General features: G+C 35.0%; 211 protein-coding genes, 3 tRNA genes, 2 pseudogenes and 1 riboswitch (1 of these 217 running past the window's edge). Of the genes and pseudogenes, 116 read left to right on the top strand and 100 right to left on the bottom strand.

The features are described 5' to 3' along the window. Together PI23P_RS02420 and PI23P_RS02415 are read left to right on the top strand one after the other, a co-directional pair. On the top strand, positions 1-2,453 hold the 3' portion of the coding sequence (locus tag PI23P_RS02420; RefSeq protein ID WP_004569129.1) for a reprolysin-like metallopeptidase. The gene continues 1,273 nt to the left of window position 1, outside the view; the window shows 2,453 of its 3,726 coding nt (coding positions 1,274-3,726); its start codon lies beyond the left edge, outside the window; it ends in the stop codon at positions 2,451-2,453. Continuing rightward, entirely contained in the window at positions 2,453-3,133 is a 681-nt protein-coding gene (locus PI23P_RS02415) for a hypothetical protein (RefSeq protein WP_004569128.1), read from the top strand. Before PI23P_RS02420 ends, PI23P_RS02415 begins: the two co-directional genes overlap by 1 nt. Before the next feature lie 337 nt (positions 3,134-3,470). Here PI23P_RS02415 and PI23P_RS02410 read toward each other — a convergent pair whose 3' ends face one another. From PI23P_RS02410 to PI23P_RS02395, 4 genes are all read right to left on the bottom strand, one after another. Further along, complete coding sequence (locus PI23P_RS02410) at positions 3,471-6,710, bottom strand: S41 family peptidase (protein WP_004569127.1); 3,240 nt, start codon at positions 6,708-6,710, stop codon at positions 3,471-3,473. 136 nt (positions 6,711-6,846) lie between these two features. After that, entirely contained in the window at positions 6,847-8,472 is a 1,626-nt protein-coding gene (pruA, locus tag PI23P_RS02405; RefSeq protein WP_004569126.1) for an L-glutamate gamma-semialdehyde dehydrogenase, read from the bottom strand. A 392-nt stretch (positions 8,473-8,864) separates the two neighbouring features. Next, complete coding sequence (gene apaG, locus PI23P_RS02400) at positions 8,865-9,251, bottom strand: Co2+/Mg2+ efflux facilitator ApaG/CorD (protein ID WP_004569125.1); 387 nt, start codon at positions 9,249-9,251, stop codon at positions 8,865-8,867. Positions 9,252-9,301: 50 nt separating this feature from the next. Beyond that, entirely contained in the window at positions 9,302-10,516 is a 1,215-nt protein-coding gene (locus PI23P_RS02395; protein ID WP_004569124.1) for a type IX secretion system plug protein, read from the bottom strand. Between the two features lie 416 nt (positions 10,517-10,932). Between PI23P_RS02395 and PI23P_RS02390 the strand changes: the two genes are divergently transcribed. The 6 genes from PI23P_RS02390 to nqrF all read left to right on the top strand — a co-directional run bounded on the left by PI23P_RS02390 (position 10,933) and on the right by nqrF (position 17,049). Beyond that, entirely contained in the window at positions 10,933-12,282 is a 1,350-nt protein-coding gene (locus tag PI23P_RS02390) for a Na(+)-translocating NADH-quinone reductase subunit A (RefSeq protein WP_004569123.1), read from the top strand. A gap of 4 nt (positions 12,283-12,286) precedes the next feature. Then, entirely contained in the window at positions 12,287-13,549 is a 1,263-nt protein-coding gene (locus tag PI23P_RS02385; protein WP_004569122.1) for an NADH:ubiquinone reductase (Na(+)-transporting) subunit B, read from the top strand. Positions 13,550-13,551: 2 nt separating this feature from the next. Further along, complete coding sequence (locus PI23P_RS02380) at positions 13,552-14,298, top strand: Na(+)-translocating NADH-quinone reductase subunit C (RefSeq protein ID WP_004569121.1); 747 nt, start codon at positions 13,552-13,554, stop codon at positions 14,296-14,298. Between the two features lie 3 nt (positions 14,299-14,301). Beyond that, complete coding sequence (locus PI23P_RS02375) at positions 14,302-14,949, top strand: NADH:ubiquinone reductase (Na(+)-transporting) subunit D (RefSeq protein ID WP_004569120.1); 648 nt, start codon at positions 14,302-14,304, stop codon at positions 14,947-14,949. A gap of 65 nt (positions 14,950-15,014) precedes the next feature. Then, positions 15,015-15,737 carry an NADH:ubiquinone reductase (Na(+)-transporting) subunit E gene (gene nqrE, locus PI23P_RS02370; protein ID WP_026288463.1) on the top strand — a complete coding sequence of 241 codons (723 nt, stop codon included), beginning with the start codon at positions 15,015-15,017 and terminating at the stop codon, positions 15,735-15,737. Position 15,738: 1 nt separating this feature from the next. Then, positions 15,739-17,049 carry an NADH:ubiquinone reductase (Na(+)-transporting) subunit F gene (gene nqrF, locus PI23P_RS02365; RefSeq protein ID WP_004569118.1) on the top strand — a complete coding sequence of 437 codons (1,311 nt, stop codon included), beginning with the start codon at positions 15,739-15,741 and terminating at the stop codon, positions 17,047-17,049. A 100-nt stretch (positions 17,050-17,149) separates the two neighbouring features. On the opposite strand, the gene PI23P_RS02360 is transcribed toward nqrF, so the two are convergent. Next, positions 17,150-17,611 carry a hypothetical protein gene (locus PI23P_RS02360; RefSeq protein ID WP_004569117.1) on the bottom strand — a complete coding sequence of 154 codons (462 nt, stop codon included), beginning with the start codon at positions 17,609-17,611 and terminating at the stop codon, positions 17,150-17,152. A gap of 195 nt (positions 17,612-17,806) precedes the next feature. Here PI23P_RS02360 and PI23P_RS02355 point away from each other — a divergent pair, with 195 nt between their 5' ends. The 5 genes and pseudogenes from PI23P_RS02355 to PI23P_RS12740 form a co-directional block, all read left to right on the top strand. Next, on the top strand, positions 17,807-18,514 hold the full coding sequence (locus PI23P_RS02355; protein ID WP_238299965.1) for an alpha/beta hydrolase: 708 nt from the start codon (positions 17,807-17,809) through the stop codon (positions 18,512-18,514). 48 nt (positions 18,515-18,562) lie between these two features. Continuing rightward, entirely contained in the window at positions 18,563-19,012 is a 450-nt protein-coding gene (locus tag PI23P_RS02350; RefSeq protein WP_004569115.1) for a retropepsin-like aspartic protease, read from the top strand. A 92-nt stretch (positions 19,013-19,104) separates the two neighbouring features. Next, entirely contained in the window at positions 19,105-19,557 is a 453-nt protein-coding gene (locus PI23P_RS02345; protein ID WP_004569114.1) for a GatB/YqeY domain-containing protein, read from the top strand. Between the two features lie 15 nt (positions 19,558-19,572). After that, a tRNA-Arg gene (locus PI23P_RS02340) sits at positions 19,573-19,646 on the top strand. 1,564 nt (positions 19,647-21,210) lie between these two features. Then, positions 21,211-21,999: pseudogene (locus tag PI23P_RS12740) on the top strand (transposase family protein); the annotation flags it as partial. 194 nt (positions 22,000-22,193) lie between these two features. Here PI23P_RS12740 and PI23P_RS02320 read toward each other — a convergent pair. From PI23P_RS02320 to PI23P_RS02210, 23 genes are all read right to left on the bottom strand, one after another. Further along, entirely contained in the window at positions 22,194-22,889 is a 696-nt protein-coding gene (locus tag PI23P_RS02320) for a hypothetical protein (protein WP_026288464.1), read from the bottom strand. A gap of 24 nt (positions 22,890-22,913) precedes the next feature. Next, a complete protein-coding gene (locus tag PI23P_RS02315; RefSeq protein ID WP_238299964.1) occupies positions 22,914-23,318 on the bottom strand; it encodes a gas vesicle protein K in 405 nt (134 codons plus the stop codon). 186 nt (positions 23,319-23,504) lie between these two features. Continuing rightward, entirely contained in the window at positions 23,505-25,307 is a 1,803-nt protein-coding gene (dnaK, locus tag PI23P_RS02310; protein ID WP_040857309.1) for a molecular chaperone DnaK, read from the bottom strand. 258 nt (positions 25,308-25,565) lie between these two features. Beyond that, entirely contained in the window at positions 25,566-26,315 is a 750-nt protein-coding gene (locus tag PI23P_RS02305) for a GvpL/GvpF family gas vesicle protein (protein WP_004569108.1), read from the bottom strand. 7 nt (positions 26,316-26,322) lie between these two features. Beyond that, complete coding sequence (locus PI23P_RS02300) at positions 26,323-26,538, bottom strand: gas vesicle protein (RefSeq protein ID WP_004569107.1); 216 nt, start codon at positions 26,536-26,538, stop codon at positions 26,323-26,325. Next, positions 26,538-27,329, bottom strand: coding sequence for a GvpL/GvpF family gas vesicle protein (locus PI23P_RS02295; protein WP_004569106.1), 792 nt, complete (start codon positions 27,327-27,329; stop codon positions 26,538-26,540). Before PI23P_RS02295 ends, PI23P_RS02300 begins: the two co-directional genes overlap by 1 nt. A gap of 23 nt (positions 27,330-27,352) precedes the next feature. Continuing rightward, complete coding sequence (locus PI23P_RS02290) at positions 27,353-27,607, bottom strand: gas vesicle protein GvpO (RefSeq protein WP_026288465.1); 255 nt, start codon at positions 27,605-27,607, stop codon at positions 27,353-27,355. 233 nt (positions 27,608-27,840) lie between these two features. Continuing rightward, the gene (locus PI23P_RS02285) at positions 27,841-28,053 is read right to left on the bottom strand and encodes a gas vesicle protein GvpG (RefSeq protein WP_004569104.1); all 213 of its coding nucleotides are present in this window, start codon (positions 28,051-28,053) and stop codon (positions 27,841-27,843) included. Between the two features lie 7 nt (positions 28,054-28,060). Next, a complete protein-coding gene (locus PI23P_RS02280; RefSeq protein ID WP_004569103.1) occupies positions 28,061-28,831 on the bottom strand; it encodes a GvpL/GvpF family gas vesicle protein in 771 nt (256 codons plus the stop codon). Between the two features lie 40 nt (positions 28,832-28,871). Then, the gene (locus tag PI23P_RS02275) at positions 28,872-29,651 is read right to left on the bottom strand and encodes a GvpL/GvpF family gas vesicle protein (RefSeq protein ID WP_004569102.1); all 780 of its coding nucleotides are present in this window, start codon (positions 29,649-29,651) and stop codon (positions 28,872-28,874) included. A gap of 1 nt (position 29,652) precedes the next feature. Then, the gene (locus PI23P_RS02270) at positions 29,653-30,705 is read right to left on the bottom strand and encodes a GvpL/GvpF family gas vesicle protein (RefSeq protein WP_004569101.1); all 1,053 of its coding nucleotides are present in this window, start codon (positions 30,703-30,705) and stop codon (positions 29,653-29,655) included. A 30-nt stretch (positions 30,706-30,735) separates the two neighbouring features. Next, positions 30,736-32,889 (bottom strand): CDC48 family AAA ATPase, encoded by a 2,154-nt coding sequence (locus tag PI23P_RS02265; RefSeq protein WP_004569100.1) that lies wholly within the window; start codon positions 32,887-32,889, stop codon positions 30,736-30,738. A gap of 28 nt (positions 32,890-32,917) precedes the next feature. Continuing rightward, positions 32,918-33,853 carry an ArsA family ATPase gene (locus PI23P_RS02260; RefSeq protein ID WP_004569099.1) on the bottom strand — a complete coding sequence of 312 codons (936 nt, stop codon included), beginning with the start codon at positions 33,851-33,853 and terminating at the stop codon, positions 32,918-32,920. A gap of 4 nt (positions 33,854-33,857) precedes the next feature. Then, positions 33,858-34,370, bottom strand: coding sequence for an Hsp20/alpha crystallin family protein (locus PI23P_RS02255; RefSeq protein WP_004569098.1), 513 nt, complete (start codon positions 34,368-34,370; stop codon positions 33,858-33,860). A 45-nt stretch (positions 34,371-34,415) separates the two neighbouring features. After that, positions 34,416-34,715 carry a gas vesicle protein gene (locus PI23P_RS02250; RefSeq protein WP_004569097.1) on the bottom strand — a complete coding sequence of 100 codons (300 nt, stop codon included), beginning with the start codon at positions 34,713-34,715 and terminating at the stop codon, positions 34,416-34,418. A 15-nt stretch (positions 34,716-34,730) separates the two neighbouring features. Next, entirely contained in the window at positions 34,731-35,045 is a 315-nt protein-coding gene (locus PI23P_RS02245) for a hypothetical protein (RefSeq protein WP_004569096.1), read from the bottom strand. A 38-nt stretch (positions 35,046-35,083) separates the two neighbouring features. Further along, positions 35,084-35,995: a gas vesicle protein GvpN gene (gene gvpN / locus PI23P_RS02240; RefSeq protein ID WP_004569095.1), complete on the bottom strand. Its 912-nt coding sequence runs from the start codon at positions 35,993-35,995 to the stop codon at positions 35,084-35,086. 15 nt (positions 35,996-36,010) lie between these two features. Then, positions 36,011-36,322, bottom strand: a complete 312-nt coding sequence (locus PI23P_RS12645) for a hypothetical protein (RefSeq protein WP_202899940.1) — start codon at positions 36,320-36,322, stop codon at positions 36,011-36,013. Positions 36,323-36,327: 5 nt separating this feature from the next. Further along, positions 36,328-37,572, bottom strand: a complete 1,245-nt coding sequence (locus PI23P_RS02230; protein WP_004569093.1) for a hypothetical protein — start codon at positions 37,570-37,572, stop codon at positions 36,328-36,330. 26 nt (positions 37,573-37,598) lie between these two features. Next, positions 37,599-38,075, bottom strand: coding sequence for a hypothetical protein (locus tag PI23P_RS02225; RefSeq protein ID WP_238299963.1), 477 nt, complete (start codon positions 38,073-38,075; stop codon positions 37,599-37,601). A gap of 321 nt (positions 38,076-38,396) precedes the next feature. Then, positions 38,397-38,603 carry a gas vesicle structural protein GvpA gene (gene gvpA, locus PI23P_RS02220; RefSeq protein WP_004569091.1) on the bottom strand — a complete coding sequence of 69 codons (207 nt, stop codon included), beginning with the start codon at positions 38,601-38,603 and terminating at the stop codon, positions 38,397-38,399. 246 nt (positions 38,604-38,849) lie between these two features. Further along, positions 38,850-40,238: a sigma-54-dependent transcriptional regulator gene (locus tag PI23P_RS02215; protein WP_004569090.1), complete on the bottom strand. Its 1,389-nt coding sequence runs from the start codon at positions 40,236-40,238 to the stop codon at positions 38,850-38,852. Then, positions 40,231-42,189: an ATP-binding response regulator gene (locus PI23P_RS02210; protein ID WP_004569089.1), complete on the bottom strand. Its 1,959-nt coding sequence runs from the start codon at positions 42,187-42,189 to the stop codon at positions 40,231-40,233. Before PI23P_RS02210 ends, PI23P_RS02215 begins: the two co-directional genes overlap by 8 nt. A gap of 1,027 nt (positions 42,190-43,216) precedes the next feature. Between PI23P_RS02210 and PI23P_RS02205 the strand changes: the two genes are divergently transcribed. The 12 genes from PI23P_RS02205 to PI23P_RS12925 all read left to right on the top strand — a co-directional run bounded on the left by PI23P_RS02205 (position 43,217) and on the right by PI23P_RS12925 (position 49,017). Next, positions 43,217-43,582 carry a hypothetical protein gene (locus PI23P_RS02205; RefSeq protein ID WP_004569088.1) on the top strand — a complete coding sequence of 122 codons (366 nt, stop codon included), beginning with the start codon at positions 43,217-43,219 and terminating at the stop codon, positions 43,580-43,582. A 189-nt stretch (positions 43,583-43,771) separates the two neighbouring features. Beyond that, on the top strand, positions 43,772-43,954 hold the full coding sequence (locus PI23P_RS12485; RefSeq protein ID WP_004569087.1) for a hypothetical protein: 183 nt from the start codon (positions 43,772-43,774) through the stop codon (positions 43,952-43,954). Between the two features lie 371 nt (positions 43,955-44,325). Further along, positions 44,326-44,646 (top strand): hypothetical protein, encoded by a 321-nt coding sequence (locus PI23P_RS02195; protein WP_004569085.1) that lies wholly within the window; start codon positions 44,326-44,328, stop codon positions 44,644-44,646. Positions 44,647-44,925: 279 nt separating this feature from the next. Beyond that, on the top strand, positions 44,926-45,051 hold the full coding sequence (locus PI23P_RS12830) for a hypothetical protein (protein ID WP_004569084.1): 126 nt from the start codon (positions 44,926-44,928) through the stop codon (positions 45,049-45,051). 447 nt (positions 45,052-45,498) lie between these two features. Further along, positions 45,499-45,945, top strand: a complete 447-nt coding sequence (locus tag PI23P_RS02190) for a hypothetical protein (protein ID WP_004569083.1) — start codon at positions 45,499-45,501, stop codon at positions 45,943-45,945. 121 nt (positions 45,946-46,066) lie between these two features. Beyond that, positions 46,067-46,318: an alpha-L-rhamnosidase-related protein gene (locus PI23P_RS12880; RefSeq protein WP_367888910.1), complete on the top strand. Its 252-nt coding sequence runs from the start codon at positions 46,067-46,069 to the stop codon at positions 46,316-46,318. A gap of 130 nt (positions 46,319-46,448) precedes the next feature. Further along, positions 46,449-46,634 carry a hypothetical protein gene (locus PI23P_RS12480; protein ID WP_162010144.1) on the top strand — a complete coding sequence of 62 codons (186 nt, stop codon included), beginning with the start codon at positions 46,449-46,451 and terminating at the stop codon, positions 46,632-46,634. Next, positions 46,631-46,780 (top strand): hypothetical protein, encoded by a 150-nt coding sequence (locus tag PI23P_RS12640; protein WP_004569081.1) that lies wholly within the window; start codon positions 46,631-46,633, stop codon positions 46,778-46,780. Before PI23P_RS12480 ends, PI23P_RS12640 begins: the two co-directional genes overlap by 4 nt. A 117-nt stretch (positions 46,781-46,897) precedes the next feature. Further along, positions 46,898-47,206, top strand: coding sequence for a hypothetical protein (locus tag PI23P_RS02185; RefSeq protein WP_004569080.1), 309 nt, complete (start codon positions 46,898-46,900; stop codon positions 47,204-47,206). Beyond that, on the top strand, positions 47,194-47,412 hold the full coding sequence (locus PI23P_RS02180) for an alpha-L-rhamnosidase C-terminal domain-containing protein (protein WP_004569079.1): 219 nt from the start codon (positions 47,194-47,196) through the stop codon (positions 47,410-47,412). The genes PI23P_RS02185 and PI23P_RS02180 overlap by 13 nt, the downstream gene beginning before the upstream one ends. A gap of 513 nt (positions 47,413-47,925) precedes the next feature. Then, the gene (locus PI23P_RS12930; protein WP_004569078.1) at positions 47,926-48,264 is read left to right on the top strand and encodes an SUMF1/EgtB/PvdO family nonheme iron enzyme; all 339 of its coding nucleotides are present in this window, start codon (positions 47,926-47,928) and stop codon (positions 48,262-48,264) included. Between the two features lie 138 nt (positions 48,265-48,402). After that, on the top strand, positions 48,403-49,017 hold the full coding sequence (locus PI23P_RS12925) for an SUMF1/EgtB/PvdO family nonheme iron enzyme (RefSeq protein WP_496559456.1): 615 nt from the start codon (positions 48,403-48,405) through the stop codon (positions 49,015-49,017). Positions 49,018-49,071: 54 nt separating this feature from the next. Here the strand turns inward: PI23P_RS12925 and PI23P_RS02165 are convergent, their stop codons facing one another. The 6 genes from PI23P_RS02165 to PI23P_RS02140 all read right to left on the bottom strand — a co-directional run bounded on the left by PI23P_RS02165 (position 49,072) and on the right by PI23P_RS02140 (position 56,004). Next, positions 49,072-50,343, bottom strand: coding sequence for an FAD-dependent oxidoreductase (locus tag PI23P_RS02165; RefSeq protein ID WP_004569076.1), 1,272 nt, complete (start codon positions 50,341-50,343; stop codon positions 49,072-49,074). Further along, positions 50,324-51,712 (bottom strand): exonuclease domain-containing protein, encoded by a 1,389-nt coding sequence (locus tag PI23P_RS02160; protein ID WP_004569075.1) that lies wholly within the window; start codon positions 51,710-51,712, stop codon positions 50,324-50,326. Before PI23P_RS02160 ends, PI23P_RS02165 begins: the two co-directional genes overlap by 20 nt. Continuing rightward, positions 51,713-52,369 carry a ribulose-phosphate 3-epimerase gene (rpe, locus tag PI23P_RS02155; protein WP_004569074.1) on the bottom strand — a complete coding sequence of 219 codons (657 nt, stop codon included), beginning with the start codon at positions 52,367-52,369 and terminating at the stop codon, positions 51,713-51,715. It lies immediately after the preceding gene. Positions 52,370-52,509: 140 nt separating this feature from the next. Continuing rightward, positions 52,510-53,373 carry a sigma-70 family RNA polymerase sigma factor gene (locus PI23P_RS02150; protein ID WP_004569073.1) on the bottom strand — a complete coding sequence of 288 codons (864 nt, stop codon included), beginning with the start codon at positions 53,371-53,373 and terminating at the stop codon, positions 52,510-52,512. A 272-nt stretch (positions 53,374-53,645) separates the two neighbouring features. Then, complete coding sequence (locus PI23P_RS02145; RefSeq protein WP_004569072.1) at positions 53,646-55,262, bottom strand: Ig-like domain-containing domain; 1,617 nt, start codon at positions 55,260-55,262, stop codon at positions 53,646-53,648. A gap of 55 nt (positions 55,263-55,317) precedes the next feature. Further along, positions 55,318-56,004, bottom strand: coding sequence for a ComF family protein (locus PI23P_RS02140; protein WP_018942466.1), 687 nt, complete (start codon positions 56,002-56,004; stop codon positions 55,318-55,320). Between the two features lie 165 nt (positions 56,005-56,169). Here PI23P_RS02140 and PI23P_RS02135 point away from each other — a divergent pair, with 165 nt between their 5' ends. After that, positions 56,170-57,717, top strand: a complete 1,548-nt coding sequence (locus tag PI23P_RS02135) for a glycine--tRNA ligase (RefSeq protein WP_004569070.1) — start codon at positions 56,170-56,172, stop codon at positions 57,715-57,717. A 116-nt stretch (positions 57,718-57,833) separates the two neighbouring features. Here PI23P_RS02135 and groL read toward each other — a convergent pair whose 3' ends face one another. The 7 genes from groL to miaB all read right to left on the bottom strand — a co-directional run bounded on the left by groL (position 57,834) and on the right by miaB (position 64,459). After that, positions 57,834-59,468, bottom strand: a complete 1,635-nt coding sequence (gene groL / locus PI23P_RS02130) for a chaperonin GroEL (protein WP_004569069.1) — start codon at positions 59,466-59,468, stop codon at positions 57,834-57,836. A 100-nt stretch (positions 59,469-59,568) separates the two neighbouring features. Next, complete coding sequence (locus PI23P_RS02125; protein ID WP_004569068.1) at positions 59,569-59,844, bottom strand: co-chaperone GroES; 276 nt, start codon at positions 59,842-59,844, stop codon at positions 59,569-59,571. 165 nt (positions 59,845-60,009) lie between these two features. Next, positions 60,010-60,345 (bottom strand): preprotein translocase subunit SecG, encoded by a 336-nt coding sequence (gene secG / locus PI23P_RS02120; protein ID WP_004569067.1) that lies wholly within the window; start codon positions 60,343-60,345, stop codon positions 60,010-60,012. Between the two features lie 3 nt (positions 60,346-60,348). Continuing rightward, positions 60,349-61,062, bottom strand: a complete 714-nt coding sequence (locus PI23P_RS02115) for a DUF8458 domain-containing protein (RefSeq protein WP_004569066.1) — start codon at positions 61,060-61,062, stop codon at positions 60,349-60,351. Positions 61,063-61,088: 26 nt separating this feature from the next. After that, a complete protein-coding gene (locus PI23P_RS02110; RefSeq protein WP_004569064.1) occupies positions 61,089-61,595 on the bottom strand; it encodes an LptE family protein in 507 nt (168 codons plus the stop codon). Positions 61,596-61,704: 109 nt separating this feature from the next. Then, positions 61,705-62,928 (bottom strand): sigma 54-interacting transcriptional regulator, encoded by a 1,224-nt coding sequence (locus PI23P_RS02105; protein ID WP_004569063.1) that lies wholly within the window; start codon positions 62,926-62,928, stop codon positions 61,705-61,707. Positions 62,929-63,004: 76 nt separating this feature from the next. Beyond that, entirely contained in the window at positions 63,005-64,459 is a 1,455-nt protein-coding gene (gene miaB / locus PI23P_RS02100; protein ID WP_004569062.1) for a tRNA (N6-isopentenyl adenosine(37)-C2)-methylthiotransferase MiaB, read from the bottom strand. A 396-nt stretch (positions 64,460-64,855) separates the two neighbouring features. Between miaB and topA the strand changes: the two genes are divergently transcribed. The 7 genes from topA (at position 64,856) to PI23P_RS02065 (ending at position 74,429) form a co-directional block, all read left to right on the top strand. Next, complete coding sequence (gene topA / locus PI23P_RS02095; RefSeq protein ID WP_004569061.1) at positions 64,856-67,426, top strand: type I DNA topoisomerase; 2,571 nt, start codon at positions 64,856-64,858, stop codon at positions 67,424-67,426. Positions 67,427-67,463: 37 nt separating this feature from the next. Beyond that, positions 67,464-68,624, top strand: a complete 1,161-nt coding sequence (locus PI23P_RS02090; RefSeq protein ID WP_004569060.1) for a formimidoylglutamase — start codon at positions 67,464-67,466, stop codon at positions 68,622-68,624. 99 nt (positions 68,625-68,723) lie between these two features. After that, on the top strand, positions 68,724-70,097 hold the full coding sequence (porK, locus tag PI23P_RS02085) for a T9SS ring complex lipoprotein PorK/GldK (RefSeq protein ID WP_004569059.1): 1,374 nt from the start codon (positions 68,724-68,726) through the stop codon (positions 70,095-70,097). Positions 70,098-70,125: 28 nt separating this feature from the next. Then, complete coding sequence (porL, locus tag PI23P_RS02080; RefSeq protein ID WP_004569058.1) at positions 70,126-70,767, top strand: type IX secretion system motor protein PorL/GldL; 642 nt, start codon at positions 70,126-70,128, stop codon at positions 70,765-70,767. A gap of 46 nt (positions 70,768-70,813) precedes the next feature. Further along, positions 70,814-72,343: a type IX secretion system motor protein PorM/GldM gene (porM, locus tag PI23P_RS02075; protein WP_004569057.1), complete on the top strand. Its 1,530-nt coding sequence runs from the start codon at positions 70,814-70,816 to the stop codon at positions 72,341-72,343. Between the two features lie 15 nt (positions 72,344-72,358). Further along, positions 72,359-73,213, top strand: a complete 855-nt coding sequence (gene porN, locus PI23P_RS02070; protein WP_004569056.1) for a type IX secretion system ring subunit PorN/GldN — start codon at positions 72,359-72,361, stop codon at positions 73,211-73,213. Positions 73,214-73,388: 175 nt separating this feature from the next. Further along, on the top strand, positions 73,389-74,429 hold the full coding sequence (locus PI23P_RS02065) for an NAD(P)/FAD-dependent oxidoreductase (RefSeq protein WP_004569055.1): 1,041 nt from the start codon (positions 73,389-73,391) through the stop codon (positions 74,427-74,429). 90 nt (positions 74,430-74,519) lie between these two features. Here PI23P_RS02065 and PI23P_RS02060 read toward each other — a convergent pair whose 3' ends face one another. Then, positions 74,520-74,894, bottom strand: coding sequence for a DUF983 domain-containing protein (locus PI23P_RS02060; RefSeq protein WP_238299962.1), 375 nt, complete (start codon positions 74,892-74,894; stop codon positions 74,520-74,522). 50 nt (positions 74,895-74,944) lie between these two features. Between PI23P_RS02060 and PI23P_RS02055 the strand changes: the two genes are divergently transcribed. The 5 genes from PI23P_RS02055 to PI23P_RS02035 all read left to right on the top strand — a co-directional run bounded on the left by PI23P_RS02055 (position 74,945) and on the right by PI23P_RS02035 (position 81,505). Next, a complete protein-coding gene (locus PI23P_RS02055) occupies positions 74,945-76,864 on the top strand; it encodes an ABC-F family ATP-binding cassette domain-containing protein (RefSeq protein WP_004569053.1) in 1,920 nt (639 codons plus the stop codon). A gap of 103 nt (positions 76,865-76,967) precedes the next feature. Next, positions 76,968-77,894 carry a 1-aminocyclopropane-1-carboxylate deaminase/D-cysteine desulfhydrase gene (locus PI23P_RS02050; RefSeq protein WP_004569052.1) on the top strand — a complete coding sequence of 309 codons (927 nt, stop codon included), beginning with the start codon at positions 76,968-76,970 and terminating at the stop codon, positions 77,892-77,894. Beyond that, positions 77,894-78,730 (top strand): glucosaminidase domain-containing protein, encoded by an 837-nt coding sequence (locus PI23P_RS02045; protein ID WP_004569051.1) that lies wholly within the window; start codon positions 77,894-77,896, stop codon positions 78,728-78,730. The genes PI23P_RS02050 and PI23P_RS02045 overlap by 1 nt, the downstream gene beginning before the upstream one ends. A gap of 23 nt (positions 78,731-78,753) precedes the next feature. Continuing rightward, positions 78,754-79,269 (top strand): gamma carbonic anhydrase family protein, encoded by a 516-nt coding sequence (locus PI23P_RS02040; RefSeq protein WP_004569050.1) that lies wholly within the window; start codon positions 78,754-78,756, stop codon positions 79,267-79,269. Between the two features lie 607 nt (positions 79,270-79,876). Beyond that, positions 79,877-81,505, top strand: coding sequence for a mechanosensitive ion channel family protein (locus PI23P_RS02035; protein WP_238299961.1), 1,629 nt, complete (start codon positions 79,877-79,879; stop codon positions 81,503-81,505). 164 nt (positions 81,506-81,669) lie between these two features. On the opposite strand, the gene PI23P_RS02030 is transcribed toward PI23P_RS02035, so the two are convergent. From PI23P_RS02030 to metK, 3 genes are all read right to left on the bottom strand, one after another. Further along, positions 81,670-82,623 (bottom strand): tRNA dihydrouridine synthase, encoded by a 954-nt coding sequence (locus tag PI23P_RS02030; protein ID WP_004569047.1) that lies wholly within the window; start codon positions 82,621-82,623, stop codon positions 81,670-81,672. A 740-nt stretch (positions 82,624-83,363) separates the two neighbouring features. Then, positions 83,364-85,853: a zinc-dependent metalloprotease gene (locus PI23P_RS02025; protein WP_004569046.1), complete on the bottom strand. Its 2,490-nt coding sequence runs from the start codon at positions 85,851-85,853 to the stop codon at positions 83,364-83,366. 156 nt (positions 85,854-86,009) lie between these two features. Continuing rightward, on the bottom strand, positions 86,010-87,266 hold the full coding sequence (gene metK, locus PI23P_RS02020) for a methionine adenosyltransferase (RefSeq protein WP_004569045.1): 1,257 nt from the start codon (positions 87,264-87,266) through the stop codon (positions 86,010-86,012). Positions 87,267-87,728: 462 nt separating this feature from the next. Beyond that, a riboswitch (SAM riboswitch) is annotated at positions 87,729-87,838 on the top strand. 122 nt (positions 87,839-87,960) lie between these two features. Between metK and PI23P_RS02015 the strand changes: the two genes are divergently transcribed. From PI23P_RS02015 to PI23P_RS01925, 18 genes are all read left to right on the top strand, one after another. After that, the gene (locus PI23P_RS02015; protein WP_004569044.1) at positions 87,961-89,235 is read left to right on the top strand and encodes an O-acetylhomoserine aminocarboxypropyltransferase/cysteine synthase family protein; all 1,275 of its coding nucleotides are present in this window, start codon (positions 87,961-87,963) and stop codon (positions 89,233-89,235) included. A 57-nt stretch (positions 89,236-89,292) separates the two neighbouring features. Further along, positions 89,293-92,694, top strand: a complete 3,402-nt coding sequence (gene thrA, locus PI23P_RS02010) for a bifunctional aspartate kinase/homoserine dehydrogenase I (RefSeq protein ID WP_004569043.1) — start codon at positions 89,293-89,295, stop codon at positions 92,692-92,694. A 167-nt stretch (positions 92,695-92,861) separates the two neighbouring features. Next, on the top strand, positions 92,862-94,031 hold the full coding sequence (locus tag PI23P_RS02005) for a trans-sulfuration enzyme family protein (protein WP_004569042.1): 1,170 nt from the start codon (positions 92,862-92,864) through the stop codon (positions 94,029-94,031). Positions 94,032-94,218: 187 nt separating this feature from the next. Further along, complete coding sequence (locus PI23P_RS01995) at positions 94,219-94,632, top strand: RrF2 family transcriptional regulator (protein ID WP_004569040.1); 414 nt, start codon at positions 94,219-94,221, stop codon at positions 94,630-94,632. A gap of 224 nt (positions 94,633-94,856) precedes the next feature. After that, positions 94,857-95,120, top strand: a complete 264-nt coding sequence (locus PI23P_RS01990) for a DUF2061 domain-containing protein (RefSeq protein ID WP_004569039.1) — start codon at positions 94,857-94,859, stop codon at positions 95,118-95,120. A gap of 5 nt (positions 95,121-95,125) precedes the next feature. Then, positions 95,126-95,734 (top strand): phosphoadenosine phosphosulfate reductase domain-containing protein, encoded by a 609-nt coding sequence (locus PI23P_RS01985; RefSeq protein ID WP_004569038.1) that lies wholly within the window; start codon positions 95,126-95,128, stop codon positions 95,732-95,734. An 11-nt stretch (positions 95,735-95,745) separates the two neighbouring features. Beyond that, positions 95,746-96,651: a sulfate adenylyltransferase subunit CysD gene (gene cysD, locus PI23P_RS01980; protein ID WP_026288466.1), complete on the top strand. Its 906-nt coding sequence runs from the start codon at positions 95,746-95,748 to the stop codon at positions 96,649-96,651. Positions 96,652-96,734: 83 nt separating this feature from the next. Continuing rightward, entirely contained in the window at positions 96,735-97,982 is a 1,248-nt protein-coding gene (locus tag PI23P_RS01975) for a sulfate adenylyltransferase subunit 1 (RefSeq protein WP_004569036.1), read from the top strand. 13 nt (positions 97,983-97,995) lie between these two features. After that, complete coding sequence (locus PI23P_RS01970) at positions 97,996-100,101, top strand: ferredoxin-like domain-containing protein (RefSeq protein WP_004569035.1); 2,106 nt, start codon at positions 97,996-97,998, stop codon at positions 100,099-100,101. After that, a complete protein-coding gene (gene cobA, locus PI23P_RS01965; protein ID WP_004569034.1) occupies positions 100,067-100,861 on the top strand; it encodes a uroporphyrinogen-III C-methyltransferase in 795 nt (264 codons plus the stop codon). Before PI23P_RS01970 ends, cobA begins: the two co-directional genes overlap by 35 nt. Positions 100,862-100,870: 9 nt before the next feature. Next, a complete protein-coding gene (locus PI23P_RS01960; protein WP_004569033.1) occupies positions 100,871-101,443 on the top strand; it encodes a precorrin-2 dehydrogenase/sirohydrochlorin ferrochelatase family protein in 573 nt (190 codons plus the stop codon). 11 nt (positions 101,444-101,454) lie between these two features. Next, complete coding sequence (locus PI23P_RS01955; RefSeq protein ID WP_004569032.1) at positions 101,455-102,510, top strand: NAD(P)/FAD-dependent oxidoreductase; 1,056 nt, start codon at positions 101,455-101,457, stop codon at positions 102,508-102,510. A 57-nt stretch (positions 102,511-102,567) separates the two neighbouring features. Beyond that, positions 102,568-102,897: a 2Fe-2S iron-sulfur cluster-binding protein gene (locus tag PI23P_RS01950; protein WP_004569031.1), complete on the top strand. Its 330-nt coding sequence runs from the start codon at positions 102,568-102,570 to the stop codon at positions 102,895-102,897. A 2-nt stretch (positions 102,898-102,899) separates the two neighbouring features. Further along, on the top strand, positions 102,900-103,655 hold the full coding sequence (epsC, locus tag PI23P_RS01945; protein ID WP_004569030.1) for a serine O-acetyltransferase EpsC: 756 nt from the start codon (positions 102,900-102,902) through the stop codon (positions 103,653-103,655). Between the two features lie 40 nt (positions 103,656-103,695). Next, positions 103,696-104,589, top strand: a complete 894-nt coding sequence (cysM, locus tag PI23P_RS01940) for a cysteine synthase CysM (protein ID WP_026288467.1) — start codon at positions 103,696-103,698, stop codon at positions 104,587-104,589. Positions 104,590-104,810: 221 nt separating this feature from the next. Then, a complete protein-coding gene (gene trxA / locus PI23P_RS01935) occupies positions 104,811-105,128 on the top strand; it encodes a thioredoxin (protein WP_004569028.1) in 318 nt (105 codons plus the stop codon). Between the two features lie 135 nt (positions 105,129-105,263). Beyond that, a complete protein-coding gene (locus tag PI23P_RS01930) occupies positions 105,264-106,184 on the top strand; it encodes a DUF58 domain-containing protein (RefSeq protein ID WP_004569026.1) in 921 nt (306 codons plus the stop codon). Positions 106,185-106,248: 64 nt separating this feature from the next. Next, positions 106,249-106,322: transfer RNA gene (locus PI23P_RS01925), tRNA-Asp, on the top strand. Positions 106,323-106,620: 298 nt separating this feature from the next. Here PI23P_RS01925 and PI23P_RS12735 read toward each other — a convergent pair. The 4 genes and pseudogenes from PI23P_RS12735 to PI23P_RS01910 form a co-directional block, all read right to left on the bottom strand. After that, the gene (locus PI23P_RS12735) at positions 106,621-106,761 is read right to left on the bottom strand and encodes a hypothetical protein (protein WP_238300049.1); all 141 of its coding nucleotides are present in this window, start codon (positions 106,759-106,761) and stop codon (positions 106,621-106,623) included. Beyond that, positions 106,734-107,078: pseudogene (locus tag PI23P_RS12730) on the bottom strand (DUF2130 domain-containing protein); the annotation flags it as partial. The pseudogene PI23P_RS12730 and the gene PI23P_RS12735, both read right to left, overlap by 28 nt. Before the next feature lie 328 nt (positions 107,079-107,406). Next, entirely contained in the window at positions 107,407-107,805 is a 399-nt protein-coding gene (locus PI23P_RS12725; RefSeq protein WP_004569022.1) for a hypothetical protein, read from the bottom strand. A gap of 346 nt (positions 107,806-108,151) precedes the next feature. Continuing rightward, entirely contained in the window at positions 108,152-109,291 is a 1,140-nt protein-coding gene (locus PI23P_RS01910; protein ID WP_004569021.1) for a hypothetical protein, read from the bottom strand. A 207-nt stretch (positions 109,292-109,498) separates the two neighbouring features. Here PI23P_RS01910 and PI23P_RS01905 point away from each other — a divergent pair, with 207 nt between their 5' ends. The 6 genes from PI23P_RS01905 to PI23P_RS01880 all read left to right on the top strand — a co-directional run bounded on the left by PI23P_RS01905 (position 109,499) and on the right by PI23P_RS01880 (position 119,717). Further along, positions 109,499-112,747, top strand: a complete 3,249-nt coding sequence (locus tag PI23P_RS01905) for a SusC/RagA family TonB-linked outer membrane protein (protein ID WP_004569020.1) — start codon at positions 109,499-109,501, stop codon at positions 112,745-112,747. 17 nt (positions 112,748-112,764) lie between these two features. Then, a complete protein-coding gene (locus PI23P_RS01900; RefSeq protein ID WP_004569019.1) occupies positions 112,765-114,255 on the top strand; it encodes a SusD/RagB family nutrient-binding outer membrane lipoprotein in 1,491 nt (496 codons plus the stop codon). Positions 114,256-114,269: 14 nt separating this feature from the next. Then, entirely contained in the window at positions 114,270-115,043 is a 774-nt protein-coding gene (locus PI23P_RS01895) for an SGNH/GDSL hydrolase family protein (protein ID WP_004569018.1), read from the top strand. 5 nt (positions 115,044-115,048) lie between these two features. Then, complete coding sequence (locus tag PI23P_RS01890) at positions 115,049-116,533, top strand: SLC13 family permease (protein WP_004569017.1); 1,485 nt, start codon at positions 115,049-115,051, stop codon at positions 116,531-116,533. A gap of 51 nt (positions 116,534-116,584) precedes the next feature. Then, positions 116,585-118,363 (top strand): Ig-like domain-containing protein, encoded by a 1,779-nt coding sequence (locus PI23P_RS01885; protein WP_004569015.1) that lies wholly within the window; start codon positions 116,585-116,587, stop codon positions 118,361-118,363. Between the two features lie 64 nt (positions 118,364-118,427). Then, positions 118,428-119,717, top strand: coding sequence for an Ig-like domain-containing domain (locus tag PI23P_RS01880; RefSeq protein WP_004569014.1), 1,290 nt, complete (start codon positions 118,428-118,430; stop codon positions 119,715-119,717). A 246-nt stretch (positions 119,718-119,963) separates the two neighbouring features. Here PI23P_RS01880 and PI23P_RS01875 read toward each other — a convergent pair whose 3' ends face one another. After that, a complete protein-coding gene (locus PI23P_RS01875; protein WP_004569012.1) occupies positions 119,964-121,499 on the bottom strand; it encodes a YifB family Mg chelatase-like AAA ATPase in 1,536 nt (511 codons plus the stop codon). A 253-nt stretch (positions 121,500-121,752) separates the two neighbouring features. Between PI23P_RS01875 and PI23P_RS01870 the strand changes: the two genes are divergently transcribed. Both PI23P_RS01870 and PI23P_RS01865 read left to right on the top strand, forming a co-directional pair. Then, positions 121,753-123,030, top strand: coding sequence for a hypothetical protein (locus PI23P_RS01870; RefSeq protein ID WP_004569011.1), 1,278 nt, complete (start codon positions 121,753-121,755; stop codon positions 123,028-123,030). A gap of 10 nt (positions 123,031-123,040) precedes the next feature. After that, positions 123,041-123,892, top strand: a complete 852-nt coding sequence (locus PI23P_RS01865) for an EamA family transporter (protein WP_004569010.1) — start codon at positions 123,041-123,043, stop codon at positions 123,890-123,892. Positions 123,893-123,970: 78 nt separating this feature from the next. Here the strand turns inward: PI23P_RS01865 and PI23P_RS01860 are convergent, their stop codons facing one another. From PI23P_RS01860 to lpdA, 9 genes are all read right to left on the bottom strand, one after another. After that, a complete protein-coding gene (locus tag PI23P_RS01860; protein WP_004569009.1) occupies positions 123,971-126,550 on the bottom strand; it encodes a phosphoenolpyruvate carboxylase in 2,580 nt (859 codons plus the stop codon). A 535-nt stretch (positions 126,551-127,085) separates the two neighbouring features. Then, positions 127,086-129,059: a protein-disulfide reductase DsbD family protein gene (locus PI23P_RS01845; RefSeq protein WP_004569006.1), complete on the bottom strand. Its 1,974-nt coding sequence runs from the start codon at positions 129,057-129,059 to the stop codon at positions 127,086-127,088. A gap of 22 nt (positions 129,060-129,081) precedes the next feature. Further along, a complete protein-coding gene (locus tag PI23P_RS01840; protein ID WP_004569005.1) occupies positions 129,082-130,461 on the bottom strand; it encodes a TlpA family protein disulfide reductase in 1,380 nt (459 codons plus the stop codon). Positions 130,462-130,516: 55 nt separating this feature from the next. Next, on the bottom strand, positions 130,517-131,827 hold the full coding sequence (gene tilS / locus PI23P_RS01835; RefSeq protein ID WP_004569004.1) for a tRNA lysidine(34) synthetase TilS: 1,311 nt from the start codon (positions 131,825-131,827) through the stop codon (positions 130,517-130,519). Between the two features lie 36 nt (positions 131,828-131,863). After that, positions 131,864-132,100, bottom strand: a complete 237-nt coding sequence (locus PI23P_RS01830; RefSeq protein ID WP_004569003.1) for a hypothetical protein — start codon at positions 132,098-132,100, stop codon at positions 131,864-131,866. 107 nt (positions 132,101-132,207) lie between these two features. Continuing rightward, the gene (locus tag PI23P_RS01825) at positions 132,208-133,515 is read right to left on the bottom strand and encodes an anthranilate synthase component I family protein (RefSeq protein ID WP_004569002.1); all 1,308 of its coding nucleotides are present in this window, start codon (positions 133,513-133,515) and stop codon (positions 132,208-132,210) included. 73 nt (positions 133,516-133,588) lie between these two features. Further along, a complete protein-coding gene (locus PI23P_RS01820) occupies positions 133,589-134,290 on the bottom strand; it encodes an acyloxyacyl hydrolase (protein ID WP_004569001.1) in 702 nt (233 codons plus the stop codon). 35 nt (positions 134,291-134,325) lie between these two features. Then, positions 134,326-134,808, bottom strand: coding sequence for a hypothetical protein (locus PI23P_RS01815; RefSeq protein ID WP_004569000.1), 483 nt, complete (start codon positions 134,806-134,808; stop codon positions 134,326-134,328). Positions 134,809-134,889: 81 nt separating this feature from the next. Beyond that, positions 134,890-136,290, bottom strand: a complete 1,401-nt coding sequence (lpdA, locus tag PI23P_RS01810) for a dihydrolipoyl dehydrogenase (RefSeq protein ID WP_004568999.1) — start codon at positions 136,288-136,290, stop codon at positions 134,890-134,892. 599 nt (positions 136,291-136,889) lie between these two features. On the opposite strand from lpdA, the gene PI23P_RS01805 reads away from it, so the two are divergent. Continuing rightward, positions 136,890-138,131, top strand: a complete 1,242-nt coding sequence (locus PI23P_RS01805) for a glycosyltransferase (RefSeq protein WP_004568998.1) — start codon at positions 136,890-136,892, stop codon at positions 138,129-138,131. 60 nt (positions 138,132-138,191) lie between these two features. Here PI23P_RS01805 and PI23P_RS01800 read toward each other — a convergent pair whose 3' ends face one another. The 4 genes from PI23P_RS01800 to PI23P_RS01785 form a co-directional block, all read right to left on the bottom strand. After that, the gene (locus PI23P_RS01800; RefSeq protein ID WP_004568997.1) at positions 138,192-140,207 is read right to left on the bottom strand and encodes a M3 family metallopeptidase; all 2,016 of its coding nucleotides are present in this window, start codon (positions 140,205-140,207) and stop codon (positions 138,192-138,194) included. 82 nt (positions 140,208-140,289) lie between these two features. Further along, entirely contained in the window at positions 140,290-140,769 is a 480-nt protein-coding gene (gene purE, locus PI23P_RS01795) for a 5-(carboxyamino)imidazole ribonucleotide mutase (protein ID WP_004568996.1), read from the bottom strand. 2 nt (positions 140,770-140,771) lie between these two features. After that, a complete protein-coding gene (locus PI23P_RS01790; RefSeq protein ID WP_004568995.1) occupies positions 140,772-141,929 on the bottom strand; it encodes a 5-(carboxyamino)imidazole ribonucleotide synthase in 1,158 nt (385 codons plus the stop codon). A gap of 50 nt (positions 141,930-141,979) precedes the next feature. Continuing rightward, positions 141,980-142,414 carry a Rieske (2Fe-2S) protein gene (locus PI23P_RS01785; RefSeq protein ID WP_004568994.1) on the bottom strand — a complete coding sequence of 145 codons (435 nt, stop codon included), beginning with the start codon at positions 142,412-142,414 and terminating at the stop codon, positions 141,980-141,982. Between the two features lie 108 nt (positions 142,415-142,522). Between PI23P_RS01785 and greA the strand changes: the two genes are divergently transcribed. Both greA and PI23P_RS01775 read left to right on the top strand, forming a co-directional pair. Beyond that, a complete protein-coding gene (gene greA / locus PI23P_RS01780; RefSeq protein WP_026288469.1) occupies positions 142,523-142,999 on the top strand; it encodes a transcription elongation factor GreA in 477 nt (158 codons plus the stop codon). 114 nt (positions 143,000-143,113) lie between these two features. Continuing rightward, positions 143,114-143,509: an HIT family protein gene (locus PI23P_RS01775; protein WP_004568992.1), complete on the top strand. Its 396-nt coding sequence runs from the start codon at positions 143,114-143,116 to the stop codon at positions 143,507-143,509. Between the two features lie 41 nt (positions 143,510-143,550). Here PI23P_RS01775 and PI23P_RS01770 read toward each other — a convergent pair whose 3' ends face one another. Further along, positions 143,551-144,699 carry a sensor histidine kinase gene (locus PI23P_RS01770; protein ID WP_004568991.1) on the bottom strand — a complete coding sequence of 383 codons (1,149 nt, stop codon included), beginning with the start codon at positions 144,697-144,699 and terminating at the stop codon, positions 143,551-143,553. Between the two features lie 154 nt (positions 144,700-144,853). Here PI23P_RS01770 and PI23P_RS01765 point away from each other — a divergent pair, with 154 nt between their 5' ends. Together PI23P_RS01765 and PI23P_RS01760 are read left to right on the top strand one after the other, a co-directional pair. Further along, the gene (locus tag PI23P_RS01765; RefSeq protein ID WP_004568990.1) at positions 144,854-145,714 is read left to right on the top strand and encodes a flavin reductase family protein; all 861 of its coding nucleotides are present in this window, start codon (positions 144,854-144,856) and stop codon (positions 145,712-145,714) included. Between the two features lie 13 nt (positions 145,715-145,727). Then, positions 145,728-146,099, top strand: a complete 372-nt coding sequence (locus tag PI23P_RS01760; RefSeq protein ID WP_004568989.1) for a DUF3127 domain-containing protein — start codon at positions 145,728-145,730, stop codon at positions 146,097-146,099. 95 nt (positions 146,100-146,194) lie between these two features. Here the strand turns inward: PI23P_RS01760 and PI23P_RS01755 are convergent, their stop codons facing one another. Together PI23P_RS01755 and PI23P_RS01750 are read right to left on the bottom strand one after the other, a co-directional pair. After that, complete coding sequence (locus PI23P_RS01755) at positions 146,195-146,440, bottom strand: DUF1456 family protein (protein ID WP_004568988.1); 246 nt, start codon at positions 146,438-146,440, stop codon at positions 146,195-146,197. A gap of 18 nt (positions 146,441-146,458) precedes the next feature. Next, positions 146,459-147,088, bottom strand: a complete 630-nt coding sequence (locus PI23P_RS01750; protein ID WP_004568987.1) for a YqaA family protein — start codon at positions 147,086-147,088, stop codon at positions 146,459-146,461. Positions 147,089-147,213: 125 nt separating this feature from the next. On the opposite strand from PI23P_RS01750, the gene aat reads away from it, so the two are divergent. Beyond that, positions 147,214-147,843: a leucyl/phenylalanyl-tRNA--protein transferase gene (gene aat / locus PI23P_RS01745; protein WP_004568986.1), complete on the top strand. Its 630-nt coding sequence runs from the start codon at positions 147,214-147,216 to the stop codon at positions 147,841-147,843. A 96-nt stretch (positions 147,844-147,939) separates the two neighbouring features. Here the strand turns inward: aat and murI are convergent, their stop codons facing one another. From murI to PI23P_RS01705, 8 genes are all read right to left on the bottom strand, one after another. Next, entirely contained in the window at positions 147,940-148,740 is an 801-nt protein-coding gene (gene murI, locus PI23P_RS01740) for a glutamate racemase (RefSeq protein WP_004568985.1), read from the bottom strand. A gap of 68 nt (positions 148,741-148,808) precedes the next feature. Next, entirely contained in the window at positions 148,809-149,342 is a 534-nt protein-coding gene (locus PI23P_RS01735) for an OmpH/Skp family outer membrane protein (RefSeq protein ID WP_004568984.1), read from the bottom strand. A 35-nt stretch (positions 149,343-149,377) separates the two neighbouring features. Beyond that, a complete protein-coding gene (locus PI23P_RS01730) occupies positions 149,378-150,130 on the bottom strand; it encodes an OmpH/Skp family outer membrane protein (protein WP_004568983.1) in 753 nt (250 codons plus the stop codon). 63 nt (positions 150,131-150,193) lie between these two features. Then, positions 150,194-152,749, bottom strand: a complete 2,556-nt coding sequence (gene bamA / locus PI23P_RS01725; protein WP_018942468.1) for an outer membrane protein assembly factor BamA — start codon at positions 152,747-152,749, stop codon at positions 150,194-150,196. A 7-nt stretch (positions 152,750-152,756) separates the two neighbouring features. Further along, the gene (gene uppS / locus PI23P_RS01720) at positions 152,757-153,500 is read right to left on the bottom strand and encodes an undecaprenyl pyrophosphate synthase (RefSeq protein WP_004568981.1); all 744 of its coding nucleotides are present in this window, start codon (positions 153,498-153,500) and stop codon (positions 152,757-152,759) included. An 11-nt stretch (positions 153,501-153,511) separates the two neighbouring features. Then, complete coding sequence (porG, locus tag PI23P_RS01715) at positions 153,512-154,222, bottom strand: type IX secretion system protein PorG (RefSeq protein WP_238299960.1); 711 nt, start codon at positions 154,220-154,222, stop codon at positions 153,512-153,514. Positions 154,223-154,325: 103 nt separating this feature from the next. Then, positions 154,326-155,237, bottom strand: coding sequence for an NAD kinase (locus PI23P_RS01710; protein ID WP_004568979.1), 912 nt, complete (start codon positions 155,235-155,237; stop codon positions 154,326-154,328). A 36-nt stretch (positions 155,238-155,273) separates the two neighbouring features. Next, entirely contained in the window at positions 155,274-155,933 is a 660-nt protein-coding gene (locus PI23P_RS01705) for a CBS domain-containing protein (RefSeq protein WP_004568978.1), read from the bottom strand. Positions 155,934-155,994: 61 nt separating this feature from the next. On the opposite strand from PI23P_RS01705, the gene PI23P_RS01700 reads away from it, so the two are divergent. Together PI23P_RS01700 and PI23P_RS01695 are read left to right on the top strand one after the other, a co-directional pair. Then, a complete protein-coding gene (locus PI23P_RS01700; protein WP_004568977.1) occupies positions 155,995-156,708 on the top strand; it encodes a pyridoxine 5'-phosphate synthase in 714 nt (237 codons plus the stop codon). 84 nt (positions 156,709-156,792) lie between these two features. Continuing rightward, on the top strand, positions 156,793-157,566 hold the full coding sequence (locus PI23P_RS01695) for an alpha/beta fold hydrolase (RefSeq protein WP_004568976.1): 774 nt from the start codon (positions 156,793-156,795) through the stop codon (positions 157,564-157,566). 323 nt (positions 157,567-157,889) lie between these two features. Here the strand turns inward: PI23P_RS01695 and PI23P_RS01690 are convergent, their stop codons facing one another. Both PI23P_RS01690 and PI23P_RS01685 read right to left on the bottom strand, forming a co-directional pair. Beyond that, positions 157,890-158,126: a hypothetical protein gene (locus tag PI23P_RS01690; protein ID WP_004568975.1), complete on the bottom strand. Its 237-nt coding sequence runs from the start codon at positions 158,124-158,126 to the stop codon at positions 157,890-157,892. 3 nt (positions 158,127-158,129) lie between these two features. Further along, the gene (locus PI23P_RS01685) at positions 158,130-158,735 is read right to left on the bottom strand and encodes a thiamine diphosphokinase (protein ID WP_004568974.1); all 606 of its coding nucleotides are present in this window, start codon (positions 158,733-158,735) and stop codon (positions 158,130-158,132) included. 297 nt (positions 158,736-159,032) lie between these two features. On the opposite strand from PI23P_RS01685, the gene PI23P_RS01680 reads away from it, so the two are divergent. The 4 genes from PI23P_RS01680 to PI23P_RS01665 all read left to right on the top strand — a co-directional run bounded on the left by PI23P_RS01680 (position 159,033) and on the right by PI23P_RS01665 (position 163,032). Continuing rightward, complete coding sequence (locus PI23P_RS01680) at positions 159,033-160,112, top strand: diphosphomevalonate decarboxylase (RefSeq protein WP_004568973.1); 1,080 nt, start codon at positions 159,033-159,035, stop codon at positions 160,110-160,112. A gap of 111 nt (positions 160,113-160,223) precedes the next feature. Then, entirely contained in the window at positions 160,224-161,150 is a 927-nt protein-coding gene (locus PI23P_RS01675; protein ID WP_004568972.1) for a mevalonate kinase family protein, read from the top strand. Between the two features lie 8 nt (positions 161,151-161,158). After that, a complete protein-coding gene (locus tag PI23P_RS01670) occupies positions 161,159-162,076 on the top strand; it encodes a geranylgeranylglycerol-phosphate geranylgeranyltransferase (RefSeq protein WP_004568971.1) in 918 nt (305 codons plus the stop codon). 38 nt (positions 162,077-162,114) lie between these two features. After that, positions 162,115-163,032 (top strand): pseudouridine synthase, encoded by a 918-nt coding sequence (locus PI23P_RS01665; protein WP_004568970.1) that lies wholly within the window; start codon positions 162,115-162,117, stop codon positions 163,030-163,032. A 56-nt stretch (positions 163,033-163,088) separates the two neighbouring features. Here PI23P_RS01665 and hutG read toward each other — a convergent pair whose 3' ends face one another. The 4 genes from hutG to hutH are packed head-to-tail and all read right to left on the bottom strand — an operon-like array spanning position 163,089 to position 168,797. Beyond that, positions 163,089-164,054 carry a formimidoylglutamase gene (gene hutG, locus PI23P_RS01660; RefSeq protein WP_004568969.1) on the bottom strand — a complete coding sequence of 322 codons (966 nt, stop codon included), beginning with the start codon at positions 164,052-164,054 and terminating at the stop codon, positions 163,089-163,091. Between the two features lie 8 nt (positions 164,055-164,062). Then, the gene (gene hutI / locus PI23P_RS01655) at positions 164,063-165,298 is read right to left on the bottom strand and encodes an imidazolonepropionase (RefSeq protein WP_004568968.1); all 1,236 of its coding nucleotides are present in this window, start codon (positions 165,296-165,298) and stop codon (positions 164,063-164,065) included. Further along, positions 165,298-167,295 carry a urocanate hydratase gene (gene hutU / locus PI23P_RS01650; RefSeq protein WP_004568966.1) on the bottom strand — a complete coding sequence of 666 codons (1,998 nt, stop codon included), beginning with the start codon at positions 167,293-167,295 and terminating at the stop codon, positions 165,298-165,300. Before hutU ends, hutI begins: the two co-directional genes overlap by 1 nt. 2 nt (positions 167,296-167,297) lie before the next feature. Then, positions 167,298-168,797, bottom strand: coding sequence for a histidine ammonia-lyase (gene hutH, locus PI23P_RS01645; RefSeq protein WP_004568965.1), 1,500 nt, complete (start codon positions 168,795-168,797; stop codon positions 167,298-167,300). An 83-nt stretch (positions 168,798-168,880) separates the two neighbouring features. On the opposite strand from hutH, the gene PI23P_RS01640 reads away from it, so the two are divergent. After that, positions 168,881-169,759 carry a LysR family transcriptional regulator gene (locus PI23P_RS01640; protein WP_004568964.1) on the top strand — a complete coding sequence of 293 codons (879 nt, stop codon included), beginning with the start codon at positions 168,881-168,883 and terminating at the stop codon, positions 169,757-169,759. 121 nt (positions 169,760-169,880) lie between these two features. Here PI23P_RS01640 and PI23P_RS12585 read toward each other — a convergent pair whose 3' ends face one another. The 3 genes from PI23P_RS12585 to PI23P_RS01625 all read right to left on the bottom strand — a co-directional run bounded on the left by PI23P_RS12585 (position 169,881) and on the right by PI23P_RS01625 (position 171,125). Next, the gene (locus tag PI23P_RS12585; RefSeq protein WP_081439176.1) at positions 169,881-170,318 is read right to left on the bottom strand and encodes a T9SS type A sorting domain-containing protein; all 438 of its coding nucleotides are present in this window, start codon (positions 170,316-170,318) and stop codon (positions 169,881-169,883) included. Next, a complete protein-coding gene (locus PI23P_RS01630; RefSeq protein ID WP_238300038.1) occupies positions 170,287-170,610 on the bottom strand; it encodes a BspA family leucine-rich repeat surface protein in 324 nt (107 codons plus the stop codon). The genes PI23P_RS12585 and PI23P_RS01630 overlap by 32 nt, the downstream gene beginning before the upstream one ends. Before the next feature lie 442 nt (positions 170,611-171,052). Next, a tRNA-Phe gene (locus PI23P_RS01625) sits at positions 171,053-171,125 on the bottom strand. Positions 171,126-171,223: 98 nt separating this feature from the next. Here PI23P_RS01625 and PI23P_RS01620 point away from each other — a divergent pair. The 7 genes from PI23P_RS01620 (at position 171,224) to PI23P_RS01590 (ending at position 178,894) form a co-directional block, all read left to right on the top strand. Then, on the top strand, positions 171,224-171,952 hold the full coding sequence (locus tag PI23P_RS01620; protein ID WP_004568962.1) for a type III pantothenate kinase: 729 nt from the start codon (positions 171,224-171,226) through the stop codon (positions 171,950-171,952). Next, positions 171,949-173,247 (top strand): BamG family beta-barrel-assembly machinery protein, encoded by a 1,299-nt coding sequence (gene bamG, locus PI23P_RS01615; RefSeq protein WP_004568961.1) that lies wholly within the window; start codon positions 171,949-171,951, stop codon positions 173,245-173,247. The genes PI23P_RS01620 and bamG overlap by 4 nt, the downstream gene beginning before the upstream one ends. Positions 173,248-173,264: 17 nt before the next feature. Continuing rightward, positions 173,265-174,596, top strand: coding sequence for a tetratricopeptide repeat protein (locus PI23P_RS01610; protein WP_004568960.1), 1,332 nt, complete (start codon positions 173,265-173,267; stop codon positions 174,594-174,596). Between the two features lie 4 nt (positions 174,597-174,600). After that, positions 174,601-175,164, top strand: coding sequence for an LPS export ABC transporter periplasmic protein LptC (lptC, locus tag PI23P_RS01605; protein WP_004568959.1), 564 nt, complete (start codon positions 174,601-174,603; stop codon positions 175,162-175,164). A 4-nt stretch (positions 175,165-175,168) separates the two neighbouring features. Next, positions 175,169-175,369, top strand: coding sequence for a hypothetical protein (locus PI23P_RS01600; protein WP_004568958.1), 201 nt, complete (start codon positions 175,169-175,171; stop codon positions 175,367-175,369). A 15-nt stretch (positions 175,370-175,384) separates the two neighbouring features. Further along, the gene (locus tag PI23P_RS01595; protein ID WP_081439175.1) at positions 175,385-176,650 is read left to right on the top strand and encodes a hemolysin family protein; all 1,266 of its coding nucleotides are present in this window, start codon (positions 175,385-175,387) and stop codon (positions 176,648-176,650) included. A gap of 120 nt (positions 176,651-176,770) precedes the next feature. Then, the gene (locus PI23P_RS01590) at positions 176,771-178,894 is read left to right on the top strand and encodes a peptidylprolyl isomerase (RefSeq protein ID WP_004568956.1); all 2,124 of its coding nucleotides are present in this window, start codon (positions 176,771-176,773) and stop codon (positions 178,892-178,894) included. 327 nt (positions 178,895-179,221) lie between these two features. Here PI23P_RS01590 and rho read toward each other — a convergent pair whose 3' ends face one another. Further along, a complete protein-coding gene (rho, locus tag PI23P_RS01585) occupies positions 179,222-180,928 on the bottom strand; it encodes a transcription termination factor Rho (protein ID WP_004568955.1) in 1,707 nt (568 codons plus the stop codon). Positions 180,929-181,118: 190 nt separating this feature from the next. On the opposite strand from rho, the gene PI23P_RS01580 reads away from it, so the two are divergent. The 4 genes from PI23P_RS01580 (at position 181,119) to PI23P_RS01565 (ending at position 185,138) form a co-directional block, all read left to right on the top strand. Next, a complete protein-coding gene (locus PI23P_RS01580) occupies positions 181,119-181,550 on the top strand; it encodes a DUF4293 domain-containing protein (protein WP_004568954.1) in 432 nt (143 codons plus the stop codon). Positions 181,551-181,837: 287 nt separating this feature from the next. Continuing rightward, positions 181,838-182,503, top strand: a complete 666-nt coding sequence (locus PI23P_RS01575; protein ID WP_004568953.1) for a response regulator — start codon at positions 181,838-181,840, stop codon at positions 182,501-182,503. Between the two features lie 93 nt (positions 182,504-182,596). After that, on the top strand, positions 182,597-183,271 hold the full coding sequence (locus PI23P_RS01570) for a hypothetical protein (RefSeq protein ID WP_004568952.1): 675 nt from the start codon (positions 182,597-182,599) through the stop codon (positions 183,269-183,271). A 28-nt stretch (positions 183,272-183,299) separates the two neighbouring features. Further along, entirely contained in the window at positions 183,300-185,138 is a 1,839-nt protein-coding gene (locus tag PI23P_RS01565; RefSeq protein ID WP_238299959.1) for a tetratricopeptide repeat-containing sensor histidine kinase, read from the top strand. Here PI23P_RS01565 and PI23P_RS01560 read toward each other — a convergent pair. Then, on the bottom strand, positions 185,113-185,610 hold the full coding sequence (locus PI23P_RS01560; RefSeq protein ID WP_004568950.1) for a metallophosphoesterase family protein: 498 nt from the start codon (positions 185,608-185,610) through the stop codon (positions 185,113-185,115). The genes PI23P_RS01565 and PI23P_RS01560 overlap by 26 nt on opposite strands. Positions 185,611-185,707: 97 nt before the next feature. Here PI23P_RS01560 and truA point away from each other — a divergent pair, with 97 nt between their 5' ends. Both truA and PI23P_RS01550 read left to right on the top strand, forming a co-directional pair. Then, positions 185,708-186,433 carry a tRNA pseudouridine(38-40) synthase TruA gene (truA, locus tag PI23P_RS01555; RefSeq protein WP_004568949.1) on the top strand — a complete coding sequence of 242 codons (726 nt, stop codon included), beginning with the start codon at positions 185,708-185,710 and terminating at the stop codon, positions 186,431-186,433. 3 nt (positions 186,434-186,436) lie between these two features. Next, positions 186,437-188,203: an ABC transporter ATP-binding protein gene (locus PI23P_RS01550; RefSeq protein ID WP_004568948.1), complete on the top strand. Its 1,767-nt coding sequence runs from the start codon at positions 186,437-186,439 to the stop codon at positions 188,201-188,203. A gap of 81 nt (positions 188,204-188,284) precedes the next feature. On the opposite strand, the gene cdaA is transcribed toward PI23P_RS01550, so the two are convergent. From cdaA to PI23P_RS01535, 3 genes are read right to left on the bottom strand one after another with little or no spacing between them, the layout of a single operon-like run. Next, on the bottom strand, positions 188,285-189,061 hold the full coding sequence (cdaA, locus tag PI23P_RS01545) for a diadenylate cyclase CdaA (protein ID WP_004568947.1): 777 nt from the start codon (positions 189,059-189,061) through the stop codon (positions 188,285-188,287). Positions 189,062-189,101: 40 nt separating this feature from the next. Further along, complete coding sequence (gene folP, locus PI23P_RS01540) at positions 189,102-189,923, bottom strand: dihydropteroate synthase (protein ID WP_004568946.1); 822 nt, start codon at positions 189,921-189,923, stop codon at positions 189,102-189,104. A 1-nt stretch (position 189,924) separates the two neighbouring features. Further along, on the bottom strand, positions 189,925-190,506 hold the full coding sequence (locus PI23P_RS01535) for an LOG family protein (protein WP_004568945.1): 582 nt from the start codon (positions 190,504-190,506) through the stop codon (positions 189,925-189,927). Positions 190,507-190,595: 89 nt separating this feature from the next. Between PI23P_RS01535 and PI23P_RS01530 the strand changes: the two genes are divergently transcribed. Together PI23P_RS01530 and PI23P_RS01525 are read left to right on the top strand one after the other, a co-directional pair. Further along, positions 190,596-191,150, top strand: a complete 555-nt coding sequence (locus tag PI23P_RS01530; RefSeq protein WP_004568944.1) for a DUF1599 domain-containing protein — start codon at positions 190,596-190,598, stop codon at positions 191,148-191,150. A 58-nt stretch (positions 191,151-191,208) separates the two neighbouring features. Beyond that, positions 191,209-192,177, top strand: coding sequence for a BT_3928 family protein (locus PI23P_RS01525; RefSeq protein ID WP_004568943.1), 969 nt, complete (start codon positions 191,209-191,211; stop codon positions 192,175-192,177). A 6-nt stretch (positions 192,178-192,183) separates the two neighbouring features. Here PI23P_RS01525 and PI23P_RS01520 read toward each other — a convergent pair whose 3' ends face one another. Continuing rightward, on the bottom strand, positions 192,184-193,485 hold the full coding sequence (locus PI23P_RS01520; protein ID WP_004568942.1) for a voltage-gated chloride channel family protein: 1,302 nt from the start codon (positions 193,483-193,485) through the stop codon (positions 192,184-192,186). A 164-nt stretch (positions 193,486-193,649) separates the two neighbouring features. On the opposite strand from PI23P_RS01520, the gene PI23P_RS01515 reads away from it, so the two are divergent. After that, complete coding sequence (locus PI23P_RS01515; protein ID WP_004568941.1) at positions 193,650-194,351, top strand: crotonase/enoyl-CoA hydratase family protein; 702 nt, start codon at positions 193,650-193,652, stop codon at positions 194,349-194,351. Positions 194,352-194,495: 144 nt separating this feature from the next. Here the strand turns inward: PI23P_RS01515 and PI23P_RS01510 are convergent, their stop codons facing one another. The 4 genes from PI23P_RS01510 to PI23P_RS01495 all read right to left on the bottom strand — a co-directional run bounded on the left by PI23P_RS01510 (position 194,496) and on the right by PI23P_RS01495 (position 197,545). Beyond that, a complete protein-coding gene (locus PI23P_RS01510; protein ID WP_004568940.1) occupies positions 194,496-195,113 on the bottom strand; it encodes a DUF1684 domain-containing protein in 618 nt (205 codons plus the stop codon). 1 nt (position 195,114) lies between these two features. Continuing rightward, the gene (locus PI23P_RS01505; protein WP_004568939.1) at positions 195,115-195,438 is read right to left on the bottom strand and encodes a hypothetical protein; all 324 of its coding nucleotides are present in this window, start codon (positions 195,436-195,438) and stop codon (positions 195,115-195,117) included. Between the two features lie 38 nt (positions 195,439-195,476). Next, positions 195,477-196,421: an MBL fold metallo-hydrolase gene (locus PI23P_RS01500; protein WP_004568938.1), complete on the bottom strand. Its 945-nt coding sequence runs from the start codon at positions 196,419-196,421 to the stop codon at positions 195,477-195,479. A gap of 68 nt (positions 196,422-196,489) precedes the next feature. Further along, positions 196,490-197,545 carry a branched-chain amino acid aminotransferase gene (locus PI23P_RS01495; RefSeq protein ID WP_004568937.1) on the bottom strand — a complete coding sequence of 352 codons (1,056 nt, stop codon included), beginning with the start codon at positions 197,543-197,545 and terminating at the stop codon, positions 196,490-196,492. Between the two features lie 120 nt (positions 197,546-197,665). On the opposite strand from PI23P_RS01495, the gene PI23P_RS01490 reads away from it, so the two are divergent. The 6 genes from PI23P_RS01490 (at position 197,666) to PI23P_RS01470 (ending at position 201,842) form a co-directional block, all read left to right on the top strand. Then, positions 197,666-198,175 carry a DUF4920 domain-containing protein gene (locus PI23P_RS01490; RefSeq protein ID WP_004568936.1) on the top strand — a complete coding sequence of 170 codons (510 nt, stop codon included), beginning with the start codon at positions 197,666-197,668 and terminating at the stop codon, positions 198,173-198,175. A 76-nt stretch (positions 198,176-198,251) separates the two neighbouring features. Further along, a complete protein-coding gene (mnmC2, locus tag PI23P_RS01485; RefSeq protein WP_004568935.1) occupies positions 198,252-198,929 on the top strand; it encodes a tRNA (5-methylaminomethyl-2-thiouridine)(34)-methyltransferase MnmC2 in 678 nt (225 codons plus the stop codon). A gap of 63 nt (positions 198,930-198,992) precedes the next feature. Beyond that, complete coding sequence (locus PI23P_RS12825) at positions 198,993-199,124, top strand: hypothetical protein (RefSeq protein ID WP_004568934.1); 132 nt, start codon at positions 198,993-198,995, stop codon at positions 199,122-199,124. A gap of 195 nt (positions 199,125-199,319) precedes the next feature. After that, positions 199,320-199,874 carry a crossover junction endodeoxyribonuclease RuvC gene (gene ruvC / locus PI23P_RS01480; protein WP_155811776.1) on the top strand — a complete coding sequence of 185 codons (555 nt, stop codon included), beginning with the start codon at positions 199,320-199,322 and terminating at the stop codon, positions 199,872-199,874. Beyond that, on the top strand, positions 199,874-201,004 hold the full coding sequence (gene hemW / locus PI23P_RS01475) for a radical SAM family heme chaperone HemW (RefSeq protein ID WP_004568932.1): 1,131 nt from the start codon (positions 199,874-199,876) through the stop codon (positions 201,002-201,004). Before ruvC ends, hemW begins: the two co-directional genes overlap by 1 nt. Before the next feature lie 88 nt (positions 201,005-201,092). Beyond that, a complete protein-coding gene (locus PI23P_RS01470; protein ID WP_026288471.1) occupies positions 201,093-201,842 on the top strand; it encodes a cyclase family protein in 750 nt (249 codons plus the stop codon). A gap of 506 nt (positions 201,843-202,348) precedes the next feature. Here the strand turns inward: PI23P_RS01470 and PI23P_RS01465 are convergent. Continuing rightward, positions 202,349-203,329 carry a CorA family divalent cation transporter gene (locus tag PI23P_RS01465; RefSeq protein WP_004568929.1) on the bottom strand — a complete coding sequence of 327 codons (981 nt, stop codon included), beginning with the start codon at positions 203,327-203,329 and terminating at the stop codon, positions 202,349-202,351. A gap of 77 nt (positions 203,330-203,406) precedes the next feature. On the opposite strand from PI23P_RS01465, the gene PI23P_RS01460 reads away from it, so the two are divergent. The 3 genes from PI23P_RS01460 to ade are packed head-to-tail and all read left to right on the top strand — an operon-like array spanning position 203,407 to position 206,000. Then, positions 203,407-203,775 (top strand): MmcQ/YjbR family DNA-binding protein, encoded by a 369-nt coding sequence (locus tag PI23P_RS01460; RefSeq protein WP_004568928.1) that lies wholly within the window; start codon positions 203,407-203,409, stop codon positions 203,773-203,775. A 1-nt stretch (position 203,776) separates the two neighbouring features. Further along, positions 203,777-204,325 (top strand): 5-formyltetrahydrofolate cyclo-ligase, encoded by a 549-nt coding sequence (locus tag PI23P_RS01455; RefSeq protein WP_004568927.1) that lies wholly within the window; start codon positions 203,777-203,779, stop codon positions 204,323-204,325. Between the two features lie 52 nt (positions 204,326-204,377). Further along, a complete protein-coding gene (gene ade, locus PI23P_RS01450; protein ID WP_004568926.1) occupies positions 204,378-206,000 on the top strand; it encodes an adenine deaminase in 1,623 nt (540 codons plus the stop codon). 2 nt (positions 206,001-206,002) lie between these two features. On the opposite strand, the gene PI23P_RS01445 is transcribed toward ade, so the two are convergent. From PI23P_RS01445 to PI23P_RS01435, 3 genes are read right to left on the bottom strand one after another with little or no spacing between them, the layout of a single operon-like run. After that, positions 206,003-206,689 (bottom strand): RluA family pseudouridine synthase, encoded by a 687-nt coding sequence (locus PI23P_RS01445; protein ID WP_004568925.1) that lies wholly within the window; start codon positions 206,687-206,689, stop codon positions 206,003-206,005. Between the two features lie 36 nt (positions 206,690-206,725). Further along, a complete protein-coding gene (gene yihA, locus PI23P_RS01440; RefSeq protein ID WP_004568924.1) occupies positions 206,726-207,337 on the bottom strand; it encodes a ribosome biogenesis GTP-binding protein YihA/YsxC in 612 nt (203 codons plus the stop codon). Positions 207,338-207,341: 4 nt separating this feature from the next. Beyond that, complete coding sequence (locus tag PI23P_RS01435) at positions 207,342-208,106, bottom strand: alpha/beta fold hydrolase (RefSeq protein ID WP_004568922.1); 765 nt, start codon at positions 208,104-208,106, stop codon at positions 207,342-207,344. A 203-nt stretch (positions 208,107-208,309) separates the two neighbouring features. Here PI23P_RS01435 and PI23P_RS01430 point away from each other — a divergent pair, with 203 nt between their 5' ends. From PI23P_RS01430 to PI23P_RS01360, 14 genes are all read left to right on the top strand, one after another. Continuing rightward, entirely contained in the window at positions 208,310-208,777 is a 468-nt protein-coding gene (locus tag PI23P_RS01430; protein WP_004568921.1) for a division/cell wall cluster transcriptional repressor MraZ, read from the top strand. Next, positions 208,764-209,663, top strand: a complete 900-nt coding sequence (rsmH, locus tag PI23P_RS01425) for a 16S rRNA (cytosine(1402)-N(4))-methyltransferase RsmH (RefSeq protein WP_004568920.1) — start codon at positions 208,764-208,766, stop codon at positions 209,661-209,663. Before PI23P_RS01430 ends, rsmH begins: the two co-directional genes overlap by 14 nt. Before the next feature lies 1 nt (position 209,664). Then, positions 209,665-209,985, top strand: a complete 321-nt coding sequence (locus tag PI23P_RS01420) for an FtsL-like putative cell division protein (RefSeq protein WP_004568919.1) — start codon at positions 209,665-209,667, stop codon at positions 209,983-209,985. 65 nt (positions 209,986-210,050) lie between these two features. Continuing rightward, entirely contained in the window at positions 210,051-212,012 is a 1,962-nt protein-coding gene (locus PI23P_RS01415; protein WP_004568918.1) for a penicillin-binding protein, read from the top strand. A gap of 1 nt (position 212,013) precedes the next feature. After that, the gene (locus tag PI23P_RS01410; RefSeq protein ID WP_004568917.1) at positions 212,014-213,480 is read left to right on the top strand and encodes a UDP-N-acetylmuramoyl-L-alanyl-D-glutamate--2,6-diaminopimelate ligase; all 1,467 of its coding nucleotides are present in this window, start codon (positions 212,014-212,016) and stop codon (positions 213,478-213,480) included. Positions 213,481-213,482: 2 nt separating this feature from the next. Next, a complete protein-coding gene (gene mraY / locus PI23P_RS01405) occupies positions 213,483-214,709 on the top strand; it encodes a phospho-N-acetylmuramoyl-pentapeptide-transferase (RefSeq protein ID WP_004568916.1) in 1,227 nt (408 codons plus the stop codon). 38 nt (positions 214,710-214,747) lie between these two features. Further along, on the top strand, positions 214,748-216,130 hold the full coding sequence (gene murD / locus PI23P_RS01400) for a UDP-N-acetylmuramoyl-L-alanine--D-glutamate ligase (RefSeq protein ID WP_004568915.1): 1,383 nt from the start codon (positions 214,748-214,750) through the stop codon (positions 216,128-216,130). Positions 216,131-216,196: 66 nt separating this feature from the next. Further along, positions 216,197-217,384, top strand: coding sequence for an FtsW/RodA/SpoVE family cell cycle protein (locus PI23P_RS01395; RefSeq protein WP_004568914.1), 1,188 nt, complete (start codon positions 216,197-216,199; stop codon positions 217,382-217,384). Between the two features lie 68 nt (positions 217,385-217,452). Beyond that, on the top strand, positions 217,453-218,547 hold the full coding sequence (gene murG, locus PI23P_RS01390) for an undecaprenyldiphospho-muramoylpentapeptide beta-N-acetylglucosaminyltransferase (protein ID WP_004568913.1): 1,095 nt from the start codon (positions 217,453-217,455) through the stop codon (positions 218,545-218,547). After that, positions 218,544-219,896, top strand: coding sequence for a UDP-N-acetylmuramate--L-alanine ligase (murC, locus tag PI23P_RS01385; RefSeq protein WP_004568912.1), 1,353 nt, complete (start codon positions 218,544-218,546; stop codon positions 219,894-219,896). Before murG ends, murC begins: the two co-directional genes overlap by 4 nt. Beyond that, on the top strand, positions 219,886-220,611 hold the full coding sequence (locus PI23P_RS01380; protein ID WP_004568911.1) for a cell division protein FtsQ/DivIB: 726 nt from the start codon (positions 219,886-219,888) through the stop codon (positions 220,609-220,611). The genes murC and PI23P_RS01380 overlap by 11 nt, the downstream gene beginning before the upstream one ends. Positions 220,612-220,617: 6 nt before the next feature. After that, positions 220,618-221,946: a cell division protein FtsA gene (gene ftsA, locus PI23P_RS01375; RefSeq protein WP_004568910.1), complete on the top strand. Its 1,329-nt coding sequence runs from the start codon at positions 220,618-220,620 to the stop codon at positions 221,944-221,946. Positions 221,947-222,014: 68 nt separating this feature from the next. Continuing rightward, positions 222,015-223,934: a cell division protein FtsZ gene (gene ftsZ, locus PI23P_RS01370; RefSeq protein ID WP_004568909.1), complete on the top strand. Its 1,920-nt coding sequence runs from the start codon at positions 222,015-222,017 to the stop codon at positions 223,932-223,934. Between the two features lie 1,279 nt (positions 223,935-225,213). Beyond that, positions 225,214-225,840: a peptidylprolyl isomerase gene (locus PI23P_RS01360; protein ID WP_004568907.1), complete on the top strand. Its 627-nt coding sequence runs from the start codon at positions 225,214-225,216 to the stop codon at positions 225,838-225,840. 26 nt (positions 225,841-225,866) lie between these two features. Here PI23P_RS01360 and PI23P_RS01355 read toward each other — a convergent pair whose 3' ends face one another. From PI23P_RS01355 to PI23P_RS01345, 3 genes are all read right to left on the bottom strand, one after another. After that, positions 225,867-227,516 (bottom strand): M1 family metallopeptidase, encoded by a 1,650-nt coding sequence (locus PI23P_RS01355; protein ID WP_004568906.1) that lies wholly within the window; start codon positions 227,514-227,516, stop codon positions 225,867-225,869. Between the two features lie 88 nt (positions 227,517-227,604). Next, positions 227,605-229,932, bottom strand: a complete 2,328-nt coding sequence (locus PI23P_RS01350) for a S9 family peptidase (protein ID WP_004568905.1) — start codon at positions 229,930-229,932, stop codon at positions 227,605-227,607. Positions 229,933-229,939: 7 nt separating this feature from the next. Beyond that, the coding region (locus PI23P_RS01345; protein WP_081439174.1) for a M20/M25/M40 family metallo-hydrolase at positions 229,940-230,686 on the bottom strand (747 nt) is incomplete at its 5' end.

Below are 230,686 nucleotides of genomic sequence, written 5' to 3'. Positions count from 1 at the left end.
ATTCGGCTCCAATAGCAAATGCAGGTGTGAATTATTCGATTCCAAGATCGACACCATTTGTTTTAAGGGGAACTGCTACAGATGTGGATACCGAAAATGTATTGACTTACAATTGGGAACAAATAGACACTGAAGTAGCCGAAATGCCCCCTTTAGCAACGAACATTGTGGGTCCTATGTTTAGATCACTGCCTTCAAGTATTTCTCCAAACAGATATTTTCCAGCTTTAGAAACCGTGGTTTCGGGTGCAAATGGTAGTGAGTGGGAGGTATTGCCCAGTGTTGCGAGAGCATTAAATTTTTCTTTGCTAGTTCGGGATAATAATGCTGACGGAGGCGCAAATTCTAGGGATGATATGGAAGTTACTATTGTAGATGCAGATGCATTTACAGTTACTTCTCAGAATACTGCAATAATTTGGAATGCAGGAGCTACAGAAACGATCAATTGGGATAAAGGAACTACAGACGAAACTCCAATTAATTGTCAAAGTATTACAATTAAATTATCTGAAGACGGAGGTATAACTTTTCCAATAATATTGGCAGAAAACATATCAAATGATGGTTCTGAAAACATCATTGTACCCAATAATGTGACTACTAAGGCCAGAATTATGGTAGAAGCTGCAGATAATATTTTTTATAATGTAAATGCTGTAAATTTTGAAATCCAATCGACAATACCTTCTTTTGTTCTAAAGAATACAACCGGAGATTTGTTTGCATGTAATTCAGGAGATCAAGCAGTAGATTATACGTTGAATTTAGATTTCATTAATGGTTTTACAGAAACCGTTTCCTTTGAAGCAACTGGTCAACCTGCCGGTTCCTCAGTAACGTTTAGTCCTCTAACAATTAATGAAGATGGAGATGTTGTAATGTCAGTTTCTAATTTAGACGGAACAACAGCGCAAGATTATACCATAAACCTGCAAGGAAATAGTACAAGTGTAAATCAAAATATAGCTGTTAAATTAAGTATTACAGCTTCGAATTTAGGAACAGTGACCTTGGTCTCTCCATCAAATGGAGAGACCGGTATTGCACCCTCAGAAATAGTAACATGGCAAGAAGAAACAAATGCAAGTTCTTATATTGTTGAAATCGCAAGTGATGCGGCTTTTACCACTGTTGTATCTAACGGAGAACCAACTACAAATGCATACAATGCGACCAATTTATCCGGAAGTACACTTTATTATTGGAGGGTAAAAGCTAAAAATAGTTGCAACGAAGGTTCCTTTTCTAACGTGTTCAGTTTTACAACAGCAACACCTTCTTACTGTGCCTCGACATTTACAAATGATGCTGGGGGTGCAGAGCATATTCTGAATGTTACTTTTAACGCAATAAATAACAACTCGAATAATGACACTGTTGACGGGTATCAAGATTTTACAGCTATAGATACAGAGGTTTTTAGAAACATTAATCACACTATAAGTGTGACTTTTGATACTGATGGTTTTCAAGACCATTGTTATGTTTTTATCGATTGGAATCAAGATTTTGTTTTTAATAAAACAAATGAAAGGTATGATTTAGGATCAAGAGTAGAAGATATTGCAACAGCAACATTTTCTGTAAAAGTGCCTGTAGATGCAAAATTAGGGAAAACAAGAATGCGTGTTTTGATAGCATACGACGACCCTAATACCGGTTTTGGAGAGGGTGCTTGCGATGCCGATCACATAAGCGAATATGGAGAAACGGAAGATTATTCTATTACAGTGAAAGAACCAGTAATAGATTCCAAGAATGTTTCTTTACAAACGACATCAGAAACATGTGTAGATGAAAATGATGGTATTGTAACAGTGAATGTTGCACAAAGCTTCTTTGACTATACAGTGACATTAACAAACTCTTCGACAAGTGTTACCTCTCAAATAAATGACTCTAGTCAAGTGTTTACAGGTTTAGATCCAGGGTTATACGAAGTTTGCGTAGAAACAATTGAGTTAAGTTATACGCAGTGTTTTGAAGTTGAAATTGTCGAATCTCAGCCGATATCTTTGAAGGCAAATGCAGGCAAAAATTCAAACACCTATTCCTTTAATATTGACAAGGGTACCGCTCCTTTTAGTGTTTTTTTAAATAACAAATTATTAAGAACATCCACCGAAAAAAGTTTTGAGATTGAGTTGGATCAAGGAGGTATCTTAAAGGTAAAATCTGCTAAAGATTGTGAAGGAGTTTTTAAAACAACAATAGGTTCCGTATTGTTATTACAGAATCCAGTAGCGGACGCGATAGAATTATTGCTCCCTTTGGGAATAGAGGAAACTAAAATAGAAATAATAATTTTTGATATAAACGGAAAATTAGTCTTTAAGAAAATGGTGAATATCGAAGATAATTCAATGTCTATTCCGTTTCAAAACTTTGAAAAAGGTATTTATATTTTAAAATCACCAATAACTTCAAAAGCTATTAAAATATTAAAATAATGAGAAAAATAATAATGATCTTAAACCTGTGTAGTCTTTGCTTTTTAGCTGTAAGTTGTTCTAAGGAAGCGCCAGTAAATCAACCTCCAAGTGCAGTTCAGTTGACGTTCCCGACACAAGATTTACTTTGTATTGAGAATAGCATATCTTTTGAATGGACCGATGCAACAGATCCAGAAAAGGATTCAATACGCTATAATATTATAATTGCAAAAGACAGGCAGTTAACAGATGTTATAGAAAACAGAACTGTTAGTATAAGTGAAACTTCATTGACTTTAGAGAAAGCTACCGCATTTTATTGGCAGGTAAATGCAGTAGATATAGATAACAATCAAGCTAGTAATTCCTCTGTGTTTGCTTTTTTCACAAAAGGAGATGGAGTCACTAATTATGCTCCCTTTATGGCTGATTTAAAAGCTCCTGAAAATAATACGAGCGTTAGTGCCGGAAGTGTCGCTTTAGTTTGGGAAGGAGCTGATACAAATACAGAGGATACCTTAACGTATGAGTTGTTTTTTGGTGAGGGTACGGCATTAAATTTATTAGAGAGTGAACTTTCTTTAGAAACCTATGCTGTTTCTGTGGCATCTGGAAAAACATATTCATGGAAGGTAAATGTTACGGATAGTGCTGGTGCAAAATCTATTGGGCAATTCTTTACTTTTAGCGTTAACTAAGTCTGTGTGCCTATATTATAGCTGTTAATTGGGTTTTGTATCTCAAAAGTGGCGTTATTTGAGGCTTAATTTGCAAAAAAAACTGATGTAGGAATTTCTGTGGAGCAAGCGTAAACTCATTGGCAATGACGAAACATGCAGATGCAGAATTCAATTAGCGTTACAAAGATCTTCACTTTGTTTTTTGCATTCGAGCCATTATAAAATCTCACAATTTAGAACCATCACTCAAATTTGATATTTTTCCAAAAAGTTTATTTTCAAACAATATGCGCTCTAAAGTAGCGAATTAATACAAATCCTCGCTTTGTCATTTAAGGCGAGGATTTGTAAAAACTTAGTTTGTTCTTGTTGGTTTTGGAAATGAAGGTGGGGTAATGGTTGCCTTTTTAGTTCCTTTCAATTGTTTCAACAGCTCAATTACTGCTCTTTCTAATTGAGGATCATTTCCTAATTCTAATGCTTTCGCATTTTGTCGTATTGCAATGTCTGGAGCAACTCCTTTGTTTTCTGCAACCCATTCATTTTTAACAGGATCAAAAACGGCATTGTCTGGAGCTGTTAAAGAACCTCCATCAATGAGTCTGTAATGTGTGGAAGATTTCACCAATCCGCCCCAAGTGGTCGCTCCAATCAGCAAACCCGCTTTTTGCTGTCTAAAGACCCAAGGAAAGAAATCGCCACCGGAACCTGCAAGTTCATTTATCAATAGTACTTTTGGTCCCATAATTCCTGCAGGCAGACGCATTGGTTTTCCATTGGGAACTTCATTTGTCAAAGCCGCTCTTGGTTTGCGGGTCAGTAAATCGACCATATAATCGTCTAACAAACCACCCCCATTAAATCGCTCATCTATAACAGCGCCTTCTTTATCTTGCTGTGCAAAGAAATACCTATTGAAAGACACAAATCCAGGTCCGCCAGTATTAGGTACCCAAATATAGCCCAATCTTCCCCCAGAAAGCGCGTCTACTTTTCTTCTGTTATCTTCTACCCAGGTCCTTTGGCGCAACGAGTTTTCGCTTTTAATGGGCTTTACCACTACTTTCCAAGCATCTTTAAAAGTGGGTTTAGAGTTTATGTGCAACGTGGTTTGGTTCTCTGCGGTTCCATCTAAATGTTCATAGAGATTTTCCTCTGCAGAAATTTCTTGATGGTTAATTCCAACCAAATAGTATCCTTCTTTAATTTTCATTCCTGGTTGATCTAAAGGTCCATTTAAACCAGGATTCCAACTTTCTGAAGTATAGATGCGGTTGATTTTCCATTTCCCTTTTTTAGCAACAAAATCTGCTCCTAGTAGTCCTCCAGTCGCTGTTGCGAGCTCAGGAAAGTCTCCACCCCTGACAAAACTGTGTCCTACAGACAATTCACCATTTACCTGATCTAAAACATAATTCAAGTCCGCGCGGTGTTTTACAAATGGCATTAATGGCGCATATCTTTTGTACACTGCGTCCCAATCTCTTCCATGCATGTTTGGGTCATAAAAATAATCGCGCTCATAGCGCCAGGCTTCTTCAAATATTTGATTCCATTCTTTCAAACGATTCAATTTCATGTTAAAGTCCAGCTTTAAGGTCTTTGCTTTTTTTGTGTCGGATGCAGTAGTTTCTAAAACCTTCCAATTTTTACCAGCTTTTAGAAGCATGTGTTTCCCATTATAAGAAACCCCGGATACACGCAGCTTTTTACCAAACTCTTTTGCTTCTAATTTTTTCAAATTAAATTTATGAAGAGTAGTTCCTTCTGCGATAAACACAAAACCAGGAGGTCCTGCAAAAAGATTGCGATAGTTTCCTTTTAAAGGAAGTGCCATTATCCTGCGGGAAATACCTTTAAAATCAATGATTACTTTCTTTTCTTTTGTTGCTGCATTCTCTTTTTCTTTGCTGTCTTTTGTGCCCTTTTTTTCGCTTTTTGTTTTTTCTTTCTTTATGATTTCTTCGTCGCTTTTTAGTTTAAAAGGAGAAGCATCTTTTTCTACAAGGTTGATAACATATGCTGCGTAATTTGGGGTTGCAGTCATTGCGCTTGTATTCGCCCAGCCAGAACCAAGTGCAACATCTGTACTTGCTAAAAAGTACAAGTGTTTGTGATCTAAATCCCAAGCAGGAGAAAATGAATCGGCAAAAGGATCTGTAATAGCGGTTGTCTTATTTGTAACGGCAGACCAGATTTTAATTTGTTTTAAACTGTTGTCACCTGACTTTGCATAGGCCAGCCAGTTTGAATCTGGAGACCAAGTAATTCCCATACGACCTCGTTCTAAGTTTTTGCCCGCATTGTCAATAGTTTTAATAGTTTTTTCCTTTAAGGCTACAATTCTGATACGGGTATCGTCATCTACAAAAGAAATGTATTTTCCATCTGGAGACCAATTTGGCTCCCAAGCCATTTTTGAAATTCCAATAGAGATGATTTCTGTTTTTGCTGTTCCGTCTTGATTGGTTAAGTGTAAAGCATATCCTTTTCCGTCAGCGTCAGAAAACCAGGCAATTTTATCGCCTTTTGGAGACCAGATTGCGGCTCTATCTGCGGCATCTGAACTGTGTGTAATATTTCTTGAATCTCCAAACTCTATGGGGTTTGTAAAAATGTCTCCACGAGAAGACATCACAACTCTTTTTCCATTTGGAGAAATGCTTGCATACGTTATGCGATCATTTACATTTTCCCATTTTATTGCTGTCCAAGGGAAGTCTCCAGTGATATTTATTTTTAAACGTTTGGTGTTGTTTGTTTTAAGGTCCAACGTATGCAAATAGCCTGCTTGTTCAAAAATGATGGTATTCTGATGGCCACTTAAAGATTTTACTGCGGTGCCCTTAAATGCGGTAATTTGTTTTAAAACGTTGGTCTTTGTGTTGTAGGACCAAACATTTGAGGTATGCGTTCTGTCTGATAAGAAATAGACATGATCTCCTAACCATAGCGGTTGTTTGTCTGTAGTTTTGTTATTTGGTAATAATGTTTCTTTTAGTGTTTTTAAATCGATAATTATTAAAGGGGTGTTTTGTCCACCGCGATAATCTCTCCACTCTTCATCCCAACGTCTCATTTTATCGATTACCATCTGTTTTCCGTCTCCAGCATACGAGCCAGAAGTTGCCCATTGCTCAAATAGTTTTATTGCAGGGCCTCCATTTGCAGGTATTGTGTACAAACGATTAAAGTTGCTTGGGGCAGTGTTTCTATTGGACGCAAACAATACATTTTCTCCATCATTTGTCCAACCTCTGGCAATATTTTCACTTGTATGCCACGTTAATCTTTTGGCTTCACCTCCAGTAATTGCGACAATATATACAGAAAGAATACCCGATTTATTCGATGAAAATGTGATCCATTTTCCATTAGGAGATATCTGAGGATTGCTCTCTTTTGCCGAGGTGCTTGTCAACCTTGTAGTTAAATTGCTTGCTAAGTTGGTGGTCCAAATATCTCCTGCATATGCAAAAGCAATTTGATTTCCGTGAATAGTAGGTTCCCTCAATAATCTTGTTTCTTGAGCTGAAATGGTTGTTGATGTTGTCAACAATGTAAAAATAACAATGCTTGTTAAAAAAAGTTTCATAGGCTTTCATTTTTTAGATCCACTAAATATACAACATATTGAAATTCAATACTGTTAAAGGAAAAGAAGGACCTTCTTAGAGCCAAAAAAGCCCCCTCAAATTTAAGGGGGCTTTTTATTGTTTTTTAATTTGAAATTATCCTAAAAAAGGATATTTATAATTTGTAGGGGTTACAAAAGTCTCTTTAATCAAACGGGCAGATGTCCAACGCAATAAGTTTTGTGCAGAACCTGCTTTGTCATTTGTTCCTGAAGCTCTTGCGCCTCCAAAGGGTTGCTGACCTACTACTGCTCCCGTTGGTTTGTCGTTGATATAAAAGTTTCCAGCTGCATTTTCTAAAGCTTCAGAAGCTTTTTCTACAATGTATCTATCGTTGGAAAAAATAGCTCCTGTCAATCCATATTCAGTAGATTCATCTACTAATTTTAAGGAAGCTTCCCATGCTGCATCTTCGTAAACAAAAACAGTCATTACAGGTCCAAATAACTCTGTTGTCATCGTTGCATATGTTGGAGATTTTGCTACAATTACAGTAGGCTCGATAAAATAGCCAATAGATTTGTCGTGATTTCCACCTACAATAATTTCTACATCTGCATCTGTTTTTGCAGCGTCAATAAAACTTGCAATTTTATCAAAAGAAGCTTCGTGTATTACCGCGTTTACAAAGTTATTGGTGTCTTCAGGAGAGCCCATTTTAATATCCTTTGTTTGTGCTATCACGTGTTTTTTAACTTCTTCCCACAACGATGCAGGAATGTAAGATCTTGAAGCAGCAGAACATTTCTGACCTTGATATTCAAAAGTTCCCCTTACGATTGCAGTAGCAACCTGTATTGGGTTTGAAGAATTGTGTACCCAGATAAAATCTTTTCCACCAGTTTCTCCAACAATTCTTGGATATGTCTTATAGTTATGAATGTTGTTTCCTATTTGTTGCCATAAGTTTTTGAAAACATGTGTAGAACCTGTAAAGTGTAATCCAGAGAAATCTCTAGAAGCTAAAACAGTATCAGAAATCATTACCGGATCTCCGTACACTACATTTATAACACCATCTGGCAAACCAGCTTCTTTGAATAAATCTACAATTACTTGTGCAGAATATGCTTGATGATCAGAAGGTTTCCAAACAACAACATTCCCCATCATTGCTGCAGAAGCAGGTAGGTTGGCGGCAATGGCCGTAAAGTTAAAAGGAGAGATTGCGTATACAAATCCTTCTAAAGGTCTGTACTCAACTCTGTTCCAAATTCCTGGTGAAGATGCAGGCTGATCTTTAAAAATATCGATCATGTATTGTACATTGAAACGCAAAAAATCGATGGTTTCACAAGCGGCATCTATTTCTGCTTGGTGTACATTTTTAGACTGACCAATCATGGTTGCAGCATTCATGCGAGCTCTGTAAGGTCCTGCCAATAGTTCAGCAGCTTTCAAGAAAATAGTAGCACGTTCTGTCCAGCTCACGCGAGACCAAGCTTGTCTTGCTGCCAAAGCAGTAGAAATTGCGCTATCTACGTGCGTTTTATCTGCAGTATGGTATTGCCCAACAACATGTTGATGGTCATGAGGAGGTGTAATATTTTTCGTATTTCCTGTTCGAACTTCTTCTCCATTAATATGCATCGGCACATCAATATTGCTGTTGAACATTTCTTTGTAAGTTGCTAATAATTGTTCTCTTTCTGGAGAACCTGGAGCATACTCTTTTACGGGTTCGTTCACTGCTTTCGGAACATTAAAAAATCCTCTTGACATCGTTATAGTTTTAAATGTTTATACTTAAATAACCATTCCTGTTCTACCTTTATTCTTTCGAAATATCGAAAATTCAGCGTGGGAAAGAAATCATCCCCAAAGTGAACAAAAGTAATGAATTTTATTAGAAATCGACTTTATTTTTCAAAAGTGTGTGGAAGATAATTTACCTTATTTCAAAGTCCTTTTTGGGCATGTATGCTTGTTTTAGAGCTAGAAATCAAGTACTTATTAAAATAAATTGAGTTGGTGTTTGCCTTGCTCTGTTCATTGATCTGCGTTTTTAGCGCTTGTAGAGATGTGCACAGTTATTTTACACCGAAGTTAATTTTAATGCTTTTTTCTTCGGTTAAAAAAAGAAATTTGCGATTTAGTGGATCGATGGTTTTTTTCTAATTCAAGAGTGCAGGCGTGCTGAGTTGGAAAGTAGGAATGTAGACCTTAAACTGCTCATAGGTTTCTAAATTTATCATGGTATAAAAACCTTTCATTGCCCCTAGATTAGAAGTTAAAAAGCACCCAGATTTGTAGGTGTAATTTATGTTGGGTGCTAACGTTGGTGTCTGTCCTACAACCCCCTCTCCACTGACAATTTCGATTCCATTCAAAGAGTCGAAGATGGTCCAGAAGCGGTCTGTTAATTTGATGGTTTCTGCACTGTTATTTTCAATTACAATCGTATATGAGAAAATATAGTACAATTGATTGTTGCGATAACTGGTGCCATTATAGCTAGTTTCCACTGAAATTTTTACTCCTTTTGTGATTTGTTGTATCATATTAAAGTAAATATAGCATTTTCTAAGAGTATTTCCTAATCAATTTTTAATCACCGGTTTTGATTAAAATATCCCAAGCCTACACCAATAACTTGATCATACAAACTTCCAGAAGGTTTGAAGTAAACAATAACAGTGTATTCATTTTCGGTTTCAAAAAAACTGCCATTTATTTCATTTGTATTTACAACATTGTCTGCGCCAAGTGTGGCAAAGGTATAGTTGTAAAAGCCTTGCTTTAACAAGAGGCTTGCTGTGTATTTTTGATTTTTAGAATCGTAATACATTTGGTTTTCTCTTCCAACAGAGAAGGCGTTAAAAGCACCATATACAAAGACTTCCTTTTCAGAAAAAGCGCTGTCTACGGCAATGGAAAAATGCATTAAAGCATAGTCTGCTTCTGTATTATTATCGCGTCCTTCTAGAGTTCTTACTGCAAATTGGCCATTAATATCAGGGTTGTAGGTATAGGGTTTAAAGGCGTTGAAGGTAAAGGGGTAGATGTAGTGATTGTACACTTCTTCTTTTGTTATTTTAATAATGTTTATACTTTTATTTCTTAGAATTTTGCTATCAAAGTTTAAGTATTCATTTCCGCCCCAAAAATTTGTTTTATTGGTGTAAGTGTATAAAAGTTGATTTTGTTTAAAAAAAGTGGGTTGTAGATCGGAGATGACTTCGTTCCAGTTGTTGTTTTTTAGAATGGTAACATGTATTTCTTGTTTGGGATTGTTAATGCGAACTCCTGGGTGATTTACAGAAAACTGAATGGTTTGTTGGGTATCTACTGTTTTTATATTCCTACTTCGAATCACAGATACAGGGACGGTAGTTGCATTTTCATAGAGGATAAATTTTCTGGTGAAAACAATTGCATCATACCGGTCTAAAACGGATAAGAGGTAATTGCCACTTTTGGTTATGACGGTATTTATATTTGGAATCTTCAACTCATAATGACTGTAACTTTGCAAGGTGTTGAAGGAATTGGTCACATCAATAATAGTATTTTGGTCGAAACCATTCACAAACTGACTCGCAAATAATCTGCTGGGTTTCCAGTCATGTGTCTTGTGTTCTATCTTATATTTGTATTGTTTACTGTCGGCATCTAAATCATCAAAAGATAATTTTAAGACTGTGCCTAAAGGAACAATAGCTGTGAAATTATTTTCTCTAAGCGGCCTTAGTTGAATGGTTTTTATTTGTTGCGCATTGAAAGAGGCGAAAACAAACAACAGGATCCAAGTGGTTTTTTGACGCATATTTATAATGAAAGTGTTTCTTCAAAAATAGTAAAATTTTAACTGTCAGTTGTGGGCGATGAAGACGATATTTTATTGAAGGAGGTAGTTTTTTTAATTCCTGTATTTTTATCGTTTTAAATTAAAAAGGTTCTCATCGTAACTAGATCTTTTTTAAGTATTTTTTTTAGAATCTGGAGTATGTTTATTTTAGTTTTGCGGCACAAACTATGAATATAAAGCAAGGTTTAAGGGGTAATTTTCTCTGCGGATTCATTGATGAATATTGAAGAAAACAGTTTGATAAAAAATCTTTATTTAGAATAGCTATAAATAAGATTATTTCAGTAATATTAAGTTCGAATTATATCACTCTTCACTTGCAAAATCTTTAAATTTGCATGATTTTTTTAGATAACTAAACATTCCAATTTACTATGTCAAAAGACATTCGTATTAAAAAAGGCCTAGATATTAAGCTTATTGGCGCCGCCGAAAAAAGTACTATTAACAGCTCTCAAAGTAGTATTTATGCGGTGAAACCAGAAGATTTTCACGGAATAATACCAAAGCTTATCGCTAAAGAGGGTGCCCTAGTGGAAGCAGGGGAAGCTCTTTTTCATTCAAAAAGTGATGCCCGTATTTTATTTCCAAGTCCTGTTTCTGGTACTGTAGTTGAGGTAGTCCGCGGGGCAAGAAGAAAAGTTCTATCAGTTAAAATTACGGCAGACGCAATACAACAGTACAAAGATTTTGGAACCAAAGAGGCAGACGCTATGTCTGGAGAAGAGGTAAAAGACTTTCTATGTACAGCAGGTTGTTGGCCATTTATAAAACAACGTCCGTATGACGTGGTTGCAAATCCAAACCAAGTGCCAAAGTCTATTTTTATTTCGGCATATGCCAGTGCTCCCTTAGCAGCAGATTTAGAATATGTGCTCGCAGGTAGGGAAGCAGAGTTGCAAGCAGCGATTACAGCAGTATCAAAATTAACAAAAGGCACAGTGCATGTTTCTGTTGGTGCAGAAGCAAATTCTCCTTTAGCAAACCTTGTTGGTGCCGAGATTCACAAAGTTTCAGGGCCTCATCCATCAGGAAATGTAGGTACGCAAATAGCACATATCGACCCTATAAATAAGGGAGAAGTTGTTTGGATAATTACACCACAAGATTTACTTGTTATTGGTGAGTTGTTTTTGACTGGAAAATTAAATCTTAAAAGAACGGTTGCGTTAACTGGTTCCCAGTTTAGTTCGCCACAGTATGTAACGGCAATTGCTGGAGCAGCGATTGCAGATGTGACCGCTAATAATTTGAAGGATGATAATACGAGGATCATCAGTGGAAACGTACTATCTGGAAAAGAAGTAAAGGTGGCAGAGTTTTTGGGGTATTATGACAATCAGATCACGGCGATTCCAGAAGGAGACGATTATGAATTTTTTGGGTGGAACAAACCAATTTTTAATAAGATTTCTACTTCAAGAGCACTTACTTTTTCATGGTTAAGTCCAAATAAAAAGTATGATTTGAACACCAATACAAATGGCGAACATAGGGCTTTTGTGGTAACAGGGTCTTATGAGGAAGTATTTCCTCTAGATATTTATCCAATGCAATTATTAAAAGCATTTATGTATAAAGATTTAGATGAAATGGAGGCTTTAGGGGGATATGAAGTAGCACCAGAAGATTTTGCATTGACAGAATTTGTGTGTGTTTCTAAGCAGCCTCATCAAAAGATAATTCGAGAAGGTTTAGATTTAATGAGAGAAGAATTAGGATAAAATTATGAGCGTAAAAGATAATTTACACAATTTAAAAGAGAAATATAAAGGAACTAAGATGGCACCTGCGTTCAACGCAATCCATACGTTTTTATATTTACCAAATGAAGTGACTCATGGAGGAACTCATATTAAAGCAGCAGATGATTTAAAACGGACCATGAATATTGTAATCGTGGCTTTAATACCCTGCTTAATTTTTGGAATGTTCAATGCCGGATATCAGCATTATGCAGCGATAGATGGTTCCCTTCGAACAGATGTACTCGCAAACTTTTTTACGTTTGACAATCTTTGGATTGGAATCATAAAAGTATTGCCTTTGGTGATTGTTTCTTATGGAGTGGGACTTTTAGTTGAATTTATTTTCGCAGTGATAAAAGGACACGAAGTAGAAGAGGGGTATTTAGTTACTGGTATGTTGGTTCCTTTAATTGTTCCTGTAGATACGCCACTATGGATGTTGTCTGTAGCAGTAGTTTTTGGAGTGATCATTGGTAAAGAAGTATTTGGAGGAACCGGAATGAATATTTTAAATCCCGCTTTAACGATTAGAGCATTTTTGTTTTTTGCATATCCAACTTGGATGTCTGGAGACAAAGTATGGGTTTATGATGCTGTTAACATGTCAGAAGCAGATGCTATTTCTGGAGAAACCATGTTGGGCTATTACGCAAAAGCCAGTCAAGATTTGACAATTAAAGGTACAAATGGAGCTGCAGATCTTGTAACTACTTACGGAGATAGAGCAAACGAACTGTATTCTACCTTCGACAAGTTTATGGGATTTATACCAGGTTCTGTGGGTGAAACTTCGACGTTCTTAATTTTAATAGGAGCTGCAATTTTAATTTTTACGAAGATTGCAAGTTGGAGAATTATTCTTTCAGCATTCGTTGGAGCTGCAGTAATGGGATTGATTTTCAATCAAGTAGTGGCTGCAGATATTATTACAGAATCGAGTAAGTTTTATGGCTTAATGAGCACTGTTTGGTGGGAACACTTAACGATTGGTGGTTTGGCATTTGGTGCTGTTTTTATGGCAACAGATCCAGTAACAGGGTCACAAACAAATAAAGGAAAATGGATTTATGGTTTCTTAATTGGTTTCATATCTATTATGATTCGAGTATTTAATCCGGCATATCCAGAAGGCGTATTTCTAGCAATTTTGTTAATGAATGTATTTGCGCCAACAATAGACCATTATGTAGTGCAAGGGAACATAAAGAAAAGATTAAATCGTACTAAAGTTAAAACTGCCTAATTATGAGTAAGAGAACAGATAGTAATAGTTATACAATAATTTTTGCCGTTGCAATGGTATTCATTGTAGGGTCTTTGTTAGCCTTTTTAGCATCGTCTTTAAAGCCGAATATCAAAGAAAATGAGCGGATAGAAAAGCAACAAAATATTTTGTATGCGATGGGTATCAATGAAAACGATGCTTCAAGTGCAAATTTTGTGTCTACAGAAATTGCCGGTGGAGAGTTCAAAAAATACATCAAAAAACAATTGATTTTAGAGGATGGTAAGGTTACCGAAAATTCGGATGCGTATCTCATCGATGTTAAGAAAGAGCAGACAAAAGCGAAAGATGGCAAAGCAAGAAGGTTGCCTTTATTCGTAGGTGAGAAAGATGGGGAAACATTTTATGTAGCTCCCATTCGAGGAAAAGGACTTTGGGATGCAATTTGGGGCTATATTTCTATGGATGAAAACATGGTGGTGCAAGGGGCATATTTTGATCATAAAGGAGAGACACCTGGTTTAGGAGCCAACATAAAGCAACGCTATTTTATGGATGATTTCATCGGTGAGCATTTAATGTCTGAGGCAGGAGTTTTTAAAGGAATTACTGTAAAGAAGGGAAACAATGATGCGGTAAACGAAGACAAAACGGATTACCAAGTAGATGCAATTGCAGGTGCAACGATTACCGGCGATGGCGTTTCTGCCATGATTAAAAAAGATTTAGCATTGTATGTGCCTTACTTTAAAAATTTAAAAAAATAAATTATGGGACTCTTATCTAAAAAAGACGCAGTATTACTTACAGACCCATTAGCAGATAACAATCCAATTACCATTCAGGTGTTGGGTATTTGTTCAGCGCTTGCAATTACAGCAGAGTTAAAAGCTTCCATTGTAATGGCTGTTTCGGTTCTGTTTGTATTGGGTTTAGGAAATGTAGTGATCTCTTTAATGAGAAACATTATACCTTCAAAAATTAGAATCATTGTGCAGCTAATTGTAGTTGCAACACTTGTAATTATTGTGGATTTGGTCCTGAAAGCGTTCGCCTATGAGCTGAGTAAAACACTTTCAGTATTTGTTGGTTTGATAATTACAAATTGTATTATAATGGGACGTTTTGAAGCGTTTGCGCTGGCAAATGGTCCTTGGAGGTCTTTTTTAGATGGTATTGGAAACGCAGTTGGGTACGGTGTTATTTTAATCGCAGTTGGTTTCTTTAGAGAATTGCTAGGTTCTGGTACTTTATTAGGATTTGCAGTTTTAGGAGACCCGATAGAAAAGACAGGTTTGTATGCGATAGGGTATGAGAACAACGGTTTTATGTTGTTGTCACCTATGGCGTTGATCGTGGTGGGAATTCTTATTTGGATTCAGCGTAGTAGAAATACAGCATTAATTGAAGAAAACTAAAATAGTAACTGGTAGCAAGCTTTTAGTAATCACTACTAACTACAAATTACCAAAAACGCAATAAGATGGAACATATAGAATTACTTTTTAAATCGATATTTATTGACAACATGGTGTTTGCAACATTTTTAGGAATGTGCTCGTACCTTGCAGTATCTAAAAAGGTTGCTACAGCCGTTGGTTTAGGAGCAGCTGTTATTTTTGTATTAGCAGTAACAGTGCCTTTAAACTGGTTGTTAGATCAGTACTTATTGCAACCAGGAGCTTTGAGATGGTTGGGAGAAGAGTACAGAGAATTTGATTTGAGTTTCTTGTCTTTTATCATGTTTATTGCAACGATTGCTACGATGGTGCAGTTGGTAGAAATAATTGTTGAAAAATTTTCACCTTCGTTGTATAACTCACTGGGGATTTTCTTACCTTTAATAGCGGTAAACTGTGCTATATTAGGAGGGAGTTTGTTCATGCAATCTCGTGAAATTCCTTCTTTAGGTTTGGCATTAACGTACGGTGTTGGTTCAGGTATTGGGTGGTTTTTAGCAATTTTAGCGATTGCCGCCATTCGTGAAAAAATTAGATATTCAAGTGTTCCGCCAGCATTAAGGGGATTGGGAATAACATTTATAATTACAGGTTTAATGGCCATTGGCTTTATGAGTTTTGGTGGCATGTTAACTGGAGGAGATGAGGAAGCAGCTCCAACAAAAAAAATTGAAGCCACTACGAAAGCGGTTCAAAAGAAAGAAGAAAAAAAGGAATTAGCAAAAAACACTAAAACAATATATTAATATGATTTTAGCAGCAGGAACGTCAGGAACGATTATGGCAACAGTCGGAGCCTTTTTATTAATAACATTGTTATTGGTAAGTCTTTTATTGTTTGTCAAACAAAAGTTATCACCGTCTGGTCCAGTAACAATCATGATCAACGGGGAAAGAGAAATACAAGTAGCCTCTGGAGATTCATTACTGACAACTTTAGGAAGCAATAAAATTTTCTTGCCTTCTGCCTGCGGTGGAGGTGGAACTTGTATTCAATGTGAGTGTCATGTAAACGAAGGAGGTGGCGCAGCATTGCCAACAGAGATTCCGCACTTTTCTAGGAAAGAGTTGAAGAGTGGAGCGCGTTTGGCTTGTCAAGTAAAGGTGAAACAAAACATGAACATTTCGATTCCTGAGGAAGTTTTTGGGATTAAGAAATGGGATGCAGTTGTTGTAAGAAATTACAATGTGGCTTCTTTTATTAAGGAGTTTGTTGTAGAAATTCCAGCAGATATGGGATACAAAGCAGGAGGATACATTCAGATTGAAATTCCCCCCTGTGAAGTAAAGTTTGCAGATATGGATATTACGGCACACCCTGAAGAGCATGAAACGCCAGATAAGTTTAAAGCTGAATGGGATAAGTTCAAACTGAGACCTTTGGTAATGAAAAATAAAGAAACCATAGAAAGAGCATATTCTATGGCTTCGTATCCAGCTGAAGGCAGAGAGATTATGTTGAATGTACGAATTGCTACACCTCCTTTTGACAGAGCAAAAGGTGGATGGATGGATGTAAATCCAGGAGTGGCTTCGTCTTATATCTTTGGTTTAAAGCAAGGTGATAAATGTGTAATTTCTGGACCTTATGGAGAGTTTTTTATCAATGAATCAGAAGCAGAAATGCTATATGTTGGTGGAGGAGCAGGAATGGCGCCAATGCGATCTCATTTGTATCACTTATTCAGAACTTTAAAAACTGGTAGAAAAGTGAGTTATTGGTATGGGGGACGTTCTAAAGCAGAGCTGTTTTACTTGGACCACTTTAGATCTTTAGAAAAGGATTTTCCAAACTTTAAATTTTACATTGCATTGTCCGACCCTTTAGAGGTAGACAACTGGACTGTGAAGAAAGATATCAATGATGAAACTGGTGATGGTTTTGTTGGTTTTATTCACAATTCAGTAATTGAAAATTACTTAGATCACCATGAGTCACCAGAAGATATTGAATTGTATTTTTGTGGACCACCATTAATGAACAATGCGGTTCAAAAAATGGGTGAAGATTTTGGTTTAGCAGATGAAAATATTCGTTTTGATGATTTTGGAGGATAATCCTTTTATAAATTCAAATTGAAGTTACAAAAAAACCGATTCAGAAATGAATCGGTTTTTTTATGTTGACACATACTTTCTTTAGTTCAATTGGTAATGATTAACGGAGTATGGTCGCTAGTTGATATTTTGCACGGTGCTCTTCATATTCAAATAATTTTGAATAGTCCATTACATTGGGTACGTTATCTAATTTACAAAGTAGTGCCACTACGGCACACAGACCGCTAAATAAGAGCTCTTTGTCCCTTGGATTTTTGGGCTTTTCGTTGTAGTGACAAAGCGGAGTTTTAAAGCCGCAGGCTTCTAAGAAAATCTTTTCTACTTCCAGTATCTCTAGCGGGGAGTAGCCGTTAAAACGCCTGCCTAAGCGTTGGTGCACTGTTCCCACATAACTTAACTGCATGGAGCCGTGTGCATCAGACAGATGTTTCCAACTGTCGTAATTATCTAACATATTGCCTACGGCACAAGCGGTGCAATCTTCAGGGTTTAAGGTATCGTCGTGGAAAGCATGGTATAATTTTATAAGCGCAGCTTCCAATCTTTTGGGCGTATTCATAGATTCATAGATTTATATTAAATTTAATGGAAATTAAGACCATATTCAAATTTAGTCTTGTTAAAATTACTATTTAGAATTGTTAAAAATGAGTAATTTTGCATTATAATTGTAACCATGCTATTTATTCTTTTTTTTAGTCCACCCTTTCTTTTTTTAGGAATTCTTTATTTCTTTCAAGAAAAATTTATTTTTTTGAAAGGCGAAGGGATCGCGAAAGACTATTCGTATCAGTTTTCTGACCCCTTTGAGGAAGTTTTTATAAATACTGCCAGTACTAATGTGATAAATGCATTGCATTTTAAACGACCTGCACCGAACGGAGTTATTTTGTTTTGTCACGGAAATAAGGGGAATTTAATGAAATGGGGCAGTCGAATTTCTTATTTGCTGAGGTATAATTACGAGGTGTTGGTTTTTGATTATTGCAAGTATGGAAAAAGCACTGGTAAGTTAAATGAAGCGCAATTGTATTGTGATGCATTGGCTGTTTACGGACATTTAAAAAAGCAGTTCAAGGAAGAACAAATTGTGGTATATGGATTTTCTTTAGGGTGCACTTTTGCCACAAGAATTGCCGCTATTCACAGTCCAAAAGAGTTAGTTTTAGAAGCTCCATTTTTTAATTTTCAAAAGGCAGTGCAATATGTCGCAAAATATGTCCCTACCTTTTTATTAAAGTATGCTTTTCGTACAGACCAGGACATTACTAAAGTAGGTGCTCCCATAACTATTTTTCATGGAACAAAGGATCAAACTACGTCTTGTAGACAGTCCAAACGGCTAATAGCAAAAAGTGCACTGTTTACAAATCAGCACATAGCAATTGAAGGAGCAACGCACCACAATGTGAGAGCGTTTGCGGAGTATAAAGAGAAACTCAAAGAAATCTTAGAGCGTTAGTGTCGCTTGCGTGTTATAAATTGTATTTTTGATTTCTGATTGAAGAATATGAAACGGTTAAAAAATATTTTAAAAAAAAAAAGATACATTAGCATTCCTTTAAAAAAAATAGCAACGAACCATTTAGAACTCAAAGCAAAAATTAATGGAATAAAGGGTCGGTTTATAGTAGATACTGGTGCTTCTAATTCTTGTGTGGGTATCGATAGCATTGCTACTTTTAACTTGATTGCCGAAGAAAGTGAAACAAAGGCAGCTGGTGCTGGAGCTGTGGGTATGGAAACCCAGCTCTCTAAAAACAACCATTTAAAAATTGGAGCTTGGGAAACACATGCATTGCATTTGGTGCTTTTCGATTTGTCTCATGTCAATACTGCTTTAACACAGCACGAAGCAAAAGAAGTTGCAGGTATTATTGGAGCGGATATTTTGCAAAAAGGGAAAGCGATAATAGACTATAATAAAAATGTATTGTATTTAAAAAAAGTAAAAAATTAAAAGAGGTATTCGTATCTTTGAATTTTTAAGATCAGTTTTTTATTTTTAATGAAAACAAACAGGCAGGAACAAAATAGTATCAAAGGAAAAATATGAGTTTGCAGACACAAGTAATGGATAAAATGAAGGAAGCGATGAAGGCCAAAGATACAGTTGCTTTACAAGCGCTGCGGGCAGTAAAATCTGCTTTTTTAATTGCAAAAACTGCAACTGGTGTTCAAGCTGAAATTACAGCAGATCAGGAGCTCAAGATTATTCAGAAACAAGTAAAACAAAGAAAAGACAGTGCTGCTATTTTTATAAAACAAAATAGACAAGACTTAGCAGATCCAGAATTGGCAGAAATTGCCGTTTTAGAGCAATTCTTACCAGCAGCTTTATCTGAAGAAGAAATAGAGAAGGTAGTACTTGAAACCATCGCAAAACTTGGTGCTTCAGGAATGAAGGATATGGGGAAGGTTATGGGCATTGTTTCTAGTAAATTGTTAGGAAAGGCAGACGGACAACTAATTTCTATGCTCGTGAAAAAGCAATTAATGAATTAAATTTTTAAGAGTAATGGCCCAGTAGTTCAACTGGATAGAATATCAGATTTCGGCTCTGACGGTTGGGGGTTCGAATCCCTTCTGGGTCACAAAAAGCTTCACAGAGATGTGAGGCTTTTTTTGTTTTTACTTGATCTCGCTATGGTTATTACTTGGATCTAATGATTTTAAAGTCAGTTGAAAACAGCATAAAATTATTGATAATGTCGTTTTTATAGCAGCTCTGTTGATTTTATAGTGAGATTTGTGTTTAATGAATCTATTTTAAAAAAAGCTGTATTCATAAATAATATAAATTTCAGTATGAAAAAAAATAACGAGTAAAAAGAGTACATTTTCGCAGTAGCAGCAATATTTCTTGCCGTTCTATTTTTAGTCATATTATTTTATGTCAAATATTCGAATGCAAACATTACTTTAGATTCACAACAAAATGAACAAGAAACGCTTAGTCCTTTTGTTCTTAAACATTAGTTAAACGGATTTATTATGAAAGGTGTTATAGAGAAAGCAAGACCCATACTGTAACATTTAGGCATGAAAAAGCATCAGTTTCAAAAAGTTGTATCTACTTTTTGTAAATTCAGGTAAACTACTTATAGACAGTTTATTAGTAAGGTTTTAGTTCACAAAACTATTACAAAAGCGTTACAGAAATGACAAGCTTTTTTGTTGTTCTTTACTTTTTAAGATATACAATGCTTTGCAGCATCTTCAAAATCAATTTATTAATCAAATTAGACCTTTTTAGCTTCACAATTGGATACACCCTTTTTACTTCAGGTATACCAAAAAAAAACAATATAAAATCATGAATAATTATAAGCTATCAATTTTGTTCTTATCACAGAAGGTAAGAACTAACAAATAATGGAAGGGCCCTATTAGGTGCCAACTCACATATCTTGAGACAAGGAAAATATTCTCTAAAGAATTATTTATCAATTCAGATTACTGGGACAATGGCCTACAAAAAGATTCTCCGCTAAGTACTGAAAACACCCTTTTAAACAATAAACTAAGCCCTATAGATCTATTAGTTAAGTATCGCTTTTTTTATGCTCCAAAGCATACCTAATGACTTCGATGTAGATGATATCTGTCGGGAGAATAAAGGAGAAGATTTTAAAGAAGAAACGAGCATTTTGGGCGGGTAGGATTTACATAATGATAAGACTAGAAAGCTAATAGAAATTGACTTTAATGAAATGTCTTCGAGCAGGTGTATGGAGAGCAGGAGCAAAGTGGCTTTATTTATTATTAAGTCCTACAAATGAAAAGATGTGACCTTGAAAGATTTGGATTTATAATTCATCAGAGACTTAGAGTACTCTTTTAAAACGGAGCTAAAGTTAAACAAGCAAGAATGTATAGAAGTATCCAAAGAATAAAGCAGAGCATTCAGTTTGCTATTGCGGAGAACTATCTAAAGAAAGAGCTCTTTCATTTATATAAGAATAAGAAGTACAAAACTGTAATTGTTTATTTAACGTATGAAGAATTGAAGAGGTGGAAAAAGCATACTTTCAGTCAAATTAGGTTACAGAAAGTAAAGGATCTCTTTATCTTTTATTGTTATCGGGGTTTGGTATATTGGAGTGTCTACCTTTGACGTGACAGTTTTTATGAGCTTATAAATTTTATATTTGACTTATGGTAAAAAAGTATGACAATGAATTTAAAGATATAATTGTAGAACTATTAAATTCAAGTATTAAGACAAAACAAGTTAGGGATGATTATGGCTTAAGCCATAGTATGATTAGACGTTGAAAATGTGAATACAAGTTAAAATCTGTGGACTTTTCAAAAAAGAAGGAAATATCTCTAGAAGTTCATGAGCTTAAAGTATTACAGAACGTACCAGTGGAACGTGACAGCTTAAAAAAGGCGGTGAGCATCTTCTCCAAGTGCGACCTATAGGGTATCAATTCACTTTTGTAAACATGGATATATCCAGCTGAGAAGATGTTTAAATCTACGAAGTTTAGCAAAATTTTTATTATTGGTTTAAGAGTAAGGATGTTATATTTTTAAAAACACCTAAAATATATTTAAAAAAAAGTATTAAAATTATTTTTAAAGAAAGTAAAGAAATATATGTTAGTTGTAAGATTCAAAAAAAGCTTGAACGAGAAGGTCTGATTTACTTCCGCTCTTACATCGGATCACTGACGAAAGAAATGGGATTAAGAAGTATTCTAAAAAGAAATTTTGTGGTGACAACAAACGCTAATCATTAATATTTAATTGTTAAAAATGAATTTAATAGAGATTTTTATAGTCTAAAATTAGGAGAAAAATGGTTGTTTGACACCACTGATATTTGGGTACATGACGATTGGAATTATTTAACAACCATCATAGATCTTGTAGATAAAAAGGTTGCTGGATGGTTTTTAAATTGAAGATATGACGACTCAAAAAGCCGTGAAGAAAGCTTAGATGGATGCTCGTAAAATAGTCTAAATTTAGAGGTTCCCGTGTTCCTGAAAAGATATTGTCTTAAGGTTTCTTTTTACAATAATATTTAAAACACAAGTGTGTTTATGTTTAATTCTATTCCTACCTTTTTTACAGATTAAAAGTAAGTTTTCATGCGAGCTCTTTTAATTAATTAATTTAGTTTTCTATAACTATCGCTCGTCAACTACTTGTTTTTTAAGGTATAGAGTTAGTTCTTTAAAACGTTCTTTTTTCTTTGCATGAAAGGGTAAGAGTTTTTGGTACTCTCTTATTTTATTAACTTCCTTCATTTCTTTCACTGCTATATCTTTGGGTAGTTTATCTAATACACGGTGATAGGCACCAATAAAAATGATACCTATTTCATTTTTTTTTAGTGTTTTATTTATACTTTCTGCTATAAATTTATCCCTTTGAACTAATAGTTTATGGCGGCTAATTTTAAACTTAATAATTTTAATTATTTTCCTAATTAAGGATCCTGAAGAAGGAATTGATTTTAGCATATCCAACTCTTTTTTAACCAACTCAAGGTCTTCTGTTTTTTGAATAATGGCGCCGCGATTGACTAGTTTAGAAATAACTTCATAATTCTTACTTCCTGCTTGGACACTATCTTCCATTATTTTAAGTGCAATAGCTCCATCTGCCACCATTCCATCCTGGTATATTTTTACAATTTTATTTCCAAAATCTATTGTATTGCAGTATGTACTGATTACTTCCCAGTATAGATTAACGGTGGCTACGTGTGTTTTCCAAAATTCTTCACCAAACTCATCAATACTCTTTCGGGTTAGTTCTGACGCCATAGACCCCATATCAGCGCTCGAATGGATAATTGGTATGTAAATTAAATTTTTCATTTTAATGTTCCAGAGTTTAAATTGCTACATCAAGTTTCCTAGCGGACCAAGATTAATGTTCAAATCCTCATCCGTCAAATTAAAAATTTCTTTTAATTCTTCCATCTTCATTTCTAATTTCATCAGCGTTTCTCCCAAGCGTTCAATTTCTTCTTCGGTCAATGATCCCGCCTCGACCCTTCGAATTGCTTGTTTTTCAATCAGTTTACGCAGCAGTTCTATTATAGTCATTACCAGCTGCGTAAGGCCTTCGTGGGCATTATCAGGAGTGGCGTTGATTCGAGAGCTTTCTGTCCTTTTAATATTTTCAATCGCATTTTCGATTTCATCCATCGGAACTGAATTCAAAAGTATCTTATCTTCGTTCATATCTAAAAAAATTATTATTCTATTAATATGTCGATAAAGGTATAAAGAGGGAGTACTCATGTATTTAGCATTTTTGAAAATATATTTTGCTCTAAAAACACGACAATTTTTATAGAATTATCTTTTTTAATAAAAAAAAGTCATTTGTGATTCTATGACTATTTACCCTCTTTTTGAGTTTATAAATAGGGTTTATTTATGTTAAAATCTTACCACTATCTTTAATTGATTGTACTCTGTTTCCCTTTAATCAACTTTATCTGGTTGTACCTCTTCGGCTCTGCATGCTGTATCTAAAAGATGCATAACTTCATCAACCTTGTTAAAATTTTCTTCTAAATCTAGTGATTTTAGTTCATAAAGGGCTTCTTCCATTGCCTTTTTTTTCTCAATAGGGATGGTATGTCCAAATTCCTTTAATTGTTTTTCAGTCTGAAAAATTTGTAGGTCAACTTTATTACTCTGCTCTGCCATCTCTTTCATTTCCTGATCTTCAAGTGCATACTGTTTCGCTTTCTGCTTCACTCTTTGAATTTCATCCTTTGAGAGACCAGAAGAAGCTTCGAGTCTTATTTGTTGCGATTTTTCTGTCAGTTGATCCACCGCAGTTACTAGTAAAATTCCATTGGCATCGATGTCAAAGGTTACCTCGATCTTTGGAATCCCTCGAGATAAACGTGGAATCTCATCAAAATGAAACCTACCAATAGTTTTATTGTGCTCAGCCATCGGTCTTTCACCTTGTAAAACATGAATTTCAACTGAAGATTGCTTGTCTTCCGCTGTCGAAAAAATTTCAGATTGACGGGTTGGAATCGTAGTGTTTGCTTCAATAAGCCTAGTCATCATTCCACCACGAGTTTCGATACCCATCGAAAGTGGTGTTACATCGAGTAATAATGCATCTTTTACCTCTCCAGAAAGAACGCCACCCAAAATGGCGGCACCAATAGCTACAACTTCATCTGGGTTTACGCCTTTCGAAGGTTCTTTTCCAAAAAAGGTACGCACTATTTTTTGCACAGCTGGAATTCGGGTTGAACCACCAACCAATATAATTTCATCCAAATCAGAAGCTTTCATTCGAGCATTCTTAAGTGCCAATCGACAAGGCTCAATAGTTGATTGCATTAAGCTATCTATAAGTGCTTCAAATTTTTCACGTGTAAGTTTTCTTGTTAAGTGTTTAGAAATGCCATTTACGGTCATAATATACGGAAGACTGATATCTGTTTCAAGCGAGCTTGATAGCTCAATCTTTGCTTTTTCAGCTGCTTCTTTCAGTCTCTGAAGCGTTATTGGATCTCTAAAAAGAGTAACGTCTTGTTCTTTTCTAAATTCATCCCCCAGCCAATCAATTATAACCTGATCAAAATCGTCACCACCAAGATGCGTGTTTCCACTGGTAGATTTCACCTCAAAAACGCCGCTTCCTAGACTAAGTATAGAAATGTCAAAAGTTCCTCCACCCAAATCAAAGACGGCCACCTTCATATTTGAATGCCTCTTATCAAGCCCGTAAGCCAATGCAGCAGCTGTGGGTTCATTAACAATACGTCTCACTGTCAACCCTGCAATTTCGCCAGCATCTTTTGTGGCTTTGCGTTGCGAATCATTGAAATATGCCGGAACCGTAATTATAGCCTCTTTAATTTCATCTCCAACGTAATCTTCAGCCGTTTTTTTCATTTGTTGAAGAATCATAGCTGAAATTTCTTGCGGTGAATACAGCTCTCCAGAAATAGATATGCGCGGAGTATTATTTTCTCCTTTTAAAACCTGATACGGAATCCGGTTAATTTCCTGCTCAACAATGTCATATGATTCTCCCATGAAACGTTTAATAGAAGAAATTGTGTTTTCTGGGTTGGCTATCGCTTGTCGTCTCGCCGATGCTCCAACTTTACGCTCACCAGCCCCAGTGAAAGATACAACTGAAGGTGTTGTTTTGTGTCCTTCACTATTCAGGATAACAATCGTTTCGTTCCCTTCCATAATGGCCATACAAGAATTTGTGGTTCCTAAATCTATCCCTAAAATTTTACTCATTTTTATATTTTCTTTATATGCTGTTGATACATTATTATTATTTTTATCAAGCCTTCCAACGACACGAAGTCCATATTTAAATTTCCCCCCTGAGGTTAAAAATTTCTTTATCGAATCATTGCTGCCTGAATCAGACGGTAGTAGTTGTTGTAAAAAATCTAGTTGGTTTGATAGCACTACCCTTTTTTAATTACTTTATTAATTTTATTTATAAAACTAAGCTCAAAAACATCTTATTTTCGTTTCTATTAAAAATAATTATTCTATTACGATGTCAACAAAACTATAAGGAGGCCAAGAGCCAGTGAGTAAAAATTGTAAATCGTCATGTTGCTGCTTAAACGACGAGATCGCCTGAATAAATTCATCTTTTTTATTTTCTTTAACCAAAAAAACGGCATCCAAAAGAATGCTATTCGTCACCATTTTCTTGTATTTAGATTCAGGATTTATTTGCGTTAAGTGTTGGCTAATATCCTCGATTAATTGTTCAACATATTTAAACAAACTATCTTCTAATTTATTTATTTTTATTTTTTCAAGTAAATAATTAGTGTGAATCGTATTTGCAGAAAAGTATGCAAGAGGTTGCACTTCTACTGCTGCTGCTTGTGCGCTTATTTTCTTGCTAAATGTATCATAATCGCACAATATTTTCAAACCAAATTCACATTTATTTTCTACTTTTTGAAGATTTCTAAAAAAAGAATCATAGTGATTGACTAATAACTGATGTACAATTTCGTCTGTCTTAATGAAGGTACCAAATCGGACAGGAAGTAGCGTTATCTGTTGCGATAAAACTTCAATAACGCCTGCGAAATCGATTGCTAGTTCTCTATTTGTTGTATCCTTTGAAGAAGTAAAGTCACTTACAGCTATAGAAACATCTTTAAAAGAGAGCGCATATATTTCTGCACCCATTATGCCCTTCATTCCTTTCACTAAGTCGCGCATCTTTCTATGCCTTTGATTTGTTAATAGTATGGCATAAATAACTTTTTTCATTGCATCGCTATTTTTTGTCCTGATCTGGTTTTACAATGGTCAAGCGCTTTTCCTGCATGGTCTCTACAGAGGTCACTAGTAACTTTAATCCTACATAAACAAGATCAATTTCAGCAACCGAGATGACAATATCACCCGTAATAACGACGCCTTTGTTTAAGACCCGATCTAATATTTCTACAATCGTGATGTCTTTCGACTGATTAATTACATTTTCTTCCATTACTTTTCTTTAATTGAAGTGAAACTAAAAGGAGGCCATGGTCCTGCAGTGGAAATATCAAACCCTATTTTTTTGTATTTTTTTTGTAATTCTCCAATAGCGTCAATAAATTCAGTTACACTAACTTGGTTTACAAAACAAGAAATATTTAAAATCATGCTATCTTTTCGGTCCGAATGCTCTGCTGATAACAAACTATTTACCTGCGTTAATTCGCTGAATCTCTTTACTTCTTCATAGCATATCTGTCCAGAAAGTTGAACTACTTTTGCAACCTCTTTTTCGATCAATTCTACTTTTTTCCGTTTCAAAAGAAAAGACTTGCCAGGCTTACTTTTTGATATTTCCTGTTCTAAATTGCGTACATCTTCACTCAGTTCCATAATTTCTTCATTTAACACCGTGTAGTTGCAATAAATTTTAACAGACCACTCCTCTTTTCCTTTTATATTTTTAAGGTTTTCATTTAGCGAACTAGTATATTTCTGAATAAAGTTTCCCAGACTTTCTTCCGAATTGAAGACGGTGCCAAATTTGAAAGGAATTACGATACTGCTTTTCATTATTTCCCCAATTATACGAATATGATTTCGGGCATGTCTTTCAATCCAAGGTAAATTATTAAAATTTTTGTTTAAATTTTCCTCTGAAAACTCATCGGGAGAAACCTTTTTTACATATCCGTAAAAGGTACCAAACTTGAGACACTCTAGATCTTTTTGATCCGAAATAGAATGCACTGGAAGTGGACTATCTGAAATACAATACACATATGTTAACTCATTTACCATTTTGCAACAATTTTGAATGCTTACTAATGAAAATACTCTGTTAATCGCTCAAAAGAAATTACTTCCTTTTCTTGGTCCATTTTAACGGCATAATATAACCTTGTATTTTTTGGTGGTAAATTCATTGATTTTAAAAAGGAATCATCCTCATATACTTCGGCCACTGCTTCCCAATTATCCTCCACTTTATCTAACTTAATAATCGTCATTTCATGGCAGCGAACATTACTTTTCAAAAACTTGACAACAGCAGTTTTAATTTCTATTATTTTACTCATTTTTTTTTAATTATGTGAATACATTAGCTACTATTTCTTTATTTTTCCAATTTCCGAATCTTAGATACAATTTGTTTTTGAAGGCATTTAGGCAGAATTCGCTTTAATCTGGGCACATTATTTATAATGGGTTATTTTAGTACCACCAAAAAAAATCTAACACTGGGAATTATTTTATATTTTTTGCATTCTAACACGATACTCTATCTATCCTTCTTAAAAAAGATTTTAAATTATTGATCGTTTTCCTTATTAAGTCTTATATTTTCAATTAAGTCGAGTAGTTCATCTTCTTGCGAGTCGTATTCCTCTACCGTAATTTCATCCATCTCAAATTTTAATTGCAATGCCATAAGACGTTCTTTAATAAGACCCTCGTCAGATATTTCCCTTTGTATTAATTCATCTATTTTTTTCGCAATGAAGACAATTCCTTTAATTATCATAATAATTTTATGTGTTGATAACTAACGTTACAAAATTATAAGGTGGCAAGGTACCTACATATTTAAAAGACAAAAGATCTCCGTATTGTTCATCCAAAGCATTGATAGCCTTATCAAATTGACCCTCATTTTCATTTTTTATTAGAAACGCTGCATTTAAGAGCATCCGTTCACCATAATTGTCATTAATCTTCACTTCATCCGACAACGGTGTTAACACCTCTACAATATCATCACTAAAATTAGAATTTTCTTTCGCAAGTGCCTTTTCAACCATCTCTCCAATTTTTACCAACTGATAATGCGCCTTTTCAGGATCCAATTTAGCCAGCTTTTCTTTCAATGCACGAATATCTTGATACTTCTCTAAAATATATTTATAAATAGGCTTTTCGAGCGCCAATACTTTTAATCCCAGCTCTTTTACATCTTTCATTTCTTCAAGTAAATTAGAAAATTTATCGTAGTCTTTCTCAAGAATTTCTAAAACTTTTGATTCATCACAAGAGTCAGTTATTGTTGAAAACCTTACTGGGAGAACAGAAAATTCTTTCATTACCTCTTCTAAAACCAGTGTATGCCCTGTTAAGTTAATCCGTCTCGCCTCATATCTCATCGTCGCCGATTGACTAACAACCATGCTTATATCTTTGTAGCTGATTGTATACACTCTATCTTTACGAGCGCCAATACCGATTGGTCCAAATTCGATTACTGTATCGGTATGCCTAATAATGCAATACAAATAGATACCTTTTCTTTCTTTATCTCTATCCACTATATTTTCAGTTTTATATTAATTATTTGACATTCATAACTTATCCTAAGGTTTCCCACTTTTCTGGAAATATCCTTAAGTCAATAAAATTAAAAATTGGCATAGGACCAGTATAGCTGAAATCGATACGATCTTTATATTCTTCACCAATATCTGTCATAATATTATCAATCTCTTTTTCTCTACCACTGTTTACCAAAAAAGCAGTGTTAAAGAACGTAGCATCATTGGTTATTTTGTTGGTTCTATAGTCAATAGTAGCCCTTTTAAAAGCATTCATCACAGATTTTGCCTCTTTTTCATTTTTTTTATGAAGCTCTATTTGAACCATTTTACCAGCTTCAGCTCTTTTTTTATTTTTCTTACTTACGTCGGGCTCTTTTTTAAGATCCTCTTTTATTTTTTTGAAAGCTACATTCTCTTGTTCGATTTCTTTAAAGATTAAATCTATATTATTCCAAGTACATTTAACATTTATTTCTACCATATTTTCAAAGGTGCGCAGCAGTTCCATAAACTCACGATACCTTCCGCTAAGTAGATTTCGTATTTCATCAGGTGTTGCTGCAATATTACCAAACCTTAAGGGTAGTATGCTATTAAATTCTTTCATTACCTCTTCTATTACCTTCTGATGCGAGAGGATGTTTTTAGGATTCACCTCAATATCGTTGATAGAATGGTCACTTACCACCATACACAATCCGTCATAACCTATCGTAGTTACTAAATCACCACGATCTCCAATCCCAATGGGTCCAAAATTAGTGTCGTAATCTGAGGCAATGATGCAATAAATATATTTACCGTCTCTTTCCATATTATTCCTTTATTTTTAAAAATAATGCATTTTTGATTACTACATCTCTCTGCAACGAAAATGGTTCCTCTTTTGATGCTGGTTTTAGGACATCTGCAAAGTCTTGTAGGGTTTTGTGTGCTTTTTTAATCTGATTAAAGACTATGGTAGCGTCTTCTCCTGTATTCGCATCTGGATGTAATAGCTTTGCTTTATCGAGGTACGCTTGTTGCATGCTATTTTCGGAAGTAAAATCGTCCAATCCTAGTTCTTTTTTAGCGGATTCTATTTTCTCAATAGACAGCCTTGTCAATTCCATGGTATAAAAACTGTAACACGGAAGCGGTCCTACGAATTTAAAATTAAGTTTCCCATTTAAACTTTCATCCAATACATCTAAAGCTTTTTCAAATAAACCCAACTTACTTCGGTGTATCAAGAAAGCAGTATTTGAAACCATCTGATCATCCATCAACTCATGTTGCTTTGTGCTTTCATAAAGGGCACTAAAAGTTTCCGTAATCTTTGTTGCATATCCAGATTGTAACCCGTCAAGCATAGTTTTAACAAGATAACCAAGGTTTAACTGATCGGCCTGTGTAATTCCATTTTCATTGTTAAGGCTTTTTTCTTTCATTTCCACAATTTCAGGATTTACTGCAATTTCAGACATAATTTGACTAAAATTAGCCCAAGTTGAAATAACTTCAATTTCAACAAGATTATGCACTTTTTCAGTAGTCTCCCTAATCAAATCGTACTCTTTTTCAAGGATCCCGATTAATTCTAAACTATCATGGCAGAAGGTACCCAAACGCATCGGGATGATTGAATTAAATCTTATATTCATGAGCCTTTCTATGGTGTTCTGATGATGAATCATCAACTTAGCTAGTGTTTCCGTGTTTAGTTCGCTAATAGTTACCATCTCTTTTTGGGATACAATTGCTGATATCTTTTGAAACGAGATGGTAGTTACACCAATATTTTCTAATTGTTTTAATTGTTCATCATCATAATCATTTGGAACAAATCCATAAATATATAAGCTTTTATCAATAATACCTTTTTCCATTTTTTATCTTTAATTTTCTTTTCTTTTATTTTATTTTATTTTATTTTGTGTTTTGACAAGTTGGACCGCTTCTTCAAAGTGTTCTTTTTTAATAACAATGTTTACATTTGGATCTGCTTCCAAACCTTCAGAGATGTCAATTATTTCACGTATCGCTGTCACAGACGCCTTTCTGCAAATAAATTCAATATCCGCACCTACCATACCCTCTGTTTCTTTCGCTAATTTTTTTAAATTTATATTTTTTTGTAGCTGTTTATTTCGGGTATGGATTTTAAATATATTTTCTCGGGTTTTTTCATCTGGAGCTGGTACTTCAAAGAGTAAATCAAACCTGCCGCTTCTTAATAGCGCTGGGTCAATCAAGTCTATGCGGTTAGTGGCTGCTAATACAACGACTCCTTTAAGATCCTCAATTCCATCCATTTCAGTTAGAAATTGACTGATTACCCTATCGGTAACGTTGGCACCTGAACTTTCGCTATTTCGACGAGGTACAAGGCTATCTATCTCATCAAGAAAAAGAATGGTAGGTGCAGCCTGTTTGGCCTTTTTAAATAATTCCCTGACTCCTTTTTCTGATTCTCCAATATACTTACTCATAATTTGGGGACCTTTAACAGAAATAAAATTAACCCCACTCTCACTGGCTACAGCCTTTGCCAGATACGTTTTCCCAGTACCAGGTGGGCCATATAAGATAATTCCCTTAGGAGGGTTTGTGTCTGCCTTGCGAAATAACTCAGCATATTTTAATGGCCATTCTATGGCCTCCTTTAGCGCTTCTTTAATCTCGTTAAGTCCTCCAACATCATCCCATTTAACATCAGGTACTTCCACAAACACTTCACGTATAGCAGAGGGCTCTACCTCTTTCATGGCGTCATAAAAATTGTCCATGGAAACTTCAAGTTTCATTAATAATTCGTAGGGAATTTCTGCTAATTCATAGTCAATATTCGGTAAAATTTTCCGGAGCGTTGTCATTGCAGCTTCACGTGCTAAAGCTTCAAGATCAGCACCTACAAAACCGTGTGTTATTTCGGCTAATTTTTCAAGACTTACATCTATTGCTAACGGCATTCCACGGGTATGAATTTCAAGAATCTCAAGCCGTCCTTTTTTATCAGGAATTGAAACAGAAAGTTCCCTATCAAACCGACCAGGACGGCGCAATGCCGGATCAATTGTATTGGGAATATTCGTTGCCCCAATTACAATTACTTTTCCACGCGACTCCAATCCATCCATCAAAGACAAAAGCTGTGCTACAACGCGTTTTTCAACTTGTTTTTCCCCTCCCAAATCTTCTCTTTTGGGAGCAATAGCGTCAATTTCATCAATAAAAATGATAGCAGGTGCATGCGCTTGGGCATCCGCAAAAACTTTACGCAAACGTTCTTCACTTTCACCATAAAATTTACCCATGATCTCTGGACCGGAAATATGTAAGAAATAGGCATCTGTTTCGCTAGCCACTGCCCTTACAATTAAGGTTTTTCCGGTTCCTGGAGGTCCATAAAGGAAAACACCTTTGGGAGGATCAATACCCAATCGTTCAAAAACCTCCGGGTATTTTAGCGGAAGTTCAATCATTTCTCTGATGCGTTGTACTTGATTTCCAAGGCCGCCAATATCTTCATAAGATACTTTAGATGATTTATTTTTGCCTTGTTTTGGTAAGTTCAAATCTACTTTGGTATTGGGGTTGATCACCACAATACCTGAAGGTGTTGTATCCACTACAATATAATCGATTGATCGAGACCCAAATAGATTAGCCCTTATTTTGTCACCTTTTGATATTGGTAAGCCATCGATAAGTGAACCGATATATTTGGCGTCATTACTCTTTTGCGAACCGCTACCAGTGTCAGGTTGGAGCCTTATTTTTACAGCTGTTTTGTAGATCGTTTTCTCAATACTTATTTTCTCATCAATGCCTGCTTGGGTGTTTTCTCTCGTAATACCATCGATTTGAAGAATTTTTTTTCCTCTTTCCTCTGGATAGCAAGGCATTACCTTTGCCGGAGTTGTACGCTTACCTTTAATAATAATAATATCTCCCGGCTCAAAGCTATTGGCTTTCATATCTTTAGGGTCCATTCTTGCGATGGCTCTACCAACATCTTTTACAAGTGCCTCCTTAACCTTAAGAATAAATGTATTTTGAGAAGATTTCATAATAATTGAGATTACATATTTATTTTTTCTACTTAAAGAGCAACTTTCTCATTTGATTCAATTTTTCGAAACCTTTAATTTCACTAGCAAATAGCGGCATGATGACCCTGTTTAGTTTCGGATAGGTTTCACTAATCTGCAAGAGGTATTTTTGCTGCTCTTTTTGCCGTTCCCTACAAAAACTACAACCTTCAGATTGCAATACATTGTTCACAATCATTTGCCGAACCGATAGATTAGAGCTATCAAGACTCGCAATTAAACGGTTGGTTTCCAAAACTGCCATCGATTCAGGAATACACACGGGAATGAATTCGCATTGACTAACATCACGAAACAAGCGCTCAATTTTTTTCACGGTCTTTTTAAGGTTAAGAAGCAATGCATCTGTTTTGTCTTCTGTGTAAGTACCTGAAAAACTGGTTACCATATAGCGGTATTTCCACCTCATTCTTGCTGCTACCTTAATCCATTCATCTAATACTTTTGGAGAAGAAATCATGCGCAATGCGTGCCCAGTTGGCGCTGTATCTACGACATATTTGTCAAATTCACCTTTTTCAATAATATCAATAATAGTCATTAAACTCATTACTTCATCAATTCCAGGAATAGATAATTTTAGTAAATCATCTATATCTTCAGAATCAAGCTTGGTTGAAGTTTCGAAAAGACCTCTTAATTCCTCTTCGTGTTTATCTTTAAAGTCGGCATACACCTGTTCTGCAAATATTTCGGTTACTGCAAGGTTTTCATCACCATCAATAAAATGAATTCCATTTCTTGTTTTTTGCCCCAGACAGTCCGAAATGGAGTGCGCTGGGTCTGTAGAAATGATCAGAGTTTTATGAGTTTTTGATAACTCAAGGCCGATTGAGGTTGCGCAGCTGGTTTTACCTACTCCACCTTTTCCTCCAACAAGGATTAGTTTAAGATTAGTATTATCTAAACCTGAGAGTGCCATCTTTCTATTTTTTTATTCTAATTTCAAGTATGCCATTATTGTATTTAACTTTCATTTTTTCCTGAGCTACTTTTAAGGGAAGTAATAGCTCTTTGCGATATTTTCGAGTATTTCTTTCTGCTGAGATGTCAAGCATGTCTCCCTTTAAATCAATCATCACATCACTTTCCTCTATACCAGGCATTTCAGCAATGATAACGATTTCATCTTTTTCATCAAACAGGTCTGTCATTGGCTCACGTTCCGCTTCCACTTTCGGACCTTCAGGTGTTTTTTTTATATTCCCAAAGGTTTCAACACTTGGTTTTCCTCCTGCGGCTGCAGATTTGATGGTGAAGCCGTAAACGCCTTTCATACCTTTTTTAAGCTGATCAAGGTTAATCTCTCCTTCTTTGTTTATTTCATTTTGATCCTGAAGTTTCCCAGCAAGATCCACTAATTTTTCAAACCCTTTAAATATGCCTCCTAATCCCAGCATATCAAAACTCGAATCATTCTCGTTTTTTTTATCCTCCATAATTTCTTATTTTAAATTTAATTGAATGCTTTCATTAGGAAGTTTTTAACTTTTGTTAGCTGCTTCCAGTTTCTCTATTCGTTCCAGTAGCTCTTTATTTTGCAATTTTAATTCACTTTCATGAGCTGTAGAAGACAAAAAAGTGTCCTCTTGCCACCAATTAATTCCAATCTCTTTTGCTTTATCTACTGACGCCACTAAGAGACGAATTTTTATTGTAAGTAAGTCAATATCAGCAATTTGTATTTTGATGTCCCCAGCGATTACAATTCCTTTATCTAGGACCCTTTCGAGAATATCTGCTAGGTTGGTGGAATTAACGGAATGGGAAATATTTTCTGGCATAAATAATGCTTATTTTTAATAATTAATTCTAACAGTTTCCCATTGAGGTTTCTGCTCTTCTTGAGCTGTATCTAAATTTTTATCTGAGCCCTTATTTATTTGACTCCCGAGAGAAGCTGCATAATATTTTGATATTTCTTTTAACCTTGCATTTATGGGCTCCATTTTTGATAGAATGCGTTTCTTCTCTTTTTGCAGTCGCATACGTTCCATTTCAAGTAAATAAAGCTTTAAAAAATCGGGACTATCTCCAGTATCCTCAGCATCTTTTTTAATACTTTGCATCGATTTAATACTGCGGATACCTTTTAATGAAGTTGAACCTTTCATAATGTATGGTTTTTTTTTAAATTATTAGCAATTCAATATTAATAATATTGTTCGATTAGATCTTTTACAATGACTCTTACTCTGTCTTGATTCGTTTTGGAACCGATACGACTGGTTTCTGAAGACAGAATATCCTGGCAAATTGTTGAAAACAACTCTTTACTTTCACTAGGTGTTGTTTCTAGCGTGGCCATTGTTTTTGCAATCATAATGGAACCCCTTATAGTTGGATCAAATTCGGTTTTTCCAGATTCTCGCAATCCTCTCACGATTTTTACGATTTTTTCAGAGTCTTCCTGAAAAAGCTGTGATTTTGCCATAACAATTTGTAATTCTGTTTCATAATCGAAATGATCTATGTCTATGGTTACCATTCTGTCACGAAGTGCATCCTGTGTTCTGTTAACACCAGCATATTCCTCAGGATTTGAAGTAAAAATTGCACAAAAATCGGGATGTGCTTTGATATACGTTTCTCCACCCTTCGAGGACTGTGTGGTCATCATACGTTCCTGTAAAATAGGTAACAATATATTATTGGCTTCCGGGCGTGATCGTGTGAATTCGTCGTAAACTAGAGTAAAGCCATTTTGAACAGCTAAAGTAAGTCGATTACTTTGCCATTGTTTAGAATAATCTTCCTCATACTTATGCACGGTGTGTATAAAACGATCATCTACTTTTTTAATCTTATATCCACTTTCGGCACCTACAAGGTCCGAAGTTTTAAATTCTGCATCCCCGTGTATCATTACAACAGGTCTTCCAAGCTTACTTGCTAGATGCAAGGCAATTGTTGTCTTCCCTGTTCCCGAAGGCCCTCTTAAATGTACTGGAAACCCTGCTTTGATATACGTTTGTGCTCGGTTTGTAATGTCGGCAATATATGGAGTCTCAACAAAATCAACTTGTGGTTCTGGTGCTAATACTGCGTTACTTTCTTTACTCATGTTTTACGTCTTTTATTATTTATATGCTATTCCCTTACAACTTGTACAAGGAAGTCCATCGACTGCCCTACCAGTTCCAATACATTTTGCACAAACTACTTCACTAGTAATTGAATTATTCCCTTTTCCCTTACAAACGATGCAAGGAACTCTAGCTCCTAAAGGATTCTTACCTGTACCCGCACAAAAAACACAGGGCCTAAAAGGTGCATTTATTTCCACCACTGCCAATCCGCTGCAGACTTGGCACTTCGAGATATCTGAAAGCAATTGAAAAGGGTCTTTTCCTTGTCCACTGCAATAAGTACATTCTATTTTTGTGCTCATTTCCGTTATTTTTTAGTTAACGGATAATAAAGATTTTCTACTTTTCTAACCTTTCCTTCGTCAAGTAATTTTTTACTAACAAAACCTATTTTCATCCTCGTTTCGCCAAAAGGCTTTTCCATATCAGAAACTTTAACTCCTTTTCTATGTGAGTTCAAATACTTCAAAACTTTTTCCTCTAGCGTAAGCTCTTTTTTAGATGGCTCAACTTTTACGTCGTTTACTATTGGCGCTGCTGTTTTCGAGTCAGCCTCTGAAACAATTACTTTTTCAACGATAATTTCTTGCTTTACTTCAACCTTTTTTACTTCTGGTTTTACCGCTTTAACTGCGGTCTTTTTTATTTCGTGAACGGGTATTTCTCCTAAACGGGCTATTGCCTCTGCTAATTTACTCCATGTATGTACTGCTTCTTTTCTATCTGTAGAAAATTCAGTCAAAAATGTATTAACATATGTTTGAATTTCATGAACTCTATTCTGTATTCCAGTAAATGTGATTTCAAAATCCGCCAAACGTTTTGCATCGCTATTTGAAAGGTCCTTGCTTGATTTTTTTAAGTCAAGCTGCAAAGCTTTTGCCATTTTCTGATTCTCCTCTCTAGTTTCTACAAGGCTTTTGGTAAATTGCCCAAGCATGTTTTTAGTGTATTCAACTCTTTCTGTGAGATTTGCCTTTAGATCGGTTCTCATGCTAGCAGTCATTTCAGTTCGGTCGTCTGAAAATTGTTTCAATAATTTATCGGTAAAACCAAAAATATCTTTCACCTCTTCTCTGATATCATTGATTTTTTTATTCGTACTGAACATGAAATCGCCAAAATCCTTTAAGCGTGCGCTATTCCAATTTGAACGGTTAGTTTGGTTTTGAGCTAGTTCTTTGTGAAGTTTCGCCGCTGCCGTATCCTGGTCAGCTGAAAAATTGCTAAGCATACTGGTTGTAGAAGTCTTAATTTCATTCACCTCATTTTGAATCTGAGAAATAGACCCATGGATGCCGCTCATCATTTGTTTGAACGAATTCAATCGTTCTTTTTGTCCCTGTGCTAAATTTGCACGTAAACTATCTGCATTCGCGCGCAAAGAAGTAGCTGTTTCTATGTGGTCTTTCCGGAAACCGTCAAGTGTTTCTTGGACTGATTTATTAATTTCAGCATTGTCTTTTAGTCTTTGTTGAAATTCTGCTGCTCTTTGTTTATACGATGATAGGATATCATCACTAAGATTTTTCATTTGTTCTGCTATACTCATAACGTTTAGTTTTAAAAGGTTTTAAGTTATTTAATTTCTTCTAATAAGTGTTTTTTTACATTTTTAAGATCTTTGCAAAACACATGGGTATCTTGATTAATTAATTCGTTAAAACTATGAGTGATTTTTTTATGTATCTCTTGAAGTTCTAAAAATTTAATAATCGCGTATTCTTTCTTTTCTTGCTGTACTTTTAAAATAGTTTCTAATTCTAATTTAAAAATTTCAACATTTTTTTTGTTATCGTTCTGTCCAATATTTTTTATTTGAAGAACACCTTGACGCAATAGATTAACCATTGTCTTTTGATATTCTATATAGTGGTGAAATTCATCTTCAGCTTCTTTTTCTTTTTCTTCAAGTAGTTGAAAAAGTTCGCCCATCATGCTATCGTAATCATTTTTGCGCAATGAACCTATTTTTGCAAGATTTTCTCGAAGTTTGTTATTTAATGTCTTTCTTTCTTTTTTAAGTCTCTTAAGGGACTGTTGGAAATCAACCAATAAAGCTTTGGATGATTCGATAAGGGATTCGGAAGAACTAAAAGTAGTTTCTATTTTTTGTATCCGTTCCTCAAAACTTGTAAGTAGGGTCTCTATAAAATCGGTAGAGTGGTTTTTGTTATCGGTTCTCATGTAAGATATAAGTATTTATGTGTCATCAATTTAGGACTTAATTCTCCGATGCTCTAGCTCGAGGTAATTCTTTTAAATAGCATTTTTAAATTAAATTAAGAGCTGCTTGGCGAATCATGCTTTTCTTTGCGAACAAATAAAGGACGGTTGGCAAGAGAACTCTTTAACTTAATTACTCACTTTTACTGCTTATGCAGCTTTAGCGGTTAATCCAATTGCTTCTGCATACTTTAAGTAAGTCTCAACAGATGCTACAACTATTCTTGCTTCGATAGCAACTAGTTCGATACCAACTAAAGATACACGTACATACGCATCTACAACTACTCCTTTGTCAAGAATACGGTCAACTACTTCTACTAAACTTGACGATCCTACTGTTTTTTCTACTGCCATAATGATAATTATTTAACTATTAATTTTAAACCGTGCTTTGTTATGAGTGACGGCCTTCCTCATCAATGATTCCCTATATCCAATTAGTATGCCAAAAAACTATACAAATCTTGCTTATTTTCAAATATAATTATGAACATCACTGTGGTAGTGAGTTAGCACTAATAAATATATATATATTAAAAAAAAAGTGCAATTTACTTCTGTTTTTGAGGGTGTAAATATGCTCAAAAATGAGCACTATGCTCATTTTTGACCTTCCTTATTTGTAAGACTTATTTTATATTTTTGTATTTTTCTTGCAAGTGCCATTCGTTGAATACCCAATGCATTAGCTGCAGCAATTTGATTATTATTACAGTTATTCAATGCAAGTTGTATCAGTTTAGCTTCATTTTTTTCTAAATTCAAGTTTGTGCCCTTTTCAGGTTGTGTTGATTTGATTTTTATTTTCACTGGAAAATCTTTCGCCCCAAGTGTATTTCCTTTGCTGAGGATAATTGCACGTTCGGTTATGTTTTTCAGTTCTCTTACATTTCCTGGAAAAGGATAAGATTTTAATGTTTGAAAAACTTCTTCATCAATAATGGGGCTTGGCTTGTTAAGTTTCCTAGAGAAGTCTTCGGCGAAATAAAGGAGGAGTGGTTTAATGTCTTCTGGTCTTTCTCTTAAGGTTGGTAGATGTATATGCAATGTATTAAGACGGTGAACAAGATCTAATCGGAATCTTTTTTCTTCGACCAAATCATCTAAGATATGGTTGGTGGCAGAAATAATTCGAAAATCGGTTGCAATAGGTTGTGTTTCTCCAACTCTTGTGATTTTCTTTTCTTCGATAGCTCTTAACATTGTTGCCTGTAAATTCATAGGCATATCTGCAATTTCATCTAGAAATAAAGTGCCTTCGTCACTCGTTTCAAAAAAACCTTTTTTATCGGTTAAAGCGCCAGTGAAGGAGCCTTTTTTATGTCCGAAGAACTCGCTTTCCATAAGCGAATCGGTTACTGCGCTGCTGTTTACTGCACAAAACATATTATCTTTTCTTTTGCTGGCAAAGTGAATGATTCTCGCAATATTTTCTTTTCCAGTTCCACTTTCTCCTGTTATGAGAACGTTGGTATCCGGAAATTTTGAGGCAGTCATTGCCATGTCTAATACTTCTTTTATTTGAGGGCTTATTCCAATAAAATGACGCTCAATCCGGTCCTCTAGATTTTTAGAAATCAATGAGTTTTTTTCTTCCATTTGCTTTACTTTGCGTTGCAGAAATAGAAATTTTTCGGTGCGCTCAATTGCGATTCGGATATCGATATGGCGAAATGGCTTGCGTAAATAGTCAATGGCACCTGAGCGCATAGCTTTAATCACCGTGTCCATATCTCCATGTGCTGAAACAATAATTACCTCCATGTTGGGGTATTTTACTTTTACTTTTTTTAGAATATCCAATCCATTTACACCAGGCAACCGAACATCCAAAATCAACAAATCAATGGATTGTTTTTTGAGAAGCGACAATCCCTGAGCCGCCGAATTTGCTTCAAAAGTTTGAAAACCCGAATTCTCAAGGAATTCAGTTAATTCTTCAGTAAAGCGTTTTTCATCATCAAGAACAAGAACAGTTAGTTTATTCATTTTTGTGGGTAGTGATTTTAATATTATCTTTAATTTCTGGAATAGGAACACTTATTTTAAAGGTAGTTCCCGATTCAGGATTGCTTTCAACATCGATACTTCCTTTTAGCTCTTTAATAATTCCGAATGAAATAGACAGACCAAGTCCAGTTCCTTTACTTGCACTTTTTGTGGTGTAAAAAGGAAGCATAATTCGTTCGATAACTTCAGGTTTAATTCCGTTTCCGTTATCTTTAACTTCTATAAAATTTGAATAATCGTCATGATAAGTTCGGATAACGATTGTTTTTTTAAAATCTGACTTGGAAGTTTTTTTTGTTTCTTGCAAGGTGTCTTTTGCATTTGTCAGCAAGTTAAGAATCACCTGTTCAAACCTGTAGGTGTTTCCAATGATAGAGGGGATATTATTATCAAGTTGGAGATCCAAAGTAATTCCGTGATGTTTGAATTGCTCTGAAATCATGGAAATAGCATTATTAATACTTTCATTGATGTCAAAGGAGGTAGAAATATATTCGTCATGATCTCGTGAAAATGCTCTAACGTGGTCAATGATTCTTCCTATTCTTAAAATATCTTCAAATATTTTTTCAGATTTTTTATTAAAGTAGCTCTCATCCACCGCCTTTAAATTCTCTATCTTCATAAATAGGTTTTCAATACCTAAAGTAATGGAAAGCAAAGGTTGGTTAATTTCATGGGCCATACCTGATGCCATTTCCCCAAGACTAGCCATACGTTCTGATCTGTTTAGTTGCTGTTCGATTTTCTTTCGTTGAGAAATATCTCGGATAATGGCCATGTAGGCGTCAGGTCTTCCATCAGCTTCTTGAATAAGTGTGATACTTAGTTCACAGATAAACTGAGACTGATTTTTACGAGTTAGGATAAATTCGATATTTTGAATTAACCCTTCTGATTTTGCATTGCTCAAGATCTCTTTCATTTTTTGTACTTCAGTACTAGGAATAAAATTAAAAAAAGGGACCCCTATAAATTCACTTTTATCACCAGCCCCAAAGATTTCGAGAATAATATCTGAAATTTCTGTAATACGTCCTTTCAGGTCCATAATAAAAATACCCTCTGGTGAGGCATTCAGCAAAGTACGATACATTTTTTCTGACTCTTTAATTGTATTTTCAGCTATCTTTTGCTCTGTAATATCTTGTAGAAATCCAAATTGCGCTATTAATTGACCTGAGTCGCTATATTCACGCCCCCACAGCGCATGCACAGATCTAATACTGCCATCACCTCGAACAATTCTGTAGTTCATTACTCGAAAAATAGCACCAGTAATATTTTTTGCTAGTATTTTTTCGATTCTATTTTTATCATAAGGATGGATTGCATTAATAAATACATCCAACAAATTTTCGTTATTTAAGTTTTCATCAAGGTCAAATATTTTATACATTTCATCAGACCAACGAATATGTCCAGAATTAATATTTTGGCGCCAACTACCAGTATGTGAGGCTTTCTCTACTTGTGCAAGTAAAACCTTATCATGTTTTGTTTTTTCTAACTCTATGTAATCTTTAAGAATTTGCTTCTTTTGTCGGTACAACTCCAAGAAAAGTTTTACTTTGCTTAATAGAATAAATTTCACTACCGGTTTAAGTATAAAATCGACTGCACCTGATTTATAACATTTTTCTAACTCAAGGTCCTTTTTAACATGGGACGTAATAAAAATAATTGGAACTTTTTCTCTATTTTCATCATTCTGGATAATTTCAGCAAGTTCAATCCCATTCATATCCGGCATATTTACATCAAGTAATGTTAATGCAATTTCTTGATCTTCTATTTTGGACAAAGCTTCATGCCCTGATAAAGCCTTTATGATAACTACATCTAGTTCTTTTAATATAGTTTCAAGTAAGGATAAACTAGTAGCATCGTCATCTACGATAAGGATGTTTGGTTTTATTTCTGATTTCATATTATCCATGGGGCACAGGAATTGAGTGTAAAAAAATCCTATTAAAACTTGTTTAAAAGGCTTATTTGTTGCTGTTGAAGGGGCTTGTTTGCGAAGTGACCTTTTTAATTTTTTGTTCTAATATTTCTTTAAACTTTTCGTAGGAAAGAATCTAATGACGAATATACCCGTCTTTATTAATAAAACATTATCTAGTGTTAGTCACTATATAATTTAAAATAACACCATAGCACTGCGAATATACGTTTTCATATTTTGCAAAACAGCATAATTATTTAATAAAATATTATGAATTAGGGATTCTTTTCTATCCTTAGTTAGATGCCATAAACTCACTATTTTTAAAAGTAATATTTATTCCGTTTAGCCTCAAGCCTTTTACTTTTGATTGATAATTTAGAGCAGTTTTTTCTTGGATTTATTGTGTAACGTCAGACAAAAGTAAACTAGTTATCACATGAGGATAAAAGAGAAGTTTTATTTATTTCTCTTCATTAGATGTTAAAAATTCCTTTAAAATTTTAACGAAACTGTTAGAGCTATTGTGTGCAAGCGCCAATAGTAGAAATTTCAATTTAACAGGTTACGAGTTTTTTTCTTTGAAATTTTTCACAATTTTATTTTGGAACAATATCTAATAACCGTTTTTTATATGCTTTAAAAAGTTTGCGCTCGTGTTAGTCGGGGTCCAAAAAAGCTTTCCAGAGATGTTAGGCTTTTCTTGTTCGAAAATCTTGATTATTAAAAGTGTTTTAATATAAATGTTTAAGAAAAAAAACCTGTTTGGATGGATCCTGCAAATCAAGTTAATGTAAGGAAAGCTTGACCAAACTCTAGATATTAATATAGATGATATTATAAAAAACAGCTAGTTAAGTTAGTTTTGAAGTAGGCAATGAATACCAAGATTAACAACCCGTATTCTTGCCTATTTTTTTGTTAAAAGTCTCAAAGAAGGATTTGATAAAAATTTAAAGGAAGTAATAAAAGGAAACAACACATATTAATCATCCAAAAAATTAAAGTGTTGACCCTGATTTCTTCGGTACAAACAAAAAAAACAACAAAGAAACCTCAACTAATATTAAATATTGAAGGCTTCGGAGTATTTGGAGATGGAAAAACCGACGATGGCCATGAACTCAGGAAATTATTTGAAAAAGCTCTGGCGCTTAATCGTCTGGCGAAAATTGTTTTTCAGAAAGATGCTACCTATTATATAGGGAAGCAAGAAAATCACCTGGCGAGAGGCCTGTTTATGGAACATGTCAACAACTTAATAGTAGAAGAGGATAACTGCTTGTCATTGGTTGATCCTTATCGCGGACCTTTTGAACTCAATTGTTCAAAAAATGTTACCATACGAGATTTCCAAATTGACTATTCTCTATAGCCTTTTACACAAAGCAGAGTTGCAAAAATTGATAATTCAAATGGGTATCTTGAATTTCAGGTTGATGATGTTTACCCCCAACCTTTTGTCAGAGATGATAGCTGTAGAACGGATGTCCGGGTTTTTGACAACAGCACCATTACTGACGAAAGCTTAAAGTTCCCCCAGGGACATTCTCGGATATCAGGGGTGAAGGATTTTGGGGATAATACGCATGCGGTAACTTACCGGGTGCACTTTGAGAATAGGGCAAGTACCAGTGATTATTTTGGAATGAAAGAATGGCCACTAGCCATGGAGGGTGTATATAATTTAGCGTTAAAATCTTCCGAATTTGGAGAGCATTATATAGCAAACTATTCCAATATTTAAGTGAATCATTTGGACAAAATTACCATTGAAAACGTCATTTCCTTTGCGTCACCCAAAATGACGGTAAATGCTAGAAGTACCTTAGATTTGGTCATTCGAGGTTTGATAATTACCTGACGATCCGGGCGAGTATTGGCCAGTTATAGTGATGGAATTCCTCTAAAAGGAAATGAAAGTCAACCACTTATTGCGAATTGTCATATCGAAGGTACCCTGGATGATGCTATCCATATCAAAATGTCAGCTGGTAAAGTGGAAGAAGTAGCCTCAAAAAGCAAAATAAGGGCCCAAATGGATACTAATAATAACACTAATCTTGGCATTGTCAAAAAGGTTATGGTTTTGATGCAGAAGAAAATAAGGAGTTATCTATGGCGGTGATTATAGATTTTGAACATATCAACCATCGCAGGGGCTGGCTTACTTTAGACAAAGACATTAAAAACCTGAAGGTAGGCACGCGGATTTATTTGCAAGCAGAAAATGAAGCCATTATTCAGAACAGCTCGTTCGAAACTCAACTGCAACGAGCAATTTTAACACACCAACACACGACAGCAAGGAATGGTGCCATTATTAATAACGGAAAAGGTCTGGATCAGGTATTAAGAAGCTGCGGAATTGAAGGGCCTCCATCGCAACGCGTTATTTTTGATAATGTAGCTTTTGTAGATTTATTCAATTTAGATTAAAGGTTACTACCTGTCTTTCCAAAAATTACAACTAGTTGTAAATACCTTAGCTTATTGTAAAGAATTGTTTGCTTAATCTTTCTGATGGAATATGGGCTCTTCAAGTTAAGAACTTCAACGGGGTAGGCATGATTGCAATAAATTTGCACATAGTAATAGAAAACCTAAGAAAAAGGGTTGTTCCAACTTAACAATACTGAAATCATTGAGTTCTCTGGTAATGCCTTTCAAAAGAGCTAGATTACACGGGACAGCGACAATGTTGGTCTTGCCGATGCTTTGGAAATCGAAGTCGATGCAGATGGAGACGGTGTCGAGAATAAATTTGATACAGACTTGAATAACAATGGTATCAACGATTTTGATAAGTTTAAAATGGGATTAAATCCATTTAGTATTGATTAGTGCAGTAACCATGAAAATAGAATTAATATTTTGTCTTTAACCAACAGCAAAAGGATAGAGTTAGTACCATCTCATAATCTTATTTATACAAAAAAATTAAATTATGAATAATAAAAACAACAAGGTGAAAATGAAGAAACACTTCTCTAAACAGAGAGCAACTTTGACAGCGTTTCTATTCATTTTTTATTTAGCAACTATTAGAATAATAATGGCAATTCGACTATAAATTGGAAAGCCCAATGGATATCAGCATTTGAGCAACAAAACGGAACAAATAACTGGACAGCTTATAACAAAACATCTAAAGTTGTAGAAGTACCAAGTGTGGCTTTAGCTAAGATTTCCTGCGACTCCAAATACTGGATGTGGATAAACGGAGAATTGGCCGTCTTTGAAGGACAACTCAAACGAGGTCCTTCATCAGCTGATACTTATTAAGACGAGGTGGATATTACACCCTATTTAAAAACCGGTGATAATGATATTTTCATTTTAGTATGGTACTTCGGGAAAGACGGCTTCTCTCACAACAGCAGTGGTAAGGCTGCGTTGATCTTCGATTGCAAGGTGTCTGTTTTTGAGTTGCTTACGGATATTTTCTGGAAATCCTCCATCCGAAGGGAGCTCGGCAGGGTTGGTTTACTCTTACCCAATTTCAGATTACCAGAGTCAAGCCTTCGTTATGATGCCGGTTTAGGAAATTTTGATTTTACTAAAGCGGAAGCAAAAACTAAAGGATGGAGAGGCTCCCGATCACTAGGCAAGCCTCCAGTTGCACCTTCGAATAAGCTCGTGAAACGCACTATTCCACAGTGGAAAAATTTTGGAATGAAGAAATATGAAAATGAGAGGCCATTTCCTTTTAAAAGCACAGGAGATACAATTGTTTAAATTACCATATAATGCACAAATAACCGCCTATTTTAAAATAGAAGCCAAAGGAGGTGAAGAAATAACACTCCTGACTAATCATTAGGAAGGAGGTATTACCTAAAATGTACGAGGTGAGTATGTGGCTCGTAAGGGAGTACAAGCACACGAGAATTTGGGTTGGATAAATTGCCAGGAAGTGTATTACGTCCTGCCTAAAGGAATTAAAGTCTTGGATTTACAATATAGGGAGACTGGTTATGCCAGTGAATTTACTGGAAGCTTTGATTGTAGCGATGATTTTTATAAAAGATTGTGGATAAAAGCAGAACGTACTTTATACGCTACTATGCGTGATACCTGCATAGATTGCCCTAACAGAGAACGCACGTAGTGGTGGGGAGATAAGGTCATCGAAAATGTCGAATCTTTTTACGTTTTATATCCTGAAAGTTGTTTTCTTACTCAAAAAGGAATCTTGGAACTCATGAATTGGCAACGAGAAGACGGTACCATTTTCTCCCGTGCCAGCTCGAAACTTGGGTAGAGAACTACTTGGACAAATGTTGGCAAGTATCGGTGAATACGGTTTTTGGAATTACTACACAAATACAGGTTATAAAGAAACTATTGCCAAGGTGTACGACGGTGTAAAGTGCTATCTAAATGTCTGGAAGCTAGATAAAAATGAAGTCTTGGTAAAAGAATGACCGGTGCGGATAGCAAAGGTTGGTATTGGGGTGATTGGGGAACTAATGTAGACAAAGATTTGTTGATGATAGAATGGTATTATTTGGCATTGAAAGGCTATAAAAACACGTCTGAATTAAAAGGTAAACAGGCGCAAGTGACTTAAGCAGAAACAACTATGAGTTACTTCAAAATAGCATTCAATACTAAGTTTTGGAAAGGAGAGGAATACAGATCTTACAATTACAAAGACGATATTGATGACTGAGAACAAGCCCTTGCTGTGGTAGCAGAATTAGCAGATGCCGATAATTATAAAGCCATTTATAAACCGCTAAAACCACAACAATATGCCAGTCCTTTCGTGGAAAAGTATGTGTGTGAAGCTCTGTTCTTAATGGGAGAATCGGAATATGGTTCAGAAAGATTAAAAAAGCGTTTTCAACCTATGGCGTACAACAAGATGCACTCTACCCTTTTTGAAGGTGGGGTGATGGTAGAGATGGATACAGCGGAGGTTCTACAAACCATGTATGGAGTGGTGGTGGTTTTACTATTCTTGTACAATATGTTTGTGGATTGTATCCTCTAGAACCGGCTTGGAAGAAATTTAGGGTAAAACCTGATTTAGGAGGTCTGGAATTTGCAGAAACTAGCAATGAAACCATCGCAGGGAAAGTAGCTGTAAAAATCACAAAAATCAAGTCAGGAATGGATATCGAACTAAGTGTGCCAGGTGGAAGTGAAGCCGTCTTATATATTCCAATCAAACAGAATATAGTTACAATGAATGGATAAAAAGTGAGCTCTCAAGAAAAAGAGGGATGGTATAAATTGTACACCTTTAAAGGTGGTAATTATAAGATTGAAGGAAAATAAATAGCTATTTGTAAAAGCGAAAACGGTCATGCTTAAATTTATTAGGAATGCAGTTGCAGGTGTTGCAGGAATGACAATGATTCCATTGTTTAGTATTTAGTTATAATAAGCTAAGTAATGTCGAATGTACTGGAGAATAAATTATAGATAGTGACATTAGCAAGAAATGAGACTCTTGGTGGTGTGAACTCAAAACAAGAAGTTAATAGAGTGGTCATATACCCAAACCCATCAAAGGGAACTTTTTTTATAATTTTGATATTGTGCGTTTCCAGGTAACAGCTTTTTAGACCTCCTAACAGGTTTGAATTTATTTTACTATTACTGTTAAGACTTCGCAGGAACTTGAGAATGCAAAGCTTAAAACAGGAGATTAATTTCAAATAAATATCTCCAAAAAACAATTATATTTTTAATCTTTTAAAAATAAAGATGTCTGATAAAAATAAAAAAATAGTTTTTAGTCCTTTACCACTTATTCTTTTCGTGTTTGTACTCTTTTATAGTTGTAAGAAGGCAGACTTTAAAAGGGCTAAAACAAAGAATACGATAGAATCAAAGTTACCTTATGGGATGATTTGGGTAGAAAGTAATACTTTTTTGCAAGGCGCTAAAGACTCAGATAATTTTGCGATGCCAAGGGAAAAACCGGTCCATGACGTGATGGTTGACGGTTTTTATATTGATATTACTGAAGTGACAAACAAGCAGTATAACGAATTTGTAGCGGCAACAGAATATATTACTGTGGCCGAACGAAATATTGATTAGGAAGAAATAAAAAAGCAGCTTCCTGAAAATATTCAAAGACCACATGATTCTATTTTACAACCTGGAAGTTTGATTTTTAATAAAAAGATAAATGCAGTGGTAAACATGAATAACTATTAACAATGGTGGGCTTGGAAAATTGGCGCAAATTGGAAACATCCAGAAGGGCCTAGCACAACAATTGAAGGAAAAGATAACTTTCCTGTTGTTCATATTGCTTTAGAGGACGCGCTAGCTTACTGTAGGTGGGCAAACAGACGTTTACCAACGGAGGCGGAATGGGAGGCGGCTGCGCAAGGAACAAATGATAATGCCATTTTCACTTGGGGAAATGATCGCACAATGTTAGATACACAATCCAATACTTGGCAGGGTGTTTTTCCAACAAAAAACGAATCTAAAGACGGTTTTGAGTTTATTGCTCCGGTAAAATCGTATCCAACAAATAGTATTGGGTTATACGATATGGCTGGGAATGTTTGGGAGATTACAGCGGATCTTTTCGATGTAAATTACTATCGAGAATTAGAGGGTTCTAAACTGTTGGTAAATCCTAAAGGTGCGGAGAAGTCTTTTAGTTTAAGCAATCCATATCAAGTAGAGCACGTAATGAAAGGGGGATCTTTTTTATGTCATGACTCTTATTGCTCAAGTTTTAGGATTTCTTCAAAAATGGGGGTAGCGACAGATTCTGGTTCAGATCATATGGGTTTTAGAACGGTTGCAACACTAGAAATGCTCTCAAAAAAATAAATTTATTTTAGGCGAGTGCCTATTTTATAAGTAAAGTAGTTGATTTTAATTAAATTATAATGATAGCTCATCTGCAATCAAACCGTCCTCAAGTGTTTTAATTACGCCCATAGCAGCTCTTTCCCCTGCGATCATAGCAGCGTTTAAAGAAGCATTTAACAATTGATCCCCTGCTAAAAATAAAGACGAATTTAACTGTGTTTCTGTACTCGAAAGAGCATATTGTATATTTGTTAATTCGGGCAATGCTTTCTTTATCTGGTATCTTTTTAGGAACACAAGGTCAGAAATCCCACAGAATGTTTTGAGTTCCTCTTTTGTTTTTGCGATTAGTTCTGTTTCCGTGATTTCGTGTTTTTTTACAATTGTTACACAGAGTAATTCCTTATCCCCTGGAGCCTTGGATGCAATACTGGTTGGGTAGAAAATATTATTGATAAGCGTATTTTTATCAGAGATCAATCCTATTAAGGGCTTATTAATTTCTCTTTTTTCGCATTCAAAGTAGAGGGTGTCACAACTTTTCCATTGGGTCTCTTGGTTTTTTAAATTGGAAATTAGGGCACTTGCCTCTGTCGCTATAATGGTGAAGTCACTTTTAATTTCTTCTCCATCTTCTAGAATAACGAGATTATTTTTAACTTGCTTAACAGCGCTGTTCAATCGAATTTTAGTTTGCGTAAGGTTGCTTTTTAGTTGATTTGGTATTGCTTGTATTCCTTTTTTCGGAATTACGGCCAAGCCTTCTCCAAACATCTTATACACAAATTCGAACATTCTACTAGAGGTCTCCAAGTGGGGTTCTAAGAAAATTCCGCTAAAAAAAGGTGTGAAAAAGTCAGTAATAATTTCATTAGAAAAACCAAAGTCTTTTAAATATTGAAGGGTTGTTGTTTCTTCCGTTTTAAAAATAGCCTCAATTTTCTTTTTCTTTAACAGTGCATTCAGTTTTAGTATTTTCACCTTATCAGTAAAAGAACCAACAGAGGAGCGTAAGGTTGGTATTAATAAAGAGATCTTGCGCAAAGGATCTCCAATGGTCTGGGATTTGCCGTTCTTAAAAATGGTGGCACCGGGTAAAAGTTTTTGTAATTCTAAACGATCGTAGTCTAAATATTTTTTTGCGGCAGGATAAGAAGTAAGCAATACTTGAAAACCTCGGTCTAAGAGATGTCCTTTGACAACGTCGGATTTAACCCGGCCCCCAACAGAACTAGAAGCTTCAATAATGGTAGGGTGATACCCATAGTTTTCTAAAATTTGAGCAGCAATTAAACCACTAACACCTGCACCAATAATATGAATTTTATATGCTGATTTCTCCATTTTCAATTGCTTTTAATTTTGTCTTTTTCCTTAGATATGCGGCAATGATTCTTTGTATATCTCTATTGTCTTTTTTAGGTTCCACAAAAAATTGATAGTCTTCTGGATTTTCTAATTGTTCGGATTGTTGTGCATCTACATATCCAATACCCTTATAGATTCCATCCAAAATTAGGGCAAATCCAATTTCGTTTTTAGTTCTTCCCGTTTCTTTAAGGACTATATTTTCGGCACCAAGGCCAATGGATGCGATTGCTTCTTTCACTCTTTTATTATACGATTCAACAGTTTCTTTGTCACAGCAAACACCCTTGCATTCTTTCAGTTGGTAATGAAAACAACTAGAGACATTGGTTTGTAAATGACAGTATTTCGGACACAATTCAAAGGTCTCACACAAGGTTTCTAAATGATTTCTACATTCTGAAATAGAATAATATTTTAGTAGGGCATTTGGAGCTAGTTTTAGACGGTTGTATGCGAGATGTAGGATTCCTTTCTGATCTTCATAAGAAAATAATCCAACGGCCTCTGCAGACTTTCTTTGGGCTCTGTTGAACTTTGGATAGATGTGCTTTATTTCTGAAGATTCCAGCAATAATGCGAGTAATTCACTACCTGTCTTTGTAAAAGAAACATCTGCTGTCTCTAAACACATTGTTTGTTCCTTTTTTTTCTTGTCATAAAAATGACTGATGACGCGCTGCTTGATATTATTTGCTTTTCCCACATAAATAATTTCTTTCGCAAGATTTTTGAAATAATAGACTCCAAAAGTTTCCGGCAGGTTGTCGATTACTATTTTATCTATAAGAGGAGGCAAAGTGGCTTGTCTTGATTTCGGATTTAGGAAGGAATTAATTGTGAAGTTCTCATCCCTTTCAATGAGCCGTCGCAGTAATTCTGCAGTGGCTTCCGCATCACCTTTTGCGCGATGTCTTCCATTAATAGGAATGTTTTCACCGGTACAAATATTACCCAAACTGTAGGACGGAAGGCCAGGTATTATTTTTCTTGTCAAGCGAATGGTGCAGAGTTTCTTTCTTTTAAAGTCAAATCCTAGACTTTTAAATTCTGCTTGTATAATGTTGTAATCGAAGTTTACATTGTGCGCAACAAAAATAGTGTTTTCAGTAATTTCTGCTACCTTTTTTGCGATTTCAAAGAATCGAGGCGCATTTCGTACCATCGCATTGGTAATACCAGTAAGACTGGTGATAAAAGCAGGGATATTTTGTTCAGGATTTACGAGCGAAGTAAATTCGTCTACAATTTTTTTTCCGTCAAAAATTAAGGCAGAAATTTCCGTGATTTTCTGTCCTTTGGGTCCGTTTCCGGTAGTTTCTATATCAACAACGGCGTATAACAATTAGGCAATTAAGTTTTTTAAGTCTGAAATGGTTTCTGTCGGATTTTCAGCGCCAAAAACAAAGCTTCCGGCAACTAAGACATTGGCACCGGCTTCAATTAAAGCATTGGCATTTATATTGGTAACCCCACCGTCAATTTCTATCTGACAGTCGGATGCTGTAAAATCTATCAATTGTCTTAATTGACTTACTTTCTTGTAGGTGTTTTCTATAAAAGATTGCCCTCCAAAGCCAGGATTGACACTCATGATACACACCAAGTCTAGATCGATAATTACATCTTCTAGAACTGAAATAGGCGTGTGTGGATTTAAGGCTACTCCTGCTTTCATTCCGGCATCTTTTATAGCTTGAATGGTTCTGTGTAAATGTGGGCACACTTCATAATGCACCGTCAGAATGTTCGCGCCTAAATCTGCAAAAGTTTGAATGTATTGGTCTGGATTTACAATCATTAAATGCACATCAATTGTTTTTTTAGCATGCTTTGCGATCGCTTTTAAAACAGGCATGCCAAAGGAAATGTTTGGAACGAAAACGCCATCCATAATATCAATATGGAACCAGTCAGCTTCGCTGTTGTTTACCATTTCTATATCGCGCTGTAAATTTGCAAAGTCTGCGGCTAAAATTGAAGGTGCTATTAAATTACTCATTAGATTGTATCGTGTTGTTAAGTTTTGTAAAAATAAGAATATAAAATAAAAACTCTCGAAATAAGTTCGAGAGTTATACACCTTTTGTTTACACCTGATAAGAAAAGGAGACGCGCTCACTTTTAAAAAATCTGGAACTACTATCCAAGATAGGTCATTAAGATTTTACTTCTAGAGGTGTGTTTTAGTCTTCTGATTGCTTTTTCTTTAATTTGACGCACACGCTCACGTGTTAAATCAAAAGTTTCTCCAATTTCTTCTAAGGTCATCGGTTGGTGTTCCCCCAAGCCAAAATATAGTTTAACCACATCTGCCTCTCTGGGAGTTAAGGTTTCTAATGCTCTGTCAATTTCTATCCTTAAAGATTCGTGCAATAGTTTTCTGTCAGGATTTGGAGATTCTCCAGAATTTAAAACGTCGTACAAGTTCGAATCTTCACCTTCAATTAAAGGGGCATCCATAGAAACGTGACGTCCAGAATTTTTCATGGATTCTTTCACATCATTCACTGTCATGTCTAATTTTTTAGCAATTTCTTCAGCACTTGGAGGGCGCTCGTTTTCTTGCTCTAAAAAGGCATACATTTTATTAATTTTATTGATAGAACCAATTTTATTCAAAGGCAGGCGTACAATTCTAGATTGTTCTGCCAGGGCTTGTAAAATCGATTGGCGGATCCACCAAACGGCATAGGATATAAATTTAAAACCCCTCGTTTCATCAAAACGTTTCGCAGCTTTAATCAAACCTAAATTTCCTTCGTTTATAAGATCGGGTAATGTCAATCCTTGATTTTGGTACTGTTTTGCAACAGATACAACAAATCTTAGGTTGGCTTTGGTTAACTTCTCTAAAGCTCTTTGATCACCGGCTTTGATAAGTTGTGCTAATTCTACTTCTTCATCAGCAGTAATTAAGTCTACTTTTCCAATTTCTTGTAAATATTTGTCAAGGGAAGCAGTTTCTCTATTGGTAACCTGCTTGGTTATTTTTAGTTGTCTCATCTAATTTATTTGCAACAATTTAAAGATTCATCTACTTGCTACAAATACTTATACGGAAGAAAAGAACCTTATGTTACAAAAAGTTTTCTTTTTTTTAAAAAGAGTTGTTTTTTAAAATATTCCAGAGATTTTGTGTGGAACTTTCTGTTTTTAATGGGATGCTCTTTTTAAAAATGCTTTAAAATTGCGCTTCTTTGAATTTAAAAAGTTCAAAGGTTTGGAGTTATTTCCTGATTCCTCCAAAGTACATCTATTATTGTAGCTGCTTATTTTTAGTTTTCTATGGTAAACGTATTGCCTTCTAAAAAGTAATTTGCTCTCACTTTTAACACTTCTGGATAGTAGATAATATTTTCTGGGAGAATTTTAAGTAAGTAATTTCCAGTATCCCATTTTTTATTAGCGTTGGTATCTATAATTGCGCGAACGAAATATGTTTTGGGTTCTAACAAATCAAAAACAAGTGTTTCGCTTGTGTTCACATATCTTCGGTCAATAATTTGATCGCTGTCTGGTCCTGTTAATAAATCAATGATTAGATTTTTATCATTTGTATTCACAATGTTTAGTGTAATTCGTCCGTAATCTTCTCTATCTAAGGTTCTAAAATTAAAGTTTAGAGTATCATTTTTTACCGAAAAGATGTCTGTAAAACTTCCTGGAAGTGCTCTTAAATTGTATTTTTCTTTTTCTTTTTTATCAAAAATAAATCCGATTTTATTCTCTTTCTTAGAAGTGTAATGGGCATATTTAACCTGTAATGTGTCTGTATCCGTAAACCGAACTTTGCTGGTGTCAATCTTTACAATAGGGTTGTTACTTTTAATAAAGAAGGTATCTCTTAAGTGCAAGATTCCCAATGTGGATGGAGATAGTTTTAGAGAATCTATCTTATTTTTTCTAAAATTCACTGTGACGGTGTCTAAAAAAAGATCGTTGAAAACGATAAAATTTAAGGAGTCTACATCGATTGGAGTATGCCAGTAATTTAAGGTGTCTTTGTCTATTTCAAAACGAGATACACTTCGAAAGCTGTCGGATACTTTTGATAATAGTGCAACTTTTAAATCCTTAGCATTGCCTTCATAACCAAAACTAATTTTACCTTTAGAGACTTCGGCTGCTCTTCTAAAACGATAGGGTTGCAGCTCTTTAAATAACTTGATTGGTTTTGTAATGCTACTATCCTTGGGCAATACGATGGTGTCTGGGTAAAAGCCAATTTCGTCCAGGCTCGAGTCGAAAATATAATTATTATAATTTTGTTTTAAAGCAAGTAAAAGATATTTTCCTTTTTTTAAGTTAGTAAAATTGAAGCCTGCTGTATCTATTGCAGTAGTTACGTAATTTGGTTTCTTCTTATAAATGATAGAGTCTGTAAATGTGCTGTCTATTTTGTAGAGGACAATGTTAGTTTTTTTAGGTTTTTTGTTTGAAAGCGCATTTGCAACAGTTCCTGAAAACCGCAGGGAATCAATATAAGTTCCCGTAGAGAATACGTATTTAAATCCTTCCAAAATATTGTTCTCATTGTTGTCTTCAATGGCATTTCCAAAATTAAAGATGTAGGTAGTATTTGGTGCAAGGGTATCTAAAATTCTTATTTTTAACGTTTTACTCGCGGTGCCTTGTGGTGAAATAATTAAGGGGTTTTTTAAAGGAGGAGAAACAACGAGCTGCTTATTGAGATCTTTTAATTTTATAAACTCGTTAAAATAAAGTGTTATTTCTTTACTGCTAAAATTGATTGTTTCGTACGGCGGATTTGAAGTAACAAAAAGAGGTGCGAGTTCGTCTTTTGGACCACCGTCGGGTCTTCCTGTTTTTGCACAACTAGAAATTAAGGTGATAGAAAGTAGTAGTAAAAAAGAGCTGTTACGGAGATTCACGAAAGATAAATTTTATACAAATTAACAATTAATTTTTCATATTAGACCATAAAATTTATTCTGTGTAGGCCATTGTTAAAATACTGATTCTTATTCCTGAAGTTTTCAAAAGTTCAAGTGCACAGGCTTCTAAAGTAGCTCCAGTGGTAACAACGTCGTCAATAATTAAAACATGTTTGTCTTTAAAAATAGTGAAATTTAGTAAAGAGAACTTGGTGTCTAGGTCATTAAAACGTTCAAATCGAGATTTGAAAGTTTGTGTCGTGTTGGCAGATTTCCGCACTAAAACATTTTCTAAAAAAGGAGTCTTTAAGTGCCGTTGTAGACATTTACCAAATTTGGTAACTTGGTTGTACCCTCTAATTTTCTGTTTTTTGGCATGAATGGGCACAGGAAGGATAAAATCAACCGTCGAAAATTCTTCATTTTCCGAAAGAATTTCTCCAATCCAATTGCCAAAGAAAATGCCAATTTCTTCGGTGCCTTGGTATTTTAGTTTGTGGATTAGGTTTTTAGTGATGCCTTTCTTTCTTAAGAACAAAAGAGCAAAGGCTTTTTCGATGGTTACTCGTCCATAAAAAATAGCATTAATTTTGTTTTTTGTATAACTTTGAAAATGAGTTAAAGGCAGATCATGTCGGCAGAAAGTACAAATTATGGATTCATTTTGTATTAATTGTTGGCTGCAGTTTGCACATATTCTAGGATAAAATAACGCACGTAAGTCTTTTAATAATTCCATTTTTTGGGGATTACAATTCATACGAAAGTTACTTAAAATAGTTGCATTCATTCTACTGCGTATAAAAGTTTGGCTTCCGGTGCGTTCTAAGGAATGATTTATGCTTTAAAATGAAACTATTTTTTTCTTGAAAAATTTATGCAAACGTTTATCTTTGTACTCATTATGGCAAAACAAGAAGATCACTTTAAGAAAGTATTATCGCACGCAAAAGAATATGGATATGTATTTCAATCATCAGAAATTTACGATGGATTAAGTGCAGTGTATGACTATGCTCAAAACGGCGTTGAATTAAAGAAAAATATTAGAGCATATTGGTGGAAAGCAATGGTGCAAATGCATGAAAATATTGTAGGATTAGATGCTTCTATTTTAATGCACCCAAAAACGTGGAAAGCTTCTGGACACGTGGATGCATTTAACGACCCGTTAATTGACAACAAAGATTCTAAAAAAAGATACAGAGCAGATGTTTTAATTGAAGACTATTGCGCTAAGATTGAGGGAAAGATAGACAAAGAAGTTGCCAAAGCAGAAAAGCGTTTTGGAGATTCCTTTAATAAAGAAGAGTTTCTTGCCACGAACGAAAGGGTTTCAGGATATCAAGAAAAAATAAATAGTATTCTTGCAAGAATGGGTAAATCTTTAGAAAATGAAGATTTGGTAGATGTAAAGTTGCTCATTGAAGAATTAGAAATTGCAGATCCTTTGACGGGTTCAAGGAATTGGACAGAAGTGAAGCAGTTTAATTTAATGTTTGGAACACAAATTGGAGCCTCTGCAGATACCGCTACCCAAGTTTATTTAAGACCAGAAACGGCACAGGGTATTTTTGTAAATTTCTTAAATGTTCAAAAGACAGGAAGAATGAAAATTCCTTTTGGAATTGCGCAAACGGGAAAAGCATTTAGAAATGAAATTGTTGCAAGACAGTTTATTTTTAGGATGCGCGAGTTTGAACAAATGGAAATGCAGTTTTTTGTAAAACCAGGAACGCAAAAGGAGTATTATGAACACTGGAAAGCAACCCGTTTAAAATGGCATTTAAGTCTGGGAATGGGTGCAGAGAATTATCGTTTTCACGACCACGATAAATTGGCGCACTATGCAGATGCAGCAGCCGATATTGAGTTTAAGTTTCCTTTTGGATTTAAGGAATTAGAAGGAATTCATTCACGTACAGATTTTGATTTAAAGGCACATGAAGCGCATTCTGGAAAAAAGTTGCAGTATTTTGATCCAGAAGAAAATAGAAGTTATACGCCATATGTAGTTGAAACTTCTATTGGTTTAGACAGAATGTTTTTAGCTGTCTTTTCGAATTCTTTGCATGAAGAAGCGCTAGAAAATGGAACGACAAGAACGGTTTTAAAATTACCAGCAGTTTTAGCGCCGTACAAAGCAGCAATTTTCCCATTGGTTAAAAAAGACGGTTTGCCAGAAGTTGCACGCGAAATTATGAAAGAGTTGAAATGGGATTTCAATGTATTTTATGATGAAAAGGATGCTGTGGGAAAGCGATACAGAAGACAAGATGCTGCAGGAACCCCGTTTTGCATTACGGTAGACCACGAATCTTTAGAAGATGCTTGTGTAACGATACGCCACAGAGATACTATGGAACAAAAACGTGTGAAAATTTCTGAACTAAAAGGCATTATTGAAAAAGAGGTTGCTATAAAAACTTGGTTGCAAAAAATAGAAGTATAGGTTTTCTGAGTAGGCATTAAAATCAAAAAAAATCCGTTAGAAATTTTCTAACGGATTTTTATTTGGAATCGATAATGTTTACAAGCCTACTTTTTTTGCACGCTTATATTGTAAGTTTACATCATTCCTGGCATTCCGCCACCACCCATTGGAGGCATTCCACCAGCATTGTCTTCTTTAATGTCAATTAAGGCACATTCGGTAGTAAGAATCATACCTGCAACAGACGCTGCATTTTCTAAGGCAACACGTGTTACTTTTTTAGGGTCTATAATTCCAGCCTCTAACATGTCTACGTACACATCATTTTTAGCATCATATCCAAAGTCTTTTTTACCTTCTAATACTTTGTTTAATATTACAGAGCCTTCTTTACCAGCATTCTCAACAATAATTCTTAAGGGTGCTTCGATCGCTTTGTTAATAATTTGAACTCCGGTAGATTCATCGATGTTTAAGGTATCAATTTTCTCCAATGCTCTTTTAGCACGCACTAAAGCAACTCCACCACCAGCAACAATACCTTCTTCAACAGCAGCTCTTGTTGCATGCAATGCATCATCAACTCTGTCTTTTTTCTCTTTCATTTCAACTTCAGAAGCAGCACCTACATACAGTACTGCAACACCACCTGCTAACTTCGCTAAGCGTTCTTGAAGTTTTTCTTTATCGTAATCTGAGGTGGTTGTTTCTATTTGTGCTTTGATCTGATTTACACGCGTTTTAATAGCTTCTGCATTTCCAGCACCATTTATAATGGTGGTGTTGTCTTTATCAACCGTAATTGTTTCTGCAGTTCCCAACAAGTCTAAAGTTGCGTTTTCTAATGAAAACCCTCTTTCCTCAGAAATTACAGTTCCACCAGTTAAAATCGCGATGTCTTCTAACATTGCTTTTCTTCTATCTCCAAAACCAGGAGCTTTCACAGCAGCAATTTTTAATCCACCACGCAATTTATTCACTACTAATGTTGCCAATGCCTGACCATCTACATCTTCAGCAATGATTAATAAAGGTCTTCCTGCTTGTGAAACGGGTTCTAGTATTGGAAGAATTTCTTGTAAATTAGAAATCTTTTTATCAAATAATAAAATATAAGGATTTTCTAAGTCAGCGATCATTTTGTCAGCATCCGTCACAAAGTAAGGAGATAAATAACCTCTGTCAAATTGCATTCCTTCTACAACGTCTACATAGGTTTCCATTCCTTTCGCCTCTTCAACAGTAATCACTCCTTCTTTTCCAACTTTCGTGAAAGCAGTAGCAATTAGTTCACCAATCGTGTTGTCGTTATTTGCAGAAATTGCAGCAATTTGTTTTATTTTTTCCGAAGAATTTCCAACTTTTTTAGCTTGTTTTTCTAGATCCGCAACGATTGCCGCAACAGCTTTGTCTATTCCGCGTTTTAAATCCATAGGATTTGCGCCTGCAGCAACATTTTTCAAACCTTCTTTTACGATTGCTTGTGCAAGAACGGTAGCTGTGGTAGTTCCATCGCCTGCCAAATCATTGGTTTTAGAAGCTACTTCTTTTACCATTTGAGCACCCATATTTTCAAGCTCGTTTTCAAGCTCAATTTCTTTTGCAACAGAAACACCATCTTTAGTTACTGTTGGTGCGCCGAAAGATTTAGAAATAATTACATTTCTTCCTTTTGGTCCTAATGTTACTTTTACTGCGTTTGCCAAAGCATCTACGCCACGTTTTAGTCCGTCTCTTGCTTCAATATCAAATTTTATGTCTTTTGCCATTTTTTTAATTTTATTTTTAGCCTTACGTACTTAACTTCTGCTAAAAAGAGTTTTTATTTTTTTTACAAGCCACAGGAAAATACCTGTCGCCAACAGCAATTTAAATAATTGCTAAAATGTCGCTTTCGCGCATCATTAAATAGTCTTTGCCTTCTAATTTTAAATCAGTTCCACCATATTTACTGTACAAAACAGTATCTCCAATTTTAACTGTTAATGGCTCATCAATTTTACCATTTCCAATAGCAACCACGGTGCCTTGTTGTGGCTTTTCTTTTGCGTTGTCAGGAATGATTAGTCCAGACGCGGTTTTTGTTTCTGCCGCTGCAGGCTCTATTAGAACTCTATCTGCTAAAGGCTTTATGTTTAATCCCATCGTTATTTTTTTATTTATAATTTATGATAACTACCAATCAGAAAGTATGCCAATACAGGATAGATGACAATCTTTCAAAAAAAATAAAAGTAAAGGTACTTTTTTAAATAAAAAAATGCCAACGTGTCATCCACATTGGCATTTGAAGTTGTGTAGTACAACTGCTTATTTTAAACTATCGTTTGTTGTTGTTGTTGTTGTTTCTGGTGCTGTAAGAACTGTAGTTTCTATGCCTTCTAATGTGTTGTCTAACTTAAAGTCATTGGCACCACCTCTGTCAATTGCAAAGTTGGATAAAAGGATTAATGCAAACATCGCAATTGCAAGCGTCCAAGTAGTTCTATCTAGGAAGTTGTTCGTATTTTGAACACCACCTAAAGATTGCGCACCACCACCAAAAGAAGAAGACAATCCTCCACCTTTCGGGTTTTGTACCATAACTATTAAAATTAAGATGACTGCTACCAATAGGATAACTCCTAAAAATAAGTTATAATTCATACTTTATTTTTTTTGTAAAATTTGTATTTTTTTAATCTCGTTTGCAAAGAAACCACTTTTTTCTGGATATTTCAAGCTTAAAATTTTATAAGCTTGTATTGCATTTTCATACTTTTTTTGAGCAAGATAAACGCTTGCCAAAGTTTCTGTCATCAATGCATTGTCCTGTTTGTTTTTAGAGATCGGAGTAGTGAAATTTTCTCCTTTTTCAAGAGGGGTAATTTTTGGGTTATTTTGAATAAACGTATTAATGATGCCTTCTTTAGTGTGTTTTTCGCGAACTGGCTTGTCATTATTTCTGACAATTGTTTTTTTTGTTGCTAACTGCAGCCATTGATGAAATGAATGACTTTCAGTGGCAGAGAAGGAATGTGGTTTTTGGGAATGCCCAGGTGCTTCATTGGGGACACTTTTTTTTGTTTTTTGTAGAGAGACCGTGGCCGTATTTTGTGTCTGAATTTCTCCCTTTTTACTTATTTCGGTATCGAAAGAGGTAATATAATTGAATAAAATAGTGCGATCTGCAGTAAATGCCGCCGTTACTTTTAATTCATTATTATATTTAAAACTATCTTGATTTTTCAATCCTTTTAAATACAAAACCCGCGCTGTTTGAAAATAAGGAAACTCATCTACAATAGCTTTTAAAGCGAGGGTTTCTTGAGCCTTAATAAAAGGCTTTTTGCCAAGTAAATTCAGGAAACTTTTTATTTTCAAAATATTTTTTTCTTCGAGTTATATACTTACCATTTGCCAACAGAAGCATTAAATACGTCTTGTGTTATTCGGTCAATTATTTCTGTAAAAGCAGCTTCTTGAACGCCCCCCGTTAATTGGGAAGTTGCTGGATAGTCGGAATAAAAAGAAAAAGATTTTTCAAAATTTTTCTTTTCATCGGTGGTGTTTGCATACCTCACATTTACACTAATAGTCAGTCTGTTTTGTGCTGATGTTTGTTGAGAAGTAGCACTCATTGGTGCTATTCTATAACTGGTAATTTCCCCGCTAAAATAAAGTTCGCCATTTGAAGATACTAACGTTAGATTTGTCTGTCTTGTAAATAAGTCTTGCAATGCTAATGTAAAATCCTGACCGAGACCTGGCTCTATTAATTGTGCTTGGTTTTGGAAAAAATCTATTTGAATTGTTTTCGCACTTCCCACATCTCCGCCAGTAAAACCGTAAATTCCGCACCTTGTAAAGAATAAAACACATAAGACAAAGAGGGGAATATAATATACTTTTTTCATTGAGATAAATCGGTTTTAACTTCGTACAAAATTTAAATATAGGGTTTTTTAAATGGCTTCAAAACAAATAATCTTCTCTTGAATAAATGAACCGTTGTTCTGAGATTCATTATAAATCATACTGTTTTATTTTTCGATAAAGGGTTCTTTCTGAGATTCCTAATTCCTTTGCGGCTAATTTTCGTTTATTTTTATTTTTTTCGAGAGACTTGGTAATCATTTCAATTTCTTTGTCTTGTAAAGATAAAGACTCATCTTCTTGAATGGTCTCTATAAAATCATACTCTTTTTCTTTCGATGAATTCTGGGGGATGTTCATCACTTCAATATTGCGTTCTTTTCTTTCTTGGTCCGCGTAGATTTTTTCTATTAGTTGATGGTTTCTTTCTTCTACTTCTTCGATATCTCCAGTTTTCATTAAATCGAGTGTCAATTTTTTTAAATCGTTGATATCATTCCGCATGTCAAAAAGGATTTTATACATGATATCTCTTTCTGAAGAAAAATCGTTGTCTTTTTTTCCTCCAATTACAGCGGGCAGATTTCCTTTGTTATTGGGGAGATAGTCTTGTAGCTTTTTTCCTGTGATAACCCTACTTTCTTCAATCACAGAAATTTGTTCGGCGAGATTTTTTAACTGTCTAATATTGCCAGGAAAACGATAGTTTAGTAGGATGGTAACTGCATTTTCATCCAAGCGAATTGAAGGCATTCTGTATTTTTCTGCAAAGTCAGAAGCAAATTTTCGAAACAACAAATGGATGTCTTCATTGCGTTCTCGAAGTGCTGGTAAATCTATTTCTATCGTACTTAAACGGTAATATAAATCTTCTCGAAAACGCTCTTTTTCAATTGCTGCTTGCATATTTATGTTGGTAGCAGCTACAATCCGAACATCGGTTTTTTGAGGTTTTGAAGAACCTACCTTGATAAATTCTCCGTTTTCTAAAACACGTAACAAACGCACTTGTGTGGTTAATGGTAATTCACCAACTTCATCTAAAAAGATGGTACCCCCATCTGCAACTTCAAAATATCCTTTTCGATCTTGTGTTGCTCCGGTGAATGATCCTTTTTCATGTCCAAAAAGTTCACTATCAATAGTTCCCTCAGGAATTGCACCGCAGTTGACAGCAATGTATTTTGCATGTTTCCGGTGTGACAATGAGTGTATGATTTTCGGAATATTTTCTTTTCCTACACCACTTTCTCCTGTTACTAAGACAGAGATATCTGTAGGTGCAACTCGAATTGATTTTTCTAAGGCACGGTTCAGATGAAGATCATTACCAATGATTCCAAAGCGTTGTTTTAATGCTTGCAAGTTTTCCATAGTTTCTATTTTGAAATTGGATTTTTTAGTGAAGCTTCCAGTATTTGGAATACTTAATATTTATTCTTTGGGGCAATCAGTTATTGTCAGAATACCCAACAACAGTTCCTTTTAATGTTGCAGAAGTACAGTCTTCAACTTTTACATTTACAAAATCACCTAATTTATAATGCTCTTTTTTGAAAACTGCTATTGTATTTTGTGTGTTTCTCGCCTTCCATTCATCTGGATTTTTTTTCGAAGTACCTTCAATTAAAAACTCCTCTATTTTCCCTAAGTGCTGCTGTGTTCTAAACAACGCATGTTCTTGTTGCAAGTCTATGATCTCTTGGAGTCTGCGCTTTTTAACAGGCTGTGGCACATCGTCATCCATCTTATTTCCCGCTAAAGTTCCTGGTCTTTCCGAATACGTAAACATAAATCCGAAATCATATTTTACATATTGCATTAAAGCGAGTGTATCTTGATGGTCTTCTTCAGTTTCCCCACAAAATCCAACAATCATGTCTTGTGATAATGACATTTCTGGAATAATTTTAAAAATGTTATCCACCAAGGTCATGTATTCTTCACGCGTATGTTGCCTATTCATTGCCTTTAACATCGCGTTACTTCCACTCTGAACAGGTAAATGAAGGTATTTACAAATATTAATATGTTTTGCCATTACATGTATGACATCTAAACTCATGTCTTGTGGATTCGAAGTGGAAAAGCGGAAGCGTGTTTTTGGAAATTTTGTAGCGCACATGTCTAACAATTCTGCAAAACCTATTGCAGTTGCCCGTGCCATTTCCGTAGCTTTTTTGAAATCTTTCTTTAGTCCACCGCCAAACCATAAGAAACTATCTACATTTTGTCCTAGCAGCGTAATTTCTTTGAAGTTTTGGTCTACCATTGATTGAATTTCTTCCAAAATACTTTTTGGATCCCTACTTCTTTCACGACCGCGAGTAAACGGAACGACGCAAAAAGTACACATATTATCACAACCTCTGGTAATGGATACAAAAGCAGTGACCCCATTTGTATTCAAGCGAACGGGAGAGATATCACCGTAGGTTTCATCTTTGGATAAAATTACATTTACTGCACTTCTACCTTCACTAACTTCGCTTAATAAATTTGGTAGATCTTTATAGGCATCAGGTCCGACAACCAAATCCACAATTTTTTCTTCTTCTAAAAACTTTTCTTTCAAACGTTCTGCCATACAGCCTAAAACGCCAACCTTCATCTTTGGGTTTATTTTTTTTACCGCATTGTATTTTTGTAAGCGTTTCCGTACGGAAGTTTCAGCTTTCTCTCGAATAGAGCAGGTATTTACCAAAACTAAATCTGCTTCTTCTAAGATCTGAGTTGTGTTATAGCCTTCTTTATCTAAGATTGCAGCAACAATTTCACTGTCGTTCATATTCATCTGACAGCCGTAACTCTCTATGAATAGTTTCTTTGTGTTTTCTATCTTATTTTCTGTAACAAGGGCTTTTCCTTGAATTTTCTCGTTGATAACTTTTACGCTGGGTTCCATAGGCAAAAATGAAAAGCAAAGATACAACCAAAAATGAAAAGGAATGACAAATTGGCAGAAAACAATTAGTTTTGATATTCTTTGATAATGTGCGGAATAACTGCTTTTGGGTGCTTAAAGCTAGGTGCAGTTGTAAAGAAAATGATGGGATGAATACAGGGTTGCTTCCGATTTATCCAGTGTGAAAAAAATGGGAGGTAGCGTTTGGTAATTATCTTCTTATAATTGCTTAAAACTTAGGTGTGGAAGTGGGATGGAAAATTATCGAAGAATGATTTTATCCATTAAAAATGAGTTAAATTTTTTTAAAAAAATAATAATAAAAAAAAACAACATACTTTTGTGATTCAAAAGAACGTAAGTTAAACTACGTTAATTGAGAAAAAAGAAAGATACATGGCAAAGAATTTAGTAATTGTAGAATCACCAGCAAAAGCAAAAACCATCGAGAAGTTCCTTGGAAAAGATTTTCAAGTAGAATCTAGTTATGGGCACATTGCAGATTTACCTTCGAAAGAATTAGGAATTGACGTGGACGGTGATTTTAGTCCGAAGTATATTGTTTCAGATGACAAAAAAACAATTGTTAAAAAGTTAAGAGCATTAGCAAAAAAAGCAGAGACTGTTTGGTTGGCAAGTGATGAGGATCGGGAAGGAGAGGCTATTGCTTGGCACTTAAAGGAGCAATTAGGATTAAAAGATGAAAATACAAAACGGATTGTTTTCCATGAAATAACAAAGAATGCAATTTTAAAAGCAGTTGAAAATCCGAGAGATATCGATTACAATATGGTAAATGCACAGCAAGCTCGTAGAGTTTTAGATCGACTTGTTGGTTATGAATTGTCACCCGTTTTGTGGCGTAAGGTAAAAGGAGGTTTGTCTGCCGGGAGAGTACAATCAGTGGCAGTTCGTTTGATTGTAGAGAGAGAGCGTAGCATTCTTAGTTTTGTGGCAGAAACGCATTATAAAGTAGTTGCGCAGTTCACGAACAGCGAAGGAAAAATGTTCAAAGCAACAATTCCAAAGAATTTTAATTCTAAAGAGACTGCGGAGCATTTTTTAAAATCTTGTGCCAATGCAGATTTTTCTATTGCAGATTTAACTAAAAAACCAGCAAAGAAGTCACCAGCTGGACCTTTTACAACATCTACATTACAACAAGAAGCATCCAGAAAATTAGGGTTTGCCGTTGGCAAAACAATGCAGGTTGCCCAGCGTTTGTATGAAGCGGGTTTGATTACATATATGAGAACGGATAGTTTGAATTTATCTGTGGATGCAAGAAATGCCGCTGAAGAGGAAATTACAAATTATTACGGCGCTGAATACAGCAAGCAGCGTGTTTTTAAGACCAAGTCAAAAGGGGCACAAGAGGCCCATGAAGCGATCCGTCCCACAAGTATGAAAGTACATTCGATAAGTACAGAATACGACCAAGATAGATTGTATGATTTAATTTGGAAAAGGACAGTAGCTTCTCAAATGAGTGATGCGCAATTAGAACGCACAAACGTGAAAATTGAAAACTCTGAAAATTCTAAAATATTCACTGCAAATGGTGAAATGATCAAATTTGAAGGTTTCTTAAAGGTTTACTTAGAAGGAACGGATAATGAAGACGAGGAACAAGCAGGAATGTTGCCAAACTTAACGATTAAAGATGCTTTGGCTTATGCTTTTATCAATGCAACGCAGCGTTTTACAAGTCCACCTTACCGGTTTACAGAAGCTTCTTTAGTAAAGCAGTTAGAAGAACTGGGCATTGGAAGACCTTCTACATATGCGCCTACAATTTCTACAGTTCAACGCAGAAAGTATGTAGAAAAAGGACAGAATGAAGGGTTAGAAAGGTCTTATCAACAACTAGTTTTATCAAATGGAGTAGTGGAAGAAGCTCTTTTAGAAGAAAAAACAGGAGCTGACAAAAATAAATTGGTTCCAACAGATATTGGAAATATTGTCAATGATTTTTTAGTTGCTAATTTCTCAAATATTTTAGATTTTGGTTTCACGGCAAAAGTAGAAAGTTCTTTTGATGATATTTCGGAAGGAGATGCGAATTGGATTGAAATGATCAAAGGTTTTTACACAAAATTTCACGACAATGTGGAAGATGTAAAAGAAAATGCAGAAAGAGAAAGTGGAGAGCGTATTTTAGGAAAGCATCCAGAATCTGGAAAGACTGTTTTAGTTCGTTTGGGTAAATTTGGACCAATTGCACAGATTGGAGCCCCAGAGGACGAGGAAAAGTTGTTTGCAAGTTTAAATACCACTCAAAATTTAGGCACCATAACCATGGAAGAGGCATTAGAATTGTTTTTGCTTCCAAAAACATTAGGAGCTTATGAGGGTGAGGAGGTAATTGTTTCAAATGGTCGTTTTGGACCCTATATTCGTTTTGGGACGATGTTTGTTTCCTTAGACAAAGGAGAAAATCCAATGGAAGTTGATTTGCCAAGAGCAGAAGAGTTAATTGTTGCAAAACAAAAGGCAGATGCCCCTATTTATCACTACGATGAAATGCCCGTACAAAAGGGTGTTGGCCGTTTTGGTCCTTTTATAAAATGGAATTCTATTTTTATAAATGTAAGTAAAAAGTATGATTTTGATACGCTTTCAGATGCTGACATTATAGAATTGATTGAGGTTAAAAAACAGAAAGAAATAGATAAAGTTGTGCACAATTGGGAAGATGTTGGGATTCGTGTAGAAAAAGCTCGTTGGGGTCGTTTTAATGTTTTAAAAGGAAAGCTTAAAATTGAGTTGCCAAAAACTACGGATATAGAAAAGCTTTCAAAAGAGGAAGCTGTGAAAATGATAGAAGCTAAGACGCCTAAGAAGAAAATAACAAAAAAGAAGGCGACACCGAAAAAGAAGGCTGCGGTAAAAAAGAAGGTGACACCGAAAAAGAAGGTTGCGGTAAAAAAGAAAACAACAGTAAAAAAAACTCTAAAGAAGAACTAATTAGTTAGTATCTCACTCTTTTTATTTAAGAAAATTAATGAATCACGACTTTTTAACTCCCATAGAAGATTCCGTTATTGCACAATTAGATGAGCAATCTCCGGACTGTTTGGGTCGAAATATTCAAATCTATTCAAAAAAAGAAGGTTTTCCAATCTTGGAAAACGTTCAAATTGCTATTTTTGGAGTGAAAGAAGATAGAAACTCACAAGATAATTTTGGCTGTGGCGAAGACTTATACCTTATCCGGCATAAATTATACGAATTATTTCCTGGTAATTGGCATAGCAATATTGTAGATATAGGAAATGTTGAGAAAGGAAATCAGGTTTCAGACACCTATTATGCGGTGAAAGAAATAACGGCCTTTTTGTTAAAGAAAAATATTATCCCCATTATTATAGGAGGAGGTCAGGACATTACTTACATAAATTATAGAGCATATGATGCTTTAGAGCAGTCTGTAAATTTAACGGCTGTAGACAGTCGGTTTGATCTAGGGAGTTTGGAAGGGGAGTTAACTTCCCAATCGTATCTGAGTAAAATAATTATGCAAGAGCCAAATAACTTGTTTAATTATTGCAACGTAGGGTATCAGACTTATTTTAATTCGCAAGAAGAAATCAACTTGTTGGAGAGCTTGTTTTTTGATTCCTACCGATTAGGGGAGGCAAAGGAGTTAGAAAATATAGAGCCAGCTTTTAGAGATGCTGATATCGTTTCTATAGATATTGGTGCAATTCGTCAAAGTGACGCTCCAGCAAATAAAAATGCTTCACCAAATGGGTTTTATGGTGAAGAGATTTGTGCAATTTCAAGGTATGCGGGTATTAGCGACAAGGTGTCCTCTTTTGGAATTTATGAGTACAATGCAAAATATGATAAGAACCACCAAACAGCACATTTAATTGCGCAAATTATTTGGTACTTTATAGAGGGTTTTAATTACCGTGTAAAAGATTATCCTTTTTCAGGCAAAGAGAATTATCAGAGGTTTACAGTCTTATTGGAAGAGGACGAACCACTTACTTTTTATAAAAGTAATAAATCGGGAAGATGGTGGATGGAAATAAATATTTTGTCAAATAATAAATACAAAAGGCATGCGTTAATACCATGTACGTATAAAGACTATGTAGCGGCAACAAAGCAGTTGATACCTGAAAAATGGTATCGTGCAATGAAAAAAATGTTGTAACACTTAGAGAAGAACGAAGCAATGTGTTAAATGCTTTTTCCACATTGCTGCGAATAAAAATAATACGTTACCAAATTTTTGTTAAGACATAATTATAATATGAGGAAAGTACTAGTATTTGCTCTTTTAGTAGTAATAATTTACAGTTGTGGCTCTAATGACAGAGGCGAATTGGTGGGTGTTAAGGCTAAAAAGGAATGGTTTTCTGAGAAACCTTACGGAATGGTATTAGTGCCAGGAGGTTCTTTTACAATGGGGAAACAAGATGAGGATATCAGTGGCGCTATGAATGCACCTACAAAAACAGTTACAGTTCGGGCGTATTACATGGATGAAACCGAGATTACGAACAATGAGTACAAAGAATTTGTGCGATGGGTTAGAGATTCAATTGTAAGAACAAAATTAGGAGAACAGGCTGATTATGCCGCTATTGTTGGAAGTAATGCAGTTCCAGGCGCAGGATCAACAGGAGGGATACAAGATTACGCTTTTTCAAGTGTAGAGTCAGAAAATGCAACTCCTTATCAGAAGTACATGTATGAAAACTATTGGAGTTTATCCGAAGGAACAGCGGCCGCAAGACCTTTAAATTGGAAGACCGAACTAGTTTGGAAAACATCAGAATATCCAGATGCCAATTATGTAGAAGTCATGGATTCCCTTTATCTTGGGGAGAAAGAGTCGGTTAACGGGTTGCGTTCATTTGACACAAAAGCAATAAAGTACCGGTATTCTTGGTTTGATGGAGACAAAGCAGCAAGAAGTGGAGGAAGTCGAAAAGACTTTTTACAAACGGAGGTTGTGCAAGTGTATCCAGATACAACTGCTTGGGTAAAAGATTTCAATTACTCCTACAATGATCCAATGCACCAAGATTATTTTCATCACCAATCTTATGGAGACTACCCAGTTGTTGGGGTAACTTGGGGACAAGCAAGGGCATTCTGTAATTGGAGAACAAAAAAGAAAAATGACTATTTAAAAGGAAAGAAAAACCCAACAACAGTTCCAACCTTTAGGTTGCCAACAGAAGCCGAATGGGAGTATGCTGCAAGAGGAGGTTTGGAATTTGCAACGTATCCCTGGGGTACTGGAGGCACAACCAATGATCGCGGTTGTTTTTTAGCAAATTTTAAGCCGGTAAGAGGCAATTATGCTGCAGATGGGGCACTCTATACTATGGAGGCGAATTCTTATAATGCCAATGATTATGGCTTGTTTAATATGGCTGGAAATGTTTCTGAATGGACAAATACCGCATATAATTTGTCTTCTTATTATATGGCTTCCACAATGAATGCGAATGTAGAAGACAGCCAAAATACAAGAAAAATTGTACGTGGAGGTTCCTGGAAAGATGTGGCTTATTTCTTAGAGGTAAGCTCAAGGGACTATGAATATGCCGATACCGCTAGAAGTTATATTGGTTTTAGGACCGTGCAAGATTTTATAGGTACAGCAAATAAATAAATTCAACCAAAAAAATAAGAAGTAAATTATGGCACAGTCAAGAGCTTACAAAAAAAGAATGAATTTTATATATGGAATGGGAGCGGCAGTTGTAATTGTTGGTGCTTTGTTCAAAATTCAACACTTTTCTATCGGTTTTTTATCAGGAGGTGCGATGTTAACAGTAGGTTTGGTTATTGAGGCCGCAGTATTTGCAATATCTGCTTTTGATGCTCCAGAAGAGGATTTAGATTGGTCAAAGGTTTATCCTGAACTGGCAGATGGTTTGTCATCTGAAGATGATGAGAAAAGGTTAGGTGCTAGTGGTTTGTTAGCACAAAAATTAGATTCTTTGCTAATAGAAGCAAAAATTGATTCCAGCCTAATGGAAAGTTTAGGGAAAAGCATGAAGAATTTTCAGGGGGCTGCTGAAGGATTGTCTGCAGCATCAGAAACAATTTCTGCTACAAATAAATACAATGAGCAAATGTCTTTGGCTTCTTTACAGATGGAGTCTTTGAATGGTTTGTATAAGGTGCAATTAGAAAATTCAACGAACCAGGCAGAGCTAAATTCAGCGGTCATAGAAAATACAGAGAAATTGAAACAACAAATGGAATCATTGGCAAATAACTTATCTTCTTTAAACGGAGTCTATGGAGGGATGCTATCTGCAATGACAACCAAGTAATAATTAGTTAGAACAAATTTTATAATAATTAAAAAAACTAATTAGAATGGCGGGAGGAAAAATGTCCGGAAGACAAAAAATGATCAACTTAATGTACCTTGTTTTTATCGCAATGTTGTCGATGAATATGAGTAAAGAGGTCTTGTCAGCTTTTGGTTTTGTGAATGAAAAGTTAACAGATAATAATATTTTAATTTCAGAAAAAAATAATCAAGCCTACGCTAATCTAGCTACAAAAGCGAGTGATCAAGCAGCAAAATTTACGAATTTAAACAAGCAGGCTCTTAGAGTAAAAATAGCTTCAAAAGATTTTTACAATTATTTAGAAGCATTAAAAACGGATATGACTGCAGATCTTGAGGATAAGCAAGCATATGAGGCTATGGATAAAACTGATTTTTTAGATGAACGCTTCTTTAAAGGAGATGTGTTTACTGCGGAAGGTGAAGCGTTTTTAGCTAGAATTAATGGGCATAGAAACTCTTTAATGGATGTTTTGGGGAAGAATACTTCCTTTGCCTCAATACTAACAAAAAGGTTTTCCACAACGGATGAGATAAATAGTGATGGAAAAACAATCAAATGGTTGGAATATAGATATAAAGGGTTTCCGCTAGTCGCTTCTTTAACAAATTTGACGCAGTTGCAAGCAGATATTAAGAATACAGAAGCAGATATTATTTCGAACCTATTAGGAGGCCAGTTGGAAAGCGACGTATCCATGTCAAATTATAGTGGACTTGTGAAATTAGATAAAAACGCATTTTATCCTGGAGATAATGTCACAGGAACTGTAGTTTTAGGAAGATATGATCCTAGCTTGCTACCAAGTAGAGTTGTTTTAAATGGAAAAAAATATGATAATTTTAAAGATGGAAATGTTGTTTTAGACTTGAGAGCAGAAAATGTTGGCGAGAAAAATATTGATGGAACTATTTATTTCATGGAAAACGGAGAGGAAGTACCCGTTCCGTTTAAGAGTTCTTACTCGGTGATATCAAAACCAAATTCACCGGTGGTTTCTGCTGACAAAATGAATGTAGTATACAGAGGTTTGCCAAACCCTATATCCATTTCCTTACCAGGAGTGCCAGATAAAGATGTAATCGTTAGTGCTCCCGGTTTACAAAAAGTAGGTTCAGGTGCATACATAATGAGACCACAATCGGGCAACAAAGTAGACATTAAGGTAAGTGCGAAGCTCGCAGACGGCAGTACTGTAAATACAAGCACTGTTTTTAGAATAAAAGATATTCCCGCTGCAATGGGAACCGTGAGAGAGCAATACGGTACCGTAAGAATGCCAAAATCGGGGCTAGTAAATACGCCAGTTAGCGCAGGTTTGCCAGACTTTTTATTTGATTTGGATTTAGAGGTAATAAGTTTTAAACTAAAAGTACCTGATCAATTGGCCATTATTGTAAACGGGACACAAATGAGTGCCGCAGCAAAAAATGCGCTTTCAAAGGCAAAAAGAGGCGATATGATTAATATTTTTGATATCAAAGCTATTATAAAAAATAGTGCATATGAGCTTAAAAAAGTACTGCCTGTAAACATAGAATTAACAAACTAGAGAATATCCATAGTTATGATTAGAAATTCTGTATTATTATTTTTAGCTGTTCTTAGTGCGAATCTAGTGCTAGGTCAATCGAATATATTAAACGCAAAATCGGTAGAAGAAATAGGAGTGAAAAGTAAACGGCAATTAGCTGCAAACAATGATCGTCCTATTCCTTTCGGTTATTTAGATGACAGAGATGTCTTGTGGTCAAAAGTAGTTTGGGAGTTTATTGATTTAAATCAGAAGATAAATTTACCATATTATTTTCCCGTAGATACCGTAAACATCTCAACGTATAGAAGATCCTTATTTGATACGCTTCTTAAAGGAATCCAACAAGGAAAAATTGAAAACGCATATTCAGACTCTTTTTTTACTTCGAAAATAACAAAAGAGGAAATACAGCAACGTTTGATTAATGTCCGAGAGGAAAATGGTTATACAGACACTTTTAGAATTAAAACACAGGATGTACAGGGGTATATGATCAAAGGGATATGGTATTTTGATAAACGTCACGGAGAATTGAAATATAGATTGTTGGCATTGGCTCCTATGGGCAAAGATGTTCAAACGTTGGGTGTTGAAAATATTGAGGATTCAAAATTGTACGAATTGTTCTGGATCTTTTTTCCAGCAGCAAGAGAAGTGCTCCATGATGCAAAGGTTTTTAATGTAAAAAACGCTGCACAGCCGATTTCTTTCGATCATCTTTTAAATGCGAGAAGGTTTAGTTCTGTAATTGTACGAGAGGAAAATATTTATGATAACAGAGCAATTGAAGATTATGTGCGTGGCAATTCTTTATTTCAATTATTGGAGGCTTCCAAAATTAAAGAGGATATAAGGAACCGAGAAATGGATATGTGGAATTATTAGGATAGACATAAAAAGGATATAAAACGTTTGCGAAAGCAAGCGTTTTTTTTGTCCCGTAATTTTTAAAGTTGTCGGTGTGTTAGACAAAAAAAGAAATGCATATTTGTAGTCTTTAAAAAAAGTTTCAATAATTTTTAAAAATAGAGAGTTCACGCATTGCAAACGCAGTAGTTTTATGAAGGTAGATTATATTATTGTTGGTTTAGGATTGGCAGGGCTTGCATTTGCTGAAGAATTAATAAATGCAAATAAAACATTCTTAGTTTTTGAAGATCATTCTCAAACATCTTCTTTGGTAGCTTGTGGGGTATATAATCCTGTTGTTTTAAGAAAATTTACAGCAGTATGGAATGGTGCATCACAATTGAATGTTGCGATGTCTTTGTACGGTGCATTAGAAAAAAAATTAGGTCAGAAATTTGATGATAAATTCTTAATAAAAAGAGTTTTTAAATCTATTGAAGAACAGAATAATTGGTTTTCTGCTTCTGACAAACCATTGTTACAGCAATTTTTGAATCCAAATATCGAGACTAAAAAAAAATCTGGAATTTTGGGAGATTTTGGATTTGGAACGGTAAATAAAACAGGGAGAATTGATACTTTAAAATTGGTAAGTGCCTACCGAAACTATTTAAAGCGAAACAATTGGATTCGTTTTGAGAAATTTGAGCACGCAAAGCTAGTGCCCGCCGCTGAAAATATTCGTTATCAAGATATTGAATGCAAACACATTGTATTTTGTGAAGGTTTTGGAATCAAAGAAAACCCATTTTTTAATTATCTACCACTAGCAGCAGCGAAAGGAGAGTTGATGACCATCCATGCACCCAACTTAAATATTGATTTTTTATTGAAAGCCGCTGTTTTTGTAATTCCTTTAGGAGATGACAAATACAAGGTAGGAGCAACATTTAATCATGAAGATAAATCAGCAGCACCTTCAGCAGCTGGAAAATTAGAATTAGAAGACAAATTAAAAAAGGTGCTTACGACTCCGTATGAAGTTATTGAGCAATTTGCAGGGATCCGACCTACAACAAACGATCGGCGACCTTTTGTTGGTTTGCACAAGGAATACGCGAGATTTGCTATTCTGAACGGTTTGGGGACGCGTGGGGTGCTCATAGCACCCACAATGGCCAAAGCTTTGTTTCTGCGTATAGAAAAAGGGATTCCTTTAGATGAAGCTGCAGATATTGACAGGTTTCATTAAACGTTCTATAAATCAATTTGTAAAAGTAGTGACAAAGGGTTCCAGGTGGTCTAAAAGAATAAGAAGGCACATGGAAGGTAGTAAGAATGTTTATTTTTCTTTGTAACTTACAAACATATTGATCCAAATAATTCGAGATAAACGTAAATTTAGAGGTGCTAAAATCAGTAATACACCAATAATAGCTGCGAAAGATTCTAAAAGAATGAGATTAAAAAGAAGCGTAGCAATGGTAAAGGTAGCGATAGAAAGTGCTACTGTAATTCCATAATTTACATACATAGCACCAAAAAAGAAGGAAGGTTCCATCATATACCGCAAATTACACTTTGAACAATTCTCATGAAGCTGAGTAATTTTGGCAGGATGAAAAGTAAATGAATGTTTGAAAAAAGCACCCTCTTGGCACCTTGGGCATTTGCTGTTTGCAATACTGTACATTTTTGTACCTTTTTTAAACATCATAACTCTAATTTTTTAAGTAGCTTTGCGCCTTATAAATTTACAATAATTACATGTTAAACGTACATAATTTAACAGTTTCTTTTATGGGGACTGAATTGTTTTCGGGCATCACTTTTAAGTTAAATAAAGGAGATAGAATTGGACTGATTGGGAAAAATGGTGCAGGAAAATCAACTTTATTAAAAGTGCTTTCTAAGGATATTGAAAGCAGCTCGGGTACGATGGCTTTTGATAAAGATGTACAAATGGGCTTTTTAAGACAGGACATTGATTTTGTCGAGGGAAGAACGATCTTAGAAGAAGCATATCAAGCTTTTGAAGAAATCAAATTGATAGAATTGCAGTTAGATGAAATTAATGAGCAGTTAGCAATTAGAACAGATTATGAAAGTGAAGCGTACAGTCAATTAATTATCGATTTAACAGAGAAAACAGAGCGTTATGAGCTTTTGGGTGGGTATAATTATCAAGGAGACACCGAGAAGATTTTACAAGGATTAGGTTTTCAAAGAGAAGATTTTGACAAACGAACAGATACCTTCTCTGGAGGTTGGAGAATGCGAATTGAACTTGCTAAGTTATTATTACAAAACAACGATATCCTACTCTTAGACGAGCCAACGAATCACTTGGATATTGAGTCTATTATTTGGTTAGAAAATTTCTTAAAAGGGTATTCTGGGGCAATTGTGCTTGTTTCGCATGATAAAATGTTCTTAGACAATGTAACAAACAGAACAATCGAAATTTCTTTAGGTCAGATTTATGATTACAAGAAACCGTATTCAGAGTTTTTGTTGTTAAGAGGTGAGATCAAAGAAAAACAACTTCAGGCGCAAAAAAATCAAGAGAAAGAAATAAAACAGAAACAACATTTAATCAATAAATTTAAGGCAAAGGCAAGCAAGGCATCCATGGCGCAATCGCTGATGAAGCAGCTCGATAAAGTAGAATTGATTGAGGTAGATCAAGACGACAATCAATCGATGAACGTTCGTTTTAATATTTCGAAAGAGCCAGGTAAAATTATTGTAGAAGCAGAAAATCTTTCTAAAAGATATGGAGATAAGCATGTTTTAGAAGGTGTTGATTTGTTAATTGAAAGAAATAGTAAAATTGCTTTTGTAGGGCAAAATGGTCAAGGAAAATCGACTTTAGCCAAAATGATGGTTGGAGAAATTCCTTTTGAGGGACTTCTAAAACTTGGACATAATGTAGAAGTTGGTTATTTTGCACAAAACCAATCAGAACATTTGCCACCAGAGAAAACAGTTTTGCAGATCATGGAAGACGCCGCATCTGATTCTAATCGGTCACGTGTTAGAGACATGTTAGGGTCATTTTTATTCGGTGGAGATGCTGCAGATAAAAAGGCAAAAGTGCTTTCTGGAGGCGAAAGAAATAGACTGGCATTGTGTAAATTATTATTGTCGCCTTTTAATGTGCTGATAATGGATGAGCCCACAAATCACTTAGATATCGCTTCTAAAAATGTGCTAAAAGAAGCATTGCATAATTTTAATGGAACCTTAATTTTAGTTTCACATGACAGAGATTTCTTACAAGGACTTACTTCAACTGTTTATGGTTTTAAGGATAAGGAGATCAAAGAGTATTTAGGAGATATTGATTATTTTCTAGAGCAACACAAGATTGAAAATCTGAGAGAAGCAGAAAAAAGAACCGTCGTGAAAGTAGCCAAAGACACGTCTAAAAAAGATGAGGGGCAATTGTCAAGAGATCAAGAAAAACAGCTTAAAAAGCTAAAGAATAAGCTTTCAAATATAGAGGCTGAAATTGCTGCTTTTGAAAAAGAAATTGTAAAAATCGATTTGGAATTAGCAAACAATTACGATGCAGTAGCTACCCAACCCAACTTCTTTGAAAAATACAAAGCTAAAAAAGCAAAAGTAGACACACTAATGGGAGATTGGGAAAAAGTTGAGGCACAGGTTTCTAGTTTTTCATAATTCTCATGTATTCTTCGTCCTAAATATTCTGGGAACAAAATTTTAAAGCAAAGTACCAACTACTTTGTGGTCATAACAGTAATTACAAACAAGCAATAGTAATTTGATTAAAGAAACTAAAAATCAACAAGTTATTCTTCCAATTTTAGAAGAAAAAAAAGTGACGCTTTTTATAAAAAGAGAAGATTTAATTCACCCTTACGTTTCGGGAAACAAGTTTCGAAAATTAAAGTACAATCTACAAGAAGCAAAAAAACTAAAAAAGAAATCATTACTTACCTTTGGAGGGGCATTTTCCAATCATATTTTAGCAACGGCAGTTGCGGGAAAGTTGGCAGGTTTTAAGACCTTTGGAGTTATTAGGGGAGATGAGTTGGGTAAAAACCTTGTAAAAACTTTAGAAGGGAATGCAACTTTAAGGAAGGCACACGAAAACGGAATGAAGTTGCAGTTTGTGACACGAGAGCAATATCGGCAGAAAGCCTCATTTGGATTTATTGAAAAGATGAAAAATAAATGGGGGGATTTTTATTTAATTCCCGAGGGAGGAACAAACGGTTTAGCAGTAGCAGGTTGTGAAGAAATTTTAACAAAAGAAGATTCGGAATTTAATTATATTTGCAGCGCCGTGGGAACAGGAGGTACTATTTCTGGTTTGATAAAGTCATTACAGAAGCACCAAAAAGTAATAGGCTTCCCTGCTTTGAAAGGAAATTTTTTATCTGAAGAGATTAAAAAATATACAATTAGAAAAGACAACTGGAGTTTGCAAACTGCGTATCATTTTGGAGGGTACGCAAAGCACACTGCAGAATTAATTGACTTTATCAATAGCTTTAAGGAGACCACAGGAATTCTATTAGACCCTGTTTATACTGGTAAAATGCTATTTGGAATTTTAGACTTAATTAAAAATGACGGTTTTGAGGAAGGGAGTCATATTTTAGCAATTCATACGGGAGGAATCCAAGGTATTGAAGGGTTTAACCAAAAATTAATGGATAAAAACGAACAAATCATAGCCCTTTAATGAAGTTAAAAATTATATATAGTTGTCTTCTTTTATTGCTTGTATTTGGTTGTGGTTCTAGACGGAATATTAGTAGTAAAAAAAGCAAGGGAACTGTAGTTACAGAGTCTACTCCAGTAGCATTGCCCTCTGTAAATGAGGTATCGATCACAGAGAGATTGATGCGGAAAAACCCAGAGTTAAATATAAAAACGCTTTCATATATTCAGAAGTATGCAGGAATCGCAGTAAGAGAAATGCACAGGCATAAAATTCCAGCTAGTATTACTTTAGCACAAGGTATTTTAGAATCTGGAAATGGATCTAGTGAGCTGGCATTAAAATCTAACAATCATTTTGGTATCAAATGTCACGCCACCTGGACTGGAGAGCGCGTGTACCACGATGATGATGAGAAAGGAGAGTGTTTTAGGAAGTATGTCTATGTAGAAACTTCTTATAAGGATCATTCTTTGTTTTTAACACAAAGAAGTCGGTATGCCTTCTTGTTTGAATACGATGCTAAAGATTATAAAAAGTGGGCTTATGGCCTTCGTAAAGCAGGATATGCAACAGATCAAAAATATCCCTCAAAGCTTTTGAAGTTTATTGATGAATATGAGCTGCACAAATTTGATGAGGTAAAGGAGTCCAAGTTTGCTAAAAAAATGGAAGAATTAAATGAAAAAGTTCTCGAAGAAAGAAAAAAAAAGGGACACTTTTATGAAATAAGAAAAGGGGATACCTTGTATGCTATTTCTAAAAAATTTAAGATTTCTGTTGCAGCCTTAAAGGCTACTAATAACTTGTCGGATAATACAATTGAAATTGGGCAACGCTTATTTATAGAGAAATAGTTTTAATTTTTAAACACGGAAATATGCCAATTATAAAACCTGTAAACGGAAAACACCCACAAATACCAGAAGATTGTTATGTTGCAGAAAATGCAACAATTGTTGGAGATGTCTCTCTTGGAAAGGGGTGCTCAGTTTGGTTTAATGCCGTAATTCGTGGAGACGTACATTTTATAAAAATAGGGAATAAAGTAAACATTCAAGACGGTGCTGTTATCCATGCAACGTATCTAAAGTCTCCAACTATAATTGGTAATAACGTCTCAATTGGACACAATGCAATTGTGCATGGTTGCACAATTAAAGACAATGTGTTGGTAGGGATGGGCAGCATCATTATGGACGATTGTATTGTAGAGTCGAATGTTATTATCGCAGCGGGTGCTGTAGTTACCAAAAACACACATGTAGAAAGTGGATGCATTTATGCCGGAGTTCCAGCGAAGAAGGTAAAGGATATTTCGCAAGAATTAATCTCAGGAGAAATCAATAGAATTGCAGATAATTACGTAAAATATGCAGGCTGGTTTAAAGATTAGATACCTTGTATCAGTGCTGTGTTTTTATTTCTAGTTCCAAAAATAGCAATATTTAAAATTAAATCAGTAAGAAACACGAAATTAAAAAATGGTCTCAAACCATACATTAGTTTTAGCAAAGAAAATACCTATTTCTTGTTCTTGCAAAGTTTTTGCAGAGCCTCTCTTTTTTTTATTATTTTTTCTTCATTCAAATCTTATGTATTGCACTGTAAAAAGAATTGCTTCTTTCTTACGTATGTTCATTCAGTTTCAAATCATGGCTTTTAGATGCTTCTTAAGAGATTTTCCATAGCGTCTATCTAGACCTTGCTCTTTCACTTTTGTGTTTTCTGCAACGCTAAGTTGGGCTATTGGCAAAAGAAAAAGACCTTTTGTGAAGCAGCGGTTCAATTTGCCTTTTTTGTCATTTCAATTAGAGATGATTTCAGCGCATATTCTACTTCTTTTTATTGCCTTCAATCTTAACACAGTATTTTATTCTTACAATACGCTTGGAATACGTTTTTTATGGGTGTTTGTTTTTATATTATGTGCTTTCTTTGACATTAGAGAATTCAAAAAGAGTAAGTTTGTATTTAGTTTCAACTATTTTAACGACGAAAAGATGAAAATATTTCTCTGGTTCCTTTTGTTATTAACAGTAAGTGCGCATGCTCAAGACTCCATTCGTGTTGATATTAGCAATCCTCATGCAACGGTAAATACCCACTTGTACTTCTTGCAATCAGACTCTTTTGAGCCTGCTAAAGCGGCGAAAACAATTTTGGGCCTTTCTGAAGAGAATGCAATTAAAAAAGCCATTAAGATAAAACAAGTTTTAGATGGCAAAGGATTGTATGTAGATGTGAATAGAATTCCTACAAATGCAAATTATAAAGATTCGACGGGATACTCTTCATATTACCGATATGTATTATTTCCGCAAAGGATGCCTCAAATTTATGTAGAGAAAATAGAGGGGAACTGGTATTATTCTTCTGAAACGGTTTCGAAGATTGAAAGTTTATACAAGGAAGTATACCCCTGGTATATTCAAAAGATACAAAGCTTAATTCCAGTTTCTGGATATAAAAAAATGATAGGGGTTGCCTTGTGGCAGCTTATCGGACTTGTACTAGTGCTTGTTTTAGCCTACTTTCTTTTTTTACTGATGAAGAGGATCGCCTTTTTTATCTTGCGAAGAATGCAACAAAGAATTACCAAAAACACTAATTTAGAGATAAATGAAGTACTTAAAAAATTAGCACATCCTATTAGTTTATTAGTAATGGTCGCTTTTTTAGCCAAAGTATTTCCATCGTTACAATTTGGGTTAGACATCAATCATTGGGTCCTTTTAGGCTTAAATATTGCGAAAACAATCTTCTGGATTTATGTTTTCTTGAAGTTAGTCCAAGTCGTTATGTATATTTACGGGATTTTTGCAGAAAAATCACACGGACGGTTAGACGATCAATTGGTACCTATTTTAGATAGTTTTTTTAGAGGACTCGTTATTGTGATTGGAGTGTTTCGATTGTTAATTCTTTTTGGAGTAGATGCCACGACGATGCTGGCAGGTGCTACCATTGGTGGTTTGGCCGTTGCTTTAGCTTCACAAGATACCGTGAAAAATTTGATAGGAACCATTATGATTTTTCTTGACAAGCCTTTTCACATTGAAGATTGGATTGAAGCAGGAGAAGTATCAGGAACCGTAGAGAAAGTAGGTTTTAGGTCGACAAGTGTGCGCGCTGCAGACACCTCTGTATACCAGATTCCAAACAGTAAGCTCTCTGAAATTATCATCAATAATAAAGGCTTGCGCTTGTTTAGACGCTACAATACGAATTTAGGTTTGCGGTATGATACGCCACCAGAACTAATTGAAGCTTTTGTAAAAGGGGTAAGAGAACTAATCATTGCACATCCAGAAACGCGCTCAGATTCTTTTAATGTCGAGTTTACTGGATTTGGAGATTCTGCTTTGCTCATCATGGTCAATGTTTATTTTAAGAGTTTGGCTTGGGGTATAGAGCAATCTTCGAAGCATCGATTGCACATTGCTATTGTAAAGTTAGCAAAAGAGCTAGGGGTAGACTTTGCGTTCCCATCGACAACGGTTACCATTGAGCAGTTTCCCGAGAAGAAAGGTTTCAGTTTAAAATATGACGTAGATGTAAAGAGAACGGATGCGGTGATCGCCACTATTTTAAGTGATTTTAAAAAAGAAAATTCGGAAGAACCTGAATGAAAAAACCGTAAAAAGTAGTTTTTATGTGTTTCGGTTTAGTATCGACTGACGATCCATGCTTGCGCAAAGAATCCGGTGGAATAGATTATTTTGAATGCGCTAGTTTCATTTGAGTAAAATATCAGCTTATCTTTCGATAATGCTTCACTTTAAGTTAAAATAAATTAGCTATTTTTTGCTTCTTTAAAAATTTCACGCACCGCAACCCCATAATTTTTTGGACTGTTGGCTTTTTTAATCTTCTTATAGGTCTTTTGAGGATTTGAGAAACTTTGAGAGAAGAATTCCCAAAAACCAAGCATTTTCATTTTTATTGGGGTGGGTCCAGAAAGAGCTGCATCATATTCTTGATAAATACGATCATGGAATTCACGAAACACATCAAACCTTTCTTTGGGATATTCAGTAGTGTCTGCTTTTATCATACTTGGTAAAAAAGGGTCTCCGATTAAGCCACGTCCAATCATCCAGTGATCTATAGATGGAAAACGTTCTTGGAGTTTATGAAAAGCCACAACAGAGGTAATATCTCCATTGTAATACATTTTATGTTTGCTGTTGTCTAAACATTTTTGAAACGCTTCTAAGTCCGTTCCGCCTTTATACAATTGCTTTCCAATTCTTGCATGGATGGCAATATTTTTTAAAGGATAAGTATCTAGAATTGGTAAAACACCTAATATTTCTTCAGGGTTTTCATAGCCCATTCGCATCTTCATAGAAACCAAAATATCAGATTCATTATGAACTTTATGGAGAATACTATTTATTTTTTCGGCATCGCTAATTAAGCCAGAACCCATGCCGCGTTTGGTAACCATTGGGTAGGGGCAGCCTAAATTCCAGTTCAATTCTTTGTAACCCAATGCACGCACATATTTAGAAACAAATAGAAATTCTTCCGCATCATTGGTAATAATCTGAGGAATTACTTCAAGCTCCGAATTATTTTCGAGTAGAAGATCTTTTTGATAGGAGTTTTTAATCACCATTTTTCCGTTCAATCGAATGTATGGCGAATAAAAGGTGTCAATTCCGCCGAAGAAATGATTGAATGCATTCCTGAATTTGTAATCCGTAAACCCTTGTAGCGGAGAAGATAATAATGTTTGACTCATGAAAATTATAATTGTGCAAATATAACATACTTTTTAAAGGATTTAGGAAATAAAGAATGCCTGTAATTCTGTAAGGTATTTTCGAAATTACATAACGTTATTCTTTTTTGAGCCATTGTATTATAAATTAAGATTTTGCAGTTTTAAACTTCAATAAAGTCTTTGCAAAGTAGTTCGCAGATATTTGACAATGTACATGAAAAGTGATTACTAAAACACTGACACGAGTCAAAATAATTATGAGCAAGACATCCTTGAGATTTCAAACTGTAGTTTTACAAATAAAATAGAAATATACACATCAATATTTTCAATAATATCCTTAAAATGGAACTCTTTGCGAGAAGAAAATAAGAGGTTCATTGTTGATTCAGAGGACCCATTAATAAGAATTTAAAGTTGTTATATTAGAATGATGGCGGGCTCAAGGATGTTTTCGATTGAAAGTATCTGGTAGCCATCGACCGCAACTTTGCTAAAGATTGGTAGGGAAATTCTTCACTTCGCTTCGCGTTTTAAAGGATAATTATTTCTTGATTTTTAACAGATAATGACTGTTCTTTTAGTACAGCATCAAAGAAATAAAAAAGAATTAAAGGACTCGCTGTATACTAGCATAATTGGGGATAGTTGAAAAGGCGTCATCGAAATTACTAAAGAAGCCCAAATAGTTTTGTAGGTTTAAAACAAAAAACCCCATCAAAAAGATGGGGTTTTTATTAACTGAAAAGCTATTTTATTTACTTAGGATCTAAAATTAAATCAATCCGGCTTACTGCATCTTGCAAGTGGTATCTTGTAAGTGTATTTCCTCTATTAGAAGCAGCTTTTACATCTCTTTGTAAGCGCTTTAACTCTCCTCTTGCCACAGATTTAACATCTGATTGATTGATGTTAATGCCACTTTGTTTGTAGTATCCTGTGTTTCCACCTTTTTGATCTTTTGCTTTATTTAATAAAAAATCCAATCGATCTAAATGTGCTCTTTGTAAGTTTCTTCTATAGGTGTCTATCGACCTTCCTGTATAAATTTCACTCCAAACACCTTTGCGCACGTCTTGCATCATATTGATTAAAGTGTAAGATTTTGAGGACCCATTTAAGGTTTCGTTTTCAATCATTCGCGCCATCCTTCCTGCATCTAAAATATTGTTTAAGGTTCTTGCTTGCAGGCCTCTAACTCTCTCTATAGCGCCAGAAAACTCTATTTTATTGAAAATATTTTCATCCAGTATCCAGGTTGGTGTTTCAAATAATTCATCAACAAGAAACTGTAAAGCTTCTTGTTGTTTGGCTTTTGTAACCGGTGTATAGACAGCACCCTCTTGGTCTGATGTTTTGTAATTTTCATACACACCACCAATATTGCCAGTTACATGGCCCATGTATCTATTAAATTGACTTAACAATTGTCCATACATGGTAGACAATTCGTCATAATTTTCCCCTTTTTCAGAAGTCCATTCTTCCAATCTTGGTAAAATTCTTTTTAAGTTTTTAATTCCATACATAGAGGCTTTCATGGCATCATCTCCTAAATCTTCTGTTTGTGAGCTTGGATCTACAACACCAGATTGCTGATGTCCAAAACGGTACATCGGATCACCAGCATGTTTTAAAATCCAAGTATCTAAAGTTGCTTTTTCATCTTTTGCATCGGTATCTAAAATGGGTCTATATCCCCAAGAAATAGCATATTTGTCATAGATGCCGATGTTTGGCATTAAAGCAACCCCTTTATCTTCTGGTTGTGCGATGTAGTTAAAACGTGCATAGTCCATGATTGAAGGTGCCGTTCCGTATTTTGCAGTAAAACTTGCAGAACGCAGTGAGTCTACAGGATAGGCTACAGAACTTCCCATGTTGTGCGGCAATCCTAGCGTGTGTCCCAATTCATGAGAGGATACAAAACGTATCAAGCGTCCCATAGTTTCTGTTTTGAAATTATTTCCTCTGGCATCTGGGTTGATGGCAGCCGTCTGAATAAAATACCAGTTGTGAAGTAAGGTCATTACATTGTGATACCAATTGATGTCAGATTCTAAAATCTCTCCAGATCTAGGATCACTTACGTGAGGTCCGTTTGCATTTGGAATCGGAGATGCCAAATATCTGATGACAGAATACCGTACATCCTCTGGGCTATATTCTGGATCTTCTGCCGCTGTAGGTGCTATTTTTCCAACAATAGCATTTTTAAAACCAGCTGCCTCAAAGGCTACTTGCCAATCATTAACTCCCTGTATAATATAAGGAATCCACTCTTTTGGAGTTGCCCGATCTACATAGTAAACAATTTGTTTTTTAGGTTCTACGAGTTCTCCATTGTTAAATTTTTCAATGTCTTCGTCTTTCACTTCTAGACGATATCTGTCTAAATATTTTACTGTTTTACTTCTTTGATCTTCCAATCCGTAATCTGTTTGCCCGCTTGCAAACCAACCAACACGTTCATCAAAGTATCTTCTTTTCATTGGTACTTTAGGCAATAAAACCATAGAATTACTCATTTCTAGTGTAATAGAACCAAGTGCACTGTTGGAAGGTGCCTTGCTAGCAATGTATGTTTTTACATGTCGTACTTCTATATTTTGTGGGTAGCTGCTTACGCTATTTAAGTACGAACGTTCTTTGTCCATTCGCGTTACACCATATCTTTTTCTGTACGAAGCAGGAAACCCTAAAGGTTTGACATCTGAAGAAAATAAGGTAGTGGCATCAATAACAGTAGCAGTAGAATCTTTACTAAACGCTTTGATAGGAAAAGAAAATAAGATTGGTTCTAGATTTGAGTTTACAACCGCTTCATGCACTGGTAAAAGGGTGTCTGCAACAACGTCGTAAGAAACAATTCTTAATAAAATTTGTTTATTTTTTTTCTCCCAACGCAGCACTTGCGTGTTTGCCTTGGCACCACCAAATCCTATTTCGCTGGCTGTTTTGGCAATTCTAGTGACCATTAACATTTCTCTTTTTAGCAAAGAATCGGGTATTTCAAATAAGTAAGAGTCGTCTTTTGTATGTACCTTAAACAAACCATCATCGGTGGTATGGTCTTTTGTAACCACTTTGTCATAAGGCTTTATAGCGTCTTTATCTTCTTTTGGCTTGGGTTTGTTTGTTTTTTTTGGCTCTTCTTTCTTCTTCTTCCAAAACTGTGCGGAAGCTTCGTTTGAAAAGCTTAAAATGAAAGCCACAAGTAGTAGCTTCATAACTATTTTGTTTTTCATAATACAAATGATTTTATTTAGGAACCGAAGTTAAGTAAACGACAATGCTCAACTTCATAAAATTATGTTAAAGAGCCGCTGTGAGTAGTGTTAAAATTTTGAGCAAAAAAAAGCCTTTAGAACGGTTTCTAAAGGCTTTTTTAAAGTGAAAAAATATTACAGTTTAAACGCTGCCTTTACTTTATCTACATAATCTAATTTTTCCCACGTAAAGGTTTCTACTTCCTCAGAGACTGTTTCTCCCATAGGGTTAGAAAAAGTAACTATCTTTATTTCTGGAGTTCTTCCCATATGTCCGTATGCTGCAGTTTCAGAATAAATCGGCGTTCTTAATTTTAAGCGCTGTTCTATAAAATATGGACGCATATCAAAGAGAGTCGCTACCTTTTTACTGATTTCTCCATCTGTTAAAGCAACGGTTGCTGTGCCATAGGTTTCTACATTGATACTGGTTGGCGTTGCAACGCCAATAGCATATGAAACTTGAACCAACACCTCTTTACACAATCCAGCAGCAACTAAGTTTTTTGCAATATGTCGTGTGGCATAGGCACCAGATCGATCTACTTTAGAAGGGTCTTTTCCAGAGAAAGCACCCCCACCGTGGCCACCTTTTCCACCATAGGTATCCACAATGATTTTTCTACCTGTTAAACCGGTATCTCCGTGAGGGCCTCCAATTACAAAAATACCTGTCGGATTTATGTGATAGGTAATGTTGTCTGTAAACAATTTTTGAATATCTGCAGGGAGTTTTGCAACGACTCTGGGAATTAAGATACCGATTAAGTCTTTTTTAATTCTTGCTAACATTACCGCGTCAGAGGGATCAAAATCGTCGTGCTGTGTAGAAATGACAATGGCATCGATTCTCTGGGGTACATTTTCATCAGAATATTCAATAGTTACCTGAGATTTTGCATCGGGTCTTAAATAATCAATGTCGCTATTTTCTCTTCGCAATAGTGCCAATTCAATAAGCAAGCGGTGAGATAGTTCTAGCGCCAACGGCATGTAGTTGTCTGTTTCATCCGTGGCATATCCAAACATCATCCCTTGATCTCCAGCACCCTGCTCTTCTGGGCTGGATCGGTCTACACCTCGGTTAATATCTGGTGACTGTTCGTGAATTGCAGAGAGTACACCACAGGAATTTCCATCAAACATGTAAGCGCTTTTGGTATATCCAATTTTATTAATCACGTCTCTCGCAATTTGCTGGACGTCTAAATAAGTTTTCGATTTTACTTCACCAGCTAAAAACACTTGTCCTGTGGTTACTAGGGTTTCACAGGCCACTTTACTGTTTTTGTCAAAGGCTAAAAAGTTATCAATAAGCGCGTCAGAAATTTGATCTGCAACTTTGTCTGGATGTCCTTCAGAAACACTTTCTGAGGTAAATAAATATGACATAATAGATTTTTTTGTGTTAAATATGAGACCCTTTTGTAAAACAAAGAGGATTCGTTGAATTTTTTATTCTTGCAAATACAAGAAGTTGTAGGAAATTAGAATAATTGCGGATGCGAAAAGAAGTAGTTACATACTGCTTTAGCATTTTGTTTTACTGCCGCTATTTTGGTATTTAAAATAGTGTCAATAAAAGAGGTTGCAATCAGTTCAAATCTTCCCCTTAATTATTTTACAAAAATACACTATAAAATTAAGCAAGCTACTTTTTAGTAATAATAATTTATGATGGCCTCATCAATAAATCAATAATAGTATTTTAAAATGATAGTTTTTAGAGAATGAATAATTCAATATCGAATGAAATGCGAAATTCCTATTAATAAAAAATAAATCATTTTTTATTTGGTTATTAAATTTTTTCAAGCATATCTTTGCACTCACAAAGTTCAATATCTTATTGAAATGTTATCAAGAAAGGCGGAGGGATTAGACCCATTGAAGCCTTAGCAACCCTTTAGTAATAAAGAAGGTGCTAAATTCTACTCAATTATTCGTAATTGGATAGATAACAAAAAAGAATTTTCCTTTCAGGAAGATCTTATTTTTCTTCATAACATTTTTCTAGTAGATACATCAACAGAAATTGATGCATTTGGCTTTTTGGTTTATTTATTAACTCAAAAAAAATAGAAAAATGAGTACATTAAAATTAGCAACCAATGCGTTGCACGCAGGACACGACGTAACGACTAATGGAGGGACTACAGCAGTGCCAATTTACCAAACAACATCGTATGTTTTTAAGAATTCAGAACATGCAGCAAATCTTTTTTCGTTAAAAGAATTGGGTTTTATTTATACCCGCTTAAACAATCCTACAAATCAGATTTTACAAGACCGTTTGACTGCTGTTGAAGGAGGCATAGGAGCGGTGGTTTTCGCTTCTGGAACCGGTGCAATTGCAACGGGATTGTTAACGCTTTTAAAAGCAGGTGATCATATTGTTGCTTCTAGTAGTTTATACGGAGGTACTTATAATTTACTCAGTGTAACTTTACCTAGACTTGGCATTACAACGACGTTTGTAGATGCATCTAATCCTGATAACTTTGGAGCAGCTGTGCAAGAAAATACAAGAGCCTTTTTTGTAGAGTCTCTAGGAAACCCGAAATTAGATGTTTTAGATCTAGAAGCAATTGCGGGACATTCTAAAAAAGCAGAAGTGCCTTTTATTGTAGACAATACAGTGGCAACGCCTGTATTATTAAATCCAATTAAACACGGTGCAGACATCGTAATTCATTCGTTAACCAAATACATTGGGGGACAGGGAACTTCTCTTGGAGGTGCTATTATAGATGCAGGAACTTTTAACTGGGCAAATGGTAAATTCCCTGAGTTTACCGAGCCCTCTGCAGGATATCATGGGCTAAAATATTATGAAACTTTAGGTGCAGCGTCGTATGTTTTTAAATTAATTTTAGAAGGATTGCGAGATTATGGAGCTGCGTTGAGTCCAACAAATGCCTTCAACATTTTACAAGGTTTGGAGACTTTACCCGTTCGTATTAAACAACATTCAGAGAATGCATTGGCGTTGGCAAAATGGTTGGAACAACAAGACGAAGTGGCATGGGTAAACTACCCGGGCCTAGAAAGTAATAAATACAAATCTTTAGCAGACAAATACTTGCCAAAAGGACAGAGTGGAATTGTAACATTTGGACCGAAAAAAGGTTTTGAGGCAGCCAAAGCAATCGCAGATACCACAAAAATATTCTCTTTAGTAGCAAATATTGGAGATACCAAATCGCTGATTATTCATCCTGCGAGTACCACACACCAACAATTAAACACAGAAGAGCAAGCGAGCGCAGGCGTAACGCAAGACTTGATTCGACTGTCAGTAGGAATTGAAGATTTAGAGGATTTAAAAGCGGACTTAACGGCGGCATTTTCAGTATTGTAACCATTAAAAAAAGAGTGCATTTCTTTTTAGAAGGTGTGCACTCTAAAAAAAAGCGAGGTGAAAAACAAATTACAACATTTAAAAATTAAGAGCTTCACAACAGAGTTGGGGGCGGCGATTCCTGAGTTGAATTTAAGTTACCAGGTTTTTGGTCAGGATTTGGGGAATGCGCCTGTGGTCTTAATCAATCATGCATTAACAGGGAATAGCGCTGTTGCTGGAGAAGAAGGTTGGTGGAATGCAATTGTAGGCGAAGAAAAAGCGATAGATACGAATGTATATACGGTGTTGTCTTTTAACATTCCAGGCAATGGTTTTGATGGTTTTTTAATTGAAAATTATAAATATTTTATTGCTCGAGATATTGCGCGAATTTTTTTAGAAGGATTACAGCAATTAAGAATAACAGAATTGTTCGCATTAATTGGAGGGTCTTTGGGAGGGGGGATTGCTTGGGAAATGGTGGCAATCGCCAAGAAAATAACCCAACATTTTTTACCGATTGCTACCGATTGGAAATCGACAGATTGGTTGATTGCCAATTGTCAAATTCAAGAGCAGTTTTTAGTAAATTCTAGCAATCCGGTGCACGATGCAAGAATGCATGCTATGTTGTGTTACCGCACGCCCTCTTCTTTTAAAGAACGTTTTCATCGTTCTAAAAAAGACAATTCTAATGTTTTTAATGTAGAGAGTTGGTTGTTGCACCACGGAGAAAAATTGCAAGAGCGCTACCAACTCTCTTCATATAAATTGATGAATCAGCTGTTAAAAACAATTGATGTTACCAATAACGGACAGAAAAAAATTGAGATTTTAGATAGAATTGAGGCAAACATTTACATTATTGGAGTGGATTCTGATTTGTTTTTTACGGCTGAAGAAAACAGAGAAACACACATGAAGTTGGCATTGACAAAAGAAAATGTGACCTACAGTGAGATCAATTCTGTACATGGTCACGATGCCTTTTTAATGGAGTATGAACAACTACAGACAATGATAGCACCTATTTTTAATAAAGGATATCGTACAAAAAGAATGAAGGTATTAAAATTTGGAGGGAAATCTTTAGCAAACGGAAAAGGCATCGAACAGGCTATTGCCATTATTCTTGGAAAACAGCAAAATGGTGAAAAAATCACGCTGGTTGCTTCCGCAAGAGGAAATGCAACAGACGAGTTGGAAGAGATTTTGGAGAAAGCCGCAGCCAAGGTAAGTTATAAGCGCTACTTTGAGGATTTTAAAACAAATCAGTTGCTGCCAACTAGTACTGTCGATTTTTCAAAAGAATTTTCAATATTGGATACTATTTTTGAAGGGGTGTCCTTGTTGGGAGATTACAGCACTAAAATTAAGGATGAAGTTTTAGCACAAGGAGAATTGTTGTCGGCGAAGTTAATAGCGAATTTATTACAATCCCGTGGAATCGATGCTGTTGCCACCGATGCGCGTCAATTTCTTATCACAGATGAAAACTTTGGAAATGCCCAACCCATAGAAAGTATTTCAAAAGAAAATGTGACTACTTATTTTAAAAATAATGCGGATAAATTACACATTGTTACCGGGTTTATAGGGGTTAACAAAAAAGGAGAAACCACCACGCTGGGAAGAAATGGAAGTAATTATACCGCCGCTTTATTGGCAAATTATCTGGATGCGGAAGAGTTACAAAATTATACACACGTAAGTGGAATATTTACAGCAAACCCAGATTTAGTTGCGGATGCAAAAAAAATTGAGCAGCTATCTTTTGCAGAAGCCAACGAGTTGGCAAATTTTGGAGCCACTATTTTACATGCAAAAACAATTATCCCGCTATTAGAAAAAAACATCAATTTACGAATTTTAAATACTTTTGACAGTGAAGATACAGGGACTTTAATAACGGCAGCATCTTCAGAAAAAGGAATAAAGTCTATCTCTACGATTAGCAATGTATCGCTATTAAGTTTTGAAGGAAGAGGTTTGCTTGGAAAAGTAGGCGTAGATGCACGCATTTTTAGGGCGCTTAGTGATAAAAATATTAATATAGGTATTGTTTCTCAGGGCTCTTCAGAGCGAGGGATTGGTCTGGTAATTGATGCCAATAGAGCATCTGAAGCTGTATTCGCTTTAGAGAAAGAGTTTGAAAGTGATTTTCGTTCACAAGACGTGCATCAGATTTCGATTTTAGAAAATATAGCAGTCATTTCTATTATTGGACAAGATTTAAGTGAATTTCATCTTCCTTATAATGCATTGATTAAAAATCAAATTGTCCCCATTTTATTTAACAATACGATTACGGGTAAAAATGTAAGTTTGGTTGTTAAGAAAGACCAACTTCACAGGGCGGTGAATGTAATTCACGGACAGGTTTTTGGTATTGCAAAGAAAATAAACATTGCCGTTTTTGGAAAAGGTCTGGTCGGTGGAACTTTAATTGATCAGATTTTAGAAAACACAGCTTCTGTTTTAGAAAGAAGAAAAATTCAATTGAATGTTTTTGCTGTGGCAAATTCTAAAAAGGTATTGCTTCAGAAAGCGGGTGTTTCTGAAAACTGGAAACAGGATTTAGAGGAAAAAGGACAAGAAAATATTGAAGTACAGGATATTATTGCTTTTGCAAATACACATCATTTTGAAAATTTGATTGCGATAGATAATACGGCAAGTATTCCTTTTGTGCAAAATTATATTCCGCTTGTAGCCGCTGGTTTCGATTTGGTTTCTTGCAATAAAATTGCAAATACCCTGTCTTTTGATTTTTATAAAGAATTAAGAGTAAATCTGAAAGCATATAAGAAGCAGTATTTATATGAAACCAATGTAGGTGCAGGCTTACCTTTAATAGATACGATACGGCTTTTACATGAATCTGGTGAAAATATTACCAAGATTAGAGGGGTCTTTTCTGGGAGTTTAAGTTATGTATTCAATACTTTTTCTGAGGAAAACAAACTTTTTTCCGAGGTTTTAAAAGATGCAATTGCACAGGGGTTTACAGAGCCAGACCCAAGAGAAGATCTGGGGGGAAATGATGTAGCTCGTAAATTATTGATTCTAGCAAGAGAGTTAGAGTTAGAAAATGAGTTTAGCGACGTGCAGGTTCAAAACTTAATTCCAGAAAACTTAAGAGCAGGTTCCAGCGCTGATTTTCTATCTAATTTAGAGTGGATGGACGGCGAATATCAACAGCTAAAAGAAGCACAAGCAGAGGATCATGTTTTGCGATATATTGGTGAATTAAGCGGTGATTTATCATTGGATACTGGCAATCTAGATGTAAAATTAGTTTCTATGTCCAAAACGTCTCCTTTGGGTTCTTTAAAAGGTTCGGATGCCATTTTTGAAATTTATACGGAATCTTACGGAGAAAAGCCAATCGTGATTCAAGGAGCGGGAGCAGGTTCTAAAGTAACGGCCAGGGGTGTTTTTGGAGATATTTTAAGATTGGCAAAACACAATGATTAGGACGGTTTAGTTTTTATTTTGTGCTTCTTTGAAAAGAGAATATAGAAGCCAGAAAGAATCCCAAAGAACCGATAAGCAGCAGAAAAAGAGTCAGATATAAGAGTGTACAGCTGTTTTAGTTTGTGCATTTAAAAAGGAATAGCGGACGAACAATCTAATACACAATAATGAAAAAGCATTTTGAAACAGAGGCGATTAGAAATCAAACAGCAAGAACCCAGTTCTCTGAACATTCTACACCATTATATTTAACTTCTAGCTTTGTTTTTGAGAATGCCGAGGAAATGCGGGCTTCTTTTTCTGAAGAAAAAGAGCGCAATTTATACAGCCGGTTTACAAATCCAAATACTACAGAATTTGTGGATAAGATTGTAAGCATGGAAGGTGCAGAAGCGGGGTACGCTTTTGCAACAGGAATGTCTGCCATCTTTTCTACATTTGCAGCATTGTTAAGTGCGGGAGACCATGTTGTTTCTTGTCGTTCAGTTTTTGGGTCTACACACAGCATGTTTACTAAGTTCTTACCAAAATGGAATATAGAAACATCGTATTTTAAAGTAAATGAAGTGGATTCGATAGCAGGCTTAATTCGTGCAAACACAAAAATTTTATACATAGAGACGCCTACAAACCCCTCTGTAGATATTTTGGACTTAGAATTGATTGGGAACATTGCTAAAAAGCACAATCTAATTTTTATTGTTGATAATTGTTTTGCAACTCCATACGCACAGCAGCCCATTAAGTTTGGCGCGGATTTAGTTATTCATTCTGCCACAAAATTAATTGATGGCCAAGGTCGAGTTTTGGGCGGTGTTACTGTTGGGAACAAGGAATTAATGCGAGAGATTTATTTGTTTTCGAGAAATACAGGTCCTGCAATGTCTCCTTTTAATGCGTGGGTTTTGTCAAAAAGTTTAGAAACTTTGGCAATTAGAGTGGAGAAACACGCAGAAAACGCACTACAAGTTGCAGCGTTTTTAGAAACACAAGAAAATGTTGCCATGGTAAAGTATCCGTTTTTGAAATCACATCCGCAATTCGAGGTTGCTAAGAAGCAAATGACACTGGGTGGAAATGTTGTAGCCTTTGAAATTAAGGGAGGCATTGAGGCAGGAAGAATATTTTTAGACCATATTAAAATGTGTTCTCTTTCTGCAAATTTGGGGGATACGCGAACAATTGTTACACATCCTTCTTCAACAACACATAGCGGACTTTCTGAGGAAGACCGTTTATCTGTTGGCATTACCAATGGTTTGGTTCGGGTCTCTGTGGGTTTAGAAAATGCAATCGATATTATAGAAGATTTAGAGCAAGCTTTGCGCTTCCGATAATTAAATTTTGTGAGATTTAAAACAGTACAGTTTTAAAGAAATTTGCTTGAGAATATTGGTAAATAGAAAAAGTAAAATGTTTTTAAAAGAAGGGCAAGAATCTATATTGTCGGCTTTTTTAATATTTTTAGGACCCCATTTTAAAGCAGACATGTTGTAATTATATTTATTTATGTAGTTTTGTTTTATGCTCTCTAAAAAAACAAAATACGGAATCAAAGCGCTTACTTTTTTAGGCAAACAAGAAAACAGATTACCAGTATCGATTGCTACGATTTCTAAAAGCGAAAATATTTCTTTAAAATTTTTAGAAAGCATTTTATTGACACTTCGCAAAAATGGAATCCTAGGGTCTAAGAAAGGAAAAGGTGGGGGCTATTATTTACTAAAAGAACCTTCTGAAATCCCAATGGCTTCTATTATGAGAATTCTTGAAGGACCCATTTCTATGGTGCCTTGTGTAAGCCTTAATTTTTATGAAAAGTGTGATGATTGTCCAGATGAAAATGCCTGTTCTGTGCATCGTTTAATGACGTTGGTGCGGGATAATACGCTTCAGATTTTTAAAAATACTACTTTAGCAGACCTTTGTAGTTGCTAAGCTGTTTTTTGCAATCACTTTAATTTTCAAGTCTTTTCTGTTTCTTTAACACGAGTCTTATATTGGTTTTAAATTCGCAATAATAAAGACATTCTTTTACTAATCTACTAAATCTATAGGGTTTGTATTTATTTATCAAATCCGCCGTGTTATAACTCTAAAATTAGACGTATGTTTGTATTGTCCTACTAAAGTAGTAGGGTTATTTTTTGAACGATTTGTCTATGATTTTGAATCAAATAGTTTTCAGTAAGAAAACACAAAACAACCGTTTTGAAGTTGATAAAACTTCCGAGAAACCTTTGCGCAGTGTTGCGAAAGCTGTGAGCTGGAGATGCATAGGTACGCTAGATACTTTAATAGTTTCTTATGTTGTAACAGGTGCAATTGAGTTGGCCGCCTCCATTGCATTCGTGGATTTTTTGACAAAATTAATATTGTATTTTTTTCATGAAAGAATATGGAATCATATAAAATGGGGTAAATAAAGCAGATGAATTTAGAAAAAATAAATAAACAATTGCAAGGTAGAAGTCCGGAAGAAATTATTTCGTGGGCCATTTCAATCGCACAGAAACCCATCGTTACTACTAATTTTAGGCCGTACGAAGTGGCTATCTTAAATTTAGTGACATCCATAAAAAAAGACATTGTGGTGGTTTGGTGTGATACGGGGTATAATACGCCTCAAACTTACAAACATGCAGAAGAAATTATAGAAAAGTTGGATTTAAATATTCACCTATACGTTCCAAAGCAGACCGTTGCGCATCGAAATATAATTTTGGGAATTCCTACAGTAGAAGATTCAAAACACACCGTTTTTACAGAACAGGTAAAGTTAGAGCCATTTTTTAGAGCCATGGAAGAACAACAGCCAGATGTTTGGTTTACAAACTTAAGAAAAGGGCAAACTGCTTTTAGGGATCGTATCAATATTGTTTCTAAGAGTAAAGATGGAATTTTAAAAGTAAGTCCCTTCTACAATTGGTCAGACAAAGATTTAGAGGGGTACCTATTAGAAAGAGGTTTGCCGAACGAGTTTACCTATTTTGATCCAACAAAATTAGAAAGTAATAGAGAATGTGGTTTACATATCTAAAAAACACGATTATGAATCAAAAAACAATACAAGTAGAAGCTTTAGAAAGTGAAGCCATTTACATTTTTAGAGAGGTTGTTGCACAGTTTGAAAAACCAGTCCTACTTTTTTCAGGTGGAAAAGATAGTATTACGTTAGTTCGTTTGGCGCAAAAAGCCTTTTTTCCAGCAAAAATTCCATTTCCGCTGCTGCACATTGATACCGGTCATAATTTTCCTGAAACGATTGAATTTAGAGATCGTTTGGTAAAAGAATTGGGGGTCGATTTAATTGTTAGAGATGTTCAAGATAATATTAATAGCGGAAGGGTAAAAGAAGAAACGGGCAGGTACGCAAGTAGAAATATGCTGCAAACAGAAACTTTATTAGATGCTATCGAAGAATTTAGTTTTGACGCCTGTGTGGGTGGTGCACGAAGAGATGAGGAAAAAGCCAGGGCTAAGGAAAGGATTTTCTCTGTACGGGATGATTTTGGTCAATGGGACGAAAAAAATCAGCGTCCAGAGGTTTTTGATATGTTAAATGGACGGATTGATTTGGGTCAGAATGTGCGGGTATTCCCTATTTCTAACTGGACAGAATTGGATGTTTGGTCATATATCAAAAAAGAAGATATAGAGATTCCTTCCATTTATTTTGCACACAAAAGAAAAACCTTTTTAAGAGACGGTTTCATCTGGTCTGCAGACGATGCAATTGTGTATCGAGATAAAGAGGAGGCCGTGTTAGAACGAATGGTTCGTTTTAGAACTGTTGGTGATATGAGTTGTACCGCAGCAGTGCTATCTAATGCAGTAGATATTGCAAAGGTTGTGGAAGAAATTAGAGATTCTTCCATTTCGGAAAGAGGAGCAAGAATAGATGACAAGCGTTCTGAGGCTGCCATGGAAAAAAGAAAACAACAAGGATACTTCTAAAATTAGCTATTAGTAATTTGTTTTTGGTTGGTCGTATCAGTGAAACCAATTGTCAAAAACGAACAATTTAAAATAAAAATAAAATGAACGTACTAAAAATAGCAACAGCAGGAAGTGTTGATGATGGCAAAAGTACCTTGATCGGTAGACTTTTATACGATACAAAATCTTTGACGGATGATAAATTAGCGGCAATAGAAGAGAAAAGTAAACAAAGAGGATTTGATTATTTAGATTTTTCTCTAGCAACAGATGGTCTGGTAGCAGAACGAGAGCAGGGCATTACCATTGATGTTGCGCATATTTATTTTTCAACGAGAAAAAAAAGCTTCATCATTGCAGATACCCCTGGGCACATAGAATATACGAGAAACATGGTTACTGGCGCATCTACTGCACAGGCTTCTATTGTGCTAATTGATGCTAGAAATGGAGTGGTAGAGCAAACATATCGTCATTTTTTTATCAATAATTTATTGCGGATCAAAGAGGTGGTTATTGCGATAAATAAAATGGATTTGGTTGATTTTTCTGAAGAAAAATACAACAGCATCAAAGGAGAAATTGAGTATTTAGCAAGTAAAAGCGAATATAAAAATCAGCAATTAACTTTTATTCCGATGTCTGCTTTACAAGGCGATAATGTGGTCCAAAAGTCAAATAAAATGGATTGGTATGGGGGGGAGACTTTACTGCAGCATTTAGAGAAATTAGATGCAGAAGACATACATGAGTTTTCGCAAGTTCGTTTTCCGGTACAAACAGTTATCAGACCAAAAACAAAAGAATATCACGATTTTAGAGGGTATGCAGGTAAAATTTATGGAGGTGACTTCGCTATTGGAGATAAAATTGTGGTGCTGCCATCGCAAACAAAATCAGTGATAAAAAGCATTCATTTTTTTAATGAAGCGTTTGCAAGGGCAAAAAACGGAAGTTCGGTTACCATTACATTGGAAGACAATGTAAATGTAAGTAGAGGTGATATGTTGGTAAAAATCAATGAGGAACCAACAATTACAAAACAATTAGACGCAACTATTTGTTGGATGGACAAAGAACCTTTAAAGGCTTTACAGAAATATTATATAAAACACGGTGTCAATGATGCGCAAGCAAAAATCACACAAGTATCTAGCATTTTAAAAACAGATTTTTCAGGTAAAATTGAGAATCCGTCAGAATTAGCACTAAATCAAATAGGGGATGTTCAGCTAATGTTAAGCAAGCCGCTATTGATAGACGGATACCATCAGAACAAATCGAATGGTGCCTTTATTTTGATCAACCCAAAAACAAACAATACCGTTGGTGTCGGTTTTATCCGATAAAAAATAGAAAATTATGAAAAGCTTTAGAACCGAAATAGAAAACCCGATTGTAGAAAAAGATATTTTAGAATTAGATCGTAAAATTCAGCTTTTTAAAGAAGGCAAAATAGACGAAGAACGCTTTAGGAGTTTGCGTTTGGCAAGAGGAGTTTATGGGCAGCGTCAGTTTGGCGTGCAGATGATTCGTATTAAATTGCCTTATGGGAAAGTTACGAGCGAACAATTGTATAGAATTGCAGCCGTTTCTGACGAGTATTCTCGTGGAAGATTGCACATTACAACCAGACAAGATATTCAAATTCACCATGTGAGTTTAGACAGAACTCCAGAGCTATGGGCGCAATTAGAAAAGGATGATATTACACTGCGGGAAGCATGTGGAAATGCCGTTAGAAATATCACGGCTTCAGAAACTGCAGGGATAGACAGAGCGGAACCTTTTGATGTTTCGCCGTATGCGGATGCAACGTTCAAATTCTTTTTAAGAAATCCGATTTGTCAAGAAATGGGGCGTAAGTTTAAAATGTCTTTTTCGGGCACAGACGACGATACTGCGATAAGTTTTATTCATGATTTAGGTTTTATTGCAAAAATAAAAACTGAAAATGGGGTCGCAAAAAAAGGATTTAAAGTTTTGTTAGGTGGAGGTTTAGGTTCGCAGCCTAGACATGCAGATGTTATTTATGATTTTCTAGAAGAAGATATTTTAATTCCCACTATAGAGGGAGTATTAAGAATTTTTGATCGTTTTGGTGAACGTTCAAAAAGAGCAAAAGCAAGGTTAAAATTTTTGGTAAAAGACATTGGAGTGGCTGCTTTTTTAGAATTGGTTGCCGATGAAATACAAACGTTAGAATTTCAAACAGTGCAAATAGACACTGCTGCTTTTGAGCAGCCTATTACTTTTCAAGAGCTTGGCATTCCTGCAGTTAAAATTGCAAACGAAGATGCTTTTCAAAAGTGGAAAGAAACCAATGTGATCAAACAAAAGCAAGAAGGGTTATTTGCTATTGGAATTAAGGTGCATTTGGGAGATTTTTATACACCTAAAGCAAGGTTATTAGCAGATTTAGTAAAGAAATATGCTGCAAATGAAATTCGCTTGACCTTGCGTCAAAATATTTTGATCCGTCATATTAGAGAAGAACTAATTCCTTTTTTCTATGTTGAATTGAAAAAATTAGGCTTTGCAAATGCAGGCTATAATTCTACTGCAGATATTACTGCCTGTCCTGGAACAGATACCTGTAATTTAGGAATTTCTAGCAGTACCGGAATCGCGGTTGTATTAGAAAAAGTGTTGGAAGAAGAATATCCTTATTATTTAAATAACAGGGAAATTGCTATAAAAATTAGCGGCTGTATGAATGCATGTGGGCAGCACAATATGGCACACATTGGCTTTCAAGGGATGTCTATAAAAGCAGGAAATTTACAAGTACCCGCTTTACAAGTTTTAATTGGAGGAGGGATTTTAGGCGATGGGAAAGGGCGATTTTCTGATAAGTTAGTAAAGGTTCCAAGTAAAAGAGGTCCAGATGCGTTGCGTATTTTATTAAATGATATTGAGCAAAATCAGCAAAAAGAAGAAACGTTTTTAGCGTATTACGACAGACAGGGAAAAATTTATTTCTATGATTTGTTAAAAGGATTGTCGGATACAACCAATTTAGTACCCAGTGATTTTATCGATTGGGGGCATTCAGAAAATTATGTAAAAGCAATTGGAGTTGGGGAATGTGCAGGAGTTGTAATTGATTTAATTGCGACTCTTTTATTCGAAAGTGAAGAGAAAATTACAAGTGCTGAAGAGGCGCTTAAAGAAAATCAGTTTTCGGATAGTATTTATTACGCATACACCGCTTTTGTAAATACTGCAAAGGCATTATTAATTGCAGAAGATATAAAGACCAATACACAGGCAGGTATTATTACTAGTTTCCAAGAACATTTTGTGGCTTCTAATAAAATAAAATTAGCAGGATCTTTCGAAGATTTAGTGTACCAAATGAAGGATGAAAATCCAACAGAAGCATTTGCGAAAAAATATTTAATGGATGCAACATTATTTTATAAACAGATAGATGCACATCGTAAAAGCACAGTTAGTTATGTATAAAACTCCAAAATTAACCGTTGTTGGTGCAGGTCCTGGAGAGGTAGATTTGATTACTTTAAAAGCGATTAAAGTTTTAAAAACTGCGGATGTAGTTTTATATGATGCCTTGGTAAATGAAGAATTGTTGGACTTTGTAAATCCAAATGCAGAAATTATTTTTGTAGGGAAACGCCGAGGTTGCTATACCTATCAGCAAGCACAAATTAATGACTTAATTGTGGCAAGGGCAGAAACGCACGGACATGTAGTTCGTTTAAAAGGAGGCGATCCTTTTATTTTTGGCAGAGGGGCCGAAGAAATGGAATTTGCAGCAAGTTTTGGAATTGAAACGGCAATGGTTCCTGGGATTTCGTCTTCGTTGGCAGTTCCGGCATCTCAAAATATTCCCGTAACAAAACGTGGAAGTGCAGAAAGTTTTTGGGTAATTACAGGAACGACAAAAGAGCACGAATTGTCAAAGGACATTGCACTTGCCGCGAAGTCGAGCGCTACAGTCGTAGTTTTAATGGGAATGGGAAAGTTGTCTGAAATTATAAAATTGTTTCAACAAGAAAATAAAAACGATCTGCCCGTTGCGATCATACAGAATGGGACGAGAGTAAACGAGAAGATTGGGATTGGAACGGTAGATACAATTTTAGACATTGTAAAAGAAAAACATTTAAGCAATCCAGCAATCATCGTTTTTGGAGAAGTGGTGAGGCATCGTGAAGGTTTGATGCAGGTGCAACAAGCATATGTCAAAGAATTAATTGCCTAACATATAGAAATGGAAAGAAATAACTTATATCCTATTTTTCTCAAGACGAAAAGTCTGAATATACTTCTTATTGGAGGTGGCAATGTAGCGGAAGAAAAATTAAATTTTTTGTTAAAATCAAGTCCAGATGCGCATGTAACAATCGTCTCCCCAATGTTTCGAAAAGGGACCATCGCATTGGCAAAAAAAGGCTGTGTTACCTTGATTAAAGACACATACCACGAAGGATATTTAGAGGGAAAACACATGGTGGTTGCAACTACAGATATTCCAGCAATTAATGTGCAAGTTTGGCAAGATTGTAGGGCTGTCTCGACTTTGGTAAATGTTGCTGACAATCCGCCATATTGTGATTTTTATATGGGTGGAATTGTAACCAAAGGAAATGTAAAAGTAGCCATTTCTACAAATGGAAAATCCCCAACAACAGCGAAGCGCTTGCGTCAGTTTTTTGAAGATGTATTGCCCGAGGATATCGATGACTTAGTAAAAAATTTAAATGAATATAGAAAAACGATCAAAGGGAACTTTGAACAAAAAGTAGAAAAATTAAACGAGTTTACAAAAAGCTTAGTTGAGTAAAATAAGAAATAATGATCACAACAGATATTCTAATTATTGGCGCAGGGCCCACAGGTTTGTTTACCGTTTTTGAGGCGGGTTTATTAAAGTTAAAATGTCATTTGATTGATGCACTTCCACAACCGGGAGGGCAATGTTCAGAGATTTATCCGAAAAAACCAATTTACGATATCCCAGCATATCCAGAAATATTAGCAGGAGATTTAACCCATAAGTTAATAGAGCAAAGCAAGCAGTTTTCTCCCGGATTTACGTTGGGAGAACGGGCGGAAACAATTGACAAACAGGTAGATGGTAGTTTTATTGTCACCACCAATAAAGGCACAAAGCACCATGCAAAAATTGTGGCAATAGCCGGTGGCTTGGGAAGTTTTGAACCTAGAAAGCCTTTGATTCCAAATATTGCAGCTTTTGAAGACAAAGGGGTAGAATATATTATCAAAGAGCCAGAAATTTATAGAGATAAGAAAGTTGTGATCTCTGGGGGTGGAGACTCTGCTTTAGATTGGGCAATTTTTTTATCTAATATTGCTGCTGAGGTTACTTTAATTCACAGAAGAAACGAATTTAGGGGGGCTTTAGATTCCGTAGAGAAAGTGCAGGAATTAAAAAACTTAGGAAAAATTAGGCTCATTACGCCTGCGGAGGTCAAAGGAATTTTAGGGACGGATTTTGTTACTGGGGTTGCTGTAGAAAAGAAAGGCGAAGATGCATTTATTTTAGATGCAGATCATTTTATCCCTTTATTTGGGCTGTCACCCAAGTTAGGACCTATCGGTAATTGGGGGTTGGATATAGAAAAGAATGCGATTAAAGTGGACAACGCTTTAGATTATCAAACAAATATTCCAGGAGTCTATGCTATTGGAGACGTAAATACCTATCCAGGAAAATTAAAATTAATTCTTTGTGGTTTTCATGAGGCAACATTGATGTGTCAGAGTGCCTATAAGAGGATTTTTCCAAATAAGAAGTATGTGATGAAATATACAACGGTTGGTGGTGTAGATGGTTTTGATGGGACTCGAAAAGAAGCGCCTAAGGCAGTTGTTAAAGCGATAGAATAGTAAGATTATTGTAAGGTTTGCGTAACTTTGCAGACGATACCTAAATTATGAAGAACGATGCAAGACATCAATATAAAAATAACAGATAGAAATGGAGTAACACATACTGTTGTTGCACCCACGGATATGGCCATGAATTTAATGGAAATTGTTCGTTCTTACGAATTGGCAGAAGAGGGGACCATTGGTATTTGTGGGGGTATGGCGATGTGTGCATCTTGTCAGTGCTATGTGACATCAGATCATGAATTGCCAGAAATATCAGAGGATGAGGATGCGATGTTGGCAGAAGCTTTTTATGTGGAAGAGAACAGTCGATTGGGGTGTCAAATTCAAATGACGGCAGCAGCAAACGGTTTAGAAGTAACATTGGCTCCAGAATCTTAAATATGAACGCAAAGGCGACAAAAATCGGATTTAAAAATTACAGCATGTGTTTGCGTGATGCGGTAGCAGTTTTTACAAAAGAGTTGATAAACTGTCTGTTTGACGCGCAGTATCGTGAAGAAAAAGAGGCGCATACTAAAAGTAAGTTCTTAGTAATTCTAGAACGACTGTCTATTAAAAATCAAGATTGTTTTTGGTTGGATTTTGAAAAGTCATTCACAGAAATTAGGAGGAAATTGGATTTAGACGCGCTGGCTGCTTATAACAGCGATCCAGCAGCAAAAAGTTTAAGAGAAGTTTATTTGGCATATCCGGGTTTTTACGCCATCGCTGTATACCGTTTAAGTACACAACTTTTAGCGCAAGGTATTGCTGTGCTGCCAAGAATGATGAGTGAATATGCGCACGGTGCAACAGGAACAGATATCCACCCTGGAGCACAAATAGGGCATTCCTTTTTTATAGATCACGCTACTGGTATTGTGATTGGAGAAACCACGATTATTAAAAATAATGTGACTATTTTTCAAGGGGTAACCTTGGGAGGAATTCAGGCAAAAAAAAGTATGGCTTTTGAAAAAAGACATCCTACCATAGAAGACAATGTGATTGTGTACGCAAACGCAACCATTTTAGGAGGTAATGTAGTGGTTGGGGAAAATGCGGTCATTGGCGCAAATGTTTGTATCACAGAGTCTGTTGTAAAAAACTCAGTGGTCACTTTGCAATCAGAAAATAAAATATTTCAAAGAAGATAGCGCGCTATTATCGATGGGGTTAAAAGAGAATAATAAAGATATGAAAACAAGAAGTATCATAGATTTTGTAGGAAATACGCCGCTGGTAGAAGCGCAGCATATTTTTAAAAAAGAAGGGGTTACTTTATTGCTTAAATTAGAGGGAAATAATCCTGGAGGTAGCGTGAAGGATAGGGCTGCTTACAATATGATTTCCCAGGCATTAAAGCGAAAAGAGATAAAAAAGGGAGATACATTGGTAGAAGCAACCAGTGGAAATACGGGAATCGCTTTGGCGCTAATGGCGAAGGTTTTAGGGGTGCACATGGTATTGGTAATGTCAGAAAATGCAACAATAGAACGTGTAAAAACAATGCGTGCGTATGGTGCAGAGGTGATTTTAACATCTAAAGAATTAGGAATTCAAGGTGCTAGAGATCATGCTTTAGCGTTAAACCGTAAAAAAGGCTATTTTATATTGAATCAGTTTGACAACCCAGACAATGCGAAAGCGCATTATAAGACTACAGGACCAGAAATTTGGAGAGATACCGAAGGCCAAGTAACACATTTTATTGCGGCAATGGGCACTACGGGAACTATTATGGGTGTTTCGAGTTTTTTAAAAGAGAAGAATAAGGACATTCAAATAATTGGAGCACAGCCAAAAGACGGTGCTAAGATTCCCGGAATTAGGAAATGGCCTCAAGAATATTTACCTGCAATTTTTAATGCTGCGAAGGTAGATCAAGTGATCGAAGTAAGTGAGGGAGAAGCAAAAGAAATGACGCAAAGGTTGGCTTCGGAGGAAGGAATTTTTGCAGGAATGAGCAGTGGAGGCTCTGTATTAACGGCTATAAAAGTGGCAGAAAAATTAGAAAGAGGAGTAGTGGTTGCCATTGTCTGCGATCGTGGAGATCGGTATTTATCCTCTACATTATTTGAAAAAGAGTAGTGTTCTTTTTTTCGGATTAGCGGCAGCTTAAGAAGCCTTTACGAAACGGTTATTATTGATTTTTTAAAGATTATAAGATTTCAAATAAAAAGACCTATTTTTTTGGTATAAGGAGCGCTTATAGACAAATAGTAAAAAGTAATTTTTTGAAAACTGCAAAGTAAATAAAATGATTACTTTTGTTGAACGATGTGGAAGTAACAATTTAAAATAAAAATAAAATGGCATTAGAAATTACAGATGCAAACTTTGAAGAATTAGTATTAAAATCAGACAAACCAGTATTGGTAGATTTTTGGGCAGCTTGGTGTGGACCGTGTAGAATGGTAGGACCAATTGTAGATGAAATTTATACTGAATATGACGGAAAAGCCGTTGTGGGTAAAGTTGATGTAGATGCAAATCAAGAATTTGCAGCAAAATATGGCGTACGTAATATCCCAACAGTTTTAATTTTCAAAAACGGAGAGGTGGTAGACAAGCAAGTAGGTGTTGCACCGAAAAACGTGTACACTGGAAAAATTGATGCTGCAATGTAATTTTGAAAAATATTTTAGTATTAGAAAAAAAGGTTGGCTTCGGTCAGCCTTTTTTTGTTTTAGAAATCGTTTTTTGGCGTTCTATTGGTTTTTTATTTTTAATTCCATTACTTTTAATTCTTAAACAGCAATAATTTGAAGGTATCCGAAGTACAGTCTTCAGAAATAAAAAATTTAGGGCTGCTTGCCAAGCAGGTAGTAGAGGGATTTATCACAGGAATTCACAAGAGTCCGTTTCACGGATTTTCAGTGGAGTTTTCTGAGCATAAGTTGTACAATACAGGAGAAAGCACGCGCCATATTGACTGGAAGCTTTTTGCAAAGACAGAGAAGTTGTACACAAAAAAGTATGAGGAAGAAACCAATTTAAGGTGCCACATCGTCATTGACAATTCGGCTTCTATGCACTATCCGACCGTAAAAAACCAAACGGCGTCACATTTAAATAAAGTCGGTTTTTCTGCAGTAGCAGCGGCTTCTCTTATGGAAATTCTAAAAAGACAAAGAGATGCTGTAGGTTTGAGTATCTATTCAGATACCTACGAATATTATGCGCCCGAAAAAGGAAGTGAGCGGCATCGTGCGATGCTTTTGCACCAATTGGAGCGATTGTTAGTGGCTACCTCAGAGGCAACGACAGAAACCTATAGATACTTGCATGAGATTGCCGAGAAACTTCACCGGCGATCTCTTGTTTTTCTTTTTACAGACATGCTGCAAACCTCAAAAGAGGAACATTTGTTATTTGAAGCGTTGCGGCATTTAAAATACAACAAGCACGAAGTTGTTTTGTTTCACACCTATGACGGAAAAACGGAGTTTAATTTTGATTTTGAAAATACCCCCAAAAAATTTGTAGATGTAGAAACAGGTCAAGCAATTAATATTCATGCCGAAAACATACAAGAAAAGTATAAGGAATTCGTTCAGGGCTATTTTAATGAATTGAAGAATAAATGTTTACAATATAAGATTGATTATGTGCCTGTAGATATATACCAGGGTTACAATGACGTTTTAACAGCCTATATAATTAGCAGGAAAAATAAAAGATAAATTTTCTGCATTTATACTTGCGAATGTGAAAACATGTGTTATATTTGCACCCGCTAATAGCAACGGTCTGGTAGTTCAGTTGGTTAGAATACCTGCCTGTCACGCAGGGGGTCGCGGGTTCGAGTCCCGTCCAGACCGCAAAAGCATCTCATTTATGAGATGCTTTTTTGGTTTTAATAGGGTCGTGTGCGCTGCCCTGAAGAACGGTTTGGCGCATCAAAGTTTATGTACTAGCACCTTTTTTTCTATTGCTTGTGTTATACTAGTATCAAAACGCAAGAGGCTTTAGCATATCGGTTATTTGTGAGTGAAGTGAGAATGGTTAGAAGCTGAAAAGAAGTTTTTTTTCTTAAATTAACATTGTTTTACCTAGGATTCATTCCAACTCTATCAAAATGAATTTCTATAATTTTTTAATGCTTTTCTCAAGCAATATTTACTTTTTTAAATCATCAAACTTTTGTTTCATGGTTGCATTTTCGTGTGATAGTTTTTTAATTGTTAAATCTTCTGCTTTCCTATTTGCTAAGCGTAAATTGTTCACTGATGCTAGAAGTGCATCTTTTGTTTTTTGCAAGCGTGACATTGTTTTGTAATTTCTTCTATGGCTATTTTAAACTGTCTGCTGGTCAATTCATATTTTTTGGCAAAGCCTGTTTTAAAGTTAGCAATTTTATCTTCGAAATTAGTGATGTTTACATTTTGACTTTTCATTAAATTTAGTTCTAACTTGTATTGCATCGAGTTTAAGGCTATATTTCGAAGGAGAGTAATAATTGGAATAAAAAACTGCGAGCTTACAACATACATTGTTGGATATTTATAAGAAACATCAACAATACCTATATTCTAAAACTCGTTTTCCGATTCTAGTAAAGAGACCAATACCGCAGACTCACATCCTTTGTCTCGGCGATCCTTGCCTAGCTTCGCAAAGAAATCTTCATTTCGTTTTTAGAAGCCGTCTCATTATTCTCATTGTTCATTTCAAACATGACAGACAGCAATTCATTACCAGCAGCATCCGCTTCTTTATAAATATAGTCCCCTTTGGTGTCCCCTTAGCTATCATTGTCTTTTTCAAAACACGCATTTTGAAAGCCGGTAGCTCGGATTTTATTGAATTCAGTTTCACAGTGAAGTTCTGAGCTTTCTTCAATCAATTTGGTAAACAACTTGTGCTAATCGTCTTTTATACGTGCTATTTCTTCCTCTTTTAATTTTAAGGCATCATCCCTAAAAGCCAAGGTGTTTTTGAATTTTTTTGCAAAGACTTTTCTAAAAGAGTGCTTGCAATTTCTTTGTTTTTCAAATCATTCGCCAATTGATTTCTTTCCTTTTCGATGCTACTTACTGCAACAGAAACAGCAAGTTGCTGCTTTATCTCTGCTTGTTGCATGCGAGCTTTCATGGAAGTAATTTCTGTTTCTTTTTTTGAAAGCTCTTGGGTTAATAGTGCTGGATTTTGTGATTTTAATTGCAACAGTTCATTTGCTTTGTTGGACAATTCTTGTCGAAAAATATTTGTCAACTTTGCTTCGGCTAACTGAAGCGCACTCTCTTTTTCATTGTCTGCTGTTTTTAAGCGAATATTTAAATCTTTATCAAACTGTTTATCCATTACTTGCTTTAAGATATCTGTAAATCCAGCTTGTCAATTTTAAAGGCTTTTTTACAATTCAGACAATTAATTTCGTTCATAGCAATGTATTATTATAGCAGTTAAATATAATACAATTATAGAGACACAAAGCCCAAAGTCGCTTATCTAGTCAACTACCAGACGGAAGCTTTTTTGTTTGATCTATTCAGTGAGTAGAAGGCTTTCTTTTATTGTTTAGAAGGTACTGTAGATTTTTAATTAGATCTTATTTGACTATGGCTGCTAATATTTATATCTGATTGGTTAGTGTTATAAAAGATTTATTTCCAATTATTATATTTGATAATTCAAGAATAAAGACATGCTACCTGCAGTAATTATTGATGTATTGATCCTGAAAAACATAGGTTTTATTATAATTAACGATAAAATTTCCGATGCTGAAATAACAATTGAAACTCATTTCATCTCCTTCGGCAATAAGATTAAAATTGGTATTTGGTGCCAGCGAAGGTTTACAATTGATAGGTTTTGAGTAATCCTCTAAACGATTTGCCGAAATTGCTTTTATTTCATCTTTTAAACCAATCAAAGAAGTAGCATCATTCAATTTGGATTTCAATATATCATCATTAATAAATTCGATATCTCTGCCAAGCGCTTTTCCGCTCCTACTAATTAGGGTGCTATCTATTTTAAATTCTGTTCTAAAAAAGGTATGTACAAAAGCAATTTTTACAAAATTTTCATTCTTGCTTAAATCGGAAAGATTGTATGATTCCCGTATTTCGGTATTTGAGCCTTTTGTTAAAAAAGAATCAATAGGATACTCTCTTTTATCATACCAAATTTCGTGTTTTTGGTACTCGTAGCCTTCAAAAGACTCTCCGCTATCGTCTCGCTCATCCATGCACCTTGCATACATTACAGCTTCTTTTGCAACGTAATGAAATCCATTTCTCTCCCTGTAGAAAGGAATTTTATATTTATTTTTCAGACGCCATTTTCCTTGATATTTATAACACGGATAATCGCAATCATCGGGTAATTCTTTTAATTTTACATAAGGTTGAATAAATTGATTTTCAAATCCCCATTTGAGCATTTCATAACGGGTATCTGCATTCATAACTGGGTTGCTTTTTCTTGTATTCGAAGTGAAAAAGTAGATCGATCCAAGAGCAACTGCAGAAAAAAGAATAACAGCAGTCAGAAATATCTTTTTTCTTTTGATAAAGAGACTCTTATCTGTTTTTTTAATGGGAGATGCTCCTTGATTTCTTAGTTTATCTAAATCTAGTAGGCGTTGAATGTTACCCAAAGCTCTATTAAATTCTCCTTCAGAAGCAGTGCTATTAATTAATCTTGAAAATTGAGAATCACTATAAAACAAGTCTCTAGCAATTTTGGAGTTGCTTGTCGATTCAAATTTATTATTTGCATCATTAAATTCACCATATCGTGTTATCAGCTTCGCTATAAATTTTTTATGCAATTCTTCCATTTCTAGTTGTTTTCAATGATTTTAAGAATAAGTAAAAAATAGTAGAATTTGATAAAATTTACTAAAATTTACTAAAACAATAAAAAAACCAAGATTATTTTATATTATTGACAAATATTTACTTTTAAATTTAAGGTTTTCTTAATTACAAAATAATTGACACCTTCTGTTAAAAGGTAAAACTAAACTTTTAAATCCAATTTTAATATGAAAGTTATAACTAAAACTTGGTTCTTTATTTTTTTGTTTTCATTTCAAATGATACAAGCGCAGAGAACTATTAAAGGTAAAGTTACCGATGGTCAGGGCACACCAATTCCCGGAGTAAGTATTTTAGAAAGTAATATAGAAAATGGTGCAACAACAGATTTTGACGGATTGTATATAATTACATTAAAAACAGATTCAGCCAGTTTATCTTTTCGCTATTTAGGATATAAAACAATATCAATACCAGTGAATGGAGAAAATGAGATTAACGTTACTTTAGAAGAAGATAGCGTGAATTTAGACGAGATTGTGGTAACAGCTCTCGGGTTTAGTAAGAAAAAAGATAATTTAGGCTATGCAAGCTCTACAGTTAAAGGAGGAGCAGTTGTCAAATCTGGAGAAGCAAATGTACTAAACGCTTTATCTGGAAAATCTTCGGGAGTTAGAATATCTAGAAGTTCAGGAGATCCAGGAGCAGGTTCTTTTATTCAAATTAGGGGACTCTCCTCCATTACAAGGAGCAGTCAGCCGCTAATTGTTTTAGATGGGATTCCAATTAGTAATGATGTGCGAGGAAATAGTGATCGTGGGGGCGTGAGTCAGCAATCTAGATTAAATGATATCAATCCTAATGATATTGCAACCTTAACCGTTTTAAAAGGAGCTGCTGCTGCTGCACTTTGGGGAACTCAAGCATTGGGCGGTGTAATTAATATTACAACAAAATCAGGAAAATACAACAGCAAACTTTCTGTAAGTCTAAAAACTACTTACTCTTTAGATAAAATTAATGTAAGATATCCCGTTCAAACAAAATTTGGTCAAGGAGATAATGGCATCTATGATCAAAGAGCAAGAGATTCTTGGGGAGATTTAATTTCAGATAGGATTGGGGGAAATGATAACTTTAATACATCTGGAGAATTTTATGTTGGACAAAATGGAAGCTTGTATTATCCCATAATAACTAAAAATTCACAAAGCTTATTTAATGACTCTAATTTTGATCAAGTTTTTGGTAATGGTCATTTTCTAGAAAACAATTTAAGTTTAAGCGGTGGAACAGAAAAAAGCACCATATTTTTTAGTTTAAGTGACCTGGATCAAAAAGGAATTGTGAAAAATAACTCCGATTATCGCAGGTCTACAGTGCGCTTTAATGCGAAAACAAAGTTTACGGAGGCAACGAGTTTAAAAACTAGCAGTACTTACACAAGAACTGCATCAAATCGCATTCGATTAGGAGCTAATTCATCGGGATTATACCTAGGTTTGTTAAGAAACCCTGCAGATTTTGATATTTCTGGGTATCGTGGAGATTACTATGCCACTAGTGACGGTGCTCCAATTCCAAACAGACATCGTTCTTATCGAGAGCCTTTGGGAGCCGATGGCACCGCCACGTATAATAATCCACTTTGGACTATTAATGAGCAAGAAAATAAAGCTAAAGTAGATCGTTTTATTACCAATTTTGAATTTATGACCGCGCCAACAAGCTGGTTAACTTTCATCGCAAGAGCAGGAGTAGATCATTACAGTGAAACGAAATCAGAATTTATCACGCCAGGATCTGCAGCAGGGGCATTTACAGCAGGTTATATAGAGCAATCAACGACTTCAAACACCATGTTTAATTCTGACTTTATAGCAAAGACGACTTTTAATTATAAAGAGATTGTAGCGGGTAGTTTTTTAATGGGATTTAATTATAATACTAAGTCAAGAAATGTGAATGGTACAGAAGGAAGTGGTTTTATACAATTTTTAGACGTTGCTAGCGGTATTCGAGATATAGACAACACGCTGATTGAGAATACTGTGGTTGGGAGCTCATTTGGTCAAGAACGAACGGCAGGTTTATATTCCTCTTTGTCTTTTTCTGTCTTCGATATGTTTTACGTAGACAGTACGATTAGAGTCGAAAACGCATCAACATTTGGAGAAAACTCAGACAAACCATTTGTTTTTCCATCGACTTCTTTGGCATGGCAATTTTCACAATTAGATATTTTTAAAGAAAGCACTATTTTTTCTTTTGGTAAGTTAAGAGCGTCTTACGCCGAAGTGGGGGTGCAGCCAGCGCGTTACAATACGTCTAATATCTTTGTTTCACCAAGTTACAGTGATTCTCTAGGAGGCTCTTTAAATTCGGGTTTGTTCGGAAATGGATCTTTTGTGCCCAGCACTAACAGAGGAAATGCTGCTTTAAGACCAGAAAGGAAGAAAGAATTTGAATTTGGTACAGATTTAAGGTTTTTTAAAAACAAACTATCTCTTGGTTTTACCTATTTTGGAAATACTACCGAAGATGTGCTTTTAAACTTTCCAGTAGCAAATTCAACAGGATATTCATCGATTTATACCAATGGAGCCGCCATAGAAAATAAGGGAATAGAATTAGACTTAGGGTATAGAGTGTTAACAACCAATGCTTTTACTTGGTCTGTAAACGCAAATTATACTGCGGTAAAAAATAAAGTTACGGACTTAGCTGGAGCAGAATCTTTAAACTTAGGAGGCTTGTCGGCAGTGAGTTCAAGAGCTGTAGAAGGAGAAGCTTTAGGCGTTTTGTGGGGCTCTAGAACCTTAAGAAATGACGATGGTTCAATTGTCTACGATGCTTATGGTTTCCCTGAACAAGACCAATTAGAAGGCGTTATTGGAGATCCCAATCCAGATTGGCAAGGGGGGTTTACAAATACATTAAAATATAAAAAATTTAGCCTATCCGTATTAATGGAAACTTACCAAGATGCTGATATTTATGCTGGAACAAAATCTGTAATGCGAGATTTAGGAACTTGGTACGATACCGGAAACCAAGTAATCGCAGGTAGAAATTATTTTGAATCGAACGGAGATATTATCAGTATCGGAGAAACCTTTCGCGGGAATGTTAAAGACTTCGGAGCTGGACCCGTGGCATTGACCGAATCCTGGTATAATGGTGAAGGAGGTTTCTTTGGAGGAGGAAATGATGAGCTGTATATTGAAGATGGTTCTTGGACACGGCTAAGAGAAATTACCTTATCCTATGTTTGGAGATCGGATTGGTTAAAAAATGCAACAAAATTAAAATCTATTGAGTTTTCTACAACAGGAAGAAATTTAGTATTGTGGACAAATTTTGAAGGAAATGATCCAGATACGAACTTATCAGGAGTGAGTGCTGCAAGAGGAATCGATTATTTTAATAATCCAGGCACAAAGTCTTATTTGTTTAGTGCAACATTCAATCTTTAATTAATAAAAAGCATATTATGAAATTTTCATCACAGAATTTTGTTGCTCATAAGAAGAAAGAAACTGCAACATTATTAAAAGAATCACCAAAAAAACACTGTATTATGAGACCATTTATTTTACTATGCATTACTGTTTTTCTAATCCAGTCTTGCAGTGAATTGGTAGCGGATCTGAATAGCGATCCAAACAATCAAACAGCAAGCGCGTATCAAACTATTTTAACGGGAGCAGAGGTAGGTAGCATTTTATTTCAAACGGGAGAAAATGCAAGAAGAGCTGCTATTTTTGCTGGTCAATACAAAGGTATCGATAGACAACATCTAGGCTTTGATCAATATTCAGTAACCACAAGTGATTTTAATGCCTTGTGGAATGATGGATTTAATGATGCCTTAAGAAATGCAATTTCTGCAGAACAAGCTGCCGTAAGTGAAGATGTGGGTGCTGTAACTTTTGGAATTGTCCAAGTGCTACAAGCACAAACCTTTGGAACATTAGCAGCATTGTATGGGGATGTTCCTTTTGATCAGGCAGTTAAAGAGGAGTTTCCAAATCCGATGTTTGATAAACAAGTAGCCGTTTATTTAAAAACACAAAGTTTACTAGACAGGGCTATTTTAAACATAGAACAAGGAACAGGAAGACCAGCGACTGGTTCAGATATTTATTTTGACGGAAATGCACAGGCATGGCTAGAAAATGCATATACATTAAAAGCACGCTTTTATATGCACACTAAAGAGTATGATAAAGCTTATGAAGCGGCACAAAAAGGAATTAGTACATCGAATAATAGCATGCAAGGACCACACGGATCTGCAGCAGAAGACGCAAATTTAAACTATCAATTTTTTGCGATTGAGGTGCGCCAGAGTGATCTTGTTGTTTCCAACTTCATGGTAGGTTTAATGATGCCTGGGAGTTTAAACTATCGGGGCAATAGTAAAACAAATGAAAGCGGAAGAAATGATTTTTATTTTACAACAAACTCCTTAGGAGTCCAACCGAATATAACAAGTGGTTATGCCGCACAATCTGCCTCTGCAGCGATGGTTACCTATCAAGAAAATTTGCTCATATTGGCAGAAGCAGGCTATAGAACAAATGGGTTTGACGACGGACTTGCTAAGTTAAATAATTTTAGAGCTTTTATGAATGCAGGAGGATATTTGACAAATGCCACTGCTTCCAATATTCTATATGATGCGTATATCAAGGCAGATTTTAGTGCTGGGGGAATTGAGAATACCGATAATATAAGTATTGAAGATGCCCTGCTAAGAGAAATTTTAGAAGAACGATATGTTACACTTTTTGGACAGATAGAAGTTTTTAATGATACACGAAGAACTGAAAATGAGACGATTGTTAGGGTTCCTGTGCTTCCAAATGTGGGGACTAAATTACCACAGCGCTTTATTTATCCGCAATCAGAGATTGATAGAAATAGCAATGCGCCCAGTCCAATACCAGATTTCTTTGACAAAACATCTATTAATCAATAGCTTATTTTACATCTATGATTGCATCTAAAAACAGCATATATAATTTCATTTTAGTAAGTTTTCTAGCGATAATATTGCCGCTAAACCTCTTTGCTCAGGAAAAAAAACCAACAAGAGTACTTTTTGTAGGAAATAGCTTTACTTACTTTTGGAACATGCCCCAGCTGGTAAAAGCAATGGGAGCATCGCAAGGTGTTTCCTTAGAAATTCATCAATCCACTGTTGGAGGGAGTAATCTAAAACAACATTGGTTGGAGGAAAAAGGGACCCTCACAAGAAAATTTTTAAAAGAAGAACGCTGGGACTATGTAATTCTAGGAGACCATAGTTTAAGTACTATTGATACTCCTGAAAGCTTTAAGATATACGCGAAAAAGTTTTCCAAATTAGTCCGTTCTGGTGGGGCTGAGCCAATATTTTATATGACTTGGGCGTATAAATCAAATCCTTTAATGCAACCTGCTATTACCCAAGGATATACTGAACTGGCAGCTGAATTAGATGCAAGTATTATCCCAGTAGGGCCCATTTGGATGCAAGCTAGGGAACTTAGACCTGATTTGAATATGTATTTTGATGATAAACATCCTTCTACTGATGGCAGCTATTTAATTGCATTAATTGTATATAAGACACTGACTGGGAATGCAATAAATGAAATCTCAAATCGGGTCACAACAACAGACATCGATGGTGAAAAGCTCTACCTCTCCTTTGTTCTGGAAGAAAATGCATTGTTTTTTAAACAGTTAGTGACAGCCGCTGGTATTGAACCTATAAAATTATAAAAGGAATGAAATCGATACAAAAAAGTTTATTTCTAATTTCTGGACCTTTATTATTTTTAGTCATGCAGTTTTTTAGTCCTCCCACTGGTATGTCAGAAAGTGCTTATAGTTTGCTTTCTATTACTTTATGGATGGCATTGTGGTGGGTTACTGAATCTGTGCCAATTGCAGTGACCGCTTTGTTGCCTATTATTTTATTTCCAATGACCGGTTCGGTCGATTTACAAACGACAACAGCTTCCTATGGGCACAAGTATATCTTTTTATACATGGGTGGTTTTATGCTGGCGATTGCCATTGAAAAATGGAATTTACACAAGCGAATTGCATTGAATATTATCAAAATAATTGGAACTAATATTTCTAAAATAATTTTGGGATTCATGGTGGCTACTGCATTTTTATCAATGTGGATATCTAACACGGCAACTGCAGTGATGATGCTTCCTATTGCAATGTCTATTGTTGTTCAGTTACAGGACAACCCGAATACAGAAAAAAATGAAAATTTAATTTTTGGTAAAGCACTCATGTTGAGTATCGCTTACAGCGCCTCTATTGGTGGAATGGCAACTTTGATTGGTACGCCACCAAATTTAGTATTTGCTGGGTATGTTCAGGAAACCTATGGTATTGAAATTACTTTTTTACAATGGTTAAAATTTGGAGTGCCTATTGCAATTCCTTTATTAGTAATAGCGTGGTTGTATCTAACAAAATTTGCATTTAAGTTTAAGCAGAAGGAATTTCCAGGAGGAAAAGAAGAAATAAATCGTTTGTTGGTCTTGATTGGTCCAATGAAGCGAGAGGAAAAGTTCGTGTCTGTAATATTCATTTTAACTGCTTTTTGTTGGATTACGAGATCTTTTATTTTGCAAGAGTTTTTCCCTTTTATAGACGATACTATCATCGCCATGACTGCAGGAATACTGCTATTTGTAGTTTCTGCGAGTGATTCTAAAGAGCGCCTTATCAGCTGGGAAGATGCAGTGAAATTACCTTGGGGTATTATTTTATTGTTTGGTGGTGGAATGGCATTGGCCGCAGGATTTCAAATTACTGGATTGGCATCTTGGCTAGGAGCTCAAATGAACATTTTTCAGGGGCTTTCCTTATTTGTATTGGTGTTTGTGATTATCACTTTAGTGAACTTTTTTACAGAGTTTACATCCAATTTAGCTACAACTGCTATGTTGTTGCCAATTTTAGCACCCATTGCCATTTCATTAAATATCAACCCTTACATACTCATGGTGGCTTGTACGATTGCCGCATCTTGCGCATTTATGATGCCGGTAGCAACACCCCCAAATGCCGTAGTTTTTGGCTCAGGATATTTAAGAATTCCAGATATGATTAAAAGTGGTATTTGGATGAATATTATATCTATTATATTTTTATCCTTGATGGTCTACTATTTTTTACCCGTTATTTGGGGTTTTGATCCAACAGATTTTTCGGAATTTACAAATGTAAAAACACTCCCATAAGTATTTTTTAAGTACAAATAAATTTTAATAAACGTTTAAACTATTCATATCATGAGAAATATTAAAAAAATTATAATGTACATAGGGGTTCCTTTAGCATTTTTTTCTTCGATTTTATTAAGTTGTCAAGATGATGATGTCGTAATTGTTAGGGATACTGAATTAATTACCATGGCAAAAACGATTAACGAAGTCGATTTTAACGATGGTATTGAAAATATAAATACAGATGCGACCATAGTCATTGTCTTTTCACATACTTTAAACCCTGAATTATTTTCAGAAGCTTTGACATTTAAATCAGGGGCAGATGCGGTTGCCTATTCGTTGGTGTTTTCAAATACAAACTCAACAGTTACTTTTACTCCGGATAGCAAGCTACTTCATGAAACTGGATATGCGCTGCTGTTACCAGCTGGCAATTATACACTGGAAGGTAAAACCTTTGATGCACCCTTGTCATTGAATTTTATAACGGCAGCTTTTGTTCCACCAGTAGTAAGTATATCTAGTGATGTGAATGAATTGGAAGAAAATAATGCTACGGCAACTATAACTGCAAGTCTCGATAGGATTTCTCAAAAAGATGTGTCAGCAATGATAACGATTGCTGGAACTGCGATATCGGGTGTAGATTATAATATCTCTGGTAATATAAATATAACGATTCCTGCAGGAAATTTGGCTGCTGTTATCACAATAACCACGATATTGGACGATGAAAATGAAGGAAATGAAAGTATTGTTTTATCCTTGGAAGATGCGGTAAATGCAAATGGAAATTCTACGGGGCTCACAATTATTATAAAAGAAGCATTATCTGCTATCTCTTTAAAAGGAGTATTTTCTTTGACATGGGATGGTCAAGGTAGTAGCAACGAGGGAAAAGCAATTCATTTAGTAGCAAATGTAGACATTGCGGATCTAAGCATATATGGCCTTGGAGTTGCTAATAATGGCGGTGGAACCGATGGTTTAGAATATACTTTTCCTGCACAAGCAGTGACTGCAGGAGATAATATTTTGGTGGCTCGAGAGCCAGAATTAATTTCCGCTTATTTTGGTGCTTGTGTAAGCGAGTTTCAGTATGTATTGTTGGCAAACACTTCGATTAGTCAGAATGGAGACGATGCCATTGAATTATTTAGCGGTACAACAGTGATCGAAACGTATGGAGATGTAGATCTTGATGGAACTGGTGAGGCATGGGAATATACAGGTTCATGGGCCTATAAGTTTGAGGGTGTTTGGTCTTCTGGGGGAATCGATTGTTCTATTGGAGCATCTACGATGCAAACGTCAAGTTGTGTGTATCCTATTTGTACACCAGCATTATCAATTCAAGGAGTCATGGCATTACTTTGGGAAGGAAGTGGAACAAATGGAGGAAAGGCTCTGCATTTAAAAGCGCAACGAGATATTGCTGATTTAAGTATTTATAGCACGAGTATTGCGAACAACGGTGGAGGAAGTGATGGCATTGAATTTACCCTACCTGCAATTTCAGTTTCAGAAGGAGATGACATCCTTTTAGCGAGAGAGACAGCAACTCTTTCAAATTACTTTGGGTCTTGTATTACTAGTTTCGAGTATGTTATAGAAACAAGTTCATTGAATCAAAATGGGGATGATGCCATTGAACTCTATCAAGGAAACGATGTCATTGAAACGTATGGAGATGTAATTCCGGACGGAACAGGCGAGCCATGGGAATATACAGGTACATGGGCATACAAAATAAATGGGAGTTGGGTGAATGGTGCGTTAGATTGTGCTGCTGGTTCAACCAGTACGCAAAACTCTGCTTGCGTTTATCCCGCTTGTGATTAAAACAGATATTCCCTTTAAGAAGTTTAAACAAAATATAAATTCCGTTTTTTTAATAAAATAAGATATGATTACAATTAGAGAAATTTTAAAAAAGAGTACTGTGTTTGCGATTGTGCTGTGCCTGCCTTTTCTGGTTGGCTGTAGTGATGCTGATAATGATTCAATACCATTAACAATTTTATCCATCAAGGCAAATGGTGCGCCTTTGGAAATGGGATCTGTAAAAATCCCAATAAATTCAGTAATAGAGATTGCATTCTCATCAGAAATTATTCCGGCTAAATTCGAAGCATTATTTTCTGTAACAAAAGAATCTGAAGCGCTAGACTATACCATTTCATATACAAATGTTTCTTCACGTGTCACCGTAACATTAGAGCAAATGGCGACAAGTACAGCCTACAACTTAAAGATATTAGCAGGAGATTTAGGTGTAAATGGGAGTTTTTTTAATAATGAGTTGTTGGTTTCCTTTATAACAAAAACTCAAAGTAATTCTGGTGGAGGTCTCGTTATAAATGCAAATACAACGGGATCATTTGATTTTTCTCCAAAAGCACCACTAAATTTGGCGCCGATAAAGGTATTCTATCACATTCCTGCGGGAGATCTTAAAAAGATGCCGATATTAATGGCATTTCACGGTGCAGGTAGAAATGCGAGTGCACAGCGGAACTACTGGATACAGTTGGCGAATGAAAAGGGGTTTATGGTAATTGCACCAGAGTTTTCAGAGATAAATTATCCTGGTTTAGGTGATGATTATTTAATGGCTAATATTTTTGATGATGGAGACAACCCGAGTACCACTTCTTTTAATAGTTCAGAGGAATGGACGTTCTCTAGTTTAGATCCAATATTCGAAGCCGTAAAAGTGGCCGTTTCAGGGAGTCAAGAAAAATACAGTGCATGGGGCCATTCTGCAGGTGCACAGTTCTTGCATCGGTTTGCGACGTATTTGCCGAACAGCAAATTAGATGTTGCTGTTTGCTCTAACTCAGGTTGGTATACGGTGCCAGAAAACACAGTGAGCTTTCCATATGGAATTTTAAATGGTCAACTGCCGGATGAAAATATAAAAAAAGTATTTTCTAAAAAAATAATTGTTCACTTAGGTTTAAACGATACCAATCCAGACGGAGGAGTTCGAAGAAATACAGTGGTAGACTCACAGCAAGGAATACATCGCTTGGAACGCGGACGCTACTATTTTAATACGAGTAAAACACAAGCTCAAAACAGAGCAGATTCATTTAATTGGGAGTTACAAGAAGTTTCTAATATTGGCCATGATGAAGCTCTGATGGCAAATGATGCTTTCCAGTATCTGGAAGCCAGCTTGCGGGTTCATTAAAATTATTTTTTTAGCAATCAAATACTTTTAGCAATCCAAATCCTAATGGTGGCTTAATTTGTGTGCATGGTTTGGCAGCTTCAGCTTTACAGATTAGAAGGTCTAGCATGAATGGAAGAGTACTGTTAGCACCCAATTTAGTCGATTTGAGTTGGATTAAATGCTTGAAACATCAAAACTATTCACGGGTTTATCTTTTATGAAAATAGCGCGTACGGTGCTATTATTTGTCAGATTGCAGTTTGCTTAGCCCAACCAGCCTTCTCTATCTAAACTGCGATATTGTATGGCTTCTGCGATGTGGTCTGGAGAAATTTCGGTAGCAATCGCTAAATCAGCAATGGTTCGTGATACTTTTAAAATCCGATCATAAGCCCTTGCAGAAAGACTTAGTTTTTCCATGGCCGTTTTTAATAGTGTTTTGCTCTCGTTAGAGAGCATACAGAATTCTCCAAGTTGTTTTACATTCATCTGTGCATTGTAGTGCACATTTTTAAAAGCTTTAAAGCGTGAGGACTGTAATTCTCTTGCAGCGGTTACTCTTTTGCGGATTGCAGCACTAGACGCTCCTTTTATTTCTTCGGATAACTTTTCAAAAGGAACCGGGGTTACTTCGATATGCAGGTCTATTCGGTCTAATAATGGCCCAGAGATCTTACTTAAATACCGCTGCATTTCTTGCGGAGAGGAAGTTCTGGGAGCATTGGGATCATTAAAAAAGCCGCTTGGACTTGGGTTCATACTTGCCACGAGCATAAAGCTACACGGATATCGCACTGTAAATTTTGCGCGAGAGATGGTAATTTCTCGATCCTCTAAAGGTTGCCGTAATACTTCTAAAACATCCCTTTTAAATTCTGGTAGCTCATCCAAAAATAAAACGCCGTTGTGAGATAACGAAATTTCTCCAGGACGAGGATACTGTCCTCCACCAACAAGAGCAACATTTGAGATGGTGTGGTGGGGACTTCTAAAAGGGCGTTGGTACAGCAGTCCTTCATTTTTAGTATTGCCTACAACGGAATGAATTTTTGTGGTTTCTAGCGCTTCTTCCAAGGTCATCGGAGGTAGTATAGAGGGCAGTCTTTTTGCCAACATGGTTTTCCCAGATCCTGGAGGACCAATTAGAATAATGTTGTGTCCTCCAGCAGCTGCTATTTCCATACAGCGCTTTATAGATTCTTGCCCTTTTACATCCGAAAAGTCAAATTCAGGAAAATCGATATTTTTGTAAAACTCAGCTTTGCTGTCTACTTGAGTCGGAAGTATTTTCTTCTGATCATTAAAATGTTGTATTACCTCAAGTATGTTTTCAGCACCTAATATTTCTAGATCACTAACAATTGCTGCTTCTTTGGCATTTTCTTTTGGAAGGATTAAATATTTAAATCCGTCTTCTTTCGCTTTTAAAGCAATGGGCAACGCCCCGCGTATCGACTGTAAACTGCCGTCTAAGGAAAGTTCTCCCATCATCATATAAGCGGCAATGGCACTTGACTTTATTTGATTGGAGGCTGCAAGAATACCAACTGCTAATGTTAAATCATAGGCTGCACCTTCTTTACGAATGTCTGCAGGTGCCATGTTAATAATGATTTTTTTTCCGGGCAGTTTGTAGTTATTATTTTTGAGTGCAGCAGAAATTCGATAGGAGCTTTCCCGCACTGCATTGTCTGGAAGGCCCACGAGGTGATACCCAATTCCAGCATCAATATTTACTTCTACGGCAATGGTGGTGGCTTCAATGCCAAAAACGGCAGCGCCATAAACTTTTACAAGCATATTTTTTACTTAAAGATAGAGAAAAGAAAAGGAATGTTTTTTTAACGAGTTTCTGTTGCTGTTTTTCTTGCTATTTACGTATCTCAAGTACTAAAGAATGAATAAGGTTTAGAGCACTTATCACAATCATTTGAAAGCCTTTCAATGCGATATCTAGTTTTTTGGTAAAAAGCAATCCTTTTTACCAAAAAACTGATTATTATTTATTAAGTTTAGCCCAAGTCTAGACCAGCAAGACTATTTAATCAATTGTATGGGAACTGATTACGCACAAATTTTATTGGATGTTCAAAAAAAATCTAACATCGCCATTACGAACATAAGAGATGTTAAATGTTTAAAGGAGGAGATAGAGTCTTTTAAGGATTTAAAAATAGGATTTAATACATTGCGTCGCTTGTTTGGTTTTTTACAAAAGACCAAACCTACATTGGCTACTTTAAATACACTTGCAGGCTATTTAGAGTTTCGATCTTATGCGAGTTATCTCAGTAATAAATTAAATTTTGATACTTGGTATTTTCAACAAAAACTCCTTTTAATTCAGCAGAAAAAGAATCTCAATAAAGAGGATTTAACCACTTTAAAGCAAGGTTTAGAGCAGCACCAGAACATTGTGTATGTCGCATACTTTGTTGCGAATTTAATTCAGATAAATAAGCTAGGCGTATTGCATGATTTTTTTAAAAGAATAGATTTAAAAGATCGAATGGATAGTGATTTGCTAAAGTTCGCAACGATTGTTACACATAGTTTTTACGGAGTAGACCCCTCTGAAGTATATGCTATTTACAAGGGTTTAATGCCGTATGAAAGCTTTAGAATTGCAGTACCCTTCTTGTACATTGATTATTCTCATTTAAATGGGATTTATTTAGAGGTGCTTGCACTTGTAGAAGAAAACTCGAAGTGTACTTCGGATTTATTATTTGTTGGACTAATGCGATTTTATCAGCAATTTTATTCGCTGGAGTCTTTTGGGGGGCATGAAATAGAATTCCCTGAAAAATTTAATAAATTATCGCCAGTATTGAAAGGCCGGTATTTTGCTTACAAAATTATGGCTTCAAATTTTGTGGATAATGCTTTAAAAAATGCAGTATTCAAAGAATGTAAAAAAATAAAAGTGCATCTTTTTGTTGAAGAAGTTTTGCCTGCTTTAATGATAAAGGAAGAGTATGAGATACTATCTGCCCTATCCGAGAAGTATTACGAGGAGATTTTTGAATCTGCTAATTGGAGTTCAAAAACAACAAATTCCATGTACTTAGTAGCTTTAGCAACCATTAATTGGCACAAAAAAGCATTCAAAACAGCAAAAATAAATTTAGAACTAGTTGCTTTAGCGGAGGTTGAATTGAGCTATTACGATTATATATCACTCTTTTATTATTTAACAAAAATGAAAATAAGTCACGCTGAAAAGGAGACAACAGTAAATGCTATGGCTTTCTTTATGGTAACGCAATTGGTCTCCAAAACTGGATTTGTAAAATTTCTAGCAGCCTCAGAAAAATATATTTTAAAATAAATTTAGGAGTATGGTCTTTATTCTATTATCGGTTTTACTATTCTCCTATAACAATGTTTTGTGGAAAAAAAATTTAAAAGCGATTTCTATTCCTTTCTTAGTTGCTTACCGTGCTTTTTTTACAAGTACGATATCTTTGGGCATTTTATTAGTTTTTTTTACAATAGAAACGATTTCTATATCAGATTTTACCAAGATTACAATCGGCTCTTTATTTGGGGTTTTAGGTTTGTTTTGTATGTTATCAGTAATAAAAAAAGCATCGCTACAATGGTTGGGGATTTATAATTTATTAGGGGTTATTTTTACAATTTTATATGTATCGATCTTTGACTCAGTTCCAATGGTTGCTTCTGTATGTGGTGTTATCGTTATTGTTTTTGGATTTGTTTGTTTTATTCTGACCAACAAACAGACGCAATTAAAAATAAATTTTAAACAGCATTTGATATTGCTAGTAATGACTTGTAGTTATAGTTTTTCAGCAATATTACATTGGAAAAATTTAAACTCAGATTTTTCTCCTTTATTAATTATTGCAAATCAAGAATCTATTGTTTTTTTTGTTGGTTTATTTTTTACTTTTAAGAATGGCCAAGGGAGTTTATTTGAGACAGATTTAAAAGTCTTCTTTAAAAGAATAGTTGCAATGAGTTTGGTGGTGTTTTTTGCAATTTTGTTCAGTTTTCTTGGGCTAAAACAAACGAATCCTATTATCTCCAGTCTTTTATTTTTAGCCGCGCCTATAACAACTATTTTATTTAGTACTCTTTTTTTTAAAGAAAAGCTTTCCTGGAAAAATACAATCTTTATTATTATAATTTTAATGGGTGCTTTTCTATTACATTTTCAAAATGAATAGAAATTTTTTGTGATCTAATTACAAATGCAACCAGCGTGTGGTTGCATTTATAATTTAAAAGTGTGGTAGTTTTTTTTTTTAAGCAGAGTTTCTACTCGCATTAATGTTTCCAAATAAAGAGCGCATGACCATTTTCTCATAGACTTCAATCGCTGCTGTATTCCCTTCTGTACTCTGCAGTTCTTGAATTTGTTTCAACGCAAATTGTTGTATCGTTAAAAGAGGCAATACAATTTGTTCTCTAATTTCAATAGAAGCTTTTCCTACGGGGAAATTTTCCATTAACTCTTTGTGTCCTGAAATCTTTAATAACAACCTTTTAGTCGTTTTATACTCTTCATGAATGAGCTTCCAAAATGCGCCAAATTCAGCATCGTCCGCCATGTACGCTGTTAATTCAAAGAAAGACTTAGTCAAACTCATCATGCTGTTTTCTAGAAGTGTTTTAAAAAAGTCAGAGGCATTATAAAATGCGATAACTTCTTCAAATCTGTTCGCATCTTCATATTTTTTAAGAGCAGTTCCCACACCAAAAAAGCCAGGAACATTTTGTTTTAACTGGCTCCAGCTTCCCACAAAAGGAATGGCTCTTAAAGCCGAAAAATCTAAGGTTGCAGAATTAGAGCGTTTACTGGGTCTGCTTCCAATATTCGTTTTGGCATAGTATTTTAGAGTGCTCATTTTTTCCAAATATGGCAGGAACTTCGGATGATTTTTAAAAGCTACGTACGTTTCATAACTCGTTGCAGCCAGATCTTCAATGATTTTTCTGTTTTCATCATTTAATTGATCTTTTGTAAAAATTTCGTTTTTAATTCCAGAGCTTAACAATTGTTCTAAATTGAATTGTGCGGAGTTTTTTGTACCAAAATTAGAACTAATAGTTTGGCCTTGTACTGTTAATTGAATTTCTTTATCTTCAATAGTCGGTCCTAAAGAGGCATAAAACTGATGGGTCTTTCCACCACCACGTGCAGGTGGTCCCCCACGTCCGTCAAAGAAAATAACTTCAATGTCAAAAGCTCTTGAAATTTTAGTAAGCGCTTCTTTTGCTTTGAAGATTCCCCAGTTTGCCATTAAGTAACCCCCATCTTTAGTACCATCGGAAAATCCGAGCATAATAGTTTGCTTATTTTCTCTTTTTTCTAAATGATAGCGATAGCTTCTATTCGTGTATAAAGTTTGCATGACGGTTTCTGCATTTTCTAAATCTTCTACAGTTTCAAAAAGTGGAATTACATCTACTGGAAGTTCATTTTTAAAACCACAAAGATTCAACATCGCGAAAGTTTCCATCACATTTAATGCAGTCTGGTTGTTGCTTATGATATATCGGTTCGCCCCACGCTCTCCGTTTCTTAATTGAATTTCTTTTAAAGCATATATAGATTCTATTGTACTAACAGAGGTGTCATCTGTTAGCGTTTTAGGGTCGATATTTCCTTTTACAACTGCTAAAATTTCAATTTGTTCTTGCTCTGACAAATGAGCATAGTTCCTTGGAAAAGGAGTGTCCCCAATCGTTTGCAAGTCTTTTACAATTTGTGTAAAAGCCTGGTGGTGCACTCTGCTGTCTTGTCGAATGTCTAAAGTGGCAAAATGAAAACCGAAAATTTTTACTTTATTAATAAAATCATCTAATTCTTCTATAAATAAAGATTGGTGCTTTCCAGCAATAATTTTTCGCGCTTTGGTAAGCTCCTCTAAAAGAATACTTTGAGAGAAATTTAATTTACCATAACTTCGAACCACATGTTTGTACAATCTTTTTTCTACACTGGCTAAGATTTCTTGCACGCCGTCAAAGGTAAAACGCCTTTTTAGTCTTCGCACATCTCTGTAATAATTTCTTAAGATTGATTGCCGAAGTCTTTCCGCAACATTTAGCGTGATTTCTGTCGTTATAAAAGGGTTTCCGTCTCGATCTCCACCAGGCCAAAAGCCAAGATCAATAATTTCATTATTCATCGGCTCCCCATCATATATATTATTTTGGATGTAGTTATATATCTTACTTATCGCGTGGTAAAAAACATTTTCTAAATACCATATTAAACTTACTGCTTCGTCAAAAGGAGAGGGTTTTGATTTTTTGTAAAAAGGTGTTTTTCCGAGCTGTGCCAATAATTTTTTTATTAGCAGTAAATCGTCTTCTTGAATAGCTTTGTCTAGGTCTGTAATAATTCCTAAAACGGTGCCTGGATAAAATTGAGTAGGATGTGCCGTCAACACTACGCGAACTTTAAAGTCTTCTAAATGTGCTTTTAAAGCTTCTTTTTTATCTTCTAGAATTGCAATTTCTTTTGAGTTTCTGAGAGTGCCGATGCCATCCATGTTGTTCACAATAGGAAAAGCAGCGTCTTCAATTGCGTCAAACAAAACAACCTGTCTTTCGATGTATTGTATAAATTGAAATAATAAAGCTATTTTTTCTTTTTCTGTAGGGTTTTCTTGATACTTGTTAAAAAAAGCTGTGATGATTTCTGTTGGGTTTTTTCCTTCTTGGAATCCTTTTTTACATAATTCATGAAATAAAGGTAATAATACACCTGTATTGTTGATCGTGTCAAATGGCAGGGTCATAAAAACGCTGTTGTAGATCTGATATTTAGACAATACGTTTTCATTAAAACGAGCAAGTTTTGGTAATACGGACATAATTATAACAATTTTATTAAATAAAAATACAAAAAAGGCAGGCTGCAGAACTTAAGTTTTTGCTAATAATCGTTGAATTATTTACGAAAACGATGGAAATTTATAGGAATTTTGATGAAAATTTAATTATTTACTTTTTGTGACTGCAATAAATAAGGTGGCTCTCTATTTGCTAAGGAGCATAAATTCCATCTGCGAGGATCCTTTTCGAATGAAAACCCTTTTGGTAAATTTGAGTTTTCGTATTTTTCAAAGAAATCATAAATATATTCAGGAGTACTTTGACTAGTTTATCCAAAACGTAAGGAAGGGATTTTCGGATCCATAGCAAAGGCGTCTGCAGGCTTAAACTTAAATCCATCTGCATGTAACTTCTTTTTAAAGAGGCTGTATTGTAAATATCTTTTTTAACACTACTGAATATTTAAATGCTTGCAGCTGTTTTTTTGCGTTTGAATAGTGATGGATATCCAACGGCAAACAGTGCTAAAGAGTTATCTTTTCCTCATTTAAACTAAAATTACAAATCAAGTAGCTAGTTTTTTTTAAAATTTTTTAATCCTTTTTCTAGCCAGTTTTTATAGGTTGTTATGTCTGTGTATTGTTGGGGAGCGTTTAAGATTTCTAAGTCTGAATTTAGTAAAACATAATAGGGCTGTGAAGCATTTTTAAAATTTATTACTTGAAAAGTAGACCATTTATCACCATAGGTTTTGATTTTTTTTATGCTGCCATTTTCCTTTAAAAAGTCAAATTGTGCTCCTTTAGGAAGTGCTTTTTCATTGTCATCTACATACAGCGAAATTAGAATGTAATCGTTTTTAAGCAGTGTATAAACGCTGGGGTCGCTCCATACATTTTCTTCCATTTTACGGCAATTTACGCATGCCCATCCGGTAAAGTCAAGTAAAATTGGTTTGTTGCTTTCTTTGGCTGCGAGCCGTCCTTCTTCAAAATCTTTGTAACAATTTAGACCCAGTGGGCAGTTGGATTCCTGTTCATAAATACTATAAAATTGTGGTGGAGGAAAACCGCTCAAAGCATTTAAGTTCCAAGTTGGATTTTTAAAAGTTCCCGGAATTAAATAGATCGCAAACGCAAAAATAAGGATGCCAAAAGAAATCCTAAAAAAGGAGAGTTTTTTAAGAGGAGAGTCATGCGGAAATTTAATTTTACCGAAGAGATACAAAGCCAATCCCAAGAAGATTACAATCCAAATACCGATAAAAACTTCACGTTTTAAAAGATCCCAATGTCCTACTAAATCTGAGTTTGATAAAAACTTAAAGGCAAATGCGAGTTCTAAAAAACCTAAAACCACTTTGGTGGTATTCAACCATCCCCCAGATTTAGGCAGCGCAGATAATAGGTTTGGAAACAACGCAAATAAGGCAAAAGGCAAGGCGAGGGCAAGACCAAATCCCGTCATACCTGCAGAAAGTTGAAATGCTGGGTCACCGGCAGTACCTAGAGAACCTGCTAACAGAGAGCCTAAAATTGGCCCTGTGCAAGAAAACGAAACAATGGCTAATGTTAAAGCCATAAAAAAGATACCAATAAAGCCGCCTACATCAGAGGCACTGTCCATTTTAGTTCCCCAAGAACTAGGTAGGGTGATTTCGTAAAAGCCAAAAAAAGACAAGGAGAAAAACACCAAAATGACAAAAAAGAAAATATTTAACCAAATATTTGTGGAAATCGTGTTTAAAATACTGGGATCCAAGCCATCAATTAAATGAAAAGGAACGCTTAAAAGCATGTAAATAAGTACAATAAATACACCATACAATATGGCATTAAAAATTCCTTTACGTTTGCTTTGGGCTCCTTTTGTAAAAAAGGAAACGGTCAAAGGAATCATCGGAAAGACACAGGGGGTTAAGAGGGCAAGCAAACCACCAACAAAACCTAAAAGAAAAATATTAAATAGAGAGCTTCCTGATGCAGTATCCGAGGTGTTTCCCGTTTGTAATAAATTGGTATTTTTTAAATCAAGTTGTAGTTTTTTTGTGAGCGTTTTGCTTTTGTCATTTAGAACAATAATTTCTTTTTTTATCTTCTTACCATCTAAAGGAAAAGAAAAAGATTCCTCTATTTGTATGCACGCCTGTTTGCAAACCTGTCCGTAAATTGATACCGTAATTGAAGGAATTGTTTTGTCTCTAATTTTTATTTTCTGGGTAATAATAGCGCGATCTGCAAAGTAAACCTCTTCCTTTCCCCAAATTTCTGAGTATTCTTTTTGGGTATCACTTTCTATTGCCTTTCCAACGAGTGCATACCCAGTTTTACCTTCTGGAATTACAATTTCTAGTGCTTGAGAAGCACCTTCTGGATTGTATTGTGAATACAAATGCCAAGCTTGTAGAAGTTTGGCAGTCAAAATAACATCGTATTCCGTTTCTGAAATTTGGTTGATAGAAGATTTCCAAACAATAGGGTTTTCTTCTGTTTGTGAGAAAATAGAAAAAACAGTAAAAAGTAAGAAAAAGGAAAATATTTTAGGCATTGTAGTGTTGTGTTTAAAAGTACTAAAGGTTTAAATTATTTAGTGTTTCTGTTAGTTTCTTGTCTGAGGGTCTTGGAGCATTGGCCGAAATGATATTTCCTTTGGGATCTAACAAAATAAATCTTGGAATTCCTTTAATCATATATTCTTTTATAAATTGTGATTCCCAATCATTATCCGCTATTAGTTGTATTCCCCCCAATTTTTTTTCAACAATCATCTTTTTCCATTTGTCATGATCTTTTTCGGCATCAATTGAAATACTTAAAAACTGAATATTTTTACCGTGAAATGCCTCTTCAACTTTCTTTAAAGAAGGTATTTCTGCAATACAAGGGCCGCACCAAGTTGCCCAAACATCGATGTATACATATTTGCCTTTTAAGTGTTCTAAAGATTTTGCACCCCCTGTATTGTCTTCATAATCTGTGAATGAAGGAGAAGGACTCCCCGCAGCAAGAGAGGTCAGTTTGTTATAACTTTCAGCTATTTTTTCATTGTTGCTAGTATTTGTAGAGTTTTTAGAAAAAAGAAGATAGTAGGCTTCTAATTTATCTGTATACGTGATGCCGAATGCAGCGGCATCGTACAATAATTTATTTTTTATGACTGTATTTTTAACTTTCGCAATTGTTTCTAGGTAAGCGATGTCACTTTCTAACGAGTCTTTTGCAACTAAATCATCAGATTTATTTTTTAAGAGCGCACTTACAAGAACTCTGTAATTCATAGAAAAAATAAAATCAGCTTCACTCTCTAAGTCTAAATCTTTTAATTCATTTAAAAAGCTCTCTGTTGGTTCAAAACTGCGATTCTTTATATAATAACCGTGATAGGATCTATAGTTATTTAAAGCAGCTAAATAGCTGTAATGAATGTTTTTTTTCTCATTAATTTTAAAGTCCTCTGGAATGCCAGCTGTTTTATATAATAGGTTTTCTTCTATATTTTTCATTTTGAGTACAGCTGCTTTAAAATTTTCTTCATTTTTTAAAAACAGTTCTTTTTGATCTCCTGCAATAGCTGCATGTACTTTATTTTTATTAAAAATATAGTTGTTTATATCTGCCGTGCTACCAGTTAATAGAAGTGTGGAATCCTTGTTTTTAGAACTGTAATAAATGTTTATATCGCTTCCTTTCGGTGCATATAAATCAATCCTATTATTCTCCTCTCGCAGGAAGAGAAAATCAGAATTTATTTTTAAAGTATCTACAAAAGTGCCGTCTTTAGCTAGTACGATTTCTAATTTTTCAGTGGTATCAAATCGATTATAGAGCGTTAGTTTTTGTGCTGTTGAATTTTCAATTTTACCAGATAGTGTGGTGTAGTCTATTTTATTTTCAGGGGTACAAGCATCCAGTACTGTGACCAATGCAACTAATATTAATAGTTTTTTCATAACGGAGCTCTTCTTTGATTGAATCTTTAAAGATACAAAACCTTTGCTATTCAATTTATTGTGAACTAATTTCTATAATTCCAGTGTTAGATCTTACATCAAATCTGTTGTCTTTTCTCATTCCAATAATCCAGATAATCGCATCGTTTGCGTCACAGAGCAACCATTGATTCTGTTTTTCGATAAGTGATAATTTCTCGTCTTTGAAATATTTGCTTAACTTTTTTTTTCCTTGCATTCCCAGAGGATAAAAATAGTCGCCATTTTTCCATTTCCTTACAATTAACGGGAACTTTAAACTTTTTTTAGAAACGTAAATACTTTTTTTATCTGGAGCGGATTGTTCAGTAACTTCTTCAAAGTTTAAATGAATCGGATTGGTAATTTTAGGTGTATCTTCCAAAATCTGAAAAAGGGTATCACTCGAATTTGAGAGTTTTCTTTCGGAAAGGATTAGAAACTCTCGATCTTTTAAAAGGACATGTGTGCTCGAAAGTATGTGTTTTCCTGATTGGGCACTTAATAGATTATAAACATCTTTAAATTCAGAAAAATGATAGGCTTTTAAAAATTGGAAGAGGTAGGCCTTTGGGTTTGATAATTTGAGTATTTCCGAAATTTTAAATTTAGTAACGCCGTTTTCTTCAAAACAGATCTTTAGTGAGGTCTCTTCAATCCGATCCGAAATAATTTGAGCGCTCTCTTGTAGATTTTCTAGAGTCTTAGAAAAGGAGGCTAACATATTCGGGTTTATATCTTTTAAAACAGGTAGTATTTTATGTCTGATTTTATTGCGGAGGTACTTGGTGGATGCATTGCTTTGATCTTCTCTCCAACAAATGTTGTTCTCTTTTGCGAAGTGAAGAATCTCTTCTCGTGAAAATTGTAGTAAGGGACGAATAACATTTCCGTGAACGGGAGGAATTCCTGTGAAACCGGCTAAACCCGTTCCACGAGTTAAATTGATTAGAAAGGTTTCCAAATTATCATCGGCGTGGTGTGCTGTTAATATATAGTCGAAATGGTGACGCGCACTAATTTCTTGAAACCAATGGTAGCGCAAATTTCGAGCGGCAATTTGTGTCGATTCCTTTTTTTCTTTTGCTAGTTTCTCTGTTTTAAAAGAAGTGCTAAAGCATTTAACGGCTAGTTCTTTGGCGAGTTCTTCAACAAATATTGCATCTAAATTACTCTCGATTCCCCTTAAGTTAAAGTTACAGTGTGCTAAAGTAATATCAAATTTTAAGGTAGAAAGTAGCCGGGTTAAAACTACAGAATCAAGACCACCAGAAATGGCTATTAAAAGTCTTTTTTCTTTTAAAAAAGGAAAAGTATTGCTAATTATATTTGATATTTTTTCAAGCATATCGCAGCCAAAAGTACATAAATTATTGATATTATTTTAGGATTGCTTTTTCAACCAGGCACGGATGTCTTTTCTGATAGAGACTTCTGGTTTTGGAAGCGGAATCGATTTACCTGATTGCTTGCTTCTGTTAAATTTAGAAAAGGTAATTTTTAACTGTTTCCATTCTGTTGGATACAGGGTTAAAAAGGCATTGAACATGTTTTGTTCTGTCGGTTTTTCTTTTATACTTTCTAGCGTTTTTTGGAAAAGGACTTCTTGGTTTAAGATCATGTTGTAAAAATATCTAATTTTTTCTTAAAAGGATGTTTTGAGTATCACTATGTATTTGTAAATTTTAGAACCTGCGGGAAAGGTTGGTGTGTGAATTCGAAGAATTTTTACTTTGCGTGTGTTAAAACGTATTTCATTGCTTTTGCTTTCAGAAGACATTCCTCATATTCTCTTGCAGGGTCAGATTTAATCGTAATGGCACTCCCAACAGAGTAGGAGATGTATTTTTTTTCTTCGTTGTAGAGAATACTTCGGATGACAACATTGAAATCAAAATCGTTTTCTGGTGTAAAGTATCCAATAGCTCCAGAATACAAACCGCGTTTTGATGCTTCAAGGTGTTCTATAATTTTCATAGCAGATACTTTTGGAGCGCCCGTCATGCTCCCCATTGGAAAAGTACTTCTCAAAGTTTCTATCGGATGGACCTGTGGATCAATTTCAGAGACTACCGTAGAAATCATTTGGTGTACTTGTTTAAAGGAGTATACCTTGCACAATTCTTCTACTTTTACGGCACCTTTCTTTGCCGTTTTAGACAGATCATTTCGAACTAAATCAACAATCATTACGTTTTCAGCTCGTTCTTTTTCATCGCGAGCCAAATCAGTTGCTATTTGCGCATCATCAATGGCACTTATCAATCTTTTTGCAGTGCCTTTGATCGGTTGCGAAATGATTTTACATCCTTCTTTTTTAAGATATCTTTCTGGAGATGCACACAAGGCGTATTGCTGGTCCATTTTGAGAAACGAGGCAAATGGGGGTTCAGAAATATCGTTCAAGTGCTGATAGACAGCAGCTGGATTGATGGTTGAATTTTCGGCATAAAATTCCTGACAAAAATTTACTTCATAAATATCCCCCCTTTTGATATGTTCTAAAATAGCATGCACTTTTGCATGGTATTCTTCTTTGTGAATTCGGAGTTTTATTTTAATATTTTTGTCGGTATTAGGAGTAGGGTCATTTTGTTTTGCACTGGCTTGAATTTCATTAAAATCAGATTCAATTTCATCTGCAACCATATTTAAGTAATGAAACTCAATATTTTCTTCTCTGATGAAAATTAGTTTTTGAGGCTGAAAGAAATACAAATCAGGAAAATCTAAACCGTCAAAATTAGCAGAGGAAAGTTGTTCCACGTCATTTTTGACATCATAGGAAATGTATCCAAAAATATAATCATTCGTACTACTTTGATATTCCTTTAGTTTGTCAAAAGCATTGGAATAATCAGTTCTTATTGCCGTGAATTCTTGCACTGCCAGTGCGCTGTCAAAGTTTGAGTATTGTTGCTGATACTTATTGGAATCCATCCAAAGCGCAGTTTCAAACTGCTGAGACCAAGAGAGTAAAAGTGATTTGAAACTTTTTATGTTTTCAATAGAAAAACTTCGGATTGTTCTTTGCATATCTGCTGCAAAAATACAACTCTTATTGATTGCATCTTTAAATTTTTAAAGGGATTGTAAGTTTTTATGAAACTTAAAAGGTCTTCCCAAATGTAAATTGAACGGGAACAGCAACCTTAGAATTTTGTGGAAATATATTTCCATTAGAATAGTGCATAATTCTAAATTCTGCATTGTAACTGCGTTCTTTTCTGAAGAAAAATCCAAAGCCCATGGTGTCTTGGTAGGTAATTTTAGGACGTGTTTTTAAATTATCCAAATTTCCTGAAGTTAAAAGAGTGGGATCAATTAAGGAATAGTTTGTATACATGTCAAATCTCTTTCTTCTCATTAAATAAAAACGCATTGTTGGAAAAATAGAAAAAGCAAGTACATTTTCTTTTCCAGCTTCTGTTTGAAAAGCAGTAATACTCATGCCGCAGTCTATAGAAAATATTTTTTCGGTTCTAAAAAGGAGTCTTTGGTAGGTAAGTGAAAAAGAGTGTTTCGCTTTTACGGCACCAACCCAGAAAATAGGAATTCCAAAACTTTCAAAATTTCCAACTTTTAGGCTCATTCCAAAAAATCTATTTGCACCAAAATCCATTGCACTAGTTCCGTAGCTTACTTGTAACAGATTGTTTGGGAAAAAGTAGGGGTTATTTTCGTTCTTTTGCACTTGTTTCTCAGGCAATTTATTCAGGTGGTATTCAAAGCAAAACAAACTTGTGAAATTGCAGGTTGATTCTGTTTTACTGCCTTTGGTAAAAAGATACTGTTTAAATTGAGTTGCCATTTTTTATTCAAAGCATAATTAAAGCTAAAACCGTATTAGATGCTTGCAAAATGTGCATCGGAATAAATGATTTCATCTTCGATAGAAAAACCTATTCGGGTTACATTTGCGATGCCAGCCTCGCCAAAAACAGAGAGTTTTTTAGTTAATGCAATATTTTTTTTAAGAGATAAAGACCATGCATTTATCCAAACACTCCTCTCGTAGCCAATGTTATTTATATTGTTATATTTAAACCAAGAAGCAGGTCTCAGGGTTCCAAATTGCACCGCCAAATTTGGTGTAATTTTATAGCCTAATAAAAGCCTTCCAGAGAAGGTATTTTTAGAATACGTGTCTGTTTTATAGCCATCAATTAAATTGGCGTTCGAAAAAGGATAGAAAATTCCGCCAAAATTAATGCTGTAGTAAGATTTAGATAAAAAGCTTGAGACCTGCGCTTTTGTCGCTACATATTTTTGACAGTATGAATTTGTAGAAAATAGAAAAATGAGAAATGGTAAGCAAATTTTTTTCATTTGACAAAACTAAGAAACTTTTTAAAACAGAAAAACATCCAATATGTAGGATGTTTTTCTGTTTTAAAATTATTTTATGCTTTAAGCATTCAGAGGTTTTCCGTCCCAAGCTGCTTTCGCGGCTTCTTTTACTGCCTCAGAATAAGTAGGGTGCCCATGACAAATTCTTGCCAAGTCTTCTGCAGACGCTCTAAACTCCATTGCAACAGCTGCTTCCATAATTAAATCTGCAACGCGAGCTCCTACCATATGCACTCCTAGGATTTCATCGGTGTTTTTATCTGCTAAAACTTTTACAAAACCGTCAATGTCTCCACTTGCACGAGATCTTCCCAAGGCTCTCATTAGGAATTTTCCTGATTTGTATGCTACTTTTCCTTCTTTCAATTCATCTTCTGTCTTTCCAACAGAGGCAGCTTCTGGCCAAGTATATACAATTCCTGGAACTAAGTTATAATCAATGTGCGGTTTTTCACCGGCTAAATATTCTGCTACAGCAACTCCTTCTTCCTCTGCTTTGTGTGCAAGCATTGCACCTTTAATTACATCTCCAACAGCATAAATATTATGGACGTTTGTCTGTAAATGTGCATTTACAGCTACCTGACCGCGTTCATTTACTTCCAATCCAATTTTTTCTAAACCCAATCCTTGCGTGTATGCTTTTCTACCAACAGCAACCAAACAATAGTCTCCAGAAAATTCAATTTCTCTGTCTTTTTTATCAATGGCTTTTACAAGAACAGTGTCTCCATTTCTTTCTACTGAAGTTACCTTGTGGCTGGTAGCGAATTTAATGCCTTGCTTTTTAAATACTTTTTGAAGTTCTTTAGAAACATCTGTGTCCATGCCAGGAACAATTTTATCCATATACTCGACAACAGTAACCTCTGCTCCCAAACGCTTGTAAACAGAACCCAACTCCAATCCTATTACACCACCGCCTATTACGATTAAATGTTTTGGAACTTCAGGTAGTTTCAACGCTTCTGTAGAGGTCATTACACGTTCCTTGTCTAAAGTTATGAAAGGCAAATTCGCAGGTTTTGAACCTGTAGCGATAATGATGTCTACACCTTCAATTACCTCAGAAGAGCCATCTTTTTTCGTGATTTTTACATGTGTTTTGTCTTCAAAAGAACCCAATCCTTCAAATACGTCAATATTATTCTTGTCCATTAAGTAAGTGATGCCACCCGTGGTAGTCTCTACCACTTTTGCTTTTCTTTCCAACATTTTAGGAAAATCGAAGCTTGGGTTTTCAACAGAAATTCCGTGTTCTTCAAAATGGTGCACGGCATCGTAATAATGATGGGAAGAATCTAATAGTGCTTTTGAAGGAATACAACCAACATTAAGACAGGTACCGCCTAAGGTTGAATATTTTTCTATAATGGCAACTTTTTTGCCTAATTGAGAGGCTCTAACTGCTGCTATATATCCTCCAGGGCCAGACCCAATTACAATAATATCGTATGTCATAAGTAAGTGTATTTTGTGTTTTTCGTCACTTTAGAGTGTACTTTTTCTAATAAGATACAAAAATACGCTTAATTTCATAAAATAAAGTAAGAATTCAGTAGTTTTACCGCGCCGTGTATTGTTAAATCTTGAAGATGAAAAATGTAAAATAAGTACTTTTGTCGATGCTTATTATAGATTTTTTTGCAGTTCATAGTGCTTAAAAAAAATGACGAGAAACCACAACCATGCTGAATTTATAAAAGCAATAAATTCGTTAGTAGACGTAAAAAAAAATGAAAACTGCTTATTACGTTTGTCATTTAGTAGAACTTAAGATCCCTAGTATAATTCAATTAGGCTGACAAACTATTATTGGAAGCAACGAGTAAGTATGGTCATTAATTCTTAAATTTTTCGAAATGAAGCGCATATTTTTCGAAAAAAAAGTATACCGGACGGATGCGTTGCATGCGGAAGTATCAACAAGAGAAAACCTCTAAGATTTATATATATTAGATGCAAGCTGAAGTCAGGCTAATGCGAGTTTAAATTACCGCCGTAGTTGTCTTAGAAAAGAAAGTTGAATTGTATATGAAAAGCAAATAACTACGAACTAAATGCAAAGAAAATCACTTTTAATTATTGGCGCTGTTTGGGTAGAACCCAATTCTTCTGCAGCAGGAAAGCGGATGCTGCAATTAATTGAAGCATTTTTAGAAAGGGGGTATGCTGTCGTATTTAGTTCGCCTTCATTAAAAAGTGAAAAGGCAGTAGATTTAATTTCTTTAGGAGTTGATGAGGTTTCGATTGAATTAAATAGCATCTCTTTTGATCTTTTTATAAAGGCATTACAACCAGAGATTGTTCTATTTGATCGCTTTATGATGGAAGAACAATTTGGTTGGCGCGTTGTAGAAAATGTTCCCAAAGCACTCCGAATATTAGACACAGAAGATTTGCACTGCTTGCGTAAAACAAGAGAATTATGTTTAAAGAAAAATATCAATTTTTCCATTGATGAACTCTTAAAACAAGACATTACAAAAAGAGAAATTGCCGCTATTTTAAGATGTGATTTGTCTTTGATAATTTCTACATTTGAAATGGAATTACTCAAAAATACTTTCAAAATAGGCGAAAATATTTTAATGTACTTGCCTTTTTTATTGGAACAAATAGAAACGCTTCAAAAGGAAGCGTGGAAAGTTCATGAACAAAGAGAGCATTTTATTTTTATTGGAAATTTTTTCCACAAACCAAATATAGATGCTGTTTTAACATTAAAAAATAAAATTTGGGGTCCACTTAAAAAGTTGCTTCCGAAATCAGAAATCCATATTTATGGTGCTTATTTAAACCAGCAGGTTCAAGAATTGCATCATAAGAAGGAGGGCTTTATTGTGAAAGGCTTCGCGGCAAATGCAACGGAAGTTATCGGAAACGCAAGAGTTGTATTAGCTCCATTAAATTTTGGTGCAGGAATTAAAGGAAAACTAACAGAGTCCATGCTTTGCGGAACGCCCAGTGTTACTACTTCGATTGGAGCAGAAGGGATGGCTGGGGATTTTCCTTGGAATGGTTTTATTACAGATGATTGTGCTGATTTTATTAGAAAAGCAAGTGAGCTGTATTGCAATGCAGAGGCTTGGAATCAAGCGCAGCTAAATGGTATTGCGATCATTAATAGTTTCTATTGCAAAGAAAAAAATACTGCTTTATTTTTCAAGAAGATCGAAGACATTCAACAGGACATGCAAGCACACAGAACGGGTAATTTTTTTGGAAGTTTATTGCAGCACCAAAGTCTGCAAGCTACCAAATATATGAGTAAGTGGATTGAGGAGAAAAATAAATTATAATTGCGAATTCTGAAATTTAATAACTTTCAAAATCCGCAATTTTAAATTGTTGAGATGCAATTAAATTAAACCAGCTCTTTTTAGAAGTGCATCGGGTTTTGCCTCTTTTCCTCGGAAACGTTTGTACAATTCCATGGGTTTCTCTGTTCCCCCTTTAGAAAGTACATTGTCTTTAAATTTGGTAGCGACTTCTTTATTAAAGATCCCTTCTTCTAAGAAATATTCAAAAGCATCTGCATCTAAAACCTCTGCCCACTTGTATGAATAATATCCAGCAGAATAGCCTCCCTGAAAAATATGAGAAAAAGAGGTACTCATTGCGTTCTCGGCTACTTCTGGATACAGTTTCGTTTCCTTGAAAGCGGTATTTTCAAATTCTTTTATAGACAAGATATTTGCCGGATTTTGACCATGCCATTGCATGTCTAAGAGTCCAAAACTTAATTGACGTACCGTTTGCATCCCTTCCTGGAAACTTGCAGATTCTTTGATTTTTTCAACGTATTTCATTGGAATAATTGCGCCAGTTTCATAGTGTTTCGCAAACAACTCTAAGGCTTCTTTTTCAAAACACCAGTTTTCTAAAACTTGACTTGGTAACTCTACAAAATCCCAAGAAACCGAAGTTCCCGATAAGCTATTGTAGGTCGTGTTCGCAAGCATTCCGTGGAGCGCATGTCCAAATTCATGAAATAAAGTTGTCACTTCATTAAAAGTTAAAAGAGAAGGCTTTGTTGCTGTTGGTTTTGTAAAATTACAAACGATGGAAACGTGAGGTCTTTCATTGGTCCCGTTTTTAATTTGTTGAGATTTGTAAGAGGTCATCCAGGCACCATTTCTCTTTCCTTTTCTAGGGTGAAAATCAGCATAGAAAACCGCTACAAAATCTCCATTAATATCGGTTACATTGTAAGTTTTAACTTCTTTATGATAGGTATCAATGTCAGAAACATCTTCAAACTTTAAGTCAAATAATCGACTGGCGATCTCAAAAACACCATCAATTACATTTTCTAATTTAAAATAAGGTTTTAACAACTCTTGGTCCAAATCAAATAATTCTTTTTTTAATTTTTCTGAATAATAAGCGCCATCCCATTTTTGAAGCCGATCAATTCCATCTAATTTTTTAGCATAAATTTCTAAATTTTTAAATTCTTTCAGTGCAGCAGGCTTCGCTTTTTCGAGTAGGTTGTTTGAAAATTCAATCACTTTTTCAGGAGTTTCTGCCATCCGCTCTTCTAAAACAAAATGTGCATGCGTTTTATAACCCAGTAAATTTGCTCTTTGATGGCGAAGATTTACAATTTCTAGAACTATTTTTTCATTGTTGAATTCATTCTCTTGAAATCCTTTCTTACCAGCGGCAATTGCCATTTTTTTTCGCAGTTCTCTATTGTCTGCGTAGGTTAAAAACGGAATGTAACTTGGGTAATCTAAGGTAAATATCCAGCCTTCTTTCTCTTTGGATATAGCAACTTCTTTAGCAGCTTCCTTTTCACTCTCAGGCAGGCCTGCTAAATCATTTTCATCTGTTAAGTGCATTTCGAAAGCATTGGTTTCTGCCAATACATTTTCACCAAATTGTAAAGACAACTTAGAAAGGCTTGCATCAATCTTACGAAGTTTAAGTTTAGCATCTTCTTTCAAGTTGGCACCATTTCTTGCAAAACTCTTGTATTGTTTGTCTAAAAGCATTGTTTGCTCTGCCGTCAAATCTAGGGTTTCCTTGGTGTCAAAAACAGTCTTCACTCTCTTAAATAAAGCTTCATTTAACGTGATGTCATTTCCAAATTCACTTAGCCAAGGAGATACTTCCTGAGCAATTTTTTGAATTTCATCGTTGGTTTCTGCCGAATTTAAATTGAAAAAAATACTTGCAATTCTATTCAGTCTTTCACCTGTAAAATCTAAAGCTACTGTGGTATTTTCAAAAGTTGGTGTTTCAAAATTCTGTGTAATTTCATCAATTTCAGCTTTTGCAATTTCAATCCCTTTTTGAATTGCAGGTTTGTAATCAGTATTAGAAATTTTAGAAAAAGGGGCGGTATTAAAGTCTTGTAAAAGTGGATTCATTCTTTGAATTAAGTGCTGTTGAGTTGCGTGTGTGTAATTTAAAGTTCAGTTTGAACTGCAGTTTACGTGCAAGTTGAAAGGATTATTTTTTTATGTTTTCTGAGGCTTTTGTAACTTTTAGTTTCAAACCTTCTTTGTATGCAAGAATGCGATCTAAAACACACTTGTCTGAGGTGGCAATAATTTGAGCAGCTAGAATACCAGCATTTTTAGCACCATTTAAGGCAACGGTAGCAACAGGAACACCCCCAGGCATTTGTAGGATAGACAAAATAGAATCCCAACCATCAATAGAGTTGCTGCTTTTTACAGGAACACCAATAATTGGTAAAGGACTCATAGCAGCTACCATTCCAGGCAAATGGGCAGCGCCTCCGGCACCAGCAATAATTACTTTTAGGCCTCTTTTATGTGCGTTTTTAGCGTAGTCAAAAAGTTTTTCTGGAGTTCTGTGAGCAGATACAATATCCACTTCTATTTGAATATCAAAACTTTCTAAAATATCAATCGCTTCTTTCATTACTGGAAGATCTGAATCACTTCCCATTATTATTCCTACCATAGTTATTTGCTGATTACTCGAATTGTTTCTTTTACTTTTTGTGCTACTGCTCTCGCAATGTCAATATTTGCGTCTACAATGGTCACGTGTCCCATTTTGCGGAAAGGGCGCGTTTCTTTTTTTCCGTATAAGTGCGGTGTAACTCCATCAATTTTTAAAATTTCTGCGATATTCTCATACACTACATCACCAGAAAAACCCGCTTCCCCCACTAAATTAACCATGATTCCGGCAACTTTACTTGCCGTGTTTCCTAAAGGAAGGTCTAAAATACTTCTTAAATGTTGTTCAAATTGATTAGTATAGCTAGCCTCAATAGAATAATGTCCAGAATTGTGGGGTCTTGGAGCTACCTCGTTTACTAAGATTTCGTCTGCTGCTGTTTGAAACATTTCTACGGCTAATAAACCTATAAAATCCAAATCTCGAACTACTTTTAAGGCGAGTTCTCTTGCTTTTTCAGCAATTTGCTTCTCAATTCTAGCGGGACAAATTACATATTCGACTTGGTTGGCTTCCGGGTGAAACTCCATTTCTACCACGGGATATGTTTTGATCTCACCAGACGCATTTCTTGCCACAATTACAGCCAACTCGTTTTTAAAGGGAATTAGTTTTTCTGTGATACATTCTACATTCGGTAAAGCTTCTAAATCTTCAATATTTCGAACAATTTTGACACCATTTCCATCATAACCAAAACGTGCAGCTTTCCAAACAAATGGAAAATCGATGATGTTATTTTGATACGAATGTTTTAATTCTTCTAGATAGGCATAATGAGAAAATGCTGCCGTAGGGATTTGGTGATCGAGATAAAAATTTTTTTGGCGTGCTTTATTTTGAATGATTCTTAAATCTCTGGGTTTGGGAAATATTTTCAGACCTTCTTCTTCCAGTTTATCCAAGGCATCTAAATTTACATTTTCAATTTCTATCGTCAGTAAATCAACCGTTTTGCCGAAGTTATAAACAGCATTAAAGTCTAACAAATCTCCTAGAACAAAAGTATTGCATATTTCGGCGCAAGGAGCATTTTTATTACTGTCTAAAATCACCGTGTGAATGTCGTACTTTTGAGTTTCTGCCAAAAGCATTCTACCCAACTGTCCACCACCAAGAATACCTAATTTAAAATCTGAAGAATAATAGTTTTTCACTTGTAAAGTTGTTGTTTTTTAGCAAAAATACACAACTCAATTCACTTTCACTAAAAATTACTGATCCTAATTGAAGTGCCAATCTTTACTACATTGTATTCAATTGCAGGGCATTCAAATCCAGGAGTTTGCGGAGCGCCTCCAATTCCAATTCCCAAGCCATATTCACTGTTGTCACAAGTACATTTTAAAATATTAGGCCTGTTCATTTGATCATACTCCATTGGAGAATTACAGTCGTTATTTGGACAGATTTTATCGTACGCAATAAAACGACCCAAGCCTGCATTGATTACTATAATTCCTTGAAAACCGCCCAAGATTTCTGCAGATCCGTTCACGGTTCTCATTTGATTAAATTCGGGGTTATTCAGCGCTTTGGTGATAGAAAAAGAAGACGCACGAATACAGTTTTCAGGAAGGTTGTTTTCTGAACAATCCCAAAAACAAAGGACCGCGATTACAAACAGTATTTTTTTAAACATTGTATTTTTTTTGCTTTTTTTAGAACAGCTGCAAGTTACAAATATTTTGTATCTTTGTGTGGCAATCTCATTCCTGCAAAGGCGATGGGATTTTTTAAATTTAAAAAGATGAGTGAAATATCATATTATTCTCCAGAAGGATTAAAAAAACTTAGAGACGAGTTAGTTCAATTAGAGCAAGTAGAAAGACCTAGAGTAACTGTAGAGATTGCGGATGCAAGAGACAAGGGTGATTTAAGTGAAAATGCAGAATATCACGCAGCAAAAGAAGAGCAATCACATTTAGAGTTTAAGATAGCGAAACTGAAGAATGTAATCTCAGGTGCTCGTATTTTAGACGAGTCACAATTAGATACTTCGAAAGTTTTGATTCACTCTAACGTAGTTATAAAAAATGCGATTAATGGTGCGGAGTTTACGTATCGATTGGTTGCAGATTCTGAAACAGATGTTAGAAACGGGAAGCTTTCTGTAAACTCTCCAATAGGAAAAGGTTTGTTAGGTAAAAAAGTGGGTGAAGTTGCAGAGATTCAGGTTCCTAGTGGAATTATGAAGTTTGAAATTATGGCGATTTCTAGAGAATAGCGATACTTCTAATGCTTTTGAAAGCGAAATTGTAGTAAAAATTCGAGTGTTGACAGAGTCGGCACTCGAATTCTTTTTTTATATTTACAAGAAACCAATAACGAACAAGATTTGATGAGCATTTTTACAAAAATAATTACGGGGGAAGTACCCAGTTATAAAGTTGCAGAGAATGATAATTTCATTGCTTTTTTAGACATCAATCCAAATGCAAAAGGACATGCGTTAGTGGTTCCAAAAGTAGAAGAAAATAAAATTTTTGGATTGTCCAGAGATGCATATCATCAACTTTTGGACTTTTCTTATACGGTTGCAAAATCGTTAGAAAAAGCCATTTCTTGCAAAAGAGTAGGGATGAGTATCATTGGACTCGAGGTGCCTCATGTGCACGTGCATTTGATTCCCTTAAACGAAATGGCAGATATTCAATTTACAAAAAAAGTAACTTGCACACACGAGGAGTTTGTTGCTTTGGCTGCACGAATCGCCGCTGAGTTTGATAGAGAATAAACTTAAAATTACTTTAAAATAGCGCTTAGGTTGCGTATTCTTTAAGCAATGTCTAACGAGATTTCAAAAGTAGTGCCCTTGCCTATTTCAGATTTTTGGACAACTATTTTCCCTTTGTGATAGTCTTCTATAATGCGTTTAGAAAGTGACAGTCCCAATCCCCATCCACGTTTTTTTGTTGTGAAACCTGGGTTAAAAATCCGCTTAAATAATTTTTTAGACATGCCTTTGCCAGTATCTGAAACCATAATTTTAACTTTTTTAGTGGTATTTTCAATTTGTACGGTTAACAGACCTTCGCGTTGCATCGCATCAATCGCGTTTTTTAGAAGATTTTCTATGACCCAGCCAAACAATTCTGTGTTTAATTGGACTGAAATTTGTTCCTTTGAAGCGATAAAGGAAAAGCGAATCTGTTTTGAAGTTCTAGACTCTAAATAATTGAAAGCTAATTTTGTAACCTGCACAATATTTCCTTGTTTTAATTCTAGTTTAGAGCCAATTTTTGAAAATCGATTGGCAATTGTGTTTAATCGAGCAACATCTTTTTCTATTTCAGAAATGTAACTGTCATTTACTTTTTCCATTTTTAAAATGGCAATCCAACCCAAAAGTGAGGACAAGGGTGTTCCAATTTGATGGGCAGTTTCTTTGGCCATTCCGGTCCATAATTTATTGGTTTCTGATGCTTTATTAGAACTGTAAAACAAATAGATAACGCTTAAAAAAAGGAATAATATTAGCATTAATGCGAGGGGGTAATAGGTCAGTCTATTCAATAAATCTGAATTTCGATAGTAGATAAATTGCTTATTTTTTCCTTTGTAGCTAATTTCAATTGGTTTGTTTTCAGATTTCATTTCCTCTAATTGTTTTTTTATGTAGCGAGGGTCTCGAGATTTTTTGGAATCTAAGTTTTGAAAAGATTCAATGTTGCCCTGAGCATCCACTAGAATTAAAGGAATGTTCTTATTTGTGGTAATAATTTTATCTTGTAAAGTAATGTCTGAGTTTAAATCTGCGTTGGCAAGCTCCTTTTGTGCAATTCCTAAAATTTCCATTTTAATGCGTTGCTCTTTCTTAAATTGCTGAAAAAAAATGTACGTATTCCATAGGATCAGAGAGACAATAAATAAAGAAATTAAAATCGCAAATCTCTTGAATAAATGGGCGTTGTGTTGCAAATTCATAAAAACAAATATAAAGGTTTCTCTATATAACTCATTTGTGATTTTGATAGTATCTTTACAGAAGAAAGAATAGTTGTTGGTGCACTTCAGTTTAAAATTAGAACAGACTTTTCTATTGCGATAAAGCAGGTAACTTGTTATAAAACTACAATATATGTTAAGTATAGATCCCAAAGAGATTACTACAGGAGAATTACATGGTTATTTATTAGGTGCAGTAGCGCCAAGACCCATTGCATTTGCAAGCACAATGGATGCAGACGGAAATCCAAATTTATCACCTTTTAGTTTTTTTAATGTATTTGGTTCGAATCCGCCCATTATGGTATTTTCTCCAGCGCGAAGGGTGCGAAATAATACTACGAAACACACTTTAGAAAATGTATTAGCCACCAAAGAGGTGGTTATAAACATCGTAAATTATGACATTGTACAACAAATGTCATTGAGTTCTACAGAATATCCTGAAGGTGTAAATGAGTTTGAAAAGGCAGGTTTTACGATGCTGCCCTCGGACAAGATCAAACCTTTTAGAGTGGCAGAGTCTCCAGTGCAGTTTGAATGCAAAGTGCAAGACGTGATTTTTACAGGTGCTGAGGGTGGTGCAGGAAACTTAATTATTTGTGAGGTTGTTAAAATTCACGTTTCAGAAGCTATTTTAGATGCTAATGGAGCTATAGATCAGTATAAAATAGACTTGGTTGCAAGAGCAGGTGGAAGTTATTATTCAAGGGCAAGAGATGGTTTTTTTGAGATTGATAAACCCATCTCAACGTTAGGTATTGGGGTTGACACGATCCCTACAGAGATTAGAAATAGCAGCGTGTTAACAGGGAATAATTTAGGGATGTTGGGCAATATAGCAGTGCTGCCGAATAAAACAAGTGTTGATAACTTTGCAAAAGAACATCCCCACTTTGTTGGGCTAGAAACCACAAAAAAACATACATTTGCTCAAGAGTTTTTATTAAAAAAAGATGTAGAAAGCGCTTGGAAAGTGCTTTTAATTAAATAGTTAAGATTATATTATGGAAGTTATTGGAAAAGTAAAGTTAATCGGTGAAGTACAAGCTTTTGGTGCAAACGGTTTTAGAAAAAGAGAATTAGTAGTGACAACAGATGATCAATATCCACAAATGATCATGATAGAATTTGTACAAGATAAATGTGATTTACTAAATGGATATGCTGTAGGACAAGATGTTAAAGTAGCTATTAATTTACGAGGAAGAGAGTGGATTAGCCCACAAGGAGATACTAAATATTTTAACTCAGTACAAGGATGGAGAATAGAGAGTCTTGCGCAGTCGGGTGCTCAAGGTGAAAACTTGCCACCTGTAGATCAGTTTCAGCCAGCATCTGATATTTCAAATGAAGAGCCAGATGATTTGCCTTTTTAAACTAAAATAGGGTTTAGAAGTGAAGATAAAAAATAAAAAAGAGAAAATTCAGATAGCGAATTTTCTCTTTTTTTATGCAATATATCTTCTTGCTTTTATTTTTTTTCTGCTTTTTTCGGCATCGGGCCGCGCAAATGAATTACCAACCCATTTAAAAAGTTGCGTAAAATCTGATCTCCACATTCTACATACTTTTCATGGTCTTCATTTCTAAATAGAGCTCCTAGCTCTCCTTTTGAAACCTTAAAGTCTACAAGTGCACAGATGTCTACAATGTCAGTGTCACGTAATTTGTGTGCAACTCGTAACTTTTTAAAAATATCATTATTTGTTAATCCCATAATGCAAATGTAAGTTTTTTATGTAACTACTTTAAAAATTGCCCAAGCATAAATTGTAAATCGTAAAAAACGAAAGAGTCCAAATAAAACAACGTTTTTAAAGGGATACTTTATCATTCCTGCTGCTAGACAAGCGATGGAAAAGGGCAAGGGTAGTAATGCGCCTGCGATGATTAAAAAACCTCCCCATTTCTTTGTGTTTTTCAGGTTATCGGCCATTTTAACTTCTAAATAATTCTTTACAGATTTAATTTTTAAAGTTATCTTTCCGATAAAATAAGACAGTAAACCACCACAATAGCTTAGCGTTGCCAAGAGGGCAAGATTTAAAATTGGACTTGTGGTTTTTTTTGTCCAAGCGATAAAAATCTCGGGAGGAACTAAGCCTAAAATTGTTTCAGAGATAAAGAAGGTTATCAGTATTCCAAGTCTAGAGAACGTCTCTGTAATCGTCTCTAGTCCTTTGTTAACGTCATAGACGTATTTATTGAAAACAAACAAAGCAATTACAGCAAATATAGTGGGAAAGAATGCTTTTTTTACGCTCTCCCAAACAAACATATAAAATCCAGTTCTGCCGTAATAATTGTGCAGCCTTTTAATTATAAATTCCGTTCTTTTTTTTCTGTTCTTTTTTTTTTTTTCCAAAAAGCTTTCTTTTATTTCTGCGCAAAAATAGGAACAAAATCTAAATAAATAAGATTAGAACTTTAGATTAACGCTTTTTTAAGAAATCTATAATTTTATTAAAACCTACGCGTTATTTTTGTAGCATGAATTGGCTTACAGACAAAATAGAATTCCCTTCTTATCAACAAACCTCTAGGGAGGGTATCATCGCTTTAGGGGGAGATTTATCAGAGGAGCGTTTGCTTCATGCATATCAGAATGGAATTTTTCCTTGGTTTTCAGAGGGGGATCCTATTGTTTGGTATTGCCCGTTAGAAAGGATGGTTTTATTTCCTGAAGAGGTAAGGATTTCTAAATCCATGCAAAAAATCATCAATAAGAATGATTTTAAAATTACTGAGAACAGCGTATTTAAGGAAGTTATTTACAATTGTAAAAATATTGCAAGAAGTGACGGTTTTGGTACCTGGATTACGGATGATATGGAAGATGCTTATCTTCGTTTGCACGAAATAGGAGTCGCAAAGTCGATAGAGGTTTGGTATCAAAATAAATTAGTAGGTGGTTTGTACGGTTTAGAAATAAACAATGTGTTTTGTGGCGAAAGTATGTTTAGCTTTCGCTCGAATGCCTCTAAACTTGCATTTATATATTTGGCAAAGAGTGCCAAATATAAACTTATAGACTGTCAAATTCACAACGATCATTTGGCCAGTTTGGGGGCTAAAGAGATTGAAAGAAGTCGTTTTTTGAACATCCTAAAAGAAGCATAAAAGTTGAGAACTATGTGTTTTCTGTTGATGTTTATTTGGACAGAACAAAACAACGGTGGAATGCCGCTCCCAATATAAATGAGAATCTTATAATTTTTAAAAACTTTGCTCGATAATTTTTAGTTCCTTTACAGGACTGTCTTCAATTAATTTCTCTAAAGCCTTTTTGTCTTTATTAATATAAAGTTTGTGATTTGCTGTGTGTTTTTGATCGCTGTTTAGGATCTTATGTTTTAATAAAATCGCCTTTGTTTGTTTAGCAACCGCCTCTCCCGAATCTATGATCTGAACGTCAGGTCCTATAATTTCTCGAATTTGTGGAATTAAATATGGGTAATGCGTGCATCCTAGCACGAGTGAATCTATGTTGTTGGCAAGCATAGGTGCTAAGTATACGGTTAAGAGTGCTCTCGTTTCTTCGGAGTTTAATTGGCCGTTTTCAATGAGCGTTACAAGTCCTTTTCCGTTGGTTTCTTGTATTTGAATCGTGTTTCTTATAGGAAGTGAGGTTTTTTCAAACAACGCACTATTGAGAGTTCCTTGGGTTGCTAAAACTCCAATTTTATTTGTTTTTGTAATCAGAGATGCCGGTTTTATAGCGGGTTCTATACCAATAAAGGGAATGGCATACGCATCTCTTAAAAAGGTAATCGCATTTGTAGTAGCTGTATTGCAGGCAACAATGATAAGTTTGCAGTTTTCTTTTAATAAAAAATCTGTATTTTTTCTGGATAGTAAAATAATTTCATCGGCTGATTTTTCTCCATAAGGGGCATTTTCGCTATCCGAAAGATAGATTGTATTTTCGTTGGGTAAAAGTTTAATGACTTCTTTCCATACAGAAGTTCCACCAATGCCTGAGTCAAAAAAACCAATAGGAGAATTATTAGAAATCATAGATTGTAAATATAAAAAAACCTGCTTTTAAAGCAGGTTTTTTAATTTATTCATGCTGTACGCGTTATCTATTGTCTAGCCGGCTGCTGCTCTGCTCTGTCTTTTAGTAAACCTAATTTAGTGGTAGCAGCGGCGTACAAGTCTTCACCTTCTTTTACGATTAGTGATTTTGCATCAAAAACATACAAAATTCCTTTTGCTGCAGCAATTGCTTTTATAGCATTTTCTGCTTTCAAAACAATTGGCTCTAAGTCTTGTGCCTGTCTTTTTTGCATTTCTTGGTAAGCTGCTTGTTGCGCTTGGTCAAATCTTGCTTTGTCTTGCTGAACTTCTTGTGCTCTTTGCGTGTTTGTAGTTTCTGTTTGCGTAGCTTGTTCAGCAGTATATTTCTGAACTTTAGCATCTAATTTTTTCTTTAAACCTTCAATTTCTGTTTGGTATGATTTGCCTAGTTTTTCAAGTGTAGTTCCTAATGCTCTTGTTTCCGGCATATTGTCAATTACCCGTTGGTAATCTACATGACCTATTTTTTGTGCATTTGTAAAACCATTTACTCCTAAAGTAAATACAGCAATTAATAGTAGTGTCTTAAAATTCTTCATGTTAGTTCTAATTTAATTTAATTATTCTTTTTTTGTTATTGTTGATCTTTTTTTGCTTCCTCTCTCCTCTTCTTAAGCAAGGCTTTTTTCGCTTTTCTTTTTTCTATAAGTTCTTTTCTTTTGTCTTCATATGCCTTTCGCTGTTTTGCTTTTGCGGTTACCCTTTCTGCAGCGACTGCTTCTTTTTTATCAAACAATTGTTGTTGCTGTTGGTTCAACTTTTCTGGAGCATTTTTTTCTTCCAGCGTATCGTTTTTGTCTTCTACTGAACGCGTCCTATCAATTGCTCTTAAAATGAGGTCGCTAATATCGTATTTTTTATTTGAATATAGCAGTACTAATTCACTAGATTTATCAAAAACAAAGTCATATCTTTTTTTTGCTGCAATTGTTTGAATGGCATTATAAACCTGGTCTTGAATCGGCTTTACAAGTTGTTTTCTCAGATTAAAAAGATCTCCATCGGGTCCAAAGTAAAGAGATTCTAACGTTCTTAATTGTGCTTGTTTTATTCTTATTTCTTCCTCTTTTTCTACGATTAGATCTTTGGTGAGAATTATTTTTTCGTTGGCAAGATCACTTTTTAGTACTTCTATAAAACGAGCCTCTTTGTCTAATCTTTCTCGCCATTTTATAACTTTTTTGTCTAAAGTATTTTGAGCTTCAAAGTATTCTGGCACATTTTCTAAAATGTATTCCATGTCCATGTAGGCAATAATTTGTCCCCTCTGAGACCAAGATGATCCAACCGAAAAGTACAAAAATGTAAGTAAAAATAATTTTTTCATCTGTTAAAAATTTATGAAAAATCTTGCCAAAAAAATAACCGATACTCTAAATATGCAATGTTCTTAGAATTGTCTACCAATAATAAAGTGTGTTTGCCACCCTGATATTTCTATTTGACCTGGTAAAGGATCAAAACCGTGGGCAAAATCAATTCCTAACAAACCGAAAGCAGGCATAAAGATTCGAACACCAACACCAGCAGATCTTTTTAAGTCAAATGGATTATAGGTCTCAAAATTGTCATACGAGTTACCAGCTTCTGCAAAACCTAAAGTATAAATAGAGGCAGAGGGTGCATCTGTAATAGAATACCTTAATTCTAATTGAAATTTATTGTAAATTGTTCCTCCTGAGATAGAAGACAATCTATTGTTTTCATACCCTCTTAACCCAACAGTTTCTCTACCGTCTAGCTGAAATTGAGCAATACCGTCTCCACCGACGAAGTACCTTTCAAAAGGCGTCTGTCCTAATTTTTTGTTGTAAAATCCTAAAAACCCCAACTCTGCATTTGTCATTAAAACTAACTTGTCTGTAAAAGCAGTATACCATTTTCCTTTTGCAGTAAGTTTATAGTATTCTAACCATTTAAACTTTTCGGCTAAAAAGTCATTTTGTTCCACAGCAGTTAAATTATCTGGTTCTGTGAAGTCTTTTTTTGAAATTAAAGAATATGGCAGTGTGGCTTTGATACCAAAAGAGAATTCAGATCCATACGTTGGGAAAATCAAACTTGGTCCTGCTGAGCTTCTGCTGAAATTAAGGCTGTAAGATAGGTTGTTTAAGGTTCCGTTGTTTAAAACATTTTCTCCAACTCTAAATCCATAGTTTTTCAATTGAAAACTTTGGTAGGCGACGGTTTGTGATAATTGGAAAAAATCATCTGGCCACTTTAGACGTTGTCCAAGTCCAATGGATGCACCTGTAATGCCTAGCTTTTGATCTCTATTAACTTCTCCCGTCTGAAAGTTCATCTGAAATTGGTTCGATTGGTAAATGGAGAAAGACAAGGATTTTGGCTTTCTACCTCCAAACCAGGGCTCTGTGAAAGAAAAGCTATACGTGTTGAAAGTTCTACTAGACTGCAGTCTTAAAGACAGCTGCTGTCCATCCCCAGTAGGTAGCGGTTTGTATGATTTTTTGTTAAAAAGATTTTTAATAGAAAAATTATTAAAAGAAAGACCTAGGGTTCCGATAAAAGAGCCCCCTCCATAACCTCCTTGTAACTCAATTTGGCTGCCTCCTTTTTCGATCACACTAAAGTCAATGTCTGCAGTCTTATCTTGGTAGTTAGGGATCACGTCTGGTGTTACATTTTGATCAAAAAAACCAAGTTGTCCAATTTCTCTAATAGATCTAATGATCTCTCTTCTACTGAATAAATCTCCCGGCTTTACGCGAAGTTCTCTAAAGATTACGTGGTCATTGGTTTTGTCATTTCCAGAAACAGTAACTTTTTTAATTCGCGCTTTTTCGTCCTCTCTAATTCGAATTTCAACAGTAATAGAGTCGTTTTCTACACGCGTTTCAACAGCATTTACTTGAGAAAATAAATAGCCATTATTTTGATATTCAGAAGAAATGTCAAATGAAGTTGGAGAGCCATCTCCGCTTACGCGCTCTTTTAGCACAGCACCATTGTAGATATCTCCTTTGTCAATTTTTAGAACTTGTTGTAGTTGTTCATCTGTGTACTCTTTGTTTCCAACAAATAAAATTTCTGCAAAGCGATATTGCCTTCCTTCTTCTACATCGATATCAATATCGATGGTGTTGTTTTCATTCCAAGAAATGCCTTCTTTTAAAATTCGTGCATCTCGATAGCCCAGTCGACTATAGGTATCTAGTATATTTTCTAAATCTTCTTGATAGTCTTCTTCGATATATTTAGATCCTTTCCAAAAGCGTCCAAAGAATTTTTCTTTGGTGTTTTTCATTGCTTTTCGAAGTTTTTTATTTGAAAGATCAGTATTGCCAGTAAAATTTATATCCTTAATTTTTATTTTTTTTCCTTTGTCCACATATATAGACATGTTCACAATATTTACATCGGATGTATCTTTTTGAATGTCTAAAGAAACTTTTGTTTTTAAATATCCCTTGTCGGTGTATTTTTTGGTAATGTAGTTTTTTGTAGTAACTAATAGGTTATCTGTTACCATTTTACCTAATTTGAGCTCAGCCTCTTTCAGAATCTCTTTTGACTTAGAATTCTTAACACCCGTAATGTTTATCTCGTTTAACTGCGGAAGTTCTTTTACTTCTAATTGCAGATATATGGTAGTACCGTCAATGCGTGCTAAGTAGACATCTACATCACTAAATTGTTTACTCTCATACAATTTTTTAATAGCACTGGTTAATTTATCTCCAGGGAGTTTGATGGTTTGGCCATATACAAGACCCGTAAATACACGAACAGTTTCCTCACTGAATTTTTTTAATCCGGTTACAGATATTCCACCTAAAATATACTCTTCCCCTTTTTTGAAATCTATATTTTTGGAAGCTATGGTATCTTTTTGTGGTTTTGATACACTGTCATTTTCTACCTGTGCATGTGCGCTGAAAGTAGAAAATAATGCTGTAAATACCGCTGCGGCAAAAAATAATTTCATAAAAAATTTATTCTGTAATCTGTTCGCTTGTTTTTCCAAATCTTCGTTCTCTATTCTGATAGTCTATGATTGCATCGTAAAAATGCTCTTTTCTAAAGTCTGGCCAGAGTACATCCGTAAAGTATAATTCTGCGTATGCCATCTGCCAAAGTAAGAAATTACTGATGCGATGTTCACCGCTTGTTCTGATCATTAAATCAACATCGGGCAAATTAAACGTATATAAATGATTATTAATAGTTTTTTCGTTAATTTCTTTTATGCACAGTTCTTTCTTAACAACTTTTTTGGATATGTTTTGGATAGCCTTAACAATTTCTTCTCTAGAACCATAACTCAATGCGAGTGTTAAAATAATTTTGGAATTTGCTTTCGTTAGGGCAATAACCTCTTTTAACGCTTTTTGTGCTTTTGAGGGTAAGTTATCGATATTGCCAATGGCATTTACGAGTACTTCATTCTTTTGAAAAGTAGGTAGCTCTTTCTTTAAGGAATTCACAAGCAGCTGCATAAGCGCATCTACTTCTAATTTGGGTCTTTTCCAATTTTCAGTTGAAAAAGCGTATAATGTAATTGCTTGAACACCAATTTGAGCTGCGGTTTCAACGGATTCTCTCACGGCCGTTAATGCATGCCGATGTCCAAATACCCTGCTCATTCCTTTACCTTTCGCCCAGCGTCCATTACCATCCATGATAATGGCAATATGTTTTGGTACTTTTTGTAAATCGATGCGTAAGCTTTTATCCATGTTTTTTATAATTAGTTTCTTCTTGCGTAGCAAGACGGTCTGCCAAAAGTGTAAATTAATGAAACACCGGTAAATACATACCAGTCATTGCTGTTTCCCTCTATTTTTAAGTCCCGATTGTTCCCAGCCACTTTGTCGAGGTCATCCTCAAAAGTGTATCTTATTTTGGTCTCAAGTGCAAATGCTATTGGGCCAGATAAGATCGATTTAAACCCAACTCCTATCGGGATTGCTATCCTTGTTTTTCGATCATATTGATATTCGTCTGCATCTATCTGACCATTTCTATTTAAATCTTCCTCTTTCTCAATAGCGTCATAATTGAAAGCAGCCAATTCAATTAAAAGATAGGGCGTCCAATTCTTGGTGCGAGATGAAGTGTTATATTCATAAAAATTAAATTCCATTCCCAATGCTAGCTCATGAATGGTATTTGAAAATGAAATGGCAGGTGTATTTCTATTGATTCGAAAAGGAGTATCTGCTGTTGCATCGTCCCCTTTAATCGGCAAATAGGAATAGGTTCCTTTAAACGCTATTCTTGGATTGTAATTGTATTTAAAAAACACGTTTCCCGCGAGTTGATTTGGTTGTATGTATCTTGTACTGCCAATATCGCCCACATAATTTGTTCCCCCTACAGAAAAGCCAATTTCATATATTTGACTCATTAAAATAGGGGAGAAGCTTATAAATAAGACACATATAATCCAGCTTTTCATTTTAAAAAATAGTGGTAAATATAGGGTTTTCAATTTGCTTTGTAAAGTTAATATTTAGGCTTTTTTGAATAACAATTTTTTTCCTTTTTTATTGCCTCAGGACTTAAAGATTTGTTTCATTTCTCGTGTCTTCGCCCCACAATAATTTGCTTCGAAGCGTTTCTAAAAAAGACTGATTATTTGGAATGATACTTTTAATAGTAAAAGGTGCTTTCGCTACGAAAACTTGTGTGTTTTTGGCTACAGATATCATTCTAGAATCTAGGGATATTAAAAAGTCCTTTTCTCTTGAGTCTACTTCAAGCTGTATTGATGTTTCGTCTGATATTACCATTGATCTTGCTGTTAAATTATGTGGTGCAATTGGAGTGATCACTAAGTTTTTTGAGTCTGGTGATACTACAGGTCCGTTGCAACTTAGAGAGTAGCCTGTAGAACCAGTAGGTGTCGCTATAATTAAACCGTCAGCCCAATAGTTTGTCAAATACTCATCGTTTAAATTTGTTTTCACACCCATCATAGAGGTGGTGTTTTTCCTTGAAATAGTCACCTCATTTAGGGCGAAGTTGAGTTCAGAAAATTCGGCTACTTGTGGTGTTGTTTCTACGGATAAAAGTGTTCTTTCTTGCACCGTGTAGTCGCCTTTCAAGATGAGTGCAACGCTTTCATGAATTGCATTCTTGTTGATGGTTGCCAAAAATCCTAATCGTCCTGTATTTATCCCTGCAATTGGTATTCCAAGATCTCTAATATAAGTAACAGCTCTTAATATGGTGCCGTCACCTCCCAATGTAAACATCAGATCAAAAGTGGTGTTCAAATCATTAAAATGAGAAAATGTAGGATACTTTTTTTTCAAGATAGCACCTTCAATTAATAGGTTGTTAAATTTCTCTTCAATAAAGCAATCGATATTGTGGGTTTCTAAAATACTGAGAAGAATTTGAATTTCCTTCTCGGCTGAAATAGAATAGGATTGTCCGTAAACTGCTACTTTTTTTAAGTTACTGGCCATTACATATTTCTTGTTAATACTATTTTTATTAAATCTTTATATTTCAAGATATTTTTGTAGATAATCAGCTCTACTTTTTAAATCTTCTTCATACAAATCATTCTCATGCATGGAAATAATAGTATAGTTGTAGCGTCTGCAAGTATGCATAATTTCTTGGAGGTCTTCCACGCTAATTTTAAGCGTAATCTGAACGAGGTCTTGTTCTTTTTTAGAGATAAACATCCCTAATAATTTGCCATTGTTAGATTCTACAATTTGCGCTATTTCACTCATAGAACAGGTACTTTCTGAATTCTCTATAATCAAAGTTTCACTTTTTTCTAGCAAAAAGGGTTGGGTACAAAAAGCTTCTAATACGTCTGAAAGTTCGTAATATCCGATATATTCTTTGGCTGTGTTCAATACTGGTACAATGGTGGTGTCGTGTTCTGAAAAAATTTTGAGAAGCGCTACCGCTGACGTCTTTTCATCTGTGAAAAAGGAATTCAATAGATGACGATGTTGCACTAATTCGGAGGCATCGTTTTCAATACTTTCAAAATCATCTCGTGAAAAACATCCGAGCATCACTTTTTTTTCAACAACTGCAAGGTGTGTCACTAAAAACGTGTCAAACAAATTTTTAGCCTTTTTTACACTGTTGTTTAAGCGCAATGGTTGTATTTCATTCTGGATGTAATCTGTGATATTCATATCTTACTAATATAGGATAAAATGATTTAATCAATTATCTTTGTTGCTCAAAATATAGACAATGACAAAGTTAAGTGTAAATATAAATAAAATAGCAACTTTGCGAAATTCTCGTGGCGGAAATGTTCCAAATTTATTAAAGTTTGCAGAAGATATTGAGCGTTTTGGAGGGCAGGGAATTACCATACATCCAAGACCTGATGAAAGACACATAAAATACCAAGATGCTAGAGACTTAGTTTCTGTTGTTAAAACCGAATTTAACATTGAAGGAAACCCGATACAATCGTTTATAGATTTAGTGTTGGAGACCAAACCAACGCAAGTTACACTTGTGCCAGATGCGATAGATGCTCTTACTTCTAACGCCGGTTGGGATACGATAAAACACCAGTCTTTTTTGCAGGAAGTAGTGCAGGAGTTTCAGCAGAACGGAATCAGAACTTCCATTTTTATAGGGACGGATTTGAAGTTGGTCGAAGCAGCAGCGAAGACAGGTTCAGATAGAATAGAGTTGTATACAGAAGATTTTGCTGCCCAGTTTAATATTGGAAACAAAGAGGCTATAAAACCATATACTACAGCGGCTGTTTTGGCTCATACTTTAGGGTTAGGGATCAATGCAGGACACGATTTAAGTCTTGATAATATACAATTTTTTAAAGAGAATATTCCCAACTTAGCAGAGGTCTCTATTGGGCATTCACTCATTGTAGAAAGTTTGTATTTGGGCATTGAGAATGTGGTAAATATGTATTTACATCGTTTGCAGTAATTCTGCAACGTAGCCGCACCTTAAAATGAGTGAATCCAATGCTGTTCGCAGCAATTTTTAGAAAAATAAAGTAAATACATTCAAATGGCAGAGCACCCGATATTACATGCTACAATAAAAGGTGAAGGGACACCATTATTAATTTTACACGGATATTTTGGAATGTCTGATAATTGGAAAACTTTGGGAAATCAATTTTCAGAAAATTTTGAAGTACATCTGATAGACCAAAGAAATCACGGACGAAGTTTTCATGAAGAGGTATTCAATTACAGCGCGTTAGCTGCTGATTTGTATGCGTATATAAAGCACCATCAGTTAGATAAAGTTTTATTAATTGGACATTCTATGGGTGGTAAAACAGCCATGTTATTTGCCGTTACATACCCTGAATTGGTTTCCAAACTGATTGTAGTAGACATCGCTCCTCGACAATACGAGCCGCACCACAACGCAATTTTAGCAGGCCTAAATTCTATTGACTTTGCTGTAGAGAACTCCAGAGGAAAGGTAGATGAGAAATTAGCAGTTTTTATTCCGGAAGTTGGTGTGCGACAGTTTTTGTTGAAAAATGTCTATTGGAAAGAAAAAGGACAACTGGCTTTCCGATTTAATCGAAAAGCCCTCACGGATAGCAATTCAGAGGTTGGAGCAGCATTGCCTGCTTTTACTCTTTTTAAAAAGCCAACTTTATTTTTAAAAGGAGAAAACTCAGCTTATATTACTGCAAAAGAAATACCAATTATCGAGTCCCATTTTACCAATGTAAAAGTAATAGAGATTAAAAATGCAGGCCATTGGCTGCATGCAGAAAATCCAAAACAATTTTATGCGGAGGTCAGCGAATTTTTAAGCTAGTTTTTATTTGTTTCAGCGTCTTTAACCGGCGTCAATATATTTTCAAGACTACTCGCGTTTGCGTAAGCACTTTTTTTTTCAGTGAAATTGAGACTCTTGTTATTGAGATAGCGCGTTTATAAAAACCAATTTTTTTGCAATTGCTAAAAGTGCATCAATTTAAAAGAATGAAGAATTTTTTTTTCAGCACTTGATAAAAAATGCATTGACTCTTTTTATTTGCGCTAAGTTTTAACGCTTATCGAGATATTTCTATTCTCACTTCAGAAGAGTTGGCGTAAGCAAGCCTATTGGGCAAAAGTGTTTTTTTAATCGTCCTCTTTTTATTCGGCGATTTCTCCGCGATGTGGTTTTAAGGCATCCTTGAAAATGTTCAGAAGCCCTTCATCAACAATAATATATGCTGCAGACAACATAGGGTTAATTTCTAAAACGGAAATTTCATGGAATGCAAGTTCTTCTAAGGCAGCAAATTCTTTTAAATGTATCGTGTGATGTTTTGCTGTTTCTTTTGCGTCTTCGCCTCTAAAATCCCATAATAGTTTTATTTTTCTACTCATTGCTTAGTGGTTTATAAATATAAATAAATTACCAGATTTAAAACTGATTTCAACTTGATTTTCTATTGCTTTATTTCTAGTTCCAATTCTTTTTCCAAACATTAAGTCTTCGTCAGTTAAAGAATATTGTAACCCTTTCGTACTGATTTTAGCAACTTCAGGAAAGGGAATTAAAGAAATTGTTTTATGCAGACACTTTTTTATAATCGTTTTTTTGTCTGCTAAAAAGTAACGACCGTGGTTGTCATAAAAAGTAATTTTTAAGCGGTCTTTCCACTGAATCGCCGTATTGAGATTGCCTAAAAAATGATCCTGTTCTTTTCCACTAGCACCAAAGACGTCTACCGTATTGTGTCCTTTATCAAATAGAATTTGAAGTATTTTATCAAAGTCTGTATAGTTTTGATCTGGTGTTTCTATGATGTCGATTCCTTCTGGGATGTTGTCTAAAGAATCAAAATCACCAGAAATAAAATGAGGGGTAATTCCTTGTTCTTTTAAATATTTATACGCACCATCTGTGGCACAGATAACTTCGTAATCAGAGACATCAGGCAATTGATTTGGTTTTTCACCATTCAATACTAAAAAAACTTTCATCTTTTTCATGACCGCAAAAATACCCATTTCAAATGAATGTAACAGGGAAACGCTTCGAATGCATGTGATAAGTTATTATTTTTTTGTTTCTGAGATACTTTTGAACACAGTAACAATCTCACAATTTCATTAATTATTTTTAGAAGTACTTTATCTATCTTAGTATATGCGCGATAATTTAGGTTGTTTGAAACAAAAACAGCGATGAAAACAATTCATTTAATGAGAACAAACAACAAAAATGGATTGCAAAAGGGGACATAAATTTAATAGAAATAGGGCTATCTTTACCACAAATTTTAGACTTTGAATACAGCACAATTTATTCCAAAAACGCGTTCAGAAAAAATAGAAAAAGTGAGTTTTACTTGGCAGACACCGAGTAACATCGCCTTGGTAAAATATTGGGGAAAAAGTGATCCACAACTTCCTAAAAATGCTTCTATTAGTTTTACTTTAAATAATTGTCACACACGCACTACCATTGGTTTTTCAAAACAAGAGAGTAAGGCTTGTGCGGATTTTGACCTCTTTTTTGAGGGAAAAGAAAAGGAAGAGTTCAAGCCAAAAATTGCGGATTTTTTTAAAAGAGTCCAGATATACTGTCCGTATGTACTTGACTACAAAATGATTATTAGTTCAACAAATTCTTTTCCGCACTCGAGCGGAATTGCTTCTTCAGCGAGTGGTTTAAGTGCCATTGCGATGTGTTTGATGAGCTTAGAGCAGGCATTAAATCCGAGTTTAACGGCTGCGTTTATTATTAAAAAAGCTTCTTTTTTAGCGCGCTTAGGTTCTGGCAGTGCAAGTAGAAGTATTGAAGGACCTTTAGTCGTTTGGGGGGAACATCCAGCGATCGTGGGAAGCTCAGATGTGTTTGGTATTCAATTTCCGTATAAGGTGCATGCCGTCTTTGAAAATTATCAAGATGCAATTCTATTAGTAGACAAAGGAGAAAAACAAGTATCTAGTACGCTTGGGCACAACTTAATGCACGACCATCCATATGCAGAAAACAGATTTGTGCAGGCCAATGAGAACGTGTCTAAAATGTCAGAAATTCTTCAAAAAGGAGCGCTTAAAGCATTTGTAAATTTGGTGGAAAGTGAAGCGTTAGCCTTGCATGCAATGATGTTGACTAGCACTCCTTATTTTATTTTAATGAAACCAAATACCTTAGAAATTATTCAAAAAATTTGGGAATTTAGAGTGGCGGAAAACAGTAATATTTGTTTTACTTTAGACGCCGGTGCTAATGTGCATATTTTATATCCGTTCAACGAAAAAGAAAAAATCAACCGTTTTATTGAAAGCGAGTTGGCGCAATACTGTCAGAATAAACAATACATATTAGATGTTGTAGGACACGGTGCGAAGAAAGGGTAAACAGCGCATTGCTTATTCAAGTTAAAGGGTAAGAAATGTTGGTGTTAAGAAAAAGATATTGGAATAGATTAACATATAAATTCGTATTTTTGTATTGTTATTAGAAAAATTATGAAAGGACCCTTGTTTTACGCTAAAATTTTACTCTTCGGAGAATATGGAATTATAAAAGATTCTAAAGGTTTGGCAATTCCTTACAATGCGTATAGAGGAGCCCTAAAAGCTTCGGAAAATCTTTCTGGAACTGCTTTGGAGTCCAATCTAAATTTAAGCCGTTTTTACGCTTATTTGTTAGCTTTAAAAACAGACTTGGTTTCTTTCAATCTCGTCGCTTTCAAAGAAGATATTCAAAGTGGAATGTATTTTGATTCTTCAATTCCTCAAGGGTATGGTGTTGGTAGTTCAGGTGCATTAGTAGCCGCTATTTACGACAAGTATGCAGCAGATAAGATTACTATTTTAGAAAATTTGACCAGAGATAAGTTACTCAATCTAAAAACAGTTTTTGGATTAATGGAGTCTTTTTTCCATGGAAAAAGCTCTGGATTAGATCCGTTAAATAGTTACTTGAGTTTGCCAATTTTAATCAATTCTAAAGACAGCATAGAACCCGCTGGTATTCCTTCTCAAAAGGAAGGGAAAGGAGCCGTTTTCTTATTGGACTCAGAGCAAATTGGTGAAACGGAGCCTATGGTTAGCCTTTTTATGAATAAGATGAAAAATGAAGGTTTTAGAAAAATGATTAGTGAAGAGTTTTCTACCACATCTGATGCCTGTATTGAAGATTTTTTACAAGGAAATGTGGCGTCTTTGTTTGGCAATGTAAAAGCACTGTCTAAAATTGTACTCGCAAATTTTAAACCTATGATTCCTCCTGCTTTTCACAAGGTATGGGAAAATGGAATTTCTACCAACGACTACTATTTAAAATTATGTGGCTCTGGTGGGGGTGGTTATATTTTAGGTTTTACAGAAGATTTTGCAAAAGCCCAAAAAAGTTTAAAACAATATAAGCTAGAATTGGTTTATAGATTTTAAAGGACTCTATGGGTACTTCAAAAGCAAAAAAACTACTCCTTAAATTTTTCAGTTTATTTTCTGCAGTAAGAGCTTATAATATTTTGGTGTTAATCATCGCCCAATATTTAGTGGCCATCTTTATTTTTTCCCCTACAAAATCCTTAGTAAAAGTTGTATTCGATATTCAATTACTATTTGTGGTTTTAGCTTCTGTTTTTGTCATTGCAGGGGGGTATATCATTAATAATTTTTACGATGTAAAAGCAGATAAAATTAACAGGCCTTTAAAGGCTAGCTTTGATAATTATGTAAAGCAATCCACCAAATTAAAACTCTATTTTTTACTAAACTTTATTGGCTTTAGTTTTGGAATTTTAATTTCTTTAAGAGCTTCTTTGTTTTTTGCAAGTTATATTTTTGCCATTTGGTTTTATTCCCACAAGTTAAAAAAATACCCTTTTTTAGGAGTGATCTCGGCGACAGTTCTAACTGTCTTGCCTTTTTTTGCTGTTTTTGTGTATTTTGGAAATTTTCATAAAATAATATTTGTGTACGCTAGTTTTTTGTTTTTAGTAATTATGGTGCGCCAGTTAATTAAGGATCTGCAGAACATAAAGGGTGCAATTGTAAATAATTACAGTACATTTCCCGTTGTTTATGGCGAGAAAAAAACCAAAGAGTTAGCGCTAGTAGTATTGCTTCTCACAAGCATTCCGATTGCAATTTTATTTAGTGCCCCTGCAGAAAGCTTTGTGAAATATTATTTTTATTTTGCTATTGTTGTGCTGCTGTTTGTCGGTTTTTATCTTTGGCAGTCAAAAACAAAAAAGGAGTATCAGATCCTTCACAATATTTTAAAGCTCCTATTGTTAATCGGTGTGTTGTGCCTTTTATTTTCCGATACTTCCGTGCTTTTAGATAAAGTAATCAATAGATTGAACTAGAATTCAAGAATATAACTACCTTTGCAAAAATTTTTATAATGAAATCAGATAGAAACTCGTCGAGAGGACGACAAGAAGGTGAAAAAAGCACTCCTCTAAGTAGAAAAAGTGCACCGTCAAACAAAAAAAGCACTCCTTTAAGTAGAAAAAGTGCGCCATCTAGCAAAAAGAGTACTCCTTTAAGTAGAAACAGTCCTAAAAAGACGTTTACTAAAATTAAAGAAGGTCCCAAGTCTGACGAATCCACAGGAATTCGTTTAAACAAGTACATTGCCAATTCAGGAGTTTGTTCTCGGAGAGAGGCAGATACGTATATCGAACACGGAAGTGTGGAGGTGAACGGTAACTTGGTAACAGAAATGGGTTACAAAGTGCAGCCAGACGATGTAGTTCGTTTTGACGGCACCGGTATCACACCAGAACAAAAGAAATATATTTTATTAAATAAGCCCAAAAATTACATTACTACCATGGACGATGACCGTGGTCGAAAAACAGTAATGGATTTAATTTCAAATGCTACAAAAGAAAGAATATATCCTGTTGGGCGTTTGGATAGAAATACGACAGGTTTGCTATTGTTCACGAATGATGGAGAGTTGGCCAAAAAGTTAACACATCCAAAGCATGACGTGCGTAAATTATATCACGCTTCTTTAGATAAAAAATTAGAGTTAAAAGATCTTGAAAAATTACGCGGAGAGGTACTTATTGAGGGAAAAAAGGTATTTATCGATGCGGTTTCTTATGTAGATGGGCAGCCAAAGTCGGAAGTCGGAATTGAAATACATTCTGGTAGAAATAGAATTGTACGTAAGATTTTTGAACATTTAGGGTACAAAGTAAGCAAATTGGATCGTGTGATTTTTGCGGAACTTACAAAGCGAAATTTGCCACGTGGAAGATGGAGAGAACTAACCAATCAAGAGTTGAGTAATCTTCAAATGTTGAAGTAAGCTTTTGAAGAAAAATAACCATAAACCTTTTAGAAGTTAACTTTTAAAAGGTTTTTTTATGCTTTTTGAACAATGTAGTCTACCAATTTTGCGGCCAAATCAGCAGTGCGATTGTCGATGTCAAAATCAGGGTTTAGTTCTGCGATGTCACAAGAAATTACTTTCTTACTTTGGAGTAAAAAAGCCAAGGCTTTATATACAAAGTTAGGCGTAAATCCAAGTGCAGAAGGTGCACTTACTCCAGGAGCATACGCAGACGAAAAACCATCTAAATCTATGGTAATATATAAGTAGTCTATTTTTTTGAGAAACTTATTAAGTTTACTTTTTAGCGCTTCATCAAAAGTTTCACACTCTAAATTTGAAACATAAGAGACCTTCCTTTTCCTTGCAATTTCAAATAATTCTTTGGTATTTGCTTGTTGTTGAATTCCGATTGCAAAATAGCTTGTAGCCGTATTCTCGGATAAAATTTGATGGAAAGGAGTGCCAGAGTTTGGTGCTATTTCCACTGCTCTTAAATCAAAATGAGCATCAAAATTTATAATTCCTATTTTATTTTCTGAAACGTTTTTTAGCGCCTCTTTAATTCCATTGAAATTGGCATAAGCAATATCATGCCCACCACCAATAGCAATGGGTAAGATGTTGTTCAGGATTAATTTATGAATCGTTTTAGAAAGCGCTTTTTGGCAATCTTCTAAATCTTCATCAAGACAAATTACATCTCCAAAATCTGTAACTTTTCTATTTTCAAAATGAATCGGAAGCCTTCCTATTTTAGCTCGGATACTTTTCGGACCTTTTTGAGCACCAATTCTACCTTGATTTTTTTTGACACCCGCATCGCAAACATACCCAACAATACCAAAACCTTTTGTGGTGCTAATTTTTAAATTTTCAAGATCAGAGACGAGAATACTTTGATGCCAATATTGGTTTTCAAGTTGAGAAGCGCGGCCGGAATACCACTCTTTATCTCCAGCTTGGTAAGCAACTTTTAACTCTTTAAAAAAACTCATAAGTGTGATTATTTAATTTCTGTTCCTTTTAGGAAAACTTTTTCAATACATGGATTTCCGAAAGAATACGGAATAAAATGATAGGAGTTAATTTCTTTTGTTAAAATTAAATTCGCCAATTTTCCTCTTGTAATTGAACCAACCTTGCGCTCTAAGCTCATGGCATATGCTCCATTAATAGTTGCTGCGTTAATAGCCTCCTCTGGTGTCATTTTCATTTTTATGCAGGCAGTTGCTACTACAAAATTCATATTTCCAGAAGGTGTAGAGCCGGGATTGTAGTCTGTAGCCAATGCCAAAGGCAAACCGGCATCGATCATTTTTCTAGCGGGAGTATAAGGAATACTTAGAAAATAAGAGCAACTTGGCAAGGCAACTGGCATTGTTTGGGTTTTTTTTAAAGTTTCAATGTCTTCCGTTCTCATTTCTTCTAAATGATCAACAGACAATACATCGTTTTTAACTCCTACCTGAATTCCGCCAATAGCAGTAAACTGATTCACATGAATTTTACCAATCAAACCGTATTTTTTTCCAGCTTCTAAAATTTGCTGTGTATCGTTAGCAGAGAAGTATCCAGTTTCGCAAAAAATATCGATGAAGTCTGCAAGGCCCTCTCTTTTAATGGTAGGAAGGATGTCGGCAATTAACATTTGCAAATACCCATTTTTATTGTCTTTATATGCGAGAGGAATAGCGTGTGCGCCTAGAAAAGTAGCTTTTATTTGTATGGGATACCTTTCTTTTAGTTTTTTGATAACGCGCAGCATTTTAAGCTCTGCATCTTTGGTTAAGCCGTACCCTGATTTAATTTCTACAGCACCCGTTCCTAACTGAATGATCTCCTCTAATCTAGCTTTACTTTGGTTGTAGAGGTCTTCTTCAGAAGTCTCTTGTAGTTTTTTAGCTGAGTTTAAAATTCCTCCGCCCTTGTTTGCAATTTCTTGGTAAGAATTTCCGCGTATTCGGTCAACAAATTCACCTTCTCTATTTCCTGCATAGACCAGATGCGTGTGAGAATCGCACCAAGATGGGAGGATCATTTTACCGGTTGCATCAATTGTTTTTATTTCAATGTCTGGACAATTTTTCATCAATCCATAATCTGCAATTAACCCATCTTTAACTAAGAGGAATGCGTTTTTAATCGTGGGTAAACTTCGCATTTCTTTACCCGCAAGAAAAGTGACAGGGGTTTCTCTAACCTGAATTAATTCTTTGATATTTTTAAAAAGCACATTCATTAAAACAAGTCTTTTAATAGATTTTCTTCCACCAAGTTAGGCAATGTAATTTTTAAGTTTGGCGTTCTTTCCATTTCTCTTTTGATTGCAAAAATAGCTTCTTCATTTCGAGCCCAACTTCTTCTTGCAACCCCGTTATTAACGTCGTAAAAAAGCATGTTTTTTAATTTTTCATCTGCCTCTTCGGTACCATCTAATAGCATTCCAAAACCACCATTTATTACTTCTCCCCAGCCTACACCACCACCATTGTGAATAGAGACCCAGGTTGCCCCTCTAAAGCTGTCTCCAATAACATTGTGAATTGCCATGTCTGCTGTAAATTTACTACCGTCATAAATATTAGAAGTTTCTCTAAAAGGGGAATCTGTTCCACTGACATCATGATGATCTCTTCCCAGGATAATGGCACCAATTTCTCCTTTTGCAATCGCATTATTAAAAGCTTCTGCTATTTTTACACGTCCCTCTGCATCGGCGTATAAAATTCTTGCTTGAGATCCCACCACCATTTTATTCGATTTCGCATTTTCTATCCAAGTGATGTTGTCTTGCATTTGTAATTGTATTTCTTCTGGTGAATTTTCCATCAACTCTTTTAAGACATGGGCAGCAATTGCGTCTGTTTTATCTAAGTCGTCTCCATTTCCAGATGCACAAACCCATCTAAAAGGACCAAAACCATAATCGAAACACATCGGTCCTAAAATATCCTGCACATACGAAGGGTATTTAAAATCGATATTATTTTCTGCCATTACATCTGCACCTGCTCTTGAAGATTCTAGTAAAAATGCATTCCCATAGTCAAAAAAGTAGGTTCCTTTTTTAGTGTGTTTATTAATAGCATTTGCGTGTCTAATTAAAGAGGCTTGTACTTCTTCTTTAAAAAGTTCAGGGTTTTCTCTGATTAAAATATTGGATGCTTCGTAAGAGAGGTCAGCAGGATAATATCCACCCGTCCATGGAATATGCAAAGAAGTCTGATCGGATCCAATGTGAATGAAAATGTTTTCTTCATCAAATCTTTCCCAAACATTTATAATATTTCCAATAAATGCGATAGAAATTACTTCTTTGTTTTTTTGAGCTTCTAAAGTTCTTTCAACTAAAGCATCAATGTCATCAATTAATACATCTACCCAACCTTGTTGGTGTCTTTTTGTTGCTGCTCTGCTGTTAATTTCGGCACAAATAGTAATGCAGCCGGCAATATTTCCAGCTTTTGGTTGTGCTCCACTCATACCACCTAAGCCTGCGGTTAAAAATATTTTTCCATTGGGGTTTTCTTCTTTTTTCAGTATTTTCCGAAAGGCGTTCATCAATGTAATAGTGGTTCCGTGTACAATTCCTTGTGGACCGATATACATAAACGAGCCTGCGGTCATTTGACCATATTGGGTAACGCCGAGTGCATTAAATTTTTCCCAGTCGTTGGGTTTTGAGTAATTTGGAATCATCATCCCATTGGTAACTACAACTCTTGGGGCATTTTTAGACGAAGGAAACAAGCCCATTGGATGTCCAGAATACAAATGCAAGGTTTGTTCTTCTGTCATGATTGCTAAATACTGAACAACAAGAAGGTACTGTGCCCAATTTTGAAAGACGGCGCCGTTTCCACCGTAGGTAATCAATTCTTCTGGATGTTGTGCAATGTCAGGATTCAAGTTGTTGTGAATCATTAGAATAATTGCTGCGGCCTGTTGTGTTTCTGCAGGATATTCTGAAATGGGCCGTGCGTATATTTTATATTCTGGTTTGAATCTGTACATGTAGATTCTACCAAATTTTTTTAATTCATTGGCAAATTCTTTTGCCAATTCTGGATGCCATGCTTTTGGGAAATAACGCAAGGCATTTTTTATTGCTAATTTTTTTTCTTCAACAGATAAAATATCTTTCCTTTTTGGAGCACTGTTTGCATCTTTAGGGTATTCTCTTTTCGCGGGGAGTATCGTTGGAATTCCTTGTAGAATTTGTTCTTTAAATGTCATATCTAGTTATATTTTACAGAAATTTTTTTATTTTGCACTAATAGAATCATGTTCTTAATGTCGTCTTTTAAAAGGCGGTCTTCCTCTAATTTATCCACTTGCTCTCTGATGATATTGTAGTTTTTTTCGATGATTTTAGAAAAGGTATTCGGTCTCCTAAATTCCAACGCTTGTGCTGCATACATCAATTCTATAGCGAGTATTTTGTCTAAATTCCCTAAAATTTGATTGAACTGTCGTCCAGAAATACTTCCCATAGAAACATGGTCTTCTTGGCCTAACGAAGTTGGAATGCTGTCTGCAGAAGGGGGAAAGCACAAAGATTTGTTTTCGGTAACCAAAGCAGCTGTAGTGTATTGCGGAACCATAAATCCGGAATTTAAACCACCGCTCTTTGTTAATAAGCGGGGTAAACCATACTTGCCCTCTAATAATAAATAACAACGTCTGTCTGCAATATTTCCTAATTCTGAAGCGGCAATTGAGCAATAATCTAAGGCCATTGCCAGCGGTTGACCGTGAAAATTACCCCCAGAAATAGCTTCGGTATCACTCAAGATTATTGGATTGTCTGTCACAGCATTCATTTCTATTTCTGCCAATTCCAATAAATGAGAATATGCGTTTCTAGAAGCACCGTGCACTTGAGGTATACAACGCATAGAATATGGATCTTGAACGCGCTCGCAATTTTCATGTGAAGTAATATTTTGAGAATCTTTAAACAGGTTTCTCATTCTTTCTGCAACCTTTATACTTCCTTTAAAAGGTCTTATTCGGTGTAGTTCTTCTCTAAAAGGAGCTGAGCTTCCTTTGTATCCTTCAATGCTCATAGCGCCACATACGTCTGCTAAATCTAATAGGTATTCCATTTTTACAAGTCCGGTGATGCTATGTGCTAGAATAAACTGCGTGCCATTGATTAAACCTAAACCCTCTTTTGCTGCTAGTGGAAGTATTGCTAGCTGATGTGCTGCCAATATCTCTTTTGCAGGAACAATTTTAGTACCTACCCAAAACTCGCCTTCACCAATAATAGGCAGAAACAAGTGTGACAAGGGTGCTAAATCTCCAGAGGCACCCACAGAACCTTGTTCTGGTACAGCAGGCAATAAGTCATGCTCAATGAAGTAGATAATACGTTCTATTAATTCCAATCGTACTCCAGAATAACCTTGGCACAATGCGTGTACTTTGCAAATCATCATTATTTTTGACAATTTTTTGTCAATGTTTTCACCTACGCCTACTGCATGGGTAATCAAGAGGTTTTTTTGCAATGTATTGGTTTCTGAAGGGGTAATTTGAACGTCGCATAGCGGACCGAATCCTGTATTTATTCCATAGACCGCTTTTGTGCCACTCGCCATTTTTTCTACTTTTGCTCGGCTTGCCTGCACGACTGTTATGGTTTGACTTGTCAATTCCGCTTGCAGGTTTCCTTCAGCAATTGCGATTACTTTAGAGACTGTTAAGTGATCTATTCCGTATTTAAAGGTCATTTTTTCAAGTATCTGGTGTTCTTTTCAAAGTTATTCTTATTTTTGATGCTTATTGATATTGTTTATTGCATCAATTAATAACTATGAGTTATCAAATAGAGTTGCGGCACATGCGCTACTTTTTAGCAGTTGCGGAAGAATTACATTTTAGAAAGGCGGCTGAGAAATTATTTATTTCTCAGCCAGGACTTAGTCGTCAGATTAAAATTCTAGAGGAAGCTTTGGGTGTTGTTTTGTTTGAAAGACACAACAGAAAAGTTGTGTTAACAAAGGTTGGTGCCTATTTAAAAGTAGAATTTTCGTTGCAATTAGAAACACTTTCGCATACTTTAGAAAATGCAAAATTATTACAGGACGGGAAGAGCGGAGCATTGAAAATTGGATATGTAGGTTCAGCCATGCAAGATGTGATTCCTAATTTGTTGTTGCGTTTCGAAAAAGATCACCCGAATATTTTGTACAATTTAAAAGAAATTGACAATCAAAAACAAATTGAAGGTTTACTTTCTTTTTCTTTGGATATTGGCTTTGTGCGTCTAGAGAGAATACCTAGGACTTTAGAAATTAAACCGATTTTAAAGGAAAATTTCTGTTTGGTATTGCCAAAAGACCACGAGGTAGATGCGGGTAACTTTAAAAGTTTGAGACAGTTTAAAGAAGCATCTTTTATTCTTTTTGATGCACAATACAGCGCGTCATATCACGAAAAAGTCATGCAAATTTTTGATGATTGTGGTTTTACGCCTCTAAATTCTCACAACACTATCCATTCGAGTTCTATTTTTAAGTTGGTAGAAAATAAACTTGGAATTTCTATTGTGCCAAAATCCTTAGCACAAAAACGGGGGTATCAAATCAAATTTATAGAATTGGATATGATTTCACAAAAAACAACACTTTCTATAATTTGGAACAACAAGAATACTAATCCGATGCTTAAAGAGGTGCTTCAATTCCTTTAGGAGTTGTTCGCTATAGATTTGAAACAGAAAACCCACCGAAGTAAATAAGTGGGTTTTGGTTTCTATTATTAAGTTTACTTTGGTAAACAGCAGCGTTATACTTAAACGGAGTGTTTTAGATTTAGTTCTTTACAAACTTTCTATTGGTTTGACGTCTACCCTCTGAAATACGGATGGTATACACACCACTTGTTAATGCTTTTACGTTAATGTTGTTTGTATTTTTTATAGAAAGTACTTTTTTACCCAACACATTGTAAATAGTCACTGCTATCGGACTTTCATTCCCCGATATGAACAAAGTACTGTCTGTTGGATTTGGGTACATGGAAACGTTGGTTAAGTTTTGGTCATTAACCCCAAGAGAAGAATCTGGACACGTGCCCCAAACTGGTTTATTACTGTCAGACAACGCTGAATTAGTACTAAAAAAAGTTGGCTCTGTGCCAATATCTGTAACGCACCAACCTGATATATTTTGATTGAAGGCAGTGGCTCCTAAAAACATATAACTCATATCGGTTACACTACTCACATCCCAAGAACTTATATCCTCCATTGAAAGAAGATGCTCCTTGAAACATAGAAGTCATATTAGTTACATTACGCACATCCCAATCTCCCATAGGTTTATTGAAAGCAGTGGTATTAGCAAATAGATCATTCATATTAGTTACACTGCTCTCATTCCAGTCACTTACATCTTTATTGAAAGAGCCTACTTCTAGAAACATACACGTCATATTAGTAACATTACTTACATCCCAGCCATTAATGTCACCGTTAAAATCAGTTTTCCCCAAAAAAGCATTTGAGATATTAGTTACTTGACTTACATCCCATTCTGGCATAATACCATATTCACTTTCACTACACATTCCATCTTCAGGTTTTGTGCTTAAACAAGTGTTTATCGCAGTTTGAATATTAGCATCGGTAATTGGGGTTTGGGAATATCCAAACATTGAAAAAAATACGAATAAAAAAGTAATTTTCTTCGTATTATTTTTTTGTAACCGTAGAAAATAAAACAAGACGCGTCAATCCCTGAATTCAGTGAGTTTTAAAGACCCTTGAATATAGGAACAGTTTACACCTTCTTACATAATTATAGAATCATTAATAATTTTTAAATGATTTATTGGCATCTATCTGCACGAACAATTTGAATAACAGCAGTATACGTTAATAAGGTTTCAAGAAAAATGGTGCAAATATAGCTATACTGAAGAGGTTGTGAGAAACAAAAAAATCGTAACATTCTAATAAATAGACTGTTACGAGTGTTTAATGTGGTACCTCCAGGAATCGAACCAGGGACACAAGGATTTTCAGTCCTTTGCTCTACCAACTGAGCTAAGGTACCATTGCCTTAGCGGATGCAAATATAAAATGTTTTTTTACATCTGCTAAAGAAAACTTCAAAAATTGTGTTATTTTTTATTTTTTAGCTAAATTTGTCTGATGAACTTAGTGATTGATATTGGTAATTCTCGCGTTAAAGCCGCTGTTTTTGAGGGAGATAAATGTATTTCTTTGTTTGTTTTTGACAAAACAAAAATTATTTCGGAAATAAAGAAAATTGCAAAGGAAAATAACATTACTACTGGAATTATATCTAATGTAACAGCGCTTTCAGAAAAAAAATGGGCACAATTAAATGCTATTACGACCTTTCAGGTAGTCTCTTCGGCATCGAAAGTACCGTTTAAAAACGAATATAAGACGCCAAAAACACTTGGAGTGGACAGGATTGCTTTGGTAGCTGCTGCCGTGGTAAAATTTCCAAATAAAAACGTTTTAGTGATTGATGCAGGAACTTGTATTACTTACGACTTTGTAACGAGTAGCGCGGTGTATTTGGGAGGTGCAATTTCTCCTGGCATAAAAATGCGCTATCAATCTTTACATCTCTTTACGGCAAATCTGCCTTTAGTAGATGTTTTTGAAGGTAATAATTTAACGGGAAATACCACTAAAGAGAGCATTATTTCGGGAGTTTTAAATGGGGTACAAAAAGAGATAAAAGGCTATATAGAAGACTATCAGAAGGAATATTGTGATTTAACAATAGTTTTAACAGGAGGAGACACAAAATTCTTGTCAAAACAATTTAAAAGTAGCATATTTGCCAATCAAAATTTTCTTTTAGAAGGATTAAATGAAATATTAAAATTTAACGTAGAAAAATGATTAGAAAGATTTTAATAGTTTCTTTATTTATAAGTGCAACAACCCTACTTGGCCAAAGAACAAGCTCCTCTCCCTATTCTTTTTTTGGAATTGGAGACCAGTATACACCGAAAACAGTTGAAAATGCAACAATGGGGGGCATTGGAGTAGCCTTCAACCATTTCAAGTATTTGAATTTTACAAATCCTGCTGCAAATGCTTTTTTAAGACAGACAACGTATGCCTTTGGAGTTCTAAACAATGATCTTACTTTAAAAACCGCAGAAACTGAGCAGAGTTCAATATCAACAAGTTTAAATTATATCGCCTTAGGCTTTCCTATAGGTGACAAAGCGGGATTTTCATTCGGTTTGCAGCCATTATCATCTGTGGGATATTCTTTAACAAACAATACTTACAAGGGGGATAATGAATTATCAGCCATTACTGTTTATAGTGGCGAAGGTGGTGTGAACAGACTTTTTGGTAGTTTTGGAATAAAGGCCTTCAAAGAATTGGCTCTAGGAATTGAAATTGAGTACAGTTTTGGAGCCATAGAAAACAGCATTCTTAATCAAAGAGCAGCTGTTGCATTAGCAACGCGGTATAAAGAAGAAAGTGTTATTCGTGGAACTGCCGTAACCTTTGGAGCACAATACAATAAAATATTAAAGAATAAAAAGTATCTAAATGCTGGAGCCACGATAAAGCTAGGAAGCGATTTAAATACTACTGGAGATGAATATTTGTACTCACTCACTGTTTCTGGAGGAGGGGCTGACATCCCACGAGATACCATTGCAAGTAGCGCGATTTCTGGTGCTTATAAATTACCGATGAAAACTGTTTTAGGAATTGGTTTGGGTGTATACGATAAGTGGCATGTAGGTGCAGAATTTCAAAATCAAGATGCATTGCAAGCAGATGGTTTTATAAACAATTCAGCTTCGGCATATCGGTATGAGCGATCTAATAGACTGTCTTTAGGAGGTTTTTATCTGCCGAAAATAAATTCAATTTCAAGTTATCTTAAAAGGGTTACTTATCGCGCCGGTTTAAAATACGAGAAATTAGGGTTGGCGATTAATGGTGTGGATACCAGTTCTAATTTTACATCAATTGAGGACTTTGGCATGTCTTTTGGTCTGGGTTTACCATTGAAACAAGCTTCTAGCATAAACTTGGGTTTTGAATTTGGTAAAAGGGGTACTACTGCAAATAACTTAATTGAAGAGAACTACTTCAATGTAAGAATCAGTTTGTCTTTGACGGCTTCTGGCGCACAATCTTGGTTTAGAAAAAGAAAAATTGATTAATTTATAAAATTTTAAAAATGAATAAAATTACGTTTTTACTAGCTGCTTTGTTATTGATAACAACACTTGAAACAAATGCTCAAAATGCAAACCAAGATTGTACTATCAAGTATAATCTTTTTAAAGGTGATTATCAATCTAAAAAATACGAAGAAGCGTATGTAAATTGGATTTTTCTATTAGATAATTGTAAAGATTTATCTGTAAATATCTATAAAATAGGTTCTACACTTGCAGAAGATATCAGAAAAGATCCTGTTTTGGCACAAAGGGTTTATGAGCAGCGATTGCAATACTACCCGAAGCAGAACCCTGCAAAAGTACATAGTGATTACGCCACTTATTTATTTGAGAATAAGTTAGCCTCAGATGACGTTATTTTTTCTATTCTAGAAAAAGGGTACAGTATAGATCCAACAAAAATGGGTGTTAAGAATTTATATATTTATTTTCAAGGGGTAACTGATCGAAACAAAGATACGAACCCACAGAAAGTTTTTGATACCTATGATGACGTGTTAGAAAATGTAAATATCAAACTTGCAGGTTATGCCAAAAAACTAATCAAATACAGCGATACTACTAAAGTACTAGATAAGAGAGGTGCGCAATTAAAAAGAGCGTACACCATAAATTCAAAAGCTTTGGGAACAGTAGAAGGGGGTTTGGATGCAATAATTTCAGAAATTGCAACTTGTGAACGCTTAGTTCCGCTTTACGAAAGAGATTTTGAGGCGAATAAAATGGATGCAGTTTGGTTGAAAAGATCGGTTTCTAGAATGTTCAACAAAGGATGTCAAAAAGAACCTTTATTTGAAAAGCTAGTGCGTTCATTTGCAGAAGCGTCTCCCTCTCCTGAAGCTTACGCTTTCCTAGCAAACGTTTTAGAAAATAATGGCGATGAGTCCGGAGCATCTGCAATGCGACTCAAGTCTTTCGAAATTGAAACAGATGTTTTGAAGAAAGCGAAGTATAAATTAAAGTTTGCACAATCGGCAAAAGACAGAGGACAATTGAGTAAAGCCAGAAGTTTAGCCAGAGAAGCATTAACTTTCAACCCGCGTTATGGAAGTGCATATTTGTTTATTGCTACTTTGTATCAAGGAAGTGTAAATGACTGTGGAGAAAATTTGTTTGAAAAAAGAATGGTTTATGTAGCCGCTTTAAACATGGCGAAAAGAGCTGCTGCTGTAGATCCAAGTATTACTGCAAAAGCAAGAAAATATATTAGCACCTATGCTGCAAATGTACCAAGTCAAAAAGATATTTTTAATGCAACAGCAATTCCCGGAGGAAAATTCACAATAAAATGTTGGATTGGAGAAACGGTAAGAATACCAAATAAATAGTTGTTTGAAAAACCATACACAAATAGTAGCAAAAAGCATTGTTGTAACTTCGTTTACAACAATGCTTTTTGCATGCTCAAATAATTCGGAAGAGGTTCGTAACTTTTTAGAAGAAAAAAATTTACCAATTGGTATTGCGAAAGAAGCATATCATGTTTATAAAGATTCTGGGAGAGTTACGTCTAAATTAATAACGCCAATACTCCTAGATTTTAGCAATCGTAAAAAACATCCGTACAACGAGTTTCCCGAAGGAATTAAAATCATTAATTTTGAAAATGAAGGAAAAGATTCGGTAACTATAATTGGGGATTATGCTCGGTCTTATTCCAAAACAGAAGTTTCAGAGATTCAAGGGAATGTAGTAGTTTTAAATCATACAGATAAATCGAGGTTGGAAACAGTACAGTTATTTTGGGATCAAAAAACAAAATATTTCGTGTCAGAAAAAGCATTTACTTTGTACAAAGAACAGGACACGATTCAAGGAATTGGTTTTGAATGTAAAGAAGATTTAAGTGAACATTTAGCAAAAAAAACAATAGGAAGAATAGCAACAAAAGAATAAAATTATGAACAAACTTTGGAAATTTTTTCAATACGGGTATTTAGTGGTAGGGTTTATTTGTTTGGTGGAAGGTGTTGTTCGATGGAGCGAAGAAAGAAGCAGAGCTTATTTGTTTTTAGGTTTTGCAGCTTTAACGATCTTTATGTTCTTCTTTAAAAGACATTTTAGAAAAAAAGTAGAAAAAAGAAATAGTCAAAATCAATAGTTTATAAATTTCTGAATGGGAATTGAGCTTATTATTATATTCTTATCCATCATACTTTCCGCTTTTTTTTCGGGGATGGAAATTGCATTTGTTTCTGCAAATAAGCTGCACATCGAGTTAGAGAAAAAGCGCGAGGGCTTTATTCCCAGAATTCTAAACAAAATCACACAAAAATCTTCAAAGTTTATCACCACAATGTTAGTGGGAAATAACATTGCGCTCGTCGTATATAGTTATTACATGGGAAGATTTTTAGTTCGAGTCCTGCCTTTAGGAACGTTTAATAATTTTTCAATATTAATCACTCAGACTGTTATTTCTACCATTGTTATATTGGTTACTGCAGAGTTTTTACCAAAAGCTATTTTTAGAATTTATGCAAATGAGGTTTTGAAAATATTTGCGTTACCAGCATACATCTTTTATGTATTGTTTCATTTCTTTTCAGAATTTATAACTTTAATTTCAGATTTCTTTTTGCGCGTCTTTTTTAAAACAAATGCAGACGAGCAGCAAGTAGAATTTAGTAAAGAGGAGTTGGGGAATTATATTATTGAGCAGTTAGAAACGGGTAATGATGACGATGAAATGGATTCTGAAATTCAGATTTTTCAAAATGCATTAGGATTTCACAATGTAAAAGGAAGAGAGGTAATGGTGCCTAGGACAGAAATTACAGCTGTAGAAATTCATGAGAAGGTAACCAATCTAGAAAGTATTTTTATTGAAACTGGCCTGTCTAAGGTGCTGGTGTATAAGTCCTCTATGGACGATGTAGTTGGATATATAAATGCTTTTGAGCTTTTTAAAAAACCAAAAACTATTAAATCTATTTTACTTCCTATTGAAATTGTACCAGAATCGATGATGATCAACAACATCTTAAATATCTTGATGAAGAAGCGCAAAAGTGTTGCCGTAGTGGTAGACGAATATGGAGGCACTTCAGGTATGATAACAGTAGAGGATATTGTAGAGGAGTTGTTTGGTGAAATTGAAGACGAACACGATTCTCAAGAGTTTTTAGAAGAGAAAATAGATGAATTTACGTTTAAATTTTCAGCAAGATTGGAAGTAGATTATTTAAACGAAGAATACGATTTAGAAATTCCAAAATCGGAGGCCTATGAGACTCTTGGTGGTTTTATACTTGAGCATACAGAGAACATACCAGAAGAAAATGAGGTGCTAGATATTGAAGGTTTTGAAATTCGAATTCTCAATACAAGTGGTGCAAAAATAGATGTAGTTACTATGAAAATTGTAAATCCAGAAGATTAGACGTTCAGTTTTATACTACTGAACTTAAAACAACAGTGGGCTTCCTTGTATTTAGCTTAAAAGGGGTTGCAATATTAAATTCCAAATCGTATATTCGCCCACCAAAATAAATTAAATCGTATGGCAATTTTATCAAAAATTAGAGAACGTTCAATGTTCTTAATAATTATAATTGGTTTAGCATTATTTGCTTTTGTATTAGATCCCTCAACATTAGGAGATTTTTTTAGTTCAAGTAAAGTGAATGAGGTAGGACAGGTGAATGGAGAAGCGATTTCAAGGCAAGAATTTGCAGAGGCGGTAGATCAGTATAAACAAAATAGTCGTTCTGAAGTTTCTGAAATGCAAGCAGCTAACGCTGTTTGGGATAATATTTTAAGAAAAAAAATATATAAGAATCAACTAGAGGATGCAGGAATTTCAGTTGGCGAACAAGATGTATGGTCAGAAATTTTAAAAGTACCCTCAGTACAAGACAATCCACAGTTTCAAAATGAGGCGGGATTGTTTGATGAATTAAAATTCAAACAGTTTTTAGCGGATACCAAAGAAAACAATCAATCGTTGTGGTCTGCTTGGTCTAACTATATGGGTCAGATAAAAGAAAACACAGAAACAAACACATACAATAGCTTAGTTACTGCCGGTTTAGGAGCTTCTCTAAAAGAGGGAGAAATGGAATATGTAATAGAAAACACTAAATTAAGTGGTGATTTTGTATACGTGTCTTATGCAAGTATTGCAGATAGCCTAGTTTCTATTAAAAGATCTGAAGTAGCGGCATATATTAAGGCAAATGAGAACGAGTTTAAGGCAGTTTCAACGAGAGACATTTCGTATGTAAAGTTTGATATTAAAGCCACTGCTGAAGATGAAGAGGCAATCAAACAAAAAGTAGGTTCATTGATTGGTGATGCATCCGATAGAAATAACGAAGTGATTGTGGGTTTTAAAAACGCAACAGACGACAAGGTTTTTTTAGTAGACAATGGTTCTGATCTAAATCTAGATGAAGACTATAAATTCAATGCTTCTATAAGCCAAGCAGTAGCAAATGATATTTTTTCAGGAAATGAAGGGGATGTTTTTGGTCCATACAAAGATCAGGGTTATTTCAAAATTTCAAAAATAAGAGCGGTTACAAAAATGCCAGATTCGGTAAGAGCAAGTCATATTTTAATTCCTTTTCTAGGCTCTCAGCGAGGGACTGCAGAGGTTTCAAGAACAAAAGCACAAGCAGAAGAGTTAGCAGATAGTATCTTAAGGGTTGTAAAGAGAAGCGACAGTAAATTTGCATCTTTAGCAAAGAGCTTGTCTTCAGATACAGGTTCGGCTGCCAAAGGTGGTGATTTAGATTGGTTTAATTATGCGAGAATGACTCCTGCATTTAGAGATTATGCCTTTACAAATAGTAAAGGAGCTGTGGGTGTTGTAGAGACTCCTTTTGGATACCATGTGATTCGTATTGATGACACAAAAAATACTCAAAAAGTGTTGAAATTGTCAACGTATGCGAGTAAAATTATTCCTTCGGAAGCGACGGAAAATGATTTCTTTCAAAAAGCAGAGCAATTCGCTTTGGCAGTTTCAAAAACTACAGATTACACTGCTTTAGCGAAAGAAAACAACTATAACTTAAGAGCGGCAGTGGGCTTAGAGGTATTAGACGAAAACGTTCCAGGTTTAGGAAATGAAAGACAGATTGTTTCTTGGGCTTTTAAAGGAGATTCTAAGATTGGAAGTTTCAATCGTTTTGATTTAACAGGAAGTTATGTAGTCGCGGTGGTTACTTCAAAAACAGAAAAAGGACTTATGTCCGTGGAAAAAGCGCTCAATACAGTAAGACCTATTTTGTTAAATGAAAAGAAGGCGGCACTAATTTCGGCAAATTTAAAAGGAAGCTCTTTAGCAGCGATTGCAGCAGCTAACAATACAACAGTAAGAAATGCAAAAGATGTAAATCTAAAAACAGCTTCTTTGGTTGGAGTGGGTGTAGAGCCCAAAATCGTAGGTGCAATGTACGGTGCAGAATTAAACAAAGTTTACAATGCGATAGTAGGTAATAGAGGCGTGTTCTCTTTTGCTTTAAACAAAAAAGAGGCACCAACAGCATTGCCAAATTACGAAGTTAATAGAAAGAGAATTTCAGCATCGAGAAAAGCAATGACTTTTAAAATTTATGAGGCAATTAAAAGTGCTTCAGAAGTGGAAGATAATAGAGCAAGTATGTACGGCTCAAATTAGTAGACACTCTTTTAAATAAATTAAAAATCCGTTCAATTAATTTTGAATGGATTTTTATTTTTTATGCTATGGGAAGTGTTCAGATTAAGACAGCCTGTCTTGTGCTGTTCCTATGTTTTAGATTTTTAATTGTGAGAGAGTTGCTTTTTTGATATTGGATTCTAAACAAGGTGTCATCTTTCATGGTATGGAATTTTAATGCGGTCTTCTTGTTTGTTAGCCTTTAAGGATGGCGGAAAGAAATGAATAGTTATCGCTAAAAATAACCTTTTTGAGAGCGCTCAAAAAGGTTATTATAGCTGTACTATAGATTGGTTTATTGTTCTTTTATCCGTTCATAGAAATTAAAAATTCGTCATTATTTTTAGAGAATTTAATTCTATCGTTAATAAATTCCATCGCTTCTATAGGATTCATATCTGCTAAATATTTTCGCAGTACCCACATTCTTTGCACAGTTTTGGCGTCTAATAATAAGTCATCTCTTCGCGTAGAAGATTTAATTAAGTCGATGGCTGGATATATTCTTCTATTCGAAATATTTCTATCCAACTGTAGCTCCATGTTTCCAGTTCCTTTGAATTCTTCAAAGATTACCTCATCCATTTTAGAGCCTGTTTCTGTAAGAGCAGTTGCAATAATTGTTAAAGATCCACCATTCTCTATGTTTCTAGCAGCACCAAAGAAGCGTTTTGGTTTGTGTAAAGCATTGGCATCAATACCACCAGAAAGTATTTTTCCAGAGGCAGGTGCAACAGTATTGTATGCACGTGCTAAACGAGTAATGGAATCTAAAAGAATAACAACATCATGTCCACATTCTACCAAACGTTTTGCTTTTTCTAACACAATATTAGCAACTTTTACATGTTTCTCTGCAGGCTCGTCAAAGGTAGAAGCAACTACTTCACCACGAACGTTGCGCTTCATGTCTGTCACCTCTTCTGGGCGTTCATCTATTAACAAAACAATTTGATATACTTCGGGATGGTTGGCTGCAATTGCATTGGCAACATCTTTTAGTAACATTGTTTTACCTGTTTTCGGTTGCGCTACAATCATACCACGCTGTCCTTTCCCTAAAGGAGAAAATAAGTCGATAATGCGCGTGGATAATGAGCTTCCTTTTTCTGCTAAATTGAACTTTTCTTGCGGAAAGAGGGGGGTTAAATGTTCAAAAGAAACACGATCTCTCACGATGTTTGGATTCAATCCATTTATTTTTGATACTCTTATCAAAGGAAAATATTTTTCTCCTTCTTTTGGTGGACGAACATTTCCTAAAACGGTATCTCCAGTTTTTAAACCAAAAAGTTTAATCTGAGATTGAGAAACGTAGATGTCATCAGGAGATGACAAATAGTTATAGTCAGAAGAGCGAAGGAAACCATAGCCATCAGGCATCATTTCTAAAACGCCTTCACTTTCTATAATACCGTCAAACTCGAAATCGGGATCTTTATATCTATTTGTAGATTTATTTCCGTTATTTCTACTGGTGTTGGTTTTTTCTCTACTTTGATTGTTATTTTTAGGTTTGCTGCTCTGAGGTGGGTTGTTCCTGTTTTGTTGTGGCTTATTAGCCTGTTTAGCAGGCTTTGTTTCTTGCTTTTCCTCCTTGATTTTAGACACTGTAACAGTTTTCTTTTCCTCAACTTTACTTTCTTTTCTTGGAAGTGGTTTTCTTTGAGGAGTTGCGATAGGCGAAGGCACCGAATCCTGCCCCGGGGCGGACACTGTTTTTGCGTCTACACTGTTTTCAGGTACTTCTTTTTTATCAAAGATGGGGGTACTTTTGAAGGCTGCTGGTTTTTTCACAACGCGCTTTCTTTTTTGTTTGTCTATTTTTTCAATTCCGCTTTCGCCAGGAGTTGTTATTGTAGTTGCTTTTGAAGGATTTGAAGCTTGCGTGTCTAAAATTTGATATACTAAATCTAATTTTTTCAATTGACTTGTTTTGGCAAGACCAATAGACTTGGCAATACCTTGTAATTCAGCAAGAGTTTTTGCTTTCAGTTCCGAAATTTCGAACATTATAAAATAATTAAGTTAAATATGAATCTTGATTTGTAAGATTTGAGTGTTTTTTGAATATTGCTGTTAAGTATAGTTCTACAAAACAGCTTTTTATGGGGTTGTGTTCAACAAATATATACTTTTTTTTTTAGTTTTAGGTTTTCTTTTTAAAAAAGAATAAACTACTTTTGCACATCAGAAATTAAAAATGATACAAAGAATACAAACTATATATTTATTTAGTACTTTTATTTTTTCTGGAATACTTGTATTTTTTTTTGATTTATGGAAAACAAAAGAAAATAGCGTTTTTGCCGTTGATTTACTAAAAAGTGAATCGTATCAGCTAAAGAGTATTCCTATTTTATTTCTAGTGTCGGCAATTTTAGCGTGTATTGCAATTTTTATGTATAACAATAGAAAATTACAATTTGTTATCGGCCGATTGACAATTTTGGTAAATCTTATTTTATTAGGATTATTGATTTATGTATCTCTAATGTTACCTGGAGAAGCTGCTGTTTCTAAGAAGGGTATTGGGATGTTCATACCAATTTTTGCTGTTTTGTTTATTGTTTTGGCAAATAAAGCGATTAAAAAGGATGAAGATCTTGTAAAATCTGCAGATAGATTGCGGTAAAACTAACATCTTAGTATATTTAGTGCGAAAGAAAGCCGAGATTTATTCTCGGTTTTTTTATGGAGTGTATGTAAATTGATTATTCAGAAATTAATATTTATTATTTTTTCTGTTATTGAGCTTATAAGGTGTAATTTTAATATTATTTAAAAGACTGTATTTCAATTATTTGATATTTTTTATATCCCTGAATTCAGGGTCTTGTACCCTGAATTCAGGGGTATAAAAAATATACTGTTTTCAGGGATTGTAGAATCTAAATTACTAACTTAAATTTGTAAATCATAATGAAGAAAAAGATATTTGTTCACGTAGCTGATGATCATAAGATTTTAATCGAAGGAATTATAGCGGTAATAAAGACTGACGAAAATATTGAAATAATAGACTTTTCTTTAACTGGCCAAGCTGTAATAGAGTGGTTTAACGAGAAGGAAAACCGAGCAGACGTTCTCATCTTGGACATCACCATGCCGATTCTGGATGGTTTTGAAGTTTTAAGATATTTTCAGGAAAAAGGAATAGCGCAAAAAGTAATTGTTTTGTCAAGTTACGATGATGTTCGCATTGTGCAAGAAGTATTAAGTTTAGGAGCAAGTGGTTATATTTCTAAGAACAATGCAGGAGCACATATTGTCCATGCAATAAAAGCAGTCGCGAATGGAGAGCAATATTTTAGCAGCGACATTCAGAAAGAGTTGTTAAAATCAATATCTGGTCAAAAAGCAAGGACAGGAGACATGCCACAAGATCTTCTTTTTGATTCTTTAACAGAAAGAGAAAAAAATGTTTTAAGGCTTGTCTCTAAAGAACTAAGCACAAGTGAGATTGCAGAAAAGATGAACATTAGCCATCATACTGTAGAGTCATACAGAAAAAAACTATTAAGAAAGTTAAACGTAAAAAATTCGGTTGGCTTGGCAATATATGCTGTAAAGTATAACCTTGTCTGATACACATAAAAGCATACAAGAGCACAAATCGTTATTGTCACGATTACAATTACAGCCGGTTAGTTTAAAATAAACTAGTTTAAATATAATATTATGAGAAAAATAGCCTTTACTTTTTTGTTTTGTTTCGCAGCATTAGGTTTCACCTCTTGTTCTAACAACGAACTCGATATAGATGAAACTCCAGAAGCCCTGCTAAAACAAATAGAACTAAAGAGAGATGCGAACGGTGTGTACTCCATCGCTTATCAGGTTTTAAATAACACGCTTTCTGTTACACATGATGACGTAACTTCAAACACGAAGGAGTTTCATTTGTCTAAAGTGGTATTTGATACAAAAAATCAATATTCACAAAGTTTAGCGCTGAGCGACAATAGATTAAGTGTTGGGCTGTTTGACGATACGGTTGGGGAAAGGGCTAAATTTACGATCGAAGATGAGAACATTAATTTTGCAAAAGGAGGCGAAACAAAATTTTTAAAGACGTACGGGTTGACAACTAATGAGGATGGTACACTTCAGTTAGATTTTGAAGTAGAGGACAATGTTGTAGCCACATTTTTATACAATAAATTATTGGGAATTTATGAAGTGCATTTAAGGAATGGACCAAGTACGCAGAAAGTATTTTCGTTGACCGTTGATATTCCAATTACCAAAATTTTAAAGATCGATTTTGTAAACCACGCGTTATTTGGAAAGGGAGTTGCTGCAAGAAAGGAAAGAAAGCCGAGAGTTGTTTACGATACTTCCTTTAGCTATTGATGGAAATAATTGTTGTATTTTTAAAGGCATGAACAGATATTTAAGATGTGTGTTGCTTGTATTGGCAACGATTCGCATTGGTAACCATATAATAATAGCAAATAATAAAGGGGAAGCTAGATCAGTTCAAGTTTCTCCTTTGCCATTTCCTCAAAAAAAAGACTCTCTTCAGGTTATACGGTACCAAGAGATTCGACAGTATTATGAGAATGAAGAGTATTCTAAGTCATTAGAGTTTGGACTTGCACTATTCACTGAACTTGAAAAATCAAACAATACTGTCTTACGCTACTTGACAGCTTTCCTATTAGGTGAAAATTTTTCTAAAATTAAGGATCATGATAAAGCAATCTTATATTTAAAAAAATCTTTGTTTTTGCTAAAGAAAGAGGTGCTTCTAGACCACCCAAGATTAAATACTTTTACAGAAGTTCCAGTTAACAGTTATTTATTAGCAGACAATCTGTTAAAGATTGGAGTTGAATATTCATTATTAGAAAAGAAAGATAGCGCTATAAGCTATTATAATAAAATTATTCAAATGAACTTTATAGATGAGGATTTGTCTTCTATAAAAGCGGGTGCTTATAACAATTTATCTGCTACATTCATAAAAATAGGATCTTATGGTGTGGCTAAAAAATATTCTCTCCAAGCTCTTGAAATTAGAAAGCTGCATAAAAATAAATTAAACGAAGCCTCTGCATTAACAAATCTCGCAAGTATTTATATGCTAGAGGATAATTTTAAGAAAGCCAAAGAGATATACACCAGTGCTTTGGACCTTATAGAACAGGATAATAGTAGCGAAGCGATCCGATATAAAGAAGATTTATACTTTAACTTGGCTTGGGCGTTATATAATTTAAAAGATTTTGAAGCATATGATTATCAAGAAAAATCTTTTCTTATTAAAGACAGCTTACAAAGTGTAGAATTTGACCATATTGTAAGACAGGTATACGAAAAATATCAATTGGATATCGCAAAGAAACAAGCGAATACGGCAGCATCAGATCTTAAGTTAAAAGAGCTAGAAGAGAAAAGAACGATCATTTTTTTTATTCTTTTAATTCTTCTATTAACGGTTAGTTCTGGAGTGATCGTATTCAATTATAAATTACGTCAGAAAAACTTAAAATTAAAGCTGGCGCAAACAAGATTGGCTCAAAAGAATAAATTAGAGAAATTAAAATCAGAAGCGCAGGTGCGTATTTTAAACGCAACATTAGATGGTAAAGAGACAGAGCGTAAGCAAATTGCGGAAACATTACACGACAGTGTAAGCTCTTTATTATCGTCGGCTAATTTACATTTGCAAGCTACTAAAATGCAGTTTAATGGAGTTTTTCCAACAGAGATTGATAAGACGCAGCAAATTATTACAGAAGCTTCACAAACGATTCGAGACTTATCACATAGTTTAGTGTCTTCGGTATTGCTAAAGTTTGGATTGAAATATGCGATTAAGGAAATGTCAGAAAAATATTCCAACTCGCAACTTCAAATAAATACAGATATCAAAAATTTGAGGAGGTATCACCAAAATTTTGAAATTAAAGCAAATAACATCATTCAGGAATTTGTCAATAATATTTTAAAGCACAGTAAAGCATCAAAAGCACTTGTAAAATTAGAAGAGAAAAATGGAAGATTACTTATTCAAATCGAAGATGACGGTGAGGGTTTTGATAAGACACTTACGTCTACTAAGGATGGCATAGGTATTAACCAAATTCATGCAAGAATACAAATGATGCAAGGGAAATTTTTAATAGATTCTGTGCTTAATGAAGGGACTACCGTATTTGCAGAGTTGCCTATAATGGAAAAAAATGCGATTACCCCCGCTGGGCCAACTCTATAATTTCTAAATTTTTTATGGCCCCTGCAGCAAGTTCAAATCGGAGCATTGTTCTTACTTTATGGAAACCATGATTGCCTGCAGCTCCAGGATTTAGGTGCAACAACTTTAGCTTTTTGTCATATTGTACTTTTAAAATATGGGAATGTCCAGAGATAAAAATGGTGGGCGTATTTATTTTTAATTCTTCTCGCACTCTTTGGTCATATCTATTGGGGTAGCCCCCAATATGCGTAATCCATATGGTTACATCTTCAACTTCGAATTTTTGATCTAAAGGGAATTCAGCGCGCGCATCGTGGTCATCTATATTTCCAAATACAGCTCTTAAAGGCTTTAGGCTTTTGATTGTGTCTGTAACTTGTAAATTGCCAATATCTCCTGCGTGCCAAACTTCATCTGCTTGCCTTACAAATTTTAAAATTTGGTCATCGATAAAACTATGAGTATCGGATATTAATAATATTTTTTTCATTGGGAGGTGGTAGGAAAAATTAACGACTCTTCAAGAATCAAAAATACTAATAACAAAATAAATTCCGTAATTTTACCAGCTACAAAAATAATTTTAATTGAGATATTTTATAGAACTTTCTTACAACGGGACAAAATATCACGGTTGGCAAATTCAACCAGATATGGTCTCTGTACAGGAAAAATTAAATAATGCAATCAGTACTGTTTTGCAAAGTAAAGTAGAGGTTGTAGGTGCGGGAAGAACAGATACTGGTGTTCATGCCGTGCAAATGTTTGCTCATTTTAATACGGAAATTCTCATTGAAAATAATTTTGTACACAAACTGAATTCAATTTTACCGAATGACATTTCAGTGGATAAGGTACTTGAAGTGTTGGAAGATAAGCATGCACGATTTGATGCAAAAAGTAGGAGTTATGAGTATCGAATATGGTTGGGACGTAATCCATTTTTATTAGATTTCTCTTGGCAGATTCACTCTCAAAAGCCAGATCTCTCTAAAATGAATGCGGCTGCAATTCTATTATTAGAATACGAAAATTTTCAAACATTTTCAAAGGTGAAGACAGAAGTACATACTTTTAATTGCAACGTGACCGCAGCTTTTTGGAGGCAGGAGGGTAATTTATTAATATTTCATATTTCAGCGAATCGGTTTTTGAGAAATATGGTAAGGGCTATTGTTGGAACTTTGGTTGATGTTGGCTTGGGGAAAATATCTATAGCGGAATTTCGTCAAATTATAGAAAGTAAAAATAGAAGCAATGCAGGATTGTCTGTTCCGGCAAAGGGCCTGTTTTTAACACAAATAAAATATTAAATTTTGGCAAATAAAACAGGAAATGCTTTTGATTTAGAGATTTTTTTAAGACTCATGAGTTTTGCGAAGAACTACAAGCGTAATTTTATAATTGCGGTATGTGCTACCATTATTTTGTCGGGTGTAGCACTTCTGACGCCTATTATTTTAAAAGATACAGTAGACCTATATATCGCTAACAAAGATTCTGAGGGGTTGCTAAATAGTGTGCTGCTAATGCTAGGTGTTTTGATTTTAGAGGTACTCTTAAGGTTTACCTTTATCTATTATGCAAACTGGGTTGGACAACACATTATTAGAGATATAAGGGCAAAAATATTTAGACATATTTTGCAGTTTAGAATGTCTTATTTTGATAAAAACTCAGTTGGGCGTTTGGTGACAAGAGTGGTTTCTGATATCGAAACAATTGCAGCATTCTTTAGCAGTGGTGTCTTTACAATTGTGAGTGATGTTTTGCAAATGTTTGCAGTGATTGCGGTGATGTTTGTCATCAACTGGAAGTTAGCATTTATTGCAATTGCAGTGTTACCAGTATTGCTATATGCTACAAAAGTTTTTCAAAAAGCCATAAAGACTACCTTTCAAGAAGTTAGAAATCAGGTTGCTAATTTAAATGGATTTGTGCAGGAGCGCGTTACTGGAATGAAAATAGTCCAGCTCTTCAACAGAGAGAAAATTGAAGATGATAATTTTAAAGACATAAATAACAAACACAAAGAAGCATATATAAAGACCATTTGGTATTTTTCCATTTTCTTCCCAATTGCAGAAATTTTATCATCGGTAGGTATCGGTTTGGTCGTTTGGTTTGGCAGTAAGCAAGTCATTGGAGGTGCAGTTCCAGGGCCAGGAACCGTGATGGCTTTTGTGCAAATGGCACAAATGTTATTTAGACCTTTGCGTCAGATTGCAGATAAATTTAATCAGCTACAAATGGGAATTGTTTCTGGCGAAAGAGTCTTTAAAATTATTGATACACAAAGTGCAATTTCTAAAAATGGAACCATTGTAGCAGACAATTTAGCTGGCAATATTAGTTTTAAAGAAGTGCGATTTAGCTATGTTGACGGGGAAGAGGTATTAAAAGGAATTAATTTAGAGGTTTTAAAAGGCCAAACAATCGCTATTGTTGGAGCTACAGGAGCAGGAAAGTCTACAATTATCAACTTAATTAATCGTTTTTATGAAATTGACAGTGGGAGTATATGTGTTGATGGCATTCCTATTGAAGAATATAAATTAGAAAGTTTACGAAATCAAGTGGCTGTTGTGTTGCAAGATGTTTTTTTATTTTCAGATTCTATTTTAAATAATATCACATTAAAGAACCCTACTATTTCTAAAGAAGAGGTGGAGGTGGCTGCAAAGCAAATAGGAATTCATGATTTTATTATGACGCTTCCAGGAGGCTATGACTACAATGTAAAGGAACGAGGGGCAATGCTTTCTTCTGGACAACGTCAACTGATTGCTTTTTTAAGAGCTTATTTAAGCAAACCGAGTATTCTGATTTTAGATGAAGCTACTTCTTCTGTAGATGCCTTTGCAGAGAAAATGATTCAGTACGCTACAGAGACTATTACAAAACATAGAACTTCAATTGTAATTGCACATCGCTTAGCAACAATTAAAAGTGCGGATAAAATTATTGTAATGGATAAGGGCTTAATTGTTGAGGAAGGAACACATTCCTCTTTGTTGGAAAAAGAAAATGGATATTACAAAAATTTGTATGACAAGCAGTTTAGTTTAGAAGCGGCTTCTTAAAAGAAACGCAGGAATTGGAGGTTCATTTTTGTACTGCGCAGAGTGATGATTAAAAAGGTTCATTAAGCCATGTTTTTCGGTTTACATTAAGTCTTTTCGCAGCTTTTCATTGAGCTCAGGCAAATCGTTATACAATTCAAACTCGCCATCTTTTATGTATGAGATTTCTCCAGTTTCCTCAGAGACGAGCAAGCAAACAGCATCTGTTTTTTCAGAAACACCAATTGCCGCTCTATGCCTTAAACCAAATCTTGAAGGAATTTTTAAGCTATCAGAAATGGGAAGCACGACTCTTGTGGCAACAATGTAGTTGTCTCTAATAATTAAAGCACCATCATGAAGTGGACTGTTTTTGTAAAAAACACTTTGCAATAATGCCTCATTGACTAAGGCATTCATTTTGTCTCCTGTATTTATTAAAAAATCTAAACTATTGGTTCTTTCGATAACAATCAAAACGCCTGTTTTTGTTTTAGACATTTTTTTACAGGCTTTTAAAATGATTTCAGTATCAATTTCTGACCCTATTTCTGTATGTAAAAATTTTAGTTGTTTTAAGAAATTTCTTTTGTTCGTAAAGTTTGTTGTGCCTACCATTAATAAAAATTTTCGTATTTCCTGCTGAAATACAATAATCAATGCAACCACACCACCTCCTAAAAGGGTTCCAAGAATGCCACTGAGCATTTTCATTTTTAGTGCTTCTGTTATTTTCCAAATAACAAAAACAATAGCAATTCCCAACACAATATTTATGGCAACAGTGCCTTTTAGTAATTTATAGATATAGTACAGCAGTGTGGCTACTAGTAAGATATCTAAAACATCAAGCAAAGAAAATTCAATAAAATCGAACATAGGAAGGATAAGAATTTAGGCTAAAATACTAATAAATAATTTACTTAATTTGAGCTACAATCTTGACGGCTTCCACAGCTTCTTTTACATCATGCACACGCAATATGTTTGCACCATTTAGCAACGCAATCGTGTTTGCCGAGGTAGTTGCATTCAAAGCTTCCTGAGCAGAGATATCCAAGGTTTTATAGAGCATAGATTTTCTAGAAAGACCCGCTAATATGGGTGCCTCTAAACTTTTGAAAAGTGATAAGTTTTTCAATATTTCAAAATTGTGAGCATTTGTTTTTCCAAATCCAAAACCCATATCAATGACAATATCACTTAAATTTAATTGATGCAGCTGGTTTATTTTCGCTGCAAAAAACGAAATAATTTCTGCAATCACATCTTTATATACTGGGTTTTTTTGCATGTTTTGAGGGGTGCCTAACATGTGCATTAAAATATAAGGAACTTTTAATTGGGCAACCGTAGTAAACATCTCTGCGTCTAGATTTCCTCCAGAAATATCATTTATAATTGCTGCTCCATTCCCCACTGTTTCTAGGGCGACTTTACTTCTAAAGGTATCTGTCGAAATAATGATCTCGGGAAAGTTTTGTATTAAGAGATTGATAACGGGTACTATTCTTTTAAGTTCCTCTTCTTCCGAAACATGGAGTGCACCAGGTTTCGAAGAATAGGCACCAACATCTATAAAGGCTGCGCCATCAAAGAGCATTTTTTCAACCTGCCGTAAAATGTCAACTTCGTTTTTATATTTTCCCCCATCAAAAAAAGAATCTGGAGTAATGTTTAAAACACCCATTACTTTTGGTGTCGTCAAGTCGATTAAAGTACCCTTGCAATTTAGTGTCATTTTATAGTACTACTTTATGAATTACATGACCAGTTTTCGGAGCTTTGTAATCGTTCATTTTTAACATTAATTCGGCTACCGAAGTAGCAACAATTAACAAGTCCTTGTTTTCTTTTTTTAAATAGCCCTCTGTGACCATTTTATCTAATTGTACCAGTAGTGCGTCAAAAAAGCCATTAATATTTAGAAGTCCAATTGGTTTGTTTTCAATCTGTAATTGTCCTAATGTGAGCACTTCAAAGAGTTCGTCAAAAGTACCGAAACCTCCAGGGAGCGCAATATAACCATCGACTAACTTGCTCATTATTACTTTTCGATCACTCATTTTTTTACAAATAATCATTTCTTCTACACCGGGATGGAGCACCTCTTCCTTTTCTAATAAGATTGGAATTACACCGATAACTTCTCCTCGTTTTTCTAGAATAGTGTCGGCAATAATGCCCATCATTCCTATTTTTGCACCACCATAAACCAAACCAATTCCATGGTTTACAAAGTACGTTCCTAGGGTTGCTGCAGCCTCTTTATAGACCGGGTTAAAGCCTAAACTAGCTCCACAAAAAACAACGATTTTTTTCAATATAATAGGTTTTAAAATTCTTTTGCAAAAATAAAAGAAAAGGATACAGGATTTAGTATTTTTGGTAAAATACTTTTTAACAGGATAAAATGCAAGATACCTCAAAACAATATGACGCTGTCATGAACGAATGTAGAAGTTTGTTTATAAAAAAAATGTCTGATTATGGGTCGGCATGGAGAATTTTACGTTTACCCTCCTTAACAGATCAAATTTTTATCAAAGCACAAAGGATTCGGCAATTGCAAGAAAATGAGGTGCGCAAAGTAGATGAGGACGAAAAGTCTGAGTTTATCGGAATTATTAATTATTCAATAATGGCTTTAATTCAATTGGAAAAAGGAATTGTAGCAACACCAGATTTAAATACAGCCGAGGCAACCATCTTGTACGATGCACTTCGCAAAGTGACAAAGCAGTTGATGATGGATAAAAATCACGACTATGGGGAAGTCTGGAGAGAAATGCGTGTTTCTAGTTTAACGGATCTTATCCTCCAGAAATTATTAAGAGTGAAATCTATTGAGGATAATAAGGGGAAGACACTGGTATCTGAAGGTATTGATGCTAATTATCAAGACATGATTAACTATGCCGTATTTGCCATGATTCTCTTAGAAGCAGAAGCACAGGTAAAAAGTTAAAAGGAATGCAATAGTGCGAAGGGTAGAGCCATTTTATTCGCAACAAAAGAAGTAAATTATGATTCAAAAAGGCATGGTCCAGTTTTCAAGAATTCTAGTAGGCGCTTTATTTATATTCTCAGGATTTGTAAAATTGGTAGATCCCATTGGCTCTCAATATAAGTTTCAAGAGTATTTCTCGGAATCTGTCTTAAATATGGAGTTTTTAATTCCGTTTGCTTTGCTTTTTGCGATTGTTTTAATTGTTGCAGAAATTTTATTAGGAGTGATGATCTTAATCGGTTACAAGTCAAAGCTTACAGTTTGGAGTTTGTTGGTTTTAAGTTTGATTTTTTTGTTTTTAACGTGGTACTCTGCTTTTTATAACAAGGTTACAGACTGCGGTTGTTTTGGAGATGCTATTAAATTAACACCCTGGGAAACCTTTTATAAGAATGTCATTTTAATTGGATTCATAATTATTCTTCTGGTAAACATCAAATTTATAAAACCTATTTTCAAAGGTCAAATTCCAAAACTAATTACGTTTTTGTCATTAGCGACTTTTTTGTTTATTGTTCAACATGTACTTACGCATTTACCTCTTATTGATTTTAGAGCATATGCTATTGGCAATAATCTACAGGAGGGAATGAAATATCCTAAAGATGGTTCGATTCCGCCAGTGCATGATTTTATGTTGGAAGACATGCAAGAAGACTTGGCGCCCATACTTCTAGAAAAGGAAAAGGTACTGTTGGTCATTATCTATAATCTGAAGAAGGCAGATGCTGCTGGATTTTCTGAAATTAAAAAAGTTTCCGAAAAAGCAATGAAACAAGGATATACCGTTTATGGTGTTTCTGCCTCTTTTTCAGATGATTTATCTATAGCGAAAGAAAAGTACAACTTGCCTTTTGAGTTTTTATTCTGCGACGAGACGGCTTTAAAAACGATGATTAGAGCAAATCCAGGAGTAATAATTTTAAATAAAGGAACGGTTACACAAAAGAAAAATTGGGTAGATGTTAAAGAAATAAATTTTTAAATAACGCTATTTTTTGTTTTTCTTGGGTATTAGATTTTCTAATGTACTCCCTTTCTCATTTGCGAAAAATGCATGTTTTGGACTGCCAATAACTTGTGCAGTATAAATTCCGGAATGCCCAGAGAACAAGTAAGAAGTAGTACAGGCCAATGCGATAAAAACACCAGATTCAATTCCAAATAGCTCAATTCCCATAATTGTGCAAGCAATAGGAGTATTCGTGGCTCCTGCAAATACTGCTACAAAACCCATACCTGCCAGTAAAGGCATTGGCAGCGGGATAAACCAAATAAGAACATTTCCAAGGGTCGCACCAATAAAGAATAAAGGCGTTACTTCTCCTCCTTTAAATCCAGCGCCCAAAGTAAAAGAAGTGAGGATTAATTTTAGAAAGAAGTCATGCGAATTTAAATCAATGTTAAAGGCATCTACAATGGTGGGGATACCAAGTCCTATGTACTTTGTTGTTCCCATCAGGTATACAGTTATGGCCAAAAAGATTCCACCAATTACAGGACGAAGCGGGGGATATGAAATGTATTTTTTAAATAATCCTGTCCAAAGATGCGTAGACTTTGAAAATAAAAGGCTGACGAGACCAAAAATAATGCCTGCAAATAAAGACCACAAAACGGAAATTGGTGTTAGTTCTGCAACCGTTGAAATGGTATAATGTGTGTGATTAGAAATTTGCCAAACAGTGCAAAAATAGTTTGCAAAAATGGCAGCCAGAAAACTGGGTAAAAGGGCATCATACTTTACGCGACCAATAAGCAATACTTCGAGAGCAAAAATAGCTCCGGCTAAAGGAGTTCCAAAAACAGCAGAGAATCCAGCACTTATTCCAGCGATCAGCAGTATCTTTCGATCAAGATTAGAAAGTTTAAAAATTTTAGTGAATTGGTCTGCAATGGCACCTCCAATTTGGACAGCCGTCCCTTCACGGCCGGCAGAACCTCCAAATAAGTGGGTGATAATGGTTCCTAAAAACACCAAAGGAACCATTTTGAAGGGAATTGTTTTTTTAGGGGTATGATATTCTTCTAGCAGTAAATTATTTCCTTTTACAACACTTTCTCCATAATAATGATACGACAACCCGATGAAAAGACCACCAACTGGCAGCAATGCAATAATCCAGACATTGTTTTCTCTATAGGTAGTTGCCCATTCTAAAGTCCATAAGAAAACAGCAGAGGCACTTCCTGCAAGTGCTCCAATGAGCAAACAAATAATAGTCCACTTTAAAAGAAATAGGAAAGAGAAGCTTTGTTGAAATGAAAGAAGGAATTTTTTAATCGTATTCATATATTTTAAGCACGCATACTAGTGGGAGATGTCAGATTAGTTTTGTGCAAATCTAGACAAATAAAAATAAAATTACAGAGGGACTAAAGGGAGTATCTTTTTAGACAATCATTTTGCTGTTAAAAATTTTAGTGTACCTTGTTTTGAATTATAAATTCAGGATAATGAATGCATTCGTTAGTTATAAAGCAGAAGAGAATTACGCAATAATTACCATTAATAACGGAAAGGCAAATGCGATTTCTCACGAGGTAATTGCAGGTTTAAATGCAAGTTTAGATGTCGCAGAGCAAGAAAATAAAGTCGTTATTTTAACGGGTATATCTGGGATTTTTTCTGCAGGATTTGATTTAAAAGTCATGGCAAAATCATCAGATTCAGCAAAGGAACTGGTGACAAAAGGATCTCGTCTATCCCTTAGAATGTTGGCTTTTCCGCAGCCTATTATTCTGGCTTGTTCTGGTCATGCAATTGCAAAAGGTGCATTCTTACTGCTTTCTGTAGATTATAGAATTGGTGTGGAGGGTGACTTTAAAATTGGGTTGAATGAGGTAATGATAGGTATGACCATGCACAATGCTGGAATTGCAATTGCAAAAGCACGTTTATCTGAAGTGTATTTAAATAGGAGTGTGAACAATGCGGAAATCTATAATTCTAAACAGGCGGTAGAAGCTGGTTTTTTAGATATTATTGTCTCTCAAGATGCCTTGTTGATGAGCGCAATTAAAGCGGCAGAAATGTTTTCGAAGTTAAACAAGAAAGCACATGCAGCAACGAAACTAAAAGTTCGTAAATTCCATTTAGAAGCTTTGGAAGTTGCAATTGAATTGGATCTGAAAAGTGAGATTTCTATACATCCCTAATTTTGATGTTCTAAATGGAGTATAAATTTAAATCTTCCGATGTATTTTGGATATTTTAAGAAATGGAAACGCCTTTTCTATTCTTAATATATAGGGACGTTTGAGCTGGAAGGATTTTCATAGATAGGTATAAGTTTACTAACATTAGTATTTCTTGAAAACTTTAACTCCAGCTTTAATGGTTGCATCCAAATGATTTTTTCTTGGCGTAAGTGGGCATGAATATTTATCGTTATAAGCGCAGTAAGGGTTGTAGGTGTTATTGAAATTTAAGGTGATGGTACCATTTGAATTTTCATCTGTTGTCATTACATCCATATAGCGTCCTCCACCGTAGGATTCATTTCCCGATGTAGCGTCTGTAAAAGGTAGGAAAAGATTATTTTTGAATGCGACATCTTTTAAATCATCCTGACTTCGATAGATCGTTAATTGGTGTTTTTTTCCTTCTAAAGAAAATGACAAGTATCCATATTCTTTGTAAAGGGCAGTCCTATCTGTGGTTGTAGCCATTTCAAAAGTTGGCGCATTTGTTATTTTCTCTAAGGTGGCAATTACAATAAAAGAGGAGTCTACAGGGAAGAAGTCTAAACCTTTAAATATCTTTAAGTCTTTCTTTTTTAAAGGTGTTTTAGAAGCGTCTTTATAGCTGGCGTTTAATTGTTGCTGATATTCAGTTGCTCCTACTATTGCTCTTTTTTGTTGCGAGTTGCAGGCTTGCAAGATGGCAATAATACAGAGTAAGATTGTTGTTTTTTTCATTTTATTGTTTTTTTAAGTGAATGAGAAGAATACTGTTGTACTGTTCTTGCGTGTATGTTTTTATTTTTTCTGCGTCTTTTATTACATGCATAGAAGAGACGCTGTCAGGGTTTATTTCTCCCATTATGACTGAAGAAATCTTTTTTCCATCTAAAAGATAAAGAATATTAGATTGTTGTTTTTTTAGATTTGTGTTAAAAAGATACTTTTCATTGTATGTAAAATTTTTATAGGCAGTTTCTTTTTTTGTCCGGCATTTATAAAAAACAAGTGCTAAAAGCATCACAAGTGAAAAAGTAAAATAACTATTTTTAGGATTATTCATAGGTGAGTATTATCAATTATAAACAGACTGTTTAAAGATTACAAGTCGAGGCGCATGCCTTCAATAGCAAAATTAAAACCTAATTTTTGAGCAATGGCTTTTTCGTTCGAAAGTTTTTGTAATGCTGGATTGGTATGATTAAAATGAATAAAGTAAATCTTATTTTTTATTGAAATAGCTTCTTTTTTAAATAAGCGCATCGTCTCTTCAATAAAGGGATGCGGGATTTTGGCCATGGGCCTATCAACTTCACCATCTTGAAAAAAGGTAGCGTCTAAAAACGCGTAGTCTACTTTTTTAACTTCTATAACAATATTTTTTTTCCATTTCTCCCATTTGTCTATATCAGGAATAAATAAAGCTGTTTTGTGCATTCCTTCAATTTTATAGCCAATGGTCTCAGAAAATTCGTCCCTATGGGGCACTAAAAAAGGAGTTACTTTTAATTTGTTATTTAAGACAAGTGTCGAATCCGCTTGTAGCTTATTAAAAACAATATTTCTCAACTTTACGAGTTGACTCCAAGGGCCATTTTTAGTCAAATATGTCCGCATTTTTGGCATTGCAAATACTTTAGTCTCTTTTTGACCTAGTGCTTCTTTTCCGAAATACATTAATCCAGTATAGTGACCAATGTGAGCATGTGTTAAAAAGATACCATCAATGAGCTCATTTGTCTTTAAGTGATTTTGTTCTAAATCAGCTAATTGTGTCGCAATGTCTGGAGTTGCTTCAAACAACCATTTTTGTTTATTTTCAGTATCTACCAACCCTAAAGAAACTACTTTTTGTTTTTTATACTTGCCTTCATAGAAGTTTGTACAACAGGACTTTTGACAACCAATATGGGGGTAACCTGCATCTTGTGCAATTCCTAAAACGGTAATATACTGTTTAGATAAGGATGTTTTTTTATTTAATTCTATTGCTGTGTTGCGGCACAATAAAGAAAAACAAAAAACAAGTAAAAGTTGTTTTGTCATAAAAAGCAAAAACTAAAGATAAAAAAAAAGCACCAATATAAATTGATGCTTTTAGAATGGATGTTTTTTTATAGTTGAACTCTCCAACCGTGGAGGTCTTCAGATTTATTTGTTTGAATATCAGTAATTGCTTTTTTCAGAATGCTTGCAAAAGGCATTTCTAATGTTGGTAGCTCATAGTCTTTTTCTTGAAATCCAAAGCCAGTAATTGGCGAAATTACCGCGGCAGTTCCAGTTCCAAACATTTCTTTCAAAGTGCCAGACTGAGCGGCTATAACGACTTCTGCAACAGATATTTTTCTTACTTCAACAGCGATGTCTAAATCCTCGGCAAGTTGAAGTATACTTTTACGTGTGATGCCGTCTAAAATTCGATCGTTTGTTGGGCTTGTTAGCAAGGTGTCATTGATTCTAACAAAAATATTCATTGCGCCCGCCTCTTCGATGTATTCGTGCGTATTATCGTCTGTCCAAATTACTTGGTTGTAGCCTTTTTCAATCGCCAATTGTGTAGGGTAAAATTGCGCCGCATAATTACCACCTGCTTTCGCAAAGCCAACACCACCATTTGCGGCACGCGCATATTTCTCTTCAATTAAAACGTTTACTTTTCCTGCAAAGTAAGCACCAGAGGGCGCAGTACAGATCATTAATTTATATTCATCTGCGGGAGATGCATGAAACCCGTTGCCTGAGGCAAACATAAAAGGTCTTATGTACAAAGAGCTTCCTTCATTTGTAGGAATCCAAGCGTCGTCTACTTTTAGCAATTCTTTTAGACCTTGCATAAAAACGTCCTCAGGAATTTGAGGAATTACCAAGCGCTCTGCAGATTTATTTAAACGCTTACAGTTTTCTAAAGGTCGAAATAATAAGGTGTTTCCTTTGGCATCCTTGTAGGCTTTCATTCCTTCAAAAATAGATTGTCCATAATGAAAAATCTTAGCAGAAGGGTCTAAAGCGATCGGAGCGTAAGGAACAATAACAGGGCTTTCCCATTTCCCGTTTTTATAGGTGCAAGTAAGCATGTGGTCAGAAAAAACACTTCCAAAGGGCAGATTGTTAAAATCTACAGATGCTATTTTAGACTTTTCTATACGTGTGATTTCTATGGTAGCGCTCATATTTTATTGTATTAAATTCGAGTACAAATGTACATAATTTATTCATCGTAAGGAATATATAAATCGGCGTTTTGCTGTTAAATTTATTATATTTGTAGGCAATGTTTAAATACAATACTCATGAAATTAGTTATTGGTTACTGCCTTGTTCTACTCTTTAGTCTTTCAGCTTGTAAACAGAACAAAAAAGAAAGTATAACGATACCACCTTCTTCAAATCAACTAAAATTTGCCTCTTTTGGAGAGAAAATAACAGAGGACAACGCGATGAGTTCTACAGAAATGTTTGCGAAATTTGAAAACATGCATTTTGGAGATACGGCACTTGTGAAATTTTCAAGTACTATTAAAGCGTTGTGTACTAAGAAAGGTTGTTGGATGAAGTTGCCTTTAGGAGCAACTGCAGAAACGATGGTTCGCTTTAAAGATTACGGCTTTTTTCTGCCTTTAGATGCCACAGGAGAAAAAGTTATTGTTTCAGGAAAGGCATTCTTAAAAATTACATCTGTAGACGAATTGCGTCATTATGCCGAAGATGCCGGAAAGTCTGAAGAGGAAATATCAAAAATTATAAGGGTTAGAAAGGAGTTTTCTTTTGAGGCTAGTGGTGTTTTACTGAACGTAAAATAACAGGAATTACAATGTAAGTACATTCTATACTAACGAGGGTTCTATTCCAGGGACTTCATAAATTTGTTTAATAGTTTTGAAGAGAGAAATTTTAATTACATCAGACGGTTCTACCACCATTCATTTACCCGATTGGGACGAGCAATATCATTCTAAACACGGGGCTATCCAAGAAGCATATCATGTTTTTTTACGTGCTGGTTTAGATATAGTTTCCACTAGTGCTAAAAAAATCGAAATCTTAGAAATCGGTTTCGGTACGGGTTTAAATACATTTATTACTTTTCTAGAAGGTAGGGATAAAAAAGTAGAGATTGACTATGTTGGCGTTGAAGCATATCCTGTTGCAGCAGCAGAGGTCTTAAAATTGAATTATGTTGAGGAATTAAAAGCGACCGCAGATCAAGATATTTTTGATAAAATGCACGCGCTACCTTGGGAAGAGAAACAGGAAATTTCTAAAGAATTTCAACTTACAAAGCGAAAACAATTTTTTCAAGACATTACGGATAAAGAGGCATTTGATTTGATTTATTTTGACGCTTTTGGAGCGAAAAATCAACCAGAATTGTGGACAGAAGCCATTTTTTTAAAGATGTTTGATGCGATTAGAAAAGATGGAGTCTTGGTTACTTATTGTGCCAAAGGCAGCGCAAGAAGAGCCATGCAGGCAGTTGGTTTTATTGTAGAACGAATTCCAGGACCTCCTGGAAAAAGAGAAATGTTAAGAGCTACTAAGAAAAGCGCTTCTTAACGAGGTGCCAATTTTATATGGGTGGTTAATCGCTTATTTATGTACATTTAAACAATACAATAAATGGAATTCAGAAGAAAGTTTGGTAGAAAAAAAGAAGCGAAACCTACAAAAGGGCTTCTTTTTATCGCGCTATTGGGATTGGCAATACTATTATGGTTTAAAATGGAAGCTATTTTAGAAGCTTTATTTTAAATTTCAGGGGCTTACTTTCGGGGCGGTAAATTACAGACATCGATAAGAGATAAAGAAAACCCTGAGTTTTGTAAGCAATCAAAGAATGAAGTAAGCTGTGGTCAGTTATAATTGATGCTTTTAGAAATAGAAATAAGAAGGCAATACAGGTGTAAAAGTTTGGTTTTTCTTGCGGTACTTTTAGATAGATTTATGGTGAAAATAGAAAAAATTATTTTAGGGATAGATCCAGGAACCACCATCATGGGTTTTGGTTTGATAAAGGTTATTGGAAAGAAGATGGAGTTTATTCAAATGAATGAACTGATGCTAAAAAAATACGATGATCATTATTTAAAATTAAAATTAATATTCGAGAGAACGATCGAATTAATAGATACCTATAACCCTGACGAAATTGCAATTGAAGCTCCCTTTTTTGGTAAAAATGTGCAGTCAATGCTAAAATTAGGCAGAGCACAAGGAGTGGCCATGGCTGCGGGCTTGTCACGCGAAATTCCGATTACAGAATACCTTCCAAAGAAAATAAAAATGGCCGTTACGGGAAATGGAAATGCCAGTAAAGAACAAGTCGCAATGATGTTGAAATCTTTATTAAATCTAAAAACTTTGCCCAAAAACTTAGATGCTACAGATGGTCTAGCGGCGGCTGTGTGTCATTTTTATAATTCAGGGAAAGTAGTTGGAGGTAAAAATTATTCAGGGTGGACGAGTTTTGTGAAAGAAAACGAAAAACGAGTTAAAAAGTAATGGCAGGCATCTATATTCACATACCATTTTGTAAACAAGCATGTTTTTATTGTGATTTTCATTTTTCTACTTCTTTAAAGAAAAAAGAAGAGATGCTTGTTTCTCTAGTAAGAGAAATAAAGTTGCGAAAAGAGGAACTAAAAGGTGCCATTATAGAAACTATTTATTTTGGAGGAGGAACACCATCTGTATTAAGTACTGAAGAAATTAGGGGATTAATAGCTGCGGTATATCTAAATTTTGAAGTGATAGAGAATCCAGAGATTACGTTAGAGGCAAACCCCGACGATTTATCCGAAGAAAAATTAATAGCACTCTCTAAATCTCCAATAAATAGATTGAGTATTGGTGTTCAATCCTTTTTTGAAAAGGATTTAAAGTTAATGAATCGTGCACACAACGCCGCAGAGGCAAAGAAATCATTGGCATTAGCAACACGTTATTTTGATAATATTTCTTTGGATTTAATTTATGGAATCCCTGGATGTACGAACGAAGAATGGAGAACAAATATAAAAACAGCACTGAGTTTTGGAATTCCTCATATTTCTAGCTATGCACTTGTTGTAGAGCCATATACTGCTTTAAAAACAATGATAGAAAAAGGGAAAATTAAAAATGTAGATGATACAAAGACACAGCAACAATTTCAGATTTTAACGAAGGAGTTGGCCACTGCGGGTTTTATCCACTATGAATTGTCTAGTTTTGGGAAAGAAGGTTTTTTTGGTAAGAATAATTCTGCGTATTGGTTTGGTGTTGCTTATTTAGGTATTGGACCTTCTGCACACTCTTTTGATGGAAAACAACGCAGTTGGAATGTTAAAAATAATGTCAAATATATTAAAGCTATCCAAGAAAACGCACTGCTAATCGAAAGAGAAACTCTGTCTCTTACAGATCGTTACAACGAGTTCGTGATGACAGGTTTGAGAACTATGTGGGGCGTTTCTTTAGATAAAATTAAAGATAAATTTGGAGAAAAGTATCTAAATTATTTAGAGAAACATTCTAAAAAACACATTGAGGAAGCGTTGTTATTTGTTGAAAATGGAACTTTAAAAACAAGAAAAAAAGGATGGTTTCTCGTTGATGGAATTGCTGCAGATCTTTTTATGTTGAATGAATAGGTTTTCTCTAATCTATAGAAACTGAAGCATTTTGTGGGTTTAAAACTTATCTTTGTGCACAAACAAAAAAGAATTAATTTTAGGAAACATGAAAGCAATTATAGAGTACAATTCTAGAAAAATTACCATTGATGTTTCTGAACCCATAGATATTTCTATTGCATTAGATGTATCAAAAGAAAATGTAAATGCCTGGTATGTTGGGGCGCCAAAAATATTTCCGGTAGATTTCGATGGCGAAATTGCAAAGGTGTCAGAGGGTGCGGTGGTCAACTTTAACAACATTCATTTTAATCCACATGCGCACATTACACACACGGAATGTGTGGGACATATTACAGAAGAATTTCATTCTATAAATCAAAATTTAAAACATTATTTCTTTGTTGCAGAGGTCGTTACAGTTGCTCCAGAAAGTAGTGGAAAAGACTTTGTTATTTCTGAAAAACAATTGAAAACTGCGCTGCGAAATAAGAAACGAGATGCAATCGTAATTCGGACCATACCAAATCTAAAAGAAAAGAAATCAATGCAGTACTCAAATACAAATCCGCCCTATTTACTGGAGGAAGCGGCTATCTATTTGCGTGAAAAAGGAATCAAACATTTATTAATTGACTTGCCTTCTGTAGATAAAGAAAAAGACGGCGGACAATTGTTAGTGCACAATGCATTTTGGAATACTGCTGGCATAGTGCGCTTAGATGCTACAATTACAGAGTTTATTTACGTTCCAAATGCGGTTGAAGATGGGGAATATTTGTTGAATTTAATGATTGCACCATTTGAAAATGATGCCACTCCAAGCAAGCCTGTATTATATAAGATTATAAAATGAGGTATTTCAAAAACGAATAGTGGAGCAGTGATTTCTATGCGTAATTGGTTTCTTTTAAACGTTTCTGTTTGGTATTGATGTTCTCTTTGTTTTTTTTAAGAGAAGCTGAAAAAGCCAACGTGAATGTATATTCAAAATTTATAGATCTTGAAGGAGGATAGGTCTCATACATAGCGGGGATCAAAGGATTCCAATACTTTTATTCCATGGGCCTAAAAGTATCTTTGTACACTCGGTGCAATGCGATAATTAAAATTAGAAAAGGAATCCGTTTATTCGTTAAGATGTAACAGCAACCAGTTTGATTAGCCAATACAGAAACGCAAATTATTCCAATAGGAAGTATAGCTATTTTTAAATCAATTTTCACCAAACTTTAAATGGTTGGTTTAAATAACTCTGATCATTTTCTTACGAAAGACTGTTTAAGAAGGTTGAAACGCATCGCATGCTTTTTTAAAGAAATAAAAGAAAGATGCTCTTTTTTCTAATAATTAAGTTAAAAGTTAAAACCATTTTTTACGTTTAAAATACCACACGGAAATAACGGTAACAAAAGCCATAACGGCTAATAAAAGAAAGTATCCATTTTTAGATTTTAGTTCAGGAATGTTAACGAAATTCATACCATAAATCCCCGCCAGAAAAGTGAGCGGAATAAAAATAACAGATAAAATCGTAAGCGTTTTCATTACCTCGTTTAAACGATGCCCTTGAATACTAAAAATTAAGTTTATTTTACTTTCTAACTCTTGAAGTTCAAAATCTATATTTGAAATTAGATTATTGGTTTGCTCTTTTAATTCACCAAAGTATTTGGTGTCAGAACCATCGATGTCTATTTTTTCTATCTTAATAATCGTATCTTTTAAACTGATGGTGGCTCTTTTAAAATTGAAAAGCTCCTGTTTTCTTTTTTCTACTAAGGAGGTAAATTCAGGGGTTGGCTTTATGTTTTCTGAGTTCAATTTGTCAGAATTTAATGCAGCATTTTCTTGGTAGGTTTCGTGATAATTGTCGATTATAGATTCTAATAATAAAAATAAGAGATAGGCTGTTTTTTTCTTTCTAACGATTCCTTTGTCCCCAACGAGTCGCTCGCGAATCCAGTTGAAATAGTCACCTTTTCTCTCTTGAATAGACCAGAGAAAATCTGCAGAAACAATAAAAATTATTTGCTCAGACTCTAATTGGTTAGACTTGGTAAGAAGTACACGGATCGATATAAATAGTATATTGTCTAAAACAATTACTTTATTTGGATGTTCTTCATCTCCTAATAGTTTTATTAAAAAGTCGTCTAATTTGTTTTGTTGGATTACTTTTTTAAAAGATTCATGAAATCTAATTCCATATGTATTCACCCACTTTACATCTGCCGGGTGCTCACTTAAATTTATTTCGGAAATAGCAGAAAAATTAGATTTTTCAAATTCCTTGTCAGAATAACAGATGATGGAAGTGTTGCTTAGAAATTCATTTTCCATTTAAATAATAATTGTAAATTTGATAGATAAAGATACTTTTAAATATATAAAAATGATCTTTTTAACGCGAAGATTTTATGGATATTGAAGAGTTAAGAGATTTTTGTATTGCAAAAAAAGGAGTTACGGAGCACTTTCCTTTTGACGATGTAACCCTCGTTTTTAAGGTCATGGGTAAAATTTTTGTGCTTATAAGATTGGATGCTTGGGAACAAGGTGCGCAAAAAATAAACTTAAAATGTAATCCTGACAAAGCGATAACGCTGCGCGCTGCATTTGAGGGTATTGTTCCTGGTTGGCACTCAAATAAAAGACTTTGGAATACGGTTACTATGAATAATAGTGATGTCTCTGAAGATTTGGTAGGAGAATTAATCAATCATTCTTATGAATTGGTTGTAAGCGGATTGACGAAAAAGTTGCAGATAGAATTAGAAAATAAGTAAAATGAACAAGCAAGAACTCAGGCGTATATACAAACAAAAAAGAGCAGCTTTGTCTTTTGAAGAAATTAGGGAGCTGCAAGAGAATATGTACCAGCAAGTGTATGATTTGGATATTTCTGCCGTGAAAAATGTTCATTTCTTTCTCTCTATAGAGCTTTTAAAAGAGATTGATACAGCGCCTTTGATCGCTTATTTTAGAGCTAAAAATAAAAGGATTGTGGTGAGTAAATGTAATTTTAAAGACAGCTCCTTGACTCACTTTTATTTAGAAGAGAACAGCATATTAGAATTAAATAAATTTGGTGTTATGGAGCCTATAGACGGAGAACAGACTTATGAACCGGTTTTAGATATGATTTTTATTCCTTTATTAATTTCTGATGCTAAAAAATATCGAGTAGGATATGGCAAAGGGTTTTATGATCGATTTTTATTAAAATGTCGAGAGGATGCCAAATTCATCGGGTTAAATTTTTTCACACCTATTCAAGAAATAGAAGATATCGATGATTTTGATATTCCTTTGCATCAGGTAATCTATCCGTTATAAAGTATAAAGCGCCTTTTATTCTTTGTAAATTTGTAGTAAATAATTTTAAAAAATGATTGTACAGGGGAATATTGTCGACATCTTACAAAAACGAATTTATAAAGGTGAAGTCGTTGTTGAAGATGGAAAGATTGTAGCAATTCGAGAAGCGTCGCACGCAGTTAATCATTTTATTTTACCAGGTTTTGTAGATGCTCACATTCACATAGAAAGCTCAATGTTGGTGCCTTCAGAATTTGCGAAAATTGCGGTAATTCACGGCACGGTTGCTACCGTTTCAGATCCGCATGAAATTGCAAATGTATTGGGTATTCGGGGTGTAGAATTTATGATCGAAAACGGAAAAAAAGTCCCGTTAAAATTTAATTTTGGTGCACCAAGTTGTGTTCCTGCAACCTCATTTGAAAGTGCGGGTGCAATTATAGATTCTGAGGATATTAAATGGATGATGAAAAATCCCGATATTAAATATCTCGCAGAAATGATGAATTATCCCGGGGTTTTATTTGACGATGAAGAGGTGCTTAAAAAAATACAACACGCAAAAGACAATAATAAACCCATCGATGGTCATGCTCCAGGATTGAGAGGAGAAGATGTGACGAAATACATTGCTGCAGGGATTTCTACAGACCATGAATGTTTTACTGCAGCAGAAGCCCTGGAAAAGTTGCAGAAAGGAATGAAAATATTAGTGCGAGAAGGGAGTGCTGCAAAGAACTTTGAAGCGCTAATTGATCTATTACCAGAGTATTTTGAGAACATGATGTTTTGTTCAGATGACAAGCATCCAGATGATCTTTTAGTAGGTCATATAAATCAGCTATGTGCAAGAGCTGTGGCAAAGGGAATCGATGTTTTTAAAGTCTTACAAGCAGCGTGTATAAATCCAGTGGAGCATTACAATTTAGAGGTTGGCTTGCTGGAGCAAGGAGCCGCTGCAGATTTTATAGTAGTGGAAAATCTAGAAAATTTTAAGGTTTTAGAAACCTATATTAATGGTGTTTTGGTGGCTAAAAACGGTGTAAGTTTTGTAGCATCTGTTCCTTTTGAAATACTAAACAACTTTAATACTGATAAAAAGGAGGTTGCTGATTTTAGGTTGGAATCGTCGTCGAAAAAAATTAAAGTTATTGAAGCTTTAGATGGTGCTTTGGTGACCAACCAAATCGAAGTGAATTCTAAAATTATAGCGGGTAATTTGGTGTCAAATACACGTGCTGATATTTTAAAAATGACCGTTGTAAATCGGTATAAAAATGAAGTTCCTGCGATTGCATTCATTAAAAATTTTGGGTTCAAGGAGGGTGCTATTGCAAGCTCTGTTGGGCACGATTCTCATAATATCATTTCCGTGGGAGTTTCTGACGCTGACATTTGTCGAGCGGTAAATTTAATTATAGAAAATAGGGGCGGTATTTGCGCTGTAAACGCATCTGAAGAAAAAATAGTTTCATTACCCGTCGCTGGGATTATGTCTGATTTGTCGGCACAAGAAATAGGGAGGGCTTATGCTGATTTAGATAAAATGGCAAAACAAATGGGAAGCACTTTAAGTGCGCCCTTTATGAGTTTATCCTTTATGGCATTGTTAGTGATTCCTGCTTTAAAATTATCAGACAAGGGATTGTTTGATGGAACTACTTTTCGATTCACCTCTTTAGAAGTAAAGTAGGTTTAGCGGCATGCATTCCAAATGATATCTTTTGGAGTGGGCGCAGTAATTGCTATTTCTTCTTTAGAAACGGGGTGCGTGAATTTTATTTTACGAGCATGTAAACTTATGCTTCCGTCTTTGTTTGATCGCGAAGCTCCATACTTCAAATCGCCCTTGATCACACTTCCAATATGTGACAACTGGGTTCTAATTTGGTGGTGTCGGCCGGTTTCTAAGTCTATTTCGAGCAAACAATAACTTTCTAGCTTTTGAAGAATTTTGTAGTGTAAAACTGCTTTTTTACACCCTTCGATCTCTTTCTTGTACACAAAAGATTTATTCTTTTTTGTGTCTTTTTTTAAGAAGTTTGTAATCGTGTCAGTGGCTTTAATCGGTGCATTTTTTACAAGTGCCCAATAGGTTTTATCAATAACTTTGTCCCGTAGCATTTTATTCAGACGGGTCAATGCTTTAGAGGTTCTTGCAAAAATTACAATACCAGAAGTAGGTCTGTCTAATCTGTGAACGGTACCGATAAAAACTTCGCCAGGTTTGTTGTATTTTTCTTTTATGTATTCTTTGATCACATCACTTAAAGGCTTGTCGCCGGTTTTGTCACCCTGCGTAATATCACCAGCTCTTTTATTTATAATAATAATGTGGTTGTCTTCAAATAAAACTTGTAAGTTCTCTTTTGTGGAGTTCATAGGATACTTAAATAATACGATGTGTTGGTTCGATGCTTATTTAAAATCTTTGGCAACATCTTCATTTACACCGTCAATGAAGTTTAAAAACTCTGTTCTTCCCAAGCTAGTGTTAGAGGAGGTTAGAAAGGATGTGGGCAACGTTTCCCAATGTTGTAATAATTTCTTTTTGTAGGAGGTAATTTGTTTGTTTAATTTAGAGCTTCCTAATTTGTCTGCTTTTGTGAAAATAATACAAAAGGGTATTTGATTTTCACCAAGAAATTGCATGAAGTCTAAATCTATTTTTTGAGGATCGTGTCTGGAATCAATAAGCACAAAAGTACAAACTAGTTGTTCTCTTTCTTTAAAGTAATTTTCGATGAAATATTGGAAAATCACTCTTTTCTTCTTTGAAACTGAAGCGTATCCATAGCCAGGTAAATCGACTAAGAACCATTCCTCATTTATTTTAAAATGATTTATAAGTTGTGTTTTTCCTGGCTTTCCAGAGATTTTAGCCAAGTCTTTCCGTTCCATTAGCATATTAATCAATGAAGATTTACCCACATTAGAACGTCCAATAAAAGCATATTCTGGCATTCTTTCGGTGGGGGCTTTCATAACATTGCTGTTACTCATTATAAATTCTGCCGACTTAATTTTCATTAATTTATATATTTCTGGATTTCAACCAGTTGTGAAGAATTGTATTGAATTCTTGAGGTCTTTCCATCATAGCAGCGTGCCCACATTGGTCAATCCAAAAGAGATCGGAATCTGGCAGTATTTTATGAAAATCCACAGCCACTTCTGGGGGAGTTACAACATCTTGTCTTCCCCAAATTAAACAGGTAGGTTGTTTCATTTTCGGCAAGTCACCAGACATATTATGTCTAATAGCACTTTTTGCAATAGCTAAAGTTCTAATAACGGAGCTTCGGTCATTTACAATTTTAAAAATATCATCAACCATTTCTTTCGTCCCTATTGCTGGGTCGAAAAAGACACCTTGTGTTTTTTCTTTGATGTATTCATAGCTTCCTCGTTTTGGAAAGCTATCACCCATCGCTTTCTCATACAGACCAGAACTGCCAGTTAGTATAAGAGCTTGTACTTTTTCTTGGTGGTGTTTTGTAAAGTATAAACCAATATGTCCTCCTAAAGAATTCCCTAACAGAATTACTTTATCTAATTTCTTTAGTTCAATAAAATCAACTAAAAAATCAGCTAAATTCTTAACATTAGTTTTTAGCAATGGAAGTGAATACAAAGGTAATTCAGGAATTAGTACCTGGTAACCACTATTGGAGAAGTGTTCAAAGGTATCTTCAAAATTACTTAAGGCCCCCATTAAGCCATGTAAAACAATAATAGGAGGACCTTCTCCTGCCTCTGCATATGTGAATTTCCCCTCAGTCTTTAACTTATCAGTCATCATTAAATTCGGATTACTTAAACGCAAATGTAATTCTTTTTTATAACATAAATATCTTTTATGTAGATCACATTATCTGCGCATTTGAAGGCAGTGAACTCCCCTTTTTAAGAGTGAATTCATTTACTTATTAACAATGTGGTGAAATGTGGTAAAAAGTGGTATTATTTATATATTTTTGATATCTATTAAATAGTTTATTCGTGATAAATCTAATTGGTACATATGAATGTAAAGCAGATGCTAAAGGCCGGGTGTTATTCGCATCTGCGCTTAAAAAGCAATTGCAACCAGTTTTAAATGAGGGGTTTGTCATAAAAAGAGCTGTTTTTCAACCTTGTTTAGAATTGTATTCTATGGAAGAGTGGCAGCTAATAATGAGTAAGATTAACAAGTTAAATAAGTTTGTTAAGAAGAATAACGACTTTATTAGAAGGTTTACTGCCGGTGTAAAAATAGTTGAATTTGACTCCGCAGGACGAGTTTTGATTCCTAAAGATTTAGCTGATTTTGCAGGGATTAAAAAACAGGTTGTGTTGTCCTCTGCAGTCAATATAATAGAGATTTGGGATAAAGATAATTACGAAAAAGCAATTGATGCTGCTGCTTTAGATTTTGCAGCATTGGCTGAGGAGGTAATGGGAAATACAGAATTCGATGAAATATCATAGTCCAGTTTTATTAAAAGAAAGTGTTGATGCTTTAGCGATCAAAGAAAATGGCATTTATGTAGATGTTACTTTTGGTGGTGGTGGTCATTCTAAAGAAATTCTAAGTCGTCTTGGTGATTCGGGAAGACTGTTTGGTTTTGATCAAGACCCCGATGCTTTAGAAAATATAATTGAGGATGCTCGTTTTACTTTAATTCCAGAAAATTTTAGATATATCTCAAGGTTTCTAAGATTTCACGGAGTAAAAAAAGTAGATGGTATTTTAGCTGATTTAGGAGTTTCTTCTCATCAATTTGACGAGGCTGATAGAGGTTTTTCTACCCGTTTTGACGGTGACTTAGATATGCGGATGAATCAGAAATCTAAAGTTTCTGCCAAGGAGGTTATTGGTACGTACTCAGAAGAAAAATTAGCAGAAATTTTGTTTTTGTACGGAGAATTAAGAAACTCTAGAAATATTGCAAAAACCATTGTAGAGAAAAGACAAGAAGAGAAAATAGAAACAAGTTTCCAATTAAAAGAGGCACTTCAGAAGTATTTGCCAAATGCTGTAGAACACAAAATATTAGCGCAGATATTTCAAGCTGTAAGAATTGAAGTAAATGAAGAATTAGAGGTGTTGAAAGAGTTTTTGTTGCAAACACCAAACTTGTTAAAAGAGAAAGGAAGGTTGAGCGTTATTTCTTACCATTCTTTAGAAGATAGACTGGTGAAAAGATTTATTAGAACAGGCCTTTTTATAGGTGAGCCAGAAAAAGATTTTTTTGGAAATATAGAGGTTCCCATGCAAAAAGTAGGGAAATTAATAGTACCCGATGCCAAGGAGGTTAAAGTAAATAACAGGGCCCGCAGTGCTAAATTAAGAATCGCAACTTTAAAAAAGTAAAATGTCTAAAATTAAAAAAGGAGTGTATGGTTTTCTGAGAGGAAGTTTCCTTACAGATGAATCTGCTTTTAAAAATTGGCGTGTTTTCATTTTTGTAGTAGGCTTGCTTTTAATTATGATCTCTAGTGCTCACAATTCAGACAGAAAAGTAATTGCAATTTCAGAATTAAATAAGTTGAAAAGGGAGCTGAGAGCAGAATATGTGGATACTGGTACTATTTTGATGCGAATGAAAATGGAGTCGAATATCAGAGCGAAAGCAAAATTAAGAGGATTGCTGCCTTCTCAGACTCCTCCGAAGAAAATAAAAATAACGAATTAAAATAAGAAACATTGGCAACTCAGAAGAAAAACATTCTTACTAAATTCTACTTGGTAGCGGTTTTTATGACGTTTTTTTTATTGGCAATAATTTTTAGAGTGATCAATCTCCAGTATGTCCAGGGGGATACTTACAGGAAATTAGCAACAGAACTGACAATTAGACAAGATACAATATACGCAAACAAAGGAAACGTATATGCAGCAGACGGTAATTTGTTGGCAACATCCATGTCTAAATTCAATATTTTCATGGACTTAGTCACTGTAGATGAGGCCATTTTTGAAAAGCATGTTAAAGGGTTGTCCGTTGAGCTTTCAAGGATGCTAGGGTCTTCGGCAAGCTACTATGAAAAAACTTTAAGAAGGGCCAAGAATAAAAAAAGACGCTATTTTTTAATTACAAGAAACATAGGATATACAGATTATCTCAAGATGAGAGAGTTCCCAATTTTTAACCTCGGGGTTTATAAAGGAGGGTTTATCGCAAAGCAGCGCACGGAAAGAGCGCATCCTATCGGGAAAATAGCAGAGCGCACAATTGGGTATGATGATTTTAGAGGTGGAGCTGGAATTGAAGGGGCATTTGCAGCATATATGAAAGGTGAAAACGGATTGAGATGGGAGCAGAAAATTGCTAAAAACCAATGGAAACCAATTGCAGATTACAATGAAAAAGAACCCATTGATGGACATGATATCATTACGACCATCGATGTGAATATTCAAGACATTACACACCATGCCTTGTTGAGTCAGTTGGAATATTTTGATGCAGAACACGGTTGTGCAGTTGTGATGGAGACAGCATCTGGAGAAATCAAAGCAATCTCCAATTTAGGAAGAACTAAAAAAGGTACGTACTACGAAAAACGAAACTATGCTGTTTGGGAAAGTCATGAGCCAGGTTCGACTTTTAAAGTAGCAAGTTTAATGGCCGCTTTAGATGATCAGTTGATTGATACCGCTACCGTTGTAGATACTGAAAAAGGCAGGATTTATATTCATGGTTCAAAGGTTGAAGACTCGCATCAAGGGGGGTACGGTAAGATATCTGCTGCGAGAGTGTTAGAGGTTTCTTCTAATGTAGGAATTGTGAAATTAATTAAAAAGCAGTACGATCATCAACCTGAGAAATTTATCAAGAAAATAGAGGCGTATGGATTCACAGAACCAATCGGTTTTGAAATCAAGGGTGAGGGAATACCAATAGTACCCGTACCCTCAGATAAAAGATGGAATAAAATCTCGTTAGAATGGATGTCTTGGGGTTATGGGATTTCAGTGACTCCCATGCAAATACTTATGTTTTATAATGCTATTGCAAATAATGGAATAATGGTGAAGCCTCGTTTTATAAAAGAATTAAGAAGGCAGGACGCAACGGAAAGGCTTTTTAAGACCGTTATTGTAAATCCGAAAATTGCCTCGGAGACTGCATTGAGAAAAGTGAGAAAGGTATTGGAAAATGTAGTAGTTCGAGGAACGGCAAGTAATATTTATTCTTCCAATTTTTCTATGGCAGGAAAAACAGGAACTGCCAAAAAATACCTTCCAAAACACATTGATAAAAATGGTGAAAAAGTGGCTGCGGGCTATTCTAACAAGCGTTACGTTGCTTCTTTTGCTGGGTTTTTTCCCGCAGACAATCCGAAGTATTCTTGTATCGTGGTTATTCACGATCCCAAGAAAGAAAAAGGGTATTATGGAGCCACCGTTGCAGCGCCAGTATTTAAAGAAATTGCCCAAAAAATATACACAACAACTCCTTTAGATAGTGAGGTTGTAAGTGAAAAGGCAAGGTTTGTTGAAATAGAGAAAGCATATTTTGAATATGAAGATAGTCTAGAGGAATACGACAATTCAATACCTAATGTTAAGGGGATGTCTGGGATGGATGCAGTGTCACTATTAGAAAATATTGGTTTAAAAGTGAAAATTTCTGGTGTTGGTAAAGTGCAATATCAATCCTTGGAAAAGGGAGCGGAATTAATAAAAGGAAAAACGATTACTTTAAAATTATCATAGTTTGAAAAATTTAAAAGACATACTATACAAGGTTTCCGCTAATAAAATTTTTGGTGAGACAAATATTGTCGTAAAAAACCTTGTTTTTGATTCTAGAAAAGCAGCATGTAATACCGCTTTTATTGCGTTAAAAGGAGTTGCAATAGATGGTCATCTATTTATAGACAAGGCAATTAATTTGGGTGCAATCGTAGTTGTTTGTGAGGATTTTCCCAAAGAACAAAAAGAGGGGGTGACCTACATTCAAGTATCGGACACAAAAATTGCTTTGGCAATTATGGCCTCAAACTTTTATGACAATCCTTCTTCAAAAATCCCTTTGATTGGTGTAACGGGTACGAATGGGAAAACAACGGTAGCTTCGCTACTATATCAATTATTCAAAAAGGCAGGGTATAAGGTTGGTTTGCTGTCTACAGTGAAGGTGCTTGTAGATGAAACCGAGTTCAAGGCTACACATACTACGCCAGATTCTGTTACAATCAATTCGTATCTAGACAAAATGATTGATGCTGGTGTTGATTTTTGTTTTATGGAGGTGAGTTCTCATGGAATTCATCAAAAAAGAACGGAAGGTTTAACGTTCGCTGGTGGAGTTTTTACAAATCTGTCGCACGACCATCTAGATTATCACGACACTTTTGCAGCATACAGAAACGTAAAAAAACACTTTTTTGACACCTTGCCAAAATCTGCCTTTGTACTTGCGAACATAGATGACAAAAATGGGCGTTTTATGTTGCAGAACTCTAAAGCAATTAAGAAAACATACGCTCTAAAAACGGCTGCTGATTATAAAGTTAAAATTTTAGAAAAACAATTGTCTGGAACTTTGATTGCTTTGGATGGTACCGAGGTTTGGATAAAATTAATTGGAGTTTTTAACATTTATAATGTAACAGCAGTTATTGCAACAGCAGAATTATTAGGTTTAGAAAAGCTTGAGATTTTAACGATATTGAGTGCGCTGGAAAGTGTAAGTGGGCGTTTTGAATATGTGATTTCACAAGATGGGGTGACAGCAATAGTAGATTATGCACACACACCAGATGCCTTAAAAAATGTGTTAGAAACTATCAACGATATTAAGATTGGTGCTGAAAAGGTAATTACGGTCTTGGGTTGCGGGGGAGATCGGGACAAAACAAAAAGACCTAAAATGGCGCACATTGCTTCGCAATTAAGCAATCAGGTAATTTTTACGTCGGACAATCCGAGAACAGAAAATCCACAGACTATTTTAGAGGATATGGAAGCTGGTATTGCATTGCAAAACTATAAAAAGACACTTACAATTTTAGACAGAAAGCAGGCAATTAGAACGGCTTGTAAGTTTTCTGAACCTGGAGACATTTTACTTATTGCAGGAAAAGGGCATGAAAATTATCAAGAAACAAACGGAGTTCGAATTCATTTTGACGACTTAGAGGAAGTGAAAAATTGTTTTAATCAACTAAAAAATAAGTAAAAATGCTGTATTATTTATTCGAATATCTAGAAAGCCAATTTAGTTTCCCAGGAGCTAGTGTCTTTCAATTTATTACATTTAGAGCGGCGGCAGCTTTCATTTTATCATTGCTCATTTCGGCAATTAATGGAAAGGTAATTATTAAATTTTTGCAAAAGCAACAGGTAGGTGAATCTGTTAGAGATTTAGGCTTGGCAGGACAGGTTCAAAAGTCAGGAACCCCAACTATGGGAGGCATTATTATAATTTTAGCCACTTTAATTCCGGTATTTTTATTAGCCAAATTAGATAATATCTACGTTATTATCCTAATAATTACGACCGTATGGATGGGTTTGATCGGGTTTTTAGACGATTATATTAAAGTATTTAAAAAAGACAAAGCGGGCTTAAAAGGAAAGTTCAAAGTCCTTGGACAAGTGGGATTGGGTATTATTGTAGGTTCTATGCTTTATTTTCATGAAGATGTAACCATTAAAGAGCAATTGCCAGCTGCACAGCAAATAGCTCAAGAGAATGGTAGAAAAACTGTTTTTGGAGCCGCACACAAATCAACTAAAACAACAGTTCCTTTTTTAAAAGACAATGAATTAGACTATACAGAAGCCCTTCGTTTTTTAGGGACCGGGTATGAGGAATATGGTTGGATCATTTTTATTTTCATCGTTGTTTTCATCGTTACAGGTATTTCTAATGGTGCAAATTTAACAGATGGAATCGATGGCTTGGCTGCGGGTTCTTCAGCAATCATGGTGGTTACTTTAGCTGTTTTTGCATGGGTCTCTGGGAACATTGTTTTCGCAGATTATTTAGATGTCATGTACATCCCGAACTCTGGAGAAATGACCGTTTTTATTCTTGCCTTTGCAGGCGCTTTAATAGGCTTTCTTTGGCATAACACCTATCCTGCCCAAGTATTTATGGGGGACACTGGGAGTTTAACGATTGGTGGAATTATTGCTGTGATTGCAATTGCAATTCGAAAAGAATTGTTGCTGCCGATACTTGCAGGGATTTTTGTAATTGAAAACCTCTCTGTAATCATTCAAGTTTTTTGGTTTAAATACACAAAAAGTAAGTTTGGTGAGGGTAGAAGAGTGTTTAGAATGGCCCCATTACATCACCATTACCAGAAGTTAAGCTTCCATGAAAGTAAAATTGTGGTTCGTTTTTGGATTATTGGGATTCTTTTAGCGGTGCTTACAATTGTTACGTTAAAGTTGAGGTAGAAAAATTAAGAACTGATAGCATTTAGCAAGATATAAAAATGAAGAACCAAGAAGTACAAAAACAAATAGTGTCAAGCTCTTTTGGAGCGAAGATGCTTGTGGTTCTTGGCGCCGGTGAAAGTGGGGTTGGTACCGCTCTTTTAGGAAAACAAAAAGGGTATAAAGTTTTTGTTTCCGACCGTGGTAAAATAGGTAAAAAGTATAAAGATATTCTTTTAAATAATGAGATTGAATTTGAAGAATTTACGCACACAGAGCGTATAATTTTAGCAGCAGATGTGGTTATGAAAAGTCCTGGCATTCCGGAAACAGTTCCTTTGGTTTTAAAATTAAAAGCCAATGGGATCAGTGTCATATCAGAAATTGAATTTGCAGCAAAGTATACGTCAGCAACAATTGTAGGGATTACCGGCTCAAATGGAAAAACCACTACCACAATGTTGGTGCATCGTATTTTAAAAGATGCGGGATTGAACGTAGGTCTTGCAGGCAATATCGGGGTCAGTTTTGCACAGCAAGTTGCGGAGGTCTCTCATGAAAACTATGTCGTAGAGTTGAGTAGTTTTCAATTAGATGGCATTGAGAAGTTCAGCAGTCATATCGCAATTTTAACAAACATAACTCCAGATCATTTAGACAGGTACGAGTATGATTTTGAAAAATATGTGGCGTCAAAGTTTAGAATTACACAAAATCAAAAAGAAAGCGATTACCTCATTTATGACGCAGACGATATCGCAATAAATACGTGGCTAAAACAGCACAAGATAAAAGCAAAATTAGTACCATTTTCATTAAAAAAAGAACTCGCATACGGCGCTTTCTTAAAAGGCAATAACATAATAATCAATATTAATAAAGAAACAATAAAGATGCCAATATCAACGATAACAGTGAAAGGAAAACACAATGTTAAAAATACAATGGCAGCAACAATGGCTGCGCAGTTATTACAGATTAGAAAAGAGGCAATTAAAGAAAGTTTGGCGAATTTCGAGGGCGTAGAACATCGTTTAGAAAATGTTGCCAAAGTAAAAGGAGTGGAATATATAAATGATTCAAAAGCAACCAATGTAAATGCAACTTTTTATGCTTTGGAATGCATGGATCGGCAAACGGTATGGATTGTTGGAGGTGTAGACAAAGGAAATGATTACAATGATTTACTTCCGTTGGTTAGAGAGAAAGTAAAAGCAATTGTTTGTTTAGGTGTTGACAATCAGAAAATAAAAGACATGTTTGGCAATGTGGTCGATATTGTTGTGGAAACTGCAGGAGCAGAGGAGGCTGTAAAAGTGGCGCACAAATTAGCCGAGGATGGAGATGCCGTGTTGCTTTCTCCAGCATGTGCAAGTTTTGATTTGTTTGAAAATTATGAAGACAGGGGACGTCAGTTTAAAAGTGCTGTAAGAAATCTGTAAAAAAGTTGAGGGCAAGTCTTCGCTCTCTAGTTAAAATATAACACACTAAGAATTTAGTACTTTTTAATGAAAAATATTTTTCAACATATAAAAGGAGATAGAACTATTTGGGCGATTTTTGCAGCTTTGGCAATTTTCTCATTTATGCCTGTTTATAGTGCAAGTACAAACTTGGTCTATGTAGTAGGTTCGGGCTCAACATTTGGATATTTACTAAAGCATATGGCTTTATTAATTATGGGTTTTGCAGTGCTTTACGGCGTGCATAAAATTCCATATCGATATTTTTCTGGTGGATCTGTTTTGATGATGCCTGTTGTGATTGTTTTGTTGATTTATACATTGGCGCAAGGAACAACGATTAGTGGTGCAAATGCAAGTAGATGGATTCGTATTCCATTTGTCGGTATCGGTTTTCAAACATCGACACTGGCAGGTCTTGTTTTGATGGTTTTTGTAGCGAGATATTTGGCAAGAAATAAAGAAAAAGAGGTTGTTTTTAAGGAAAGTCTAGTGCAGTTGTGGTTGCCAGTAAGTTTGGTTTTACTCTTAATTTTACCAGCTAATTTCTCTACGACCGCAATTATTTTCACAATGATCTTATTACTTGTTTTTGTAGGCGGATATCCCCTAAAATACATAGGATTTATTTTAGTTTCTGGTATTTTAGCACTTTCTTTTTTCGTTTTAATAGCAAAAGCTTTTCCGGATGCAATGCCAAATAGAGTTCAAACTTGGCAAAGCAGAATTATGAGTTTTTCAAGTACAGAAGGGAAAGAAGCGTATCAGGTAGAAAAATCAAAAATTGCGATTGCTACGGGTGGTCCTGTAGGCGTTGGTCCGGGGAAAAGTATACAGAAAAACTTTTTACCACAATCATCATCAGATTTTATATATGCGATTATTGTAGAAGAATATGGTCTTTTAGGAGCAATTTCAATTGTCTTTATATACTTTTTGTTACTTTTTAGAGTTTTTGTGGTACTCAGAACAACAACTACAATTTTTGGAATGTTGTTGGTCATTGGTGTCGGTCTGCCCATTGTTTTTCAGGCCATCATAAACATGGCTGTGGCGGCGAGTTTATTTCCGGTAACTGGACAAACATTGCCATTGATTAGTAGTGGAGGAACTTCTATTTGGATGACTTGCTTTGCGCTTGGAATGATTTTAAGTGTGAGCGCTTCTAAACAAGAAACAGAAGAAGATATTTTAGATGACAATCCCTTAGATATATTACATGAAACAATATAGCATAAGCGCATTAAAAAGTATATGGAATAATAGCATGCATAACCGATTTATAAAATAATAAAGTTTAGATGAAAAATTCGATGCGCATATTAATTTCTGGAGGCGGAACAGGGGGACATATTTATCCTGCAATTGCGATTGCAAATGAGATAAAGGTGAGACATCCCAATGCAGAATTCTTATTTGTGGGTGCGAAGGATAAAATGGAAATGGAAAAAGTTCCACAGGCAGGATACGAGATTAAAGGTTTGTGGATTGCGGGTATACAGAGAAAAATAACATACAAAAACATTGTATTTATATTTAAATTGATTCACAGTTTGTGGAGTGCAGCTAATATAATTCGAAAGTTCAAACCAGATATTGCAATTGGTACAGGTGGTTTTGCTAGCGGTCCCGTATTAATTATGGCGGGTAGGAAAGGGATTCCTACACTGATTCAGGAGCAGAATTCATATCCAGGAATCACGAACAAATTATTGAGTAAGAAAGCGAAAAAGATTTGTGTTGCGTACGATTATTTAGAGCGTTTTTTCCCAAGTGATAAAATTATTAAAACAGGAAACCCCGTGCGACAGGATTTGCTATCAATCCACTTAAAAAGGGAGGATGGGCAAGCTTTCTTTGAAATTGACAAAACAAAAAAAACGCTTTTAATTCTTGGAGGAAGTTTAGGTGCTAGGAAAATAAATGAATTCGTAGAAAATAATTTAGAGTTTTTAAAAAGTAAAGAAATTCAAGTCATTTGGCAGTGTGGTAAAATTTATTTTGAAGAATATAAAAAGTACAATGCACTTAAAAACGTTCAGGTGCACGAATTTATAAATAGGATGGATTACGTGTATGCAGCTGCGGATATTATTATATCTAGAGCAGGTGCAAGTTCTGTTTCTGAACTTTGTATTGTGGGGAAACCTGTGCTTTTTATTCCATCACCAAACGTGGCAGAAGACCATCAAACAAAGAATGCAAAATCTATTGTTGAGAAACATGCAGCAATACGAATAGCAGAGGACGAGTTAGCTACTTTTCCCGTAGTTTTTGAATCTTTGATTCAGGATATTGGAAAGCTGGAAAGCCTGTCAGAGAGTATAAAAGGATTGGCCCTTCCAGGGGCAACCAAAGACATCGTTGATGAAATTGAAAAATTGATAAGGAATTGAATTTAAAAAATATACAGAACGTTTATTTTGTCGGAGTTGGTGGCATTGGGATGAGTGCAATTGCACGTTATTTCGTCGCGAACGGGAAAAAAACTGCAGGGTATGACAAAACGCCTTCTTCGATTACAAAAGAGTTAGAGCATCTCGGTGTTGCCATTAACTATGAAGATGTTGTAAGAAATATTTTACCTCCTTTTCTAGACAAAAAGAAAACACTGGTTATCTATACTCCCGCGGTTTCAAAAAATCATACGCAACTTAATTATTTTTTAGAACAGCAGTTTGCTGTGTTCAAAAGAGCTGAAATTTTAGGTAAAATTACCGAAAGTACATTCTGTTTAGCCGTTGCAGGAACGCATGGAAAAACAACAACTTCTGCGATTCTAGGTCATATTATGGTCACTGCCAATGCAACCTCTTTTTTAGGCGGTATTGCGGAAAACTATAACGCTAACTTGATTTTAGGAGGTGATACAATTAGTGTGGTAGAAGCAGATGAGTTTGATCGTTCTTTTTTGCAATTAAGCCCCAATATTGCATGTGTAACTTCGATGGATGCCGACCATTTAGATATTTATGAAAATCCAGAAGCACTCACGGCTTCCTTTATAGAGTTTGCAAGCAGAGTGACCCAAACGCTAATAGTTGCAAAAGGACTTCCTTTAAAAGGCTTGACATATGCAATAAATGAGCCTGCAGATTATAGGGCTTTCAATTTAAGAATTGAAAGTGGTACTTGTCTTTTTGACATTGCAACTCCAAGTTCAATAATTGAAAAAATTTCATTTGATGTTCCCGGGCGTCATAATATTATGAATGCTTTAGCGGCGATCGCAATGGCAGATGTCTATGGCATTTCTTTAGAAAACATAAAAAAATGTTTGGAAACTTTTAAAGGGGTTGCTCGTAGGTTTTCCTATAAAATTAAAACAGAAAATTTTGTACTAATTGACGATTATGCTCACCATCCGACGGCAATATATGCTGTTGAAAGTTCTGTAAGAGAAATGTATCCTGATGCTGAAATTTTGGTTGTTTTCCAGCCGCATTTGTATTCAAGAACACGAGATTTTATTGATGATTTTGCGCTGGCCTTAAATAAGTTTGACGCAATTTTATTGTTAGATATTTATCCAGCAAGAGAAATCCCTATTCCTGGAGTAGATTCAAGTTGGCTTTTGAGTAAAATTGAAAATCCGCATAAAAAATTGACACAGAAAAATAATCTGTTAAAAGATATTAAAAATTCTTCAGCAAAAGTAGTGGTTATGCTGGGTGCAGGAGATATCGGGGTATTGGTAGATGAGGTGTCTAATGAACTTTTAAAAGAGTTGCGCTATGAGATTTAAAAAAAGCTTGAAATATCTTTTTTTTATAGGTTTTATTGGGGTTTTAAGCTTTTTATATGGTTTCACTTCTAAGCGAAATAGTACAAAAAAAGTAACAGCGGTACGTGTGAGTTTTCAAGAAAATAAACGCAATTTTTTAACGCAGGAAATAGTTAACAAATTGTTAATACAAAATAATAAAACAGTGGTAGATCAACCAAAATCTGTGATAGATTTATATGGTCTAGAAAAGAAGATTTCTGAAAATCCATATGTTGAAAAAGTAGCTGTTTTTTTAACGATTGGAGGTGTGTTGAAATCAAAAGTTAAACAACGATTACCAATTGCAAGAATTACAGGGAATGGGACTTCTTATTACATTGATAAACAAGGTGTGAAAGTACCATTATCTTTAAATTATTCAGCTCGCGCATTGTTAGTTTCTGGCGTTGATAGCGCAGCAGATATTCAATTGATTTTGCCGCTGATATTTGCTATATTAGAAGATGATTTTCTTCAGAAAGAAGTAGTAGGAATTATAAAATCTGACGCCAATACATTTCAATTTTCAGTAAGAAGCGGAGATTATAAAGTAGATTTTGGCACTTTAGACAGAATGAAAATAAAATTTAGTATGTTGAAAGCATTTTACAATACTACTTTTAAAAATAAAACGATACAAGATTATAAAATGATTACTCTAAAATATCACAACCAAGTTGTGTGCACAAAATAAGTGAAAATGGAAGACAATAAAATAGCTGTTGGTTTAGATATTGGTACTACCAAAATTATTGCCATGATTGGTCGTAAAAATGAATACAATAAGATAGAAGTTATTGGTATTGGGAAAGCGAAAAGCCTCGGTGTAAAGCGTGGAGTTGTGAGTAATATTACCCAAACGATACAATCTATTCAGCAAGCTGTAGAAGAGGCAGAAAGTGTTTCTGGTATGAAAATAGAGGATGTTATTGTTGGGATTGCAGGTCAACATATTCGAAGTTTACATCATTCAGATTATATAACGCGAAACAATGCAGATGAAGTAATTGAAGAGGCTGATATTGAAAATTTGGTAAACCAGGTACATAAATTAGTGATGTTGCCAGGAGAAGAAATTATTCATGTGTTACCGCAAGAGTTTAAAGTAGATTCGCAAGCAGATATTAAAGAGCCAATAGGAATGTATGGTGGGCGTTTAGAAGCAAATTTCCACGTAGTTGTGGGGCAAGTTTCATCGATTAGAAACATTGGACGTTGCGTAAAAAGTGCAGGTTTAGAATTAAGCGATATTACTTTAGAACCTTTGGCTTCGGCTTCTGCCGTATTGAGTTTAGAAGAGAAAGAAGCCGGAGTTGCTTTGATAGACATTGGGGGTGGTACGACAGATTTGGCTATTTTTAAAGACGGAATTATCCGGCATACTGCGGTCATTCCATTTGGAGGAAATGTAATTACAGATGATATAAAAGAAGGTTGTTCAATTATAGAGAAGCAAGCAGAGCTGTTAAAAATTAAGTTTGGTTCTGCCTGGCCTGGAGAGAATAAAGAAACAGAAATTGTTTCTATCCCAGGCTTAAGAGGAAGAGAACCAAAAGAGATTACATTAAAAAATTTATCAAAAATTATACATGCAAGGGTTCAGGAAATCATAGAGCAGGTATATCTAGAAATAAAGAATTATGGGCATGAAACTGCAAAAGGTAAATTAATTGCAGGAATTGTCTTAACAGGTGGAGGTGCACAATTAAAGCACTTACGCCAGTTGGTAGAGTACATCACAGGTATGGATGCACGAGTGGGATTTCCAAACGAACATTTGGCAGGGGATTCAGATGAGGCTTTGTCAAGTCCAGCGTACGCTACAGCTGTGGGTTTATTAATGGAAGGACTAAATAAAGAATTTAAAGGAGAAGCTGTTGTTGAAGAGGTCTTGGATGAGGATGTGAGAAGCGAGCAAGAAGAAACAATCCCTCAAGTGCAGCAAGAAAAGCCAAAACCTGTAAAAAAAAGACCCTTTTTTGAAAAATTTATTGAAAGTTTAAAAGATTTTTTAGACAATGCAGAGTAATTGTAATGTGAGAAGCAGAATAAAGAAGAATAAATAAGAAAATATTAAATTATAACAGAGACGTTATTATGAGCGCAGAATTCGATAATATTTTATTTGACATGCCAAAAACGAAATCGAATACGATTAAGGTTATTGGTGTTGGTGGAGGAGGAAGTAATGCAGTAAATCACATGTATACCCAACAAATAAGAGGTGTAGACTTTGTGATCTGCAATACAGATGCACAAGCTTTAGAAAATAGTCCAGTTCCTAATAAAATTCAGTTAGGAGCAAACCTTACTTCTGGTTTGGGAGCAGGAGCAAATCCAGAAATCGGTGCACAAGCAGCCAAAGAGAGCATGCAAGAAATTCAGCAAATGTTAAATAACCAAACAAAAATGGTGTTTATAACTGCAGGAATGGGAGGCGGAACAGGAACAGGGGCAGCACCAATCATTGCAAAAATTGCAAAAGACATGAACATTCTTACGGTGGGTATCGTAACAATGCCATTTGCTTTTGAAGGAAGAAGACGCTCTGCACAGGCACAGTTGGGAATAGATCAATTGCGACAAAATGTCGATTCTTTAATTGTAATTAATAACAACAAATTAAGAGAGGTATATGGGAATCTTGGTTTTAAAGCTGGCTTTTCAAAGGCAGACGAGGTTTTATCTACTGCTTCCCGTGGAATTGCAGAAGTAATTACACATCATTACAAACAAAATATTGATTTACATGATGCTAAGACGGTACTTTCTAACAGTGGAACTGCGATTATGGGTTCTGCCAAAGAAGCTGGTGTAGATAGAGCAAAAACGGCGATTGTAAAAGCGTTAGATTCACCATTGTTAAATGATAACAAAATTACAGGTGCTAAAAATGTGCTGCTGTTGATTGTTTCTGGCACCAATGAGGTAACGTTAGATGAAATAGGAGAAATTAACGACTTTATTCAAGATGAAGCAGGTTACGATGCCAATATTATTATGGGAATTGGCGAGGATGAGGAGTTAGGAGATTCAATCGCTGTGACCATTGTTGCGACGGGTTTTGCAAAAGACCAGCAAAGTACAATAACAAATACAGAAGTTAAAAAAATTGTACACACTTTAGAGGACGAGCAAAAAGCGACTTATAATTTTGAGCACAAAACGACGTCTCTAGGGACTGCGATAGACCAATCAATCGCTGCAGTTTCTGATCAGAAAGTAGTACATGCTTTGGAGGAGGATGTTGCAACTAAAGCCGAGCAATCAATGCCTGAAATGGATTTAATTCCGACTTCTGAGAATATTTCAAATACCGATGTTTCTCATAATGAGGTTTATTTAGCATTGGAGTCTGAAGAAGATTTTATTATTACAAATATTACTCCAGTAGAGGAAAAGATCGATGAAGCTCCAGAACAAATACAAGCAGATTTATTATTTGATTTACCATTAAATACATACACAGAGGTCAAGTTCGCCGAAGAAGTGAAATATACACAAAATGAAAAGCTTGCTATAGATATCAATAGTATTGAGGTTGTTGAGGAAGAAGAAATTGTTTCTGAGCCTAAGGCAGAGGAGAGACGTTTTGTGTTAGAAGATTTCGACGCAAAGCCCACTATTGGAAAAAGTTCTCAGATAGCAGTAAAACAAATACAGGTTGAAGCTGTTGAAGAAGAAATTCAATTTGAATTAAAAACAAGAGTGCCGCAGTCAGAGATAAACGCGATTGAAACAAGAAGTGAAGAAGTTTCTCCTTTAGATTTGACAATTCTCGAACTTCAAAAAAGAGCGCAGGAGAGACGCGAAAAAATGAAGGGATTCAACTATAAGTTCAACGATCAACTTAGTAAAAATATAGATGAAATTGAGCGGCAGCCGGCTTATAAAAGACAGGGGTTAGATTTGAATGTAGATGCGCCAATTAGTAGGTCTAAAACAGCGATTCAAACAGATGAGGATGGTATAAATTTTAAATCGAACAACTCATTTTTACATGACAATGTAGATTAATAATTATTTTTCTCAGTATAATAAAACCGCATTAAAATTAATTTGATGCGGTTTTCTAATTTTTGATACGTATTTACTTCTTTTTAGTGATTTTGGAATGGGAGGTGTAGGAGCATTGTTATTTTTAGGTCTTTTTCCCAAGTAGCTTTGTTTAATAATAAATGCAGGTATTTGAATGTGTTTTGATGTTGATTGATTACATTTTCCTCTGCTAAGAACTCATGATTTACCAGCACCGTTTTCCTTAAGAATATAAAAAGTGGTTTGATTCAAAAAACGGCTTGTAGCAATTCGACAATTAAAATATCTAAGGGATGTTTTGGGTCACATGCGTTAACTCGTGTGTAAAGAGTTTATCTTCAGTTTTATTATATACGCAGTCTATTTTATGAATAAATATACAGTTCCGAAAAGTAGGTGGTAGAATTTGATCTTCGACCAGAATTAAGGTGGCCTTGCTATTTCTTTTTATGCTTATTTTAAATAAATTAACATGAAACCGAATTAAGAAGAGAACAGAAATTAATAGGTAAAACCAATAAATAGTTGCCAATAGTTAAGCGTAGCGTCTTTAATAATTATTTCGGAAGCAGTTACATAATCAGGACGTAAAAATATTTCATTGACCCTACAATTACTTACTTTGTGTTCGTCTTAACAGAGGCTAGCAGTACTAAAAATGAAAACAGAACACTTCCTAATAAATAAAAACGATTTAAGTGGTGTATCTTTTCTTTTTTTAGAGCACCGTGATAAAAAATTAATAATAAAGCCAAACAACTTGCAGATTTTAGTGGGTAGATTGTCATTTTTGTTGCTGTTTAATTTGATTGTCTATTATTTTTTTGAGTCTTCTAACTGCGCTGTCGTGAGATTGGTTTCTTTGATAAAGAAAGATGCAAACTGACTTGCAGAATCATTAAAAAAGTTTTTAATTAAACTATTTACATGCTTAGAAAAATAGTCGGGTTTTTAATCAGAGCAGTATATTTTCTAGATTTCTCGAACAATGAATACGTAATAAAACTTTTATCATGAATTCTTTTTAACAGGTTAGCTACCGTTTTAGTTGCTGGTCTTGGTTCTGAGAAATCTTCTAATAAATCTTAAAAAAAATGCTTTGTTACGTTTCCATAGATACTGCATTAATTATTCCTTGGTGTTAGAGGATTGCATGGTCCTAATAGTCTTTATTCTATATGTATAGAGCAAAATAATGAATTTTACACATTTAGAGAGTAGTAAGGTTTTTCTATCTTCGCATTTTTAATTGAGTGATATGAGAAAAGTAGTGTATGGAGTAATCCTTGTTTTATTATGTAATTGTAGTCCAAAACTATTTAAAGAAAAATGGACAAAAATTGAGGCACCTGAAACTTTTAAAGCGCGTTTTGAGACTACACAAGGAAACTTTGATATTGAAGCAAAAAGAGTGTGGTCTCCAAATGGTGTAGATAGATTGTTTCAATTAATTACAAAAAACTATTATCAAGATATTTCTATTTTTAGAGTAATTCCTAATTTTGTAGCGCAATTTGGAATTCACAATGATACGCTAGTAAATAGTAGTTGGGAGCGCAGTGGCATAGCCGACGAACCAGTAACTTTAAAAAGCGACGCGATGACAATTGCATTTGCTAGAGGCGGTGTAAAAAGTCGGTCTAATCAAATATTTATCAATTTAAAAGACAATTACCGTCTAGATAAACTGGCGTATTCTGGTGTTATAGGATTTCCCGTAGTGGCAAGAGTAATTGCTGGAAAAGAGAATGTTTTAAAGTTTTACGATGGTTATGGAGGGCAGCTAGGAAGAAAACAAGAAGCGATTTCAAAGTTTGGAAATGAATTTATACGCGAGAAATACCCGAAAACAGATTTCATTATAAAAGCATACATTTTAAAATAATATTTTGTTTTAAATAGTAGGTTGGATTAATCTACTTTTTTATTAAAAACATAGAAATTTTCATCAATTAGAAAACTAGTACCGGCTGATTTTAGCGCTAAACTTTTCCAATTACTTGCTGGGTAGATCCATTTTTCTTTACCATTAATAGTAGTTTTTAAAGGCATTTCAAAATTAGGAACTGTATTCGTCCAACGATATTTTAAAGTGTCGTTTTCAATTTTGTGGGCAAGAGTTGGTATCTTAATAGTTCTTAAATATTGATTGAAAAATGGATTCAAATCAAAACCAGTTTCTGTACTTAAAAAATCTTCTATCTGTTTTGTCTTGACTGTTTGATGATAAAATTGAGCATTCATTTTTCTAAGAATAAGGCGCCATTTTTTGTCATTATCAATTAGTTGCCTTAAGGTGTGTAATAGGTTTCCACCTTTATTGTACATATCTGATGATCCACTTTTATTTACATTGTAGGTGCCAATAATAGGTGTTTTATTGGCAATCGATTTTCGAAGACCAATCACATATTCAGACGCTGCTTTTTTACCATAATAATAGTCTAAAAATAGGCTTTCAGAATAGTTGGTAAAACTTTCATGAATCCACATATCTGCGGCATCGATGTCTGTAATGTTATTTGCAAACCACTCATGACCAGATTCGTGAATAATTATAAAATCGAATTTTAACCCCCAACCTGTGCCGGATAAATCGCTCCCTAAATACCCTTGTTTAAATTCATTTCCATAGGTGACTGAACTTTGGTGTTCCATCCCCAAATAAGGAACTTCTACGAGCTTATAACCATCTTTATAGAAAGGATAGGGTCCAAACCAATGCTCAAAAGCCTTCATCATTTTGGGAGCATCGGTAAATTGTTTTTTTGCCTTTGCGAGATTGTATTTTAGCACATAATAATCCATGTCCAAAGGACCCTTTTCTCCATCAAAGGTCTCAGAAAAATGAGTATAATCTCCAATATTTACATTTACGCCATAATTGTTTATTGGATTATTTACAAACCAGTTGTACGTTTTAGTAGTGCCATGGTCTTCTATACTTTCCAATCTACCATTAGAAACATCCATTAAATGACTGGGAACTGTAACGCTAATCCGCATGCTTTTTACTTCGTCATACATATGGTCTTTGCAGGGCCACCAAACACTCGCACCCAAGCCTTGACAGGAAGTGGCTATAAAGTGATTGCCATTTTTGTCTTTTTTCCATGAAAATCCGCCATCCCAAGGAGCGTTAACAGCTTCTTTCGGATTGCTTTCATAGTGCACAATAATACTCTCTGTGTTGCCAATTACCTGTGCTTTTGTAAGTTTAATAAAGTGCGCATTTCCTTCATGAATAATCGCTAATTCTTTGCCATCTTGCGTAACTTTTGTCATCTGCAAGGGTGTTTGCAAATCAATTTGCATTGTCTGGTACACATTTAAAACGGTATATTTAATTGTGTTTTTTCCTGAAATATATTTTTTATCAGGTGCTACAGTGACCTCTAAGTGATAATAGGTCAAATCCCACCAAACTCTTTCGGGTGTTATAGAGCCTCTCAGTGTATCTTGTCTTGAAAAAATATCTTTTTCAGTTAACAAACCTTGTGCTTGAAGATTTAAAGAACAAATAACGATAAAAAAGAGGTGCAGATAAAAGGGATGTTTCATGTTATAATTTTATTAAATTATAGTTCGGACTGTTTTAACCGAGGTCTTGATGTTTATAATTCCTGTTTAAGCAAGCGTTATAAGCATGTTATTTTAACTGAAAACCTTTTGCTGGTTTTGCGTCCAATAAATGAGTTACAAAATAATCCCAACGTTTTCTAGTCATGTATTTTGTCATATTTCCATAGCCGTGTCTCTGATTTGGATAAAAAATCATATCAAAATCTTTGTTTGCTTTAATTAAGGCCTCAACGACTAACAATGTGTTTGAAGGGGGGACATTATCATCCATAGTTCCATGTGTAATTAACAATTTCCCTTTTAGATCTTTCGCAAATAATTGATTTGCTTGATTGTCATAATTTGTAGTTCCGTCTGTTTTTCCCTCCATATTGCCGGCAATGAGAAGTCCTTGCCATTTTTCTCCCCAATCTGCCTCATAATTTCTATTGTCGTGATTTCCTGAACCAGAAACTGCAACGTCATAAAACTCAGGATATGTAAAAACAGCTCTTGTAGATGCAAATCCGCCACCAGAATGGCCCCAGATTCCAACTTTTTCAAGATCCATTCCTGGATATTTTTCTGCAAGTTGTTTAATTGCAGTAATATTATCTGGTAAACCATTATCGCCCATATTTCCATAATAGGCATCATGAAAAGATTTAGAACGCATTGGTGTTCCCATAGCGTCAACAGCAACTACCATAAAACCTAACTCTGCAACTGCTTGAAAATCTCTCCAAACAGGTTTAAAACGATAATCACCGACACTCCCAGATTGTGGCCCCGGATAAATATAATTTAAAACAGGGTATTTTTTTGTGGCATCGTAATCAGAAGGAATACACATAATTCCATAAATATCTGTTTTTTCATCACGTGCTTTGACAGAAAACTCAATGGGCTCTTGCCAGTTATTTTCTTTTAATACAGAAATATCGGCCGTTTCTAAATTCATGATTTCTTCTCCATTCCCATTTCTTAAAACAGCAATTGGTGGGTTGGTAGTTGTTGAGTAGGTGTCAACCAACAGCGAGTAATCATCTGAAAAGGTGACCGTATGTGTTCCTTTAGAAGGGGTTAAATTGGTGATAATACTGCCGTCAAAATTTATTTTGTAATGGTAATCATGATACGGGTTTCCCGTTTCTTTTCCACCTGCAGAAAAATAAATGAATCTATTTTCTGTATCAATATGTTGGACTTGCTTTACAATAAAAGTACCAGAAGTAATTTGATTTTTTAGCTTTTTAGTTTCCAGATCATACAAGTAAATATGGCCCCAATTTGTTTTTTCTGAATACCAGATAAATTCATTGGAGTCAAATAAGACTTTCCAGTTTTCATGATTAACTCCAGATTCATAGTAGGTGTCCACTTCTTCTTTATGGATAGAGGTAACAATACCTGTATTGGCGTCAGCAATTTGTAAATGCGCAATTTTGTGATCTCTAGAACCGGAAACAAATGCAAATTTTATTCCTTCCTCACTCCATTGTGCATCTAATAATTCATTACTTCTATCGGCAATATGGTCCGTTGTAGAGCCTCTTTGAAGATCTGGAGCCATTTTTAAACGCACTACTTTTGGTCTTTTTCCCAAATGAATAATAACACGTTCAATTTTGAATATTTCTGTATCTCCAGGAAGTGGATGTTTCCAGGCCTCTAATCTCGGGTGGCCGACGTTTGTAGAGGTTAAATACATCATACCAACGCCTCTAGCATCTTGCTGAAAGGTGGCAATCTTATCAGAATTTGGAGACCATTTTAAAACAGCTCCATCGCTCTTAGTCCAACCTGCATTGTTAGTGGCGTAGCCATAGTCTTTTTTACCATTAAAAGTAAGTTGTGTTTTCTTATTCGTTTCTATATTTCGAATCCAAAGATTAAAATTATTTATATATGCAGCTAGCTTGCCGTTTGGAGAAACGTGTTCATTTTTACTTGCACTTTTTCTTCCTGATGAAACTGCAGACAGTGAAAACAATTCTAAATGGTAGGAATATTTTTGTTTGGAAGCTGTAAAATAGAGCTGTTTTAAATTTTTAGAAAAAGAAATATTTGAAATTGGTAAAGCCGTTGCTTTTATTTTTTGGTTCATTTCTAAGGACAATACTTTAGCTAATTTTTTATGGTCAAATGCAGCTTCTTTTGTCTTAGAGGTGACATCCACGAGAACGAACTTTTTTCCGTCCTTGTTTGTGGTTGAATAAAATAGTTTATTTCCATTTACAAATGAACGTTCAGAAACTTGGTTGTAAACCAAAGAATACAAATTTCTGTCCATATGTTTTGCTGCGGCTTCATATTCTGCAACAGTAAATTGTTTTCGTTCTTTCGAATTAGAACAATTTACCAGCAACATAAAAAAGATACCAAACAGTACTATCTTCGGTAGGGCTATTTTCATAAGATTTCTAGTTATTTTTTTTTGACAATTCAGTGAAATATTTATAAAAATACGGAATGGTCTCAATACCTTTAAGGTAATTCCAGATTCCAAAGTGCTCGTCTGGAGAATGAATAGCATCAGAATCTAAGCCAAATCCCATTAAAATTGTTTTACTTTTTAGATGTTGTTCAAACAAAGCAACAATAGGAATACTCCCCCCACTTCTTTGTGGAATTGGTGTTTTACCAAAACTAGTTTCATACGCTTTGCTTGCTGCTTGGTAAGCGATGTTATCTGTAGGAGTTACATAACCTTGGCCCCCATGATGTGGTTTTACCACGACTTTTACAGCTGCTGGCGCGATACTTTCAAAATGATTTTTGAATAATTCGGTGATTTCTCTCCAATCTTGGTTTGGTACCAAACGCATCGAAATTTTCGCAAATGCTTTGCTTGCAATGACCGTTTTTGCACCCTCGCCAATATATCCTCCCCAAATTCCGTTTACATCTAAGGTAGGTCTTATGGAGTTTCTCTCATTCGTCGAATATCCATTTTCACCATAAACAGCTCCAATTGCTATAGATTTTTCGTAGTTTTTTAAAGAAAAAGGAGCTTTTGCCATTACTGCTCTTTCTGTTGTAGACAATTCTTCTACATTGTCATAAAAGCCAGGTATGGTAATGTGATTGTTTTCGTCATGCAAAGAAGCAATCATTTTGTAAATATTGATGGGATTTGCACAGCACCCCATACAGCAGATGCAATCTCT

The sequence above is a fragment of the Polaribacter irgensii 23-P genome (assembly GCF_000153225.1).
Classification (GTDB): domain Bacteria; phylum Bacteroidota; class Bacteroidia; order Flavobacteriales; family Flavobacteriaceae; genus Polaribacter; species Polaribacter irgensii.
The sequence above is the reverse complement of the archived record's forward strand: the minus strand, read 5'-3'. Positions and strand labels throughout refer to the sequence as shown.

What these genes read in the sequence shown, in the direction of transcription:
- PI23P_RS02415 (WP_004569128.1), top strand. Translation starts at nt 2,453, where the DNA reads ATGAGAAAAATAATAATGATCTTAAACCTGTGTAGTCTTTGCTTTTTA.
- PI23P_RS02410 (WP_004569127.1), bottom strand. Translation starts at nt 6,710, where the DNA reads ATGAAACTTTTTTTAACAAGCATTGTTATTTTTACATTGTTGACAACA.
- pruA (WP_004569126.1), bottom strand. Translation starts at nt 8,472, where the DNA reads ATGTCAAGAGGATTTTTTAATGTTCCGAAAGCAGTGAACGAACCCGTA.
- apaG (WP_004569125.1), bottom strand. Translation starts at nt 9,251, where the DNA reads ATGATACAACAAATCACAAAAGGAGTAAAAATTTCAGTGGAAACTAGC.
- PI23P_RS02395 (WP_004569124.1), bottom strand. Translation starts at nt 10,516, where the DNA reads ATGCGTCAAAAAACCACTTGGATCCTGTTGTTTGTTTTCGCCTCTTTC.
- PI23P_RS02390 (WP_004569123.1), top strand. Translation starts at nt 10,933, where the DNA reads ATGTCAAAAGACATTCGTATTAAAAAAGGCCTAGATATTAAGCTTATT.
- PI23P_RS02385 (WP_004569122.1), top strand. Translation starts at nt 12,287, where the DNA reads ATGAGCGTAAAAGATAATTTACACAATTTAAAAGAGAAATATAAAGGA.
- PI23P_RS02380 (WP_004569121.1), top strand. Translation starts at nt 13,552, where the DNA reads ATGAGTAAGAGAACAGATAGTAATAGTTATACAATAATTTTTGCCGTT.
- PI23P_RS02375 (WP_004569120.1), top strand. Translation starts at nt 14,302, where the DNA reads ATGGGACTCTTATCTAAAAAAGACGCAGTATTACTTACAGACCCATTA.
- nqrE (WP_026288463.1), top strand. Translation starts at nt 15,015, where the DNA reads ATGGAACATATAGAATTACTTTTTAAATCGATATTTATTGACAACATG.
- nqrF (WP_004569118.1), top strand. Translation starts at nt 15,739, where the DNA reads ATGATTTTAGCAGCAGGAACGTCAGGAACGATTATGGCAACAGTCGGA.
- PI23P_RS02360 (WP_004569117.1), bottom strand. Translation starts at nt 17,611, where the DNA reads ATGAATACGCCCAAAAGATTGGAAGCTGCGCTTATAAAATTATACCAT.
- PI23P_RS02350 (WP_004569115.1), top strand. Translation starts at nt 18,563, where the DNA reads ATGAAACGGTTAAAAAATATTTTAAAAAAAAAAAGATACATTAGCATT.
- PI23P_RS02345 (WP_004569114.1), top strand. Translation starts at nt 19,105, where the DNA reads ATGAGTTTGCAGACACAAGTAATGGATAAAATGAAGGAAGCGATGAAG.
- PI23P_RS02320 (WP_026288464.1), bottom strand. Translation starts at nt 22,889, where the DNA reads ATGAAAAATTTAATTTACATACCAATTATCCATTCGAGCGCTGATATG.
- PI23P_RS02315 (WP_238299964.1), bottom strand. Translation starts at nt 23,318, where the DNA reads ATGAGTACTCCCTCTTTATACCTTTATCGACATATTAATAGAATAATA.
- dnaK (WP_040857309.1), bottom strand. Translation starts at nt 25,307, where the DNA reads ATGAGTAAAATTTTAGGGATAGATTTAGGAACCACAAATTCTTGTATG.
- PI23P_RS02305 (WP_004569108.1), bottom strand. Translation starts at nt 26,315, where the DNA reads ATGAAAAAAGTTATTTATGCCATACTATTAACAAATCAAAGGCATAGA.
- PI23P_RS02300 (WP_004569107.1), bottom strand. Translation starts at nt 26,538, where the DNA reads ATGGAAGAAAATGTAATTAATCAGTCGAAAGACATCACGATTGTAGAA.
- PI23P_RS02295 (WP_004569106.1), bottom strand. Translation starts at nt 27,329, where the DNA reads ATGGTAAATGAGTTAACATATGTGTATTGTATTTCAGATAGTCCACTT.
- PI23P_RS02290 (WP_026288465.1), bottom strand. Translation starts at nt 27,607, where the DNA reads ATGAGTAAAATAATAGAAATTAAAACTGCTGTTGTCAAGTTTTTGAAA.
- PI23P_RS02285 (WP_004569104.1), bottom strand. Translation starts at nt 28,053, where the DNA reads ATGATAATTAAAGGAATTGTCTTCATTGCGAAAAAAATAGATGAATTA.
- PI23P_RS02275 (WP_004569102.1), bottom strand. Translation starts at nt 29,651, where the DNA reads ATGGAAAGAGACGGTAAATATATTTATTGCATCATTGCCTCAGATTAC.
- PI23P_RS02270 (WP_004569101.1), bottom strand. Translation starts at nt 30,705, where the DNA reads ATGGAAAAAGGTATTATTGATAAAAGCTTATATATTTATGGATTTGTT.
- PI23P_RS02265 (WP_004569100.1), bottom strand. Translation starts at nt 32,889, where the DNA reads ATGAAATCTTCTCAAAATACATTTATTCTTAAGGTTAAGGAGGCACTT.
- PI23P_RS02260 (WP_004569099.1), bottom strand. Translation starts at nt 33,853, where the DNA reads ATGGCACTCTCAGGTTTAGATAATACTAATCTTAAACTAATCCTTGTT.
- PI23P_RS02255 (WP_004569098.1), bottom strand. Translation starts at nt 34,370, where the DNA reads ATGGAGGATAAAAAAAACGAGAATGATTCGAGTTTTGATATGCTGGGA.
- PI23P_RS02250 (WP_004569097.1), bottom strand. Translation starts at nt 34,715, where the DNA reads ATGCCAGAAAATATTTCCCATTCCGTTAATTCCACCAACCTAGCAGAT.
- PI23P_RS02245 (WP_004569096.1), bottom strand. Translation starts at nt 35,045, where the DNA reads ATGAAAGGTTCAACTTCATTAAAAGGTATCCGCAGTATTAAATCGATG.
- gvpN (WP_004569095.1), bottom strand. Translation starts at nt 35,995, where the DNA reads ATGAGTAAAGAAAGTAACGCAGTATTAGCACCAGAACCACAAGTTGAT.
- PI23P_RS12645 (WP_202899940.1), bottom strand. Translation starts at nt 36,322, where the DNA reads ATGAGCACAAAAATAGAATGTACTTATTGCAGTGGACAAGGAAAAGAC.
- PI23P_RS02230 (WP_004569093.1), bottom strand. Translation starts at nt 37,572, where the DNA reads ATGAGTATAGCAGAACAAATGAAAAATCTTAGTGATGATATCCTATCA.
- gvpA (WP_004569091.1), bottom strand. Translation starts at nt 38,603, where the DNA reads ATGGCAGTAGAAAAAACAGTAGGATCGTCAAGTTTAGTAGAAGTAGTT.
- PI23P_RS02215 (WP_004569090.1), bottom strand. Translation starts at nt 40,238, where the DNA reads ATGAATAAACTAACTGTTCTTGTTCTTGATGATGAAAAACGCTTTACT.
- PI23P_RS02210 (WP_004569089.1), bottom strand. Translation starts at nt 42,189, where the DNA reads ATGAAATCAGAAATAAAACCAAACATCCTTATCGTAGATGACGATGCT.
- PI23P_RS02195 (WP_004569085.1), top strand. Translation starts at nt 44,326, where the DNA reads ATGGCGGTGATTATAGATTTTGAACATATCAACCATCGCAGGGGCTGG.
- PI23P_RS12640 (WP_004569081.1), top strand. Translation starts at nt 46,631, where the DNA reads ATGACCGGTGCGGATAGCAAAGGTTGGTATTGGGGTGATTGGGGAACT.
- PI23P_RS12930 (WP_004569078.1), top strand. Translation starts at nt 47,926, where the DNA reads ATGTCTGATAAAAATAAAAAAATAGTTTTTAGTCCTTTACCACTTATT.
- PI23P_RS02165 (WP_004569076.1), bottom strand. Translation starts at nt 50,343, where the DNA reads ATGGAGAAATCAGCATATAAAATTCATATTATTGGTGCAGGTGTTAGT.
- rpe (WP_004569074.1), bottom strand. Translation starts at nt 52,369, where the DNA reads ATGAGTAATTTAATAGCACCTTCAATTTTAGCCGCAGACTTTGCAAAT.
- PI23P_RS02150 (WP_004569073.1), bottom strand. Translation starts at nt 53,373, where the DNA reads ATGAGACAACTAAAAATAACCAAGCAGGTTACCAATAGAGAAACTGCT.
- PI23P_RS02140 (WP_018942466.1), bottom strand. Translation starts at nt 56,004, where the DNA reads ATGGAATTATTAAAAGACTTACGTGCGTTATTTTATCCTAGAATATGT.
- PI23P_RS02135 (WP_004569070.1), top strand. Translation starts at nt 56,170, where the DNA reads ATGGCAAAACAAGAAGATCACTTTAAGAAAGTATTATCGCACGCAAAA.
- groL (WP_004569069.1), bottom strand. Translation starts at nt 59,468, where the DNA reads ATGGCAAAAGACATAAAATTTGATATTGAAGCAAGAGACGGACTAAAA.
- PI23P_RS02125 (WP_004569068.1), bottom strand. Translation starts at nt 59,844, where the DNA reads ATGGGATTAAACATAAAGCCTTTAGCAGATAGAGTTCTAATAGAGCCT.
- secG (WP_004569067.1), bottom strand. Translation starts at nt 60,345, where the DNA reads ATGAATTATAACTTATTTTTAGGAGTTATCCTATTGGTAGCAGTCATC.
- PI23P_RS02110 (WP_004569064.1), bottom strand. Translation starts at nt 61,595, where the DNA reads ATGAAAAAAGTATATTATATTCCCCTCTTTGTCTTATGTGTTTTATTC.
- PI23P_RS02105 (WP_004569063.1), bottom strand. Translation starts at nt 62,928, where the DNA reads ATGGAAAACTTGCAAGCATTAAAACAACGCTTTGGAATCATTGGTAAT.
- miaB (WP_004569062.1), bottom strand. Translation starts at nt 64,459, where the DNA reads ATGGAACCCAGCGTAAAAGTTATCAACGAGAAAATTCAAGGAAAAGCC.
- topA (WP_004569061.1), top strand. Translation starts at nt 64,856, where the DNA reads ATGGCAAAGAATTTAGTAATTGTAGAATCACCAGCAAAAGCAAAAACC.
- PI23P_RS02090 (WP_004569060.1), top strand. Translation starts at nt 67,464, where the DNA reads ATGAATCACGACTTTTTAACTCCCATAGAAGATTCCGTTATTGCACAA.
- porK (WP_004569059.1), top strand. Translation starts at nt 68,724, where the DNA reads ATGAGGAAAGTACTAGTATTTGCTCTTTTAGTAGTAATAATTTACAGT.
- porL (WP_004569058.1), top strand. Translation starts at nt 70,126, where the DNA reads ATGGCACAGTCAAGAGCTTACAAAAAAAGAATGAATTTTATATATGGA.
- porM (WP_004569057.1), top strand. Translation starts at nt 70,814, where the DNA reads ATGGCGGGAGGAAAAATGTCCGGAAGACAAAAAATGATCAACTTAATG.
- porN (WP_004569056.1), top strand. Translation starts at nt 72,359, where the DNA reads ATGATTAGAAATTCTGTATTATTATTTTTAGCTGTTCTTAGTGCGAAT.
- PI23P_RS02065 (WP_004569055.1), top strand. Translation starts at nt 73,389, where the DNA reads ATGAAGGTAGATTATATTATTGTTGGTTTAGGATTGGCAGGGCTTGCA.
- PI23P_RS02060 (WP_238299962.1), bottom strand. Translation starts at nt 74,894, where the DNA reads ATGATGTTTAAAAAAGGTACAAAAATGTACAGTATTGCAAACAGCAAA.
- PI23P_RS02055 (WP_004569053.1), top strand. Translation starts at nt 74,945, where the DNA reads ATGTTAAACGTACATAATTTAACAGTTTCTTTTATGGGGACTGAATTG.
- PI23P_RS02045 (WP_004569051.1), top strand. Translation starts at nt 77,894, where the DNA reads ATGAAGTTAAAAATTATATATAGTTGTCTTCTTTTATTGCTTGTATTT.
- PI23P_RS02040 (WP_004569050.1), top strand. Translation starts at nt 78,754, where the DNA reads ATGCCAATTATAAAACCTGTAAACGGAAAACACCCACAAATACCAGAA.
- PI23P_RS02035 (WP_238299961.1), top strand. Translation starts at nt 79,877, where the DNA reads ATGAAAATATTTCTCTGGTTCCTTTTGTTATTAACAGTAAGTGCGCAT.
- PI23P_RS02030 (WP_004569047.1), bottom strand. Translation starts at nt 82,623, where the DNA reads ATGAGTCAAACATTATTATCTTCTCCGCTACAAGGGTTTACGGATTAC.
- PI23P_RS02025 (WP_004569046.1), bottom strand. Translation starts at nt 85,853, where the DNA reads ATGAAAAACAAAATAGTTATGAAGCTACTACTTGTGGCTTTCATTTTA.
- metK (WP_004569045.1), bottom strand. Translation starts at nt 87,266, where the DNA reads ATGTCATATTTATTTACCTCAGAAAGTGTTTCTGAAGGACATCCAGAC.
- PI23P_RS02015 (WP_004569044.1), top strand. Translation starts at nt 87,961, where the DNA reads ATGAGTACATTAAAATTAGCAACCAATGCGTTGCACGCAGGACACGAC.
- PI23P_RS02005 (WP_004569042.1), top strand. Translation starts at nt 92,862, where the DNA reads ATGAAAAAGCATTTTGAAACAGAGGCGATTAGAAATCAAACAGCAAGA.
- PI23P_RS01995 (WP_004569040.1), top strand. Translation starts at nt 94,219, where the DNA reads ATGCTCTCTAAAAAAACAAAATACGGAATCAAAGCGCTTACTTTTTTA.
- PI23P_RS01990 (WP_004569039.1), top strand. Translation starts at nt 94,857, where the DNA reads ATGATTTTGAATCAAATAGTTTTCAGTAAGAAAACACAAAACAACCGT.
- PI23P_RS01985 (WP_004569038.1), top strand. Translation starts at nt 95,126, where the DNA reads ATGAATTTAGAAAAAATAAATAAACAATTGCAAGGTAGAAGTCCGGAA.
- cysD (WP_026288466.1), top strand. Translation starts at nt 95,746, where the DNA reads ATGAATCAAAAAACAATACAAGTAGAAGCTTTAGAAAGTGAAGCCATT.
- PI23P_RS01975 (WP_004569036.1), top strand. Translation starts at nt 96,735, where the DNA reads ATGAACGTACTAAAAATAGCAACAGCAGGAAGTGTTGATGATGGCAAA.
- PI23P_RS01970 (WP_004569035.1), top strand. Translation starts at nt 97,996, where the DNA reads ATGAAAAGCTTTAGAACCGAAATAGAAAACCCGATTGTAGAAAAAGAT.
- cobA (WP_004569034.1), top strand. Translation starts at nt 100,067, where the DNA reads ATGCACATCGTAAAAGCACAGTTAGTTATGTATAAAACTCCAAAATTA.
- PI23P_RS01960 (WP_004569033.1), top strand. Translation starts at nt 100,871, where the DNA reads ATGGAAAGAAATAACTTATATCCTATTTTTCTCAAGACGAAAAGTCTG.
- PI23P_RS01955 (WP_004569032.1), top strand. Translation starts at nt 101,455, where the DNA reads ATGATCACAACAGATATTCTAATTATTGGCGCAGGGCCCACAGGTTTG.
- PI23P_RS01950 (WP_004569031.1), top strand. Translation starts at nt 102,568, where the DNA reads ATGCAAGACATCAATATAAAAATAACAGATAGAAATGGAGTAACACAT.
- epsC (WP_004569030.1), top strand. Translation starts at nt 102,900, where the DNA reads ATGAACGCAAAGGCGACAAAAATCGGATTTAAAAATTACAGCATGTGT.
- cysM (WP_026288467.1), top strand. Translation starts at nt 103,696, where the DNA reads ATGAAAACAAGAAGTATCATAGATTTTGTAGGAAATACGCCGCTGGTA.
- trxA (WP_004569028.1), top strand. Translation starts at nt 104,811, where the DNA reads ATGGCATTAGAAATTACAGATGCAAACTTTGAAGAATTAGTATTAAAA.
- PI23P_RS12725 (WP_004569022.1), bottom strand. Translation starts at nt 107,805, where the DNA reads ATGGATAAACAGTTTGATAAAGATTTAAATATTCGCTTAAAAACAGCA.
- PI23P_RS01910 (WP_004569021.1), bottom strand. Translation starts at nt 109,291, where the DNA reads ATGGAAGAATTGCATAAAAAATTTATAGCGAAGCTGATAACACGATAT.
- PI23P_RS01905 (WP_004569020.1), top strand. Translation starts at nt 109,499, where the DNA reads ATGAAAGTTATAACTAAAACTTGGTTCTTTATTTTTTTGTTTTCATTT.
- PI23P_RS01900 (WP_004569019.1), top strand. Translation starts at nt 112,765, where the DNA reads ATGAAATTTTCATCACAGAATTTTGTTGCTCATAAGAAGAAAGAAACT.
- PI23P_RS01895 (WP_004569018.1), top strand. Translation starts at nt 114,270, where the DNA reads ATGATTGCATCTAAAAACAGCATATATAATTTCATTTTAGTAAGTTTT.
- PI23P_RS01890 (WP_004569017.1), top strand. Translation starts at nt 115,049, where the DNA reads ATGAAATCGATACAAAAAAGTTTATTTCTAATTTCTGGACCTTTATTA.
- PI23P_RS01885 (WP_004569015.1), top strand. Translation starts at nt 116,585, where the DNA reads ATGAGAAATATTAAAAAAATTATAATGTACATAGGGGTTCCTTTAGCA.
- PI23P_RS01880 (WP_004569014.1), top strand. Translation starts at nt 118,428, where the DNA reads ATGATTACAATTAGAGAAATTTTAAAAAAGAGTACTGTGTTTGCGATT.
- PI23P_RS01875 (WP_004569012.1), bottom strand. Translation starts at nt 121,499, where the DNA reads ATGCTTGTAAAAGTTTATGGCGCTGCCGTTTTTGGCATTGAAGCCACC.
- PI23P_RS01870 (WP_004569011.1), top strand. Translation starts at nt 121,753, where the DNA reads ATGGGAACTGATTACGCACAAATTTTATTGGATGTTCAAAAAAAATCT.
- PI23P_RS01865 (WP_004569010.1), top strand. Translation starts at nt 123,041, where the DNA reads ATGGTCTTTATTCTATTATCGGTTTTACTATTCTCCTATAACAATGTT.
- PI23P_RS01860 (WP_004569009.1), bottom strand. Translation starts at nt 126,550, where the DNA reads ATGTCCGTATTACCAAAACTTGCTCGTTTTAATGAAAACGTATTGTCT.
- PI23P_RS01845 (WP_004569006.1), bottom strand. Translation starts at nt 129,059, where the DNA reads ATGCCTAAAATATTTTCCTTTTTCTTACTTTTTACTGTTTTTTCTATT.
- PI23P_RS01840 (WP_004569005.1), bottom strand. Translation starts at nt 130,461, where the DNA reads ATGAAAAAACTATTAATATTAGTTGCATTGGTCACAGTACTGGATGCT.
- tilS (WP_004569004.1), bottom strand. Translation starts at nt 131,827, where the DNA reads ATGCTTGAAAAAATATCAAATATAATTAGCAATACTTTTCCTTTTTTA.
- PI23P_RS01830 (WP_004569003.1), bottom strand. Translation starts at nt 132,100, where the DNA reads ATGATCTTAAACCAAGAAGTCCTTTTCCAAAAAACGCTAGAAAGTATA.
- PI23P_RS01825 (WP_004569002.1), bottom strand. Translation starts at nt 133,515, where the DNA reads ATGCAAAGAACAATCCGAAGTTTTTCTATTGAAAACATAAAAAGTTTC.
- PI23P_RS01820 (WP_004569001.1), bottom strand. Translation starts at nt 134,290, where the DNA reads ATGGCAACTCAATTTAAACAGTATCTTTTTACCAAAGGCAGTAAAACA.
- PI23P_RS01815 (WP_004569000.1), bottom strand. Translation starts at nt 134,808, where the DNA reads ATGAAAAAAATTTGCTTACCATTTCTCATTTTTCTATTTTCTACAAAT.
- lpdA (WP_004568999.1), bottom strand. Translation starts at nt 136,290, where the DNA reads ATGACATACGATATTATTGTAATTGGGTCTGGCCCTGGAGGATATATA.
- PI23P_RS01805 (WP_004568998.1), top strand. Translation starts at nt 136,890, where the DNA reads ATGCAAAGAAAATCACTTTTAATTATTGGCGCTGTTTGGGTAGAACCC.
- PI23P_RS01800 (WP_004568997.1), bottom strand. Translation starts at nt 140,207, where the DNA reads ATGAATCCACTTTTACAAGACTTTAATACCGCCCCTTTTTCTAAAATT.
- purE (WP_004568996.1), bottom strand. Translation starts at nt 140,769, where the DNA reads ATGGTAGGAATAATAATGGGAAGTGATTCAGATCTTCCAGTAATGAAA.
- PI23P_RS01785 (WP_004568994.1), bottom strand. Translation starts at nt 142,414, where the DNA reads ATGTTTAAAAAAATACTGTTTGTAATCGCGGTCCTTTGTTTTTGGGAT.
- greA (WP_026288469.1), top strand. Translation starts at nt 142,523, where the DNA reads ATGAGTGAAATATCATATTATTCTCCAGAAGGATTAAAAAAACTTAGA.
- PI23P_RS01775 (WP_004568992.1), top strand. Translation starts at nt 143,114, where the DNA reads ATGAGCATTTTTACAAAAATAATTACGGGGGAAGTACCCAGTTATAAA.
- PI23P_RS01770 (WP_004568991.1), bottom strand. Translation starts at nt 144,699, where the DNA reads ATGAATTTGCAACACAACGCCCATTTATTCAAGAGATTTGCGATTTTA.
- PI23P_RS01765 (WP_004568990.1), top strand. Translation starts at nt 144,854, where the DNA reads ATGTTAAGTATAGATCCCAAAGAGATTACTACAGGAGAATTACATGGT.
- PI23P_RS01760 (WP_004568989.1), top strand. Translation starts at nt 145,728, where the DNA reads ATGGAAGTTATTGGAAAAGTAAAGTTAATCGGTGAAGTACAAGCTTTT.
- PI23P_RS01755 (WP_004568988.1), bottom strand. Translation starts at nt 146,440, where the DNA reads ATGGGATTAACAAATAATGATATTTTTAAAAAGTTACGAGTTGCACAC.
- aat (WP_004568986.1), top strand. Translation starts at nt 147,214, where the DNA reads ATGAATTGGCTTACAGACAAAATAGAATTCCCTTCTTATCAACAAACC.
- murI (WP_004568985.1), bottom strand. Translation starts at nt 148,740, where the DNA reads ATGATTTCTAATAATTCTCCTATTGGTTTTTTTGACTCAGGCATTGGT.
- PI23P_RS01735 (WP_004568984.1), bottom strand. Translation starts at nt 149,342, where the DNA reads ATGAAGAATTTTAAGACACTACTATTAATTGCTGTATTTACTTTAGGA.
- PI23P_RS01730 (WP_004568983.1), bottom strand. Translation starts at nt 150,130, where the DNA reads ATGAAAAAATTATTTTTACTTACATTTTTGTACTTTTCGGTTGGATCA.
- bamA (WP_018942468.1), bottom strand. Translation starts at nt 152,749, where the DNA reads ATGAAATTATTTTTTGCCGCAGCGGTATTTACAGCATTATTTTCTACT.
- uppS (WP_004568981.1), bottom strand. Translation starts at nt 153,500, where the DNA reads ATGGATAAAAGCTTACGCATCGATTTACAAAAAGTACCAAAACATATT.
- porG (WP_238299960.1), bottom strand. Translation starts at nt 154,222, where the DNA reads ATGAAAAGCTGGATTATATGTGTCTTATTTATAAGCTTCTCCCCTATT.
- PI23P_RS01710 (WP_004568979.1), bottom strand. Translation starts at nt 155,237, where the DNA reads ATGGCCAGTAACTTAAAAAAAGTAGCAGTTTACGGACAATCCTATTCT.
- PI23P_RS01705 (WP_004568978.1), bottom strand. Translation starts at nt 155,933, where the DNA reads ATGAATATCACAGATTACATCCAGAATGAAATACAACCATTGCGCTTA.
- PI23P_RS01700 (WP_004568977.1), top strand. Translation starts at nt 155,995, where the DNA reads ATGACAAAGTTAAGTGTAAATATAAATAAAATAGCAACTTTGCGAAAT.
- PI23P_RS01695 (WP_004568976.1), top strand. Translation starts at nt 156,793, where the DNA reads ATGGCAGAGCACCCGATATTACATGCTACAATAAAAGGTGAAGGGACA.
- PI23P_RS01690 (WP_004568975.1), bottom strand. Translation starts at nt 158,126, where the DNA reads ATGAGTAGAAAAATAAAACTATTATGGGATTTTAGAGGCGAAGACGCA.
- PI23P_RS01685 (WP_004568974.1), bottom strand. Translation starts at nt 158,735, where the DNA reads ATGAAAAAGATGAAAGTTTTTTTAGTATTGAATGGTGAAAAACCAAAT.
- PI23P_RS01675 (WP_004568972.1), top strand. Translation starts at nt 160,224, where the DNA reads ATGAAAGGACCCTTGTTTTACGCTAAAATTTTACTCTTCGGAGAATAT.
- PI23P_RS01670 (WP_004568971.1), top strand. Translation starts at nt 161,159, where the DNA reads ATGGGTACTTCAAAAGCAAAAAAACTACTCCTTAAATTTTTCAGTTTA.
- PI23P_RS01665 (WP_004568970.1), top strand. Translation starts at nt 162,115, where the DNA reads ATGAAATCAGATAGAAACTCGTCGAGAGGACGACAAGAAGGTGAAAAA.
- hutG (WP_004568969.1), bottom strand. Translation starts at nt 164,054, where the DNA reads ATGAGTTTTTTTAAAGAGTTAAAAGTTGCTTACCAAGCTGGAGATAAA.
- hutI (WP_004568968.1), bottom strand. Translation starts at nt 165,298, where the DNA reads ATGAATGTGCTTTTTAAAAATATCAAAGAATTAATTCAGGTTAGAGAA.
- hutU (WP_004568966.1), bottom strand. Translation starts at nt 167,295, where the DNA reads ATGACATTTAAAGAACAAATTCTACAAGGAATTCCAACGATACTCCCC.
- hutH (WP_004568965.1), bottom strand. Translation starts at nt 168,797, where the DNA reads ATGACCTTTAAATACGGAATAGATCACTTAACAGTCTCTAAAGTAATC.
- PI23P_RS01640 (WP_004568964.1), top strand. Translation starts at nt 168,881, where the DNA reads ATGAGTTATCAAATAGAGTTGCGGCACATGCGCTACTTTTTAGCAGTT.
- PI23P_RS12585 (WP_081439176.1), bottom strand. Translation starts at nt 170,318, where the DNA reads ATGGAGGATATAAGTTCTTGGGATGTGAGTAGTGTAACCGATATGAGT.
- PI23P_RS01630 (WP_238300038.1), bottom strand. Translation starts at nt 170,610, where the DNA reads ATGCCAGAATGGGATGTAAGTCAAGTAACTAATATCTCAAATGCTTTT.
- PI23P_RS01620 (WP_004568962.1), top strand. Translation starts at nt 171,224, where the DNA reads ATGAACTTAGTGATTGATATTGGTAATTCTCGCGTTAAAGCCGCTGTT.
- bamG (WP_004568961.1), top strand. Translation starts at nt 171,949, where the DNA reads ATGATTAGAAAGATTTTAATAGTTTCTTTATTTATAAGTGCAACAACC.
- PI23P_RS01610 (WP_004568960.1), top strand. Translation starts at nt 173,265, where the DNA reads ATGAATAAAATTACGTTTTTACTAGCTGCTTTGTTATTGATAACAACA.
- PI23P_RS01600 (WP_004568958.1), top strand. Translation starts at nt 175,169, where the DNA reads ATGAACAAACTTTGGAAATTTTTTCAATACGGGTATTTAGTGGTAGGG.
- PI23P_RS01595 (WP_081439175.1), top strand. Translation starts at nt 175,385, where the DNA reads ATGGGAATTGAGCTTATTATTATATTCTTATCCATCATACTTTCCGCT.
- PI23P_RS01590 (WP_004568956.1), top strand. Translation starts at nt 176,771, where the DNA reads ATGGCAATTTTATCAAAAATTAGAGAACGTTCAATGTTCTTAATAATT.
- rho (WP_004568955.1), bottom strand. Translation starts at nt 180,928, where the DNA reads ATGTTCGAAATTTCGGAACTGAAAGCAAAAACTCTTGCTGAATTACAA.
- PI23P_RS01580 (WP_004568954.1), top strand. Translation starts at nt 181,119, where the DNA reads ATGATACAAAGAATACAAACTATATATTTATTTAGTACTTTTATTTTT.
- PI23P_RS01575 (WP_004568953.1), top strand. Translation starts at nt 181,838, where the DNA reads ATGAAGAAAAAGATATTTGTTCACGTAGCTGATGATCATAAGATTTTA.
- PI23P_RS01570 (WP_004568952.1), top strand. Translation starts at nt 182,597, where the DNA reads ATGAGAAAAATAGCCTTTACTTTTTTGTTTTGTTTCGCAGCATTAGGT.
- PI23P_RS01565 (WP_238299959.1), top strand. Translation starts at nt 183,300, where the DNA reads ATGAACAGATATTTAAGATGTGTGTTGCTTGTATTGGCAACGATTCGC.
- PI23P_RS01560 (WP_004568950.1), bottom strand. Translation starts at nt 185,610, where the DNA reads ATGAAAAAAATATTATTAATATCCGATACTCATAGTTTTATCGATGAC.
- cdaA (WP_004568947.1), bottom strand. Translation starts at nt 189,061, where the DNA reads ATGTTCGATTTTATTGAATTTTCTTTGCTTGATGTTTTAGATATCTTA.
- folP (WP_004568946.1), bottom strand. Translation starts at nt 189,923, where the DNA reads ATGACACTAAATTGCAAGGGTACTTTAATCGACTTGACGACACCAAAA.
- PI23P_RS01530 (WP_004568944.1), top strand. Translation starts at nt 190,596, where the DNA reads ATGCAAGATACCTCAAAACAATATGACGCTGTCATGAACGAATGTAGA.
- PI23P_RS01525 (WP_004568943.1), top strand. Translation starts at nt 191,209, where the DNA reads ATGATTCAAAAAGGCATGGTCCAGTTTTCAAGAATTCTAGTAGGCGCT.
- PI23P_RS01520 (WP_004568942.1), bottom strand. Translation starts at nt 193,485, where the DNA reads ATGAATACGATTAAAAAATTCCTTCTTTCATTTCAACAAAGCTTCTCT.
- PI23P_RS01515 (WP_004568941.1), top strand. Translation starts at nt 193,650, where the DNA reads ATGAATGCATTCGTTAGTTATAAAGCAGAAGAGAATTACGCAATAATT.
- PI23P_RS01510 (WP_004568940.1), bottom strand. Translation starts at nt 195,113, where the DNA reads ATGAAAAAAACAACAATCTTACTCTGTATTATTGCCATCTTGCAAGCC.
- PI23P_RS01505 (WP_004568939.1), bottom strand. Translation starts at nt 195,438, where the DNA reads ATGAATAATCCTAAAAATAGTTATTTTACTTTTTCACTTGTGATGCTT.
- PI23P_RS01500 (WP_004568938.1), bottom strand. Translation starts at nt 196,421, where the DNA reads ATGACAAAACAACTTTTACTTGTTTTTTGTTTTTCTTTATTGTGCCGC.
- PI23P_RS01495 (WP_004568937.1), bottom strand. Translation starts at nt 197,545, where the DNA reads ATGAGCGCTACCATAGAAATCACACGTATAGAAAAGTCTAAAATAGCA.
- PI23P_RS01490 (WP_004568936.1), top strand. Translation starts at nt 197,666, where the DNA reads ATGAAATTAGTTATTGGTTACTGCCTTGTTCTACTCTTTAGTCTTTCA.
- PI23P_RS12825 (WP_004568934.1), top strand. Translation starts at nt 198,993, where the DNA reads ATGGAATTCAGAAGAAAGTTTGGTAGAAAAAAAGAAGCGAAACCTACA.
- hemW (WP_004568932.1), top strand. Translation starts at nt 199,874, where the DNA reads ATGGCAGGCATCTATATTCACATACCATTTTGTAAACAAGCATGTTTT.
- PI23P_RS01470 (WP_026288471.1), top strand. Translation starts at nt 201,093, where the DNA reads ATGAAAGCAATTATAGAGTACAATTCTAGAAAAATTACCATTGATGTT.
- PI23P_RS01465 (WP_004568929.1), bottom strand. Translation starts at nt 203,329, where the DNA reads ATGGAAAATGAATTTCTAAGCAACACTTCCATCATCTGTTATTCTGAC.
- PI23P_RS01460 (WP_004568928.1), top strand. Translation starts at nt 203,407, where the DNA reads ATGGATATTGAAGAGTTAAGAGATTTTTGTATTGCAAAAAAAGGAGTT.
- PI23P_RS01455 (WP_004568927.1), top strand. Translation starts at nt 203,777, where the DNA reads ATGAACAAGCAAGAACTCAGGCGTATATACAAACAAAAAAGAGCAGCT.
- ade (WP_004568926.1), top strand. Translation starts at nt 204,378, where the DNA reads ATGATTGTACAGGGGAATATTGTCGACATCTTACAAAAACGAATTTAT.
- PI23P_RS01445 (WP_004568925.1), bottom strand. Translation starts at nt 206,689, where the DNA reads ATGAACTCCACAAAAGAGAACTTACAAGTTTTATTTGAAGACAACCAC.
- yihA (WP_004568924.1), bottom strand. Translation starts at nt 207,337, where the DNA reads ATGAAAATTAAGTCGGCAGAATTTATAATGAGTAACAGCAATGTTATG.
- PI23P_RS01435 (WP_004568922.1), bottom strand. Translation starts at nt 208,106, where the DNA reads ATGACTGATAAGTTAAAGACTGAGGGGAAATTCACATATGCAGAGGCA.
- rsmH (WP_004568920.1), top strand. Translation starts at nt 208,764, where the DNA reads ATGAAATATCATAGTCCAGTTTTATTAAAAGAAAGTGTTGATGCTTTA.
- PI23P_RS01420 (WP_004568919.1), top strand. Translation starts at nt 209,665, where the DNA reads ATGTCTAAAATTAAAAAAGGAGTGTATGGTTTTCTGAGAGGAAGTTTC.
- PI23P_RS01415 (WP_004568918.1), top strand. Translation starts at nt 210,051, where the DNA reads ATGACGTTTTTTTTATTGGCAATAATTTTTAGAGTGATCAATCTCCAG.
- mraY (WP_004568916.1), top strand. Translation starts at nt 213,483, where the DNA reads ATGCTGTATTATTTATTCGAATATCTAGAAAGCCAATTTAGTTTCCCA.
- murD (WP_004568915.1), top strand. Translation starts at nt 214,748, where the DNA reads ATGAAGAACCAAGAAGTACAAAAACAAATAGTGTCAAGCTCTTTTGGA.
- PI23P_RS01395 (WP_004568914.1), top strand. Translation starts at nt 216,197, where the DNA reads ATGAAAAATATTTTTCAACATATAAAAGGAGATAGAACTATTTGGGCG.
- murG (WP_004568913.1), top strand. Translation starts at nt 217,453, where the DNA reads ATGAAAAATTCGATGCGCATATTAATTTCTGGAGGCGGAACAGGGGGA.
- PI23P_RS01380 (WP_004568911.1), top strand. Translation starts at nt 219,886, where the DNA reads ATGAGATTTAAAAAAAGCTTGAAATATCTTTTTTTTATAGGTTTTATT.
- ftsA (WP_004568910.1), top strand. Translation starts at nt 220,618, where the DNA reads ATGGAAGACAATAAAATAGCTGTTGGTTTAGATATTGGTACTACCAAA.
- ftsZ (WP_004568909.1), top strand. Translation starts at nt 222,015, where the DNA reads ATGAGCGCAGAATTCGATAATATTTTATTTGACATGCCAAAAACGAAA.
- PI23P_RS01360 (WP_004568907.1), top strand. Translation starts at nt 225,214, where the DNA reads ATGAGAAAAGTAGTGTATGGAGTAATCCTTGTTTTATTATGTAATTGT.
- PI23P_RS01355 (WP_004568906.1), bottom strand. Translation starts at nt 227,516, where the DNA reads ATGAAACATCCCTTTTATCTGCACCTCTTTTTTATCGTTATTTGTTCT.
- PI23P_RS01350 (WP_004568905.1), bottom strand. Translation starts at nt 229,932, where the DNA reads ATGAAAATAGCCCTACCGAAGATAGTACTGTTTGGTATCTTTTTTATG.